A 167,317-nucleotide genomic window follows, 5' to 3' on the forward strand; every position below is an offset into this window, starting at 1 on the left:
ACCAGGACGTTGATAGGTCAGGTGTGGAAGCGCAGTAATGCGTTAAGCTAACTGATACTAATTGCCCGTAAGGCTTGATCCTATAACAGGTGTGTTTTGCGATGACCGTCAGTGCTTCAGCACTTACGCGCATCCCACCCCCGAAGGGGGCAGGGACACACAGGTTCAGTGATCGTGTTGTGCCAGACTCAACACAACCCCAACCGCTTCACCCCTGGTGAGCATCACCAGAAACTACTTCTTCCCCGATTGGCTGTGCCGCCCCACCGGCGACACGGCAACAAGTCATGCCTGATGACCATAGCGAGTCGGTCCCACCCCTTCCCATCCCGAACAGGACCGTGAAACGACTCCACGCCGATGATAGTGCGGATTACCCGTGTGAAAGTAGGTAATCGTCAGGCTCCCCAGCAGCATCAGAAACCCCACCCCAAAAAGGTGGGGTTTCTGCGTTTACGGAAGCGCTGAAATCACTATATAAGTGAGAGCCTTGGGTTCGGAGCAGTCAAGCAAGTCTTGACAATGAGTTGTTGTTCCCCCATAATCATCAGTTCTCTGCGGAGGGGTGCCCGAGTGGCTAAAGGGGGCAGACTGTAAATCTGTTGGCTTACGCCTACGTTGGTTCGAATCCAACCTCCTCCACCAGGATGCAAGTTGCAGCAGTTGTTGGGAATCCATGAATCCTTGCGGGTGTAGCTCAATGGTAGAGCAGAAGCCTTCCAAGCTTACGACGAGGGTTCGATTCCCTTCACCCGCTCCAGCAATACAGAAGTAGCGCCCATGTGGCTCAGTGGTAGAGCACTCCCTTGGTAAGGGAGAGGTCGGCAGTTCGATCCTGCCCATGGGCACCAGAAGTTCTCGCTGATTGTTTGCGCCCGGCGCAACGTACGGAAAAATCCTCTTAGGAGTCGAAAATGGCCAAGGGTAAGTTTGAGCGGACCAAGCCGCACGTGAACGTCGGCACGATCGGTCACGTTGACCACGGCAAGACCACGCTGACGGCAGCGATCACGACGGTTCTGACGCAGAAGTTTGGCGGCGAAGCGAAGGCATACGACCAGATCGACGCGGCGCCGGAAGAAAAGGCACGTGGTATCACGATCAACACGGCGCACGTCGAGTACGAAACGGCTAACCGCCACTACGCCCACGTCGACTGCCCGGGCCACGCTGACTATGTGAAGAACATGATCACGGGTGCGGCGCAGATGGACGGCGCGATCCTGGTGTGCTCGGCTGCTGACGGCCCGATGCCGCAAACGCGTGAGCACATTCTGCTGGCGCGTCAGGTTGGCGTGCCGTACATCATCGTGTTCCTGAACAAGTGCGACATGGTGGACGACGCTGAGCTGCTGGAACTCGTCGAAATGGAAGTTCGCGAACTTCTGTCGAAGTACGACTTCCCGGGCGACGACACGCCGATCATCAAGGGTTCGGCCAAGCTGGCGCTGGAAGGCGACAAGGGCGAGCTGGGCGAAGTGGCGATCATGAATCTGGCCGACGCGCTGGACACGTACATCCCGACGCCGGAGCGCGCAGTTGACGGTGCGTTCCTGATGCCGGTGGAAGACGTGTTCTCGATCTCGGGTCGCGGCACGGTGGTGACGGGTCGCGTTGAGCGCGGCGTGGTGAAGGTCGGCGAGGAAATCGAAATTGTCGGTATCAAGCCGACGGTGAAGACGACCTGCACGGGCGTGGAAATGTTCCGCAAGCTGCTCGATCAAGGTCAGGCAGGCGACAACGTGGGTATCCTGCTGCGCGGCACGAAGCGTGAAGACGTGGAGCGTGGCCAGGTTCTGGCGAAGCCGGGTTCGATCAACCCGCACACGCACTTCACGGCTGAAGTGTACGTGCTGAGCAAGGACGAAGGTGGCCGTCACACGCCGTTCTTCAACAACTATCGTCCGCAGTTCTACTTCCGTACGACGGACGTGACGGGCTCGATCGAGTTGCCGAAGGACAAGGAAATGGTCATGCCGGGCGACAACGTGTCGATCACGGTGAAGCTGATCAACCCGATCGCGATGGAAGAAGGCCTGCGTTTCGCAATCCGCGAAGGCGGCCGTACAGTCGGCGCCGGTGTGGTTGCCAAGATTCTCGAGTAACGCCAGATAGTTCTCGTTAATCGGTAGTTTCGGGGTTGGCGGTGTCGTCAACCCCAAATGGTTTAGGGGTATAGCTCAACTGGCAGAGCGTCGGTCTCCAAAACCGAAGGTTGGGGGTTCGATTCCCTCTGCCCCTGCCAACTCTCGCGCCGTATGCGGCGCTTCGTTAAGGTGTTATGGCGAATCCTTCCGTCGAAACTGTAAATACATCGGGCGACAAGCTGATGCTCGTCGCGGGCGTATTGCTGGTCTTGGCCGGGTTCGTGGGGTTTTTCTGGCTTAGCGGCCAGGAATGGTACGTCCGCGGAGCTGCCTTGGCTGTTGGTGCGATCGCGGGTGTTGCAGTCGGTCTTCTCTCCGCGCCTGGCAAGGGTTTCATCGCTTTCGCCAAAGATTCGTACAAGGAAGTCCGCAAGGTTGTTTGGCCGACTCGTAAAGAGGCTACCCAGACAACGCTCGTAGTATTTGGCTTCGTGTTCGTCATGGCGATCTTTCTTTGGATTGGTGATAAATCCATCGAATGGGCGATTTTCTCGGTGATTCTGGGTTGGAAATGATATGAGCGATACTCCGGCATCCCCGAGCGGCAAACGTTGGTACGTCGTGCACGCCTACTCCGGCATGGAGAAGAGCGTGCAACGTGCGCTTCAAGAGCGTATCGAACGTGCTGGCATGCAAGACCAGTTCGGTCAAATCCTCGTTCCGACTGAAGAGGTGGTCGAGGTAAAAGGCGGTCACAAATCGGTGACCGAGCGTCGTTTCTTCCCGGGCTATGTTCTCGTTGAAATGGAAATGACTGACGAGACGTGGCACCTCGTGAAGAACACGGCAAAGGTGACAGGTTTCGTAGGCGGTGCGCGTAACCGTCCGAGTCCGATTTCCCCGCGGGAAGTCGAGAAAATCATGTCGCAAATGCAGGAAGGTGTGGAAAAGCCGCGTCCAAAGACCCTGTTCGAAGTCGGCGAGATGGTGCGGGTGAAGGATGGTCCGTTCACGGATTTCAACGGCAGCGTCGAAGAAGTGAACTACGAAAAGTCGCGCGTCCGTGTTTCCGTTACAATCTTCGGCCGCGCAACGCCGGTCGAACTCGAATTCGGCCAGGTCGAAAAGCTGTAGTCCAGAATTCTACGGGGCGCACCATGCGGTGCGTTCCGTATTTCGCGCTTACGGTCCGCGTAATGGCCGTTGAGGAGCGTAAGTACCCAATATTTCGGCGAACGCGCGCTATTACTCACTGAACGTCCGCATGTACCCGTGCGGTGTTCCAAAGAGGTTTTCAACATGGCAAAGAAAATTATCGGCTTTATCAAGCTGCAGATTCCTGCAGGTAAAGCCAATCCGTCGCCGCCGGTTGGTCCGGCACTGGGCCAGCGCGGCCTGAATATCATGGAGTTCTGCAAGGCGTTCAACGCGCAGACCCAGGCACTGGAGCCGGGTCTGCCGACTCCGGTCGTGATCACCGCGTTTGCGGATAAGAGCTTCACGTTCGTTCTGAAGACGCCGCCGGCAACAGTTCTGATCAAGAAGGCAGCGAAGATCGATAAGGGTTCGAGCAAGCCGCATACCGACAAGGTCGGCAAGATCACCCGCGCTCAAGCTGAAGATATCGCCAAGACCAAGATGCCCGATCTGACGGCAGCTGATCTGGACGCAGCGGTTCGTACGATCGCTGGTAGCGCCCGCTCGATGGGCATCACCGTGGAGGGCGTGTAAATGGCTAAGCTTTCAAAGCGTCTGCAAGCATTTGCAGCCAAGGTTGATCGTCAAAAGCTGTACGCAATCGACGAAGCTCTGTCGCTCGTGAAGGAATGCGCAAGCGCGAAGTTCGACGAGTCGATCGACGTCGCGGTGCAGCTCGGTATTGATGCGAAGAAGTCGGACCAAGTGGTTCGTGGCTCGGTCGTCCTGCCGGCTGGTACTGGTAAGTCTGTTCGCGTTGCAGTGTTCGCGCAAGGCGAAAAAGCTGAGCAAGCTCGTGCAGCCGGCGCAGAAGTCGTCGGTATGGAAGACTTGGCTGAGCAAGTCAAGGCTGGCAAGTTGGACTTCGACATTGTGATCGCTTCGCCGGACACGATGCGCGTTGTCGGTACGCTCGGTCAGATCCTCGGCCCGCGTGGCCTGATGCCGAACCCGAAGGTCGGTACGGTTACGCCGGATGTCGCGACTGCAGTGAAGAACGCCAAGGCTGGTCAGGTGCAATTCCGTGTCGACAAGGCCGGTATCATCCACGCCACCATCGGCCGCGCTTCGTTCGAGCCGACAGCTCTGCGTAGCAACCTGAACGCTCTCGTCGACGCGCTGCAAAAAGCGAAGCCGGCAACGAGCAAAGGTGTGTACCTGCGCAAGGTTGCTCTGTCGAGCACGATGGGCGTTGGCGTTCGCGTCGACCAGGCATCGATCGCAGCACAGTAATAGATTTCATCGCCTCGGCGTAAGTCGGGGCGGTTTTATGGGCTTTGGGCGGTCGTAAGGTGGCAGTCTGCATCGAGCGACCGGTTGTCAAAGACCGTTGGCGGGCGCGCAGCAGGTAGGTGTGTCCTTAATGTAAAGCCAACGCAGATGGCGAACCCGAAAAGGTTTTGTAGTGATGAAGCCCGTTGATATCCGCAGCAATGCGGACTCAGGCGGTCGAAATACTCCTGACTGGTCGGACGCCGTTATTGAACGCGGTACACAAGGCGCACGCCGCGTGTATCGAATCTGGAGGTTAACCGTGCCACTTAACAAAGAAAGCAAGCAGGCCGTCGTCGCTGAGGTTGCCGCGCAAGTCGCGAAAGCCCAGACCGTGGTTCTGGCTGAGTATCGTGGAATCGCGGTTGGCGATCTGACCAAGCTGCGCGCGAAAGCGCGTGAGCAACAGGTTTATCTTCGCGTGTTGAAGAACACGTTGGCGCGTCGCGCTGTCGAAGGTACCCCGTTTGCTCCGCTGGCAGAGCAGATGACTGGTCCGTTGATCTACGGCATCTCGGAAGATGCAATTGCTGCTGCTAAGGTCGTCAACGACTTCGGCAAAACCAATGACAAGTTGATCATCAAGGCTGGTTCCTACGAAGGCAAGGTGATGGACAAGGCTGGCGTGCAAGCGCTGGCAAACATCCCGAGCCGCGAAGAACTGCTCTCCAAGCTGTTGTACGTTATGCAGGCACCTGTTTCCGGCTTTGCGCGCGCTCTGGCCGCGCTGGCAGAAAAGAAACAAGGCGAAGAAACCGCTGCGTAATGCACTTCAGTCGAGCGTGATTGATCGCTGGCTGTATCCGAATTCAATTTAGGAGTATTTCAAATGGCAATCGCAAAAGAAGACATCCTCGAGGCAGTAAGCTCGATGTCGGTTCTGGAACTGAACGAGCTGGTTAAGGCGTTCGAAGAAAAGTTTGGCGTGTCGGCAGCTGCTGTTGCAGTGGCAGGCCCGGCAGGCGGCGGCGCTGCCGCTGCTGCTGAAGAGCAAACCGAATTCACGGTCAACCTGACGGAAGTCGGCGCGAACAAGGTTTCGGTCATTAAGGCTGTTCGCGAACTGACGGGTCTCGGCCTGAAGGAAGCGAAGGACCTGGTCGACGGTGCACCGAAGCCTGTTAAGGAATCGGTACCGAAGGCTGCTGCTGAAGAAGCTAAGAAGAAGCTGGAAGAAGCCGGCGCGAAGGCTGAAATCAAGTAAGTTTCAGCTCGCTGTGCGAAGGCTGGCGGTTTTCCACCGCCGGCCTTTTTGTGCTTTGTGGGAGACACGTTTTTGCTTGGCCGTTTCGGCAAGAATGTGGCTCCCAGAGGCCAAAGAAAACCGCCTTTCGGCAGCATTGACCGGCGTTTCTCTTTGTCTTCTGAAGCGACTGCAGAAGGCAAGTTTGGTCGGGTAGCGGGCAACATAGGCATCCGCTGCCGTCAGCCAGCGGTTGGTAGCGGCCAACCACCAAGCTTCTAGGCTCGTTCAAGCCATCGGACGGCCATCGGGTCTCAGTCGGTGAACACTCGGGTTGTCTCATCAAGGTATCCTGCCTCGACAACAATGCCCGCCGTGATTCGGAGATCGTATGCAATATTCCTTCACCGAGAAGAAGCGTATTCGCAAGAGTTTTGCGAAGCGCCCCATCGTTCACCAAGTACCTTTCCTGCTGGCTACCCAGCTTGAATCATTCAGCACGTTTCTGCAAGCAGACACGTCGTCCACGCAACGCAAGCCGGAAGGCCTGCAAGCTGCGTTTACCTCCGTTTTTCCGATTGTTTCGCATAACGGGTTCGCTCGTCTAGAGTTCGTCAGCTACATGCTGTCGCCGCCGGCATTCAACATCAAGGAATGTCAGCAGCGCGGTTTGACGTACTGCTCGGCGCTGCGCGCGAAAGTGCGTCTGGTGCTGCTCGACAAGGAATCGCCGAGCAAGCCGGTCGTCAAGGAAGTGAAGGAACAGGAAGTGTACATGGGCGAAATTCCGCTCATGACGCCGACGGGTTCGTTCGTCATCAACGGCACGGAGCGTGTGATCGTTTCGCAGCTGCACCGTTCGCCGGGCGTGTTCTTCGAACACGACAAGGGCAAGACGCACAGCTCGGGCAAGCTCCTGTTCTCGGCACGTATTATTCCTTACCGCGGTTCGTGGCTCGATTTCGAGTTCGACCCGAAGGACGTGCTGTACTTCCGCGTCGACCGTCGCCGCAAGATGCCGGTCACGATCCTGCTGAAGGCAATCGGCCTCACGCCGGAACAGATCCTCGCAAACTTCTTCGTCTTCGATAATTTCACGCTGATGCCGGAAGGCGCGCAGATGGAATTCGTGCCGGAGCGTCTGCGTGGTGAAGTCGCGCGTTTCGACATCACGGACCGTGATGGCAACGTGATCGTCCAGAAGGACAAGCGGATCAACGCGAAGCACATTCGCGATCTCGACAACGCCAAGACCAAGTTCATCTCGGTCCCGGAAGACTATTTGCTCGGCCGCGTGCTGGCGAAGAACGTCGTCGACGGCGACACGGGTGAAGTCATCGCTAACGCGAACGACGAAATCACGGAGACCGTGCTCGAGAAGCTGCGCGAGTCGAAGATCAAAGACATCCAGACGCTCTATACGAACGATCTGGATCAAGGTCCGTACATCTCGTCGACGCTGCGTATCGACGAAACCGCGGACAAGATGGCCGCACGCATCGCGATCTACCGCATGATGCGTCCGGGCGAACCGCCGACCGAAGAAGCGGTCGAGGCGCTGTTCAACCGTCTGTTCTACAGCGAAGACGCTTACGACCTCTCGAAGGTGGGTCGTATGAAGTTCAATCGCCGTGTCGGTCGCGACGAAATCGTCGGCCCGATGACGCTGCAAGACGACGACATCCTCGCCACGATCAAGATCCTGGTCGAACTGCGTAACGGCAAGGGCGAAGTGGACGACATCGACCACTTGGGCAATCGTCGTGTGCGTTGCGTCGGCGAACTGGCGGAAAACCAGTTCCGCGCAGGTCTCGTGCGTGTCGAACGTGCTGTGAAGGAACGCCTCGGCCAGGCCGAAAGCGAAAACCTGATGCCGCACGACCTGATCAACTCGAAGCCGATTTCGTCGGCGATTCGCGAGTTCTTCGGTTCGTCGCAGCTGTCGCAGTTCATGGACCAAACGAACCCGTTGTCGGAAATCACCCACAAGCGTCGTGTTTCGGCTCTTGGCCCGGGCGGTTTGACGCGTGAGCGCGCTGGCTTTGAAGTCCGCGACGTGCACCCGACTCACTACGGTCGCGTGTGCCCGATTGAAACGCCGGAAGGTCCGAACATCGGCCTGATCAACTCGCTCGCTCTGTACGCGCACCTGAACGAATACGGCTTCCTCGAAACGCCGTATCGCAAGGTCGTGGACAGCAAGGTGACCGATCAGATCGACTATCTGTCGGCGATCGAAGAAGGCCGTTATGTGATCGCTCAGGCGAACGCGGCGGTGGCTGAAGACGGCTCGCTGACCGACGAACTGGTGTCGTCGCGTGAAGCAGGCGAAACGCTGATGGTCACGCCGGACCGCATCCAGTACATGGACGTGGCGCCGTCGCAGATCGTGTCGGTGGCAGCATCGCTGATTCCGTTCCTCGAGCACGATGACGCGAACCGCGCATTGATGGGTTCGAACATGCAGCGTCAGGCTGTGCCGTGTCTGCGTCCTGAAAAGGCTGTGGTCGGTACGGGTATCGAGCGCACGGTGGCAGTCGACTCGGGCACGACGGTTCAGGCATTCCGCGGCGGTGTGGTCGATTACGTCGACGCGGGCCGTATGGTGATCCGCGTGAACGACGATGAAGCCGCGGCCGGCGAAACCGGCGTGGACATCTACAACCTGATCAAGTACACGCGTTCGAACCAGAACACGAACATCAACCAGCGCCCGATCGTGAAGGTCGGCGACATCGTGTCGCGTGGCGACGTGCTGGCTGACGGTGCATCGACCGATCTCGGCGAGCTGGCTCTCGGCCAGAACATGCTGGTCGCGTTCATGCCGTGGAACGGCTACAACTTCGAAGACTCGATTTTGATCTCGGAGAAGGTGGTTGCGGACGACCGTTACACGTCGATCCACATCGAAGAACTGAACGTCGTTGCTCGCGATACGAAGCTCGGACCGGAAGAAATCACGCGCGACATCTCGAACCTGGCTGAAGTGCAACTCGGCCGTCTCGATGAGTCGGGCATCGTCTACATCGGCGCTGAAGTCGAAGCGGGCGACGTGCTGGTCGGCAAGGTCACGCCGAAGGGCGAAACCCAGCTGACGCCGGAAGAAAAGCTGCTGCGCGCGATCTTCGGTGAAAAGGCTTCGGACGTGAAGGACACGTCGCTGCGCGTGCCGTCGGGCATGAGCGGCACCGTGATCGACGTTCAAGTGTTCACGCGCGAAGGCATTCAGCGCGACAAGCGTGCGCAACAGATCATCGACGATGAACTGAAGCGTTATCGCCTCGACCTGAACGACCAGCTGCGCATCGTGGAAGGCGACGCCTTCCAGCGTCTCGCACGTATGCTCGACGGCAAGGTCGCGAACGGCGGTCCGAAGAAGCTGGCGAAGGGCACGAAGATCGAACAGGCTTACCTGCAAGATCTGGATCACTACCACTGGTTCGACATCCGCCTCGCGGACGAAGAAGCAGCGGCACAGCTCGAAGCCATCAAGGACTCGATCGAACAGAAGCGTCACCAGTTCGATCTGGCGTTCGAAGAAAAGCGCAAGAAGCTCACGCAAGGCGACGAACTGCCGCCGGGCGTGTTGAAGATGGTCAAGGTGTACCTGGCAGTCAAGCGCCGCCTGCAGCCTGGCGACAAGATGGCCGGCCGTCACGGTAACAAGGGTGTCGTGTCGAAGATCGTTCCGATCGAAGACATGCCGTACATGGCCGACGGCCGTCCGGCTGACGTCGTTCTGAACCCGCTCGGCGTGCCGTCGCGGATGAACGTCGGTCAGGTTCTCGAAGTGCATCTGGGTTGGGCCGCGAAGGGTCTCGGCTGGCGTATCGGCGAAATGCTGCAGCGTCAGGCGAAGATCGCTGAACTGCGCGAATTCCTGACCAAGATCTACAACGAGTCGGGCCGCGCTGAAGAGCTGGACAGCTTCACGGACGACGAGATCGTCGAACTGGCGAAGAACCTGCGCGAAGGCGTGCCGTTCGCTACGCCGGTGTTCGACGGCGCGACGGAAGAAGAAATGTCGCGCGCGCTGGATCTGGCATTCCCGGACGACATCGCGAAGAACCTCGGCATGACGCCGTCGAAGAATCAGGTGCGTCTGTACGACGGCCGCACGGGCGAAATGTTCGAACGTACGGTGACGGTCGGCTACATGCACTACCTGAAGCTGCACCACTTGGTCGACGACAAGATGCACGCGCGTTCCACGGGCCCGTACTCGCTCGTGACGCAGCAGCCGTTGGGCGGTAAGGCGCAATTCGGTGGCCAGCGTTTCGGTGAAATGGAAGTGTGGGCGCTCGAAGCGTACGGCGCATCGTACGTGCTGCAGGAAATGCTGACGGTGAAGTCGGACGACGTGACAGGCCGGACCAAGGTTTATGAAAACCTGGTCAAGGGCGATCACGTGATCGACGCCGGCATGCCGGAATCCTTCAACGTGTTGGTGAAGGAAATCCGCTCGCTCGGTATCGATATCGACCTCGACCGCAACTAATCGGACTACGGAGAGAAAGCAATGAAAGCTCTGCTCGATCTATTCAAGCAAGTCCAACAGCCTGAAGTTTTTGACGCGATCAAGATCGGTCTGGCTTCGCCGGACAAGATCCGTTCGTGGTCGTTCGGTGAAGTGAAGAAGCCGGAAACCATCAACTACCGGACGTTCAAGCCGGAACGCGATGGTTTGTTCTGCGCGAAGATCTTCGGGCCGATCAAAGACTACGAATGCCTTTGCGGCAAGTACAAGCGCCTGAAGCATCGTGGCGTGATCTGCGAGAAGTGCGGCGTTGAAGTGACGCTGGCGAAAGTGCGTCGCGAACGCATGGGCCACATCGAACTGGCGTCGCCGGTTGCGCACATCTGGTTTTTGAAGTCGCTGCCGTCGCGTCTGGGCATGGTGCTCGACATGACGCTGCGCGACATCGAACGCGTGCTGTACTTCGAAGCATATGTGGTGATCGATCCGGGCATGACGCCGCTGAAAGCGCGGCAGATCATGACCGAAGAGGATTACTACAACAAGGTCGAAGAATACGGTGACGAATTCCGTGCCGAGATGGGCGCGGAAGGCGTGCGCGAATTGCTGCGCGCGATCAACATCGACGAACAGGTCGAGATGCTGCGCACCGAACTCAAGAACACGGGTTCGGAAGCGAAGATCAAGAAGTATGCGAAGCGCCTGAAGGTGCTCGAGGCTTTCCAGCGTTCGGGCATCAAGCCTGACTGGATGGTGCTCGAAGTGCTGCCGGTGCTGCCGCCGGAACTGCGTCCGCTGGTGCCGCTGGATGGCGGCCGCTTCGCGACGTCGGACCTGAACGACCTGTATCGCCGCGTGATCAACCGTAATAACCGGTTGAAGCGTCTGCTCGAATTGAAGGCGCCTGAAATCATCGTTCGCAACGAAAAGCGGATGCTGCAGGAAGCCGTCGACTCGCTGCTCGACAACGGTCGTCGCGGTAAGGCCATGACTGGCGCGAACAAGCGTCCGCTGAAGTCGCTCGCAGACATGATCAAGGGTAAGGGCGGTCGTTTCCGTCAGAACTTGCTCGGTAAGCGCGTTGACTATTCGGGCCGTTCGGTGATCGTGGTCGGCCCGACGCTCAAGCTGCATCAGTGCGGTCTGCCGAAGCTGATGGCGCTCGAACTGTTCAAGCCGTTCATCTTCAACAAGCTCGAAGTGATGGGTGTCGCTACCACCATCAAGGCTGCGAAGAAGGAAGTCGAGAACCAGACGCCGGTGGTGTGGGACATTCTCGAAGAAGTCATTCGCGAACATCCGGTCATGCTGAACCGTGCGCCGACGCTGCACCGTCTTGGCATTCAGGCTTTCGAGCCGGTGCTGATCGAAGGTAAGGCAATCCAGCTGCACCCGCTCGTTTGCGCGGCGTTCAACGCCGACTTCGACGGTGACCAGATGGCTGTTCACGTGCCGCTGTCGCTGGAAGCGCAGATGGAAGCGCGCACGCTGATGCTGGCGTCGAACAACGTCCTGTTCCCGGCCAACGGCGATCCGTCGATCGTGCCGTCGCAGGATATCGTGCTCGGTCTGTACTACGCGACCCGTGAAGCTGTGAACGCAAAGGGCGAAGGCCTGACGTTCACCGGCGTTTCGGAAGCGCTGCGTGCCTACGAGAACAAGGAAGTCGAGCTCGCCTCGCGCGTCAACGTGCGGATCACCGAAATGGTCCACAACGAAGACAAGTCGGAAGGTGCGCCGGCGTTCGTGCCGAAGATCACGCTGTACCCGACCACCGTCGGCCGTGCAATCCTGTCGGAGATCCTTCCGCCGGGCCTGCCGTTCTCGGTGCTCAACAAACCGCTGAAGAAGAAGGAAATTTCGCGCCTCATCAACACCGCCTTCCGCAAGTGCGGTCTGCGTGAAACGGTGATTTTCGCCGACCAGTTGATGCAGTCGGGTTTCCGTCTGGCAACGCGCGCTGGTATCTCGATCTGCGTCGACGACATGCTCGTGCCGCCGCAGAAGGAAACCATCGTCGGCGACGCCGCGAAGAAGGTGAAGGAATACGACCGTCAGTACATGTCGGGTCTCGTCACGTCGCAAGAGCGTTACAACAACGTGGTCGACATCTGGTCGGCAACGTCGGAAGCGGTCGGTAAGGCGATGATGGAGCAGCTGTCGACGGAACCGGTCACGGATCGCGACGGCAACGAAACGCGTCAGGAATCGTTCAACTCGATTTACATGATGGCGGACTCGGGTGCTCGTGGTTCCGCGGTTCAGATTCGTCAGCTGGCCGGCATGCGTGGCCTGATGGCGAAGCCGGACGGCTCGATCATCGAGACGCCGATTACGGCGAACTTCCGTGAAGGCCTGAACGTGTTGCAGTACTTCATCTCGACACACGGCGCACGTAAGGGTCTGGCTGATACGGCACTGAAGACGGCAAACTCGGGTTACCTGACGCGTCGTCTCGTCGACGTGACGCAGGATCTGGTGGTGGTCGAGGACGATTGCGGTACGTCCAACGGCGTCGCCATGAAGGCGTTGGTCGAAGGTGGTGAAGTCGTCGAAGCGCTGCGTGACCGTATTCTGGGTCGCGTGACGGTGGCTGACGTCGTCAATCCGGAATCGCAGGAAACGCTGTACGAAACGGGCACGTTGCTCGACGAAGATGCGGTCGAAGAAATCGAACGCCTCGGCATCGACGAAGTGCGCGTGCGTACGCCGCTGACTTGCGAAACGCGTTACGGTCTGTGCGCAGCTTGCTACGGCCGCGACCTGGGCCGCGGCTCGTCGGTCAACGTCGGTGAAGCAGTCGGCGTGATCGCCGCACAGTCGATCGGTGAACCGGGCACGCAGCTCACGATGCGTACGTTCCACATCGGTGGTGCGGCGTCGCGTGCGGCAGTGGCTTCGTCGGTTGAAGCGAAGTCGAACGGTACGGTGCGTTTCACGGCAACGATGCGTTACGTCACCAATGCGAAGGGCGAGCAGATCGTCATCTCGCGTTCGGGCGAAGCGATGATCACCGACGACCACGGTCGCGAGCGCGAACGTCACAAGGTGCCGTACGGCGCGACGCTGTTGCAACTGGACGGCGCGCAGATCAAGGCCGGCACGCAACTGGCAACGTGGGATCCGATGACGCGTCCGATCATCACCGAGTGGGGCGGTACGGTGAAGTTCGAAAACGTCGAAGAAGGCGTGACCGTTGCGAAGCAGATCGACGATGTGACGGGTCTGTCCACGCTGGTCGTGATCGACGTGAAGCGTCGTGGTTCGCAAGCTTCGAAGACGGTGCGTCCGCAGGTCAAGCTGCTCGATGCGAACGGCGAAGAAGTCAAGATCCCGAACACCGAGCACTCGGTGCAGATCGGCTTCCAGGTCGGCGCTCTGATCACCGTGAAGGACGGTCAGCAAGTGCAGGTCGGTGAAGTGCTGGCACGTATCCCGGTCGAATCGCAGAAGACGCGTGACATTACCGGTGGTCTGCCGCGTGTGGCTGAATTGTTCGAAGCACGTTCGCCTAAGGACGCAGGTATCCTCGCGGAAGTCACGGGTACGACGTCGTTCGGTAAGGACACGAAGGGCAAGCAGCGTCTCGTTATCACGGACCTCGACGGCAATCAGCACGAGTTCCTGATCGCGAAGGAAAAGCAGGTTCTGGTGCACGATGGTCAGGTCGTCAACAAGGGCGAAATGATTGTCGACGGGCCGGCCGATCCGCACGACATCTTGCGTCTGCAAGGTATCGAAGCGCTGTCGCGTTACATCGTGGACGAAGTGCAGGACGTGTACCGTCTGCAAGGCGTGAAGATCAACGACAAGCACATTGAAGTGATTGTTCGTCAGATGCTGCGCCGCGTGCAGATTACGGACAACGGCGATACGCGTTTCATCCCGGGCGAACAGGTCGAGCGGTCGGATATGCTCGACGAGAACGACCGTATGATCGCGGAAGACAAGCGTCCGGCAACGTACGAAAACGTGCTGCTTGGTATCACGAAGGCCTCGTTGTCGACCGATTCGTTCATCTCGGCGGCGTCGTTCCAGGAAACGACCCGCGTGCTGACCGAAGCGGCGATCATGGGCAAGCGCGACGACCTGCGTGGTCTGAAGGAAAACGTGATCGTCGGCCGTCTGATTCCGGCCGGTACGGGTCTCGCGTTCCACAAGGCACGCAAGAGCAAGGAACTGTCCGACCGCGAGCGTTTCGATCAGATCGCAGCGGAAGAGTCGTTCGAATTCGGTACGCCGGAAACCCCGGCCGCCGAACAGCAGCACTCAGGCGAGTAAGCTCAGGTCAGTAAGTCCGGGCGGCGTAAGCCGCTTGGGCTCACCAGCCAGCGAAGCCGCTCAGTTTCGACTGAGCGGCTTTTTTTATGCGCTTTTCCTTTTAGCGCTCGTTTTGCGGATAAGTAGGCCAAACGGCTAACGCTGCATCAAAGCGCGGGCGCAACGCGAATGCGTTGGTAAAATTCGTGTCACCGGCATCACGCTGCTTCTCTCAAATTCATGTCCCGTCCGCTCGAAATTCTCAACGAAGTCTTCGGTTACCCCGCGTTCAGAGGGCAGCAGGGCGAAATTGTCGAGCACGTCGCCGGCGGCGGCGACTGCCTCGTGTTGATGCCGACGGGCGGCGGCAAGTCCCTCTGCTATCAGATTCCGTCGCTGGTACGCCGTGAAGGCGGCTTCGGCACAGGCATCGTCGTCTCTCCGCTGATCGCGCTGATGCAGGATCAGGTCGCCGCGCTCACCGAAGTGGGCGTGCGCGCGGCGTATCTGAATTCGACGCTCTCGAGCGCCGAGGCGATGGCGACCGAGCGCGCGTTGCGCGACGGTGATATCGACCTGCTCTATGTGGCGCCGGAACGTTTGATGACACCCCGTTTCCAGGAGTTGCTGGAGCGCACGCGTATCGGCTTGTTCGCCATCGACGAAGCGCATTGCGTGTCGCAATGGGGGCACGATTTTCGCCCGGAATACATTCAGTTGTCGGTGCTGCACGAGCGCTTCCCGAACGTGCCGCGAATTGCGCTGACGGCTACCGCTGACGACATCACGCGCGACGAGATCATCCACCGCCTGGCGCTGGACGACGCGCGCGTTTTCGTGTCGAGCTTCGACCGGCCGAACATTCGTTATCGCATCGTCGAGAAGGACAATGCGCGTACTCAGTTGCTGGACTTCATCCGCGCGGAGCATTCGAAGCCGGACGGTACGACCGACGCCGGCGTCGTCTATTGCCTGTCGCGCCGCAAGGTCGAAGAGACGGCGGAATGGCTGAAGGAAAAAGGCATGCGCGCGCTGCCGTATCACGCCGGCATGGAGTTCGAAATCCGCCAGAAGCATCAGGAGATGTTTCAGCGCGAGGAAGGGATTGTGATGTGCGCGACGATCGCATTCGGTATGGGCATCGACAAACCGGACGTGCGTTTCGTCGCTCACCTCGACCTGCCGAAGAGTGTCGAAGGCTACTACCAGGAAACGGGTCGCGCGGGCCGCGACGGCATGCCGGCAAATGCGTGGATGGCCTACGGTCTCGGCGACGTCGTGCAGCAGCGCAAGATGATCGACGAATCCGACGCCGACGACGCGCACAAGCGCGTACAGACCGGCAAGCTGGATGCGTTGCTCGGATTGTGCGAAGCGGCGACCTGCCGGCGAGTGCGACTGCTCGCGTATTTCGGTGAATCGAGCAAGCCTTGCGGCAATTGCGACAACTGCCTTGAACCGCCGGACACATGGGACGCGACGCGCGAGGCGCGCATGGCGCTATCGTGTGTGTTCCGCGCACAGCGTGCGAGCGGCTTTCATTTCGGCGCCGGCCATCTGATCGACATCCTGCGCGGTAACAGCAGCGAGAAAATCCTGCAGCGTGGTCACGAGAAGCTGACCACATTCGGCATCGGTTCGGCGCTAGGCGAGCAGGAGTGGCGAGCTGTGTTCCGCCAGCTGGTCGCATTCGGCTATCTGACGGTCGATCACGAAGGCTTCGGCTCGCTCGTCCTGACCGAGGCAAGCAAGCCGGTGCTCAAAGGTGAGCAGAACGTCACCATGCGCCGCTATGTGAAGCCTACGCGCACGCGTCAATCGTCCGGCCGCACCAGTGAGCGCGCCGACCCGACGATCGGCATGGGCCCGCGCGAACGCGCGCGCTGGGAGCGGCTGCGGGCATGGCGGACCGAAACCGCGAAGAGCGACGGCGTGCCGGCCTACGTGATTTTCCACGATGCGACCCTGGCGGAAATTGCCCGCAACGGCCCCGACTCGATTGACGATTTGCGCAGCATCCCGGGTATGGGCGCACGCAAACTCGACCGTTTCGGCGATGAATTGCTGGAAGTCGTCGCGGCCGACTGACCGCTCTGCAAGTGCCCGAGTGGGTCGGCAGGCGTGCGAAACATCGCAACCCGTTGACTCCCTTAGTAATTTCGGAATATCATGCTAGGTTCCGGTTCTTGGAATGCCTGCGCGCGAAGTCAATTCATGCGCCGACTAGCCGGTCCGGAAGTTCGATGCGCAATCGTTTCTGCTTTGCCCGGAAACATATGCGTCGATTTTGTTCAATTTCAGGAATAAACAATGCCAACCATCAATCAACTGGTTCGCAAAGGCCGCCAGTCGGAAACGACTAAGAGCAAGAGCCCGGCCTTGCAGGACTGCCCCCAGCGTCGCGGCGTGTGCACCCGTGTGTACACCACGACGCCTAAGAAGCCTAACTCGGCACTGCGTAAGGTTGCCAAGGTTCGTTTGACGAACGGCTTCGAAGTTATTTCGTACATCGGTGGTGAAGGCCACAACCTGCAGGAACACTCGGTCGTGCTGATTCGCGGCGGTCGTGTTAAGGACTTGCCGGGTGTGCGTTACCACATGGTTCGCGGCTCGCTGGATACCCAGGGCGTCAAGGATCGTAAGCAAGCTCGCTCGAAGTACGGTGCGAAGCGTGCCAAGGCTGGCAAGTAATTAGCCGGTCAGTATTTCAGGTCGCCTGCAAAGGCGGTAATAGCGGTGGTGCCGGAATCGCCGGTGCTGTCGAGTAAGTGGTCACCCGACCGGGCTGGTAAGTCGTAAGAGATGAATCGGGTTAGTTGGTGGCCGCGGGGCTAAAAATAGCTCCAACTGAAAAGTTAAAGGAAGAAACATGCCGCGTCGTCGCGAAGTCCCCAAGCGGGAAGTGTTGCCGGATCCGAAATTCGGTAACGTTGATGTAGCTAAGTTCATGAACGTGCTGATGCTCTCCGGCAAGAAGTCGGTTGCCGAGCGTATCGTGTACGGCGCTTTCGAACAGATCCAGACCAAGGGTGGCAAGGACCCGCTGGAAGTGTTCACGGTAGCGCTCAACAACGTCAAGCCGGTGGTCGAAGTGAAGAGCCGCCGCGTTGGTGGTGCGAACTATCAGGTTCCGGTCGAAGTGCGCCCGTCGCGTCGTATGGCATTGGCGATGCGTTGGCTGCGTGAAGCCGCGAAGAAGCGCAGCGAGAAGTCGATGGCCCTGCGTCTGGCAGGTGAACTCTCCGAAGCGGCCGAAGGCCGTGGTGGCGCAATGAAGAAGCGCGACGAAGTTCACCGGATGGCAGAAGCCAACAAGGCGTTCTCGCACTTCCGTTTCTAAGCTTCCCGAACCCGGGTTTAGCAGAAAAAGCGGAAAGAAATTCCGGGCGGGTGCGCTTACAAAGCGCCTCGCCCGTTTGTGTTACAGCGCGATGGGCATTTTCTCGCATCGCGTCATCCCAATAGAGGATCAAAGTGGCTCGCAAGACACCTATCGAGCGCTACCGTAACATCGGTATTAGCGCTCACATCGACGCCGGCAAAACGACGACGACCGAGCGCATCTTGTTCTACACCGGCGTGAACCACAAGATTGGTGAAGTTCACGACGGCGCTGCCACCATGGACTGGATGGAGCAGGAGCAGGAACGCGGCATCACGATCACGTCCGCTGCTACCACGGCGTTCTGGAAAGGCATGGCCGGCGACCGCGCTGAGCACCGCATCAACATCATCGACACCCCGGGTCACGTCGACTTCACGATTGAAGTCGAGCGCTCGATGCGCGTGCTCGACGGTGCGTGCATGGTGTACTGTGCTGTGGGCGGCGTTCAGCCCCAGTCGGAAACCGTGTGGCGTCAGGCTAACAAGTACAAGGTTCCCCGTCTCGCGTTCATCAACAAGATGGACCGTACCGGCGCGAACTTCTTCAAGGTTTACGACCAACTCAAGCTGCGTCTGAAGGCGAACCCGGTTCCGGTCGTGGTGCCTATCGGCGCGGAAGAAAACTTCACGGGCGTCGTCGATCTGCTCAAGATGAAAGCGATCATTTGGGACGAAGCGTCCCAAGGCACGAAGTTCTCGTACGAAGAAATCCCGGCAGAATTGGCCGACTCTTGCAACGAGTGGCGCGAGAAGATGATCGAAGCGGCTGCCGAGTCGAGCGAAGAGCTGATGAACAAGTACCTGGAAGAGGGCGAGCTCTCCGAAGCGGAAATCATCAAGGGTCTGCGCGACCGTACGATCGCTTGCGAAATCCAGCCGATGCTGTGTGGCACCGCGTTCAAGAACAAGGGCGTGCAACGCATGCTGGACGCAGTGCTCGACTTCCTGCCGTCGCCGATCGACATCCCGCCGGTTACCGGCGAGCTGGAAAACGGTGAAAAGGGCGAGCGCCGCGCTGCCGACGACGAGAAGTTCTCGGCACTGGCATTCAAGATCATGACCGACCCGTTCGTCGGCCAGTTGATCTTCTTCCGTGTGTACTCGGGCGTCGTGAATTCGGGCGACACCGTGCTGAACGCGACCAAAGACAAGAAGGAACGTCTGGGTCGTATTCTGCAGATGCACGCGAACCAGCGCGAAGAAATCAAGGAAGTCCGCGCAGGCGACATCGCTGCTGCAGTCGGCCTGAAAGACGCCACAACCGGCGACACGCTGTGCGATCCGCAAAGCCCGATCGTGCTCGAACGCATGATTTTCCCGGAGCCGGTGATTTCGCAGGCTGTTGAGCCGAAGACGAAGCCCGACCAGGAAAAAATGGGTCTGGCATTGAACCGTCTGGCACAGGAAGATCCGTCGTTCCGCGTTCAAACGGACGAAGAATCGGGCCAAACCATTATTTCGGGCATGGGCGAGCTCCACCTGGAAATTCTGGTTGACCGTATGAAGCGCGAATTCGGCGTGGAAGCAACCGTCGGCAAGCCGCAGGTTGCATACCGTGAAACGATTCGCGGCAAGGCGGAAGACGTTGACGGCAAGTTCGTCAAGCAGTCGGGTGGTCGCGGCCAGTACGGTCACGCGGTCATCACGCTTGAGCCGAATGAGCAAGGCAAGGGCTACGAGTTCCTCGACGAGATCAAGGGCGGCGTGATTCCGCGCGAATACATCCCGGCGGTGGACAAGGGTATCCAGGAAACGCTGAAGGCTGGCGTGCTGGCGGGCTTCCCGGTCGTCGACGTCAAGGTTCACCTGACGTTCGGTTCGTACCACGACGTTGACTCGAACGAAAATGCGTTCCGCATGGCCGGTTCGATGGCGTTCAAGGAAGCAATGCGCAAGGCTCAACCGGTCATCCTCGAACCGATGATGGCTGTTGAAGTCGAAACGCCTGAAGATTACATGGGCAACGTGATGGGCGATCTGTCGGGTCGTCGCGGTATCGTTCAGGGCATGGACGACATGGTTGGCGGCGGCAAGATCGTTCGCGCCGAAGTCCCGCTGTCGGAAATGTTCGGCTACTCGACGTCGCTGCGTTCGCTGACCCAAGGTCGTGCAACATACACGATGGAGTTCAAGCACTACTCCGAAGCACCGCGTAACGTGTCCGAAGCGATCATCAACGCGAAGTCGAAGTAATCGCGCGGCAAGTCATTCAACGATTAACTTTTTGAAAGAAGAGAAACATGGCTAAAGGTAAATTCGAACGGACCAAGCCGCACGTGAACGTCGGCACGATCGGTCACGTTGACCACGGCAAGACCACGCTGACGGCAGCGATCACGACGGTTCTGACGCAGAAGTTTGGCGGCGAAGCGAAGGCATACGACCAGATCGACGCGGCGCCGGAAGAAAAGGCACGTGGTATCACGATCAACACGGCGCACGTCGAGTACGAAACGGCTAACCGCCACTACGCCCACGTCGACTGCCCGGGCCACGCTGACTATGTGAAGAACATGATCACGGGTGCGGCGCAGATGGACGGCGCGATCCTGGTGTGCTCGGCTGCTGACGGCCCGATGCCGCAAACGCGTGAGCACATTCTGCTGGCGCGTCAGGTTGGCGTGCCGTACATCATCGTGTTCCTGAACAAGTGCGACATGGTGGACGACGCTGAGCTGCTGGAACTCGTCGAAATGGAAGTTCGCGAACTTCTGTCGAAGTACGACTTCCCGGGCGACGACACGCCGATCATCAAGGGTTCGGCCAAGCTGGCGCTGGAAGGCGACAAGGGCGAGCTGGGCGAAGTGGCGATCATGAATCTGGCCGACGCGCTGGACACGTACATCCCGACGCCGGAGCGCGCAGTTGACGGTGCGTTCCTGATGCCGGTGGAAGACGTGTTCTCGATCTCGGGTCGCGGCACGGTGGTGACGGGTCGCGTTGAGCGCGGCGTGGTGAAGGTCGGCGAGGAAATCGAAATTGTCGGTATCAAGCCGACGGTGAAGACGACCTGCACGGGCGTGGAAATGTTCCGCAAGCTGCTCGATCAAGGTCAGGCAGGCGACAACGTGGGTATCCTGCTGCGCGGCACGAAGCGTGAAGACGTGGAGCGTGGCCAGGTTCTGGCGAAGCCGGGTTCGATCAACCCGCACACGCACTTCACGGCTGAAGTGTACGTGCTGAGCAAGGACGAAGGTGGCCGTCACACGCCGTTCTTCAACAACTATCGTCCGCAGTTCTACTTCCGTACGACGGACGTGACGGGCTCGATCGAGTTGCCGAAGGACAAGGAAATGGTCATGCCGGGCGACAACGTGTCGATCACGGTGAAGCTGATCAACCCGATCGCGATGGAAGAAGGCCTGCGTTTCGCAATCCGCGAAGGCGGCCGTACAGTCGGCGCCGGTGTGGTTGCCAAGATTCTCGAGTAAAATCGCGGATTGACGTATTTGCTGTAAGTGGTGCCCGGAGCCGGGCGCCGGCCCTCAGCGGGCACCCCGGCTCTACGTTCTTTTACTGTCTGGCGGTGCAATACCGCCTCGCTCTTTTCCAAGGAATTGTCATGCAGAACCAGAAAATCCGCATTCGCCTGAAGGCTTTCGACTATCGCCTGATCGATCAATCGGCAGCTGAAATCGTCGACACGGCAAAGCGGACTGGCGCAATCGTTCGTGGTCCGGTGCCCCTGCCGACACGCATTCAACGCTTCGACATCCTGCGTTCGCCGCACGTCAACAAGACGTCGCGCGATCAGCTCGAAATTCGTACCCACCAACGCCTGATGGACATCGTCGATCCGACGGACAAGACCGTTGATGCACTGATGAAGCTGGACCTGCCGGCTGGCGTGGACGTGGAAATCAAGCTGCAATAAAGCTTCAAAGTGTTGCCTGGCGTGCCGGGCAGCGCTAAGTCATTGATTGCTTGCGGAAAACGAAAAGCCTCGCTATAATAGTGGGCTTTTCGCGCATTTGCGCAAAAAAGTCGGTGTGCTGCAGCATGAATTCATGCCCGAAACGGCACCGGCATTTTGTAAATTAGCCCCGACCAATCGCAGTCGGGAATGGAGAAAACGATGAGCCTTGGACTCGTAGGTCGCAAGGTTGGCATGACCCGTATCTTCACGGCAGAAGGGGATTCGATTCCCGTTACCGTGCTGGACGTGTCCGACAACCGCGTGACGCAGATCAAGACTGTTGAAACCGACGGCTACACGGCCGTGCAGGTTGCATTCGGTACGCGCCGTGCATCGCGCGTGACGAAGCCGTTGGCCGGTCATCTCGCCAAAGCCGGTGTTCAAGCCGGTGAAATCCTCAAAGAATTCCAGATCGATGCTGCCAAGGCTGCCGAGTTGTCGAACGGCACCGTGGTCGGTCCCGACCTGTTCGAAGTAGGCCAGAAGGTCGACGTGCAAGGCGTGTCGATCGGTAAGGGCTACGCCGGTACCATCAAGCGTTACAACTTCGCATCCGGCCGTGCATCGCACGGTAACTCGCGCTCGCACAACGTGCCGGGTTCGATCGGTATGGCGCAGGATCCGGGTCGTGTTTTCCCGGGTAAGCGCATGACCGGTCACATGGGTGACGATACGGTAACCGTGCAAAACCTCGAAATCGCTCGTATCGACGCTGACCGCAAGCTGTTGCTGGTCAAGGGCGCCGTTCCGGGTGCGAAGGGTGGCAAGGTATTCGTTACGCCGGCCGTGAAGACGCGTGCCGTGAAAGGAGCGAAATAATGGAACTTAAGCTCCTGAATGCCAATGGTCAGGAAGGTGCAGGCGTTAGCGCGTCGGACGTCGTGTTCGGCCGCGATTACAACGAAGCCCTGATTCACCAGGTGGTGGTGGCGTACCAAGCGAATGCCCGTAGCGGCAACCGCGCGCAGAAGGACCGTGAGCAAGTCAAGCACACGACCAAGAAGCCGTGGCGCCAGAAAGGTACGGGCCGCGCCCGTGCCGGTATGTCGTCGAGCCCGCTGTGGCGCGGCGGTGGCCGGATCTTCCCGAATTCGCCGGAAGAAAACTTTTCGCACAAGGTCAACAAGAAGATGCATCGCGCAGGTCTCTGCTCGATCTTCTCGCAGCTGGCCCGCGAAGGCCGCATCTCGGTGGTCGACGAGCTGACGCTCGAAGCGCCGAAGACGAAGCTGCTGGCCGAAAAATTCAAGGCGATGGGTCTCGACTCCGTGCTGGTGATTACCGACACGGTTGACGAAAACCTGTACCTCGCGTCGCGCAACCTGGCCCATGTGGCAGTTGTCGAGCCGCGTTACGCCGACCCGCTGTCGCTGATCTACTTCAAGAAGATCCTGATCACGAAGGCTGCGGTCGCCCAGATCGAGGAGTTGCTGTCATGAGCGAGATTCGCAAGAACGATCATCGTTTGATGCAGGTCCTGCTCGCGCCGGTGATCTCCGAAAAGGCGACGCTGGTGGCCGACAAGAACGAGCAAGTCGTGTTCGAAGTCGCGCCCGATGCCACGAAGCAGGAAGTGAAAGCTGCAGTCGAGCTGCTGTTCAAGGTGGAAGTCAATTCCGTCAACGTGCTGGTCTCGAAGGGCAAAGCCAAGCGCTTTGGCCGCTTCATGGGCAAGCGCAAGGACGTGAAGAAGGCGTACGTCTGCCTGAAGCCCGGCCAGGAAATCAACTTTGAAGCGGAGGCCAAGTAATCATGGCAATCGTTAAAGTTAAGCCGACTTCGCCGGGTCGCCGTGCGATGGTCAAGGTGGTCAACAAGGAACTGCACAAAGGCAAGCCGTACGCACCGCTGCTCGACTCGCAATCCTCGACCGCCGGCCGTAACAACAACGGTCACATCACCACCCGTCATAAGGGCGGTGGTCACAAGCATCACTATCGCGTCGTCGATTTCCGCCGTAACAAGGATGGTATCGCAGCGAAGGTCGAACGTCTTGAGTACGATCCGAACCGTAGCGCGAACATCGCGCTGGTTCTGTACGCAGACGGCGAGCGCAAGTACATCATCGCTCCGAAGGGTGTGACGGTTGGCCAGCAACTGATGTCGGGTTCGGAAGCTCCGATCCGCGCAGGCAACACGCTGCCGATCCGCAACATTCCGGTCGGTACGACGATTCACTGCATCGAAATGCTGCCGGGCAAGGGTGCGCAAATGGCGCGTTCGGCTGGTACGTCGGCGATGCTGCTGGCTCGTGAAGGCATCTACGCACAGGTCCGCCTGCGCTCGGGTGAAATCCGCCGCGTTCACGTTGAATGCCGCGCGACGATTGGTGAAGTTGGCAACGAAGAGCACAGCCTCCGTCAAATCGGTAAGGCTGGCGCGAACCGCTGGCGCGGTATCCGCCCGACGGTGCGTGGCGTTGCAATGAACCCGGTCGATCACCCGCACGGTGGTGGTGAAGGCAAGACGGCTGCAGGTCGCGATCCGGTGAGCCCGTGGGGCACGCCTGCTAAGGGTTATCGCACCCGCAGCAACAAGCGCACGACGAGCATGATCGTCCAGCGCCGTCACAAGCGTTAAGGAGTAGGCAATGGCACGTTCTGTAAAAAAAGGTCCGTTCTGCGACGCCCATTTGCTGAAGAAAGTTGAGGCGGCAGCAGCTTCGCGGGATAAGAAGCCGATCAAAACCTGGTCGCGCCGTTCGACGATCCTCCCGGATTTCATCGGTCTGACGATCGCCGTTCATAACGGCCGTCAACACGTTCCGGTGTACATCTCGGAAAACATGGTCGGCCACAAGCTTGGCGAGTTCGCACTGACCCGTACGTTCAAGGGTCACGCAGCCGACAAGAAGGCTAAGAAATAAGGGGCTCATGATGGAAGTGAAAGCAATTCATCGCGGTGCCCGCATCTCGGCGCAGAAAACGCGCCTTGTGGCTGACCAGATCCGCGGTTTGCCGGTCGACAAGGCGCTGAACGTTCTGACGTTTTCGCCGAAGAAGGCTGCGGGAATCGTGAAAAAGGTCGTGCTGTCGGCGATCGCGAATGCGGAGCATAACGAAGGCGCCGATATCGATGAGCTCAAGATCACGAGCATCTACATCGACAAGGCTGCGTCGCTCAAGCGTTTTACCGCGCGCGCTAAAGGCCGTGGTAACCGCATCGAGAAGCAATCCTGTCACATCACTGTGACGGTCGGGAATTAAGGGGTCATACGATGGGACAGAAAATTCATCCGACTGGCTTCCGTTTGGCCGTCAGCCGCAATTGGGCGTCGCGTTGGTACGCGAACAACAACAATTTCGCGGCGATGTTGCAGGAAGACATCGGTGTTCGTGAATACCTGAAGAAGAAGCTGAAGAACGCGTCCGTCGGCCGCGTGGTGATCGAGCGTCCTGCAAAGAACGCCCGTATCACGATTTTCAGCTCGCGTCCGGGTGTCGTGATCGGTAAGAAGGGTGAAGACATTGAACTGCTGAAGTCCGAGCTGCAAAAGCGCATGGGCGTTCCGGTTCACGTCAACATCGAAGAAATCCGTAAGCCGGAAACCGATGCGCAACTGATCGCGGATTCGATCACGCAACAGCTCGAGCGCCGGATTATGTTCCGCCGCGCGATGAAGCGTGCGATGCAAAACGCCATGCGTCTGGGTGCTCAAGGCATCAAGATCATGAGCGCTGGCCGCCTGAACGGTATCGAAATCGCTCGTACGGAATGGTATCGCGAAGGTCGCGTGCCGCTTCATACGCTGCGTGCCGATATCGACTACGCGACTTCGGAAGCGAAGACGACGTACGGCATCATCGGCGTGAAGGTGTGGGTGTACAAGGGCGACACGCTCGGCCGCAACGACGCACCGGTGGTCGAAGAAGTCGCCGAAGAAAAGCGTCCGCGCCGTAACGCACGTCCGGGTGGCGATCGCCGTCCGCGTCGCGATGGTGAAGGTGGTGGCCCGGCAGGTGCACGCCGTGGCGCTCCTCGTCGTGCTGGCGGTGCCGGCGGCGACGGGAAGACTGGAGAATAACGATGCTGCAACCGAAACGCAGAAAGTATCGCAAAGAGCAGAAGGGTCGTAACACCGGCATCGCCACCCGCGGCAACGCGGTGTCGTTCGGTGAGTTCGGCCTGAAGGCTATCGGTCGTGGTCGCTTGACCGCGCGCCAGATTGAAGCGGCACGTCGTGCAATGACGCGTCACATCAAGCGTGGTGGCCGCATCTGGATCCGCATCTTCCCGGACAAGCCGATCTCGCACAAGCCGGCCGAAGTACGGATGGGTAACGGTAAAGGTAACCCTGAGTACTACGTCGCAGAGATTCAACCGGGCAAGATGCTGTACGAAATGGACGGCGTAACCGAAGAGCTGGCACGCGAAGCGTTCCGTCTGGCTGCAGCTAAGCTGCCGCTCAAGACGACGTTTATCGTGCGTCAGCTCGGCGCCTAAGGAGCAAATGATGAAGGCTTCCGAACTTCACCAGAAAGATCAGGCCGCGCTCAACAAGGAGCTGTCGGACCTGTTGAAGGCGCAATTCGGCCTGCGCATGCAACTCGCGACCCAGCAGCTCACGAACACGAGCCAGCTGAAGAAGGTCCGTCGCGACATCGCACGTGTGCGGACCGTCCTGACTGAGAAGGCGAACCAGAAATGAACGATAGCGTAAAAACCTCGCTCAAGCGGACGCTGGTCGGCAAGGTCGTCAGCAACAAGATGGACAAGACGGTCACCGTGCTGGTCGAGCACCGCGTGAAGCATCCGATCTACGGCAAGTACGTTGTGCGTTCGAAGAAGTACCACGCGCACGACGATGCGAACACGTATAACGAGGGCGACCTCGTTGAAATCCAGGAAACGCGTCCGATTTCGAAGACGAAAGCTTGGGTTGTTGCTCGCCTAGTCGAGGCTGCTCGCGTCATCTGACGCCGCAAAGTTGTAGAAGTAATTGAAATCGCAGTAAGTTTCGCTTGCAAGACCGAGATTATTTGTTATAATCTCGGTCTTCCCTCTTTTATGGGAGCCCCGTCGCGGGCGAAGTTGGTGGGGGAAGCGGTTCGGGCGCCAGTCTGTTCCGTAGGATTCACCGGATTGCGATGGCGGGTTTCGTTTGCCGTCGCTGCTGTTCATACCCAAGCAGCCGATTGGCTGACGGGACCAAGACTGACCGGGTACGCCATGGTGGTGTGACCGGATTAAGTTGGGAAAGATAAACCATGATCCAGACCGAAACTCGGCTTGAAGTGGCCGACAACACGGGTGCGCGTGAAGTCATGTGCATCAAGGTGCTCGGCGGCTCGAAGCGTCGTTATGCCAGCATTGGCGACATCATCAAGGTGACCGTCAAAGAAGCAACGCCGCGCGGGCGCGTGAAGAAAGGCGAAATTTACAACGCCGTGGTGGTTCGCACCGCCAAGGGCGTGCGCCGTCAGGACGGCTCGCTGATCAAGTTCGATGGCAACGCCGCTGTGTTGTTGAATGCCAAGCTCGAACCTATTGGCACCCGTATTTTCGGGCCTGTCACGCGCGAGTTGCGCAGCGAACGATTCATGAAGATCGTTTCGTTGGCACCTGAAGTGCTGTAAGGAGTCGCGATGAACAAGATTCGCAAAGGTGACGAAGTTATCGTCATCACCGGCAAAGATAAAGGCAAGCGCGGCGTCGTGCTGTCCGTTGGCGAAGGCAAAGTGATTGTCGAGGGCATCAACCTCGTCAAGAAACACGTCAAGCCGAACCCGATGAAGGGTACGACGGGCGGTGTGGAAGCCAAGACGATGCCGCTGCAAATTTCGAACGTCGCATTGGTCGACGCGAATGGCAAGGCGTCGCGTGTAGGCATCAAGGTCGAAGGAGACAAGAAAGTCCGTTTCCTTAAAACGACCGGTGCCGAGCTGAGCGCCTGACGCTGCGGAGTAAAAAAATGGCTCGTTTGCAAGAGTTTTACAAAGAGAAGGTTGTACCCGGCCTCATCGAGAAGTTCGGTTACAAGTCCGTGATGGAAGTGCCGCGCATCACCAAGATCACCCTGAATATGGGTCTTGGCGAGGCGGTTGCTGACAAGAAGATCATCGAGAACGCCGTTGGCGACCTGACGAAGATTGCTGGCCAGAAGCCGGTGATCACGAAGGCACGCAAGGCAATCGCTGGCTTCAAGATCCGTCAAGGCTATCCGATCGGTGCAATGGTCACGTTGCGTGGTCAGGCAATGTACGAATTTCTGGACCGTTTCGTGACGGTTGCGCTCCCCCGGGTGCGTGACTTCCGTGGCGTGTCGGGTCGTGCGTTCGATGGTCGCGGCAACTACAACATCGGTGTGAAAGAGCAGATCATTTTCCCCGAAATCGACTACGACAAGATCGACGCACTGCGTGGGCTGAACATCAGCATCACGACGACTGCGAAGACTGACGACGAAGCAAAGGCTCTGCTCGCCAGCTTCAAGTTCCCGTTCAGAAACTGAGGTTACCGTGGCTAAACTGGCACTGATCGAACGTGAAAAGAAGCGTGCTCGCCTGGCCGCTAAGTACGCTCCCAAGCGTGCTGAGCTGAAAGCGATTATCGGCGATATGAGCAAGTCGGACGAAGAGCATTACGCAGCACGTCTGGAACTGCAACAACTGCCGCGCAACTCTAACCCGACCCGTAAGCGCAACCGTTGCGCAATTACCGGTCGCCCGCGTGGCACGTTCCGTAAATTCGGGCTGGCGCGTAACAAGATTCGCGAAATCGCGTTCCGCGGCGAGATCCCTGGCCTGACCAAGGCGAGCTGGTAATAGGAGAAACGTAAATGAGCATGAGTGATCCTATCGCCGATATGCTGACTCGCATCCGCAATGCGCAGATGGTTGAGAAAGTCTCGGTGACTATGCCCTCGTCGAAAGTCAAGGTTGCGATTGCGCAGGTCCTGAAGGACGAAGGCTATATCGATGATTTCGCAGTGAAGTCCGAAGGTGCGAAATCTGAATTGAACATCGTGTTGAAGTACTACGCTGGCCGTCCGGTTATCGAGCGCATTGAACGCGTTTCGAAGCCTGGTCTGCGTGTGTACCGCGGCCGTAACGACATCCCCGTGGTCATGAATGGCCTCGGCGTGGCAATCGTGTCGACGCCGAAGGGCGTGATGACGGACCGCAAGGCGCGCGCAACGGGCGTTGGCGGCGAAGTCATCTGCTACGTCGCTTAAGGCCGAAAGGAGAGAAACATGTCTCGAGTAGGTAAAAGCCCGGTCGCGCTGCAAGGCGCAGAAGTGGCCCTGAGCGACGATCGCATCACCGTCAAGGGCCCGCTGGGTACGATTACGCAGGCGGCAAACCGCCTCGTGAAAGTGGTGAACGACAACGGCACGCTGAATTTCGAGCCGGTGGACGAAAGCCGCGAAGCGAATGCGATGTCGGGCACGATGCGCGCACTGGTTGCGAACATGGTGAACGGCGTGACGAAGGGTTTCGAGCGCAAGCTGACGCTGGTTGGCGTTGGTTACCGCGCACAGGCGCAAGGCGACAAGCTGAACCTGTCGCTGGGTTTCTCGCACCCCGTGGTGCACCAGATGCCGGAAGGCGTCAAGGCTGAAACCCCGACGCAAACCGAAATCGTGATCAAGGGGATCAATAAGCAACAAGTTGGCCAGGTCGCTGCAGAAGTGCGCGGCTATCGCCCGCCGGAGCCCTACAAGGGCAAGGGTGTGCGTTACGCCAATGAGGTTGTGATCCTCAAAGAAACGAAGAAGAAGTAAGGGTGCGCAATCATGGATAAGACTCAATCTCGCCTGCGCCGCGCTCGTCAGACGCGTATCAAGATCGCTGAGCTGCAGGTCGCGCGTCTCGCCGTGCATCGCACGAACACGCACATCTACGCGCAAGTGTTCTCGCCGTGCGGCACCAAGGTGCTCGCCAGCGCGTCGACGCTCGAGGTCGAAGTGCGTGCGCAACTGGCTGATCAGACGGGCAAGGGCGGCAACGTCAATGCTGCGACCCTGATCGGTAAGCGCATCGCAGAAAAGGCTAAGGCTGCCGGCATCGAATCCGTCGCCTTCGACCGTTCGGGTTTCCGTTACCACGGCCGCGTGAAAGCGCTGGCTGATGCGGCGCGCGAAGCCGGACTCAAGTTCTAAGGGAAGAATTCGTCATGGCAAAGATGCAAGCGAAAGTTCAGGCTGACGAACGCGACGACGGCCTTCGTGAAAAAATGATTTCGGTCAATCGCGTGACCAAGGTCGTGAAGGGTGGCCGGATTCTCGGTTTCGCCGCACTGACCGTGGTTGGCGACGGTGATGGCCGCGTCGGTATGGGCAAGGGCAAGGCGAAGGAAGTGCCGGTCGCTGTTCAGAAGGCGATGGAACAGGCTCGCCGCAACATGTTCAAGGTGCCGCTCAAGAACGGTACCCTGCAACACGAAGTGCACGGTAAGCATGGCGCATCGATGGTCCTCCTGGCTCCGGCCAAGGACGGTACCGGCGTGATCGCTGGCGGCCCGATGCGCGCAGTGTTCGACGTGATGGGCGTGCAGAACGTTGTGGCCAAGAGCCACGGTTCGACGAACCCGTATAACCTCGTTCGTGCAACGCTCGACGGTCTGCGCAAGCAGTCCACGCCGGGCGACATCGCGGCGAAGCGCGGCAAGTCCGTCGAAGATATTCTGGGCTAAGGTGGACACCATGTCTGATAAAACTGTCAAGGTCCAGCTCGTCAAGAGCCTGATCGGCACCCGTGAAACGCACCGTGCAACGGTGCGTGGCTTGGGCCTGCGCCGACTCAACTCGGTTAGCGAGTTGCAGGACACGCCGGCTGTGCGCGGCATGATCAACAAGGTTTCGTACCTCGTTAAGGTCATCAGCTAAGCGGCTGACCAGGACTCAAGGAGTTGATAATGGAATTGAATAACCTGAAGCCGGCTGAAGGCTCGAAGCACGCTAAGCGTCGCGTCGGCCGTGGCATCGGCTCCGGTCTGGGCAAGACGGCTGGCCGTGGTCACAAGGGTCAGAAGTCGCGTTCGGGCGGCTTTCACAAGGTTGGCTTCGAAGGCGGTCAAATGCCGCTGCAACGTCGCCTGCCCAAGCGTGGCTTCACCTCGCTGACGAAGGAATTCGTCGGTGAAGTGCGTCTCTCGGACCTGGAAAAACTGCCGGTCGACGAGATCGATCTGTTGGCTCTGAAACAAGCTGGCCTGATTGGCGAGATGATCACGAGCGCCAAGATCATCAAGACCGGCGAGTTGAAGCGTAAGGTCGTTGTGAAGGGTCTGGGTGCGACGAAAGGTGCGCGCGCTGCTATCGAAGCAGCTGGCGGCTCGTTCGCCGAGTAACGCGCAAGTTAATTGCCGTCACTAGCATTTGCATCGGAGAAGGTACTTGGCTAACAGCCCGAGTCTCGCAAAACCCGGTCGCAGCGCGGCGAAGTTCGGCGATCTGCGTCGGCGGGCAGTGTTCCTGCTGCTGGCGCTGATCGTCTACCGTATCGGCGCGCATATTCCGGTGCCGGGTATTGACCCGGACCAACTGGCAAAGTTGTTCCAAAGTCAGTCGGGCGGCATCCTTGGCATGTTCAACATGTTCTCGGGTGGCGCGCTATCGCGGTTCACGATTTTTGCGCTGGGGATCATGCCGTACATTTCGGCGTCGATCATCATGCAGTTGCTAGCAATTGTCTCGCCGCAACTCGAAGCGCTGAAAAAGGAAGGGCAAGCGGGTCAGCGGAAGATTACGCAGTACACGCGTATCTTCACGGTCCTGCTGGCGACGTTCCAGGCGTTCGGCATTGCCGTTGCGTTGGAAAATCAGCCGGGCCTGGTGATCGATCCGGGGATGGTTTTTCGGTTGACGACGGTCGTGACGCTGGTGACCGGCACGATGTTCCTGATGTGGCTGGGTGAGCAGATCACGGAGCGCGGGCTTGGCAACGGTATCTCGATCATTATTTTCGGTGGGATTGCAGCGGGTTTCCCGAATGCGATCGGCGGCCTTGTTTCGCTGGTGCAAACCGGTTCGATGAGCCCGATATCCGCGATTATCGTCGTCGCGCTGATTGCTGCAGTTACGTATCTGGTGGTGTTCATTGAACGCGGCCAGCGCAAGATTCTTGTGAACTACGCGAAGCGGCAAGTCGGTAACAAGATTTACGGCGGTCAGTCTTCGCATCTGCCGCTGAAGTTGAACATGTCGGGCGTGATTCCGCCGATCTTTGCATCGTCGATCATTCTCTTCCCGGCAACCATCCTGAACTGGTTTAGTTCGGGGTCGCGTACCGGTTGGTTCGCAGACACGTTGCACAACGTGGCCGAAGCCCTTAAGCCCGGCCAACCCGTGTACGTGTTGCTGTACGCGTTGGCGATCGTCTTCTTCTGTTTCTTCTACACCGCACTGGTGTTCAACAGCAGAGAGACGGCCGACAACCTGAAAAAGAGTGGCGCTTTCGTCCCAGGCATCCGCCCGGGCGATCAAACGGCGCGATACATCGACCGCATCTTGACGCGTCTGACGCTAGCCGGTGCGATCTACATCGTGTTTGTTTGTCTGCTGCCCGAGTTTCTGGTGCTGCGCTGGAACGTGCCGTTTTATTTTGGTGGAACGTCGCTGCTGATCATTGTCGTCGTCACAATGGATTTCATGGCGCAGGTGCAGTCGTACGTTATGTCGCAACAGTATGAATCGCTGCTGAAGAAAGCTAATTTCAAAGGCGGCGGCGTCCCGATGCGTTGAAAGGACTTATGGCCAAAGACGATGTTATCCAGATGCAGGGTGAAGTCATCGAAAACCTGCCTAACGCTACCTTCAGGGTGAAGCTGGAAAACGGCCATGTCGTATTGGGACACATATCCGGCAAGATGCGGATGCACTACATCCGAATCTTGCCGGGCGACAAGGTGACGGTTGAATTGACGCCTTACGATCTGTCGCGTGCGCGGATCGTGTTCCGGGCGAAGTGATTTGAAAAAAGGGTAATATCATGAAAGTGATGGCATCGGTTAAGCGCATTTGCCGCAATTGCAAGATCATCAAGCGCAAAGGCGTTGTGCGCGTGATTTGCAGCTCTGATCCGCGCCACAAACAGCGTCAAGGCTGAACGCCGCGCTTTTTGCTGCGCTTTTTGTTTGAGGAAAAACAATGGCTCGTATCGCAGGGGTTAACATCCCGAATCACCAGCATACCGAAATCGGCCTGACGGCCATTTACGGTGTCGGCCGCACGCGCTCGCGCGACATCTGCGTCGCTGCTGGTGTGGCATTTTCGAAGAAGGTCAAAGACCTGAACGACGCAGACCTCGAAAAGCTGCGTGAAGAAGTCGGCAAGTTCATCGTTGAAGGCGATCTGCGCCGTGAAACGACGATGAACATCAAGCGCCTGATGGATCTCGGCTGCTACCGTGGCGTTCGGCATCGTAAGGGCTTGCCCCTGCGCGGCCAACGTACGCGTACGAATGCCCGTACGCGCAAGGGTCCGCGTCGTGCAGCGCAATCGCTGAAGAAGTAAGCGGAACTGACAGTTACAGGAAAACGTAATGGCTAAGGCTTCGAACAACTCCGCGGCGCAACGCGTTCGCAAGAAGGTCAAGAAGAACGTCGCCGAGGGCGTGGTTCACGTTCACGCGTCGTTCAACAACACCATCATCACGATCACCGATCGTCAAGGCAATGCACTTGCTTGGGCAACGTCGGGTGGTCAGGGCTTCAAGGGTTCGCGTAAATCGACCCCGTTTGCAGCCCAGGTGGCAGCCGAATCGGCTGGCCGCGTGGCGATGGAATACGGCGTGAAGAACCTCGAAGTGCGGATCAAGGGCCCCGGTCCTGGCCGTGAGTCGGCGGTGCGCGCGTTGCATGGTCTTGGCATCAAGATCACCGCGATCTCCGACGTGACCCCGGTCCCGCACAACGGCTGCCGTCCGCCGAAGCGTCGTCGTATCTAAGACGCCGATTTTGCTAGCGCCTGTTGCCGCCTTGGGCGGCGGCAGGCTGCTTGCGTTATTGAATTGACTAAGCCCACCGTTCGGCCCAAAGGGTTCGGACTAGCGCGGGTGCATGCATCCGCGTGATCAATCAACAAAGGAATCAACGTGGCACGTTATATCGGCCCTAAGGCCAAGCTGTCCCGCCGTGAAGGCACTGACCTCTTCCTGAAGAGCGCCCGTCGTTCGCTCGCTGACAAGTGCAAGCTTGACAGCAAGCCCGGCCAACACGGCCGCACCTCGGGCGCCCGTACGTCCGACTACGGCACGCAGCTGCGCGAAAAGCAAAAAGTGAAGCGCATCTACGGTGTCCTCGAGCGTCAATTCCGTCGTTACTTCGCTGAAGCCGACCGCCTGAAGGGCAACACGGGTGAAAACCTGCTGCAATTGCTCGAATCGCGTCTGGACAACGTCGTGTACCGCATGGGCTTCGGCTCCACGCGCGCTGAAGCACGTCAGCTCGTGAGCCACAAGGCGATCGTCGTGAACGGTGTCGTGTCGAACATTCCGTCGATGCAAGTGAAGGCTGGCGACGTCGTCGCGGTGCGCGAAACGAAGAAGAAGCAGGCGCGTATTCTCGAAGCGCTGTCGCTGGCTGAGCAAGGCGGTCTGCCGAGCTGGGTCGCTGTCGATTCGAAGAAGTTCGAAGGCACGTTCAAGCAGAAGCCGGAACGCAGCGACATCGCTGGCGATATCAACGAAAGCCTGATCGTCGAATTGTATTCGCGGTAATCGGATTAACGGCCGGGGCACCTCGATTGCGCTAAGCAAGGAGGCGTCTCGGCTGTTTATTTTCAGGTTGTTACCGGTCAGCCTTATCGGTGTAACGAGCCGAGGGTATTGAAAAGGAAAACCTATGCAAACCAGTTTGTTGAAGCCCAAGATCATCGCTGTTGAATCGCTTGGTGAGAGCCATGCGAAAGTGGTCATGGAACCGTTTGAACGCGGTTACGGCCACACCTTGGGTAACGCGCTCCGGCGCGTGCTGCTGTCGTCGATGATCGGCTACGCGCCGACCGAAGTGACGATCGCAGGCGTCGTACATGAATATTCGACGCTCGACGGTGTGCAAGAGGATGTGGTCAACCTGTTGTTGAACCTGAAGGGCGTGGTGTTCAAGCTGCACAACCGTGACGAAGTGACGGTTACGCTGCGCAAGGAAGGCGAAGGCGTTGTCACCGCTGGCGACATCGAACTCGCGCACGATTGCGAAGTGATCAACCCGGATCACGTGATCGCGCATCTGTCGAAGGGCGGTAAGCTCGACGTGCAGATCAAGGTCGAAAAGGGCCGCGGCTATGTGCCGGGCAACGTGCGTCGTTACGGCGAAGAGTCGGCCAAGATTATCGGCCGTATCGTGCTGGACGCGTCGTTCTCGCCGGTTCGCCGTGTGAGCTACGCCGTTGAAAGCGCTCGCGTCGAACAGCGTACCGACCTCGACAAGCTCGTGATGAACATCGAAACCAACGGTGTGATTTCGCCGGAAGAAGCGATCCGTCAGTCGGCGCGCATTCTGGTCGATCAACTGTCGGTCTTCGCTGCACTGGAAGGCACCGAAGCAACGGCTGAAGCGCCGTCGCGTGCGCCGCAGATCGATCCGATCCTGCTGCGTCCGGTCGATGATCTCGAACTGACGGTTCGTTCCGCGAACTGCCTGAAGGCCGAGAACATTTACTACATCGGCGATCTGATCCAGCGCACGGAAAACGAGTTGCTGAAGACGCCGAATCTGGGCCGCAAGTCGCTGAACGAAATCAAGGAAGTACTGGCGTCGCGTGGTTTGACGCTCGGCATGAAACTCGAAAACTGGCCGCCGGCAGGGTTGGACAAGTAAGTCGACAAGTAATCCCGGGACATAACCCGCCGCTGCACTGGCAAAGACGCGGATTTTCCTTTAAAATCCGCGTCTTGTCTTTTTTCACTACCGGCCCGTGCACTCACACCTTCGGGTGAACTGAGTGCGATAGAAGAGCTGGACCAAAACTTTGAATCGAAGGAATTAACATGCGTCACCGTCATGGTTTGCGGAAACTGAACCGCACGAGCAGCCACCGTCTGGCAATGCTCCGTAATATGTCCAACTCGCTGATCGAGCACGAAGTCATCAAGACCACGCTGCCGAAAGCAAAAGAACTCCGTAAAGTTGTCGAGCCGCTGATCACGCTCGGCAAGAAGCCGTCGCTGGCAAATCGTCGTCTGGCGTTCAATCGCCTGCGCGATCGTGACTCGGTCACGAAGCTGTTCGAAGTTCTGGGCCCGCGTTACGCTACTCGTCCGGGCGGCTACCTGCGTGTCCTGAAGTTCGGCTTCCGCGTTGGCGACAACGCTCCGATGGCACTGGTCGAATTGCTCGACCGTCCGGAAGTTGAAGAAGTCGAAGTGCAAGAAGCTGAGTAACCTTCCGAGCATCTAAAAAAGCCAGGCGCCAAGCCTGGCTTTTTTGTTTGTAGCGCCGGGCGTTGGCCGCGGCCATCCGCCGCATGGTTGCTGCGGAGCGGTCTGCGAGCAGACAAGGCTAGGTGATACGATATCGGCACCTGAATCGTGCCGTGCCGGAGCCATCTGTGAGCGTGAATGTGACTTTGATTCTGACGACGGTGCCGGATGCGGCCGTGGCTCAGAAGCTTGCTGCGGATGCTTTGGCCGCGCGGCTATGTGCCTGTGTCACGCAATTAGGCTCCGTGCAGTCCAGCTATCACTGGCAGGGAGCGGTTGAAACCGCTCAGGAAATCCAGCTGCTGTTCAAGACCAGCGTGGTACGCGCGCTTGAACTCGAGCAGTACATTCAGGCTCAACATCCCTACGACACGCCGGAAATTCTCTCATGGCAAGCGACGGCGTCCGCCGCGTACGGCCAGTGGATCACTGCTGAAACTCAACGTCCTCTCCATGTTTAAAGGCCTCGACCGGCGCGCGCGCAATGCGCTGCGCACCGTATTCTTCCTGTTCGGCTGCGTGATCTTCGCGCAGTTCGGCACGCTCGCCCGCGCGGCGGATGATTTCCTGGATCCCGCGGCCGCGTTCAAATTCAGCGCGTCGGAGAAGCCGGGCGAAGTCGACGTGACCTACAAAATCGCGGGCGGCTACTACATGTACCGCGAGCGCTTCGCGTTCGTGACGCGCAACGGCACGACCACGATCGGCGAGCCGCAATTGCCGGCTGGCCACATCAAGTTCGATCAGACTTTTAACAAGAACGTCGAGACTTATCGCAATGAACTGACGATCCGGATCCCCGTTAAACAGGCAGCCGGGCCGTTCGACCTGGCTGTGACGTCGCAAGGCTGTGCCGATGCGGGCATCTGCTATCCGCCGATGGAGCGCGTGTATCACGTGAGCGGCGCAGCGCTTCAGCCGGCCAGCAGCGTGGCAGCTCCGGCCGCCGCCGCCGCGGGCACCTCGTGGTACGACCGCGCCACCAGCGCCGACTACGCGCAGTCGCTGCTGCAAGGCGGTGGCTTCTTCGCAATCGTCGGGCTCTTTTTTGTCGCCGGCGCCGTGCTCAGTCTGCTTCCCTGTTCGTATCCGATGATTCCGATTCTCTCAGCGATCATCATCGGTGAAGGTGCGCGCGTGACGCGTGCCCGCGGATTCGCGCTGTCGCTGGCCTATGTCGTCGGCATGGCGTTCGTGTACACGGCGCTTGGTATCGCCGCTGCGCTGGTCGGGCAGAGTCTCGGCGCATGGCTACAGAGTCCGTGGGTGCTCGGAGTATTCGGCGTACTTTTGACCATTTTCGCGCTGACCCTGATCGCGGGCTTCGACATCGCGCTGCCGCAACGTTGGCAGGACGGCGTTTCACGCGCGTCGTCCGGGCGATCCGGCGGCAAGTTTGCGGCGGTTGCCGTCATGGGCGCGCTGTCCGCGCTGGTGGTCGGTGCATGCATGACCGCGCCGCTCTTTGCGGTACTGGCGTTCATTGCCCATACAGGCGACGCAGTGCTCGGCGGCGCGGCGCTGTTCTCGATGGGTCTCGGTCTGGGCGTGCCGCTGCTGATCCTCGGTTTTGGCGCGGGAACGCTGTTGCCGCGTGCCGGCGCATGGATGGACGGCGTCAAGGTGTTCTTCGGCGTCGTGCTGCTTGCCGCCGCGTTATGGATCGTTTGGCCGGTGCTTGGCGCGACGGCGACGATGCTATTGAGCGCGCTCTGGTTGTTGGTCGCCTCGGTCTCTCTCGGCTTATTTTCGGCGCCGACAGTGGGGGCTTCCGTGTGGCGCAGGCTTGGCCGAGGCGTTGGCGCTGCGCTCGCTATCTGGGCTGCCGTGCTGCTGGTCGGGCTGGCGGCAGGCTCCTCCGATCCGCTGCGCCCGCTTGCCGTGCTGGCGGCGCGTGGCGGGGAAGCGGGTGTCGCGAGCGCGTCGAATAAGCCGGACACCGCGCCGCAGGGCAATCTGCCGTTCGCCCCGGTTCGCTCATCGAATGAACTCGACCAGGCCGTCAAATCGGCTGCACAGCCCGCCATGCTCGATTTTTACGCGGACTGGTGCGTCAGCTGCAAGGAAATGGAGAAATTCACCTTCAGCGACCCGCGTGTTCAGGCGAAATTGACGCAGATGAACCTGTTGCGCGCCGATGTGACCGCGAACAACATCGACGACCAAGCGCTGCTCAAGCGCTTCAGCCTGTTCGGGCCGCCTGGGATTATCTTTTTCGATCAGCGTGGCAAGGAAGTGCTGCGCGTCGTGGGATACGAGTCGGCGGATAAATTCTTGCGCAGTCTGGATCGGGCGAGTGCGCCCGGTGCGTAACGGTTAGCGGCCGGTTTGTCGCGGCGTCGGCGGCGCCCGGCGTACCGCCCGCGACGATCGACGGCCAGCCAACCGCCGCGATGCCGCTCAGTAAGCTCAGCGAACTATGCGCGGTCAGGCGGCAACCTCCGCGCAGTTGGGAATCGCGCGCGAAGCGCAGCGCCCGCAGCTGAATGTCGAGCGCAAGGCGGTCCTGATCGAAGCGGACTAACCGCGAACGTTTGAACAAAAAACGGAGGCACGACACACAAGTCGCCCTCCGTTCATTACAACGCCCGAAACGCCCCGCAAGGCGTCTCGTCGAGTCACTTCTGCGAACGCAAGATCCGCGCGGCATCCAATGCGAAATAGGTCAGCACCCCGTCAGCGCCCGCCCGCTTGAACGCCAGCAGCGATTCCATCATCGCCTTGTCGTGATCGAGCCACCCGTTCTGCGCGGCCGCTTTCAGCATCGCGTACTCGCCGCTCACCTGATATACGTACGTCGGAAACTGAAACTCATCCTTCACGCGACGCACGATGTCCAGATACGGCATGCCGGGCTTGACCATTACCATGTCCGCGCCTTCGTTGATGTCCGCTTGCACTTCGCGCAGCGCTTCATTCGAATTGGCCGGATCCATCTGGTAGGTCATCTTGTTGCTTTTGCCGAGGTTCGTCGCCGAACCGACGGCGTCGCGGAACGGGCCGTAAAACGCCGACGCGAACTTGGCCGCATAAGCCATGATGCGTGTGTGGACATGACCCTCGCTCTCGAACATTTCGCGGATCGCGCCGATGCGGCCGTCCATCATGTCCGAAGGCGCGACGATATCGACGCCCGCTTCAGCCTGCGCACGCGCCTGTTCGACCAGAATCTCGACGGTCTCGTCGTTGATGACATAGCCGGCTTCGTCGAGCACGCCGTCCTGGCCGTGGCTCGTGTACGGATCGAGCGCCACATCGGTGAGCACGCCCAGCTCGGGGAAATTCTTCTTCAGTTCGCGAACCGCGCGCGGAATCAAACCGGCCGGGTTGGTCGCTTCGCGACCATCGGGCGTTTTCAGCGACGGTTCGATCGCCGGAAACAGTGACAGCACGGGCACGCCCAGTTCGACGCATTGTTCAGCCACGCCCATCAGCAGATCGACCGACACGCGTTCGACGCCCGGCATGGACGGAACGGCTTGCCGCACGTTGGTGCCTTCGACGATAAAGACCGGATAAATCAGATCGTTGGTGGTGAGGATGTTTTCCCGCATCAGACGGCGCGAGAAGTCGTCGCGGCGCATGCGGCGCGGACGGTAGTGCGGATAGAAGCTCATAGCGGATCGAGGAAACGTGGATGTGTGGAGGGGGACAAATAACGCCTGCCTGCGCTCCCGGAAACTTTTCGAGACAATGGTATATCATACCGATCGAGCAAGGCGCCTTGCGCTGACCTCCCCGCTTCTCCTCCCTGAGCGGGTGCCTGTCGTTTTTCGATTAGGCTGTTTGACCCGCCGTTAAAGCGGCGGGTTTTTTTATGGGCGGCCGGAATCGCGTTTTTGCCCTCGCCGGCGACGCTCGCCTCGCTTACTGAGCGGCGTCGGTTTCGCCCTTGTCGTCGGGAATCAGCCAGCTTTCAATCAGTTCGTGCGCTTCGTCGATACCGACGCGTTTGAGCGCGGAGAACAGCTGGGCGGTCAGTTCGCCCCGATAGCCGGCGGTGCGGTACTCAGCCAGACCTTTCTGCGTCGCACGCAATGCGTTGATGCTTTCCTGGCGAGTCAATTTGTCGCATTTGGTCAGGAGCGTGTGGATCGGCTTGCCAGTCGGCGCGAACCACTCGATCATGCGGCGATCCAGATCCGTCAATGGGCGCCGCGAGTCCATCATCAGGATCATGCCGCGCAGTTGCGAGCGCGATTGCAGATAGGTGGACAGCAGCGCTTCCCAGTGCGCCTTGGCGGCGCCCGGTACTTCCGCGTAGCCGTAGCCCGGTAGATCGACCAGATGCGCGGTCGGCTCATCCGCCTTGCCCACCGAAAAGTAATTGATATGCTGCGTGCGTCCCGGCGTCTTGCTGGCGAAGGCCAGCCGCTTCTGATTGCACAGAATATTGATGGCCGTCGACTTGCCCGCGTTCGAACGCCCCGCAAAGCAGATCTCGGGTTGCGAAGTGGCCGGCAGATCACGCAAGTGATTGACGGTCGTGAAAAAGCGGGATTGGTGGAGCAGGAAGGACATGATCAGGCCGAGATTCGAGACGCCGGGGAACCCGGAGTGGGGACGGGTCAAGCCCGACTGGCGTCTTAGCGATTAGCGAGTTATTGTACAATACGATGGTTTACTGAAAACCTGAGGGGGCCAGCCCACGTGCCTTGGCGGCTCCTGGCGGTCACTCGGTCGCCGTCGTGTTTTGCAAAACCTTCAAGAAAACGCCGGACCTGGCGCGCAGCGGCGGGTCTAGGGGCTCTCTAAAAATCCCACAAGACGAGACAGGGTGTGCGAATGAATCGACTGAGCAAGACTCTGATGGTGCTTCATGTAGCGGCAGGTCTTTCAGGTTTGGCAATTCAGGCACGAGCAGCAGAACCGGCAAAGCCGGACGTCAATCGGGGGCAAGCAATCGCGGTGCAGGTATGCGCGTCATGTCACGGGGCAGACGGCAATAGTGCCGGCGGCGCGTACCCGAAGCTGGCGGGCCAGCACCCTGAGTATCTCGTCAAGCAGCTCAAGGACTTCAAGACCCAGCCGGGCGCCAAGCAGCCAGCGCGCAACAATGCGATCATGGCGGGCATGGCGGCGGCGTTGTCCGATCAGGATATGGTCAACGTCGCGGCCTATTTCGCGGCGCAGACCCCGAAGCCAGGCTACGCGCACAACAAAGACACCGTTCCGCTCGGTCAGAAGATTTATCGCGGCGGGATCGCCGACAAGGGCGTGCCGGCGTGCGCGAGCTGTCACGGGCCGACCGGTCAAGGGATTCCGTCGCAGTATCCGCGGCTGTCGGGGCAGTGGTCGGAATACACGGTGGCGCAGTTGCTGGCGTTCACGCAAGGTCCGGGCGCACGTAACAACAACGAGCCGATGCATGCGATCGCAACGCGTCTGTCGGATAGTGAGATCAAGGCAGTAGCCGATTACATCGCGGGCTTGCACTAGGATAGAGTGCCCCCAAACTTGGCGCTTTGCGCCAGGTCCTCCCGAGGGGGCGTGAGACAACTTGGGGCAACCCGGTGTTTTCTCACAAGGCCGCACGCAAGTGCAACCGGCCCGGCGAGGTCGGTACAAAACAAGAAAAGGGTGAGGGCGTCGTGCCTACGACAGGCCTTCACCCTTTTTTGCTGTTCAGTCGGAGTATGAATGAGCGTCACCACGTCGGGTTTGCAGTCGAAGTCGGGCAATCGCGTCATGCGCAGCGTCGTCGAAGTCTTGAGTTCGATGCGTTTTGCCATTTCGTTGCTCGTGATTCTGTCGATCGCCAGCATCATCGGCACCGTCCTCACGCAGGACGATCCGTATCCCAATTACGTCAATCAGTTCGGCCCGTTCTGGGCGGACATCTTCCGCTCGCTGAGCCTGTACACGGTGTACAGCTCGTGGTGGTTCATGCTGATTCTCGGCTTCCTGATGGTGTCGGTGTCGCTGTGCGTGATCCGCAATGCGCCGAAAATGATCGCCGACGTAAAGAGCTGGAAGGACAAGGTTCGCGAAGGCAGCCTGCGCGCGTTCCATCACAAGGGCGAATTCGCGGTGCATGGCTCCCGCGCGCAGACCGCGGCGTTGCTCGCGAGGCTCTCCGCGAAGCTCGGCTACAAGTTCGTCACCCGTGAGTCCGACGGCGCGACCTTGATCGCCGCCAAGCGCGGCGCGCTGACCAAGTTCGGCTACATCTCTGCTCACCTCGCGATCGTGGTGATCTGCCTCGGCGGTCTGCTCGACAGCAATCTGCCGATCAAGCTGCAAATGTGGCTGTTCGACAAGTCGCCGATCCGCGCCAACACGGTGATCAACGACATCACGCCGGATCATCGTCTGTCGCAGTCCAACCCGACGTTCCGCGGCTATGCATGGGTGCCGGAAGGCCAGCATGTGTCCACGGCGATTCTCAACCAGCCCGACGGCTCGCTGATCCAGGATCTGCCGTTTTCGATCGAACTGAACAAGTTCATCGTCGATTACTACTCGACGGGCATGCCAAAGCTGTTCGCGAGCGACATCGTCGTGGTCGACCACAAGACGGGCGCGCGCGTACCGGCACGAGTCGAAGTGAACAAGCCGTTCACCTACGACGGCGTGTCGATCTATCAGTCGAGCTTCCAGGACGGCGGCTCGCAGATGCAGATGACCGCCTACCCGATGAGCGGCGCAAGCGCGAAAACCGCGTCGTTCGGCGGCACGATCGGCGGCAACGCGCTGTTGAGCACGGCCACGCCGCTCGCCGACGGCCAGACGGTCGAATTCACGGATTTCCGCGCGATCAATGTCGAAAACATCCAGAACGGCAGCGGCCAGACCGACGCCCGCGGCGTCGCGGCGCACCGTACGCTGAAAGAAGCGTTCGACGAGCGCCTCGGCTCCGGCGCGAAGACCTCGAAGCCGCTCGATCTGCACAACGTCGGCCCGTCCGTGCAATACAAGGTGCGCGACAAGGACGGCCAGGCGCGCGAGTACAACAACTACATGCTGCCGGTCGACGTGTCCGGCGAAAAGATGTTCCTCGCCGGCATGCGCGTGAACCCGGACGATCCGTTCCGCTACCTGCGCATTCCCGCCGACAACGGCGGCACCGTCAAGGACTGGATGAACCTGCGCGCGACGCTGGAAGATCCGGCCATGCGCGCTTCGGCGGCGCACAATTTCGCGCTGCGCTCGGTGCCCGGCTCGAATGCCGAACTGCAACAGCATCTGGAAGAAAGCGCGCTGCGCGTGCTGACCCTTTTTGCTGGCGCGGATAACAGCATCAAGATGCCGAACGGCCAGACGGTCGGCGGCTTCCAGGCGATCGCCGGTTTTATCGACCATTCGGTGCCGAAGGGCGAGCAGGAAAAGGCCGCTGGCCTCCTGCTGCGCATGCTGGAAGGCTCGACGTGGGACCTGTATCAACTGTCCCGCCAGCAACTCGGCGAGCCCCAGGCGACGGCCAATGCGGACGCCAGCCGTTTCATCCAAAGCTCGATCAACGCGATATCCGACAGCTTTTTGTATGGATCGCCGGTCTACTTACAACTCGACTCATTCAAGCAGGTGCAAGCTTCGGTATTTCAGTTGACGCGCGCGCCGGGCAAAAAAGTCGTGTATCTTGGCAGCCTGCTCCTCGTGTTGGGCATCTTTTCGATGTTCTATGTCCGCGAACGGCGTCTCTGGTTCTGGCTCAAAGACACCGAGCACGGCACGAATGTCGTGATGGCAATGTCGAGCGCGCGCAAGACGCTCGACTTCGAGAAAGAGTTCGTTCAGACGCGCGACGCGGTAGGCGCGGCGCTGGGCGCCAAACTCGTTGAAGCACCCGACGCCGCCGGCGCCTCCGCTCAGTCCGGCAACGCCGGCGCGCCGTCCACAAGCTCACAAGATTCGACCCGGTAAGATCATGGACTTGACTCAGGTTTCCCAATCTCCCTCTTCGCGGCCCCAAAAGGCGCTGCCAGGTGAGTCACTCAACATCGGCGAGTACGACGAACGGCCGTTCCTGAAACGGCTCGGCATCCTCGACTGGCTGTTTGCCCTCGCGATGGTCGCGGGCGCGGGGTTCGCGCTGTCGCGCTATTACCCGTTCATGAATTACTACGACAAGCTGGTGCTCTGCTGCGCCGTGCCGGTTTTCGTGGTGCTCGGCTGGCGCTGGAAACCGGTGCGTCCGCTGATGGTGGGCATTGCGGCGCTGTCGCTGCTGGCCATCCAGATTTATCACGGCGATCTCAGCCGCGCGGATAACGCTTTCTTCCTCAAATACTTCCTGTCGAGCCAGTCCGCGATTCTGTGGATGAGCGCGCTCTTCGTGTTCGCCACGGTGTTCTACTGGATCGGCTTGCTGTCGCGCTCGCCGACCGGCGCCGCGATCGGCTCGAAAATGACGTGGGCGGCCGTGGTGATGGGCTTTGTCGGCCTGATGGTGCGCTGGTACGAGTCGTACCTGATCGGCGCGGATGTCGGCCATATTCCTATTTCGAACCTGTACGAAGTGTTCGTGCTGTTCAGCCTGATCACCGCGCTGTTCTATCTGTACTACGAGCAGCACTACAACACCCGCGCGCTCGGCGCGTTCGTACTGCTGGTGATCAGCGCCGCGGTCGGTTTCCTGATGTGGTATTCGGTGGCGCGCGACGCGCAGCAGATCCAGCCGCTGGTTCCCGCGCTGCAAAGCTGGTGGATGAAGATTCACGTGCCGGCGAACTTCATCGGGTACGGCAGCTTCGCGCTGTCGGCCATGGTGGGTGTCGCGTATCTGGCGAAAGAGCGCGGCGTGCTGGCCGATCGCCTGCCGGCGCTCGAAGTGCTCGACGACGTGATGTACAAGTCGATCGCCGTCGGCTTCGCGTTCTTCACGATCGCCACGATTCTCGGCGCGCTGTGGGCTGCTGAAGCTTGGGGCGGCTACTGGAGTTGGGACCCGAAGGAAACGTGGGCGCTGATCGTCTGGCTGAACTATGCAGCCTGGCTGCACATGCGTCTGATGAAGGGCCTGCGCGGCGCGGTCGCGGCATGGTGGGCGCTGACCGGCCTGCTGGTGACGACCTTCGCCTTCCTCGGCGTCAACATGTTCCTGTCGGGCCTGCATAGCTACGGCAAGCTGTAAGATCTGCCGCGCTGAACCGACTCAAAGCCGCCGTGTGCCTCGCACCGGCGGTTTTTTTATGGCCGATGGAATATCCGCTGCATCCAAAGTGTTCGCCCTCACAGTACCTGTAGATGGCTGGACGAACGAGCGATCATCAATATGGCCCCTTAAGATGTATTGACCGATGGGCCGGCAAGGAGCAGCACGATGTGGATCAAGCGTAGCGACAGAATTCAAATCAGCGGCGACGACATTGCGCGCAGCGAAATCACGCCGCAACATGTTTTTCAGAACCGGCGGCGTGTGTTGCAGGCGGCCGGCGCGGTGGCGCTCGGCAGTCTGATCGGGGTGAATGGCGAGGCGCTGGCGGCTTACACGTCGCCGGACCCGAAGGCGCAGAAGCTGGCGGCGAAGACCGACGCCAAATTCGTCGCGCTCGACAAAATCACGCCGTACAAGGACATCACCACGTACAACAACTTCTACGAGTTCGGCACCGACAAGGCCGATCCCGCGCACAACGCCGGGACGCTGCGGCCGCATCCGTGGAAGGTGAGCGTCGAGGGTGAGATCAAGAATCCCAAGGTCTACGACATCGACGAATTGCTCAAGCTCGCGCCGCTCGAAGAGCGCGTGTACAGAATGCGCTGCGTCGAAGGCTGGTCGATGGTGATTCCGTGGATCGGCGTGCCGCTCGCGGAATTGATCAAGCGCGTGCAACCGACGGGCAACGCCAGGTACGTACAGTTCATCACGCTGGCCGATCCGTCGCAAATGCCAGGATTGTCGACGCCCGTACTCGATTGGCCATACTCCGAAGGGCTGCGCATGGACGAAGCGATGAATCCGCTGACGTTGCTGACGATGGGCCTCTACGGCCAGGTGTTGCCCAATCAGAACGGCGCGCCGGTGCGCGTCGTGGTGCCGTGGAAATACGGCTTCAAGAGCGCGAAATCGCTGGTGAAGATCCGCTTCCTCGACAAGCAGCCGCCGACCAGCTGGAACACATATGCATCGAACGAATACGGGTTTTACTCGAACGTGAATCCGAACGTCGATCATCCGCGCTGGAGTCAGGCGACGGAGCGTCGTATCGGCGAAGACGGTTTCTTCACGCCCAAGCGCAAGACGTTGATGTTCAACGGCTACGGCGATCAGGTCGCGTCGCTTTATCAGGGCATGGACCTGAAGAAGAATTTCTGAGCGGCGTGAACATGGCTTCCTCTGATACGCAATCCGCTACGCAGACCGAGCGCAAAGCGCCGCGCGCGCAGTCGTCCGCGACGACGACGACGGCAAAGCGGCCCGCAACCGGCGCGCGTTGGATCGTGCCGGCCAAGATCGCGATATTCATCGCCGCGTGGTATCCGCTCGCGCGTATCGTGCTGTTCGGCGTGACTGACCGGCTGGGCGCAAATCCGATCGAGTTCATCACGCGCTCGACCGGTCTATGGACGCTCGTCTTCCTCTGCATCACGCTTGCTGCGACGCCATTGCGCAGACTCACCGGCGTTGCCGCGCTCGTGCGTTTTCGCCGCATGCTCGGGCTCTATGCGTTCTTCTACGCGACGCTGCATTTCACCACTTACCTCTGGTTCGACAAGTGGTTCGACGTCGCCGCGATCATCAAGGACATCGGCAAGCGGCCGTTCATCACGGTGGGCTTCGCGGCGTTCGTGTTGCTGATCGCATTGGCCGTAACGTCTCCGCGCGCGATGGTGCGCAAGCTTGGGCGCCGCTGGCAAATGCTGCATCGGTCCATCTATGCGATCGGCGCGCTCGCGATCCTGCACTTCTGGTGGATGAAGGCCGGCAAACATGATCTGATCCTGCCGAAGATTTACGGCGCGATCATGGTGGCGTTGCTTGGTTGGCGGTTGATCGTGTGGCTGCGTGACAGGAAGTTAAAGACACGCTGACGGGCTCTGGAGCGGCTCGCGCCGTAAAAAGAAAAAGGCGATGCCACAGCGGCATCGCCTTTGTTGCTGTTGGCTCAACTATTGAAGGTTACGCCGGCAGAATGGTTTCGCCCGCAAACAGCTGCTTCAGCTCTTCGCGTGCGCGAACTACATGCACCTGTGTACCATCAACCATCACCTCGGCCGCGCGCGGACGTGTGTTGTAGTTCGAGCTCATCACGAAGCCATACGCGCCGGCCGAACGAATCGCGAGGAGGTCGCCCGGTTCGACGGACAGCAGACGCTCACGTCCAAGCCAGTCGCCGCTCTCGCAAACCGGACCGACGACGTCGTACACGTGAGCCGGTACGTCGCGCTTCACGACCGGGTCGATCGCGTGATACGCCTCGTACATGGCCGGGCGCGCGAGATCGGTCATGGCTGCGTCGACGATAGCGAAATTCTTTTCCGCGCCCGGCTTCAGAAATTCGACGCGCGTGAGCAGCACGCCCGCATTGCCGACCAGCGAACGGCCCGGCTCGAAATACACTTCACGATGGCCGTGACCGCGCGCTTCGATGCGATCGAGCACGGTGCGCACGAACTCGCCGATTTCCGGCGGCGTTTCATCGTCGTACGTGATGCCGAGGCCGCCGCCCACGTCGATATGACGGATCTTCACGCCGTCCTGCTCGATCTGCTCGACCAGTTCCAAAACCTTGTCGACGGCGTCGAGATACGGCGCGACTTCAGTGATCTGCGAGCCGATATGACAGTCGATGCCGACCACCTCGAGATTCGCCATAGCCGCGGCCGCCTGATACGTGGCGCGCGCGTCTTCGAACGCGACGCCGAACTTGTTCGACTTCAAGCCCGTGGAAATATACGGATGCGTCTTCGCGTCCACGTCCGGATTCACGCGCAGCGAGACGGGCGCCTTCTTGCCCATTGCCGCGGCAACCGCATTCAGGCGGTCGAGCTCCGGAATCGATTCGACGTTGAAGCATTTCACGCCGGCCGCGAGCGCGTCGCGCATTTCGTCCGCGTTCTTGCCGACGCCGGAAAACACGGTCTTTTCCGCTTTGCCGCCGGCGGCCAGCACGCGCGCCAGTTCACCGCCCGACACGATGTCGAAGCCGGCGCCGAGGCGCGCGAACACGTTCAACACCGCGAGATTGCTATTGGCCTTCACGGCGACGTGAACGCTCGCGCGACGGCCGGCGCAAGCACCTGCGTAAGCGTTCCACGCCTCGGTGAGCGCGGCGCGCGAGTACACGTACAGCGGCGTGCCGAACTGCTCGGCGAGAGAGACGGCGGACACGCCTTCGGCGTGCAACACGCCGTCGACGTAGTCAAATGCGGATCGAGTCATGCGAAAGTCTTATTGAACAGGTGTGGCGGCGGAAGCAGGCAGCGGAGCCGCCGTGGCGGATGCAGCGGAGGCGGGCGGCGCGGCGAGTTCGTTTTCCGGCGCCAACGAAAGCGGTGTGCCGGAGGTATCCGGAACGGTGCTCATGTCGGTGGATGTAGCCGGCGCGGGTTGCGCCACGTCCGGCGTTTGCGTGCGATCGGTCGGCTTGGCCGGTAGCGGCGGCACGGTGGGCAAGTAGAGCGAACCGCGCTGTCCGCAGCCGGCAAGTGCACAACCTGCGAGAATGGCTAAAACCGCTACAATCGCGCGGCCGGGCGCCGCCGCGCGCATCCGAGATACGACTCGCATGACTGTCCCTGAATAAATAATCGATGGAGTTTAGCATGTCCGATAGTGAATACCTGACCCGCGCGGAAGCCGCGCTAGCCGCCATCGAACGCGCGCTCGACGACACGGATGCCGACATCGAACTGGAGCGCAGCGGCAACGTCCTGACCCTCGAATTCGAGAACCGCACGAAGATTATCGTCAACCTTCAGCCGCCCATGAGCGAGATCTGGATCGCCGCCAAAGCGGGCGGTTTCCACTTCCGTTTCGTCGATGGCGAATGGCGCGATACACGCAGCGGCACCGAGTTTTTCGCCGCCTTGTCGGAGTACGCGACGCAGCAGGCCGGCGAGCCGGTTCACTTCAAAGCGTAAGATCCGCCGATCGGGCGAGCGCCGCCAAAGCGGCCGAATCGATTGGCCCTGATCGCCCGAAGCAAAATGGCCGCGCATTGAGCGCGGCCATTTGCTTTTCTGCTGGACTGTGTAAGCGCGTGCGTCAGTGTCCGCGGAACAGATTCATGATGTCCTGCTTCTCCTGCTCGCCGACCTGCTCAGGCGCAGCCGCCGACGCCGCGCTCGACTGCGCATCCAGTGTCGCCTGACTGACGCCGACCGTGGCAATGAAACCATTTCCCGGCGTGAAGTCGTCGAAATAAAGCTCTGAGCCGATTTCCGTGACGTCGTCGGGCTTCGGCATCTTGTACTCCGGCACACCCTTCAGCGCGCGACCCATGTATTCGACCCACACGGGCAATGCGAGGCCGCCGCCGGTTTCCTTGTCGCCGAGACTGCGCGGGTTGTCGTAGCCGATCCACGCAATGGCGGTGAGGGTGTGCTGATAACCGGCGAACCACGCGTCGCGCGAATCGTTGGTGGTGCCCGTCTTGCCGGCAAGATCAGTGCGCTTCAACACGTTGGTCTTGGCGCCCGTGCCGCGTTGCGCGACGCTTTGCAGCAGGCTGTTCATCACGTACGCATTGCGCGGCTCGATCGCGTGCGGCGCGCTCTGCGCGGCCACCAGCGGTTGCGCATGCGCGACCACCATACCGCGCTGATCCGTGACTTCGGCGATCAGATACGGATTGATTCGATAGCCGCCGTTGGCGAACACCGAGAACGCACCCGCCATCTGCAACGGCGTGACGAGACCGGCGCCCAGCGCCATCGGCAAATAAGCCGGATGACGATCCGCGTCGAAGCCGAAACGCGTGATGTACTGCTGCGCGTACTTCGTGCCGATCTGGTTCAGGATACGAATCGACACCAGGTTTTTCGAGCGCTGCAACGCGGTGCGCATGGTCATAGGGCCGTCGAAGCCGCCGCCGTAGTTCTTCGGCTCCCACGCCTGGCCGCCGGTCTCGGCCGCACTGAAAAAGAGCGGTGCGTCGTTGATCACGGTCGCCGGTCCGAGTCCTTTTTCGAGCGACGCCGAATAGATGAACGGCTTGAAGCTCGACCCCGGCTGACGCCAGGCCTGCGTGACGTGATTGAACTTGTTCTTGTTGAAGTCGAAACCGCCGACCAGCGCGCGGATCGCGCCATCTTGCGGGATCACCGAAACGAACGCGCCTTCCACTTGCGGCAATTGCGTGATCGACCAGTTGCCATCGTCGTTCTTGACGAGCCGGATGATCGCGCCGGGCCGCACACGTTGATTCGGCTGCGCGCGCGGACCGAGCGCGAACTGCGCGAAGCGCAGGCCGTCGCCCTGGATCGTCGCGACATTGCCGTCGATGAAAGCAGCCTGCACCTGTTTCGGACTCGCCGCGGTGACTACGGCGGCAATGATCTCGCCGTTGTCCGGGTGTTCGAGCAGCGCGTCGTCGATGGCCTGTTCGCGGTCGTCTGCGTCGGACGGCAGATCGATGAACGCCTCCGGACCGCGATAGCCGTGACGCCGTTCATAGTCCATCAGACCTTTGCGCAGCGCGCGGTACGCGACGTCCTGATCGGCAGAGTCGATGGTGGTCACCACGTTCAGGCCGCGCGTATAGGCTTCCTCACGATATTGCGCGTACATCATCTGACGCACCATTTCCGCGACGTATTCCGCGTGCACGCTGAACTCTTTGCCCGCGCCCTTGACCACGAGCGGCTGCTTGCTCGCTTCGTCGTATTGTTCCTGCGTGATGTAGTGCAACTCGTACATGCGCTGCAGGATGTACTCCTGACGCACCTTCGCACGCTTCGGATTGACGACCGGGTTATACGCGGACGGCGCCTTCGGCAAGCCGGCCAGCATGGCCGATTCCGCCAATGTCAGATCCTTCAGGTCCTTGCCGAAATACACGCGCGCCGCGCTCGCAAATCCGTAGGCGCGCTGGCCGAGATAGATCTGATTCATGTACACCTCGAGAATCTGATCTTTGGACAGCTTCGACTCGATCTTGTACGCGAGCAGCATCTCGTAGATCTTGCGCGTATAGGTCTTTTCGCTCGAGAGGAAGAAGTTGCGCGCCACCTGCATGGTGATCGTGCTTGCGCCTTGCGTGGCGTGGCCGTTAGTCAGCGCGACGAAGCCCGCGCGCGCAATGCCCGTGAGGTCGACGCCGCCGTGATCGTAGAAGCGCGCGTCTTCGATGGCGAGAATCGCCTTCTTCAGACTATCGGGCACATCCTGAATATGGACGATGTCGCGCCGTTCCTCGCCGAATTCGCCGATCAGCACATGGTCGGCCGTATAGATGCGCAGCGGCACCTTCGGCCGGTAGTCGGTCAACGCATCGAGCGACGGCAGGTTGGGCGTGGCGACGACGAGCGCATAGCCGAGCACCAGCAGCACGCACAGAATGCCTGCGACGATCAGACCCACGAAGCCCAGGATGAGCTTCAGCCACAACGGGCGTTTGCGCTTTTTAGGCGCGGGCGGCGGGGACGTAGGAGACGTGGATTGCATGTAGGCACCAAAAAAGCAGTCCCGCGATTATAGCCGCCTCGCTTTTCAGCTTTCGGCATGCTTACTGACACTTCTTGACAAGTCTGCGCGCCGCACGGGAATGACTTCACTGTAGTCGCTTTGATGGCGTACAGGTCGTGCGTTGCTCAACGTTAGCCGTTTGGCTGAGTGTCGCGCGGCGGCGCGGCTACGCACAATTCTTCCTCATCACTCGCGTTCGAATGGTTCGTCGCGTGAGTCAGAGGGAGGGCGTCATGGCGTTGAGAAGATCTTGGCTTCAGGCAGTGCAACCGGGTGCGCAGCGTTTTGCTGCGGGGATCGATGTTGGCTCGCAGACCGTGCGTCTGGTCGTGCTAAGTCAGCGCGCGCGCTCGCGAGGCGCGCTGCAAATCGAATATGCGAGCACGGTCCCGCTTGTCGCCGGTGCGATGGCCGGCAGCGAGATCGCCGACCGGCATGCGGTGGCGCGTGCGTTGCGCGACGCATTCGCCGATCTGCCGCATGCATGCGCGACGCAGGCACTGCGGTGCGCGATGGCGCTGCCCGCATCGGCCACCATGACCACCACAGTGCCGCTCACGCGGCTTGCCGCGCAGAGCGGTTGTTCGGAAGACGGCGGGCATCAACTGGCTGAACTGGAGCCGGCGGTGATGAGCGAAGTCGAGCGCATTGCGGGCCTCGAGCGGCATGCTCTCGCTGTCGACTGGTATCTCGACGAAGCGTATGCGCCGGTCCGCTCCGTGACGATTGCCGCCACCGCGCGGCAACATCTCGAAGCGCGAATCGAATGCGCGGCGATTGCCGGCATCTCGCTCACGGCCATCGACGGCGAGCCGCATGCGGCGTTGCGCGCCATGCGCTACGCGGCGAGTTACGAGCTCGATCCGCACGAGCCATATGTCGCGTTGTGGATCGGCACGGACGGCGTGTACGGCTGGCGCATCGTGGACGACATCGTCGCCCGCGAAATGCGCTACCCGGCGCCGGAACACACCGATCTCGCCGATGCGTTGCGGGATCTGGCGCACGGCCCGGAACTCGACTGCGCGTTGGTGAGCGGCGAGGTCGATCTGCTCGGCGGCGTGGGTTTCTCGACTGCGGATATCGCGGACGTATTGGGCTGCTCGGTGCTGCCGTTCCAATGCGCGACGCTCGGCGGCTTCGCTCGACCCCTGGACGATTCGCTGCTGCTCGAACCGTCAGGCGCGGTCGCATTCGGACTTGCGTTGCGCGGGGTGCTCGAATGACGGGCGGCCTGTTGCATGCGGCGGCCTCGAACATGCGAGCGCCGGAACGCGGCGCGCGCTTCGCGCGATCCGGGCTCGGCGGTTTCAATCTGCTGCCTTATCGCCAACGCGATGCGAGGCTCGCGCGCCGGCGGCGCGTGCTCGAATGGATAGCGGCGGTCTGCGCCGGTTTGGCCGCCGTCTTCGTGTTGGGCGCGTGGCAGGCAATCGAGAGCGCGCGTTTCGAGGCACAGCGCGTGTCGGTCGAACACACGTTTACGCAGCTATCGGCGCCGCTCGCCGAGCACGCCACGTTGCTGCGCGCGCGAGACGAACAGCGGCAGAACGGCGCCCGCGCGAAAAGCCTGTCGGAACCGCTCGTACACCTACGCGACCTGCTCGACGCGTTGAGCTTCGAACCGGGCGACGGTGTGGTGTTGCAGCGGTTGCGTCAGCGCGAGGACGACACCGAGTTGCTGGCGACGTCGCGTGGGCATCTCGCTTCGGCCGAGTGGCTCAAGCGCTTGAGTGCGATCCATGGCGTGAAGGGGGCTGAAGTGAGCGACCTGCATCGTTCGGTCCCACGCAGCGGTGCGGTTGCACAGGCGAGCTTGGCCGGTCCAATTGAATTCGGCGCGCACCTGCGTTGGAACGAGCCGGCGCAAAAAGCGGCTCGCCCGGCTGGCTCCACGGCGCAGCGTCCTATGAAGTCTGAACAATCAAGAGGTGCGAAATGAGTACGATCTTTGTCGAGTTCAGCGGCGCGGCAAACGCGCGGCTTTTTCTTTCCCATTGGATGAAGCGCGTGCGCGTGCCGCTCGGTGCATGGAGCCGTCGCCGCCGCTGGCTGGTCGCGTTGATGATTGCCGTTGTGGTGTTCGGTTTGGGCGCGCATGGCTGGGTGGTGGCCGATCTCGGTGGCGTCGAAGCGAGCCGGGCGGCGTTGGAGGCCAGTCGCTTGCGTCTTGCGAACGCGCGGCTTGCGCTTGCGCAATTGCCTGCGCTGCGCCGCGAAGCTGCCGCCATGTCGGTTGCTGCTTCGCCTGCGCGTTCATCAGGGCCGTGGAGTTCCGCCGACGACGTCCGCATCGTCTCCGAACTGGCTGCGCAAAATAGCGTCGCGTTGCTGGCGGTTGAACCCGGCGCGGTGAACGGCGCGGGCGCTGAGAGTATGCGTCCGCTGCAACTGACCGCGCGCACGGACTTCGTTCACCTGATGGCATTTCTGCGCGGACTGTCCGATCTGCCGGTGCTGATCGTACCCGTCGATGTGACCGTCAAGCGGGATGCCGCAGCGTTGTCGGTGAGCGCCACACTGCGCGTGTTCGACGCGCTGCGGCCGGCGTCGTCGGCAAACTCGCTGGAAGCACTCGACGACGACAGCCTCGATTCGGATGACGATGAAGAGGTTGTCTTCTTCGATCCGTTTTCGCAGCCGCAGATGCAGGCCGCCGGCGATCTGCCCGATGGCTCGTCACTGCGTCTGGTCGGGTTGCTGAGCGATCGCACGCGTGGATTGGCGGTGCTCGATACACCGGACGGCGTGACGAGCGTCGAGCCCGGAGAGCGGATCGGCGCCGAGCGGGTCACGAAGCTGGACGCGGCCGGCATTATGCTCGCAAGGGACGGCGCGACACGCATGCTGGCGCTGGCGGAGGCTTCCTGATGAGACTGGCGAAGCCATTTCCTTTTGCCGTGTCGAGTGCCGATACGCGTGTGTCGCCTCGCCTGATGGTGGGTCTCGGCCTGTGTCTTGGCGCGGCGCTGGGCGCCAGTGTTACGCAGGCGTCGACTCCGCCGCTGCCGCCGCTGCCCGCCTACATGCCGTTCGACGACGCAGTATACGCACGCGATGCTTCGTACAACGGCACACCGCCGCTGCCACGCGACGTCTCCGCCGAGGTGCCCAATCCGTTTCGCCAGGATTCCGCAGACGATCGAGACGCGTCGCTTATGAGCGGCGCGACAGCGGCTAATACTCGCACGGACGAGCCTGCCGCCGATGACGCCGAGGGCTTACTGCAGTCACAGTCGCAGTCGCGAAGGCAATCCATCACTTCAACTTCCGGCGACGCCGATGCCGATTCCGACGGCTCCGTGCCGCTGCGAAGACAAACCTCCGTCCCGGCTCGCGCCGATGCGACCGGCGCCGCTACGCTTGAAGGTCCGCCTGTGCCGCTGCCGCCGCTCGCGCGTCTGAGCAACGCCTCACGCAGCGCCGCCGACGCGGCCCTCGCCCCCGACGACAAACCGATCTCGCTGAATTTCCAGCGTGCCGAACTCGGCGCCGTCCTCAGTGCGTTCGCCCGATTCACCGGGCTGAACATCGTTGCGAGCGAGAGAGTGCGCGGCGCCGTCTCGTTGCGGCTCGACAAGGTGCCGTGGCGCACCGCGTTCGACACGCTGCTCGACGTCAACGGCCTTGCGATGGAGCGCCACGGCAACGTGATCTGGGTCGCACCGATCGCGGATCTGGCCGCGCGCGAGCGGCAGCGCTTCGAAGCGCACGCCCGGGCCGCCGATCTCGAGCCGCTTGCGAGCCGCACTTTTGAGCTGCACTACGCGCACGCCGAAGACGTCAGGCGTCTGCTGACCGGTTCGGGCGCCCAGCGCGTACTGTCCAAGCGGGGTGCCGCGACTGCCGATCCGCGCACCAATCTGCTGTTCGTGACCGATCTCGAAGGGCGCCTCGCGCAGATAGCCGCGCTGCTAGCTTCCGTCGACCGGCCGACACGCCAGGTGTTGATCGAAGCGCGTATCGTCGAGGGCGAACATGGGTTTTCGCGCAATCTCGGCGTGAAGCTCTCCATGGCGGCCACAAACGCCGACGGCACCGCGAAGGGCTTGACCGACGCCGGCTATGATCTGTCGGCCCGCCCGATTTCCGGCTTCGACGTCGCGACGGCCGGCCTGACCTTGTTCGCCGCCGGCGCGACGCGGCTGCTGAACATCGAGCTGAGCGCGCTGGAAGCGCAGGGGCGCGGCGAAATCGTCTCGAGTCCGCGCGTGGTCACGGCCGACCGGATGAAAGCGGTCGTCGAGCAGGGCACCGAGCTGCCGTATCAGGCGAAAGTGGGGCAGGGCGTGTCGGGCGTGCAGTTTCGCCGCGCCACGCTCAAACTGGAGGTGGAGCCCCAAATCATGCCGGACGGCCGGGTGGTGCTCGACCTCGACGTCGCCAAGGACAGCGTCGGCGAACAGACCGACGCCGGGCCCGCGATCAACACCAAGCACGTGCAAACGCGCGTCGAGGTCGAGGATGGTGGTACGGTGTCGATCGGCGGAATTTATGCGACCGACGACCGGGACGATGTGACGCGGGTTCCGGTCCTGGGCAAAATACCGGTTCTGGGTGCGCTTTTCCGCCATCGGGCTCATCGCGACCAGCGCAGCGAACTGGCTGTTTTCATTACGCCGCGCGTCGTTCAGACAAATTAGGGGCACGCTGCCGCTGCGTGCAAGAGAGCGCCGGGCCGCCCCACCTTTTCCGCTTCGCCGGAAGTCCGATTAGGAGGCCTGGCGCGGAGCGACAGGGCTGAGGGCGCTCTCAAGCGGGGCGCAGGCTCGACAAGGCAGCCGCTTTGCCAGTAAGCTGCGGCACGAACCAAACCGGATTAGCCAGAGGACACCGTTGCAAGCGCGGGACGCACACGCCAATGTATTTTTCGTAGGGCTCATGGGGGCAGGGAAAACCACCGTGGGCCGGGCCATTGCGCGCCGTCTCGATCGCCCGTTCTTCGATTCCGACCATGAAATCGAGGCGCGCACGGGCGCGCGCATCCCGGTGATCTTCGAGCTGGAGGGCGAAGCGGGCTTCCGCGAGCGCGAAGCCAGCGTGATTTCCGACCTGACCGGGCGTGACAGTATCGTCCTCGCCACCGGCGGCGGCGCGATACTGCGGCCGGAAAACCGCGAAGCGCTGCAAAATCGCGGAGTGGTGATCTATCTGCGTGCCAATCCGCACGACCTGTGGCTGCGCACCCGGCGCGACAAGAATCGCCCGCTGTTGCAGACCGAAGACCCCAAAGCGCGTCTTGAAGCGCTCTACGAAGTGCGCGACCCGTTATACCGGGAATGCGCGCATTTCGTGATCGAAACCGGCCGGCCTTCGGTCAACGGACTCGTCAACATGGTTCTGATGCAGCTCGAGATGGCCGGCGTCGCCAAACATCCTGCGTCATAATGGACCGTATGAATACCGTCAACGTCGAACTGGGCGCGCGCGCCTACCCTATCCATATCGGTACCGACCTGATCGGCCAGACCGCGCTGTTCGCGCCGCATATCGCCGGTAGCTCGGTCACCATCGTCACCGATTCCACCGTCGATCCGCTCTACGGCGACAAGCTGCGCGCCGCGCTGGCGCCGCTCGGCAAGCAGGTGTCCACGGTCGTCTTGCCCGACGGCGAGGCGTACAAGAATCTCGAAACCCTGAACCTGATTTTCGACGCGCTGCTCGGCGGCCGCGCCGATCGCAAGACCACGTTGATCGCGTTGGGTGGCGGCGTGATCGGCGACATGACGGGTTTTGCGGCCGCCTGCTACATGCGCGGCGTGCCGTTCATTCAGGTGCCGACCACGTTGCTGTCGCAGGTGGATTCGTCGGTGGGCGGCAAGACGGGCATCAATCACCCGCTCGGCAAGAACATGATCGGCGCGTTCTACCAGCCGCAGGCGGTGATCGCCGACATCGGCGCGCTGCGCACGCTGCCGCCGCGTGAACTGGCGGCGGGCATCGCCGAAGTGATCAAGACCGGCGCCATCGCCGACGCGGGTTTTTTCAGCTGGATCGAAGCCAATATCGAGGCATTGAACCGCTGCGAACCTGAAGCGCTGGCTGAGGCAGTCAAGCGGTCATGCGAAATCAAGGCGTCGGTGGTCGCGCAGGACGAGCGGGAGGGCGGACTGCGCGCCATCCTCAATTTTGGCCACACCTTCGGCCATGCGATCGAAGCCGGCCTCGGCTACGGCGAGTGGCTGCATGGTGAAGCAGTGGGCTGCGGGATGGTGATGGCGGCGGATCTGTCCGTACGCCTCGGCTATCTCGACGAGGCGGCGCGCAAGCGTCTGGTCGATGTGATCGTCGCCGCGCATTTGCCGACCCGCGCACCCGCGCTGGGCGACTCGCGATATGTCGAACTCATGCGGGTCGACAAGAAAGCGGAAGCAGGCGCGATCAAATTCATTCTGCTGAAGCGTTTCGGTGAGACGCTGATCACCCAGGCGCCCGACGCCGAGGTGCACGCCACGCTGGCCGCCGCCGTCTGAGTCTCGCGGGGCATCCAGCAACGCAGCACGCACTCGCGTCACGAGGCGCCGCCCATGTTTCGGAGAACCCGGTGACTGACAGGCGCAGCGACGATGTAAAGCATGAACCGGCGGCAGGCGCGGCGGCAATCAGCGTGCCTTCGCAGGAAGCACTCGAAGCGCACCTCGCGCCGTACGCGGCGCATTCCGCGCAATCGCGTGGTCGCCGCTATCCGGAGGCCGCCCCCAGCGCACGTACCGAATTCCAGCGCGACCGCGACCGCATCGTCCATTCGACGGCATTCCGCAGGCTCGAGTACAAAACTCAGGTGTTCGTGAATCACGAGGGCGACCTGTTTCGCACGCGTCTGACTCACAGCCTGGAAGTCGCGCAGATCGCGCGGTCGGTCGCGCGCAATCTGAGAGTGAACGAAGATCTCGTCGAAGCCATCTCCCTTGCCCACGACCTGGGGCATACGCCGTTCGGCCATGCTGGACAGGATGCGCTCAACGAATGCATGCGCGAGCACGGTGGCTTCGAGCACAATCTGCAGAGCCTGGCGGTTGTCGATGATCTGGAGGAGCACTACGGTGCGTTCAACGGCCTGAATCTGTGTTTCGAAACCCGTGAGGGGATTCTGAAGCACTGTTCGCGCGAGAACGCGCGGCGGCTCGGCGCGTTGGGCGAGCGCTTTCTGGAAGCGCGGCAACCGTCCATCGAGGCGCAGATCGCGAACGTGGCCGACGAGATCGCGTACAACAACCACGACGTCGACGATGGTCTGCGCTCGGGCCTGCTCACCGTCGAACAACTCGCCGAAGTGGAGTTGTGGCAGGTGCACTACGAAACGGCGCGCAGCGATTTTCCGCAGATCGAAGGGCGGCGGCTTATTCACGAGACGGTGCGCCGCATCATCAATACGCTGATCGTCGATCTGATCGATACGACCAGGGCGAATCTGGACCGGCACGCGCCGGCGTCCCTGGACGCGGTGCGCCTATCGCCCGCGCTCGTCGCGCATAGCGACGAAATCGCCGCGCAGGCTGCGGCGCTCAAGCGCTTTCTATTCAAGAACCTGTATCGCCATTACCGCGTGATGCGTATGGCCAACAAGGCGCGCCGCGTCGTCGCCGGGTTGTTCGACGCGTTCACGGACGATCCGCGGCTTCTGCCGCCGAGTTATCAGTCAAGCGACGCAACTCAGCAACCGCGTCTGATCGCCCACTACATCGCGGGGATGACGGATCGCTACGCGGTCAAGGAATACCAGCGGCTGTTCGTGATCGACGACAACTGAGCAGCGCGGCACGAACTGGCGCCGGCCGCGAGCCGGCGCCAGTGGCGTATAGAACACCTGCGGCGAGCCGCCGCCGATCGGCGGCAGCTCGCGCGGTAGACGCCTTAACGCAGCCGCGACGCGAACAGCGCGCCCGCGATCAGCGCGACGCCGCCGACGATCGCAATCGTCTGCCACGGATTCTCATGCACGTAATCGTCGGCGTCCGCCACCGCCACTTGGGCGCGTTCGCGCACGGCATCGCGCGTATCGTTCAGGCGGGCGCGCGCGACCTCGAGTTGTTTGCGAAGCTTGCCGCGCAACGCCACCGCGTCGGCTTGCGTGCCGTCCGCCAGCGTGGATTCGAGTTCCGACATTAGCGTGCGCAGTTCGCCTGCGATATCTTCGGCTGCGTGGCGGCTGTGGCGAGCGATACGCCGCGCACGGCGGCTGGTGCTGGTCCAGGATTCGCCGAGGGCGTCTCGCGTATTCGGAAGTGCAGTCATGGTCGCTCCGTCGATGAGGTGAAAAGGGTCCCGCGCGTTGTCACGAAGACGCAGTATCACGTCGCGACGCGGGAAACACCATGCGAACGCAACTTCGGTGCCAAACCCACCAGCCCCTAGCCACCGTGGTCCGAACGCAGGTTCGTCGGCAGGTATTGCACAGCATGGCGCAATTCCGGGTCAATTTTACAAACGCCGATAGATGATCCGCGCGCGGCTTCCATGACCGCCGACCCGGCCTCTATGAAGCGCGCACAAAATAAAAACGCCGCCATTGGATGCATGACGGCGTTGTCCAAGCCACGAAAATTCGACTACCCTACCTCTACAGCCCCTAATTTCCGGAAGCGTTAGAAACGGTAACCGATGTTGACGTAGGTGACGATCGGGTTCAGTTTGATCTTGGTCTCCGATTGCACGTTCAACGTGCCCACCGGCGTGTTGGCCGCGGTGTTGAGCTTGGCGGTGGTGCTGAGCGGCAGGTAAGAAATTGATACGCCCGCGAACCAGTGCTGGGTGAATGCATAAGTGAAGCCGGCATTAAACACCGGCTCCCACGAACTATCCGTAGTAACACTGGTCGGACCATGCAGAACATTGGCCTCGAACGCGCTGTTGGTGATCTTTTCGTCGGTGAACGAAACTCGGCTCACGCCGACGCCGAGGTACGGGCGGAATGCAGCGGTCGGAGCATTGAAGTAGTACTTGAACAGCAGAGTCGGGCTCCACTGTTTTGCCTGCCCCAGCTTGCCGAACTGGGCAAGGCTACCAGAGCCTTCCAGGTCGAACGTGGGCGGCACGCCGATCACGAATTCGGTCGCGATGTGATCGGTGACAAAGTAACCGGCGGTAAAGCCGATGGTGTCGGCGGAATCCAGTTTTGCACCGGTGTTGGCTTCTGTGATGTTGGTCGGGCTGCCCCCAATGCTCGTCACTTTCAGCGGGTTGCTGCTCGATTGAGGCGCTAGATGGAACCAGCCCGAGGTGACGTAAAAGCTACCGGCCGATTGCGCGTGTGCTGCCGTTGTCATGCAGGCTAGCGCCGCGATCCCCGTTACGGCCTGTTTTAATTTCATATGTGCTCCTCCAAAAAAGGCCCGCTCATTATGACTACAACGTTTGAAACAAACCATACGCGGCGGTTAGAGCTTTCTCCCTAAGCACCGCGTGGTTTCTGGCTCTGCCGCATGGCGCCGAAGCTTGAGCGCATGCGGTTCTTCGGACCTTCGGGTATGTACCAACGCGACTATCGGATACTCCAGCATGGCACGGCTTGCACGTCTCTATGTCCCTGACCAGCCGCAGCACGTCATCCTTCGCGGGCTCGATCAGCAGCCCGCTTTCGTCGACGACCAGGACTACGAGCTCTTCATCGATTGTTTGAAAGCGGCTTCGCGCGATCACCACTTGTCCATCCACGCGTATGCGTTGATGCCGGGCGCGGTGCAACTGCTCGTTACGCCGACCGAGGAGTCGAGTCTGCCGAAGGCGATGCAGGCGGTTGGGCGCCGTTACGTGGCGCACTTTAACAGGCGCTACGCGCGCCGTGGCACGTTGTGGGAAGGGCGCTACAGAGCTACGGTGATCGAAGGTGAGCGCTACTTTCTGCTAGCGAGCCGCGTGGTCGAGATGTGTCCGGTTCGCGCGGGACTCGTTAGCGCGCCGGAAGATTACCGCTGGTCGAGCTACCGCCATCACATCGGCCTGACGCTCGATAGCCTGATCACCGACCATCCGCTGTACTGGTCGCTCGGCAATACGCCGTTCGAACGCCAGCGCGCTTACCGCGAACTGTGCGAGCAGCCGCTAGACGAACGCGAGGCCAGTCAGCTTCAGCAGGCCACGCTTAAGGGCTGGGTTTTGGGCAGCGATACGTACCGCGAGTGGGCGGCGCGGGCCGCCAACCGGCGTGTGTCGCCATTGCCGCGCGGACGGCCGCGCAAGGTGCGCGAGACGCCGCAGCAGCAATAAAGCGTTTCGGATCAAAGGGCTGCAGCGGAACGGCATCTTCGCATGCCGTTTTCTTTTGCCCCAATATGATATGGCACCAATAAAAATGCACCGCAATGCACCAACTTGATAATTGGGGTTCAATAATCACGTTTTATTTGCTATTCCATTGATTCGTCGCGTATATTCCGAATTCCGGCGCTTTTTGACGCGGGTAGCATCGAGCGTTGAGCGCGCCGTCGCGGTTGTCGTGAATCGCACTGCGGCAATAGAAAAAACGGTTTAACGGCCTGTCCGGCCCCTCACAGACGGTGTCCCCATGAACGACCACCAGCAACCGACTCACCCGGTTCCCGCCGCGCAAGGTCTGTACGACCCGCAAAACGAGCACGACGCCTGCGGCGTCGGCTTCGTCGCTCACATCAAGGGCAAGAAAAGCCACGAGATCATCGAGCAGGGCCTGAAGATTCTCGAGAACCTCGACCACCGGGGCGCCGTCGGCGCCGATCCGCTGATGGGCGACGGCGCGGGCATCCTGATCCAGATTCCGGACGGCTTCTATCGCGAGGAAATGGCCAAGCAGGGCGTGGTGCTGCCGCCGCACGGCGAATATGGCGTCGGCATGGTCTTCCTGCCGAAGGAACACGCCTCGCGTCTGGCTTGTGAACAGGAACTGGAACGCACGGTGAAGGCCGAAGGCCAGGTCGTGCTGGGTTGGCGCGATGTGCCGGTCGACCACACCATGCCGATTTCGCCTACCGTGAAGGCGAGCGAGCCGCTGATCCGCCAGATCTTTATCGGCCGCGGCAAGGACATCATGGTGACGGACGCGCTCGAGCGGAAGCTGTACATCATCCGCAAGACCGCGAGCCACCGCATCCAGGCACTCAAGCTCAAGCACGGCAAGGAATACTTCGTGCCGTCGTGCTCGGCGCGCACGGTCGTCTACAAAGGCCTGCTGCTGGCCGGCCAGGTCGGCGTGTACTACCGCGACCTGCAGGACGACCGCACGGTCTCCGCGCTGGCGCTCGTGCACCAACGCTTCTCGACCAACACCTTCCCCGCGTGGGAACTGGCTCACCCGTACCGCATGATCGCCCACAACGGCGAGATCAACACGGTGAAGGGCAACGTCAACTGGCTGAACGCCCGCACCGGCGCGATCGCCTCGCACGTGCTCGGCGACGATCTGCCGAAGCTCTGGCCGCTGATCTATCCGGGCCAATCCGACACCGCCTCGTTCGACAACTGTCTCGAACTGCTGGTGATGGCCGGCTACCCGCTCGTCCACGCGATGATGATGATGATCCCGGAAGCCTGGGAACAACACACGCTGATGGACGACAACCGCCGCGCGTTCTACGAATACCACGCCGCGATGATGGAGCCGTGGGACGGCCCCGCCGCGATCGCCTTCACCGACGGCCGTCAGATCGGCGCGACGCTCGACCGTAACGGTCTGCGTCCGGCGCGCTACATCATCACGGACGACGATCTCGTCATCATGGCCTCGGAAGCCGGCACGCTGCCTATCCCCGAGTCGAAGATCGTCAAGAAATGGCGTCTGCAGCCGGGCAAGATGTTCCTGATCGACATGGAACACGGCCGCATCATCGACGACAAGGAACTGAAGGACAACCTCGCGAACGCCAAGCCGTACAAGAGCTGGATCGACGCCGTGCGCATCAAGCTCGACGAGATCGAGCCGAAGGCCGAAGACGTCGCGACGGAACGCCGCGAAGCCGCCGCTTTGCTGGATCGCCAGCAGGCGTTCGGCTACACGCAGGAAGACCTCAAGTTCCTGATGGCGCCGATGGCGCAAGCCGGCGAAGAAGCCGTCGGCTCGATGGGCAACGACTCGCCGCTGGCGGTCATGTCCAACAAGAACAAGACGCTCTATCACTACTTCAAGCAGCTGTTCGCGCAAGTCACGAACCCGCCGATCGACCCGATCCGCGAAAACATGGTGATGTCGCTGGTGTCGTTCGTCGGTCCGAAGCCGAACCTGCTGGACACGAACAACATCAACCCGCCGATGCGTCTCGAAGTGTCGCAGCCGGTGCTCGACTTCAAGGACATCGCGAAGATCCGCGCGATCGATCAGTACACGGGCGGCAAGTTCAGCTCGTACGAGCTGAACATCTGCTATCCGGTGGCATGGGGCAAGGAAGGCATCGAAGCGCGCCTCGCGTCTCTGTGCGCGGAAGCCGTCGATGCCGTCAAGTCCGGCTACAACATGCTGATCGTGTCGGACCGCAAGGCCGACCGCGACAACGTGGCGATTCCGGCGCTGCTGGCCACCGCCGCGATCCACACGCACCTCGTGCAGCATGGTCTGCGCACGAGCGCGGGCCTGGTCGTGGAAACCGGCTCGGCGCGTGAAACGCACCACTTCGCGTTGCTCGCGGGCTACGGCGCGGAAGCCGTGCACCCGTACCTCGCCATGGAAACGCTGAGCCAGCTCGCGGCCGGCCTGAAGGGCGATCTGTCGGCGGAGAAGGCGGTCTACAACTTCACGAAGGCAGTCGGCAAGGGCCTGATGAAGGTCATGTCGAAGATGGGCATTTCGACCTACATGTCGTACACCGGCGCGCAGATTTTCGAAGCGGTCGGCCTGGCTGAAGACCTGGTGGTGAAGTACTTCAAGGGCACGTCGTCGAAGGTCGGCGGCATCGGCCTGTTCGACGTCGCGGAAGAAGCGATCCGTCTGCATCGCGACGCGTTCGGCGACAACCCGGTCCTCGCGAACATGCTCGACGCGGGCGGCGAATACGCTTATCGCGTGCGCGGCGAAGAACACATGTGGACGCCGGATGCGATCGCCAAGCTGCAACACTCGGCGCGCAGCAACTCGTATCAGACGTACAAGGAATACGCGCATCTGATCAACGATCAGACCAAGCGTCACATGACGTTCCGGGGCCTGTTCGAATTCAAGTTCGATCCGACCAAGGCCATCCCGCTCGACGAAGTCGAATCGGCGAAGGAAATCGTCAAGCGTTTCGCCACCGGCGCGATGTCGCTGGGCTCGATCTCGACTGAAGCGCACGCCACGCTGGCGGTCGCGATGAACCGCATCGGCGGCAAGTCGAACACCGGCGAAGGCGGCGAGGACGTGAACCGTTACCGCAACGAACTGCGCGGCATTCCAATCAAGAACGGCGACACCATGAAGTCGGTGATCGGCGACGAAGTGATCGTCGACATTCCGTTGAAGGAAGGCGATTCGCTGCGCTCGAAGATCAAGCAGGTGGCGTCGGGCCGTTTCGGCGTGACCGCGGAATATCTCGCGTCGGCGGATCAGATCCAGATCAAGATGGCGCAAGGCGCGAAGCCGGGCGAAGGCGGTCAGCTGCCGGGCCACAAAGTGTCGGACTACATTGGCAAGCTGCGTTACTCGGTGCCGGGCGTCGGTCTGATTTCGCCGCCGCCGCACCACGACATCTACTCGATCGAAGATCTGGCGCAGCTGATCCACGATCTGAAGAACGCCAACTCGGCGGCCAGCATTTCGGTGAAGCTGGTGTCGGAATCGGGCGTCGGTACGGTTGCCGCGGGTGTCGCCAAGGCCAAGGCCGACCACGTCGTGATCGCCGGCCATGACGGCGGTACGGGCGCGTCGCCGCTGTCGTCGGTGAAACATGCCGGCACGCCGTGGGAACTCGGTCTCGCCGAAACGCAGCAAACGCTGGTGCTGAACCAGTTGCGCGGCCGTATCCGCGTGCAGGCCGACGGTCAGATGAAGACCGGCCGCGATGTCGTGATCGGCGCGCTGCTCGGCGCGGACGAGTTCGGTTTCGCGACGGCGCCGCTCGTCGTCGAAGGCTGCATCATGATGCGCAAGTGCCACCTGAACACCTGCCCGGTCGGCGTCGCGACGCAAGATCCGGTGCTGCGTGCGAAGTTCCAGGGCCAGCCGGAACACGTCGTGAACTTCTTCTTCTTCGTTGCGGAAGAAGCGCGCGAAATCATGGCGCAACTGGGCATCCGCAAGTTCGACGACCTCATCGGCCACGCCGAACTGCTCGATATGAAGAAGGGCATCGAGCACTGGAAGGCGAAGGGTCTCGACTTCTCGCGCGTGTTCTACCTGCCGCAAGTGTCGGCTGAAGTGGCGCGCAAGCATGTCGACGTGCAGGACCACGGTCTGGACAAGGCACTCGACCACACGCTGATCGAAAAGGCGAAGGCGGCGATCGAGAAGGGCGAGCACGTCTCGTTCATCCAGCCGGTGCGTAACGTGAATCGTACGGTCGGCGCGATGCTGTCCGGCACGATCGCGAAGAAGTATGGCCACGACGGCCTGCCCGACGACGCGATCCATATCCAGTTGAAGGGCACCGCGGGTCAAAGCTTCGGCGCGTTCCTCGCGAAAGGCGTCACGCTGGATCTGGTCGGCGACGGCAACGACTACGTCGGCAAGGGCCTCTCGGGCGGCCGCATCATCATCCGACCGACCAACGATTTCCGCGGCAAGTCGGAAGAGAACATCATCTGCGGCAACACGGTGATGTACGGCGCGATCGAAGGTGAAGCGTTCTTCCGCGGCGTCGCCGGCGAGCGCTTCTGCGTGCGTAACTCGGGCGCAACGGCGGTTGTCGAAGGCACCGGCGACCACGGTTGCGAATACATGACGGGCGGCACGGTGGTCGTGCTCGGCGAAACGGGCCGTAACTTCGCGGCCGGCATGTCGGGCGGCATCGCCTACGTGTACGACCCGGACAGCTCGTTCGCCGGCAAGTGCAACAAGTCGATGGTCGCGCTCGATCCGGTCTTGCAAACGGCCGAACAGGAACGCACGGTCGACAAGGGCCTGTGGCACGCCGGCGCGACCGACGAAGCGCTGCTCAAGGGACTCATCGAGCGTCACTTCCAGTTCACGGGTTCGCCGCGCGCCAAGGCGCTGCTCGAAAACTGGGACGCGTCGCGCCGTCAATTCGTGAAGGTGTTCCCGACCGAATACAAGCGCGCGCTGGGCGAAATGGCCGCGAAGAAGGCGAACAAGGAAGTGCTCGCCGCCTGATTCGCAACGGGCCTCGAGCCAAAGACGTCACATACAAGCCGTACCCGCCCCGCGCCCCGCCGTTCAACGGTGCACGCGGCGGGTCCAGATCACCCCTAGATACAGATAGAGAAGAGAACCACATGGGCAAGGCAACCGGTTTTCTCGAGTTCGAACGCCGCCACGAGGCGTACGAAGCTCCGCTCACGCGTGTGAAGCACTACAAGGAATTCGTCGCCGCACTGACCGACGACGAAGCGAAGATTCAAGGCGCACGCTGCATGGACTGCGGCATTCCGTTCTGCAACAACGGCTGCCCGGTGAACAACATCATCCCGGACTTCAACGACCTGGTGTTCCATCAGGACTGGAAGAACGCGATCGAAGTGCTGCACTCCACGAACAACTTCCCCGAGTTCACGGGCCGCATTTGCCCGGCACCGTGCGAAGCGGCGTGTACGCTCGGCATCAATGACGACCCGGTCGGCATCAAGTCGATCGAACACGCGATCATCGACAAAGCCTGGGCCGAAGGCTGGGTTGCGCCGCAGCCGCCGAAGCACAAGACCGGCAAGAAGGTCGCCGTGGTCGGTTCCGGCCCCGCCGGTTTGGCCGTCGCGCAGCAACTGGCGCGCGCGGGGCACGATGTCACCGTGTTCGAAAAGAACGACCGCATTGGTGGTTTGCTGCGTTATGGCATTCCCGACTTCAAGCTGGAGAAGTGGCTGATCGATCGCCGCATGCGTCAGATGGAAGCCGAAGGCGTGACGTTCCGCGCGGGCGTGTTCATCGGCCGCGCGGATTCGCTGCCGGCGCATATCGGCAACACGGCGAAGGAAACCGTTTCGCCGGAGCAACTGAAGGAAGAGTTCGACGCCGTGGTGATCGCCGGCGGTTCGGAAACGCCGCGCGATCTGCCGGTGCCGGGCCGCGAGCTGGAAGGGATCCACTACGCGATGGAATTCCTGCCGCAGCAGAACAAGGTCAATGCCGGCGACAAGGTCGCGAACCAGTTGCTCGCGAAGGGCAAGCATGTGGTCGTGATCGGCGGCGGCGATACGGGTTCGGACTGCGTGGGCACGTCGAATCGTCATGGCGCGAAGAGCGTCACACAATTCGAACTGCTGCCGCAGCCGCCGGAAGAAGAAAACAAGCCGCTCGTGTGGCCGTACTGGCCGATCAAGCTGCGCACGTCGTCGTCGCATGACGAAGGCTGCTCGCGTGATTGGGCGGTCGCGACCAAGCGCCTCGAAGGCAAGAACGGTAAGGTCGAGAAGCTGATCGCGGCGCGCGTCGAATGGAAGGACGGCAAGATGCAGGAAGTGCCGGGTTCCGAATTCGAAATGAAGGCCGATCTGGTGCTGCTCGCCATGGGCTTCACGCAACCGGTGTCGCCGGTGCTCGAAGCGTTCGGCGTCGACAAGGACAATCGCGGCAACGTGCGCGCGTCGACCGAAGGTGAGAAGGCGTATTACACCTCGGTGGACAAGGTGTTTACCGCGGGCGACATGCGCCGCGGTCAATCGCTGGTGGTGTGGGCGATTCGTGAAGGCCGTCAGTGCGCGCGTTCGGTCGATGCCTTCCTGATGGGTCATTCGGAACTGCCGCGTTAAACGTCTCCGGCTGGTTTTCGCGCCTGTGTGCGGAAACCGGCTACTGCTTGCAGGAAGAGGTGGAGACGACAATGTGCCGCGTCGGCGGCGCATCAAGCGGTGAAAAAACAAAGCCGGGCACCTGAGAGGGTGACCCGGCTTTTTTTACATGTCCTCTCGATGCGGTACTAGCCGCGTGACTTGCGATACCGCGCCAACGTCAGTCCATCGAGATCGATCTCCGGCTTACGGTGCGTGATCAGATCCGCGACTACGCGCCCCGAACCCATCGACATCGCCCAGCCCGTCGAGCCGTGCCCGAGGTTCAGCCACAGTTTCTCCACGCCGGACGGACCGAGCAGCGGCGCGCCGTCGGGTGTCATCGGACGGCGTCCGACCCAGAAATGCGCGGACGTGGGATTGGCCGCGTGCGGGAACCAGTCGTTGAGCACTTTCATCAGCGTTTGCAAGGCCTGCTCGCGCAAGGTGGTTTGGCGATTGCCAAGTTCCGCGGTGCCGGCCACCCGCAAGTTGTTGCCGAATCGCGTGATCGCCGTCTTCAGCGATTCGTCCATCAGCGCGCCGCGCGGGGATTTTTCTTCATCGGTGACGGGTAGTGTCGCGGAATAGCCCTTCACCGGATAAAGCGGCACCTTCACGCCGAGCCGCGCGAGCAACCCCGCACTGTCGACGCCCAGCGCCACCACCACGGCATCCGCGTACAGCATCTCGGCGCCGCGTTCGCTCTCGATACGCACTGCGCGCACCGCACCGCCTTGCACATCGAGCGACGTCACCCGCGTGTCGAAGCGAAAGCGCACGTCGTTGCGCTCGCAGATAGCGCGCAACTCGCGTGTGAAGCGGGCGCAATCGCCGGCTTCGTCGTCAGGCAGATAGAGGCCCGAGAGCGGCGCCTGACGCGCCCAGCTCAAACCCGGCTCGATCTCGACACACTGCGCCGCGCTGACTTCCCGATGCGCGATACCCGCGTCGCGCAACACGGCGAGCGCCGGCTGCGCGAGTTCGACGTCGTACTCGCTGCGGAACAACTGGAGATAGCCTTGGCTGCGGCCGTAGTCGAAGGGATAGCAGGCGCGGAATTCATGCAAACAGTCGCGGCTGTAGTAAGCAATGCGCTGCATGCGCTGCTTGTTGACGCGAAACCGTTCGAGATCGCATTCATGCAGCCAGCGCGCGATCCAGCGCCATTGAGCCGGATCGAGAGTGGGGCGGAAGATCAGCGGCGAGGCCGGCTTGAACAGGTATTTGAGGATCTTGGCCGGCATGCCGGGTGCGGCCCAAGGCGTTACATAGCCTGGCGCGATTACCCCCGCGTTGCCGAAACTGGTGGAGAGCGCAACGTCCGGTTCGCGCTCGATCACAGTGACTTCGCAGCCCTGCTGGCGAAGGTAAAAAGCGGTGGCGACGCCAATCACGCCGCCGCCCAGAACAATCGTTTTCATGTGTGTGTACTGCGGATTCAGGCGGCAGGCTGGGTCGCGCCGAGTACCTTGCCCTTGGTTTCGGGCAGACACAACGCGGCGACGATCACAAGCAGATAGCCTGAGCCGGCCACGATGCCCATCGCTTTCACCAGCGTCATGGTTTGCGACAGTGTACCGACCAGAATCGGAAAGAACGAGCCGACTCCACGCCCGAGGTTGTAGCAGAATCCTTGTCCCGAACCGCGTATCGCATTCGGATAAAGCTCGGACAGGTAAGCGCCCACGCCCGCGAAAATCCCTTGCACCACGATCCCGAGCGGAAAGCCGAGCGCCAGCATCATGCCGTCGGTGATCGGCAGCATGGTGTAGAACATGCCGAGCACGAAAGAGCCGATCGCGAACAGCACGAACGACGCGCGCCGGCCGATCTTGTCGCACAAAATCGCGCCGACGATATACCCCGTGAATGAACCGACGATCAGCACGATCAGATAACCGCTGGTGTTGAACACCGACAGATGCCGCACGGTTTTCAGATAGGTCGGCAGCCACGTGGTGATCGCGTAATAGCCGCCGAGCATGCCGGTGCACAGCACACTGCCGAGCAGGGTGGTTTTGAGGTGAGCGCCCGAGAAGATCTGCAGGAAGTGCGAGGTGTCGAAACCGCTCTCACGAGCCCGGCGCGTTTCGAGAAAGATCTCCGGATCGCTCACGTTGCGGCGAATGTAGATGATCCACGCGGCGGGCAGCAGGCCGATCCAGAAGCAGGCGCGCCATGCATATTGCTCCGGCAGCAGCGCGAAGAATGCCCAGTAAATGATGGCCGCGGCCGCCCAGCCGAACGACCAGCTGCTTTGCACTGTGCCGACCGCTTTGGCGCGATGCTGAGGCGAGCGAATGGTCTCGGCCATCATGATCGTCACGACCGACCATTCACCGCCGAAGCCGATGCCCTGCAGCGTGCGCGTGGTGAGCAGCTGCCAGAACGAGTGCGTGAAGCCGGATAGAAAGGTGAACAGCGCGAAGGTGGCGATGGTCCACTGCAATACGCGGATGCGGCCGTAGCGGTCGGCCAGAATGCCGGCGAGCCAGCCGCCCACCGCCGACGAGATCAGCGAACTGGTGGCGATCATGCCGGCTTCGCTTTTGGTCATGCCCCACGTCGCGATCAGCGTCGGAATGAGGAAGGAGTAAATCATGAAGTCGAAGGCGTCGACTGCGTAACCGCCGAAGCCGGCGTACAGCGTGCGGCGTTCGCGCTGGGTCAGTTCGGTGAACCATTGGAGAGAGGGCATGTTTTGTTGTGGTCTCCAGGGCTTGTTGGCCTGCCGTCGGCGTGAATGTGGGGTGTTTGTATTCTACGGGGATGGGGCGTCGTGCGGCCAGTTGTGGTCAAAAATGGCAGGCAACGGTAAGAAACCGATAAGAGATGAAAAGCCGGAGAAATCTGCTCGAGAAAAGGCGATGCGGCGGCCAGGCTGGCGATCGCGCTGTTCGGGCGGCGCGCGCGAGCCGCTTTTTCCTTACCAACTACTACCGTGTAACCCAAACGATATTGAGCATGGTTAAACTGCGCTCGCAGCGCCGATGCTGCGACTTATCCACTCACGCCCGCGCCAGCCACGCCGAATGCCCGCTACCGCAAAAACCTGCTCGCCATCCCGTCGCTCCGCGAGCACTTTTCCGCGGACAAGCCAACTCTCGGACGAGGCGCCGCTGGCCTCGCGACGTGCGTTTCTGAAGCGCTCGGCCAGCGTGCTGGTGGTTTCCGGCATGAGCGGCTCGCTGCTGTCCGCGTGTGGCGGCGGCAATCTCGACGCCGATCAGCCGGCCACGCCGCGCCTTGCATCGGTCGATAACTTTCGCGATCTGGCGGGAGCGGCCGCGGGATATCCGACCGTCGACGGCAAACAGATGCGCCGGGGCGCGTTCTACCGCGCGAACGCATTGACGCTCAACACCACCGACCAGGCGACGATCGACCGGCTCGGCATTGCCTCCGTCTACGACCTGCGCACGCCCGGTGAAATCGCCCGTACCGCCGATATCCTCCCGAGCGGCGCGACCACCCGGACGCTCAACGTGCTCGGCATCACTGACTTCGTCGCGCCAAACTTCGAGACGGCGGGTGCCGCCGTCGCGTTCATGGAATCGCAGGCGCGCGGCTATGTCACCGGCGCCGCTCAGCGCGCCGCATACGGTGCGCTGCTGACGAGTCTCGCCGAAGGGCCCGGCGCGCAACTCTTTCACTCCAACGCGGGCAAGGACCGCGCCGGCTGGGTGGCGGCGCTCCTGCTCAGCATTGCGAACGTGCCGCTCGACGTCATCATGCAGGACTATCTGCTGAGCAACGTCTACTTGGCGCCGTCGATCGAGACGCAAACCAACAGGCTGCGCGCACAGGACGGCGACGCCATCGCTTCCGCCGAAGCGCCGTTGATGAATGTTCAGGAAAATTATCTGCAGGCTGGATTCGACCAGGTCCAGGCGATCTACGGCACGATGATGAGCTATCTGACGCAAGGCCTCGGCGTCTCGCAGACGACCATCGACACCTTGCACAACCGCCTCGTGGTCTGAGACGTCAAAGCCGCGAGCCACGCGTTTGACACGAAAAAAGCGGGCAAAAAAAAGTCCGCCCTAAATGACGGGGCGGACAGAGAAGGGCGGCATCGAGGTTGCCGGGGGCGACTATAAAGCCGCCGCGCCTGCGATGGTTGATCCGGTAAGGTCGCGTAAGCGCCGCCCAACCTCGCTCATGTCTCTCTCACGTCAACGCAGGTACAACCGGCAATTCGATCCGCACTTCCAGACCGCCGTGCGCGTGATTACGCACGTGACAGCGTCCGCCGCGATCGTGAGCGAGCCGCGCGACGATCGCGAGGCCGAGGCCGCAATGGCCTTCGCCGCCACGCGCCGCGTCGAGCCGGACGAACGGCTTCATGGCGGCGGCGATGCGGTCGTCCGGAATGCCGGGACCGCGGTCGCGCACGCTAATCACCCAATGGCCGTCAGTGCGGGCGGTGGCGATATCCACCGGCGGCGCGCCGTGTTCGAGCGCGTTGTCGACGAGGTTCGTGACCAGCCGGTCGAGCAGCGTACGCGGCAGCTTGAACGCCGAACCGGCGCGCAGGTCGAGTGTGAAGAGCGGTGCTTCGTTGCTGTCGCTGGCGGAGAACTGTTCCTGCAGGAAGTCGTCGACTTCGACCGGCGGCCCGGCGTCGGCGGACTGGCCCGCGAATTCGAGAAACTGCTGGACGATATTGGTGAGCGAGTCGACGTCGCGGATCAGACCGGCGCGCTCGTTTTCCGCGACCAGCACGCTCGCGCGCAGCTTCAACCGCGTGAGCGGCGCCTTCAGATCATGCGCGACGCCGGCCAGCATCACGGCCTGATCGTCGCCCGCTTCGTTCAGACGCCGCATCATGTCGTTGAACGAACCGATCAGATCGCGCAACTCGCGCGGGCCTTGCACCGTCACGGGTTCCGGACGGCCGCCCGAACCGAACGCACGCGCGGCATCGGCGACGCGCGAGAGCGGCCGCTGCATCTGCCAGACCGCGAACAGCGAGAGGATCAGCGCGGCGAGCAGCATCGAAATCGATTCGATCAGAAAGCGCGGGCGCGGCGGCACGTCGACCGGCACCACGACCCAGTTCGGCTTGCCGGGAAACAGCACCCACAACTGCGGCGGGCGCAGGTCGTCGACGGCGATCTGAGTGCCGGCCGGCAGATTTTCGCGCAAATGCCGGCTCAGTTCTTCCAGCGGACGCTGCGTCGGCTTGTGCAGATGCACGCTCGCCGGCATGTTCCAGGTGGGCACGAGGTGCACGCGCATGGCGGGCGCGAGCGCGGCGCCCTTCATCGGCTCGCCGTTGACGGCCTGCAGCACCAGCAGGATGCCACGCGCGAAGCCGTCGATTTCATGGCGCGGCGGCTGCATCACCACCAGCACGAACCAGCCGGCCTGAATTGCGAACAAGACCGCCGCCGAGAGTAACGCCATTCTGCCGAACAGCGTGTTCAGCGGGTTTTTCATGCGCTTGAGGCGGCCTCGTCGGCGAAGGGCGTGCCGTTGGCGTCGGGCACGAAGACGTAGCCTTTGCCGCGCACCGTCTGCACGTAGCAGGGATTCGACGGGTCGTCTTCGATCACGCGGCGCAGGCGCCAGATCGGCACGTCGAGGCTGCGGTCGCGGAAGGCGAGATTGTCGCGATGCACGAGATCGTGAATCAGCACGCGCGACAGCACCTTGTACGGATTGTTGACGAAGATCTTCAGGAGCGCGAACTCACTGTCGCGCAGCGGCAGCTTCGAGTTGTCGCGGCACAGCGAACGGGTGGCGAAGTCGAGCTCGAACGGGCCGAAGCGATACGGCTTGCGGGCTTCCGGCGCGCTCGTGGTGGAAGGCCCGCGCCGGCGCAAAACGGTGTGGATGCGGGCGAGCAATTCGCGCGGATCGAACGGCTTGGTCAGGTAGTCGTCCGCGCCGAGCGAGAGCCCGACAATGCGGTCGGCCACCGTGCCGCGCGCTGTCACGAAGATCACCGGAATGTCGTCGCCGGCGGCGCGCAACGCGGTGAGCGCGCGCAAGCCGTCGGTGTTCGGCATCATGATGTCGAGCACGACGACGGACGGCCGTTCGCGTTCGAGCCGGCGCTGGAGATGTGTGCCGTCGTGGAGCACGGACGCGTCGAAGCCGTTCGACTGCAGAAACTTGCAAAGCAGATCGCGTACGACCGGATCGTCGTCGACGATAAGGACCTGTGGATTCATGCTGAAATTTTAAGCTGACGCGCACGACGCGCGGCCGACTGTTTTCTTACCAACGCTTACGAGAGGCCGCGCCGCTTCGGCCGCCTCGCTTGTCAGGTCCGCTTGTCAGGCCCGCTACGCAACGCTCGTGGGATATTTCCGTCGCGCCGTCTTGAGCAACGCGCGCAGCGGTGTCGAATTAGTTTCGCATCGCCAACATTCATCGCAGGAAAGAATTTGCGCGCATCTGGAACCGCTCGAAACAGGTCGGAACGGGTCGTAAGAACCGCCGGAAAGCGCGCTTTCCTTCGTGCATCGGCATCGCGTGGCCGGCGCGATGATTCGTCGTGCAGTACGTTGCGCCGCATGCTGAAAACAGCCTAACGCCTTGGGCCCACGGCAGGCGGCGTGAAATCGAAACCTAGCGCCACGCGAGGCTCATCATGACCGTTCCCAGCAATCTGTCTTCAACCCGCTTCTCTTCTCTTGCGCCGACGTCGCCGGCCGAAAGGCCCGCAGCAGCCAACAATCCCGGCGCCGCCACGCCGGCGAGAGAATCTGGCGCTCAGACGCCGCCGTCGCTGCCCACCGGGCTCGTCGGGCACCACGTCAACACGACCGCCTGACGTACCGAGGCCCACGTGTCGACTCCGAGATTTCTTCACCGCTTCACGCGTGTCGTTGCGTGGCTGACGCTCGGCGCGGCGCTACTGCCCTTGGGTGGCTGCGCCGTGGCCGCGCTGCCGTGCCGGCTGACTTCGGCCACGCTGAAAATCATCCCGGTCGTGGGCCATGCCGCGGCCTCGCCGTTCGACATGTGTTCATCCGCCATCGACTGAATCATGACACTCAAACGGATTGCCTTGGCGCTGGCGTTGCTGTGCGGCGTGCTGTCGTCGAGCGCGAAAGCGCAGCCGCCCGCACGCGACGCGAGTGCGGCAGGCGCCGCGTCGAAAGACCCTTCCGCCGATGCACGGCGTCGTCCGCAAGACGCGCCGTTCGCGTTCCGCGGCATTGCGCTCGGTATCACGCTCGACGAATTCCGCGCGGGCTCAAGCGTGCGGGCGACGCCGCTCGGTAGCGTGCCGGTCTGCGAGACGGACGTGCAGGCGGGCGCGCTCGGCATGCGGCTCAAGTCGCACGAGAGTCTGACGGTGGCCTGCCGCTGGGCGCATCGCGCGGACAACGGCTGGGCGGTATCGCAAGCGGTGGTCGACGGCGCGCCCGCGCTGGAGCACGTGCTGCGCTTCGCGCGCGTAGATGGGCAGAGCGCGCTGCATCTGTACGAAATTTCTTTCGTGATCGACGAGATCACCGCCGAGGATTTGCGCGACGCGCTCGCGGACCGCTACGGGCCGCCGCGTCTCGCGACGCAGAACGTGTCGGCGACTGGCGCGATGCCCACGTATGTCTGGGAAAACGCGGTGAGTTCGATCACCTTGTGCTTTCTGCCGGGCACGCGCAACGGCACGCTCACCTATTTGCTGAAGGGCTCGGATTCGTGGGTGAAGTCGGTGGTGCGGCAATGGCAGGCCAGCGGCGCGGAGGCGGGTTGATGCGCGCCAATGAGTGTGGCACTAACGGTGGCCGCGCCACCCGTTCCCAACCAGGAGCATGCATGACTGCGCTACGTTTGACTGTCGCGCTAGGCGCGGCGGCTTGGCTTGCGGCCTGCGCGAGCCACCAGCAAAACTCGATCGTCGATACGCCGATGGCGCCGCCGCTCGCCTCGGCTCCGCTGAACGTCAACACGCAAGGTGCAATCTATCAGGCCGGCACGCCGCTGCTGCTGTACGAAACACCGCGCGCGCAACATATCGGCGACGTGCTCACGATTCGCCTTTCGGAATCGTATAGCGGCAACAACAGCGCGACCGCGGCGGCGAGCCGCTCGAGCAGCATCACCGCCGACGCCGCCGACCATTCCACCAACGCCGCCGCGCGGCTCGCGCGACTGTTCAACATCGGCTCGGCGAGCACCGAATACAAAGGGCAGGGCAGTCTCACCGACGTCAGCGGCATGAACGGCACGCTTGCCGTCACCGTGATCGGCACGATGTCGACGGGCAATCTCGTGGTGTCGGGTGAGAAGGTGATTGCGATGAGCGGCAACCGCGACCGGCTGCGCCTGTCGGGCATCGTCAATCCTAAGGATATCGAAGCGGGAAACTACGTGGCGTCGAGCAAGGTGGCGAACGCGCGCATCGAGCAGGCCGGCGTGGGCATGGTGTCCGACTCCACGACGATGGGCTGGCTACAGAGAATGTTCATGAGCGTGCTGACGTTCTAAGCCGTCAGCGCGCTACAGATCTGAATACAGGTCTGAAATGCAGGCGACGCATGAAGCCGGAGGTCCAACGCACTTCGCGCACCCGTCAGGCGCTGCGTTCAGCCGCGCCGATTTCGCCGTCGGGAACGAACACGTAGCCGCGTCCCCACACGGTTTGCACATAGCGCGGCTCCGACGGATCCACTTCGATCAGCCGGCGCAAGCGCCAGATCGACACGTCCAGGCTGCGATTGCGATGCACCTCGCTATTGCCGTGCAGTTTCTCCAGCAACTGCGCGCGCGTCAGCACGGTCATCGCGTGGCTGACGAATACCTTCAGCATGGCGAATTCGCTCGAACGCAGCGAGATGCGCTCGCCGTCCCGGCGTAATTCGCGCGCCGGAAAATTCACTTCGAAACGGCCGAAGCGATAAGGCGCGCGCTGCTCCGGCGCGCTCGGCGCAATCGTGCCGCGACGGCGCAACACGGTGCGAATCCGCGCCACCAGTTCGCTCGGTTCGAAAGGCTTGCCAAGATAGTCGTCCGCGCCGAGTTCGAGGCCGATCACGCGATCGATCGGATCGGAGCGCGCGGTCAGCAGAATCACGGGAATGTCGTCGCCGGCCACGCGCAAGGCGCGCAGCGCGCTGATGCCGTCGAGCTCCGGCATCATGATGTCGAGCACGATCAAGGCGGGGCGCTCGTCCTGCAAGCGACGCTGCAGCGCCAGGCCGTTCTGGAGCGTGTCGACCTTGAAGCCGCGCCCTTGCAGATAGCCGCTGACGAGTTCACGTACGACGGGGTCGTCATCGACGACCAGAATGGATTGGTTCATTCAGGTCATCTTAGAGAAGCGCGCGCGCGGAGCAAAGCGCGTAACGCTTTCGAATCCTTTCCCGTGTAAGAGATCGCAAGAGCCCCGCGTGGCTAGTTCGCCTGCGAGGTCTGGATGGTCTGCAGCGGCTGCCGTGCGAAGTCGGTTCGATCGACCACCATTCGCTCGATCAGCCCGTTGAGCTTGGTCGACGCCGAAGAGAAGCGATCGGTGTTCAGGCCGCCGGTCTGATAGCGGGCGGTGACGAGAATGCGGCCGCTTTGAATCAGCGTCAGATCGATGATCGACAGATACTGGATCGTTTCGTCGCTGAACGAGCGGCGGCCGTAGTCGATCGCGGCGTTGTAGACGAGGCGCGCCTCGCAGCCGGCGGGCGAGGTGCCCGGATTGTAGACCTCCGAACGAATGCCGCGCCGGTCGAGCGCGAGTTGCAGCGCCGGCACGAAATCGCCCACCGAGACGTTCTGATTCACTTCGATGCAGACGTTGCTCACCTCGGCTGGCCGGCCGTTGACGAAGGTCGGCGACGAATAGTTCGCCGCGATCGCGTAGCCTGCCTGAATCACGGAGCCGGTGGCGTCCGCGGCCTGGATCAATGTCCAGGCGCAGCCGTTCAGGCCGACCGCCAGCGTGGCGGACACGGTGAGCCGCGCGCAGGGACGCCGCAACGTGATCCACGCGGCCCGTGGGGCTCGCGTGAAAGCGTAAGCGCGCATGCTCGGCATGAAGGTCATGAGGCGGTGCCTGGTGGCGGTCGGTCGATGCGGTGAATCACAGCGAATCACCGCGGGTAGCTGCGATCAGGATCACGCTCAGCGCGTGACGCGCAGGCGCAGTTCGTTTTGCCCCTGCACGCTTGCCGTGACACTGACGCGGCGCTCGTGGCTGCTTACGATGAAATGCTGGCGCTTCGGTGTGTTGACGTCATGCACGACGTTCGGGAAGCAGGCAGCGATATCGGCGCCGAATTCTTCGAGCGGATCGGTGACGACGCCGTCTGCTTGCCAGTGCGCGCGCCAGTGACAATCGTAGGCGTGCGTGCTGGCGCGGCAGTCGTCGGCGCTCGAGGTGCCCGGCAATTGCGCAGCGGCCTGGGTTTGCAACTGCCGGAAATCGGCGGCGTCGACGATGTGTTTGAGCGCGGGGCAAGCGTCGGCCGGTTCGTTGGCTTGGTTAAGTTGGGCTGCATGCGCAACGCTCGTGACGAGCAGCGCTGCGCCGAGAGCAAGCGCCAGACGCTGGGTCAAAGGATGGGAGCGGCGATCGAATGACATGGGCGGAGAATCCAGTAGCGATGAATGACGTGGGGCAAGCCTGGTACGGCCCGCAAGACTATCGTCGCCGCTGGGAGGCATTTTCAAAGCGCGGAACAGCTTGCCCGCTTCGCAAATGCTTTCGAACTCTTCTCGCGTGTTTCGGGATGTTGCGGGGCGTTGCCTGGGATCACGAAGGGATGCGGCGGGGCGGCGGTGGGATCTGGCGTGGGTGGGTGATGTGGTGAAGCGGTGAGGCGCTGCGGCGTGAGCAAAAGTTGCGGCCGTGCGACCGCGCCTGCTGCTTTTGCAGTCCGCGTGGCGTACTCCGCCTGTCATTCACCCAAGCGTGAGACCACCGTCCACATGAATCACCTGACCGGTGATATGACGCGCTTCGTCGGAGAGTAGAAACGCGATCAACGCGGCGACGTCCTTGGGTTCGGCGACATGGCCGAGCGGCGTCGCCTCCGCGGCGCGACTCCACACCGCTGCATTCGGCACTCGGCCCGCGATCTTTACGCGTATATCCGGGCGCCACGCAATTGACCGTCACGCCATGCTGCGCAAGTTCGGCGGCGGCGGTTTTCGCCAGCGACTCGAGCGCCGCTTTTGCAGCAGCCGTCGCGGCAAACGGCGTGTCCGCGCGATAACGGTGCGCGACAAACGAACTGAGCGCGACCACGCGGCCACGCCTCGAGGTTTCCAGCGCGGGCGTCGCGCGTTTGACGAGCGCCGCGAACGCCGCCGGCATCGCCGCGAAGGCTGCGCCGAGCGCATCGGGATCGAGCGCATTCAGCGTTTGGCGCTGCGCGTGGCCCGCGTTGGCGACGAGTTGATCGAGTGCGCCGAAGCTCGCCAGCGTTTGGTGGACCACATGTTCCGCGGCGCCGCGTTCGGCGAGATCGCCGAACACCGTCGCACAGCGCGCACCGTTTGCGCTGCAATCGGCGGCGACTTGCGCGAGCCGTTCCCGCGCTTCCTGATCGGCGCCCCGTGCGTGCAACATCAAGGCCGAGCGCGGCGCGGCGATGCGCCGGGCGAGCGCCGCACCAATGCCAGAGCCCGCGCCGGTGATCAGCACGACGCGCTCGAATCCGGCGCTGCCCGCGTCGTTCAGGTCGCTCACGCGGCTCGCGGTGGTCATGCCGCGACCGCTTCGCCCGAGCGCTCGACGTCCAGCGTCTCGTCATGGAACGCAGCCAGCGACTCGCGATGCGCGACGCTCACAATCGCCGCCTTCGGCAGCCGCTCCGTGAACAGGCGGTACAGACGCGCTTCGTTTTCCGCGTCGAGCGCACTGGTGGCTTCGTCGAGGAACAGATAGTCGGGCTTGTGCAGCAGCACGCGCGCGGCGGCGAGGCGCTGTTGCTCGCCCGGCGACAGAATACGAGTCCAGTGTCCCGATTCCTGCAGGCGGTCCGCGTATTCCGACAGATGGCAGACGATGAGCGCTTCGCGGCATTCGTCGTCGGTGTAGGTGCCGGCGGCCGACGGATAAGCGAGCGCCGCTTTGAGCGTGCCGATCGGCATGTAGCTGACCTGCGGAATGAACATCATGCGGGCGTTGACCGGGGCATCGATCGAGCCATCGCCGAACGGCCACAAGCCGGCGAGCGCGCGCATCAGCGTGCTCTTGCCCGAACCCGACGGACCGCGCACCAGCCAGCGCGAGCCCGGCTGAATCGCCACATCGCGAATGCGCGACAGCGGGTTGCCGTTAGGCAGGGCGAGCTTGAGGCCATCGGTGGAGAGCTTGTCTTCGTCGACGAAATGCAGATTGATGCCGCCATGCGCGGTAGCTGGCGAGACCGATTCCTTCAGACGCGGTGCATGCACGACGCGCTTGAATTCACGCAACCGGTTCACGGTAGCGCGCCATTCGACCAAGGTGCCGTAACTGTTGATGAACCACGAGAACGAATCGCTGACGGTGCCGAAGGCGCTGGAAATCTGCATCAGCACGCCGAACGTGAAGGCGCCGGCAAAGTAGCGCGGCGCGGCGACCACCAGCGGGAAGATGATCGCGATCTGACCATAGAAGCTCAGTACGAAAGTGAGCCGCTTGGTGTACTTCATCACCTGCCACCAGTTGTCGCGGATGCGGCCGAACAGCGAGTGCGCGTTCGCTTTCTCGGTGTCCATGCCGTTGTAGAACGCGATCTGCTCGGCATTTTCACGCAGACGGATCAGGCCGAAACGGAAATCCGCCTCGACTTTCTGCGCCTGGTAATTGATCGGCACGAGCGGATGGCCGACCTTCTGGATGATCAGCGAGCCAACCACGGCGTAGAGCGCCGCGGCCCACACCATGTAGCCGGGAATCTCGATCGGCATGCCGCCGAGCGAAATGGTCAGCGCGCCGGCCAGCGACCACAGGATGGTGATGAACGACACCAGCGTGACGACGGTGGACAGCAGGTCGAGCGTCAGCGAGAGCGTGCTGGTGGCGAACGACTGCAGGTCGTCGCTGATCCGCTGGTCGGGGTTGTCGGCGAGGCGGTCGCGCTCGATGCGGTAGAACGCGCTGTCCTTCAGCCACTCGTTCAGATAGCGCGTGGTCAGCCACTGGCGCCAGCGGAAGCCGAGCATCTGGCGCAGATAACGGCCGTACACCGCGAGAATGATGAAGCCGAACGCGAGCCCCGAGAACACCATCAGCAGGTGGGGGAAGTCGTGCACATTCTTGGTTTGCAGCGCGTTGTAGAAGTCGGCGCTCCAGCGGTTCAGCCGTACGTTGATCCACACCACGAGCAGATTCATCACGATGATCGCGATGAGGAGGCCCCATGCCGTTTTTCGTTCTTCGGAAACCCAGTAGGGTTTGATCAGGCTCCAGGCGGAGACTTTTTCGTCCGGCGGCAGCACGGGGGTGGCAGAGGTATTCGGTGTCATGAGCATCCTGAAGTAGTGCTGGCCCATTCGGGGCTGACCCATTTTGGGCGAGCCCGTCGGCGGGCTGCCCTGCGGCGGGTTTGCGGTACATGCCCGGGCGTCGTGCTCGACGAACGCCCGCCCGGGTGAGCGTCAGATTCTGGCGTGAAGCCCTTAAGCGAAAATTAATTTGCGCTGCGAGGTCCCGCGCCGGTGCCGCTGCGAGGATGGCGGGACGGCGTGCCGCCCGCGCCGCGCTCGTGCGGCATCCTGTGCTGGCATTGTGCCAGAGCGCCGCCGTCGGCCGCATTGATAACGTCAAAGATGGTGCCGGATCAAATCGCGCGCGACGCGGCCAGCCGCTGGTTTGCGGGCGCCGCGCCTTTTATGGTCTAATGACCTTCGACGAAACAGGGGTGCTTCGCGCACAGGCGGCATGATTTTCATGGCGCAGCGGCGAGGCTGAGAGACACCCTTTGCACCCGATCCGGGTAATACCGGCGCGGGAAGTTTCCGGAAGCAGCCAGTCTTCCATTCCCCGCCGGGCAGCGTCCGTCATTGGATCGCGCATTGTCCGGCCGGCCTCACCCGCCGGTTTCGTCCTGGGTACGTGCGTTGTGTTGCCGTACGGAAAGGACTCGATGACCGCCTATTCTTCAGATATGTGTTTTGCTCTTCGTCACGCCGCCTTCGGCGCGCCGTGCTTCAGCTTTGCTTGCCGTCCTGAAACGGAGTGTGCGCGATGACGCGTTCTGCACAACCCGATTTCGCCGTGCTCGGCGGTGGCCTGTGCGGGCGGCTTGTGGCGTGGCGTCTCGCCGGACAGGGGCATCGCGTGGCGCTTTATGAGCGTGGCGATGCCGCCGGTACGCAATCGGCCGCGTGGGTCGCCGCGGCGATGCTGGCACCGCTCGCGGAAGCCGCCAGCGCAGAACTGCTGATCACGCGCCTCGGCGCGAGTTCGCTCGAAACGTGGCCGCAAGTGCTGGCCGAGTTGCCCGAGCCCGTGTTTTATCAACGCAATGGCACGCTGGTCGTGTGGCATCACTCGGATCGAACCGAAGCGCCGCTGTTCGAACGCCGGGTGCGTTCGAATGCGCCCGCTGAACTGCTGGACGGCGGTTTCGTCACGCTGGCAGGCGCGCAGCTCGGCGCCGCCGAGCCTGCTTTGGCGGGCCGCTTTAGCCAAGGTTGGCTGCTGCCACGTGAAGGCCAACTGGATAACCGCCAGGTGCTCACAGCGCTGGCCGCGGGTATCGCGCAACGCGGCGTCGACACGCACTGGAATACGCCGGTCGACGAGCGTGCGCTGCCGCCCGCGCGTATCACGATCGACTGCCGCGGCCTCGGCGCGAAGCCCGTGCTGCCCACGCTGCGCGGCATTCGTGGCGAAGTCGCGCGCGTGCATGCGCCCGGTATCAAGCTGACGCGGCCGGTGCGGCTGCTGCATCCACGCTATCCGCTCTACATCGCGCCGAAGCAGGACGATCTCTACGTGATCGGCGCGACCGAAGTGGAAGGCGAGGACATGTCGCCGGTCAGCGTGCGCTCCGCGCTCGAACTGCTGAGCGCGGCGTTTTCCGTGCATCCCGGCTTCGGCGAGGCACGCATCCTCGAACTGAATTCGCAGTGCCGCCCAACTTTGCCGGACCACCGTCCGGCCTTGCTGTGGGACGGCGCGCAGACATTGCGCGTGAACGGCCTGTACCGGCACGGCTACATGATCGTGCCCGAAGTCGCCGACGAAGCCGTGCGCTTCGCCGCGGCGCTGCTCGACGGGCGCATCGGCGACGCCGATGCCTTCGCCGACTGGCAGCGCGACGCGCGCTGGAGCGAGCTCTTTCAACTGGATTCCGCGCGGGAGCCGGCATGAGCGTTGCGCGACTCGTCATTGCGCAGACGAGCACTGCACGTCACGCCGCTTTCGCCATCGACTGAAACGTATTCGAACACCATGGACATTCATATCAATCAGAAGCCGTTGTCGCTGCCCGAAGGCGCGACCGTCGCCGACGCGCTCACCGCGTTCGGCGCACGTCCGCCGTTTGCGGTCGCGCTGAACGGCGACTTCGTGGCGCGCGCCCAGCATGCGGCGCGCGCGCTGCAAGCGGGCGACAAGCTCGATGTCGTGCAACCCGTGGCCGGCGGCTGAACGTCCGCCGCGCACTGCGGGAACACCGGATTGCCGGAGACAGGATTGCTGGAGACAAACAGGATTATGCAAATGACTTCCCCCCAAACCGCCGACGCGCTCACGCTCTACGGCCAGACCTTCGCGAGCCGCGTGCTGCTCGGCACCTCGCGCTACCCGTCGCTGCAATCGCTGTCCGATTCCATCGACGCCGCGCGGCCCGGCATGGTGACCGTCGCGCTGCGCCGGCAGATGAACGAGGGCGGCGCGGAAGCCGGCTTCTTCGATCTGCTGAAGCGCCATGGCGTGCCGCTGCTGCCGAACACGGCCGGCTGCCTGACCGTCGGCGAGGCGGTGACGACCGCGCATATGGCGCGCGAAATCTTCGAGACCGAGTGGATCAAGCTCGAACTGATCGGCGATGACTACACGCTGCAGCCCGACCCGGTCGGTCTGATCGAAGCGGCCGCGCAACTGATCAAGGACGGCTTCAAGGTGCTGCCGTATTGCACCGAAGACCTGGTGATCGGCCGCCGTCTGCTGGACGCCGGCTGCGAAGCGCTGATGCCGTGGGGCGCGCCGATCGGCACCGGCAAGGGCGTGATCAACCCCTATGGGCTGCGTGTGTTGCGGGAGCGTCTGCCGGACGTGCCGCTGATCGTCGACGCCGGTCTCGGTGTGCCGTCGCACGCGGCGCAGGTGATGGAATGGGGTTTCGACGGCGTGCTGCTGAACACGGCTGTGTCGCAGGCGACCCACCCCGACGCGATGGCGCGCGCCTTCGCGCTGGGTGTCGAAGCGGGCCGCCAGGCTTTTCTGGCGGGACCGATGGCCGAGCGCGAAAGCGCGCACGCGAGCACGCCGGTGGTCGGCATGCCGTTCTGGCATCAAGACGGGAGCGCCGTATGACGCAGACTTTGACATTGAAGGACCGCGACCTTTTCTGGCCGCCCGCCGACGAACTCACCGAAGCCGCCGAGCGCATCCGCGCCCGGCTCGGCGACTGGCCGCCGACCCACGCGCCGTGGCGCATCTGCCTGACCGCGCCGGACGAACCGAACGGCGGCGATCTGATCGTGATCGCCGACGCGCAGCAGCATGGTGAGCAGGTGGCGCGCTGGCTGGTGCGGGGCGCCGGCGTGATCGAAGCCGCCGAGGACAAGGCCACGTTGCATCTGGGCGGCGAAAAATACCGTCTCGAAGGCCATCTGGCGGAAGACTGGATTGCCGCGCTGGCGGCGTTCCTCGACTGCGGTTTCGACCCGCATGACGCGCTGGTGCTGGCGCTGGCCTGGCGCGACGGCGATGAAAGCCGTACCGACGACGCCTTTCCCGCCGATCTCAGCCATTTCCCGCGTCTAGCCGGCTTGCCCGACGCGCCGCCGCAGGCGTTCCCGCGCTGCCCGGACCGGTTGGGGTTGTATCCAGTGCTGCCGACGGCGGAGTGGGTCGAACGCGTAGTGGGCTTCGGCGTGAAGACGGTGCAGTTGCGCCGCAAATCAGCCGAACCCGCCGATGAGCTGAAGCATGAAATTGCCCGCTGCGTGGCCGCCGGCCGTCAGCACGACGCTCAGGTGTTCATCAACGACCATTGGCAGGCCGCGCTCGAGGCGGGGGCATACGGCGTCCATCTCGGTCAGGAAGACGTGCATACGGCGGACCTCGCCGCGCTCGCTGCGGGCGGCGTCCGGCTCGGCCTGTCGACCCACGGTTTCTACGAGATTCTGAGAGCACTGCATTTCCGGCCAAGCTACATTGCTCTGGGTGCGGTGTTTCCCACCACCACCAAGGTCATGCCGACCGCGCCGCAGGGTCTAAGGCGCCTAGCCCGTTACGTGCGGCTGCTCGACGGCGTTGTGCCGCTGGTGGCAATCGGCGGAATCGACCTGCAGGTGCTGCCCGACGTGCTGGCGACGGGTGTCGGCTGCGCGGCCGTGGTGCGGGCGGTAACGGAAGCGGCGGATCCCGCTGCCGCCGTTTCTGCACTGCAACAAGGGTTTACGCGATAATCGTCATGATTAGTTAAGGGACAGGGCACCCTCACGGCAACTTTTGCACGGTGGCCCTATAATTCGCCTTCCGCGTAAAAGGACTGTCAGTTTCGTGTCTTCCTCCCCCGAGACCTTACTCGAGCTGCGTGACGTCGACTTCGGTTATGGCGACCGGCTCGTCCTGTCGAACCTGAATCTGCGCTTCAAGCGCGGTCAGGTGGTCGCGGTCATGGGCGGATCGGGTTGCGGCAAGACCACGGTGCTGCGTCTGATCGGCGGCCTCGTGCGCCCTCAGCGCGGCCAGATCCTGTTCCAGGGCCAGGACATCGGCCAGCAAACGCGTGACGGCCTGTACGCGCTGCGCCGCAAGATGGGCATGCTGTTCCAGTTCGGCGCGCTGTTCACCGACATGTCCGTGTTCGAAAACGTCGCCTTCGCGCTGCGTGAACACACCGACCTTCCTGAAGAACTGATCCGCGACCTCGTGTTGATGAAGCTCAACGCGGTCGGCCTGCGCGGCGCGCGCGACCTGGCGCCGTCGGAGATTTCGGGCGGCATGGCGCGGCGCGTCGCGCTGGCGCGCGCCATCGCGCTCGATCCCGAACTGATGATGTACGACGAGCCGTTCGCCGGTCTCGATCCGATCTCGCTCGGCATCACCGCGAACCTGATTCGCGCGCTGAATCAGGCGCTCGGCGCCACCTCGATCCTCGTCACGCACGACGTGCCCGAATCGTTCGCGATCGCCGATTACGTCTATTTTCTCGCCAACGGCGGGGTTCACGCCGAAGGCACGCCCGCTGAATTGCGCGCCTTGACCGATCCCACCGTGCGTCAGTTCATCGACGGCGCGCCCGACGGTCCCTTCAAATTTCACTATCCCAGCAAGACGCCGCTCGCGGCGGACTTCGGCATCGGCGGAGGTCAGTCATGATCAGTGCCATCGGCCGCTCGGTGATCGACGGGCTGGGCACGGCCGGCTACGCCACGCGCTTTTTCTTCCGGCTGCTGCTCGAGTTTTTTCCGTTGTTGCGCCGTCCGCGTCTTGTCACGAAGCAGATCCACTTCGTGGGTAATTATTCGCTGGTGATCATTGCGGTGTCGGGTCTGTTCGTCGGCTTCGTGCTCGGCTTGCAGGGCTACTACACGCTAAACCGCTACGGTTCCGAGCAGGCGCTCGGCCTGCTGGTCGCGCTGTCGCTCGTGCGCGAACTCGGTCCGGTGGTGACGGCGCTGCTGTTCGCCGGGCGTGCCGGCACTTCGCTCACCGCCGAGATCGGCTTGATGAAGGCCGGCGAGCAACTGACCGCAATGGAAATGATGGCCGTCGACCCGGTCAAGGTGGTGGTCGCGCCGCGTTTGTGGGCCGGCATCGTCTCGATGCCGATCCTCGCGGCGATCTTCAGCGCGGTCGGCGTGTTCGGCGGCTATGTGGTGGGCGTGCTGCTGATCGGCGTCGATGCCGGCGCGTTCTGGTCGCAGATGCAAGGCGGCGTCGATGTCTGGCGCGACGTCGGCGCGGGCGTTATCAAGAGCGTGGTGTTCGGCCTCGCGGTGACGTTCGTTGCGCTGTTTCAAGGCTATGAAGCCAAGCCGACGCCGGAAGGCGTGTCGCGCGCCACGACCAAGACGGTCGTGTACGCGTCGCTTGCGGTGCTCGGCCTCGATTTTCTGCTGACCGCACTGATGTTCAGCTAAGACTGCGCTGCATGTTTTCCGACGGCGGCGCGTCACTGGCCGCGCGCGGCGGGGAGTATCGGCGGCGTGGCGGATTCACTTTGGGATGACGATGAAAAAGACTGCTGTTCTCGACTTCTGGGTCGGCCTGTTCGTGGTGCTGGGTTTTGTGGCGTTGCTGTTTCTCGCGCTGAAGGCCGGCAACATGAGCTCGTTGTCGTTCCAGGCAACCTATCCGGTCAAGCTCAAGTTCGACAATATCGGCGGACTGAAGGCGCGCGCGCCCGTGAAGAGCGCGGGTGTGACGGTCGGCCGCGTCGCTTCGATCGGCTTCGACAGCAATGCATATCAGGCGCTCGTCACGATCGACCTCGACAAGCAATACCAGTTTCCGAAAGACACCTCGGCGAAGATCCTGACCTCGGGGCTGCTCGGCGAGCAGTACATCGGGCTCGAACCCGGCGGCGACAGCGAAATGCTCAAGGCGGGCGACACCATCTCCATGACGCAATCGGCGATCGTGCTGGAAAACCTCATCGGCCAGTTTCTGTACAGCAAGGCGGCGGATTCGGGTGCGTCCAAACCTGGCGCGGCGGCGGGCACGTCCGCACCCGCACCCGCAGCGGCATCGAGCTTGCCCGCCTCCGGCGCGGCCGCTCAATAAGGAGAACAAGAATGCAGACCACACGCATCAGCGGCGCGCGCGCCTTCCAGGCCGGTAAGCTGGCGGTAGCCGCAGCGCTGCTCGCCGGCTGTACGACGGTGCAGACGCCGACCCCGGGCGATCCACTCGAAGGCTTGAACCGCACGATCTTCACCGTCAACGACAAGCTCGATCAATACGCGCTCAAGCCCGTCGCGAAAGGCTATGTGTTCATCACGCCGCAGCCGGTGCGCGATAGCGTGACGAACTTCTTCTCGAACATCGGCGACGTCTACATTGCGGCGAACAACCTGCTGCAGTTGAAGATCACCGACGGCGTCGAAGACATCATGCGGATCGTGATCAACACGGTGTTCGGCGTTGGCGGTCTGTTCGACGTGGCGACGCTCGCCAAGCTGCCCAAGCACGACAACGACCTCGGCCTGACGCTTGGCCACTACGGCGTGCCGGCGGGCCCATACCTCGTGCTGCCGCTGTTCGGGCCGAGCACCGTGCGCGACGCGGTCGGCTCGATCGGCAATTACTATGTGAATCCGCTCAGCTACATTCATCCGGATGGGCTGAGCTGGGCGCTGTACGGCCTGAACATCGTCAACACGCGTGCGAATCTGCTGAGCGCCGGCGACGTGCTGGAGGGCGCCGCGCTCGACAAATACTCGTTCGTGCGTAGCGCGTATCTGCAACGCCGTCAGTACCTGTTGTCGGACGGCAAGCAGTCGCAAGCGCTGCCCAATTATGGCGACGAAGCGCCGCTGCCGAAGTACGACGACGTCGACAGCGGTGCGGCCGGTGCGCCGGCGGCCGCCGCGACCGGCGCTGCGGGCACGCAGGGTGCTGCCGCCGCCAAGGCCGCGCCGGCTTCGGGTGCGACCGTGGCAACGCCGCCGCAAGCCGCATCGGGCACGGCAGCCGCACCCGAGGCCGCTTCGGGCACGGCTGAATCGCCGCCGCTGGACCTGAACGGCGGTCCTGAGACGACGCAGATCCCGGCCGGCCAACTGGTTCCGCCCACGCGCTTCAACTTTCCGTCATTCAAATTGCGTTGATCATCGTGCAGCCGTAACAGATCGATACGACTCTCGCAGTTTGCGCATGGATTGCTGCTGAACTCGCGTGTTAATGTCGGCTCAAACGGTTGCACTATCTTTTAAGGCAAGGCTCCAAATGAAAAAATTCTTCCTGATTCCGCTGTTCGCCGCGTTGTTCTCGTTTGCCAGTGCCGGTGCATCGGCACAGACGGTCGACACCAATTCGCCCGATGGCATGATCAAGACCGTCACCCAGCAGGTGATCGACGCAATTCGTGCAGACAAGTCGATCCAGCAGGGCGACATCTCGCACATCACGAAGCTGGTCAACGAAAAGATCCTGCCGTACACGGATTTCCGCCGCACCACGCAACTGGCCATGGGCCGCAACTGGCGCACCGCGTCGCCGGAGCAGCAAAACGCGGTGGTCGAGCAGTTCAAGACGCTGCTGATCCGTACGTACTCGGGCGCGCTGGCCCAGGTGCGCGATCAGCAGATCCAGTACAAGCCGTTCCGCATGAACCCGGACGACACCGACACGGTGGTGCGCTCGGTCGTAATGAACAACGGCTCGCCGATCGAACTCGACTACCGTCTGTACAAGACGCCGCAAGGCTGGCGCGTGTATGACATCAACGTGCTCGGCGCATGGCTGATCCAGGCGTACCAGCAGCAGTTCAATGAGCAGATCCAGCAGAAGGGCGTGGACGGACTGATCCAGTTCCTCACGCAGCGCAACCAGCAACTCGCCGCGGGCAAGCAGTCGTGAGCGAAGTGTTGAACCCCGTCGTCAGCCGCTTCGAGTGCGGCGCGACGCTGACCCACGCGAGCGCGACTGCTGCGCTCGGGGCGGGTTTGCAGCGTATCGCGGCGGGCGCAACGGGCGTGGACTGCGCACCGCTTGCGCAGTTCGATTCGTCCGCGCTGGCCGTCCTCCTCGCATGGCAGCGTGCCGCCCAGGCACGCGGCGCCACGTTCGAGATCGTCAATCTGCCGGCTGGTCTCGCCAGCCTCGCGCAAGCCTACGGCGTCGATACCCTCATCGGCGCGCGACATTGACGCTCTAACGCGTCACCTCCGAACACCTCCTACTGAGATAGGGCCACAGATTTTTGCCCTATAATCAAACGTTTTTTGGGGCACCTAACCGGCCCCAATTCCGTTCCTTCCAAGCATTTGCGCGCCCTCTCAGGGCTCCTTTAGGCGCCGCGACGCACGCGGCCCACAGTCATGTCAGCCATAGAAATTCGTAACGTCAAGAAGCGCTACAAGGATTTGCAGGCGCTCAAGGGCGTCAGCCTCACAGTTGAAGAAGGCGAGTTCTTCGGACTGCTCGGTCCGAACGGCGCGGGCAAGACGACGCTCATCAGCATCCTCGCCGGGCTCGCGCGCGCCGATGAAGGCAGCATCGCTGTGCGCGGCCACGACGTTGTCAGCGATTTCCGCGCCGCGCGCCGCGCGCTCGGCGTGGTGCCGCAGGAACTGGTCTTCGATCCGTTCTTCACGGTCCGCGAAACCTTGCGCATCCAGTCCGGCTACTACGGGCTGCGCAACAACGACGTATGGATCGACGAGATCATGGCCAATCTGGACCTCACCGACAAAGCCGACGCCAACATGCGCGCGCTGTCGGGCGGCATGAAGCGTCGCGTGCTGGTCGCGCAGGCGCTGGTGCATCGTCCGCCGGTGATCGTGCTCGACGAGCCGACCGCGGGCGTCGACGTCGAATTGCGGCAAACGCTGTGGAAATTCATTTCGCGCCTGAACCGCGAAGGCCACACCATCGTGCTGACCACGCACTACCTGGAAGAAGCCGAATCGCTGTGCGACCGCATTGCGATGCTGCGGCGCGGCGAGGTGGTGGCGCTCGAACGCACCAGCACGCTGCTGCAACGCTTTGCCGGCATGCAACTGTTCCTGCGGTTCGCGCAAGGCGTCTTGCCGGCCGATCTGCGTCCACTCGAAGTGGAAAGCGGCACGGGTAACGGCAATGGCCGCCAGCATCTCCTGCGTCTGGCGAGCTACGACGACGTCGAGAAAATTCTCGCGCAGTGCCGGGCGGCAGGCTGCGTATTCGAAGAAATCGAGGTCCGCAAAGCCGATCTCGAAGATGTGTTCGTTCAGGTGATGAACGGTCCGGAAGTGATCGAGGGGCTTGCATGAGCGGTTTCCGTACGCTGTTTTACAAAGAGCTCCTGCGTTTCTGGAAGGTGGCGTTCCAGACGGTACTGGCACCGGTCATCACCGCGCTCCTGTATCTGACGATTTTCGGTCACGCTTTGCGCGGTCACGTCGAGGTCTATCCGGGCGTCGAATACACGAGTTTTCTGATTCCGGGTCTCGTGATGATGAGCGTATTGCAAAATGCGTTTGCCAATAGCTCGTCGTCGCTGATCCAGTCGAAGATCACGGGCAACCTGGTGTTCGTGTTGCTGCCGCCGCTGTCGCACTACGAGATGTTCTCCGCCTATGTGCTCGCGGCCGTGGCGCGCGGGCTGGCGGTCGGCTTCGGCGTATTCATCGTGACGATCTGGTTCGTGCCGGTCAGTTTCAGCGCGCCGCTCTACATCATTCTGTTCGCGATTTTCGGCGCGGCGATTCTCGGTACGCTCGGTTTGATCGCCGGTATCTGGGCCGACAAATTCGACCAGCTTGCGGCGTTTCAAAATTTTCTGATCATGCCGCTCACGTTCCTCTCGGGCGTGTTCTACTCCACGCACACGCTGCCGCCGGTGTGGCGCGAAGTGTCGCGGCTGAATCCCTTTTTCTACATGATCGACGGCTTTCGCTATGGTTTCTTCGGGATGTCGGATATCAATCCGCTCGCGAGCCTTGCGATCGTTGCCGGTTTCTTTGTGGTGCTGGCCGTGGTGGCGATGCGCATGCTCGCCTCCGGCTACAAACTGCGCCACTGATCAGGAGCTTCTCTTATGTTGCCGACTCCCGAACAGGTCAAGCAATACATCGCGGCTGGGCTCGCCTGCCAGCATCTCGAAGTCGAAGGCGACGGCCAGCATTTCTTTGCGACCATCGTTTCGCCGAGCTTCGAAGGCAAGCGTCTGATCCAGCGACATCAACTCGTGTATGCGGCGCTCGGCGACCGCATGCGCGAAGAAATCCACGCGCTCAGCATGAAAACGCTGACGCCCGCCGAATGGCAGAACGCGTAATCTGGAAATTTAGTGCGAATTACTCAAGAAGGGCGTGACGCTGGTAGCGGCGCGCCGAACACGGTCAAAGCAGCCCCGGCCGAAGTCCGGGTCAATCAGGAACTGACAGGCATGGATAAACTCGTCATTGAAGGTGGCTACCCGCTGTCGGGTGAAGTCGTCGTCTCGGGTGCGAAGAATGCGGCGTTGCCGATTCTGTGCGCGAGTCTGCTCAGCGCGGAGCCGGTGCATCTGGAAAACGTGCCCGACCTGCAGGACGTGCGCACGATGCTCAAGCTGCTCGGCCAGATGGGCGTGCAGATCGAAAACGGCGATGGGCGCGTGTCGCTGAACGCGTCGAAGGTGGATAACCTCGTCGCGCCGTACGAAATGGTGAAGACCATGCGCGCGTCGATTCTCGTGCTCGGCCCGCTGGTCGCACGCTTCGGTCACGCGCGTGTTTCCCTGCCGGGCGGTTGCGCGATCGGTGCGCGTCCGGTGGATCAGCACATCAAGGGCCTGCAGGCCATGGGTGCCGAGATCACCATCGAGCATGGCTTTATCGAAGCGCGCGCAAAGCGTCTGAAGGGCGCGCGTATCGTCACCGACATGATCACCGTCACCGGCACCGAGAATCTGCTGATGGCAGCCGTGCTGGCCGAAGGCGAGACCGTCATCGAGAACGCGGCGCGTGAGCCGGAAGTCGGCGACCTTGCGCATTTGCTGGTCGCGATGGGCGCGAAGATCGAAGGCATCGGCACGGATCGCCTTGTGATCCAGGGCGTCGACAAGCTGCACGGCGCGAAGCACACGGTGATTCCGGATCGGATCGAAGCCGGCACCTTCCTGTGCGCGGTAGCGGCAGCAGGCGGAGACGTCACGCTGCGTAAAGTGCGTCCGCTGATTCTCGAAGCGGTCACCGAAAAGCTGCGCGAAGCCGGCGTCACGGTCGAAGAGGGCGACGACTGGATGCGCGTGCGCATGGACAAGCGTCCGAGTGCGGTCACCTTCCGCACCTCCGAATACCCGGCGTTCCCGACCGACATGCAGGCGCAGTTCATGGCGCTGAACACGATCGCGACGGGCACTTCGCAGATCGTCGAAACGATCTTCGAAAACCGCTTCATGCACGTGCAGGAATTGAACCGCCTCGGCGCCAACATCACGATCGACGGCAACACCGCGCTCGTGACCGGCGTCGAACAGCTTTCGGGCGCGAAGGTGATGGCGACCGATCTGCGCGCCTCCGCGAGTCTCGTGATCGCTGCGTTGCGCGCCGACGGTGAAACGCTGATCGACCGGATCTATCACCTCGACCGTGGTTACGACCGCATGGAAACCAAGCTCACCGCTCTCGGCGCGAAGGTGCGCCGGGTTTCGGGGAGCCAGGCATGAGCGCCATGCCGCAAACTTCGTCGTCGCCGGCGGTGAGCGCTCCGCTCACGCTGGCGTTGTCGAAAGGGCGTATCTTCGAGGAAACGTTGCCGCTGCTGGCCGCAGCCGGCATTGAAGTGGCCGAAGATCCGGAAACCTCGCGCAAGTTGATTCTGCCGACCACGGACGCGAACCTGCGCGTGATCATCGTGCGCGCCACCGACGTGCCGACCTATGTCGAATACGGCGCGGCCGACTTCGGCGTGGCGGGCAAAGACGTACTGCTCGAGCACGGCGGCAGCGGCCTGTATCAGCCGGTCGACCTGGATATTGCGCGTTGCCGCATGTCGGTCGCGGTCGCCGCCGGTTTCGATTACGCGAACGCGGTGCGCCAGGGCGCGCGCTTGCGCGTCGCGACCAAGTACGTTGAAACAGCACGTGAGCATTTCGCCGCCAAGGGCGTGCACGTCGATCTGATCAAGCTGTACGGTTCGATGGAACTGGCGCCGCTGGTCGGTCTCGCCGATGCGATCGTCGACCTGGTGAGTTCGGGCAATACCTTGCGCGCCAACAATCTGGTCGAGGTGGAGGAGATCATGCAGATTTCGTCGCGCCTCGTGGTGAACCAGGCGGCGCTGAAACTCAAGCGCGCCGCGTTGCGGCCGATCCTCGATGCGTTCGAACGCGCGTCGAAGGCCGGCGCGGCGACGGCCTGAGTGTGAGTGTCAGTGTGACCACGTTCTAAAGCGCGCCTTACCGAAACGGATACCCGTATGTCTATCAAGATTCGCAAACTCGATTCCACCGCTCCCGACTTCCAGAAGTCGCTGCACGCGGTGCTCGCGTTCGAGGCGAGCGAAGACGAAGCAATCGAGCGCTCGGTCGCGCAGATTCTGAACGACGTGAAGGCGCGCGGCGACGCTGCGGTGCTCGAATACACGCAGCGCTTCGACCGTGTCGAGGCGAAGAGCGTCGATGCGCTCGAGTTGCCGATGTCGGAACTGGAAGCGGCGCTCGAAAGTCTCGAGCCAAAGCGCCGCGCGGCGCTCGAAGCGGCGGCGGCGCGGGTGCGCGGCTACCACGAGAAGCAGAAGATCGAGTGCGGCAGCCATAGCTGGCAGTACACGGAAGCCGACGGCACCGTGCTCGGCCAGAAAGTCACGCCGCTGGATCGCGCGGGTATCTACGTGCCGGGCGGCAAGGCGGCGTATCCGTCCTCGGTGCTGATGAACGCGATTCCGGCGCGAGTGGCCGGCGTGCGTGAAATCGTCATGGTCGTGCCCACGCCGGATGGTGTGAAGAATCCGCTGGTGCTCGCGGCTGCGCTGCTGGGCGGCGTGGACCGCGTGTTCACGATCGGCGGCGCGCAGGCGGTCGGCGCGCTGGCGTACGGCACGGCGACCATTCCCGCAGTCGACAAGATCTGCGGTCCCGGCAACGCGTATGTCGCGTCGGCCAAGCGCCGCGTGTTCGGCACGGTCGGCATCGATATGATCGCCGGGCCGTCGGAAATCCTCGTGCTCTGCGACGGCACCACGGACCCGCGTTGGGTCGCGATGGATCTGTTCTCGCAAGCCGAGCACGACGAACTCGCGCAATCCATCCTGCTGTGCCCGGACGACGCGTTCATCGGCCGCGTGAAAGACGCGATCGACGAACTGCTGCCCACCATGCCGCGCCGCGACGTGATCCGTAAGTCGCTGGAAGACCGTGGCGCGCTGATCAAGGTGCGCGACATGGAGCAAGCCTGCGCGATCGCCAACGACATCGCCCCGGAACACCTCGAAATCTCCGCGCTGGAGCCGCATCACTGGGGCCAACTGATCCGCCATGCCGGCGCGATCTTCCTCGGCCGCTACACCAGCGAAAGCCTCGGCGACTACTGCGCGGGGCCGAATCACGTTTTGCCTACGTCACGTACCGCACGGTTCTCGTCTCCTTTGGGCGTCTATGATTTCTTCAAGCGTTCGAGCGTGATCGAGGTCAGCGCGGAAGGCGCGCAGACGCTCGGCGAGATCGCCGCCGAGCTCGCTTACGGCGAAGGCCTGCAGGCGCATGCCCGCAGCGCCGAATACCGGATGCGGCAAAACGGCTAAACGTGTTTGATCCGGCGCTGAAGCCGCGGGCATCGAACCGGTGCCCGCGAATGCCGGCGACGGATTGCGTGCGGTTCTTCGTTTAATAAAGACAATACAGACAACCTGGGGCGGCCCGCATGCCGCCAACGCCGGGCCGGCGTTCCTTGCGACCCGCTTCACCGACCTATGACGACACCTCAAGACATCATCCGCCGCGACGTGCTCGCGATGACGAGCTATCCGGTTCCGGACGCCACGGGCTACATCAAGCTCGACGCGATGGAGAATCCCTTCACGCTACCGCCGGTACTGGCCGCGCATCTGGGCGAGCATCTGGCCGGCGTCGCGCTGAATCGCTATCCGGCGCCGCGTCCGGATGCGCTGATCGAGAAGATCAAGCGGGTGATGCAAGTGCCGGCCGGCTGCGACGTGCTGCTCGGCAACGGCTCGGATGAAATCATCAGCATGGTGTCGGTCGCGTGCGCGCAGCCGGGCGCCAAGGTGCTCGCGCCGGTGCCGGGATTCGTCATGTATCAGATGTCGGCGAAGCTGGCGAATCTCGAATTCATCGGCGTGCCGCTGAAAGCGGATTTCACGCTCGACACCGAAGCGATGCTGGCCGCGATCGCCGAGCACCAGCCGGCGATCATCTATCTTGCCTACCCGAACAACCCGACCGGCACGCTGTACGACAACGCGGACATGGAGCGCATCATCGCCGCGGCCAATAAGAGTCTCGTCGTGATCGACGAGGCTTATCAGCCGTTCGCGCAACAGAGCTGGCTGCCGCGCGCCGACGCGTTCGACAACGTCGTCGTGATGCGCACGGTGTCCAAGCTCGGCCTCGCCGGCATCCGTCTCGGCTATCTGGTCGGCAAACCCGGCTGGCTGACCGAATTCGACAAAGTGCGGCCGCCGTACAACACCAACGTGCTCACGCAAGCCGCCGCCGATTTCCTGCTCGACCACGTCGACGTGCTCGACTCGCAAGCGGCGCAATTGCGTGAAGAACGCACGAAACTCGCGCGCGCGGTGTCCCAATTACCGGGCGCGGAGGTGTTCCCGAGCGCCGGCAATTTCCTGCTGGTGCGCGTGCCCGACGCGTCGGTTCTGTTCGAAACGCTACTGACGGCGCGGGTTCTGATCAAAAACGTGAGTAAAATGCATCCATTGCTGGCCAATTGCGTGCGATTGACCGTCGGTTCGCCGGAAGAAAACGCCCAATTGCTCGCTGGACTGAAACTCGTGCTGAACTGAATGGCGTGCCGAACGGCCGCGCAAGCGTTTTCCCATATTGCGGAAAGCAGGCGTGGCCCGCCGTTTTCCCATCCCACCTACCTGACGCTTTCTAGCTAGATTCGAGGAATTACCATGCGCCTTGCGGAAGTCGTTCGCAACACCAGCGAAACGCAGATCCGTGTGAAGATCAATCTGGACGGCACCGGTCAGCAAAAGCTGGCCACCGGCGTGCCGTTTCTGGACCACATGCTCGACCAGATCGCGCGGCATGGATTGTTCGACCTCGAAATCGAAGCGCATGGCGACCTGCATATCGACGACCATCACACGGTCGAAGACACCGGCATCACGCTCGGCCAGGCCGTCGCGAAAGCGATCGGCGACCGCAAGGGCATCCGCCGCTACGGTCATTCGTACGTGCCGCTCGACGAAGCGTTGTCGCGCGTCGTGATCGATTTCTCGGGCCGTCCGGGTCTCGAATTCCATGTGCCGTTCACGCGTGCGCGCATCGGTACGTTCGACGTCGATCTGTCCATCGAGTTTTTCCGCGGCTTCGTGAATCATGCCGGCGTCACTTTGCATATCGACAACCTGCGCGGCCTGAACGCCCACCATCAGATGGAAACGGTGTTCAAGGCGTTCGGGCGTGCGTTGCGCATGGCCACCGAACTGGACGAACGCGCGGCGGGGCAGATTCCGTCGACCAAGGGCAGCCTGTAAGCGCTCACTAGCCGTCTCATAGGCCAACTCAATTACCAGGACCGGGACCAGCGTCGAGTGCGCTCGCGCCCGGTGTGCGATGGACATTCTGAAGTCGTTTATTTCGCTGCTGGCGTTGATCAACCCGGTCGGCGCCATCCCGTTCTTCATGAGCCTGACGGCGAATCAGAGCGATGTCGAGCGGCGTAGAACCATTCGGATTGCGGCGATTTCGGTGTTCTGCGTGATCGCGATCACCACGCTGCTCGGGCAGCAGATCATCAGCTTCTTCGGCATTTCGGTCGGCTCGCTCGAAGTGGGCGGCGGAATCATCATGCTGCTGATGGCGATCAACATGTTAAACGCGCAGATCGGCAACAGCCGTTCGACGCCGGAAGAGCGCCATGAAGCCGAGCAGAAGGACAACATCGCCGTCGTTCCATTGGCGATTCCGCTGCTGACCGGTCCGGGCGCGATCAGCACCACGATCATCTACGCGGCCGGGTCGGCGCATTGGTACGACCGGATCAGCCTCGTCGCGATCGGCGCGGTGTTGGCGGCGATCTGCTTTTTTTCGCTGCGGCTCGCCGAACCGATTGCCCGCTGGGTCGGTCGCACGGGTATCAACATCGGCACGCGGCTCATGGGTTTGATGTTATCGGCGCTGGCGGTGGAATTCATCGTCGATGGATTGAAGGCATTGCTGCCTAACTTGAAATGAAAACTTCGATAGCGATTGTGGATTACGGAATGGGCAACCTGCGCTCGGTTGCCCAGGCACTGCGCAAAGCCGCGCCGGAAGCGGACGTGGCGATCGTCGACCGGCCGGAAGCGATTCGCGCGGCCGACCGCGTGGTACTGCCCGGCCAGGGCGCGATGCCCGACTGCATGCGCAGTCTGGCCGAGTCCGGCCTGCAGGACGCGGTGATCGAGGCGTCGCGCAGCAAGCCGCTGATGGGCGTGTGCGTCGGCGAGCAGATGCTGTTCGACTGGAGCGCGGAGGGCGGTACGCCCGGCTTGGGCCTGTTGCCCGGCAAAGTGCTGCGCTTCGACCTGGAAGGCCAGCTGCAGGACGACGGCTCGCGCTTCAAAGTCCCGCAAATGGGCTGGAACCGCGTGCGCCAGGCGCAGCCGCACCCGTTGTGGGACGGCGTCGCGGACGACGCGTTCTTCTACTTCGTGCACAGTTATTACGTGGTGCCGGACAACGCCGCCCATACCTCGGGCGAAACGGTGTACGGTGTGCCCTTTACCTCGGCGGTGGCGCGAGATAACATCTTCGCGACCCAATTCCACCCGGAAAAGAGCGCCGAAGCGGGGTTGCGCGTGTATCGAAACTTCGTGCACTGGAACCCGTGAGCGCCTTTCTTCATCCTGTTGCCGTGCGCCGTTTCGCCAGAAGCGGAATGTGTGCCGCGCGCCGCAATCGCAACACCATGCTTTCGCTGCCTCACGACGCCGCGCAAGGGCGTCGAAAGAGTTGTACTAAACTAGCGAAACGGCGTCCCGGCGGGCTGGGCTACCAGCCGCTGCCGCCGACCTTCAACCCCTTCCCAGACAACACCCGATTGCTATGCTGCTGATTCCCGCCATCGACCTGAAAGACGGTCAGTGTGTACGCCTCAAACAAGGCGATATGGACCAGGCGACGATATTTTCCGAGGAACCGGCGGCGATGGCCCGACATTGGGTCGATCGCGGTGCCCGGCGTCTCCACCTCGTCGACCTGAATGGCGCGTTCGCCGGCAAGCCGAAGAATGAAGACGCGATTCGCGCGATCATCGAGGAAGTGGGCGGCGAGATTCCCGTGCAACTGGGCGGCGGCATTCGCGACCTGAATACGATCGAGCGCTATCTGGACGACGGTTTGTCGTACGTGATCATCGGCACGGCGGCGGTGAAGAACCCCGGCTTTCTGCAGGACGCCTGCACGGCGTTCGGCGGCCATATCATCGTCGGACTGGATGCGAAAGACGGCAAGGTCGCGACCGACGGCTGGAGCAAGCTGACGGGCCATGAAGTGGCCGATCTCGCGCGCAAGTTCGAGGACTACGGCTGCGAGTCGATCATTTACACCGACATCGGCCGCGACGGCATGCTTCAGGGCATCAACATCGAAGCGACGGTGCGCCTCGCGCGCGCAGTGAAGATTCCGGTGATCGCGAGCGGCGGCTTGTCTAACCTCGCCGACATCGAATCGCTGTGCGAAGTCGAAGACGAAGGCATTGAAGGCGTGATCTGCGGCCGGGCGATTTATTCGGGCGATCTCGACTTCGCGGCCGCGCAAACCCTCGCGGACCGGCTGCGCGAATCCGACGACGCCTGAGCTTGCTCTGGCGAACCTTCAGGCTCGCCGCCCGCGTCTCGTGTTTCCGGCCGGCGTGCGGTGAACGAATCACCGGCAGCCGAAAACGGACGCGGTAATGCACCGGCAGAGCGCCTCAGGCCGTCCGCGTGCGACTCACCGGCGGCGCAGCGCGACTGCGCCGCGCCGACCTTGCGCCGCTCGTCGAAGTTCCAAAGCGAGCGGCTTCATCAGCGGTATTGGCAGAATTGCAAGATCATGGCTCTAGCTAAACGCATCATCCCTTGTCTCGACGTCACGGCTGGCCGCGTGGTCAAGGGCGTCAACTTCGTCGAACTGCGCGATGCGGGCGACCCGGTTGAAATCGCCCGCCGTTACGACGATCAGGGCGCCGACGAACTCACCTTCCTCGACATCACCGCGACCTCAGATCAGCGCGATCTGATCCTGCCGATCATCGAAGCGGTCGCCTCGCAAGTGTTCATTCCGCTGACGGTCGGCGGCGGCGTGCGCGCCGTCGAAGACGTGCGCCGCCTGCTGAACGCGGGCGCGGACAAGATCAGCATGAACTCGTCGGCGGTGGCGAATCCGCAGCTCGTGAAAGACGCCACGGACAAATACGGCTCGCAATGCATCGTCGTCGCGATCGACGCGAAGCGCGTCTCTGCGGACGGCGAGCCGCCGCGCTGGGAAGTCTTCACTCATGGCGGCCGCAAGGCCACCGGCCTGGAAGCGGTCGAATGGGCGCGCAAGATGGCCGAACTGGGCGCCGGCGAAATCCTGCTCACCAGCATGGACCGCGACGGCACGAAAAGCGGCTTCGACCTCGCGCTCACGCGCGCCGTGTCCGACGCCGTGCCGATTCCGGTGATCGCTTCGGGCGGCGTGGGCAACCTGCAGCATCTGGCCGACGGCATCAAAAACGGCCATGCGGACGCGGTGCTCGCCGCGAGCATCTTCCACTACGGCGAACACACCGTGGGCGAGGCCAAGCGCTTCATGGCCGATCAGGGCATTTCGGTGAGGTTGTGACGTGGTGAATCCATCGGCAGTCAATTGGCTCGACAAGGTCAAGTGGGACGCGAACGGCCTCGTGCCCGTAATTGCGCAGGAAGCGTCGACGAACGACGTGCTCATGTTCGCGTGGATGAACCGCGAAGCCCTGGCAAAGACCATCGAAACCAATCGCGCGGTGTATTTCTCGCGTTCGCGCCAGCGCCTGTGGTTCAAGGGCGAAGAGTCCGGCCACGTGCAGCATGTGCACGAAGTGCGGCTCGATTGCGACGAAGACGTCGTGCTGCTCAAAGTGGAGCAGGTGTCGGGCATTGCCTGCCACACCGGCCGCCATTCGTGCTTCTTCCAGAAATTCGAAGGCTCGGTGGAGGATGGCGACTGGGTCGCCGTCGATCCCGTGCTGAAAGACCCCGAACACATTTACAAATGACGCAATCCACGCAAACCACGTCGTCCGACTCCGCTTCAACGACCGATACGCTGATGCGCCTCGCGGCAATTATCGACAGCCGCAAGGGCGGGGATCCGGACGTGTCATACGTGTCGCGCCTGTTCCACAAGGGCGACGACGCGGTGCTGAAGAAGATCGGCGAAGAAGCCACCGAAGTCGTGCTGGCCGCCAAGGACGCACGCCACGGCGGCGCGCCGAAAGCGCTGGTCGGCGAAGTCGCGGACCTGTGGTTTCACTGCCTCGTGATGCTGTCCCACTTCGACCTCAGCCCGGCGGACGTGCTCGCCGAACTGGAGCGCCGCGAAGGCATGTCGGGTATCGAGGAAAAGGCGCTGCGCAAAAGCCGCGACCGCGAACAGAACGGCGACTGATCGTAGTTGGTCCGCGCTCGCGTCTTGAAGTGGAGAGCACCGGCGCCCATATTGCACTGAACGCATCTGATCGCATCCTTGGGAGGACGCAAGCATGGAACAGTCGCACGAGAGCTATCCGCCGCCGGTCTATCGCAATGCTCTCGAGCCTGAGCGCGAGCGCAGCCTGCGTACGCTCACCCACGTGCTGTACGCGCTGTATGCGGTCCACTGGCTGACGGGCGGCCTGACGATCCTGATCGCGATCATCATCAACTACGTGAAGCGGCCCGATGTGGCCGGCACGCCGTACGAGGCCCATTTCGAGTGGCAGATCCGCTCCTTCTGGATGGCCTTGCTGGGCTACGCGATCGGTGGCCTGCTGCTGTTCGTCGTGATCGGCATTCCGGTTCTGTGGGCGGTGAGCATCTGGATGTTGTACCGTATTATCAAGGGCTGGCTGTATCTGTACGATAACAAGCCGCTCGCGAATCCGCGTGGCTGGTTCTGAGTTTCGTCCGACGGTTGCCGGGCCTGACATGAATCGCGCCGCGTGGGCTTCGCGCTTCAGCCAAACTGTGTCAGGAATACGATGAGCCACGACCCGAACTGCCTTTTCTGCAAGATCGCCGCCGGCGAAATCCCGTCGACCAAAGTCCACGAAGACGACGAGTTCATCGCCTTCCGCGACATTCGTCCGGCCGCGGAGACGCATGTGCTGGTGATTCCGCGCAAGCACATCGCCACGCTATCGAGCTGTACCGAAAGCGATGCACCGCTGCTTGGTAGAATGCTGGTCTTGGCCGCGCGTTTGGCCGATCAGCTGGGCGTGGCGTACACCGGCGGCGAAACGGGATTTCGCACGGTAATCAATACCGGTCCGGGCGGCGGCCAGGAGGTGTATCACCTGCACGCGCACATTCTCGCGGGGCCGCGCCCTTGGCAGCGCATGGGCTGACGCCGCAGTGCGGGTGTGTTTAGCGAGTTTTGGTCACGGACAATAGCGCGACCGTTGTTTTTGCCGCATTGTAACGACGCCGACGCGATCGTCTGGTCACAATGACATTCCGTGTCGCGGGGTTGCAGCCGAAAGTTCTCGGTAACGTATAGATGAAGCGTACGCGCTTCGATTCATGCCGCAAGGCGCCCGAGTATCGCCGCATCCGGTGCGGTATCGGGGTTTAGGAGAGTAGTCATGGGTTCGTTGAGTATTTGGCATTGGTTGATCGTGTTGTTGATCGTGGCGCTCGTGTTCGGCACGAAGAAGCTGCGCAATATCGGCACCGATCTGGGTGGCGCGGTGAAGGGCTTCAAGGAAGGCATCAAGGAAGGCGAAACACCGGCAGCCGAAGCGCAACAGCGCGAACTGCCGCGCAACGGCGCCGTGGACGTGGAAGCAAAGGAAAAGACGCCGCGTTCGGGCGATTACCGCTAAGCCGCGGCTCACCCGCGTTACTGACGGACATTCCACTTCATGCTGGACCTCGGTCTAACCAAGATGGCGCTGATCGGCGTCGTCGCGCTGGTCGTACTCGGGCCTGAGCGCCTGCCACGCGTCGCACGCACGGCCGGCGCGTTGTTCGGCCGCGCACAGCGGTATATCAACGACGTGAAGGCCGAAGTCACGCGCGAAATCGAACTCGACGAATTGCGTCGGATGAAAAGCGAGTTCGAGGCCGCCGCGACCAACGTCCAAACCTCCGTTCAGGACAACCTGCGCAAGCACGAGTCCGAACTGAACGACGCGTGGAGCAGCGGCTCGTCGGTGTCGCCGAGCATTGCCGGCGGCGCGCTCGAAGATGTGGGCAATACCTCGTGGTCGGGGAGCACGCCCGCTGCGGCCGCCAAACGCAAGAACTGGCGCGTCAAGCAGACGGCCATGCCCACGTGGTACAAGCGCGCAACCACGCGCCGCACGCGTGTGCAGTCGGGCGCGGCGCGCGTGGCGCGGCATACGCCGGCCAGCATGCGTCGTCCGACGCGGTTCTTCTGATGATCAGAACGACAATCTCTAACCGAGGGCCGGCGTGAGCGACCCCCAGCAAACCCAGGACGAAGGCACTGAAGAGACCTTCATTTCCCACCTCGTTGAATTGCGCGACCGTATCATTCGCGCCGGCCTTGCCGTCATCGTGGTGTTCGTCGGACTGGTGTACTGGGCGCCGGATATCTTCCGGTTGCTGGCGCGGCCTTTGATGCAGAACCTGCCGAAGGACGGCAAGATGATCGTCACCGACGTCACCGGCTCGTTCTTCGTGCCGATGAAGGTGACCATGCTGGTGGCCTTCGTCATCGCGCTGCCGATCGTGCTTTACCAGATCTGGGCGTTCGTCGCGCCGGGTCTTTACCAGCACGAGAAGAAGCTGGTCGGGCCGCTGGTGGGCAGCAGCTACACGCTGTTCCTGTGCGGCATGGCGTTCGCATACTTCGTGGTGTTCCCGACCATTTTCCGCGTGATGGCGCACTACAACGCGCCGCTCGGCGCGGAGATGACCACGGACATCGACAATTACCTGAGCTTCGTGCTGACCATGTTCATCGCATTCGGCGTGACGTTCGAAGTGCCGATCGTCGTGGTGCTGCTGGTGCGCATGAACGTGGTGACGCTCAAGAAGCTCAAGGAGATTCGTCCGTATGTGATCGTCGCCGCGTTTGTGATTTCCGCGGTGGTCACGCCGCCGGACGTGTTCTCGCAGCTGATTCTGGCGATTCCGCTGATCGTGCTGTACGAGGCGGGGATCATTGCGGCGCGCTTGATCGTCGGCAAGCAGCCGGTGGTGATCGAAGACGCGAGCCCGTCGGAATGATGGTTTAGCGCTTCGGCGAACTTACGCAAACAAAAAGGGCAGTCCGTAGCGGACTGCCCTTTTTGTTTGGCACGTGGCGCATGGCTTGTGCTTGCCTATTGCGGACGTTGGATTCGGTTTGCCTTTTGCTATGGTCAACCGCCGTCGTCGTCCTGATCACCGCTGCCGCCGCCATTGTCTTCGGCCGGTTGCTTCGGCGGAGGCGGGCGTTTGCCGATGGTGACGTCCAGATCCATCTCGCGGCTCTTGCGCACGAGATGCACCTTCGCGGCCGTGCCCGGCTTGATCTGCGCGATCACATTCAACAGACGCGTGGTGTCGGTAATTTCCTGACCGTTCACGCTCATGAGAATGTCGCCCGGTTTGATGCCCGCACGGTCCGCAGGGCCGTTCTTCAGCACGCCCGCGACAATCGCGCCGGACTTCTGCTCCAGCCCGAACGATTCGGCGATCTCCGGCGTGACGTCCTGCGGTTCGACGCCGATCCAGCCGCGCGTGACCGAACCCGTGGTGATGATGCTCTCGAGCACGCTCCTCGCCGTCGAAACAGGAATCGCGAAGCCGATGCCGAGCGAGCCGCCCGAGCGCGAATAGATCGCGGTGTTGATGCCGAGGAGGTTGCCGTTCACGTCGACCAGCGCGCCACCCGAGTTGCCGGGGTTGATGGCCGCGTCGGTCTGAATGAAGTTTTCGAAGGTGTTGATGCCGAGGTGATTGCGCCCGAGCGCGCTGACAATGCCCATGGTCACCGTCTGGCCGACGCCGAACGGATTGCCGATGGCAAGCACCACGTCGCCCACACGGGTCTGGTCCATGCGGCCGAGCGTGATGGTGGGCAGGTTGGTCATGTTGACCTTGAGCACGGCCAGATCCGTTTCCGGATCGATGCCGATCACCTTCGCATTCGTGGTGCGGCCGTCGGCCAGCGCGATTTCGATCTGATCGGCGCCGTCCACGACGTGCTGGTTCGTTAGAATGTAACCTTCCGAACTCACTATCACGCCGGAGCCCAGATTGGATGCGGGTTGTTCCTGCTGCTTGCGGTTCTTGTCGCCGAAGAAGTAGCGGAATAGCGGATCTTTCGCGCGCGGGTCGGGCGGCAGTGAGCCATCCTTGCTGGAAAACACATTGACGACCGCGGGCATGGCCTTTTGCGCGGCGTCCGCGTACGACGCCTGAGCTGGGCCGCTACCGATGCCTGGCGCTACTTCCCGCAGGGCGACGATCGGTTCGGCGAGTTGCTTGCCGAATTGCCCTTGACGCTGGAGCCACTGCGGTTTGAGGGTCGCAATGATGAACATGAGCGCCAACAGCACGGTCACCGCTTGGGCAAAGAACAGCCAAAAGCGTCTAAGCATCTGAAGACTAGAGGTTTATATGGATCGGATCGAACTTGAATTGTACTTGAACAATCTCCTTGAAACCGCGCGCTTCAAGGACTATTGCCCTAATGGATTGCAGGTCGAAGGGCGTCGCAAGATCAATAAGCTCGCGACCGGCGTGACCGCTTCGGCGGCTTTCCTGGAGGCGGCGCTCGACTGGGGCGCGGATGCCGTGCTGGTTCATCACGGCTACTTCTGGCGCAACGAAGCGCCGCAGATCACCGGCCGCAAACACGCGCGGCTCAAGCTGCTGATCGCCAACGACCTGAACCTGTTCGCCTATCACCTGCCGCTCGACGACCATCCCGAGTTCGGCAACAACGCGCAGATCGGCCAGAAGATGGGCTGGATCAGCGACGCGCGCTTCGGCGAGAACGACCTCGGCTGGCTCGCCACGTTTCCCATGCCGATCACGCTCGCGCACTTCACCGCGCAAGTCGAGCAGACGCTCGGCCGCACGCCGCTTGTATTCGGCGACGCCGACCGCGAACTGCGCCGCGTGGGTTGGTGCACGGGCGCCGCGCAAGGCATGTTCGACGCGGCCATCAACGCGGGCGCCGACGTTTATCTGACCGGCGAAGTGTCGGAGTCGGTGATGCACACGTCGGCGGAAAGCGGCGTGGCGTTTCTCGCGGCGGGCCATCACGCCACCGAGCGCTTCGGCGTGCAGGCGGTGGGCAAGCATCTCTCAGAGCAGTTCGATATCGAGCACCTCTTTATCGATATCCCTAATCCCGTTTGAATCGCAAACGCAATCGCAATCGCAAGAGCGACGCAAAACGCATTAGCGAAGCAAAAGGCAGGAATAACGGAGAGGGCACTTAAAAGGAGGTGCAAAACGGTTTGCGATTAGTACGGAGAAACCCTGATTTATCAAAGGCTTCGCACGGTTTTTGGCAATCGGGCCTTGTAAATGGCGACTCCATTCGCGCAAACTAGCGGCGGTAGAAGAGACGTGAAGGAAAAATCCAACTCAGAAGTGGGGCGTGTGATGCGAGACAAGGAAGATGAACGCGTCGACGGCAGCCGCCGTACCTGGCTGATAGCGACGACCGTAGCAGGTGGCATTGGAGGCGTTGCCACTGTCGTACCCTTTGTTAGTTCGTTTGCACCATCTGAAAAGGCCAAGGCAGCAGGCGCCCCGGTCGAAGTCGATATTAGCGATCTCAAGCCCGGCGACATGAAGACCGTCGCCTGGCGTGGTAAGCCGGTGTGGATCATCAACCGCACCGACCGTATGCTCGCCGATGTCCAGAAAGCCGATAACGAAGTAGCGGATCCCCACACCAAGAATCCTTTTTCGATGCCGTTGCCGGAGTACTGCAACAACGAGTTCCGTTCACGCACCGACCACAAGAACCTTTTCGTCGCCGTCGCCGTGTGCACCCATCTGGGCTGTACGCCGACGCCGCGCTTCCAGGAGGGCGCGCAGCCCAATCTTCCAGACGACTGGCCAGGCGGCTTCCTGTGCCCTTGCCACGGCTCGACCTATGACATGGCCGGCCGCGTCTTCAAGAACAAACCTGCGCCGCAGAACCTCGACATCCCGCCTTACATGTTCACCTCGGCCACCGGCCTCGTGATCGGCAAGGACGAGAAAGGAGAAGCGTAATGGCGATCGAACACGAAGTAGAGACGACCGGGCTGGTCGGCTGGATCGACCGGCGCTTTCCGCTGACTTCCACGTGGAAGAAGCACGTTTCCGAGTACTACGCGCCGAAGAACTTCAACTTCTGGTACTTCTTCGGTTCGCTTGCGCTGCTGGTGCTGGTCAACCAGATCGTCACCGGCATCTTCCTCACCATGAACTACAAGCCCGACGCGACGCTCGCGTTTTCGTCGGTCGAGTACATCATGCGCGAGGTGCCGTGGGGCTGGCTGATCCGCTATATGCACTCCACGGGCGCGTCGATGTTTTTCGTCGTCGTCTATCTGCATATGTTCCGCGGGCTGATGTACGGCTCGTACCGCAAGCCGCGCGAACTGGTGTGGATTTTCGGCTGCGCGATTTTCCTTTGCCTGATGGCTGAAGCGTTTTTCGGTTATCTGCTGCCTTGGGGGCAAATGTCGTTCTGGGGCGCGCAGGTGATCGTCAACCTGTTCTCGGCGATTCCGTTCATCGGGCCGGATCTGTCGCTGTGGATTCGCGGCGACTACGTGGTCTCGGACGTCACGCTGAACCGCTTCTTCGCGTTTCACGTGATCGCGATCCCGCTGGTTCTGATCGGGCTGGTGGTCGCTCACCTTGTCGCGCTGCACGAAGTGGGATCGAACAACCCGGACGGCATCGAGATCAAGGCAAAGAAGGACCCGGACGGCATTCCGATCGATGGCATCCCGTTCCATCCGTACTACTCGGTGCACGATTTCATGGGCGTGTCGGTGTTCCTGCTGATCTTCGCGGCGATCATTTTCTTCGCGCCGGAGATGGGCGGGTATTTCCTCGAAGCGAACAACTTCGTGCCGGCCAATCCGCTGCAAACGCCGCCTGAAATCGCGCCGGTGTGGTACTTCACGGCGTTCTACGCGATGCTGCGCGCCACGACGGATCCGTTCAAGATCGTGCTGATGGTCGTGATCGGACTGCTCGGCCTGCTCGCGCTGTTGCGCGCGCGCGGCAAATGGAAGCTGGGCCTGCCGGCGCTGGCGGTGTTGGTGATTCTGGCCATGGCCTTCACCGAATCGAAGTTCTGGGGCGTGGTGGTGATGGGCAGCGCGGTGGTGTCGCTGTTCTTCCTGCCCTGGCTCGACCGGTCGCCGGTCAAGTCGATCCGTTACCGGCCGTTTTTTCACAAGGTGTTCTACGGGATCTTCGTGCTCGTGTTCCTGACGCTGGCCTTCCTCGGCACTAAACCGCCGTCTCCGGCCGCCACGTTGATCGCGCAGGTCTGCGCGCTGATCTACTTCGCGTTTTTCCTCGGTATGCCGTTCTGGACGCGGCTTGGCACGTTCAAGCAGCCGCCCGAGCGGGTGCGGTTCAAGCCTCACTAATCGCGAGCCAGGAGAACACGAATGAAAAAACTGCTTACGAAGTGCGCGCTGATCGGCGCGACACTGCTCGCGGTGCTGGCCGCCCCGGTTCATGCGGACGAGAATTTCCCTCTCGACCGCGCGCCGGATAACGCGGAGAATTTCGCTTCCTTGCAGCACGGCGCGCAATTGTTTGTAAACTACTGCCTGAATTGCCACAGCGCGAACCTGATGCGCTACAACCGCCTGACCGACATCGGCATTGCGCCGAACGTGATTCAGGCGAACTTGCTGTTCACCACGGACAAAGTCGGCAACACCATGACCGTGGCCATGCGCCCGGACGACGCGAAAGCGTGGTTCGGCGCGAGTCCGCCGGATTTGTCGGTGGAAGCGCGGGCGCGCGGCAAGGACTGGCTGTACACGTATTTGCGCACGTTTTATCGCGACAATACGCGGCCGACCGGCTGGAACAATCTGGTGTATGAAAACGTGAGCATGCCTCACGTGCTGTGGCAGCTTCAGGGCGAACGTACCGCGAAGTTCGGGGATGAAACCGACGAAAAAACTGGCGAAACGGTACACAAATTTGTCGGCTTCCAGCAGGTCACTCCGGGGACGATGTCGCCGGTAGATTATGATTCTGCTGTGGCCGACCTCGTGTCGTACCTGTCATGGATGTCCGAACCGACCCAGAAAACCCGCAAGCAGCTCGGCGTGTGGGTGCTGTTGTTCCTCGGTATCCTGAGCTTTTTCGCCTGGCGATTGAACGCCGCGTACTGGAAACATATCAAATAATCACGCCGTCACCCGGCGTGGGGCCGGCGCCAGGAAAAACCTGTTGGACGGTTTTTCCGCGCGCTGGCCTTTCAGCTTTTTGAGGAAACGTAAACATGATGGTTCTGTATTCCGGCACAACTTGCCCGTTCTCCCAGCGCTGCCGGCTGGTGTTGTTCGAAAAGGGCATGGACTTCGAGATCCGCGACGTCGACCTGTTTAACAAGCCGGAAGACATCGCCGTGATGAATCCGTATGGTCAGGTGCCGATTCTCGTCGAACGGGACCTGATTCTGTACGAATCGAACATCATCAACGAGTATATCGACGAGCGCTTCCCGCACCCGCAACTGATGCCGGCCGATCCGGTTCAGCGCGCCCGCGCCCGCCTGTTCCTGCTGAACTTCGAGAAAGAGCTGTTCGTTCACGTCGGCACGCTCGAAAACGAAAAGGGCAAGGCTGCGGAGAAGAATCACGAGAAAGCCCGTCTTGCGATCCGCGATCGTCTGACGCAACTCGCGCCGATTTTCCTGAAGAACAAGTACATGCTCGGCGAAGAGTTTTCGATGCTCGACGTCGCGATCGCACCGTTGCTGTGGCGTCTGGATCACTACGGCATCGAACTGTCGAAGAACGCCGCGCCGCTGATGAAGTACGCCGAGCGCATTTTCAGCCGCCCGGCTTATATCGAAGCGCTGACGCCTTCGGAAAAGGTGATGCGTCGTTGAGTGTGGCTTTGGGGCGAGGGCGCCGCGCGGCTGACTGAGCGCGGGCCCGCGCCCGGTAAGAGGACAGTTGATGCAAGAGATTTCCACCAAGCCTTACCTGCTGCGCGCGCTCTACGAGTGGTGCACGGATAACGGCTATACGCCGCACATCGCGGTTCGGGTCGACAATCAGACGCGCGTGCCGCGTCAGTTCGTGCGCGACAACGAAATCGTGTTGAACATCAGCTTCGAGGCGACCAGCCAGCTGCAGATGGGCAACGAGTGGATCGAGTTCAGCGCGCGTTTCTCCGGCAAGTCGCACAAGATCGAGGTGCCGATCGCCAATATTCTCGCGATCTATGCGCGCGAGAACGGCCAAGGCATGGCGTTCCCGGTCGAGTCGACGGGCGGTGAAGCGCAGGATTCGGGCGCCGATGCGGAAGTGGCGGACGAGATCGAAGCGCCCGCGCCACGCGCGGTCGAAACGGCGCCAGCCACGGATGCCGCCACCGCCAAAGCGGATAGCGAGACGTCCGGCCCGCAGCCTGACGACGATGGATCGAAAGGCGGCGGAAGGGCTCGCCTCAAGATCGTAAAATGAAGTAGAATCACGGCCTCATGCCGGCTTAGCTCATCAGGTAGAGCGCTTGACTTGTAATCATGAGGTGGCGGGTTCGAGTCCTGCAGCCGGCACCAGTTGTACTAAACGGGGTTTCTGTTCAATCAGAAATCCCGTTTTTTCTTGGTGCGCGCTATCCATAAGACGCCGTGTTCGTGCCGCTGCACGGCGCTTCCGCCTGTAAAAAAGGACCGGCTTCATGAAACGTCGGTGAGCCGCGAAACGGTCCAAAGTCACCATATCTCTTTCACCTTGTCGATTGTGGACTTTTAAGTCCACAGATTCCGTGGTCGAGGCCGGCATATAGCGCGCTTCACCCGTTCCACCGGCGAATAGCACACCGCGAACCCGGACGACAGAGGTACTATTCGGGCGTCAGTCGGCAACGCTTCCAAGTACTCCGGCGGGCAACGCCCCCCGATGACGCGGCTTCTCAGCGCGTCGCTCCCGCAACACCGATCCCACCTCACCATGACCAGCCCTGCAACCATCACCTGGCCCGAAGCCGACGGCCCCCGCTCCGCGCGTTGGCGCTCCGAAGCAGCCGTGCCGCCGCCCAAGCGTATCATCGTCGCGGACGACCGCACCACCGCCGATTCCGCCTACCGACTCGCGTGCGAAGGAACGGCGCTCCTCTGGAACGGCGACTTCCAGAACGCTCGCCAGCTGCTGCAAGCGGTGACGCGCCGACTGGAGCGCAAACCGCGCAAGCAGGGCGAAACGCCGCTCGACGCGTTCAACCTGCATCGGCAGGCGCAGTCGCAGCGCGCGCGCACGCTCGGCATGATCCTGATTCCGCTCGACGCCGCGTACGCTATTCCGCTGCGCCGCGCGCCCGATGTCCAGCAAGCCTGCATTGAAACTTACGGACCGTCGACCGATGAGGCGTCCGTCGTGTCGCTGCGAGAACTGCTCGGCATGATCGGCGCGCACGAGTGGCGCAAGAAGGGCGTCGAGATTCCTGCGCTAGGCGACCGGATTCATCCGCATTACGGCGTGTTCTCGCCGGTGCGCGGCGAATACGTGGATCTCGTCGCGCGCACGCCGCTGCCTTCGCTGAACAAGGCGTTCGATATCGGCACGGGCACGGGCGTGTTGTCGGCGCTGCTCGCCAAACGCGGCGTGAAGAAAATCGTCGCTACCGATCAGGATCCGCGCGCGCTCGCTTGCGCGCGCGAAAACCTCACGCGTCTCGGTTACGACCAGCAGGTCGACGTCGTGCAGGCTGATTTGTTCCCCGAAGGCCGCGCGCCGCTCGTGGTGTGCAATCCGCCGTGGGTGCCGGCAAGGCCCGCTTCACCGATCGAGTACGCGATCTACGATCCGGAAAGCCGCATGCTGCTCGGTTTCCTGAACGGGCTGGCGGAGCATCTGTCGCCGGGTGGGGAAGGCTGGCTGATCATGTCGGATTTCGCCGAGCATCTCGGTTTGCGCACGCGCGACTGGCTGCTGGCCGCCATCGACAAGGCGGGGCTGACGGTGCTCGGTCGCGAGGACATTCGTCCGCGCCACCCCAAGTCGACCGATGAAACCGATGCGCTGCACACGGCGCGCATGGCCGAAGTGACGTCGCTGTGGCGTCTGAAGGCGCGCTAAGCGGTGAGACGCGTTGCTGCCGCTCTCTCAACAGCGAGAACGGCAATGCGGCGCGTCAGATCGACGCACCGCCGACATACGCCGCCGCCCCGCGCCCTGCCGCGAGGCCGCTGGCAAAGCAGGCGGTGAGCAGGTAGCCGCCGGTCGGCGCTTCCCAGTCGAGCATTTCGCCCGCGCAGAAGATGCCGGGCAGGCGCTCGATCATCAGATGTTCGTCGAGCGCCTCGAACGGAATGCCGCCAGCGGTGCTGATCGCTTCCGTGATCGGCCGGGCGCGCGTGAGCCGCACCGGCAGCGCCTTGGTGGCGTGCGCGAGAGCGTTGGCGTCGGCGAAGGCTTCTTTCGACAAAATCTCGTGCAACAGAGCCAGTTTTACCCCGCCAATGCCGATTCGGCCGTGCAAGTGGCTCGCCATCGAGCGTGAGCCGCGCGGGCGCGTGACTTCGGCGACGACCCGCTCCAAAGCCAAGCCTGGCGCCAGATCGAGCGTGATCGTGACGTCGCCGTCCGCCAGAATCCGCTCCCGAATCGCGGCCGACAAGGCATAGATCAGACTGCCTTCGAGGCCCGTTTCGGTCAAAAGTATTTCACCTTGTCGATTGTGGACTTTGTTGTCTACATCGGTGAGCGTGATGGCCACCGGCTTGACCGGTTGACCCGCGAAACGCTCGCGCAGATAGGGGCTCCAGTCCGCATCGAAGCCGCAGTTCGCCGGCAGTAGAGGCGTGATGGGCACATCGCGCGACGCCATCAGCGGGACCCATGCGGCGTCCGAGCCGAGGCGCGGCCAGGTTGCGCCGCCGAGCGCAAACACCACGGCGTCGAAGGTGACAGCTTGCTCGCCGTCGGGCGTCGCGAAACGGAGCGTGTGCGTGACGGCAGGGCCGGCTTCGGTCTCCCAGCCGCACCACTTGTGGCGCATGTGAAACCGCACGCCCGCTTCGCGCAGCCGATGCAGCCACGCACGCAGCATCGGCGCGGCTTTCATATCCGCAGGAAAAACGCGCCCCGAACTGCCGACGAATGTCTCAACGCCCAACCCGTGCAGCCACGCGCGCAGGGCGTCGGGATCGAAGGCTTGCACGAGCGGCGCGATCTGCTCGCGGCGCGCGCCGTAGCGGCCGAGAAACGGCTCGAGCGGCTCCGAATGCGTGATGTTCATGCCGCCTTTGCCCGCCATCAGAAACTTGCGACCGACCGACGGCATGGCGTCGTAGACGTCGGCCTGCACGCCTTGTTGCGCGAGCGCCTCGGCGGCCATCAAGCCGGCGGGGCCGCCGCCGATCACGGCGACGCGGGCGGAACGGAATGAGGATGACATGCGGGCCTGCGGAAGAGCGGAAGTGGCGGCGCGCCGATGGCTCGGATGATCCGGCGGCGCGAAGGGCGCTATTTTCACACCCTCGGCAGCGCAGGGCAAACGCGCGAGCGGGCTGGCGGGCGAAAAAGGCTGGGTTCAGGCGGTCCCGCATTCGCCTGGCGCGCATCCGCTGCTGTGTTATGCGACGACGCGACCTATACTTTTCAGACACCTTCCATCGGATGCCGCGCGCGTCTTCCTTGCGCCAGACCAACTCGCCGCCTTCCCCGCCACCCGGCGCTCTCCGCGCGATCGGAGCTGCCGTGTCACGGCCGGCGATGTGGTCCGCGCGTCTGCTGCCTGCGTGGATGTCTGAACGTCGTCTGAATCAAGGAGACTGCCATGTCCCGCAAATACATCGATTGCCGCGAATTTCCGAGCGAAACGAACTGCACCGTCGCCCTGTCTGCCGACAGCGAGAGCGAATTGCTCGACGCCGCCGTACAGCATGCGGTCGCGGTGCACAAGCACACGGATTCGCCGGAATTGCGCTCGCAACTCAAGACGCTCTTTCACGACGGCACACCGCCGGTCGAAGCGCCGCGCGCGTGAGTTGCTGTTTTTGGGGAGCTACAGAACGAGCGACCCGCGCGAACGGCGTCTCGCTGCCCGCGCGGGTCGCAGCATCATCGAACTCTGTCCTAGCCGGGGTACGCCTCGTCCACCTTCAACCCGGCGAGCTTGAAGATGACGCGCAGCGTTTGCGGCTTGATATCGCGCCGCGACGCAAGCGTAGTCATGACGAAGTCGAGCACCTTGGCGTACTTGAGCATCGTCAGGCAAGTTTCCATGTCCACGCTGCCGTCGCGCATGACTTCGGCCAGACGGAGCATTTCCGTCGAGATATCGCGGGCCATTTCCAGTTCGAGTTGCTGCTTCTCGGACCACGCCGGGGTGGCGATGAGTTTCGCCAGCATTTCCTGAAATTTTTGTTCTACGTTTCCGTTGGGTACCGTATCCATTGCCGCCTCTTCTATTTTCCGAGCGCGCGTCCGCTTGACGTCTCGGCGCGCTGCTGGTTACGTAACGTTCGGCCCGTGTTCCGGGACCGTCCTCCCCACATGCATTCGGTTCGCGTGGTGAAAGCCACGGCCGCAGCCCGTTGTTATAGGCGGCACGGCCGGCGCCATGGGCCTGGCCGTTACGCAAGCTGCTCTTGCGCCTTTCTGGAACCTTCCGCGCGACGCTTTAGAGCAGGAAATGTTCCAGTTTTAAGCCATTTCTGACATGCTTTGCACGGCTCCTTCGGTCAGCAAGCCGCACTTTGGGTAAACTGGCAGCAACTTTTCCCTTTTTCCGTCGCCTGTCGCACGTTCGCGCTGCAATTTTTGGCGGTTTCCCCCGATGTCTAGCAAAACGCACGAAATTCGTCCAAATCAATCCGTCGAGTTGTTGAAGGAGCTTCACATCCTCACGCGCGACGGCAAGATGAACCAGGATAGCCGCCGCAAGCTGAAACAGGTCTATCACCTGTTCCAGTTCATCGAGCCGCTGCTCAAAGACCTCAGGAACGAGCAGGGCGCCGTAACCCTCGTTGACCACGGCGCGGGCAAGTCCTATCTAGGTTTTATCCTGTACGACCTTTTCTTCAAGGAATTTCAGGCAGAAGCGGGCGGTGCGTCACACATATACGGCATTGAGACGCGCGAGGAGCTCGTCGCGAAGTCGGAAGAGCTCGCTGGCCGGCTGGGATTTACGGGCATGTCGTTTCTGAATCTGTCGGTGGCGGACTCGATCACGTCGGATCGCTTGCCGGCCCGGATCGACATCGTCACGGCGCTGCACGCCTGCAATACCGCGACCGACGACGCGCTGCGCTTCGCGCTCGAAAAGAAGGCGAAGTACATCGTGGTCGTGCCGTGCTGTCAGGCGGAGGTGGCGGGGGTGCTGCGGCAGAACAAGGGCAAATCTCTCGGCAACGCTCTCACGGAGATCTGGCGGCATCCGTTGCACACGCGGGAGTTTGGGAGCCAGATCACGAACGTGCTCCGGTGTCTGCAGCTCGAAGCGCATGGATATCAGGTCAGCGTGACCGAACTGGTGGGTTGGGAGCATTCCATGAAGAATGAACTCATCATCGCCCAGTACAAGGATTTGCCGAGGCGCCGGCCCGCTGAGCGCTTGAACGAGGTGATGGAAACGCTCGGGATCGAGGAGCTGAGGGAACGGTTTTTTGTTTCGGCCTGATCAGGCGAAGTCGCGCGGCCGCTTGTGGCGGGCCCGGTGCGCGAATTACCGCTTCATCAACGCATTCCAGCCGGCCAGCCCGATTCGCCGGAGCGTTTCCTGATTGCGCTCGTAAATCTCTTCAGCGTCGGGAAAAGCCTGAACCGCGCGTTCGATGCTGTCCTCGCGCAGCAGATGCAAAATCGGATACGGCGCGCGATTGGTGTAGTTCTCGATATCGTCGGGCTCGCTGCCTTCGAACTGGTAAAAGGGATGGAAGCTCGCGATCTGAACGACGCCTTCGAGCCGAAGCTGCTTGAGCGTGCGTTCGGCGAAAAACAGGCAATCGTTGTAGTCGAGAAAATCGCCCAGCGCTTGCGGCACGATTAACAGCGTCGTATCCACGGCGTCAGGGTCGGCGGCGACGAGCGTCTGAAGCTCCGTTTCCAGATCGGTCAGCACGCCTTCCATGTCCACCGCATCGCTGACGGCATAGCGAATCTGCCCCTTCACGTGGACTGCCTTCGCGAACGGGCAGAGATTGAGGCCGATCACAGCCTCGCTCAGCCAGTGACGAGTAGCGGCAACAACGGCATCGTGGGATTCGGCGGGCAACGACATGGCAGGTGGCGCGGGAGATAAAGCGCCATCTTAACGGCGCGAACCGGCGTCGATTCGTGCCTCGCTCAAACAGAACGTCAAAGCAGAAAATTCAATCAGCTGCGGGCGTCGCCGCCGACTCCGCGCCCGCACGCTGCGGCGATCAACTGTGTGGCGACTTTGGGCGCGGCCAGAATGGGCCCGCATCCGGGACCATACGTCTGACTGGCCGCATACACGCCTTCGATCATCAGACCCAGCGCATTGGCGAGCGCTACCGGATCGTCGGCGCCCGCCGCCGTTGTCAGTTCCGTCAGCCGTGCCATCAGGCGCGCCTTGTTGCGAAACACGAACTGCCGCGCCGGATGCGCCGCCTCCGGAAACTCCACCGACACGTTCACGAAAGGGCAGCCGCGATAATCGTCGACAGACGCGCGTATCGCGAGGTCGTCGAAATATTGCTGAAGCTGCCGGGCCGGCTCGCCCGGATGTTTGGCGAAGCTGCGCTCCACATAGCTGAAGAACTGCTCGTCTTTGCGCTCCAGGTAAGCCATGACAAGCTCGTCTTTCGACGAAAATTGCCGGTACAAGCTCATCTTGTTCACGCCGGCGCGCTCGACCACCGCGTCCACGCCGACGGCTCGCACGCCCTCGCGGTAGAACAGCTCGTCCGCGGCGCGCAACAAATGCTGTTGCGCCTGCGGGCCGGCGGTGTGCGCGCTTCGCGTGCGGCGTGCAGCGGCCGGCTTGGAGGTTTGACTGTTGGACATGGATGGCCACCTGAACTCAATTAACGCCTTGACATGTTACCGAGCAGTAACTAATATCGCAACACCTATTGTGACTGATCTGTCACAAGTCCTTTACCGAACGCGTAACAATAATGGCGGCGTCGCCTGCGGAGCAGGCGTCGATTGGAGAACCGATGAACTGGGCAGCAAGACTGATTGGCGGACGTTTCCACTACGGCTGGTTGACCGTCGCGGTGGTGTTTCTGGTATTGCTGGCGGCGGCCGGCACACGCGCCACGCCGAGCGTGATGATGGTGCCGCTCGAGCATCAGTTCGGCTGGAGCCGCGCAACGATTTCCCTGGCGATCTCCGTGAACATCGCCCTGTACGGTCTGATGGGACCGTTCGCGGCGGCGGCGATGCAACGTTTCGGTGTGCGCCCCACGCTGCTGGCCGCGCTGGGGACGATGGCGGCGGGCGTCGCGCTGTCGTCGCTGATGACACACCCGTGGCAGATGGTGCTGATCTGGGGCGTGATGGTCGGTGGCTCGACGGGTGTCGCGGCGCTGTCGTTGTCGGCGACGGTGGTGACGCGCTGGTTCACCACGCGGCGCGGCCTCGTCATGGGCATTCTCACGGCGAGTTCGGCAACCGGCCAACTTGTGTTCCTGCCGATGCTCGCGGCCATCGCCGAGCACCACGGCTGGCGGCAAGTGGTGTGGGTCGTCGCCATTGCGGCTGCGATCGTGATTCCGCTGGTTGCGTTTCTGCTGCCCGAGCGCCCGGCCGACATGAAGCTGCGCCCGTACGGCGAACCGCACGATTCGCCCATCAACAGCACCGTCACCAAACAGAATCCGCTGGCGATCGCCTTCGGCACACTCGCCATGGCGAGCAAGACGCGCGATTTCTGGCTGCTGTTCTTCAGCTTCTTTATCTGCGGCGCGAGTACCAACGGCTATGTCGGCACCCACCTGATCGCGATGTGCGGCGACTACGGCATGACAGAAGTGCAGGGCGCTTCGCTGCTCGCCGCGATGGGCATCTTCGATCTGTTCGGCACGACGCTCTCGGGCTGGTTGTCGGACCGCTTCAATAGCCGCGTGCTGCTGTTCTGGTACTACGGTCTGCGCGGCTTGTCGCTGATGTATCTGCCGCACGCATTCGGCATCGACTTCTTCGGGCTGCCGCTGTTCGCCGTGTTCTACGGCCTCGACTGGATCGCGACCGTGCCGCCGACCGTGCGTCTGGCCACCGACGTCTACGGCAAGGAATCGGCGCCGGTGGTGTTCGGCTGGGTCGTCGCCGGCCATCAGCTCGGCGCGGCATTCGCGGCGCTCGGCGCGGGTATGCTGCGCGCGAGCCTCGGTACGTACACGGTGGCGTCGATGATTTCCGGCGGCTTGTGCCTCGTGGCGGCGGTGATCGTGTTGCGAATCAACCGACCCGCGAAAGTGCCGGAACCGCAGGCGGCATAAAACCGCACGTATCGAGCGGAACGATGCCGGAAAATGCACCGGTTTGAAACCGCCCGACGATTCGGGCATCGCGACGACGACGACCCCGCAAGGGGCCGTTTTACTATCGCAGCCGGCGCAAAACAAACTGCTCGCTTGTTGGCGCACGCGCGCCGAAGCCCGGTTATGCTATGTGACCCCGGGCAGTTGCCCGTCGTTCATGAATTTCGACCGAGAGAAGCGCATGATCAACAAACCCGCCCCCACCGCAATTGCCATTCACGAGCTGATTGCAGGCCGCTGGAGCCCGCGCGCGTATTCCAGCGAGCCGGTGAGCCGCGAGCATCTGCATTCCGTGCTCGAAGCGGCACGCTGGGCGCCGTCTTCGTATAACGCGCAGCCTTGGCGTTTTCTCGTATTCGACCGCAGCGTCGATGAAGTCTCGTTCAAGCAGGCCTTCGCCACGCTGGTGCCGTTCAACCAGGGGTGGAATGCGCCGGCGCCAGTGCTGATCGGGGTGACTACGCACACATTGACCAACAAGGGCGAGGTGAATCGCTGCGCACCGTACGATGCCGGCGCCGCGGCGATGGCGCTGGTGTTGCAGGCGCACGCGCTCGGACTTGCCGCGCATCAGATGAGCGGTTTCGACCCGAACGCGTTCCGCAGCGCATTCAAGCTGCCGAACGACGTCGAGGTGATCGCGATGATTTCGCTCGGTCATTACGGCGACGTGGACAAACTGGACCCGGTGTTGCGTGAGCGCGAGAAGTCGGTGCGTCAGCGTTTGCCGCTGGCGGAAATCGCCTACGGCGGCGGTTGGAAGAAGGCGTTCTGAGCGGTTTTCAACTTACGTATTGAGTAAAACGAACGCGCGGCGCTGACCGCGCGTTTTTTCATTCGACGCCGTCCGCGACGCTCGATAGCGGCGTTGCTACGCTCTCCAGCGACTTGCGCTCCGCGTCCACGCCCCAGATCGCCGCGATGACCGCTGCCGCCAGCATCAGACCCGAGCCGACCAGATAGCCCGAAAAGACCTCGCTGCGCTGATGCGTGTCGATCAGCCGGCCGAAAAACGCCGGCCCGGCGATGCCGCCGAGCGCCGTGCCGAACGCGTAGAAAACGGCGATGGCCAGTGCGCGAATTTCCAGCGGAAACGATTCGCTGACGGTCAGATAAGCCGAACTCGCGGCCGCCGACGCGAAGAAAAAAATCACCATCCACGCGATCGTCTGCGTCACGACGGTGAGCATCTCGTGCGCGAACAGGTAGCCGCTCAGCGTCAGCAGGATGCCGGAGATCGCGTAAGTCGCCGTAATCATCTTGCGCCGCCCGATCACGTCGAAGAACCGGCCGAGCATCAGCGGGCCGAGGAAATTGCCGAGCGCGAAGGGCAGCAGATACCAGCCGATCTGGTCGCCCGGTACGTGGTAGAAGTCGGTAAGCACCAGCGCGTAGGTGAAAAAGATCGCGTTGTAGCAAAACGCCTGCGCGGTCATCAGCGACAGACCGACCAGCGCGCGCCGTCGATGCACGCTAAAGAGCGTATGGAATACCTCGCGCAATGGCGTGTGTCCACGGGCGCGTAAGCGCAGGCGCCTGAGGTCGTTGTTGGAAAGGCTGTGGCCTTCGTTGCGAAAGCGCGTTTCGATGCCTTCGACAATCGCGCGCGCGTCGCGCTCGTCGCCGTGCGTGAGCAGCCAGCGCGGGCTTTCGGGCACCCACATGCGCATCGGCAGAATCCCCAGCGCGAGCACCGCGCCGATGAAGAAACAGGCGCGCCAGCCCCAGTCGGGCGGCAGCAGATGCGGATCGAGCAGCACCAGCGAGCCGGCCGCGCCGAGTCCCGCGCCGACCCAGAACGTGCCGTTGATACCCAGATCGGTCCAGCCGCGCACGCGCGCCGGCGTGAATTCCTGGATCGTCGAATTGATCGCCGTGTATTCGCCGCCGATCCCGGCGCCGGTCAGGAAGCGAAATAGCAGAAAACTGGCCAGATTCCACGACAGCGCGGTTGCCGCCGTCGCCGCCAGATACAGGGCGAGCGTGATGAAAAACAGCTTGCGGCGTCCGAGCCGGTCGGTCAGCCAGCCGAATCCCAACGCGCCGAGCACCGCCCCGGCGATGTAGGCGCTACCGGTCAGACCGACATCGGCGTTGGTAAAGTGCAACGATGGACTAGACTTCAACGCGCTTGCCACCGCGCCCGCCAGCGTGACTTCGAGACCGTCGAGCAGCCACGTGACGCCAAGCGCCACCACGATCAGCGAGTGAAACCGGCCCCACGGCAGACGGTCGAGCCGCGAAGGCAGATCCGTTTCGACGACCGTGGCGTTTTTTTCGTGGACGGCGGCAGTAGGCGGCGCGCTCATTGCTTGAAGTCTCCTGAATTCCGAAAATTGACGGCGTATCCTGTCGAAATGAGCAATATTCGTTCCGTCGAGCTGGGCTTTTGCGTGATCGCGAGCGCGCCTGAAACGTCAGTTGATGCTGATTGGGCTTTCGTGATACAAAGCCGCTCCCCCTTCTGTCCGCGCCAGCCGTGAGCGGCGATTCCTGCCATGAACTATTGCGCGATTGACTTCGGTACTTCCAATTCGGCTGTGGCCGTTCCTGTCGACGGTGCGCTGAAGCTCGCGCCGGTCGAGGGCGCCTACACGACACTGCCCACTTCGGTCTTTTTCAATACCGACGAAAACACCCGCGAATTTGGGCGGGCGGCGCTCGCAGCCTATATTGACGGCTTCGACGGCCGTCTGATGCGTTCGATGAAGAGCATTCTCGGCTCGCCGCTCGCCGAGAACTCCACCGATCTCGGCGACGGTTCCGCGATCAAATACACGGACGTGATCGCGATTTTCGTCGATCACCTGAAGCGTTCGGCGGAAAAAAGCGCTGGCGGCGCGATTCATCGCGCTGTGCTGGGCCGCCCGGTGTTTTTCGTCGACGACGACCCGCGTGCCGATCAGATGGCGCAGCAGCAGCTCGAAGCCGCCGCGCGCTCAGTCGGTCTGCGGGAAATCCACTTTCAGTATGAGCCGATCGCAGCCGCGTTCGACTACGAATCGCATTTGACTGAAGAAGGGTTGGTGCTGGTGGCCGACATCGGCGGCGGTACCTCGGACTTTTCGCTGGTGCGGGTCGGGCCGGAGCGAATGAAGCGCGTCGAGCGCAAGGACGACGTGCTGGCGCACCACGGCGTGCACGTCGCCGGCACGGATTTCGATCGTCGCGTGGAGCTGGCGACGATCCTGCGCGAAATGGGCTATCAGACGCTGGACCCGGAAGGCCGCGAGGTTCCGAACCGGATCTATTTCGATCTGGCGACCTGGCATCTGATCAACACCGTCTACGCCCCGAAGCGCGTCAGCGAACTCGCGTTGATGCGGCACCTGTTCACTGAAGCAAAGCATCACGACCGCCTGATGCGCGTCGTGGAGCGCCGCTTGGGTCACGCGCTGGCCGCGCACGCGGAAGAAGCAAAGATCGGCGTGGCTGCGGGCGGAGAGACCGTGATCGATCTCGATGAAGTGGAAGACGACCTGCGCCTCGCGTTCGACGAAGCGCAACTCATCAAGGCCGGCCAGGACGAAACGCTGCGCATCGTGCAGGCGGCGCGCGACACGGTGCAGGCGGCCGGCGTGACGACACGCGACGTCAACGCGATTTACTTTACGGGCGGTTCCACTGGATTGGCGTTTCTATCGGGCGCATTGGCGGCGGCATTTCCGGATGCTAAAGCGGTATTCGGCGACCGTCTCGCGAGTGTCGCAACCGGACTCGGTATTCACGCGCGACGTCTATTCGGATAACCAAAATCATCAACCGCATACTGCGAAGATAATCGCTGTTCGCAATAGCGACTGATATAAAAAAACCCCGCCGAGGCGGGGTTTTTTGCGTCCAGAAGGAAGCGTGTTGCTTACACCGGCTTGATGTTAGCAGCTTGCTTGCCCTTCGGGCCCGTCTTCACTTCAAACGTAACCTTTTGGTTTTCTTGCAGCGTCTTGAAGCCTTCCGTGCGGATTTCCGAGAAATGCGCGAACAGATCTTCGCCGCCGCCGTCCGGAGTGATGAAGCCAAAGCCCTTTGCGTCATTGAACCACTTGACGGTACCGGTTTCCATATTACTTGTTCCTAAAGATGGTAAATAAGGCCGAAGCCCAGAGGGTGCATGAAAATCAAGGAAGGGGGTAATGGGACCAACCGGAGTACCGTTGATGGGCGAACTACGAAAGACCAATTCACTCGCCGCTTGAAATCCTGCCCGAACGTTATACGGCGATTTTGAGAGAAGGTCAACAGTCTCCCCACAACTTTACGAACTTTCGTCAACATGGCGTAAAAGTTGCTTACAAAGCTTGCTATTCGTCCGATTTTTTTGCCAGGGGAGAACCCTTGGTTTTGCTGCAGGGACTGGGTGCAACCGTTAAACTACGCGCCTCGCGTCGGTTGCACCTGTTTGGAATGGGCCGTCGCGTGTGCATGCGTCACCCGTTTCCAGCGCCTCCAAGGCGATGTGACGCGGTGCCGACATGTTTCTGCTGCAATTTGCATGGGGCGGAGTCAGTGCCAAAGCGCTCACTCCGGCCGACACAGGAGAAGACGTGAAAAGTTCTATACAACGGAACATCGGCCCGTTCGCGCTGATGCTGACCGGCTTAGGTTCCATCATCGGATCGGGCTGGCTGTTCGGCGCGTGGAAGGCTGCAAAAATTGCTGGTCCCGCTGCCGTCTGTGCATGGGTGATCGGCGCGGTCGTGATTCTCGCGATCGCACTGACCTACGCCGAACTCGGTGCAATGTTCCCGGAGTCCGGCGGCATGGTGCGTTACGCGCGCTATTCGCACGGCGCGCTCGTGGGTTTCATTAGCGCATGGGCCAACTGGATTGCCATTGTCTCGGTGATTCCGATCGAGGCCGAAGCGTCCATTCAATATATGAGTACGTGGCCCTATCCGTGGGCGCATGCGCTATTCGTGGACGGCTCATTAACCACGAACGGGTTATTGCTGTCCGCGGCGCTCGTGATCATTTACTTCATGCTGAACTATTGGGGCGTGAAACTGTTTGCACGCGCCAATTCGGCGATCACGATCTTCAAGTTCCTGATTCCCGGCGCGACGATCCTCGGTTTGATGTTCGCGGGCTTCCACAAGGAAAACTTCGGTGAAGTGAGCACCTTTGCGCCGTACGGCTGGTCAGCGGTGCTGACGGCGGTATCGACGAGCGGCATCGTGTTCGCGTTCAACGGTTTCCAGAGCCCGATCAATCTCGCGGGGGAAGCGCGCGATCCGGCCAGGAGCGTGCCGTTCGCGGTGATCGGCTCGATCCTGCTTGCGCTGGTGATCTACGTTCTGCTGCAGATTGCGTATATCGGCGCGGTGAATCCGAGCGACGTGATGAAGGGCTGGAGCCACTTCAACTTCGCTTCGCCGTTCGCGGAACTCGCTATCGCGCTGAACCTGAACTGGCTGGCGATCCTGCTGTACGTCGACGCGTTCGTCAGCCCCAGCGGCACCGGCACGACCTATATGGCGACCACCAGCCGGATGATCTACGCGATGGAACGCAACAACACGATGCCGAAGATGTTCGGCAACGTCCACCCGTTCTACGGCGTGCCGCGTCAGGCGATGTGGTTCAACCTGCTGGTGTCGTTCATTTTCCTGTTCTTCTTCCGCGGCTGGAGTTCGCTCGCGGCGGTGATCTCGGTCGCAACCGTAATCTCTTACCTGACCGGCCCGATCAGCCTGATGGCGCTGCGCCGTGCGGCGACGGACCTGGAGCGTCCGCTGCATATCCCGGGCATGAGGATCATTGCGCCGTTCGCGTTCGTCTGCGCGTCGCTGATCCTGTACTGGGCGAAGTGGCCGCTGACCGGCGAAATCATTCTGCTGATGGTCGTCGCGCTGCCCGTGTACTTCTACTTCCAGGCGAAGTCGGGTTTCGCCGGCTGGGGGCGTGATCTGAAGGCGGCGTGGTGGCTGGTCGCTTATCTGCCGGTGATGGCGATTTTGTCGCTGATCGGCAGCAAGCAGTTCGGCGGTCACGACCTGATCCCTTATGGCTGGGACATGGTGGTGGTTACCGCGTTTTCGCTGGTGTTCTATTACTGGGGCGTGACGAGCGGTTATCGCTCGGAATATCTGGACGAGCGCAGCGAGCACGACGAAGTGCTCGAAGGCATGGGCGCTCATTAAAGCGTTGCGCTGAAGCCTTTGGAAAAAACCCCCGCCGGAGTTGCTCAGGCGGGGGTTTTTCTTTTCGACGGTGCCTCTGACGTTGCGTCAGGCTGTGCCGAATACGTAGTTCGTCATTGCGAGCGAGCGCTGGTAGGTGCCGAGCGACTGGATAGCCAGCGAATAGTCGTCGTCCGCCGCGCCCAATGCGGCGAATACCGGCAGCAGATGCTCGTCGGTGGGATGCATTAGCGCCGCGTGTGGCGCCTGGCGGCGATAGTCGAGCAGCGCGTCGATATCGTGCGCGGCGAGTTTTTCCTCGAACCAGTCGGTAAATTCGGCGACCCGTGGATCGGCGTCCTCAGGGCGTGCGGAGAAATCGGCGGCGCGCAGATTGTGCGTGATCTGGCCGGAGCCGATCACCATCACGCCATCGTCTTGCAACGACCGCAGCGCCCGGCCGACGCGAAAGTGATGCGCCGCGTCCATGTGCGGCTGGATCGACAACTGGGCGACCGGTATATCGGCCTCCGGAAACATGAGCAGCATCGGGACCCACGCGCCGTGATCGAGTCCGTGCGGCTGGGCACTCGCGAGGATGCCGCTTTCGCCGAGCAACGCGGCAGCGCGGCGCGCCACATCGGGGGCGCCCGGAGCCGGATACTGAATTTCGTACAACTGACGCGGGAAGCCATAGAAGTCGTGGATGGTTTCCGGCGCCGTGGACGTGCTCGCCACCGGCTGCGCCGTGCCCCAATGGGCCGACAGCATCAGCACGGCCTCCGGACGTGGCAACTGGGCGCTCAGCACGCCGAATTCGGCGGACGGCAACGACGGGTCGATCGGCAGCGTGGGTGCGCCGTGGGACAGGAAAAGCGAGGGTAAGCGGTTCATGGCAGCAACGCGGCCGCGAGAGCGCGGCACAGAGATTGGGTTGCTACCAATATAGGGGTGCACCGCAATTTGATAAACGGGCTGAAACAGAATTGATTGTGTCACGGATGTTGTGAATCCGTGCGTGTGCACGGACAGCGCTCGCCCGAGTTGACGCGCTATTCCTGCGTGCCGCGCAGCCCAGCCCACGCCGGCGACAAAGCCGGTCCGAGCGCAAACAGATCCAGCACGCGCGCCACGGTGTGATCGACCATTTCGTCGATGGAAGCGGGTTGGTTGTAGAAGGCAGGCAAGGGCGGGAAAATCACGCCGCCCATTTCAGTGACGGCCGTCATATTGCGCAGATGCGCCAGATTGAACGGCGTTTCGCGCACGAGCAGCACGAGGCGACGGCGCTCCTTGAGCGTAACGTCGGCGGCGCGCGTGATCAGGTTGTCCGAAAAACCATGCGCGACGCTGGCGAGCGTCTTCATCGAGCAAGGGGCGACGATCATGCCGTCGGTGGCAAACGAACCGGACGCGATGCTCGCACCGACGTCGCGCACCGAATGGACGACATCCGCGAGCGGATGCACGTCTTCTTTACTCAACTGGAGTTCATGCTGGATATTGAGCCAGCCGGCGCTCGAAATCAGCAGATGGCTCTCGACGCCGCCCAACCGGCGCAGCGTTTCGAGTATCCGGATGCCGTAGATGGCACCCGTCGCGCCGGTGATCGCGACGATCAGCCGGCGTGGCGCCGCAGCGCGTGTTTCCATGGCTCGCGGCGCCTAAGGAGAGAAACGTGTGAACCGAGGCCGCTCAGGCCGCGGCGAACAGCTGCTGCAGTTCGCCCGATTCGTACATTTCCATCATGATGTCCGAGCCGCCGACGAATTCGCCTTTCACATACAGCTGCGGAATGGTCGGCCAGTTCGAGAACTGCTTGATGCCCTGGCGGACTTCGTCGTCTTCGAGCACGTTGACGGTCTTGATCTCGCCGACGCCGCACGCCTTCAGAATCTGGATGGCGCGGCCCGAAAAGCCGCACATCGGGAACTGAGCGGTGCCCTTCATGAAGAGGACGACATTGTTCTCGTCGACGATTTGCTTGATGCGTTGTTGCGTATCCATGACTGACCTTGCGGTTCCGTTATGTGTAGGGAATAGGCTGAAATGATAGCGGATTTCGATACAGCCGGCCGGGCGCCGCTTTGCCCGTGCAGCGTTTGTGGATATTAGGCGATGCGCGTCAGCCGTCCAGACGCCCGCCGCTGATCCGTTCGATGCCCGCCAGATCGCGCTCCGAGCGGACTTGCGCGAATCCTTGTGCGGTCAACAGCGCGCGCACGGCTTCGGCCTGATCGTAGCCGTGCTCGATCCACAATACGCCATCGGCGGCGAGCCGTGTTGGCGCACCGGCGATGATGGCGCGGATCGCGCTGAGCCCGTCGGCTTCGTCGGTGAGTGCGCCGCGCGGTTCGAAGCGCAGATCGCCTTCGTCCAGATGCGGGTCGCCGCTCGCGATATACGGCGGATTGCTGACGATCACGTCGAAGCGCAACGTGGCGTCGAGTGTGTCGTACCAGTCGCTTTGCGTCAGTACCACGGCGCCGCCGGGGCGTTGCGCGTCGAGCAAGCGGGCGGCGTTGCGCGTGGCGACCGCCAGCGCTTCGGCGGAACGGTCTAGCGCCCAGACTCGCGCATCCGGCCGCATCGACGCAATCGCGACGGCAATAGCGCCGGTGCCCGTGCCGAGATCCAGCACGCGAGGCCGGACGAGGTTTTCCAGCGCCGACAGCGCAGTGTCGACCAGCAATTCGGTTTCAGGGCGCGGAATCAGCACGTGTGGCGTGACTTCGAAATCCAGCCCGAAAAATTCCCGTGCGCCGACCAGTTGCGCCACCGGTTCACCGGCTACGCGCCGTGCTTCCAGCGTCTGATAACGCTCGACGAGCTTGGTGTCGAGCGCTTCGTCGCTGCGCGTAATCAGTTGCGTGGGCCGCCAGCCGAGCACGTGCGTGAGCAGGATGCGCGCTTCGAGCGGCGGCAGCGGCGAGGCGCGCAACAGCGCGGCGGGTGTGGCGGACGTGGCGGGTGTAGCCGAAGTCATGCGCGCTTCAGTCCGCGTCGCCCAGCGAGGCCAGCAATTCAGCTTGGTGCTCGCTGACGAGAGCGGCGATCAGTTCGTCGAGATCGCCGTCCATGATCGCGTCCAGACGGTAGAGCGTCAGGTTGATGCGATGATCCGTCAGACGCCCTTGCGGGAAGTTGTACGTGCGAATCCGCTCGGAGCGGTCGCCCGAGCCGATCAGGCTCTTGCGCGTGGCGGCTTCCTTCGCCTGCTGCTCGTGCGATTGCTTGTCTTTGATGCGCGCGGCCAGCACCTTCAGCGCGCGATCCTTGTTCTTGTGCTGCGACCGGTCGTCCTGACATTCGACGACAATCCCCGTCGGCAAGTGCGTGACGCGCACGGCGGAATCGGTCTTGTTGATGTGCTGCCCGCCCGCGCCGGACGCGCGGAACGTGTCGATCCGCAAATCCGCCGGATTGATCTCGACTTCGCCGATTTCGTCCGCTTCCGGCATGACCGCGACCGTGCACGCCGACGTGTGGATGCGCCCTTGGGTTTCGGTTGCCGGCACGCGTTGCACGCGATGGCCGCCAGACTCGAACTTGAGCTTCGAATAAGCGGCTTCGCCCGCGATCCGCACGATCACTTCCTTGTAGCCGCCCAGGTCCGACTCACTCGCCGACATCATTTCCACTTGCCAGCGGTTGCGTTCGGCAAAGCGCAGGTACATGCGCAGCAGGTCGCCCGCGAACAGCGCGGATTCATCGCCGCCCGTTCCAGCGCGGATTTCGAGGAAGATGTTGCGGTCGTCGTTCGGGTCTTTGGGCAACAGCATTTTCTGCAACTCGGCGCCGAGCTTTTCCATGCGCTCGCGGGCGGCGCGAATTTCGTCTTCGGCGAAGTCGCGCATCGACACATCCGCCAGCAATTCCTGCGCGGTGGTTGCGTCGTTCATGGCCTGGCGCCACTGCGCGTAGTGGTCCACCACCGGCCCGAGCTCGGCGTGTTCCCGCGTGAGCTTGCGGTATTGGTCGAGATTCGAGGTGATGTCCTCGCGGCTCAACAGATCGTTCAGTTCGGCCAGCCGGGTAGTGAGCTGGTCGAGCTTGCGTTGCATGCTCGTTTTCATCGGACGGGTATCGGAGCGGGCTCCGGCAAGGACGACGACTAGGGGAGTGGGCGGATGCCCTGGTCACAAGCACGTCGCGGGCCACTTGCGGGTAGCCCGGACGGCGCGGCGGTGGCTGCGCCGCTAACGCTCCGTGGAACCGGAGTGTTTGTAGAAACCGCTCATGAGTTCGATGAGCGTGTCACGGTTCTCGCTGCTCGCGCGATTGAGCGCGTGCGTAGGGCCGTGGATCAATTTATTGGTAAGCGACTGCGACAGCGCTTCGAGCACGGCGGCGGGGTCGTCGCCGCGCGCAAGCATTTTCTGCGCGCGTTCGACTTCGGCGCGGCGCAGCACGTCGGCCTGCGTGTGCATGTGGCGGATCACCGGCACGATGCTGCGCGCGTCCAGCCATTGCATGAAATTCTGCACACGTGTTTCGATAATCGCTTCGGCCTGCGCGACCGCGGCTTGCCGCGACGCATTGCCTTCGCGGACGATCGCGCCGAGGTCGTCGACGGTGTACAGGAACACGTCTTCGAGCTTGCCGACTTCGGGTTCGATATCGCGCGGCACGGCCAGATCGACCATAAAAATCGGCCGATGGCGGCGCGCTTTGACAGCCCGCTCGACTGCGCCCAAGCCGATGATCGGCAAGGTGGACGCCGTGCACGACACGATGATGTCGAACTCATGCATGCGCGAGGGCAGTTCCGACAGCGGAATGGCCCGGCCGTTGAAGCGCTCGGCAAGACGCGTGCCGCGCTCGGCCGTGCGGTTCGCGACAACAAGTTCACGCGGTTGCTGTGCTGCGAAATGCGTGGCGCACAGCTCGATCATTTCGCCCGCGCCGATGAACAGCACGCGCTGGTTCGAGACTTTGTCGAAAATCCGCTGGGCGAGGCGCACGGCGGCGGCCGCCATGGAAACTGACTGCGCGCCGATTTCGGTCGTGCTGCGCACTTCCTTCGCCACCGCGAAGGTGCGCTGGAACAGCTGGTTCAAATACGTGCCGAGCGCGCCGGCTTCGGATGCGGTACGCACCGCATCCTTCATTTGTCCGACGATTTGCGTTTCACCCAGCACCATCGAATCGAGCCCGGACGCGACGCGGAACGCGTGGCGCACGGCTTCCGACTGCGGCAGCGCGTAGACGTGCGGCGCGAGTTCCTCGATCGGCAGGTTGTGGTACTTGGAGAGCCACTGGATCGCGGCTTCGCGCGCGGCCTGGTCGTCGGTCGCGCAATAGAGTTCGGTGCGATTGCAGGTGGACAGAATCGCCGCTTCCGGCGCCGTGCGGGCCGAGGGGCCCAACCAGACGCTCTTGAAGGTGTCCAATGCGGGCTTGATCTGTTCGAGCGGAAACGCCACGCGTTCGCGCAAGGCGACAGGCGCAGTGTGGTGATTGATTCCGATCGTTAGAAGCTGCATTTGGGGGAGCTATGGTTTAGCCCAATATTATAGCGTTTCCACGATTTTCACATTGTGCGCAGCTTATTCCGCGGTTACGCCGGCTTCCGGCGGGATCGCGTCGAGTTGATAGCCGTAGCCGTAAAGCGGTGTCAGACAATAGCCGTGTTCGGGATGAAGCTGCAATTTGCTGCGCACCCGCGACGCGTGCGTGTCCACCGTGCGCGACCTTACGTCGCGCCGCCGCGTCCAGACGTTTTCAAGAATATGCGCTCGCGACACCGGCCGTGAGAGATTGCTGAACAACAGCAACGCAAGGCGGAACTCCTTGGGCGTGAGCGCGACCGTTTGCTTGCGGAATGTGACGGCAAATTGCGCTGCATCGAACGCATATTCGCCGATGATGTCGCGCCGCCGATTAGGCGGCCGCCGCAAGCCGGCGCGGCGCAGCAGCGCGTCCACGCGGGCCAGCATTTCAGGGCCGCGGACCGGTTTGGCCAGGCAGTCGTCGGCGCCCGCGTGAAGCGCGGCGACAATCTGGCTTTCGCGCGGCGCCGACATGAGCACGATCACCGGCAGGCCCGGCAGGATGGTGCGGGCGCGCGGGATGACGTCTTCGGCGGAATGGTCGCCGGCCCAGCTTTCCGTGATGAGAAGATCGAAGAATTCTTCGTCGGCGCGCGCCAGGAACGGCACGCTCGCGGTGAAGTGCTGGCACAGATGACCGCCGGCGAAAACCAGCCGGCCGACCAGTTCAGCATGCCGCAAGTCCGGCTCGATAAGGGCGATTCGCATGACGCGCTTTCAGCGTGGCAACGACCGGGGACCAGGCTTTTCCGTAAGGGCGACAGCTTGCCTAACATCACCCCGACCCCTAAACTCAACCGCTATGCGGAAAGCGCCGCGCTGAACTTCTATAGTTAATGAGACAAAAATGCTAGCTGTGTTGGCCCCTTGCGCCCATGAGACGAATCCGAAACTGCGCGAGGCCAGCCGTTAATGGGGTGGCCCGGCCTTGTAGTGTTGGGGGCGGCGATTGGACTCGCGGGCTGGTGGTTGCATCCGCTGCGACGCGCGAGCCGTGCCCGGTGGTGGGTGGCGCTGTTGGCCGGCGTGCTGGGCGCGGCCGTTGCGCACATGGCCGGCAACGTGATTGGTCTCTTCCATGACGGTGATACGCTCGAATGGCCGGTATGCACCGGCGTCGCGTTGATCGCCGTTGCCGTGACGGTCGGCTTGCTTTCCCGTCGATGAATATTTGCAGGTGACTCCGATGAATGCCCGACTCCCCGAAACTCCCTCCATTCCCGAACGGCTTGCCACCTTGCGCAACGCAATGGCACGCGAAGGCGTCGCCGCCTACCTGGTGCCGTCCGCCGACCCGCATCTGTCCGAATATCTGCCCGGCCGCTGGCAAGGCCGGCAGTGGCTGTCCGGCTTCACCGGCTCGGCCGGCACGCTGGTCGTGACCGCGGACTTCGCCGGCGTGTGGACAGACAGCCGCTATTGGGAACAGGCCAACGCGCAACTGGCCGGCACCGGCGTTCAGCTGATGAAGATGACCGGCGGCCAACAGACCGCGCCGCATTTCGAATGGCTCGCTCAGAACGTGCCGGCAGGCGCCACGGTCGGCGTGGACGGCGCCGTGCTCGGCGTGGCAGCGGCGCGTGCCTTGAGCCAGGCGCTCAACGCACGCGGCGTGCAGTTGCGCACCGACGTCGATCTGTTCGACGCGATCTGGCCGCAGCGTCCGTCGCTGCCGGCGGCCGCCGTGTTCGAGCACGCCGCGCCGCATGCGAGCGTCGCCCGGTCGGACAAGCTCGCGCAGATTCGCCGCGCGATGGCGGAGAAAGGCGCGCAGTGGCACTTCATCTCCACGCTCGACGATCTCGCGTGGCTGCTGAACCTGCGCGGCGCCGACGTCAGCTACAACCCCGTGTTCGTAGCGCACGCGCTGATCGGTGTCGACCACGCGTCTTTGTTCGTCGCCGATGGCAAGGTGCCGCAGGCGCTGGCCGATGCGCTCGCGAATGACAACATCAGCGTCGAGCCGTATGCGAAGGCCGCAGACGCGCTGGCCGCGCTGCCCGCCGGCAGCACGTTGCTGATCGACCCGCGCCGCATCACGTTCGGCTCGCTGCAATCGGTGCCGTCGACGGTCACGGTGGTCGAGGCCGTCAATCCGTCCACCTTCTTCAAGTCGCGCAAGACCGAGGCGGAAGCCGAGCATGTGCGCGAGACCATGGAACAGGACGGCGCGGCGCTGGCGGAATTCTTCGCGTGGTTCGAAGGCGCGCTGGGCAACGAGACAATCACCGAACTCACCATCGACGAACGGCTGACGGCGGCTCGCGCGCGCCGTCCCGGCTTCGTGTCGCTGAGCTTTGCGACAATCGCCGGCTTCAACGCGAACGGCGCGATGCCGCACTACCGCGCCACTGCCGAATCTCATTCGGTGATCGAAGGCAACGGCCTGTTGCTGATCGATTCCGGCGCGCAGTATCTGAGCGGCACGACCGACATCACGCGCGTGGTGCCGATCGGCATGCCGAGCGATGAGCAGCGGCGCGATTTCACGATCGTGCTGAAGGGCACCATGGCGTTGTCGCGCGCGCAGTTTCCGCGCGGCATCCGTTCGCCGATGCTCGACGCAATCGCCCGCGCGCCGATCTGGGAAGCCGGCGCCGATTATGGTCACGGCACCGGTCACGGCGTGGGCTACTTCCTGAACGTGCACGAAGGTCCGCAGGTGATCTCGCACTACGCGCCGGCCGAACCGTGGACGGCCATGGAAGAGGGCATGATCACCTCGGTCGAACCGGGCATTTATCGGCCGCGCAAATGGGGCGTGCGGATCGAGAATCTCGTGCTGAACGTGCCCGCCGGTCAAACCGAATTCGGCGATTTCCTCAAGTTCGAGACCTTGACGCTGTGCCCGATCGACACGCGTTGTCTCGATCTTTCGCTGCTGCGCGAGGACGAACGCGCGTGGCTGAACGCGTATCACGAGACTGTGCGCACGCGTCTGTCGCCGCACGTGTCGGGCGACGCCAAGGCGTGGCTGGAGTTGCGCACGCAACCCATCTGACCGCGATCAGGAACGAGCTGACGGAGCGTGCATGGCCATCAAGGCAGTGGTGTTCGATTTCGGCGGTGTGCTGATCGACTGGAGTCCCGAGTATCTGTATCGGGAACTGATCCCTGACGAAACCGAGCGCCGCTGGTTTCTGACCCACGTCTGCTCGATGGACTGGGTGATCCGTCAGGATGGCGGCCAGCCGATTGTCGAGGCCACCGCCGAACTGGCAGCCAGGTTTCCCGATCACGAAGCGCTGATCCGCGCATTCTACGAACGTTGGCACGAGATGGTGGCCGGCGTGCTGGAAGAGGGCGTGGCAATCATGGAAAAGCTCGAAGCGGCCGAGGTGCCGCTTTTCGGGTTGACCAACTGGTCGGCGGAAACCTTTCCCTATGCGTGGGAGCATTACCCGGTGCTGCGGCGCTTTCGCGACATCGTCGTGTCGGGGCGAGTCAAGCTGGTGAAGCCCGATCCGGCCATTTTCGCGGCCATGCGCGAGCGGATCGAGGCGCAATTGCCGGGCATCGAGCCCGCCGAACTCGTCTTCATCGACGACAACCTGAAGAACGCCGAGGCCGCGACGGCGCTCGGCTGGCATGGCGTGCATCACACCAGCGCCGCGCGAACCGAAGCGAAACTGCGCGAGCTGGGGTTGCCGGTTTAAGGCTGAGGCGTCTGCCCCCGGCCTACTGCCCAAGCAGATTTTTCAACGCGTTACCCAAGCCTTTCACGGTTTCTCCCGCGCCCTTTGCCACGTCCTCGACGCTCACGCCGAGTGCCTTGGCAAAGCCGTTGCCGATGCGCTTCATCAGCCCTTCCTGCACCGAGAATTTCGGGTCGCGCAAATTCCCATCCAGCACGAAATGCAGCGTGATGTCGCCGTTGTGCGACTTGAGCGCGGCGACCGCCGCCTTGGTGGGAATCGACATGAAGGTGTCGAGCGGATTGCCGCTGTCGGCGAGTTGCAGATTGTGCATGGTTAGCGTGCCGGGTGCGTGCAACTGATAGTTGCTTACCGTCGAGTCGACCGTCAGATCGATCGTGCCGCTCGCCACTTGCGCCTTGGCGCCGGCTTTCTTGATCAGATATGGGTCGAGCATCACGATGTCGACACCGCGCAGCTTCGTCGTAGTCTGCGAATCCTTGCTGGCGACCTTGATCCAGCCGGTGAACGACACCGTGCCCGTATGCGCCGGGCCCTTGATCGAGCCCGTGACATCGACATTGGTCGGGTCGGTGAGCGCAGGCAGGCGCAGATTATCGACGGTCGCTTTGGCATCGCTGACCGTGACTTTGAACGCCGGCGGCCCGACCGTCATGTCGTAGAAATGGAAGTTGCCTTGCTCGAAACTGATGTGGTCGATCTGCTTTTCGCGTGGAATGGACGCCGCCGTGCCGCTGGCTTCGGTGTCGGATCGATTTACCGTTTCCCGCAGATTCGGCATCAAGCGAATCGCGCCGTCCTTCGTGCGCAGCACGGCGATGTCGAAGCCGCGCACGACCACGCTGCGAACATGCATGCGCCGCGCGATCAGATCGCGAATGTCGGGTGTGATGGTGATTTCATCCGCCCGGAGCGGACTGCCGGCGGGCCAACCGGGCGGCGCTTTGAGAAGAACGTTGGTGAGATGAACCGAAGTGAGGCCGACCTCGATATGTTCGGCGCTGCCCAAGGGGCCGAGCGCCGCGATCACACGCTCCTTGACCTCACGTTGCGCGAACTGCAAGGCGCCGACCACGACGACGATCAGCACCAGCAGCACGCCGCCCACGGCGACGGCCCAGCGCTTGCCCTTCGACATCGCCATGCTTGGCCTCCTCGTCACCGCGTCCGCGCGGTGTGGCAGTGATCGGCTTATGCGCACGCCGGGTGGGCGCACTTGGACGTGTACGTGTTTGTTCAAGGCGGAACGCGAAACACACGCATCCCGCCGCGATGACGTGTAACACGCCATGCCACGCAATGCGTGTGCCCTGCAGCTCATACGGTTGACGCCCGGGCGTGGTTGCGCCACGAGCTAGGTTTGCGCCGCCAAGTGACGCCGTTCGACCACCTGAGACACGGCCATCGAGGCGGCGCACGCGTCAATCAATCTGACGCGCAGGCCGCCCGATCCGAACTTATCGCGCGATCGGCTTGTAACGCAGACGCTTCGGACGCGCAGCTTCTTCACCCAGACGCGCGCGCTTGTCCGCTTCGTATTCCTGGTAATTACCGTCGAAGAACGTGATTTGCGAATCGCCTTCGAACGCCAGGATGTGCGTGGCGATCCGGTCGAGGAACCAGCGATCGTGCGAGATCACCAGCACCGAGCCGGCGAACTCGAGCAAGGCGTCTTCGAGCGCGCGCAGCGTTTCGACGTCGAGATCGTTCGACGGTTCGTCCAGCAGCAGGACGTTGCCGCCCGCGATCAGCGTCTTGGCCAGATGCAGCCGGCCGCGCTCACCGCCCGACAGATTGCCGACGATCTTCTGCTGATCGCCGCCCTTGAAGTTGAAGCGGCCAATATAGGCACGCGACGGTGTTTCGTACTTGCCGACCGTCAGCACGTCGGCGCCGCCGGAAATTTCCTCGAACACGGTCTTCGAGCCATCCAGCGCGTCGCGGCTTTGGTCCACGTACGCGAGCTTGACGGTCGGGCCTTGCACGATCTCGCCCGAGTCCGGCTGTTCGCGCCCGGTCAGCATGCGGAACAGCGTGGATTTACCGGCGCCGTTAGGCCCGATGATGCCGACGATCGCGCCCGCCGGAATCTTGAAGCTGACGTCGTCGAGCAGCAAACGGTCGCCATACGACTTGCTGACATTCTTGAACTCGATCACTTCATTGCCCAGACGATCGCCGACCGGGATGAAGATTTCCGAGGTTTCGTTGCGCTTCTGGTAGTCCTGGCTATTCAGTTCCTCGAAGCGGGCGATACGCGCCTTCGACTTGGCCTGGCGGCCCTTCGGGTTCTGGCGCACCCATTCCAGTTCCTTCTTGATCGCCTTCTGACGCGCCGACTCCGACGACTCTTCCTGCTTCAGGCGCTCTTCCTTCTGGTCGAGCCAGCTGCTGTAGTTACCCTTCCACGGAATGCCGTGGCCGCGGTCGAGTTCGAGAATCCACTCGGCGGCGTTATCCAGGAAGTAGCGATCGTGGGTCACGGCGACGACGGTGCCCGGGAAGCGCGTGAGGAACTGCTCGAGCCAGTCGACCGATTCCGCGTCCAGGTGGTTGGTCGGCTCATCGAGCAGCAGCATGTCCGGCTTTTCGAGCAGCAGTTTGCACAGCGCGACGCGGCGCTTTTCGCCGCCCGACAGATGTTCGATCTTCGCGTCCCAGGCGGGCAGGCGCAGCGCGTCGGCGGCGATTTCGATTTGCTGCTCAGCGCTGCCGTCGGTGGTGGCGAGGATCGCTTCGTACTTCGCCTGTTCGGCGGCGAGCGCGTCGAAGTCGGCGTCAGGTTCCGCGTAGGCCGCGTAAATTTCGTCCAGTTTCTTTTGCGCGCCGAAGACATCGCCGAGACCTTCCTCGACCGCTTCACGCACCGTCTTGTTCGGATCGAGTTGCGGTTCCTGCGGCAGATAGCCGATGTTCAGGTTCGGCATCGGCGTGGCTTCGCCTTCGATGTCTTTGTCCACACCGGCCATGATGCGGATCAGCGTCGACTTGCCCGAGCCGTTCAGGCCGAGCAGGCCGATCTTCGCGCCGGGAAAAAACGACAACGAGATGTCTTTCAGGATTTGGCGCTTGGGCGGCACGATCTTGCCGACCCGGTTCATGGTGAAGACGTATTGGGCCATTTGCTTGCAATAGACGTTGACGACGCCGGCCGCGTGGGGGCGGGCGGTCGTGGGTGGATGGGTAATCGGTGTTATGGCCGGGCAGAGCACCCGGCGCCGGCCGGCGCGGCGTGAAGCGCGGCGTCGAACTTCGCGACGCCCCGCGCGCGGGCGGGTGGTTCAGGTGGCATTGTACTTCGGCGGAGGCGCGGCACGGCAGTGGCTGTCCGTTCGGCCAGGGCCCGTTCAGATGTTCAAAGCCAATCCGCCACGCCGCCATGCCGCGAACAGGTGCCGCTGCGATGCCGGCTGAAACTGTAGGTGCCGTCGCTGCAACGCGCTGTCGCGCCTGCGGGTGCCTTGCCGGATAACGAGCGGGCCGGCGCGTGCACGGTATTGCCGTCGCGATTGGTATAGCTGTTGTGATTGCTGAGGTTCGCTTCGTCGGGCGTGGTGCCTGGCGCTACATAAGCGAACGCGGACGATGCACTGAACAGCAGCGCTGCGGCGACTGCCGCGCACGAACGCAGGGTCTTGCGGATCGTGCCTGTCATTGTTTTTCTTGCGCTTGTCGTTCTGACTTCCGACGCGCGTTGACGGCCTTCAATTCGCGCGCCGTCCGCTCGCCGGATCGAAGAAATGCAGATGCCGCGCGGGCAGCGCCACCTGCAGCGCGTCACCCGCCGCGGGCCGATGCGCGTGCGGCAAGCGCACCGTCACGTCGTGCTTGCCCCAGCGGCCGTGCGCCAGGTTGTCCGCGCCGAGCAACTCGCAGGAATCGACGGTGAGCGTCGCGTGAGGCGCATCTGCCTGGCCGGGGCTCATGTGTTCCGGACGAATGCCGAGCGTCCATTCGCGTCCCTTGGCGACTTCCCGCCCGATCGACGCGACGTCGGTCAGCGGCAGCTTCGGGCCATTGCCGGCCACTTCGAAAAACGCGCCGTCGTCGGACACGCGGCCTTCCAGCAGATTCATCCCCGGCGAACCGATGAAACTTGCGACGAATACCGTCGCAGGCCGTTCATACACCTCGGTCGGCGCACCGATCTGCTCGGCATGCCCCTTGTTCATCACGATCACGCGTTGCGCCAATGTCATCGCTTCGATCTGATCGTGCGTCACGTACAGACTCGTCGTGGCGAGCCGCGCATGCAGGCGCTGGATTTCGAGCCGCATCTGCACGCGCAGACGTGCATCGAGATTCGACAACGGTTCGTCGAACAGAAACACGGCCGGCTCGCGCACGATCGCGCGGCCCATCGCGACGCGTTGTCGTTGGCCGCCGGACAGCTCGCGCGGCTTGCGTTGCAGCAGCGCTTCGAGTTCGAGAATCTGCGCGGCGGCGTCCACGCGCTTCGCAATCTGCGCGCGGTCCACGCCCGCGATCTTCAGCGCGTAGCCCATGTTTTCGGCGACGCTCATGTGCGGATACAGCGCGTAGTTCTGGAACACCATCGCGATGTTGCGATCCTTCGGCTCAAGCTGGTTGACCACTTTGCCGGCGATCGAAATGCTGCCTTCCGAGATGCGTTCGAGCCCCGCCACCATCCTCAGCAAGGTCGATTTGCCGCAACCCGACGGGCCGACCATCACGACGAACTCGCCGTCGGATACGTCCACATCGATGCCGTGCAGCACGAACTGTTTGCCGTCGTAGGTTTTTTTAACGCCTTGCAGAGTCAGTGCAGCCATGCCGTTTTAGCCTTTCGTTGCGTGCCGCGGATCGCGCGGTGTTGTCTATTTTTTTCGATACCGGGAAAAAACTCGCTTAAGTGGTGCGGCTTACTTCTCCGCGTCCACGAGTCCGCGCACGAACCAGCGCTGCATCGTCAGCACGACTGCGAGCGGCGGCAGCATCGCGAGCAGCGTCGCGGTCATCACCAGATGCCATTCGGTGGCGGTGTCGCCCGACGCGATCATGCTTTTGATGCCGACCACCGCCGTGGTCAGCGATTGCTGGCTCGTGATCAGAATCGGCCACAAGTATTGATTCCAGCCGTAAATGAACGTGATCACGAACAGAGCCGCCATGTTCGTCTTCGACAGCGGCAAGACGACGTCCCAGAAGAACCGCATGGCGCCGGCGCCGTCGATGCGCGCCGCTTCCATCAATTCGTCCGGCAGCGTCATGAAGAACTGGCGGAACAGGAACGTCGCGGTGGCCGAGGCGATCAGCGGCAACGTCAAACCGCTATACGTATTGCTCAGATGCATCGACGACACGACTTGCACGGTCGGGAAGATCCGCACTTCGACCGGCAGCATCAGCGTGATGAAGATCAGCCAGAAGGCGAGGTTGCGAAACGGAAAACGGAAGAACACGATCGCGTAGGCGGAGATCATCGAGACCGCGATCTTGCCGATCGAAATCACCAGCGCCATCACGAGGCTGTTGAACAGCATGCGGCCGAACGGCGCCGCCGCGTTGCCGCTGCCTTGCGACCAGACGGTCGCGATGTTTTCGAGCAGATGCGTACTCGGCACCAGCGAAAGCGGCACGCTGAACACTTCGTGCTCGCTCATGGTCGCCGCGCAAAACGCGACGTACACCGGAAACACCACCAGCATGACGCCGAGAATCAGCACCGCGTGGCAGAAGAGGTCGAAACCGCGGCGGTTCTCGATCATGAGTATTGAACCCTGCGTTCGATGAAGCGGAATTGCACGACCGTCAACGCAACCACGATCACCATCAGAATCACCGACTGCGCGCCGGAACTGCCGATGTCGAGCCCCTGAAAGCCTTCGGCGAAGATCTTGTAGATCAGCGTGCGGGTTGCTTGCGCGGGACCGCCGCCGGTAGCGGCGTCGATCACCGGGAAGGTGTCGAAGAACGCGTAGGTGATGTTGATCACCAGCAGGAAGAAGCTGGTCGGCGACAGGAGCGGCAGTGCAATACCGAAAAAGCGCCGCACCGGACCGGCGCCATCGATCGCCGCCGCTTCGATCAGCGAGCGCGGAATTGCCTGCAAGCCCGCGTAGAAGAACAGAAAGTTATAGCTGACCTGTTTCCAGACGGAGGCGAGCACCACGAGGAACATCGCCTGGCCCGCGTTCAGCGCGTGATTCCACACGATGCCGTATTTGGCCAGCGCATAGGTGACGAGGCCGATGCTCGGATTGAACAGGAACGACCACAACACCGCCGCGATCGCGGGCGCAACCGCGTACGGCCAGATCAGAAGCGTCTGATAAGTCCTGGCGCCGCGCGTCACGCGATCGGCGCAGACCGCGAGCAGCAGCGAGATCACGAGTCCCGACACGGTGACCAGCACGCAGAAGATCAGCGTCGTATAGAACGACGAGAGGTAGAGCGGATCGACGAAGAGCTGCTTGAAATTGGCGAGGCCGACAAACTCGCTCGACGTGCCGAACGCATCCTGGCTTTGCGTGGATTGCCAGAGCGCCTCACCGGCGGGCCACAGAAAAAACAGCAGCGTGATCGCGAGTTGCGGCGCGACGAGCAGGTAGGGCAGCAGACTGGTGCCGAAGCTGGAGCGCTTTTCCATCGATGATTTCCAAGATGTTGCTGCAACTAAGGGTTCGGTACGAGCGCATCGAACCCTGCCGGCGACGGCTTAGTTGCCGGCTTTCTCGAAGCGGCGCAGCAGTTCATCGCCACGCGAGACCGAGGCGTCGAGCGCCTGTTGCGGCGTCTTCTTCTGTGCCCAGACCTGTTCGAGTTCTTCGTCGATGATCGTGCGAATCTGCGGCATGTTGCCCAGACGCAAGCCCTTGGTGTACGGCAGCGGCGGCTTGTTGAGCATCTGTTTGATGGCGGTGTCGCTGCCCGGATTCTTGTCGTAGAAGCCTTGCTGCTGCGTCAGTTGATAAGCGGCGGTGGTGACCGGCAGATAGCCGGTGTCCTGATGCCACTTCGCGGCAACTGGCGCCGACGACAGGTACGAAAGGAATTTCGCCACGCCCTTATAGACGGCCGGATCCTTGCCCGACAGCACCCACAGGCTTGCTCCGCCGATGATCGCGTTCTGCGGCGCGCCCTTCACGCTCGCATCGTACGGCATCATGCCGGTGCCGAAGTTGAACTTCGCGTACTTCTTGATCGTGGCGAGCGATCCCGACGAGTTGGTGATGATGCCGCAGTCGCCGCTATAGAATTTCGACACCGGTTCGTCCTTGCGGCCGACGTAGGTGAAGGTGCCGTCCTTCTGCATGTTCTGCAGGAACTGGATATGCGCGACCTGCAGCGGCTTGTTGAATTCCAGTTGCGCGTCCGGGCCGTCGAAGCCATTGTTCTTCGATGCGAACGGCGCACCGTGCCACGCGCTGTAGTTTTCGAGCTGAATCCAGCTCTGCCAGCCCGACGAGTAGCCGCAGGCCATGCCCGACGCCTTGAGCTTCTGCGCATCGGTCTGCAACTCGGCCCAGGTTTTCGGCGGCTGGTTCGGGTCGAGGCCGGCTTTCTTGAACGCCTCTTTGTTGTAGTACAGCACCGGCGTCGAGCTGTTGAACGGCATCGAGATCAGCTCGCCGGTTTTGGCGTCGCTGTAATAGCTGGCGATGGTCGGCACGAAGGCCTTCTCATCGAGCGGCACGCCGGCTTGCTTGAACACTTCCGAGACGGGGATCACCGCCTTCTTCGCCTGCATCATCGTGGCGGTGCCGACTTCGTAGACCTGCAGAATGGCGGGCGCATTGCCGCTGCGATACGCGGCGATGCCGGCGGCGAGCGTCTGATCGTAGGTGCCTTTGAAGACCGGCACGATCTTGTAGTCGGTTTGCGATGCGTTGAACGCATTGGCGATGTCGTTCAGCCGTTCGCCCAGCGCGGCTTCCATGCCGTGCCAGAACTGGATCTCAGTCGCGGCATGAGCCGCCTGGCTGAGGCCGACGCTCAATACGGCGGCAAGGGAAAGCGAACGGATTAGCGGCTTGAAACTCATCGATTTGTCTCCTTGGCGAAACGGGCGCAGATGCGAATCGCGCGATTCTATTTGTGTTCGATGACAGTCCGGCGACGGTGGCCGGGCGGCGTGCCGCATTTTTTAGCGGACGCCGAATGCCGCAATTTAACACTGGTGTCACGAAACGGAAACAAGCGGAGGTGGGAGGCGAAGAACTGCGTGATTCCGGGGCGCGGCCTTGTCTGCTGCACGCGGCCGTTTGCGCGACGCGCATGATGAACGTGAGGTTGAGTCGCGCTGGTGGATTCGTGTACGTTACGTCACGGTGCGTATTGATCAGGATTGCAGATGCTGAGTTCTTCAGTGCGGTTGACGGCAGGTAGCTGGATGGCAGGCCTCGTTCTGGCCGGTTGTTCGCTCACGCCCGCAATGAATACCGATGCCGTCACGCAGGTGAATTCGTTGCCGGCGATCATCGCGCATCGCGGCGGCACCGGCGACGCGCCAGAGAACACGCTTGAAGCGATCCATTTGTCGGTCGAGCATCATGCCGACTCGATGTGGCTGACCGTACAGTTAAGCAAGGACGGCGTGCCGGTTTTGTATCGGCCGGCCGATCTGTCGGCGTTGACCGACGCGAAAGGGCCGGTGTCCACCTATACCGCGGCTGAGCTCGCCCGCGTCAATGCCGGCTGGAATTTCCGCCGCGCAGAGGCGTATCCGTACCGCGATCGTCCTGTGGGAATTCCGACGCTGCGCGAGGCGCTGCATGCCGTGCCTGCGACCATGCCAGTCATCCTCGATATGAAAGCGCTGCCCGCCGGCCCGCAGACGCAAGCCGTCGTGCGAGTGCTCGATGAAGAAAACGCGTGGCAGCGTGTGTCGATCTATTCGACCGAAGCAGATTATCAACGAAGCTTTGCCGCATATCCGCAAGCCAGACTGTTCGAATCGCGCGATGCGACGCGTGGGCGTCTCGTGCGAGTCCTGCTGAATCAGGGCTGCGTGGATGCGCCGGCCGAACGCACCATGACCGCGTTCGAGTTGCATCGCGCGCTGACGGTGGTGGAGAAGTTCACGCTCGGGGAGGGGCGCTCGGACGTGCAGGCTACACTGTGGACGCCGGCAACGGTCGCTTGTTTCCGGCAGAAGCCGGGCGTGCGGATCGTCGCGATTGCCGTGAACGAGGCGGACGATTACCGCATGGCGGCGTGCCTCGGCATCGATGCGGTGCTCGCGGATTCGCCGGCGAAAATGGCGGCCATCAGGGGCGGTATAGCGTTGCCGTTGCGTTGTGCGCGTTCCAGGGCAAGCAGTGGCCAATAAAAAAGCCCGCTTTGAAAAGCGGGCTCTCTTGAAGCCACTTGCTGCGGGTGGCGGCGTTCAGATTTGCACCCGTCGCCGCATGCCGAAGCTCAGACGTTGAACAGGAAGTTCATCACGTCGCCATCATGCACGACGTATTCCTTGCCTTCCGCGCGCATCTTGCCGGCTTCCTTCGCGCCTTGCTCACCCTTGTAAGTGATGTAGTCGTTGTACGCGATCGTCTGCGCGCGAATGAAGCCACGCTCGAAGTCCGTGTGAATCGCGCCCGCGGCCTGCGGCGCCGTATCGCCGATATGGATCGTCCACGCGCGCACTTCCTTCACGCCGGCCGTGAAATACGTTTGCAGACCCAGCAGCTTGAAGCCGGCGCGGATCACGCGGTTCAGGCCCGGTTCTTCCATGCCCATGTCGGCGAGGAACACTTCCATGTCGGCTTCGTCGAGGTCGGCGATTTCCGCTTCGATCGCCGCACATACGGCGACGACCGGCGCATTTTCCGCCGCCGCGTGCTTCGCGACTGCGTCCAGATGCGGGTTGTTCTCGAAGCCGTCTTCCTTCACGTTGGCCACGTACATGGTCGGCTTGGCGGTGATCAGGCAGAACGGCTTGAGCGTGGCCTTTTCTTCGTCCGACAGGTCGAGCGCGCGGACCGGCTTGGCCTGGTCGAGCTGCGCGCGCACCTTCTCCAACACCGCGGCGTTCTTGATGGCTTCCTTGTCGTTACCCGACTTGGCCGCCTTCGAATAGCGCGCCAGCGCCTTCTCGACCGTCGCGAGGTCGGCCAGCGCCAGTTCGGTGTTGATTACTTCGATATCCGACAGCGGATCGATCTTGTTCGCGACGTGAATCACGTTCTCGTCTTCGAAGCAGCGCACCACGTGCGTGATCGCATCGGTTTCGCGGATGTTGGCGAGAAACTGGTTGCCCAGACCTTCGCCCTTGCTTGCGCCGGCCACGAGACCGGCGATGTCGACGAATTCCACCACGGCCGGCAGGATGCGCTCCGGCTTGACGATTTCAGCGAGCGCCTTCAGACGTGCGTCCGGCACCTCGACGATGCCGACATTCGGCTCGATCGTGCAGAACGGATAGTTTTCGGCGGCAATGCCCGCCTTGGTCAGCGCATTGAACAGGGTGGACTTGCCGACGTTAGGCAGGCCGACGATGCCGCATTTGAGGCTCATGGAAATCCTTCAGTGAAACAGTAAGTTGCGTGATGCGCTCGACGCTGTGTGCAGGATTCGAGAAGCCTTCGCGGGTGGCGTGGCGGACCAGTGCAGCGGAGCGGGACAAGACACCGGATCGGGGCGTTGCTCGACGACCGGGTGCGAGTTTTCACGGAAAGCGCAATTGTAACCCGTTCGGATCGGCTCACCGGTGCGGCCGCGGGAAAGCGGTGCTCGCCGCTCGGCCCGCGACTGCAAGGTTCAGGTAAGGTTTTCTCGGACGCACAGTAGAATCGCCAGTTCAGGGCCGCTAGAGCTCGAATCCGAGGAAAAAATGAGAACAATACGGTGGGTCTTCACGGGTGCGGCCGTCGTCGCGGTGGGTAGCGCGATTGCGTCATGGGTGTCGCCGAACTTCGACGACGCTCAGGCGAACTCCGACCGGCAGACGGTCAACTGCCTCTCAAGCCACTTAACGCTGGACGATAAAAAACAGATCGCGCAATTCGCCGATGCCAACGACTTCGATTCACTCTGGCGCGTGTACGACCGCATCTTCCCTGACTGTGCCGTGCGCGGCGATCAGCGGGAGCGCAAGGGCGACCTCGAGGCGAGCGCGTGGCGGCTCCTGTCTTCCGAGCGCGAATTCACGCGGCTGCGCGAAGCGAACGCGGCGCTGGCGGCGGGCGGCCACCTATGAACGTCGCCCCGGTTGTTCGGGCTCAAACGCGGGCGCAAACGCCGCGTGCATCGATCCGTCCCCCGCAACCCCCACGGCTATAATGCGCGGATGAATGCACACCACCAGACCTTTGATGCCGCCGTGATCGGCGGAGGGCTCGTCGGCAAGACCGCGGCGCTGGCGCTGACGCAAGGCGGACTGCGCGTCGCGCTGCTCGCGCAACCTTGCGCGGCGCTGCCCGCCGGCGCCGCCTTCGATTCGCGGGTCTACGCGCTGTCGTCGAGCTCGCAGGCTTTGCTGGAGCGGTTGCGAGTGTGGCAGGCGCTCGATCTGGCGCGGCTTGGGCCGGTGTACGACATGCGCGTCTACGGCGACGCGCACGCCGAACTGCATTTTTCCGCGTTCCAGGCTTCGGTGCCGCAACTGGCGTGGATCGTCGAATCGTCGGTGATCGAGCGTGCGCTGGATGCGGCGCTGCGCTTCCAGCCGAATCTCACCTGGATCGACACGCGCGCTCAGGCGCTCGACTTCACCACTGACAGCGCCAGCGTCGGCCTCGCCAACGGCAATGTACTCGACGTCGATCTGGTGGTCGGCGCGGACGGCGCGCATTCATGGGTGCGCGCGCAAATCGGCTCGAAAATGGTCCGGCGCGACTACAAGCAAACCGGCGTGGTCGCTAATTTCAAGGCGGAAAAACCGCACAGCGAAACCGCGTACCAATGGTTCAAGGACGGCGAGATCATCGCGCTGCTGCCCATGCCGGACGGTCACGTCTCGCTGGTCTGGTCGGCGCGCACCGACCACGCGGAGCAGCTGGTCGCGCTCGATCCGGCGCAACTCGCCGCTGAAGTGGAACGCGTGACCGGCGGCCAGTTCGGCGCGCTCGATTGCGTGACGCCCGCGCAAGGCTTCCCGCTCGCGCTGCAAACGGTCGACCGGCTGGTGGCGCCGCGCGTCGCGCTGGTCGGCGACGCCGCGCACCTGATTCATCCGTTGGCCGGGCAGGGCATGAACCTCGGCTTGCGCGACGTCGCGGCACTCGCCGACACCGTCGCCGGCAAGGAATCGTTCCGCGATCTCGGCGACATGGTGCTGCTGCGCCGCTACGAACGCTCCCGCCGCGAGGACATCCGCGCGCTGATGATCGCCACCGACGGCCTGCAAAAACTCTTCTCCGTCCCCGGTCCGATTGCCAAGGTTTTGCGCAACACCGGCATGGCGTTTGTTGGGGCACAGCCGTTCATCAAGCGCTGGCTGGTGTCGGCTGCGCTGGGTTGAAGCATCCGGCCGGGCATGCCGCGGCCGGCGAGACAGGTATCATGAACGGATGGACGCCGTTCCAGTCAGACCGGAAACGTCAGGAAACGAGCACTGCGCGCATTGCGCGTTTGAACCAGGAATTCAGCATGAAAAAAACTTTCCGCATGGCAGCCGCCGTGCTTGCCATCGCCGCCGTCACGATCGGCTGCTCCGCGCAGGCCGACCAGACCACCGACAAGCTCAAAGCCACGCTGCAAACGCGTCTTGCCGACGTGTCGATCAAGAGCGTGACGAAGTCGCCGATTGCCGGCCTGTACGAAGTGAACCTCGGCACGCAGATCGTCTATAGCGACGCGAATGGCGACTACCTGTTGCTCGGCGACATGGTCGACGCCAAGACCCGCAAGAATCTGACCGAAGCGCGCCTGTCGGAAACCAACCGTATCGATTTCGCGAGCCTGCCGTTTGGCAACGCGGTGAAGGTCGTGAAGGGCAACGGCGCGCGCAAGATCGCCGTGTTCTCCGATCCGAACTGCCCGTACTGCAAGCAGCTCGAAACGTCGCTCAAGTCGATCGACAATGTGACGGTCTACACCTTCCTGTACCCGGTGCTGTCGCCGGATTCGACTGCCAAGTCGAAGTCGATCTGGTGCTCGACGGATCGCGCGAAGGCCTGGGAATCGTGGATGCAGGATCACCAGGCACCCACCGCCGCCGGCACCTGCGACACCGCCGCGATCGATAAGAACCTGGCGCTCGGCCACGCCATGAACGTCGACGGCACGCCCACGGTGTTTCTCGCCGACGGCCGCCGTCTGCCCGGCGCCGTGCCGGCTGACCGGCTGGACAAGGAAATGTCCGCGGTGCACTGAGTACGCACAACAAAGCAAGCAAAGGAGGCGCGTCGTGCGCCTCCTTTCACATCAAGCCGAACACCCCGCCTGAGCTCTTCTAAATTGCCGCCGATGAAGCCGATCCGCTACACCATCGTTCCCAAGCAACCCGCCGCCCACCTTTTCGAAGTCACCGTGACCGTTGCCGATCCGGATCCGGCCGGTCAGCTTTTCATGCTGCCGGTGTGGATTCCGGGCAGCTACATGGTGCGCGAGTTCGCGCGCAACATCGTGACGCTGCGCGCTTTCAACGACGCAGGCCGCAAGGTGCGTGTCGAAAAGACCGACAAGCACACGTGGCGAGCTGCGCCGGTCAAGGGCGCGCTGACGCTGCGTTACGAGGTCTATGCGTGGGATCTGTCGGTGCGCGCGGCGCATCTCGACGATACGACGGGCTTTTTCAACGGCACGAGCGTGTTTCTCTCACCGCTCGGTCACGAAGAGGCGCAGTGCGTGGTCGATATTCAGAAGCCCGAGGGCGCGGCGTATCGCAACTGGCGTGTCGCAACCGCGTTGCCGGAAGCGCGTGGTACGAAGCGTTATGGCTTCGGCGAGTATCGCGCGCAGAACTACGACGAGCTGATCGATCATCCGGTCACGCTCGGCGAATTCGCACTGACAACGTTCAAGGCGCATGGCGTGCCGCACGACATCGTGATCGCCGGGCGCGTGGTCGGGCTCGACATGGCGCGTCTGTCCGCCGACCTGAAGCGCATTTGCGAAGCGCAGATCGCGTTGTTCGAGCCGAAGTCGAAGAAGGCGCCGGTGGATCGCTACGTGTTCATGACCCAAGCCGTTACCGATGGTTATGGCGGCCTCGAACACCGTGCTTCGACCGCGCTGATCTGCAATCGCGGCGATCTACCCGTGGAAGGCCGCGAGGCGCTCACCGAAGGCTATCGAACCTACCTCGGCCTGTGCAGCCACGAATATTTCCACACCTGGAACGTGAAGCGCATCAAGCCGGCGGTGTTCGCGCCGTACGATCTGAGCGTCGAAAACTACACGTCGCTGCTGTGGCTGTTCGAGGGCTTCACCTCTTACTACGACGACCTGATCCTCGTGCGTAGCGGGCTGATTTCGCAGGACGACTATTTCGGCATGCTCGGCAAGGTGATCGGCGGCGTGCAGCGCGGCAGCGGGCGTCTCAAGCAGACCGTCGCCGAAAGCTCGTTCGACGCGTGGGTCAAGTACTACCGGCAGGACGAGAATGCGCCGAACGCGATCGTCAGCTATTACACCAAGGGCTCGCTGGTGGCGCTCGCGTTCGATCTGACGATCCGCGCGCAAACCAATAACCGCAAATCGCTCGACGACGTGATGCGTTTGCTGTGGCAGCGCTTCGGCCGTGATTTTTATCGTGGCAAACCGGTCGGCGTCGACGAAAGCGAGATCGAGGCGCTTTTCGCGGAAGCAACCGGCGCGAAACTGGCCGAGCTGTTTGCCGAAGCCGTGCACGGCACGCGCGATCTGCCGCTCGACACGCTGCTCGCGCCGTTCGGTGTCGACATCGCGCCCGAATTGGACAAAAATGGCAAGCCGTCGCTCGGCGCGCGTGTGCGCGGCGGCGCGGATTGCACGTTGACGGCGGTTCATGACGGCAGCGCCGCGCAAAAAGCGGGACTCTCGGCCGGCGACGTGCTGATCGCGCTCGACGGCCTGCGCGTGACCGGCTCGAATCTTGACGGGCTGCTCGCGCGCTATCAGCCGGGCGCGAAAGTCGAGGTACACGCGTTCCGCCGCGACGAACTGCGCACCACGCAAGTCAAGCTGGACGGGCCTGAGGTGGCACGCTACAAGCTCACCGCCAGCGACAAGCGGCCCGCTGCGCGCAAGGCGCGTGAACGCTGGCTGGCTAGCTGATCGTCGTCCGGGCCGTCTTCAATGGACGGCCCGGACGGGCGGATTGTTCTACCAGTGCAACAATCCGTCGCCGCCGGATGGCTTGTTCCGGGTGCGGCAAAAAACCACAATGGCTCCATTCGCGCAACACTGCGCGCCCCCAACTGGAGTCAACCATGACCACGATCCTGCAAATCAATTCGGCAGCCCGTTCGCAAGGCGCAAACTCGACGCTGCTCGTCAACGAACTGACCGCCAAGCTGCAACAATCGAATCCGGGCGCGCAAGTCGTCGTCCGTAATCTGCAAGCTGAACCGCTGCCCCACCTGGACGACGCCGTCCTCGGCGCGTTCTTCACGCCGGCCGACCAACGCACCGCCGAACAAGCCGCGATCGCCGCGCGCAGCGAAGCGCTGATCGCCGAACTGCAAGCCGCCGACATCGTCGTGATCGGCGCGCCGATGTACAACTTCGGCATCTCGTCGCAACTGAAGACGTACTTCGACTTCATCGCCCGTGCTGGTATCACGTTCGCGTACACGGCGAATGGTCCGGAAGGTCTCGTGAAGGGCAAGAAGGTCTACGTCGTGTCGGCACGCGGCGGCAAGTACGTGGGCACGCCGAACGACAGCCAGACGCCGTACCTGAAGAGCTTCCTCGGCTTCCTCGGCATGACCGACGTGAACTTCATCTACGCTGAAGGCCTGAACATGGGCCCGGACGCTGCCGGTGCCGCGCTGGCTTCGGCGCGTGAAGCGATCGCTGCTGCGTAACCTGGCTGCGCCGCTTCGAAGCGGTGGACAGCCTGCTGGAATGAAAACGCCACAGATCTTTCGGTCCGTGGCGTTTTTGTTTGTGGCGTGGCTGTGCGACGCTCGATGCCTGTCGCGGGCGGTTTTTACGCGAGCATTTGCGCTTCGTCGGGCAAACGCCAGTCGATCGGTTCACGGCCGTGCTGCGCGAGATAGTCGTTGGCCTTCGCGAAATGCCCGCAACCGAGAAAACCGCGATGCGCCGACAGCGGCGACGGATGCGGCGCTTCCAGCACGCAATGCGATTTCCCGCCGAGCAGCGCGCGCTTGGCTTGCGCATGCGCGCCCCATAGCATGAACACCAAGCCGTCATGGCGCATCGCCAGTTCATGGATCAGCGTGTCGGTGCATTTTTCCCAGCCGCGTTTCGCGTGGCTGGCGGCTGAGTCACGCTCGACGGTCAGCACGGTGTTCAGCAGCAGCACGCCTTGCTTCGCCCATGTGTCGAGACAGCCGTGACGCGGCGTCTCGTGGCCGAGGCTCGCGGCGATCTCCTTGAAAATATTTCGCAGCGACGGCGGCGTGCGCACGTTCGGCGCCACGGAGAACGCGAGTCCATGCGCTTGCGGTGTGCCGCGGTCTTCGCCGTGGTACGGGTCCTGGCCGAGGATGACGACTTTGACGTCGTCAGGACTGGTCAAACGCAGCGCGCGGAAGACGTCGGCGGGATAGACGGTTTTGCCGGCGGCGCGCTCACCGTCGACGAAACGGCAGAGCGGCGCGTAGGCGTCGCTTTCGATGAACGGTTTGAGATGCGCGCGCCATGCGGGCGGCAGGGCGTCGAATTGCGCTTCGAGCGTGGGCGGCGGCGCGGTTGCGATGTCGGTGGCCGGTGCGGATGCAGCGTCGCCAAACAGTGAAGCCTGCGACGAGCTGGAGCGGGTACGGGAAGCGGAGGTCATGGCGGGGAAGTGTCGCAGCAAACGCGGCGTTGCTCAAGGTGTGGTCGGTCGCTTGTCGCGTTTGCCGGGTCGCTTTACCGCGCCTCAGCCAGCACGCAACTTATAACCGCGCTGCGCCTTGCTGATGTTGTCCGGCGCGAGGCCGGCTATCTGTTTGCCGAGTTCCGCTGCGAGCGTGTGAAGCGCGGCTTCGTCACCGGACTTCAGTTCGAGCTCGACTTCCGAGATCGGCGCGCGGCGGCTTTCGCCTTTGACCTCGGCGAACACGTCGCCTTGATCGATGGCCGCTTCGATGTCCGAGCCGTCTACTTCCACATGCCACAGCGTCCGGGTGAAATTCGTGCGGAATAGTTCCGTCAGCTCAGGCGCGGCTTGACGCAAAGCGTCTGCGGCGGACGGCTCGTCGCATTCACGCAGCAACGCGTCGATCTCCAGTTTTTCGCCGGCCACCGGCATTTCCCACTCATGCCGGCTGTGCAAGCCATTGTTGGCGTTGCCCACCGTCTTGAAAGTTTGCAGCCAGCCGTCCGGCGTCTTCCGCAAACGCAGGGCGCTTTTCGAACTCGCCAGCGCCAACGCAGGCGTGTCGAAGTAAATATTCACCAGTTTGATCGGACGACCCTGCGCCCCGGTGCGAGCGACGAACCAACGCGTCGCCGCTTCCAGCTGCGCGGGTGGCAGCGCCAGCTTGATTTCGCGTTCCATGCCCATGATGTGCTCCGCTACGTACGCCGCGTGCCGCGTCTCGACACCGCGCTCAGAAAAACATCCGAGCAAGCTCCACGCCCGGCTCGTCCGCGCGCATGAACGCCTCGCCGACGAGGAACGTATGCACGTCCATCGCGCGCAGGCGCTCCACATCGGCGCGCGACAGAATGCCCGACTCCGTGACGACGATGCGGTCGTCCGGAATCGCTTCGAGCATGCCGATCGTCGTTTCGATCGACGTCTCGAAAGTGCGCAGATTGCGGTTGTTGATGCCGATCAACGGCGTTTTCAGCGTGAGCGATTCCATTAGCTCGTCGCGATCGTGCACTTCGACCAGCACGGCGAGACCGAGCGAATGCGCGAGCGCTTCCAGGTCCTGCATCTGCGAAGTTTCGAGTGCGGCGGCGATCAGCAGGATCGCGTCGGCGCCCATGGCGCGCGCTTCGACGATCTGGTACGGATCGACGATGAAGTCCTTGCGCAACACCGGCAAATTGCAGGCCGCGCGCGCTTCCTCCAGATACGCGACGCTGCCCTGGAAGAACTGCACGTCGGTGAGCACGGACAGGCAGGCCGCGCCGTGCTTTTCGTACGAACGCGCGATCTCGGCCGGCACGAAGTGCTCGCGCAACACGCCTTTCGACGGGCTCGCTTTCTTGACTTCGGAGATGACCGCGGCGAGGCCTGCCGTGTGTTTCGCGCGCAATGCGCCGACGAAGTCGCGAATGTCGCGCGACGACGCTTCGAGGCGCAGCTCTTCGAGCGGCGCGCTCTGTTCGGCCGCGCGGACTTCTTCGCGTTTGACCGCGATGATACGGTCGAGGATGTCGCTCATAAGTGTCTCGCTACGTTGATTGCTACTTGATCACTGCTTGAATTGCTGGGTGAAGCGAACGAGTTCGTCGACCTTGGCTCGCGCCTTGCCGCTCGCGATCGCTTCGCGCGCCAACTGAATGCCGTCCGCGATCGACGAAGCCACGTTCGCCGAATACAAGGCGGTGCCCGCATTCAGCGTGACGATTTCGCGGGCGACGCCCGGCTTGTTGTCGAGCGCGTCGAGCAGCATCGCTTTGGATTCGGTGGCGTCGGCCACTTTCAGCGTGCGGTTCGACACCATCTGCATGCCGAAGTCTTCCGGATGAATCTCGTACTCGTGAATCTGGCCGTCGCGCAACTCGCCGACTTGCGTCGCCGCGCCGAGCGAGACTTCGTCCATGCCGTCCATACCGTACACCACCAGCACGTGCTTCGCGCCGAGGCGCTGCATCACGCGCACCTGAATGCCGACGAGGTCGCCGTGGAACACGCCCATCAACTGATTGGGTGCGCCTGCCGGATTGGTCAGCGGCCCGAGAATATTGAAGATGGTCCGCACGCCGAGTTCGCGGCGCACCGGCGCGATGTTCTTCATGGCCGGATGATGGTTCGGGGCGAACATGAAGCCCATGCTGGTTTCCGCAATCGACGCCGCCACCTGCTCCGGCTGCAAGTCGATATTCACGCCGAGCGCTTCGAGCACGTCGGCGCTGCCGGATTTACTCGATACGCCGCGGCCACCGTGTTTCGCGACCTTGGCGCCGGCCGCGGCCGAAACGAACATGGTTGCCGTGGAAATGTTGAAGGTATGCGAGCCGTCGCCGCCGGTGCCGACGATATCGACGAAGTTCGAGTTGTCCTGCACCTCGACGTGCCGGGCAAACTCACGCATCACCGTGGCGGCGGCGGTGATTTCGCCGATGGTCTCTTTTTTGACGCGCAAGCCGGTGATGATCGCGGCCGCCATCACGGGCGAGAGTTCGCCGCGCATGATGAGCCGCATCAAATGCAGCATTTCGTCGTGGAAAATCTCGCGGTGCTCGATGGTCCGTTGCAGCGCTTCCTGGGGCGTAATCGTCATGATGTCGTCTCTCTTCATCAAGCGTTGCGATTGGACGTTTGCGCGCCGGCGAGCTTCGACTGCTTCACGAAGTTTTCGAGCAGCGCGTGGCCGTGTTCGGAGAGGATCGATTCAGGGTGGAACTGCACGCCTTCGACGGCCAGTTCCTTGTGACGCACGCCCATGATCTCGCCGTCTTCGGTCCACGCGGACACTTCGAGGCAGTCGGGCAGTGATTCGCGTTCGATCGCGAGCGAGTGATAGCGGGTCACCACGAAGTGTTTCGGCAGATCGGCGAATACGCCTTTGCAGTCGGTTTCGATCGTGCTGACCTTGCCGTGCATGATGGTTTGCGCGCGCACCACGCGCCCGCCGAAGGCCTCGCCGATGGCCTGATGGCCGAGGCACACGCCGAGAATCGGCGTTTTGCCGCTGAATTCGCGCAGCACGTCGAGCGTGATGCCGGCATGTTGCGGATTGCTCGGGCCGGGCGACAGGCAGATGCGCTCCGGGTTGAGTCTGGCGATTTCGTCCAGCGTGATTTCGTCGTTCCGATAGGTGCGCACGTCTTCGCCGAGTTCGCCGAAGTACTGCACCAGGTTGTAGGTGAACGAGTCGTAGTTGTCGATCATAAGCAGCATGGTGTGTCTCCGGTCAGAAGTCGCTATCGAGGCCGTCTTGAACCTGTTCGGCGGCGCGCAACACGGCGCGCGCCTTGTTCTCGGTCTCTTGCCATTCGGATTCCGGCACCGAATCCGCGACTACACCCGCTGCCGCCTGCACATACAGATTGCCGTTCGCGATCACGCCGGTGCGGATCGTGATGGCCAGATCCATTTCACCCGTGAACGACAGATAGCCGACCGCACCGCCGTACAGGCCGCGCTTGACGGGTTCCAGTTCGTCGATCAGTTCCATTGCGCGGACCTTCGGCGCGCCCGACAGCGTGCCCGCCGGGAAGGTGGCGCGCAGCACGTCGAAATTGGTGGTGCCGGGTTTCAGCTTGCCTTCGACCGAGCTCACGATGTGCTGCACATGCGAGTACTTTTCGATCACCATCTTGTCGGTGACGACCACCGAGCCGATCTGCGCGATGCGGCCCACGTCGTTACGCGCGAGGTCGATCAGCATGACGTGTTCGGCGATTTCCTTCGGATCGTTCAGCAGTTCGGTCGCGAGTTCCGCGTCGCGTTCCGGCGTGTTGCCGCGCGGCCGCGTGCCGGCGAGCGGCCGGATCGTGACGATGCGATCCTCGCCGCGCTTTTCCTGACGCACCAGGATTTCCGGCGATGCCCCCACCACGTGGAAGTCGCCGAAGTTGTAGTAATACATATACGGCGACGGGTTCAACGAGCGCAGCGCGCGGTACAGCGAAAGCGGATTGTCGCGGTACGGCTTGATCAGGCGCTGGCCGACCTGCACCTGCATCAGTTCGCCGGCGGCGATGTATTCCTTCGCCTTGCGCACGGCCGTCAGGTAATCGTCTTTGGCGAACTCGCGGTAGGTCTCGGTTCGCACGCTGGCTGACGTGACCGGCGGTTGCACGGTCGTGCGCAAGCGCTGACGCAGTTCCCGCAAACGCTGTTTGGCTTTCGTGTAGGCCTCGGGCTGCGTCGGATCGGCGTAGACCACCAGGTAAAGCTTGCCCGCGAGGTTGTCGATCACCGCGACTTCTTCAGTCAGCAGCAACTGGATGTCGGGCAGATTCAGATCGTCTTTCGGCGCCGTGTGCGCAAGCTTTTTCTCGATGTAGCGCACCGCGTCGTAGCCAAAATAACCGGCCAGACCGCCCGCGAAGCGCGGCAAGCCGGGGCGCTGCGCCACTTTGAAGCGGCCCTGGAATTGCTGGATGAATTCGAGCGGGTCGCCCTCGTGCGTCTCGATTACCTTGCCGTCGCGCACTACTTCCGACACGCCGTTGCGGGTGCGTAGCAGCGTGCGCGCCGGCAGGCCGATGAACGAATAGCGGCCGAACCGTTCGCCGCCCACCACCGACTCCAGCAGGAACGAGTTGGCGCCGTTGCGCTCGCTCTGCGCGAGTTTCAGGTAAAGCGAGAGCGGCGTTTCGAGGTCGGCGAGCGCTTCGGCGATCAGGGGAATGCGGTTGAAGCCCTCATTGGCGAGGGACTGGAATTCGAGTTCGGTCATGTTCCGATCCTGTACGGTGATCCGGCGGCAGCGTGCGTCGGACAAAACGGGTCATTGCGCGGCCGGTCAGGCGTTCGTTCGACGTGTCGACACGATGATACCGACCGGCGCGAGTTTCCCATCGACGCGTGCAAGGGATTTCAGCGCACAACTGTACTTTGCGGGTACACGCAGGCCGAATCAACCGATGCAGCGAAACAAGATGATGGAAAAAACGCGTGAGCGCAGCGAAGTAAAAAACGGTTGCCGAAGACGAGCTTCAGCGTACCTCAGGCGAGGTTAGCGCGACCAGCGACGCCAGGGCCAGGCTCCCCGGTCGATGCTAATCAGACTCCGTTTTTTATTCAGAAACATGAGGATGAAGGACTTTTCAGGTCGTGGAATGGTGCGCTGCGATCGCCTTGGCGGCGTCGAGCAGCGAGCCAACTATACCATCGGATTTTATTGTTTGTATAGCTTGGCCGTGGTTGTAGCCGTATGGCACCGTGAGCGTCGCCATGCCGGCCGCACGGCCCGCCAGCGCGTCGTTTTCCGAATCGCCGATGGCAACCGTGGCCTGCGGCTCGACGCCCAACTGCGCCGCCGCGGTGAGCATGGGCAGTGGATCCGGCTTCTTTTTCGCCAGACTGTCGCCGCCGATCACAACGCTGAAATACTGGGCAAGCCCATACTGCTGCAGCAATTCCACCGCGAACCGATGTGGCTTGTTGGTCACGCAGGCGAGCTTGAGGCCGGCGTCGCGCATGGCGATCAGGCCGGCTTCGACGTTCGGATAGAGCCGCGTGTGCGTGCCGTTGATCTTCGCGTACTCCTCCTGATAGATCGCGAGCGCTTCGTCGAAGCGGTCTTGCGCATGCTCCGTTTCGAAGCGCGGCGCCAGCACGCTGCGGATCAGATGCTCCGAACCCTTGCCGACATAACCGACCACTTCCTCGCGCGACGTTTCTTCCGCGTCGAGTTGCGCGAGCATGCCGTTCAGGCCGGCGGTGAAATCGTCGGCGGTATCGATCATCGTGCCGTCGAGGTCGATGATCGCGGCTTGCAGGCGTGGGCCGGTGAAAGTCGGGGCGGGGAACGGAGTGGTCATGTTGCGTGCCGGTTATGCGTCGGTGCTCAGTGCTGGATGTTGGCGAGTGCCGCGCGCATCTTCTCGATCACGACCTTGTGGTCGGGCTGGCCGAAAATCGCCGAGCCGGCCACGAAGGTGTCCGCGCCGGCCGCCGCGATTTCGGCGATGTTGTCGACCTTCACGCCGCCGTCCACTTCCAGATGAATCTCGCGGCCGGTGCGTTCCTTGTATTCGTTGATGCGCTTGCGTGCTTCGCGAAGCTTGACGAGCGCCTCGGGAATGAACGACTGGCCGCCGAAGCCCGGATTCACCGACATGATCAGCACGAGATCGACCTTGTCCATCACGTAGTCCAGATGGCTCAGCGAAGTGGCCGGATTGAACACGAGACCGGCCTTGCAGCCGTGGTCGCGGATCAGCGACAGCGTGCGGTCGATATGGTCCGAGCCTTCCGGGTGGAAGCTGATCAGATTCGCGCCGGCCTTGGCGAAGTCGGGCACGATGCGGTCGACCGGGCGCACCATCAGATGCACGTCGATCGGCACGTCGACGTGCGGGCGGATCGCTTCGCAGACGAGCGGGCCGATGGTCAGGTTCGGCACATAATGGTTGTCCATCACGTCGAAGTGAATCCAGTCGGCGCCGGCGGCGACAACGTTGCGGACTTCTTCGCCGAGGCGGGCGAAGTCGGCTGACAGAATGCTTGGAGCGATGCGGAATTGCGTCATGGCGGGGGCGGAGGCAAGCGGGGAAAGCGCCATTTTACCGTTTTGTGCGCGGGCGTTCCGGTTCGCGGACGCTTTCGGGCGTGAAGCTTCGTTCAAGCGGCGAATGTGACAAAACGCCTTAGTGGCCCTTGGCCAAAGGGATTTGTCCGGTTGCGGGCGTGGCGCGCATCAAGCAGAATGCCAAAACCATCGGCGCCGTGTCGCCAATGCGCCCGCAAACCATTGGCGTTCGGGCTTTCCCGCGATTTTTCACACCCCGTTTCAGCAGACCGGAATCAGGATGAGCCAGTACGAATTCAGCGTCTCGGCGCAGGTGCAATATCTGCCCGAAGAGTCGGACCCGGAGCGCCGCCAGTATGCATTCGCATACACGCTGACTATCCGTAACACCGGCCAGGTGCCCGCGCAATTGATCGCGCGCCATTGGGTGATCACCGACAGCGACAAGAGCGTGCAGGAAGTGAAGGGCCTGGGCGTGGTCGGACATCAGCCGTTGCTCAAGCCGGGCGAGCATTTCGAGTACACGAGTTGGGCGGTGATCGCCACGCCGGTCGGCACCATGCGCGGCGAGTACTTCTGCGTGGCCGAGGACGGCGAGCGTTTCGACGCGCCGGTGCCGGAGTTCATCCTGCGCATGCCGCGTACGTTGCATTGAACCGAGGGCGCGGCCCGCGGTCTTTAAGAAGCTCAGCGCGCGGTTGAACGCGCAGCTTTACTGCGATTTTTGCTGCTTCTGCTGTTCACTTGCGTTGGCGCGCGCCGCTTTCTTCTTGCCGGACGACGTCCATACAACGATAAAGACGAGCAGGAAGAGCGCGAGGAGCGATTCCAGCGCGAAGATGAGCATCGGGTATTCGTCGAACAGATCAGACATGGCGGTTTCCATCAAGAACGAACATTGTATGCGTTTTGTCCGCACGGCCGGAGCATGGCTCGGAGCGCTTTCGGTTGCGGTGCTGCTGGCGTCCTGCGGCGGCGGCGGCGCGGTCCGGCCCTCGGTTTCGCCACCCACGGGTGCGGCGATCATCCCCGGACAGATTGCCGCGACGCGGCTGACCCCCGTTGCATGGCAGCAGGTGCCGGGTTGGCAGGACGACTCGTTGATCGGCGCGACGGCCGCGTTGCGGCAAAACTGCGCGAGGCTCGCGCGTCAACCGAACTGGGCGCGCGCCTGTGCCGCGGCCTCGCAAATCGACGACCTCGACGTCACCAGTGCGCGGGCTTTTTTTGAAGCGTATTTCACGCCTTTCCAACTGGCGAATACCGACGGCACGCTCGACGGATTAGTCACCGGTTACTACGAGCCGTTGCTGCGTGGTTCGCGCACTCGGCACGGCGTGTATCAGACCGCGTTGTATCGCTGGCCGGCGAGTTATCGCGCGGGCGCGCCGCTGCCGGCGCGTGCGCAACTCGAGCGCGCGGGTGTGCTCAACGGTAACGAACTCGTGTGGGTCGACGATCCTATCGAAGCGTTTTTCCTGCAGGTGCAGGGCTCCGGGCGCATCGTGATGGAAGACGGCAGCGTGATGCGTCTTGGCTTTGGCGGGACTAACAACCAGCCGTACAAGTCGATCGGACGCTGGCTGCTGGACCGCGGCGAACTCACGCCCGCGCAGGCGACCATGCAGGGCATCAAGGCGTGGGCGCGCGCAAATCCGACGCGCGTCGATGCGTTGCTCGATACGAATCCGCGCTTCGTGTTCTTCCGCGAGATGCCATCCGGCGAGAGCGCGCCGAGCGGTGGCGCGGACGGCCCGATCGGCGCGTTGGGTGTGCCGTTGACGCCGGAGCGGTCGATCGCGGTCGATCCGACTTCGATTCCACTCGGTACGCCGGTGTTCTTGCAGACCACGCGTCCGTTGACGAATTCGCCGATGAATCGCCTCGTCTTCGCGCAGGACACGGGTTCCGCGATTAAAGGCGGCGTGCGCGCCGATTACTTCTGGGGCCTCGGCGACGACGCCGGCGATCTGGCCGGCAAGATGAAGCAGGGCGGCCGGATGTGGTTGTTACTGCCGAATTCTTGAGGTTTGGCGGTGGACGTTACGCTTAGCGCCGCCGCTATTTCCGGTTGATGTGATCCGTAAGCGGCGCGGCAAGTGTGGCCGAGCTGCTTATTTGATCCGCTGCACATTGTTTCTGGCGTGGCTGGTCAATTCGGTCGCGCGCGCAAACGGATGCGACGCATGCATCGTGCTGCATGCGTCGTATAAGGCGCTATTTGTTACAGCCCCAACTTACGCTTGTCCACCACGCGCCGCGCCTTGCCTACCGAACGCTCGATCCCATTCACCGCCAGCACGTTCACCACCGCGCTCACGCCGATCAGCGCCTTGATGTCATAGGCCAGCGCCTGCTTGGCCGTGCTCAACGCGGCCGTGTCCGGTGCCGATTCCGGGCAAGGTTCGACGTTCAACGTCAACACGTCGAGCGGGCCTTCCTTGGTCAGCACGATCTGATAGTGCGGCGCGAGCGCATGCTGCTTGAGCAGCAGTTCTTCGATCTGCGTCGGGAACACGTTCACGCCGCGCACGATCATCATGTCGTCCGAGCGGCCGGTGATCTTTTCCATCCGCCGCATGGTGCGGGCGCTACCCGGCAGCAGGCGCGTCAGGTCGCGCGTGCGGTAACGGACGATCGGCAGCGCTTCTTTGGTCAGCGACGTGAACACAAGTTCGCCGAGCTCGCCGTCCGGCAACACCTCGCCGGTTTCGGGATCGATGATCTCGGGATAGAAGTGATCTTCCCAGATGGTCGGGCCGTCTTTCGTTTCCACGCACTCCGACGCCACACCCGGACCCATCACTTCGGACAGACCGTAGATGTCGACAGCATCGATGCCCATGCGCTTTTCGATCGCCTGACGCATGTCGTTGGTCCACGGTTCCGCGCCGAAGATGCCGATGCGCAGCGAACAATGGGCCGGGTCGACGCCTTGCCGCTCAAGTTCGTCCGCGATCGACAGCATGTAGCTCGGCGTCACCATGATGATGTCGGGCCGGAAGTCCTGGATCAGTTGCACCTGTTTTTCAGTCTGGCCGCCGCCGAACGGGATCACGGTGAGTCCCGCGCGCTCGGCGCCGTAGTGCGCGCCGAGACCGCCCGTGAACAGACCGTAACCGTAACTGATATGAACCTTGTCGCCGCGCTTCGCGCCGGCGGCGCGGACCGAACGCGCGACGAGGTTCGCCCACGTGTCGATATCGCGCGCCGTGTAGCCGACCACGGTCGGCTTACCTGTCGTACCGGACGACGCGTGAATTCGTGAAATCTGTTCCTGCGGCACGGCGAACATCCCGAACGGGTAGCTGTCGCGCAGATCCTTCTTGGTGGTGAAGGGGAAGCGCGCCAGGTCCGCAAGGGTTTTCACTTCACTTGGATGGACACCGGCTTCATCGAATTTGTGCCGGTAAACCGGCGAGTTTTCATAAGCGTGGTTCAACGACCATTTAAGCCGTTCAAGTTGAAGCGCGGCAAGTTCGTCGCGGCTGGCGGTCTCGATCGGATCGAGCGGAAGGGCGGTGGTCATCGAATGTCTCCTTGCTGCCTCAATGCTTGGGTCTGATATACGTGCGCTTGCGCGCAAAAAACCGGGAGCTGGCTGCTGTTTAACGGTGTGGCGGCGAAGAGCCGCCACCGAGCCGAGAATCTGTCATGGGTTTGCTGCGAGGTTGCGGTTATCAATCGCCTGTGGGAACCAGGTTGCCTTTGATTTGCGCCGATTTGCCGCGGAACATCGCGACGGTTTCTTCGGCACGGTTCGTCACGCGAATGTCGTAGATGCCGGTTCGGCCACTCAGCGTTTGCTCAATGGCTTCCGCGGTCAACACGTCGCCGCCTTTCACAGGCCGCAGAAACTCGATTGAGCAGCCGGCCGCAACCGTGTTGATGTTGTACGTGTTGCAGGCGAATGCGAACGTCGAATCCGCGAGCGTAAAAATCAGGCCGCCGTGGCAAATCTGATGGCCGTTCAGAAAGTCGGCGCGAACGGCCATGCGCAGGCGCGCGTATCCGGGGCGTACTTCGACGATTTCGAGGCCGAGCGCGCGGCTGCACGCGTCGTTCTCGTACATCGCGGCAGCAGTGGCGCGGGCGAGTTCTTCGGGCGTCATCTGATCGGGATGATTGGCTTGCGTGGACATGTTCAACGGCCCTCAAAGCGCGGTGCGCGCTTTTCAACGAAGGCTTGCACGCCTTCCGCGTAATCGTGGGACGCCCCCAGTTCACGTTGCAAATCTCGTTCGAGATCGAGTTGCTGGTCGAGCGTTTGCGTCGCGCCCGCACGCATGGCCTGCTTGATGGCGGCGATGGCGCGCGTGGGTTGTTGCGCAAGTTGGGCCGCAAGTTTCGCCGCGGTGACGGCGAGTTCCGCGTCGTCGACTGCTTGCCAGATCAAGCCCCAGCTTTCGGCTTTTTCCGCGCTGAGTTTGTCGCCGGAGATGGCGAGTCCTAGCGCGCGAGCCATGCCGACACGCTGCGGCAGAAACCATGTGCCACCCGAGTCCGGCACCAGGCCGATTTTCACGAACGCCTGAATGAAGCTGGCGGAGCGAGCCGCGAGCACGACGTCGCACGCGAGCGCGAGATTGGCCCCCGCGCCGGCGGCCGTGCCGTTCACCGCGGCGATGACGGGCAGCGGCAATGCTTGCAGGCGGCGGATCAGCGGATTGAAATGTTGCTCGATCAGTTCACCCAGATCGGTCATGGCGCCTGGTGTGAAGTCGAGGTCGGCGAGGTCCTGGCCGGCGCAGAAGCCGCGGCCCGCGCCGGTAAGTACGAGCGCGCGCGCGCCGGATGTTTCGACCTCATCGAGCGCGGCGCTCAGTTCCCGATGCATCGCGCGCGTGAAGCTATTGAGCTTGTCCGGCCGGTTCAGCGTGATGGTTGCGACATGGTTCGATGCGTCGATGTCCAGGCGAATCGCTTCATATGACATTGGGTGTCTCCTCAAAGTCTCTTTTGACCGATGGGCGCTGCGGCGCTGATGTCAGAGCCGCTCGATGACCAGTGCGATGCCCTGGCCCACGCCAATGCACATCGTGCAAAGCGCAAAGCGGCCGTTGGTCCGCTCCAGTTGATACAGCGCGGTCGTGATCAGACGCGCGCCCGAAGCACCCAACGGATGGCCGAGTGCAATGGCTCCGCCGTTCGGGTTGACGCGCGGGTCGTCGTCGCGCAGACCGAGCGTACGCAGAACAGCGAGACCTTGCGATGCGAAGGCTTCGTTCAACTCGATCACATCGAGTTGTTCGAGCTTCATGCCGAGTTGCTTCAACAGTTTTTGCGTGGCCGGCGCCGGACCAATACCCATGATGCGCGGCTCGACTCCCGCCGTTGCCATGCCCGCCACGCGGGCACGGCGGCGCAGTCCGTATTGATCGGCCGCCTGCTGGTTAGCTAGCAACAACGCGCACGCGCCGTCGTTCACGCCCGACGCGTTGCCTGCCGTCACGCTGCCGTCCGGGCGAACCACGCCTTTGAGCTTGCCCAAACTTTCGAGCGACGTTTCGCGCGGGTGCTCATCGAGCAGCACGCGCACGGGGTCACCCTTCTTCTGCGCGATTTCGACGCCGACAATCTCCTGGGCCAGCGTGCCATCCTGCTGGGCGCGAGCGGCCTTTTGCTGGCTCGCGAGCGCGAACGCGTCCTGATCCGCGCGGCTCACGCTGAATTCGACGGCGACGTTTTCCGCGGTTTCAGGCATCGAATCGACGCCATATTGGCGTTTCATCAGCGGGTTGATGAAGCGCCAGCCGATGGTCGTATCGTAAATGTCGGCTTGGCGCGCGAACGCACTAGTCGCCTTGCCCATGACAAACGGCGCGCGTGTCATGCTTTCGACGCCGCCGGCGATCATCAAGCGCGCTTCGCCCGCCTTGATCGCGCGCGCGGCGGTGCCGACCGCGTCCATACCCGAGCCGCACAAGCGGTTGATGGTTGAGCCGGGCGCCTCAGTGGGCAGGCCGGCCAGCAACGCCGACATGCGGGCTACGTTGCGATTGTCTTCGCCGGCCTGATTCGCGCAGCCATAAATGACATCGTCTACAGCGCGCCAGTCGACGCCGGGATTGCGTTCGATCAACGCCTTGATCGGCACCGCGCCGAGGTCGTCGGCGCGGACATCCTTTAGTGCGCCGCCGTAGCGGCCAATTGGAGTGCGAATCGCATCGCAAATGAAGGCGTCGTTCATATGGATTCCTGCTCGGGGCGGACCGGCGTGAGGTGCCGATCCGATGTCTCATGTTAGTTGGGGTGCACAGTCCGGTCCATTCGGCCAAACGGCATAGGACGAGGCCGTGCTTTGTCTTATGCCATTCAGCCAGCTACCGCCGGCGCCGCTTTCGGTTCAACATGAACGCGGCTTTGAACTACGCGGAAGCGATTCGCGACGAAGGCTGCGTCAGCCAGCGCGGCATTAGCCGCCGGGTTTGCGCCCGTGCCGTGGAAGTCCGAGAACGCTGCCGATTGATTGACGAATACACCGCCGGTCAGATTGATCGACAAGGCTACGCCGCCGCGGATCGAGGCTTCGTGCGCATCGTCGAGCACCGCTTCGTCCGTGCTGTACACCGACAGCGTTAGCGCGCCGTGCTCGGCGGCGATTGCGCCGGCGAGATCCAGCGACTGCGCGGTCGAATCCGTCGCGATCACGAATGAGATCGGGCCGAACCACTCTTTGGTGAACTGCGCATGGTCGGTGGCGGCATCCAGTTGGAGCACGAGCGGCGTGCGTACGCGGGCGCCGGCGAAAGCGGGATGTTCGAGCGTCAAGCTTTCGACGAGAACGCGGCCGAGCTTTGCGGCTTCGTCGATGCGTTGAATCACGCCTTCGTTCTGAATCGCGCCGAGCAGTTCGACAGCGCGAGCCGGGTCGGCGACGAGTTTTTGCACAGCGCCGGCAATGGCTTGGGCAACTTCGTCAAAACCGAGCGTGCCTTCCGCAGTGCGGATGCCGCCGCGCGGCACGTAGATGTTTTGCGGCGCGGTGCACATCTGGCCCGAGTACAGCGCGAGCGAGAAGGCAATGTTGCGAGCCGCGGCCTTGATGTCATCGACCGAGTCGATCACGATCTGGTTCACGCCGGCTTTTTCGGTGTAGACCTGGGCCTGATGCGCATTGCGCTCGAGCCACGTGCCGTTTTGCGTGCTGCCAGTGAAGTCGATGAGTTTGATTTCGGGGCGCAGGGCCAGGTCCTGGACGAGTGCGCCGTCGCTCGGCTCGGTAGCCAGCAAGGTGACGACATTTGGGTCGAAACCCGCTTCGCGCAAAACATCACGCGCGATTCGTACGGTCAGCGCCAGCGGCAGAATTGCGCCCGGATGCGGCTTGACGATGACCGTGTTGCCCGTGGCCAGATCGGCGAAGAGGCCCGGATAACCGTTCCACGTCGGGAAGGTGCAGCAACCGAGCACGAGACCGGTGCCGCGCGGCACGACGGTGTAGCGCTTGTGCATGGCGAGCGGCGGATTCTTGCCTTGCGGTTTTTCCCAATGGGCGTCGCCGGGAATGCGGCGCAGTTGGTCCCACGCATACACGACGGCTTCGAGCGCGCGGTCTTGTGCGTGTGGGCCGCCGGCCTGGAAGGCCATCATGAATGCCTGGCCGGTCGTGTGCATCACGCTGTAGCCAATTTCGAAGCTGGCGCGATTCACGCGGGCAAGGATTTCGAGGCACACGCCGATCCATGCCTGCGGTGCTGCCGCGCGCCAGTCGCGTTGGGCAGCCGCCGCAGCCGCGATCAGAGCGGCGGGGTCGGCCTTCGGGTAGCGCACGCCGAGCGGGAATCCGAACGGTGAGACTTCGGCGCCGACGGTTTCGCCCGTCGAGGGTTGGTCTAGTTGGAACGTATCGTCGAGATGCGCTTTGAATGCGGCTTCGCCGTCCGCATTAGCCGTTTCCCCGTACACTTTCGGACTGGGCATTTCGACGAACGGGCTCCAGTAGCCGCGCGTTTCAACCGCGGTGAGTGCCTTTTGCAGCGTGTCTTCGTGCTTGGTGAATAGCGGATGTGTCATGGCAGAGGGGGCTTGGCTGTACGTTGGGAAAAGCCTGTCGAATAATTGACCGACCGGTTGGTTGGCGAATGGTAGCATTATTAAGATGGCCGCGCGAAGTGTTTTCGCGCGTGATTTTTCTAACTTTAGGAGGCGGCATGGCTTACGAGAACATTCTGGTTGAGATGCGGGGACGGGTCGGCTTGGTCACGTTGAATCGCCCGAAGGCATTGAACGCTCTGAACGACGCATTGATGGACGAACTGGGGGCGGCGTTGCGGGAGTTCGATGCCGACGCCGCGATCGGCGCGATCGTGGTCACGGGCAGCGAAAAGGCGTTCGCAGCCGGTGCCGACATCGGCATGATGTCCACCTATACCTATATGGATGTCTACAAGGGCGACTACATCACCCGCAACTGGGAGGCCGTCCGCTCCATTCGTAAGCCGATTATTGCGGCGGTGGCCGGTTTCGCGCTCGGTGGTGGCTGCGAGTTGGCGATGATGTGCGACATCATTTTCGCCGCCGACACGGCAAAGTTCGGTCAGCCGGAAATCAAGCTCGGCATCATGCCGGGCGCCGGTGGTACGCAGCGCTTGCCGCGCGCCGTCTCCAAGGCGAAGGCGATGGACCTCTGCCTGACCGCGCGATTCATGGATGCCGCCGAAGCCGAGCGCGCCGGATTGGTATCGCGTGTGGTTCCGGCTGCGTCGCTGGTCGACGAGGCAATAGCCGCGGCTGCGACGATTGCTGAATTCCCGTTGCCGGCCGTGATGATGGTGAAGGAATCGGTCAACCGCGCCTATGAGACGACACTCGCCGAAGGCGTGCATTTCGAGCGCCGCCTGTTCCATTCCCTCTTCGCCACCGAAGATCAGAAGGAGGGTATGGCCGCGTTTGTTGAGAAGCGCAAACCGGTTTTCAAGCATCGTTAATAAGCTTGTCAAAATAACGCTTGCAAGGCGGGGTGCAGGTCGCTAGAATCTCGCTCTTTCGTGCCTCGGAGAACGGGGCGCGGGAGGCGGGAGAGCCAGCAGTGGCAAGGCTTTCAGCGAAGCGGGCAGGTTCAGGAAGTTGGAAAAACCTGTTGACGGCGTAGCGAAAGTTCTTCATAATCTCGTTTCTCTGCTGCTGATGCAGCGACGCAGAACGAAGCGGTGCCGGGTAGTTGGGATGTCAACAGCGCGGTGCCGGTTTGGTGGTGAATGCGTAACCGATCTTTAAAAATTAACAGCCGATAAGTGTGGGCGCTTGATGCGCGACGCGCCGGTGGGGTCCTTCGGGGTCTGCCGGAGAAGCGAAAGTATCA

General features: G+C 62.1%; 173 protein-coding genes, 5 tRNA genes, 2 rRNA genes, 1 pseudogene and 1 riboswitch. Of the genes and pseudogenes, 127 read left to right on the forward strand and 54 right to left on the reverse strand.

Annotation, left to right across the window (positions count from 1 at the left end; all coding sequences use genetic code 11):
* From B0G75_RS32200 to rplL, 13 genes are all read left to right on the forward strand, one after another.
* A 23S ribosomal RNA gene (locus B0G75_RS32200) occupies window positions 1-82 on the forward strand; the annotation flags it as partial.
* A gap of 208 nt (window positions 83-290) precedes the next feature.
* Window positions 291-404 (forward strand): 5S ribosomal RNA (gene rrf / locus B0G75_RS32205).
* 155 nt (window positions 405-559) lie between these two features.
* Window positions 560-645, forward strand: a tRNA-Tyr gene (locus tag B0G75_RS32210).
* A 41-nt stretch (window positions 646-686) separates the two neighbouring features.
* Window positions 687-760: transfer RNA gene (locus B0G75_RS32215), tRNA-Gly, on the forward strand.
* 16 nt (window positions 761-776) lie between these two features.
* Window positions 777-851: transfer RNA gene (locus tag B0G75_RS32220), tRNA-Thr, on the forward strand.
* Window positions 852-914: 63 nt separating this feature from the next.
* Entirely contained in the window at window positions 915-2,105 is a 1,191-nt protein-coding gene (gene tuf / locus B0G75_RS32225; protein WP_012434572.1) for an elongation factor Tu, read from the forward strand.
* Window positions 2,106-2,169: 64 nt separating this feature from the next.
* A tRNA-Trp gene (locus B0G75_RS32230) sits at window positions 2,170-2,245 on the forward strand.
* A gap of 36 nt (window positions 2,246-2,281) precedes the next feature.
* Window positions 2,282-2,662 (forward strand): preprotein translocase subunit SecE, encoded by a 381-nt coding sequence (gene secE / locus B0G75_RS32235; protein WP_012434579.1) that lies wholly within the window; start codon window positions 2,282-2,284, stop codon window positions 2,660-2,662.
* Window position 2,663: 1 nt separating this feature from the next.
* On the forward strand, window positions 2,664-3,221 hold the full coding sequence (nusG, locus tag B0G75_RS32240) for a transcription termination/antitermination protein NusG (protein ID WP_007180147.1): 558 nt from the start codon (window positions 2,664-2,666) through the stop codon (window positions 3,219-3,221).
* Between the two features lie 165 nt (window positions 3,222-3,386).
* Window positions 3,387-3,818 carry a 50S ribosomal protein L11 gene (rplK, locus tag B0G75_RS32245; protein ID WP_012434578.1) on the forward strand — a complete coding sequence of 144 codons (432 nt, stop codon included), beginning with the start codon at window positions 3,387-3,389 and terminating at the stop codon, window positions 3,816-3,818.
* Window positions 3,819-4,517, forward strand: a complete 699-nt coding sequence (rplA, locus tag B0G75_RS32250; protein WP_007180145.1) for a 50S ribosomal protein L1 — start codon at window positions 3,819-3,821, stop codon at window positions 4,515-4,517.
* 301 nt (window positions 4,518-4,818) lie between these two features.
* Window positions 4,819-5,322 (forward strand): 50S ribosomal protein L10, encoded by a 504-nt coding sequence (rplJ, locus tag B0G75_RS32255; RefSeq protein WP_007180144.1) that lies wholly within the window; start codon window positions 4,819-4,821, stop codon window positions 5,320-5,322.
* Between the two features lie 63 nt (window positions 5,323-5,385).
* The gene (rplL, locus tag B0G75_RS32260) at window positions 5,386-5,760 is read left to right on the forward strand and encodes a 50S ribosomal protein L7/L12 (RefSeq protein WP_011490060.1); all 375 of its coding nucleotides are present in this window, start codon (window positions 5,386-5,388) and stop codon (window positions 5,758-5,760) included.
* A 3-nt stretch (window positions 5,761-5,763) separates the two neighbouring features.
* Here the strand turns inward: rplL and B0G75_RS40345 are convergent, their stop codons facing one another.
* Entirely contained in the window at window positions 5,764-6,006 is a 243-nt protein-coding gene (locus tag B0G75_RS40345; protein ID WP_146142559.1) for a hypothetical protein, read from the reverse strand.
* A 124-nt stretch (window positions 6,007-6,130) separates the two neighbouring features.
* Between B0G75_RS40345 and rpoB the strand changes: the two genes are divergently transcribed.
* From rpoB to dsbD, 38 genes are all read left to right on the forward strand, one after another.
* Window positions 6,131-10,237 carry a DNA-directed RNA polymerase subunit beta gene (rpoB, locus tag B0G75_RS32265; protein WP_012434577.1) on the forward strand — a complete coding sequence of 1,369 codons (4,107 nt, stop codon included), beginning with the start codon at window positions 6,131-6,133 and terminating at the stop codon, window positions 10,235-10,237.
* 21 nt (window positions 10,238-10,258) lie between these two features.
* Window positions 10,259-14,497: a DNA-directed RNA polymerase subunit beta' gene (gene rpoC / locus B0G75_RS32270; protein ID WP_012434576.1), complete on the forward strand. Its 4,239-nt coding sequence runs from the start codon at window positions 10,259-10,261 to the stop codon at window positions 14,495-14,497.
* Window positions 14,498-14,716: 219 nt separating this feature from the next.
* Entirely contained in the window at window positions 14,717-16,564 is a 1,848-nt protein-coding gene (gene recQ, locus B0G75_RS32275; RefSeq protein ID WP_106314049.1) for a DNA helicase RecQ, read from the forward strand.
* A gap of 222 nt (window positions 16,565-16,786) precedes the next feature.
* Entirely contained in the window at window positions 16,787-17,167 is a 381-nt protein-coding gene (gene rpsL, locus B0G75_RS32280) for a 30S ribosomal protein S12 (RefSeq protein WP_012434574.1), read from the forward strand.
* Window positions 17,168-17,345: 178 nt separating this feature from the next.
* Window positions 17,346-17,816, forward strand: a complete 471-nt coding sequence (gene rpsG, locus B0G75_RS32285) for a 30S ribosomal protein S7 (RefSeq protein WP_006053291.1) — start codon at window positions 17,346-17,348, stop codon at window positions 17,814-17,816.
* Between the two features lie 134 nt (window positions 17,817-17,950).
* Window positions 17,951-20,053 (forward strand): elongation factor G, encoded by a 2,103-nt coding sequence (gene fusA, locus B0G75_RS32290; protein WP_012434573.1) that lies wholly within the window; start codon window positions 17,951-17,953, stop codon window positions 20,051-20,053.
* Window positions 20,054-20,100: 47 nt separating this feature from the next.
* Window positions 20,101-21,291, forward strand: coding sequence for an elongation factor Tu (gene tuf, locus B0G75_RS32295; protein WP_012434572.1), 1,191 nt, complete (start codon window positions 20,101-20,103; stop codon window positions 21,289-21,291).
* Between the two features lie 131 nt (window positions 21,292-21,422).
* Entirely contained in the window at window positions 21,423-21,734 is a 312-nt protein-coding gene (gene rpsJ / locus B0G75_RS32300) for a 30S ribosomal protein S10 (RefSeq protein ID WP_006998489.1), read from the forward strand.
* 201 nt (window positions 21,735-21,935) lie between these two features.
* The gene (rplC, locus tag B0G75_RS32305; RefSeq protein WP_007180137.1) at window positions 21,936-22,595 is read left to right on the forward strand and encodes a 50S ribosomal protein L3; all 660 of its coding nucleotides are present in this window, start codon (window positions 21,936-21,938) and stop codon (window positions 22,593-22,595) included.
* Window positions 22,595-23,215, forward strand: a complete 621-nt coding sequence (gene rplD, locus B0G75_RS32310) for a 50S ribosomal protein L4 (protein ID WP_007180136.1) — start codon at window positions 22,595-22,597, stop codon at window positions 23,213-23,215. The genes rplC and rplD overlap by 1 nt, the downstream gene beginning before the upstream one ends.
* Window positions 23,212-23,526: a 50S ribosomal protein L23 gene (rplW, locus tag B0G75_RS32315; protein WP_007180135.1), complete on the forward strand. Its 315-nt coding sequence runs from the start codon at window positions 23,212-23,214 to the stop codon at window positions 23,524-23,526. The genes rplD and rplW overlap by 4 nt, the downstream gene beginning before the upstream one ends.
* Window positions 23,527-23,528: 2 nt before the next feature.
* Window positions 23,529-24,356 (forward strand): 50S ribosomal protein L2, encoded by an 828-nt coding sequence (rplB, locus tag B0G75_RS32320; protein ID WP_106314050.1) that lies wholly within the window; start codon window positions 23,529-23,531, stop codon window positions 24,354-24,356.
* 10 nt (window positions 24,357-24,366) lie between these two features.
* Entirely contained in the window at window positions 24,367-24,642 is a 276-nt protein-coding gene (rpsS, locus tag B0G75_RS32325; RefSeq protein ID WP_004199273.1) for a 30S ribosomal protein S19, read from the forward strand.
* Between the two features lie 7 nt (window positions 24,643-24,649).
* A complete protein-coding gene (gene rplV, locus B0G75_RS32330; protein ID WP_007180133.1) occupies window positions 24,650-24,982 on the forward strand; it encodes a 50S ribosomal protein L22 in 333 nt (110 codons plus the stop codon).
* An 11-nt stretch (window positions 24,983-24,993) separates the two neighbouring features.
* The gene (gene rpsC, locus B0G75_RS32335) at window positions 24,994-25,800 is read left to right on the forward strand and encodes a 30S ribosomal protein S3 (protein ID WP_012434570.1); all 807 of its coding nucleotides are present in this window, start codon (window positions 24,994-24,996) and stop codon (window positions 25,798-25,800) included.
* A gap of 2 nt (window positions 25,801-25,802) precedes the next feature.
* Window positions 25,803-26,219, forward strand: a complete 417-nt coding sequence (rplP, locus tag B0G75_RS32340; protein ID WP_007180131.1) for a 50S ribosomal protein L16 — start codon at window positions 25,803-25,805, stop codon at window positions 26,217-26,219.
* Between the two features lie 10 nt (window positions 26,220-26,229).
* Window positions 26,230-26,424: a 50S ribosomal protein L29 gene (gene rpmC, locus B0G75_RS32345; RefSeq protein WP_007180130.1), complete on the forward strand. Its 195-nt coding sequence runs from the start codon at window positions 26,230-26,232 to the stop codon at window positions 26,422-26,424.
* Entirely contained in the window at window positions 26,421-26,693 is a 273-nt protein-coding gene (rpsQ, locus tag B0G75_RS32350; protein WP_007180129.1) for a 30S ribosomal protein S17, read from the forward strand. The genes rpmC and rpsQ overlap by 4 nt, the downstream gene beginning before the upstream one ends.
* Before the next feature lie 290 nt (window positions 26,694-26,983).
* The gene (gene rplN, locus B0G75_RS32355; RefSeq protein WP_006052212.1) at window positions 26,984-27,352 is read left to right on the forward strand and encodes a 50S ribosomal protein L14; all 369 of its coding nucleotides are present in this window, start codon (window positions 26,984-26,986) and stop codon (window positions 27,350-27,352) included.
* A 9-nt stretch (window positions 27,353-27,361) separates the two neighbouring features.
* Entirely contained in the window at window positions 27,362-27,670 is a 309-nt protein-coding gene (rplX, locus tag B0G75_RS32360; RefSeq protein WP_006052213.1) for a 50S ribosomal protein L24, read from the forward strand.
* Window positions 27,671-27,687: 17 nt separating this feature from the next.
* Window positions 27,688-28,227 (forward strand): 50S ribosomal protein L5, encoded by a 540-nt coding sequence (gene rplE, locus B0G75_RS32365; RefSeq protein WP_006052214.1) that lies wholly within the window; start codon window positions 27,688-27,690, stop codon window positions 28,225-28,227.
* A 7-nt stretch (window positions 28,228-28,234) separates the two neighbouring features.
* Entirely contained in the window at window positions 28,235-28,540 is a 306-nt protein-coding gene (gene rpsN, locus B0G75_RS32370) for a 30S ribosomal protein S14 (RefSeq protein WP_006052215.1), read from the forward strand.
* Between the two features lie 14 nt (window positions 28,541-28,554).
* Window positions 28,555-28,950, forward strand: a complete 396-nt coding sequence (gene rpsH / locus B0G75_RS32375) for a 30S ribosomal protein S8 (RefSeq protein WP_006052216.1) — start codon at window positions 28,555-28,557, stop codon at window positions 28,948-28,950.
* A gap of 18 nt (window positions 28,951-28,968) precedes the next feature.
* Entirely contained in the window at window positions 28,969-29,499 is a 531-nt protein-coding gene (gene rplF, locus B0G75_RS32380) for a 50S ribosomal protein L6 (protein ID WP_012434569.1), read from the forward strand.
* Between the two features lie 12 nt (window positions 29,500-29,511).
* On the forward strand, window positions 29,512-29,877 hold the full coding sequence (rplR, locus tag B0G75_RS32385) for a 50S ribosomal protein L18 (protein ID WP_106314051.1): 366 nt from the start codon (window positions 29,512-29,514) through the stop codon (window positions 29,875-29,877).
* 14 nt (window positions 29,878-29,891) lie between these two features.
* Complete coding sequence (gene rpsE, locus B0G75_RS32390; RefSeq protein ID WP_006052219.1) at window positions 29,892-30,410, forward strand: 30S ribosomal protein S5; 519 nt, start codon at window positions 29,892-29,894, stop codon at window positions 30,408-30,410.
* 10 nt (window positions 30,411-30,420) lie between these two features.
* The gene (gene rpmD, locus B0G75_RS32395) at window positions 30,421-30,603 is read left to right on the forward strand and encodes a 50S ribosomal protein L30 (protein WP_007180126.1); all 183 of its coding nucleotides are present in this window, start codon (window positions 30,421-30,423) and stop codon (window positions 30,601-30,603) included.
* A 29-nt stretch (window positions 30,604-30,632) separates the two neighbouring features.
* Window positions 30,633-31,067, forward strand: a complete 435-nt coding sequence (gene rplO, locus B0G75_RS32400) for a 50S ribosomal protein L15 (RefSeq protein ID WP_012434567.1) — start codon at window positions 30,633-30,635, stop codon at window positions 31,065-31,067.
* 46 nt (window positions 31,068-31,113) lie between these two features.
* Window positions 31,114-32,460, forward strand: coding sequence for a preprotein translocase subunit SecY (gene secY / locus B0G75_RS32405; RefSeq protein ID WP_011490049.1), 1,347 nt, complete (start codon window positions 31,114-31,116; stop codon window positions 32,458-32,460).
* A gap of 8 nt (window positions 32,461-32,468) precedes the next feature.
* The gene (gene infA, locus B0G75_RS32410; RefSeq protein ID WP_004521905.1) at window positions 32,469-32,687 is read left to right on the forward strand and encodes a translation initiation factor IF-1; all 219 of its coding nucleotides are present in this window, start codon (window positions 32,469-32,471) and stop codon (window positions 32,685-32,687) included.
* A 20-nt stretch (window positions 32,688-32,707) separates the two neighbouring features.
* Window positions 32,708-32,824 (forward strand): 50S ribosomal protein L36, encoded by a 117-nt coding sequence (rpmJ, locus tag B0G75_RS32415; RefSeq protein ID WP_004199844.1) that lies wholly within the window; start codon window positions 32,708-32,710, stop codon window positions 32,822-32,824.
* Window positions 32,825-32,865: 41 nt separating this feature from the next.
* Complete coding sequence (gene rpsM / locus B0G75_RS32420) at window positions 32,866-33,231, forward strand: 30S ribosomal protein S13 (protein WP_012434566.1); 366 nt, start codon at window positions 32,866-32,868, stop codon at window positions 33,229-33,231.
* 28 nt (window positions 33,232-33,259) lie between these two features.
* A complete protein-coding gene (gene rpsK / locus B0G75_RS32425) occupies window positions 33,260-33,664 on the forward strand; it encodes a 30S ribosomal protein S11 (protein ID WP_006052224.1) in 405 nt (134 codons plus the stop codon).
* 147 nt (window positions 33,665-33,811) lie between these two features.
* Window positions 33,812-34,435 carry a 30S ribosomal protein S4 gene (gene rpsD, locus B0G75_RS32430; protein WP_106284146.1) on the forward strand — a complete coding sequence of 208 codons (624 nt, stop codon included), beginning with the start codon at window positions 33,812-33,814 and terminating at the stop codon, window positions 34,433-34,435.
* A gap of 124 nt (window positions 34,436-34,559) precedes the next feature.
* Window positions 34,560-35,537 carry a DNA-directed RNA polymerase subunit alpha gene (locus B0G75_RS32435; RefSeq protein WP_006052226.1) on the forward strand — a complete coding sequence of 326 codons (978 nt, stop codon included), beginning with the start codon at window positions 34,560-34,562 and terminating at the stop codon, window positions 35,535-35,537.
* A 170-nt stretch (window positions 35,538-35,707) separates the two neighbouring features.
* A complete protein-coding gene (gene rplQ / locus B0G75_RS32440; protein ID WP_006052227.1) occupies window positions 35,708-36,100 on the forward strand; it encodes a 50S ribosomal protein L17 in 393 nt (130 codons plus the stop codon).
* Between the two features lie 167 nt (window positions 36,101-36,267).
* A complete protein-coding gene (gene cutA, locus B0G75_RS32445) occupies window positions 36,268-36,600 on the forward strand; it encodes a divalent-cation tolerance protein CutA (RefSeq protein WP_106314052.1) in 333 nt (110 codons plus the stop codon).
* Window positions 36,593-38,452, forward strand: coding sequence for a protein-disulfide reductase DsbD (dsbD, locus tag B0G75_RS32450; RefSeq protein ID WP_106314053.1), 1,860 nt, complete (start codon window positions 36,593-36,595; stop codon window positions 38,450-38,452). The genes cutA and dsbD overlap by 8 nt, the downstream gene beginning before the upstream one ends.
* Window positions 38,453-38,757: 305 nt before the next feature.
* Here the strand turns inward: dsbD and hemB are convergent, their stop codons facing one another.
* Both hemB and yihA read right to left on the reverse strand, forming a co-directional pair.
* Window positions 38,758-39,756, reverse strand: coding sequence for a porphobilinogen synthase (hemB, locus tag B0G75_RS32455; protein WP_181309402.1), 999 nt, complete (start codon window positions 39,754-39,756; stop codon window positions 38,758-38,760).
* A 250-nt stretch (window positions 39,757-40,006) separates the two neighbouring features.
* Complete coding sequence (gene yihA / locus B0G75_RS32460) at window positions 40,007-40,660, reverse strand: ribosome biogenesis GTP-binding protein YihA/YsxC (RefSeq protein ID WP_106314055.1); 654 nt, start codon at window positions 40,658-40,660, stop codon at window positions 40,007-40,009.
* A 264-nt stretch (window positions 40,661-40,924) separates the two neighbouring features.
* Between yihA and B0G75_RS32465 the strand changes: the two genes are divergently transcribed.
* The 5 genes from B0G75_RS32465 to msrQ all read left to right on the forward strand — a co-directional run bounded on the left by B0G75_RS32465 (window position 40,925) and on the right by msrQ (window position 47,113).
* Window positions 40,925-41,578: a cytochrome c gene (locus tag B0G75_RS32465; protein WP_012434559.1), complete on the forward strand. Its 654-nt coding sequence runs from the start codon at window positions 40,925-40,927 to the stop codon at window positions 41,576-41,578.
* A 201-nt stretch (window positions 41,579-41,779) separates the two neighbouring features.
* Window positions 41,780-44,002, forward strand: coding sequence for a cytochrome c biogenesis protein ResB (locus B0G75_RS32470; protein WP_106314056.1), 2,223 nt, complete (start codon window positions 41,780-41,782; stop codon window positions 44,000-44,002).
* A gap of 4 nt (window positions 44,003-44,006) precedes the next feature.
* Complete coding sequence (gene ccsB, locus B0G75_RS32475; protein WP_106314057.1) at window positions 44,007-45,212, forward strand: c-type cytochrome biogenesis protein CcsB; 1,206 nt, start codon at window positions 44,007-44,009, stop codon at window positions 45,210-45,212.
* 189 nt (window positions 45,213-45,401) lie between these two features.
* Entirely contained in the window at window positions 45,402-46,397 is a 996-nt protein-coding gene (gene msrP, locus B0G75_RS32480) for a protein-methionine-sulfoxide reductase catalytic subunit MsrP (RefSeq protein WP_106314058.1), read from the forward strand.
* 11 nt (window positions 46,398-46,408) lie between these two features.
* Window positions 46,409-47,113 carry a protein-methionine-sulfoxide reductase heme-binding subunit MsrQ gene (gene msrQ, locus B0G75_RS32485; protein WP_181309403.1) on the forward strand — a complete coding sequence of 235 codons (705 nt, stop codon included), beginning with the start codon at window positions 46,409-46,411 and terminating at the stop codon, window positions 47,111-47,113.
* An 88-nt stretch (window positions 47,114-47,201) separates the two neighbouring features.
* On the opposite strand, the gene lysA is transcribed toward msrQ, so the two are convergent.
* Together lysA and B0G75_RS32495 are read right to left on the reverse strand one after the other, a co-directional pair.
* The gene (gene lysA, locus B0G75_RS32490; protein ID WP_106314060.1) at window positions 47,202-48,464 is read right to left on the reverse strand and encodes a diaminopimelate decarboxylase; all 1,263 of its coding nucleotides are present in this window, start codon (window positions 48,462-48,464) and stop codon (window positions 47,202-47,204) included.
* Window positions 48,465-48,473: 9 nt separating this feature from the next.
* Window positions 48,474-48,812: a lipoprotein gene (locus tag B0G75_RS32495; protein WP_106314061.1), complete on the reverse strand. Its 339-nt coding sequence runs from the start codon at window positions 48,810-48,812 to the stop codon at window positions 48,474-48,476.
* Window positions 48,813-48,847: 35 nt separating this feature from the next.
* Between B0G75_RS32495 and cyaY the strand changes: the two genes are divergently transcribed.
* Window positions 48,848-49,165 carry an iron donor protein CyaY gene (gene cyaY, locus B0G75_RS32500; RefSeq protein WP_012434552.1) on the forward strand — a complete coding sequence of 106 codons (318 nt, stop codon included), beginning with the start codon at window positions 48,848-48,850 and terminating at the stop codon, window positions 49,163-49,165.
* A gap of 124 nt (window positions 49,166-49,289) precedes the next feature.
* On the opposite strand, the gene B0G75_RS32505 is transcribed toward cyaY, so the two are convergent.
* Window positions 49,290-51,689: a penicillin-binding protein 1A gene (locus tag B0G75_RS32505; protein ID WP_106314062.1), complete on the reverse strand. Its 2,400-nt coding sequence runs from the start codon at window positions 51,687-51,689 to the stop codon at window positions 49,290-49,292.
* 254 nt (window positions 51,690-51,943) lie between these two features.
* Between B0G75_RS32505 and pilM the strand changes: the two genes are divergently transcribed.
* The 7 genes from pilM to B0G75_RS32540 all read left to right on the forward strand — a co-directional run bounded on the left by pilM (window position 51,944) and on the right by B0G75_RS32540 (window position 59,460).
* Window positions 51,944-52,936: a type IV pilus biogenesis protein PilM gene (gene pilM / locus B0G75_RS32510; RefSeq protein WP_106314063.1), complete on the forward strand. Its 993-nt coding sequence runs from the start codon at window positions 51,944-51,946 to the stop codon at window positions 52,934-52,936.
* Window positions 52,933-53,652 carry a fimbrial assembly protein gene (locus B0G75_RS32515; protein ID WP_106314064.1) on the forward strand — a complete coding sequence of 240 codons (720 nt, stop codon included), beginning with the start codon at window positions 52,933-52,935 and terminating at the stop codon, window positions 53,650-53,652. Before pilM ends, B0G75_RS32515 begins: the two co-directional genes overlap by 4 nt.
* Window positions 53,649-54,581 (forward strand): hypothetical protein, encoded by a 933-nt coding sequence (locus B0G75_RS32520; RefSeq protein WP_106314065.1) that lies wholly within the window; start codon window positions 53,649-53,651, stop codon window positions 54,579-54,581. The genes B0G75_RS32515 and B0G75_RS32520 overlap by 4 nt, the downstream gene beginning before the upstream one ends.
* On the forward strand, window positions 54,581-56,353 hold the full coding sequence (locus B0G75_RS32525; protein WP_106314066.1) for a type IV pilus secretin PilQ: 1,773 nt from the start codon (window positions 54,581-54,583) through the stop codon (window positions 56,351-56,353). Before B0G75_RS32520 ends, B0G75_RS32525 begins: the two co-directional genes overlap by 1 nt.
* Before the next feature lie 193 nt (window positions 56,354-56,546).
* Window positions 56,547-57,098: a shikimate kinase gene (locus B0G75_RS32530; protein ID WP_012434546.1), complete on the forward strand. Its 552-nt coding sequence runs from the start codon at window positions 56,547-56,549 to the stop codon at window positions 57,096-57,098.
* Complete coding sequence (gene aroB / locus B0G75_RS32535) at window positions 57,098-58,183, forward strand: 3-dehydroquinate synthase (protein WP_106314067.1); 1,086 nt, start codon at window positions 57,098-57,100, stop codon at window positions 58,181-58,183. Before B0G75_RS32530 ends, aroB begins: the two co-directional genes overlap by 1 nt.
* Window positions 58,184-58,254: 71 nt before the next feature.
* Window positions 58,255-59,460: a deoxyguanosinetriphosphate triphosphohydrolase gene (locus B0G75_RS32540; RefSeq protein ID WP_106314068.1), complete on the forward strand. Its 1,206-nt coding sequence runs from the start codon at window positions 58,255-58,257 to the stop codon at window positions 59,458-59,460.
* Between the two features lie 104 nt (window positions 59,461-59,564).
* On the opposite strand, the gene B0G75_RS32545 is transcribed toward B0G75_RS32540, so the two are convergent.
* The 3 genes from B0G75_RS32545 to B0G75_RS32550 form a co-directional block, all read right to left on the reverse strand.
* Window positions 59,565-59,945 carry a YqjD family protein gene (locus B0G75_RS32545; protein WP_106314069.1) on the reverse strand — a complete coding sequence of 127 codons (381 nt, stop codon included), beginning with the start codon at window positions 59,943-59,945 and terminating at the stop codon, window positions 59,565-59,567.
* Between the two features lie 116 nt (window positions 59,946-60,061).
* Window positions 60,062-60,244: a hypothetical protein gene (locus tag B0G75_RS40350; RefSeq protein ID WP_146142560.1), complete on the reverse strand. Its 183-nt coding sequence runs from the start codon at window positions 60,242-60,244 to the stop codon at window positions 60,062-60,064.
* A gap of 51 nt (window positions 60,245-60,295) precedes the next feature.
* Complete coding sequence (locus B0G75_RS32550) at window positions 60,296-61,021, reverse strand: OmpW family protein (RefSeq protein WP_106314070.1); 726 nt, start codon at window positions 61,019-61,021, stop codon at window positions 60,296-60,298.
* A 187-nt stretch (window positions 61,022-61,208) separates the two neighbouring features.
* Here B0G75_RS32550 and B0G75_RS32555 point away from each other — a divergent pair, with 187 nt between their 5' ends.
* The 3 genes from B0G75_RS32555 to B0G75_RS32565 all read left to right on the forward strand — a co-directional run bounded on the left by B0G75_RS32555 (window position 61,209) and on the right by B0G75_RS32565 (window position 68,510).
* Complete coding sequence (locus tag B0G75_RS32555; protein WP_007180173.1) at window positions 61,209-61,916, forward strand: transposase; 708 nt, start codon at window positions 61,209-61,211, stop codon at window positions 61,914-61,916.
* Window positions 61,917-62,214: 298 nt separating this feature from the next.
* On the forward strand, window positions 62,215-66,918 hold the full coding sequence (locus B0G75_RS32560; RefSeq protein ID WP_106314071.1) for a glutamate synthase-related protein: 4,704 nt from the start codon (window positions 62,215-62,217) through the stop codon (window positions 66,916-66,918).
* Between the two features lie 122 nt (window positions 66,919-67,040).
* Window positions 67,041-68,510, forward strand: coding sequence for a glutamate synthase subunit beta (locus B0G75_RS32565; protein ID WP_012434538.1), 1,470 nt, complete (start codon window positions 67,041-67,043; stop codon window positions 68,508-68,510).
* Window positions 68,511-68,677: 167 nt separating this feature from the next.
* Here the strand turns inward: B0G75_RS32565 and B0G75_RS32570 are convergent, their stop codons facing one another.
* Entirely contained in the window at window positions 68,678-69,952 is a 1,275-nt protein-coding gene (locus B0G75_RS32570; protein ID WP_106314072.1) for a D-amino acid dehydrogenase, read from the reverse strand.
* Between the two features lie 17 nt (window positions 69,953-69,969).
* Window positions 69,970-71,229 carry an MFS transporter gene (locus B0G75_RS32575; RefSeq protein ID WP_106314073.1) on the reverse strand — a complete coding sequence of 420 codons (1,260 nt, stop codon included), beginning with the start codon at window positions 71,227-71,229 and terminating at the stop codon, window positions 69,970-69,972.
* 334 nt (window positions 71,230-71,563) lie between these two features.
* On the opposite strand from B0G75_RS32575, the gene B0G75_RS32580 reads away from it, so the two are divergent.
* Window positions 71,564-72,514: a tyrosine-protein phosphatase gene (locus tag B0G75_RS32580; protein ID WP_106314074.1), complete on the forward strand. Its 951-nt coding sequence runs from the start codon at window positions 71,564-71,566 to the stop codon at window positions 72,512-72,514.
* Between the two features lie 187 nt (window positions 72,515-72,701).
* Here the strand turns inward: B0G75_RS32580 and B0G75_RS32585 are convergent, their stop codons facing one another.
* Together B0G75_RS32585 and B0G75_RS32590 are read right to left on the reverse strand one after the other, a co-directional pair.
* A complete protein-coding gene (locus tag B0G75_RS32585; protein ID WP_106314075.1) occupies window positions 72,702-73,973 on the reverse strand; it encodes an ATP-binding protein in 1,272 nt (423 codons plus the stop codon).
* Window positions 73,970-74,710, reverse strand: coding sequence for a response regulator (locus tag B0G75_RS32590; RefSeq protein ID WP_106314076.1), 741 nt, complete (start codon window positions 74,708-74,710; stop codon window positions 73,970-73,972). The genes B0G75_RS32585 and B0G75_RS32590 overlap by 4 nt, the downstream gene beginning before the upstream one ends.
* A 422-nt stretch (window positions 74,711-75,132) precedes the next feature.
* On the opposite strand from B0G75_RS32590, the gene B0G75_RS32595 reads away from it, so the two are divergent.
* The 4 genes from B0G75_RS32595 to B0G75_RS32610 all read left to right on the forward strand — a co-directional run bounded on the left by B0G75_RS32595 (window position 75,133) and on the right by B0G75_RS32610 (window position 76,979).
* Window positions 75,133-75,315 (forward strand): hypothetical protein, encoded by a 183-nt coding sequence (locus tag B0G75_RS32595; protein WP_106314077.1) that lies wholly within the window; start codon window positions 75,133-75,135, stop codon window positions 75,313-75,315.
* A gap of 15 nt (window positions 75,316-75,330) precedes the next feature.
* A complete protein-coding gene (locus B0G75_RS32600; protein ID WP_106314078.1) occupies window positions 75,331-75,528 on the forward strand; it encodes a DUF6726 family protein in 198 nt (65 codons plus the stop codon).
* Between the two features lie 3 nt (window positions 75,529-75,531).
* Window positions 75,532-76,245 (forward strand): hypothetical protein, encoded by a 714-nt coding sequence (locus B0G75_RS32605; protein WP_106314079.1) that lies wholly within the window; start codon window positions 75,532-75,534, stop codon window positions 76,243-76,245.
* 62 nt (window positions 76,246-76,307) lie between these two features.
* Window positions 76,308-76,979, forward strand: a complete 672-nt coding sequence (locus B0G75_RS32610) for a flagellar basal body L-ring protein FlgH (RefSeq protein WP_106314080.1) — start codon at window positions 76,308-76,310, stop codon at window positions 76,977-76,979.
* Between the two features lie 85 nt (window positions 76,980-77,064).
* Here the strand turns inward: B0G75_RS32610 and B0G75_RS32615 are convergent, their stop codons facing one another.
* From B0G75_RS32615 to B0G75_RS32635, 5 genes and pseudogenes are all read right to left on the reverse strand, one after another.
* The gene (locus tag B0G75_RS32615; protein WP_106314081.1) at window positions 77,065-77,793 is read right to left on the reverse strand and encodes a response regulator; all 729 of its coding nucleotides are present in this window, start codon (window positions 77,791-77,793) and stop codon (window positions 77,065-77,067) included.
* 92 nt (window positions 77,794-77,885) lie between these two features.
* Window positions 77,886-78,527: a hypothetical protein gene (locus B0G75_RS32620; protein ID WP_106314082.1), complete on the reverse strand. Its 642-nt coding sequence runs from the start codon at window positions 78,525-78,527 to the stop codon at window positions 77,886-77,888.
* A 78-nt stretch (window positions 78,528-78,605) separates the two neighbouring features.
* A complete protein-coding gene (locus B0G75_RS32625) occupies window positions 78,606-79,067 on the reverse strand; it encodes a hypothetical protein (RefSeq protein WP_106314083.1) in 462 nt (153 codons plus the stop codon).
* Between the two features lie 318 nt (window positions 79,068-79,385).
* Window positions 79,386-80,193: pseudogene (locus tag B0G75_RS32630) on the reverse strand (SDR family NAD(P)-dependent oxidoreductase).
* Window positions 80,190-81,941, reverse strand: a complete 1,752-nt coding sequence (locus B0G75_RS32635) for an ABC transporter ATP-binding protein/permease (protein ID WP_106314147.1) — start codon at window positions 81,939-81,941, stop codon at window positions 80,190-80,192. The pseudogene B0G75_RS32630 and the gene B0G75_RS32635 overlap by 4 nt, the downstream one beginning before the upstream one ends.
* A 381-nt stretch (window positions 81,942-82,322) precedes the next feature.
* Window positions 82,323-82,446: riboswitch (TPP riboswitch) on the forward strand.
* Window positions 82,447-82,662: 216 nt separating this feature from the next.
* Between B0G75_RS32635 and B0G75_RS32640 the strand changes: the two genes are divergently transcribed.
* The 29 genes from B0G75_RS32640 to tatC all read left to right on the forward strand — a co-directional run bounded on the left by B0G75_RS32640 (window position 82,663) and on the right by tatC (window position 104,877).
* Complete coding sequence (locus B0G75_RS32640; RefSeq protein ID WP_106314084.1) at window positions 82,663-83,793, forward strand: FAD-dependent oxidoreductase; 1,131 nt, start codon at window positions 82,663-82,665, stop codon at window positions 83,791-83,793.
* A gap of 81 nt (window positions 83,794-83,874) precedes the next feature.
* Entirely contained in the window at window positions 83,875-84,072 is a 198-nt protein-coding gene (thiS, locus tag B0G75_RS32645) for a sulfur carrier protein ThiS (RefSeq protein WP_106314085.1), read from the forward strand.
* Window positions 84,073-84,144: 72 nt separating this feature from the next.
* Window positions 84,145-84,960, forward strand: coding sequence for a thiazole synthase (locus tag B0G75_RS32650; protein WP_106314086.1), 816 nt, complete (start codon window positions 84,145-84,147; stop codon window positions 84,958-84,960).
* On the forward strand, window positions 84,957-86,060 hold the full coding sequence (gene thiE / locus B0G75_RS32655) for a thiamine phosphate synthase (protein WP_106314087.1): 1,104 nt from the start codon (window positions 84,957-84,959) through the stop codon (window positions 86,058-86,060). Before B0G75_RS32650 ends, thiE begins: the two co-directional genes overlap by 4 nt.
* Before the next feature lie 94 nt (window positions 86,061-86,154).
* Complete coding sequence (locus tag B0G75_RS32660) at window positions 86,155-86,976, forward strand: ABC transporter ATP-binding protein (protein WP_106314088.1); 822 nt, start codon at window positions 86,155-86,157, stop codon at window positions 86,974-86,976.
* A complete protein-coding gene (gene mlaE, locus B0G75_RS32665) occupies window positions 86,973-87,740 on the forward strand; it encodes a lipid asymmetry maintenance ABC transporter permease subunit MlaE (RefSeq protein WP_106314089.1) in 768 nt (255 codons plus the stop codon). The genes B0G75_RS32660 and mlaE overlap by 4 nt, the downstream gene beginning before the upstream one ends.
* A 91-nt stretch (window positions 87,741-87,831) precedes the next feature.
* Window positions 87,832-88,383 carry an outer membrane lipid asymmetry maintenance protein MlaD gene (gene mlaD / locus B0G75_RS32670; protein WP_106314148.1) on the forward strand — a complete coding sequence of 184 codons (552 nt, stop codon included), beginning with the start codon at window positions 87,832-87,834 and terminating at the stop codon, window positions 88,381-88,383.
* 11 nt (window positions 88,384-88,394) lie between these two features.
* Window positions 88,395-89,429, forward strand: a complete 1,035-nt coding sequence (locus tag B0G75_RS32675; RefSeq protein ID WP_106314090.1) for a VacJ family lipoprotein — start codon at window positions 88,395-88,397, stop codon at window positions 89,427-89,429.
* Window positions 89,430-89,547: 118 nt separating this feature from the next.
* The gene (locus B0G75_RS32680) at window positions 89,548-90,180 is read left to right on the forward strand and encodes a phospholipid-binding protein MlaC (RefSeq protein ID WP_106314091.1); all 633 of its coding nucleotides are present in this window, start codon (window positions 89,548-89,550) and stop codon (window positions 90,178-90,180) included.
* Window positions 90,177-90,470: a lipid asymmetry maintenance protein MlaB gene (locus B0G75_RS32685; protein WP_106314092.1), complete on the forward strand. Its 294-nt coding sequence runs from the start codon at window positions 90,177-90,179 to the stop codon at window positions 90,468-90,470. Before B0G75_RS32680 ends, B0G75_RS32685 begins: the two co-directional genes overlap by 4 nt.
* 171 nt (window positions 90,471-90,641) lie before the next feature.
* Window positions 90,642-91,574, forward strand: a complete 933-nt coding sequence (locus tag B0G75_RS32690; RefSeq protein WP_106314093.1) for an ABC transporter ATP-binding protein — start codon at window positions 90,642-90,644, stop codon at window positions 91,572-91,574.
* On the forward strand, window positions 91,571-92,326 hold the full coding sequence (locus B0G75_RS32695) for an ABC transporter permease (protein WP_106314094.1): 756 nt from the start codon (window positions 91,571-91,573) through the stop codon (window positions 92,324-92,326). The genes B0G75_RS32690 and B0G75_RS32695 overlap by 4 nt, the downstream gene beginning before the upstream one ends.
* Before the next feature lie 15 nt (window positions 92,327-92,341).
* Complete coding sequence (locus B0G75_RS32700) at window positions 92,342-92,581, forward strand: BolA family protein (RefSeq protein WP_006052280.1); 240 nt, start codon at window positions 92,342-92,344, stop codon at window positions 92,579-92,581.
* A gap of 111 nt (window positions 92,582-92,692) precedes the next feature.
* On the forward strand, window positions 92,693-93,955 hold the full coding sequence (gene murA, locus B0G75_RS32705) for a UDP-N-acetylglucosamine 1-carboxyvinyltransferase (protein ID WP_106314095.1): 1,263 nt from the start codon (window positions 92,693-92,695) through the stop codon (window positions 93,953-93,955).
* Complete coding sequence (gene hisG, locus B0G75_RS32710; protein ID WP_012434510.1) at window positions 93,952-94,650, forward strand: ATP phosphoribosyltransferase; 699 nt, start codon at window positions 93,952-93,954, stop codon at window positions 94,648-94,650. The genes murA and hisG overlap by 4 nt, the downstream gene beginning before the upstream one ends.
* A 57-nt stretch (window positions 94,651-94,707) precedes the next feature.
* Complete coding sequence (hisD, locus tag B0G75_RS32715; protein ID WP_106314096.1) at window positions 94,708-96,030, forward strand: histidinol dehydrogenase; 1,323 nt, start codon at window positions 94,708-94,710, stop codon at window positions 96,028-96,030.
* Window positions 96,031-96,198: 168 nt separating this feature from the next.
* The gene (hisC, locus tag B0G75_RS32720) at window positions 96,199-97,269 is read left to right on the forward strand and encodes a histidinol-phosphate transaminase (protein ID WP_106314097.1); all 1,071 of its coding nucleotides are present in this window, start codon (window positions 96,199-96,201) and stop codon (window positions 97,267-97,269) included.
* A gap of 114 nt (window positions 97,270-97,383) precedes the next feature.
* Window positions 97,384-97,971, forward strand: a complete 588-nt coding sequence (gene hisB / locus B0G75_RS32725) for an imidazoleglycerol-phosphate dehydratase HisB (protein ID WP_064267519.1) — start codon at window positions 97,384-97,386, stop codon at window positions 97,969-97,971.
* Window positions 97,972-98,050: 79 nt separating this feature from the next.
* On the forward strand, window positions 98,051-98,671 hold the full coding sequence (locus tag B0G75_RS32730; protein ID WP_012434506.1) for a MarC family protein: 621 nt from the start codon (window positions 98,051-98,053) through the stop codon (window positions 98,669-98,671).
* Complete coding sequence (hisH, locus tag B0G75_RS32735; protein ID WP_106314098.1) at window positions 98,668-99,309, forward strand: imidazole glycerol phosphate synthase subunit HisH; 642 nt, start codon at window positions 98,668-98,670, stop codon at window positions 99,307-99,309. Before B0G75_RS32730 ends, hisH begins: the two co-directional genes overlap by 4 nt.
* A gap of 214 nt (window positions 99,310-99,523) precedes the next feature.
* Complete coding sequence (gene hisA / locus B0G75_RS32740) at window positions 99,524-100,276, forward strand: 1-(5-phosphoribosyl)-5-[(5-phosphoribosylamino)methylideneamino]imidazole-4-carboxamide isomerase (protein WP_042329166.1); 753 nt, start codon at window positions 99,524-99,526, stop codon at window positions 100,274-100,276.
* Window positions 100,277-100,513: 237 nt separating this feature from the next.
* Window positions 100,514-101,287, forward strand: coding sequence for an imidazole glycerol phosphate synthase subunit HisF (gene hisF / locus B0G75_RS32745; RefSeq protein ID WP_012434503.1), 774 nt, complete (start codon window positions 100,514-100,516; stop codon window positions 101,285-101,287).
* 1 nt (window position 101,288) lies between these two features.
* On the forward strand, window positions 101,289-101,699 hold the full coding sequence (gene hisI / locus B0G75_RS32750) for a phosphoribosyl-AMP cyclohydrolase (RefSeq protein WP_181309404.1): 411 nt from the start codon (window positions 101,289-101,291) through the stop codon (window positions 101,697-101,699).
* A complete protein-coding gene (locus B0G75_RS32755) occupies window positions 101,696-102,091 on the forward strand; it encodes a phosphoribosyl-ATP diphosphatase (protein WP_012434501.1) in 396 nt (131 codons plus the stop codon). The genes hisI and B0G75_RS32755 overlap by 4 nt, the downstream gene beginning before the upstream one ends.
* Before the next feature lie 94 nt (window positions 102,092-102,185).
* Window positions 102,186-102,581 (forward strand): hypothetical protein, encoded by a 396-nt coding sequence (locus B0G75_RS32760; protein WP_106314099.1) that lies wholly within the window; start codon window positions 102,186-102,188, stop codon window positions 102,579-102,581.
* An 81-nt stretch (window positions 102,582-102,662) separates the two neighbouring features.
* Window positions 102,663-103,028 (forward strand): histidine triad nucleotide-binding protein, encoded by a 366-nt coding sequence (locus tag B0G75_RS32765; RefSeq protein WP_106314100.1) that lies wholly within the window; start codon window positions 102,663-102,665, stop codon window positions 103,026-103,028.
* A gap of 237 nt (window positions 103,029-103,265) precedes the next feature.
* The gene (tatA, locus tag B0G75_RS32770; RefSeq protein ID WP_106284200.1) at window positions 103,266-103,505 is read left to right on the forward strand and encodes a Sec-independent protein translocase subunit TatA; all 240 of its coding nucleotides are present in this window, start codon (window positions 103,266-103,268) and stop codon (window positions 103,503-103,505) included.
* A 39-nt stretch (window positions 103,506-103,544) separates the two neighbouring features.
* Window positions 103,545-104,063 (forward strand): Sec-independent protein translocase protein TatB, encoded by a 519-nt coding sequence (gene tatB / locus B0G75_RS32775; protein WP_106314101.1) that lies wholly within the window; start codon window positions 103,545-103,547, stop codon window positions 104,061-104,063.
* 34 nt (window positions 104,064-104,097) lie between these two features.
* Complete coding sequence (tatC, locus tag B0G75_RS32780) at window positions 104,098-104,877, forward strand: twin-arginine translocase subunit TatC (protein WP_106314102.1); 780 nt, start codon at window positions 104,098-104,100, stop codon at window positions 104,875-104,877.
* Between the two features lie 134 nt (window positions 104,878-105,011).
* Here tatC and B0G75_RS32785 read toward each other — a convergent pair whose 3' ends face one another.
* Entirely contained in the window at window positions 105,012-106,235 is a 1,224-nt protein-coding gene (locus B0G75_RS32785) for a Do family serine endopeptidase (RefSeq protein ID WP_106314103.1), read from the reverse strand.
* A gap of 19 nt (window positions 106,236-106,254) precedes the next feature.
* Between B0G75_RS32785 and B0G75_RS32790 the strand changes: the two genes are divergently transcribed.
* The 8 genes from B0G75_RS32790 to B0G75_RS32825 all read left to right on the forward strand — a co-directional run bounded on the left by B0G75_RS32790 (window position 106,255) and on the right by B0G75_RS32825 (window position 112,928).
* Window positions 106,255-107,001: a Nif3-like dinuclear metal center hexameric protein gene (locus tag B0G75_RS32790; protein WP_106284204.1), complete on the forward strand. Its 747-nt coding sequence runs from the start codon at window positions 106,255-106,257 to the stop codon at window positions 106,999-107,001.
* A 249-nt stretch (window positions 107,002-107,250) separates the two neighbouring features.
* Window positions 107,251-107,871 carry a ubiquinol-cytochrome c reductase iron-sulfur subunit gene (gene petA, locus B0G75_RS32795; RefSeq protein ID WP_012434493.1) on the forward strand — a complete coding sequence of 207 codons (621 nt, stop codon included), beginning with the start codon at window positions 107,251-107,253 and terminating at the stop codon, window positions 107,869-107,871.
* Complete coding sequence (locus B0G75_RS32800; RefSeq protein ID WP_106314104.1) at window positions 107,871-109,250, forward strand: cytochrome bc complex cytochrome b subunit; 1,380 nt, start codon at window positions 107,871-107,873, stop codon at window positions 109,248-109,250. The genes petA and B0G75_RS32800 overlap by 1 nt, the downstream gene beginning before the upstream one ends.
* Before the next feature lie 21 nt (window positions 109,251-109,271).
* Window positions 109,272-110,027 (forward strand): cytochrome c1, encoded by a 756-nt coding sequence (locus B0G75_RS32805; RefSeq protein ID WP_106314105.1) that lies wholly within the window; start codon window positions 109,272-109,274, stop codon window positions 110,025-110,027.
* Between the two features lie 95 nt (window positions 110,028-110,122).
* Entirely contained in the window at window positions 110,123-110,734 is a 612-nt protein-coding gene (locus B0G75_RS32810; RefSeq protein ID WP_006052302.1) for a glutathione S-transferase N-terminal domain-containing protein, read from the forward strand.
* Between the two features lie 70 nt (window positions 110,735-110,804).
* Window positions 110,805-111,314, forward strand: coding sequence for a ClpXP protease specificity-enhancing factor (locus B0G75_RS32815; RefSeq protein WP_106314106.1), 510 nt, complete (start codon window positions 110,805-110,807; stop codon window positions 111,312-111,314).
* Window positions 111,315-111,333: 19 nt separating this feature from the next.
* Window positions 111,334-111,409, forward strand: a tRNA-Thr gene (locus B0G75_RS32820).
* A gap of 394 nt (window positions 111,410-111,803) precedes the next feature.
* Window positions 111,804-112,928 carry a class I SAM-dependent methyltransferase gene (locus tag B0G75_RS32825; RefSeq protein WP_106314107.1) on the forward strand — a complete coding sequence of 375 codons (1,125 nt, stop codon included), beginning with the start codon at window positions 111,804-111,806 and terminating at the stop codon, window positions 112,926-112,928.
* A 55-nt stretch (window positions 112,929-112,983) separates the two neighbouring features.
* On the opposite strand, the gene B0G75_RS32830 is transcribed toward B0G75_RS32825, so the two are convergent.
* A complete protein-coding gene (locus tag B0G75_RS32830) occupies window positions 112,984-114,249 on the reverse strand; it encodes a TIGR03862 family flavoprotein (RefSeq protein WP_106314108.1) in 1,266 nt (421 codons plus the stop codon).
* Window positions 114,250-114,630: 381 nt separating this feature from the next.
* Between B0G75_RS32830 and B0G75_RS32835 the strand changes: the two genes are divergently transcribed.
* Complete coding sequence (locus B0G75_RS32835; RefSeq protein ID WP_106314109.1) at window positions 114,631-114,840, forward strand: DUF1059 domain-containing protein; 210 nt, start codon at window positions 114,631-114,633, stop codon at window positions 114,838-114,840.
* Between the two features lie 89 nt (window positions 114,841-114,929).
* On the opposite strand, the gene B0G75_RS32840 is transcribed toward B0G75_RS32835, so the two are convergent.
* Window positions 114,930-115,250: a hypothetical protein gene (locus B0G75_RS32840; protein WP_012434486.1), complete on the reverse strand. Its 321-nt coding sequence runs from the start codon at window positions 115,248-115,250 to the stop codon at window positions 114,930-114,932.
* Between the two features lie 382 nt (window positions 115,251-115,632).
* Between B0G75_RS32840 and B0G75_RS32845 the strand changes: the two genes are divergently transcribed.
* Complete coding sequence (locus B0G75_RS32845; protein WP_106314110.1) at window positions 115,633-116,475, forward strand: SAM-dependent methyltransferase; 843 nt, start codon at window positions 115,633-115,635, stop codon at window positions 116,473-116,475.
* A gap of 45 nt (window positions 116,476-116,520) precedes the next feature.
* Here B0G75_RS32845 and B0G75_RS32850 read toward each other — a convergent pair whose 3' ends face one another.
* Both B0G75_RS32850 and B0G75_RS32855 read right to left on the reverse strand, forming a co-directional pair.
* On the reverse strand, window positions 116,521-117,075 hold the full coding sequence (locus B0G75_RS32850; protein WP_106314111.1) for a DUF1415 domain-containing protein: 555 nt from the start codon (window positions 117,073-117,075) through the stop codon (window positions 116,521-116,523).
* 95 nt (window positions 117,076-117,170) lie between these two features.
* Window positions 117,171-117,824 carry a TetR/AcrR family transcriptional regulator gene (locus B0G75_RS32855; RefSeq protein WP_106314112.1) on the reverse strand — a complete coding sequence of 218 codons (654 nt, stop codon included), beginning with the start codon at window positions 117,822-117,824 and terminating at the stop codon, window positions 117,171-117,173.
* Between the two features lie 155 nt (window positions 117,825-117,979).
* Between B0G75_RS32855 and B0G75_RS32860 the strand changes: the two genes are divergently transcribed.
* Together B0G75_RS32860 and B0G75_RS32865 are read left to right on the forward strand one after the other, a co-directional pair.
* Complete coding sequence (locus tag B0G75_RS32860) at window positions 117,980-119,263, forward strand: MFS transporter (RefSeq protein ID WP_106314150.1); 1,284 nt, start codon at window positions 117,980-117,982, stop codon at window positions 119,261-119,263.
* 223 nt (window positions 119,264-119,486) lie between these two features.
* Window positions 119,487-120,080, forward strand: coding sequence for a nitroreductase family protein (locus tag B0G75_RS32865; RefSeq protein WP_181309405.1), 594 nt, complete (start codon window positions 119,487-119,489; stop codon window positions 120,078-120,080).
* Between the two features lie 58 nt (window positions 120,081-120,138).
* Here B0G75_RS32865 and B0G75_RS32870 read toward each other — a convergent pair whose 3' ends face one another.
* On the reverse strand, window positions 120,139-121,614 hold the full coding sequence (locus tag B0G75_RS32870; protein WP_106314113.1) for an MFS transporter: 1,476 nt from the start codon (window positions 121,612-121,614) through the stop codon (window positions 120,139-120,141).
* 189 nt (window positions 121,615-121,803) lie between these two features.
* Between B0G75_RS32870 and B0G75_RS32875 the strand changes: the two genes are divergently transcribed.
* Complete coding sequence (locus B0G75_RS32875; protein WP_106314114.1) at window positions 121,804-123,054, forward strand: Hsp70 family protein; 1,251 nt, start codon at window positions 121,804-121,806, stop codon at window positions 123,052-123,054.
* A 110-nt stretch (window positions 123,055-123,164) separates the two neighbouring features.
* Here B0G75_RS32875 and B0G75_RS32880 read toward each other — a convergent pair whose 3' ends face one another.
* A complete protein-coding gene (locus B0G75_RS32880; protein WP_007180251.1) occupies window positions 123,165-123,368 on the reverse strand; it encodes a cold-shock protein in 204 nt (67 codons plus the stop codon).
* Window positions 123,369-123,849: 481 nt separating this feature from the next.
* Here B0G75_RS32880 and B0G75_RS32885 point away from each other — a divergent pair, with 481 nt between their 5' ends.
* Complete coding sequence (locus B0G75_RS32885; protein ID WP_106314152.1) at window positions 123,850-125,445, forward strand: APC family permease; 1,596 nt, start codon at window positions 123,850-123,852, stop codon at window positions 125,443-125,445.
* Window positions 125,446-125,532: 87 nt separating this feature from the next.
* Here the strand turns inward: B0G75_RS32885 and B0G75_RS32890 are convergent, their stop codons facing one another.
* From B0G75_RS32890 to B0G75_RS32920, 7 genes are all read right to left on the reverse strand, one after another.
* Window positions 125,533-126,318 carry a class III extradiol ring-cleavage dioxygenase gene (locus tag B0G75_RS32890; RefSeq protein WP_106314115.1) on the reverse strand — a complete coding sequence of 262 codons (786 nt, stop codon included), beginning with the start codon at window positions 126,316-126,318 and terminating at the stop codon, window positions 125,533-125,535.
* A gap of 158 nt (window positions 126,319-126,476) precedes the next feature.
* Window positions 126,477-127,076: a UbiX family flavin prenyltransferase gene (locus B0G75_RS32895; protein ID WP_106314116.1), complete on the reverse strand. Its 600-nt coding sequence runs from the start codon at window positions 127,074-127,076 to the stop codon at window positions 126,477-126,479.
* Between the two features lie 43 nt (window positions 127,077-127,119).
* Window positions 127,120-127,431 carry a Grx4 family monothiol glutaredoxin gene (grxD, locus tag B0G75_RS32900; RefSeq protein WP_012434475.1) on the reverse strand — a complete coding sequence of 104 codons (312 nt, stop codon included), beginning with the start codon at window positions 127,429-127,431 and terminating at the stop codon, window positions 127,120-127,122.
* A gap of 118 nt (window positions 127,432-127,549) precedes the next feature.
* On the reverse strand, window positions 127,550-128,410 hold the full coding sequence (gene prmC / locus B0G75_RS32905) for a peptide chain release factor N(5)-glutamine methyltransferase (protein ID WP_106314117.1): 861 nt from the start codon (window positions 128,408-128,410) through the stop codon (window positions 127,550-127,552).
* A 7-nt stretch (window positions 128,411-128,417) separates the two neighbouring features.
* On the reverse strand, window positions 128,418-129,500 hold the full coding sequence (gene prfA / locus B0G75_RS32910) for a peptide chain release factor 1 (protein ID WP_106314118.1): 1,083 nt from the start codon (window positions 129,498-129,500) through the stop codon (window positions 128,418-128,420).
* A 123-nt stretch (window positions 129,501-129,623) separates the two neighbouring features.
* Entirely contained in the window at window positions 129,624-130,910 is a 1,287-nt protein-coding gene (gene hemA / locus B0G75_RS32915; RefSeq protein WP_106314119.1) for a glutamyl-tRNA reductase, read from the reverse strand.
* 63 nt (window positions 130,911-130,973) lie between these two features.
* A complete protein-coding gene (locus tag B0G75_RS32920) occupies window positions 130,974-131,684 on the reverse strand; it encodes a response regulator transcription factor (protein WP_106314120.1) in 711 nt (236 codons plus the stop codon).
* A gap of 204 nt (window positions 131,685-131,888) precedes the next feature.
* On the opposite strand from B0G75_RS32920, the gene B0G75_RS32925 reads away from it, so the two are divergent.
* The 3 genes from B0G75_RS32925 to B0G75_RS32935 are packed head-to-tail and all read left to right on the forward strand — an operon-like array spanning window position 131,889 to window position 134,632.
* Window positions 131,889-132,143 carry a hypothetical protein gene (locus B0G75_RS32925; protein WP_106284224.1) on the forward strand — a complete coding sequence of 85 codons (255 nt, stop codon included), beginning with the start codon at window positions 131,889-131,891 and terminating at the stop codon, window positions 132,141-132,143.
* Window positions 132,144-132,162: 19 nt separating this feature from the next.
* The gene (locus tag B0G75_RS32930; RefSeq protein ID WP_106314121.1) at window positions 132,163-133,977 is read left to right on the forward strand and encodes an aminopeptidase P family protein; all 1,815 of its coding nucleotides are present in this window, start codon (window positions 132,163-132,165) and stop codon (window positions 133,975-133,977) included.
* A 31-nt stretch (window positions 133,978-134,008) separates the two neighbouring features.
* The gene (locus B0G75_RS32935) at window positions 134,009-134,632 is read left to right on the forward strand and encodes an HAD family hydrolase (protein ID WP_106314122.1); all 624 of its coding nucleotides are present in this window, start codon (window positions 134,009-134,011) and stop codon (window positions 134,630-134,632) included.
* Window positions 134,633-134,654: 22 nt separating this feature from the next.
* Here B0G75_RS32935 and B0G75_RS32940 read toward each other — a convergent pair whose 3' ends face one another.
* The 7 genes from B0G75_RS32940 to ugpB form a co-directional block, all read right to left on the reverse strand.
* Window positions 134,655-135,776, reverse strand: a complete 1,122-nt coding sequence (locus B0G75_RS32940; RefSeq protein ID WP_106314123.1) for a DUF748 domain-containing protein — start codon at window positions 135,774-135,776, stop codon at window positions 134,655-134,657.
* 313 nt (window positions 135,777-136,089) lie between these two features.
* Window positions 136,090-137,754, reverse strand: coding sequence for an energy-dependent translational throttle protein EttA (ettA, locus tag B0G75_RS32945; RefSeq protein ID WP_012434465.1), 1,665 nt, complete (start codon window positions 137,752-137,754; stop codon window positions 136,090-136,092).
* Between the two features lie 233 nt (window positions 137,755-137,987).
* A complete protein-coding gene (locus B0G75_RS32950; RefSeq protein WP_106314124.1) occupies window positions 137,988-138,287 on the reverse strand; it encodes a DUF3761 domain-containing protein in 300 nt (99 codons plus the stop codon).
* Between the two features lie 49 nt (window positions 138,288-138,336).
* A complete protein-coding gene (locus tag B0G75_RS32955) occupies window positions 138,337-139,425 on the reverse strand; it encodes a sn-glycerol-3-phosphate import ATP-binding protein UgpC (protein WP_106314125.1) in 1,089 nt (362 codons plus the stop codon).
* Window positions 139,426-139,515: 90 nt separating this feature from the next.
* On the reverse strand, window positions 139,516-140,361 hold the full coding sequence (ugpE, locus tag B0G75_RS32960) for a sn-glycerol-3-phosphate ABC transporter permease UgpE (protein WP_106314126.1): 846 nt from the start codon (window positions 140,359-140,361) through the stop codon (window positions 139,516-139,518).
* A complete protein-coding gene (gene ugpA / locus B0G75_RS32965) occupies window positions 140,358-141,242 on the reverse strand; it encodes a sn-glycerol-3-phosphate ABC transporter permease UgpA (protein ID WP_106314127.1) in 885 nt (294 codons plus the stop codon). The genes ugpE and ugpA overlap by 4 nt, the downstream gene beginning before the upstream one ends.
* 69 nt (window positions 141,243-141,311) lie before the next feature.
* The gene (gene ugpB, locus B0G75_RS32970; RefSeq protein WP_106314128.1) at window positions 141,312-142,637 is read right to left on the reverse strand and encodes a sn-glycerol-3-phosphate ABC transporter substrate-binding protein UgpB; all 1,326 of its coding nucleotides are present in this window, start codon (window positions 142,635-142,637) and stop codon (window positions 141,312-141,314) included.
* Between the two features lie 390 nt (window positions 142,638-143,027).
* Between ugpB and B0G75_RS32975 the strand changes: the two genes are divergently transcribed.
* Complete coding sequence (locus B0G75_RS32975) at window positions 143,028-143,924, forward strand: glycerophosphodiester phosphodiesterase family protein (RefSeq protein WP_258194817.1); 897 nt, start codon at window positions 143,028-143,030, stop codon at window positions 143,922-143,924.
* 89 nt (window positions 143,925-144,013) lie between these two features.
* Here B0G75_RS32975 and ychF read toward each other — a convergent pair whose 3' ends face one another.
* Window positions 144,014-145,108, reverse strand: coding sequence for a redox-regulated ATPase YchF (ychF, locus tag B0G75_RS32980; protein ID WP_012434458.1), 1,095 nt, complete (start codon window positions 145,106-145,108; stop codon window positions 144,014-144,016).
* A 316-nt stretch (window positions 145,109-145,424) separates the two neighbouring features.
* Between ychF and B0G75_RS32985 the strand changes: the two genes are divergently transcribed.
* The 5 genes from B0G75_RS32985 (at window position 145,425) to B0G75_RS33005 (ending at window position 150,543) form a co-directional block, all read left to right on the forward strand.
* Window positions 145,425-145,790 (forward strand): hypothetical protein, encoded by a 366-nt coding sequence (locus tag B0G75_RS32985; RefSeq protein ID WP_106314130.1) that lies wholly within the window; start codon window positions 145,425-145,427, stop codon window positions 145,788-145,790.
* 90 nt (window positions 145,791-145,880) lie between these two features.
* A complete protein-coding gene (locus tag B0G75_RS32990; protein ID WP_106314131.1) occupies window positions 145,881-147,053 on the forward strand; it encodes a UbiH/UbiF family hydroxylase in 1,173 nt (390 codons plus the stop codon).
* A 128-nt stretch (window positions 147,054-147,181) separates the two neighbouring features.
* Window positions 147,182-147,907 (forward strand): DsbC family protein, encoded by a 726-nt coding sequence (locus B0G75_RS32995; RefSeq protein ID WP_012434455.1) that lies wholly within the window; start codon window positions 147,182-147,184, stop codon window positions 147,905-147,907.
* 93 nt (window positions 147,908-148,000) lie between these two features.
* Window positions 148,001-149,791: a M61 family metallopeptidase gene (locus B0G75_RS33000; RefSeq protein ID WP_106314132.1), complete on the forward strand. Its 1,791-nt coding sequence runs from the start codon at window positions 148,001-148,003 to the stop codon at window positions 149,789-149,791.
* Between the two features lie 155 nt (window positions 149,792-149,946).
* Window positions 149,947-150,543, forward strand: a complete 597-nt coding sequence (locus tag B0G75_RS33005; RefSeq protein WP_106314133.1) for an FMN-dependent NADH-azoreductase — start codon at window positions 149,947-149,949, stop codon at window positions 150,541-150,543.
* 125 nt (window positions 150,544-150,668) lie between these two features.
* Here B0G75_RS33005 and B0G75_RS33010 read toward each other — a convergent pair whose 3' ends face one another.
* From B0G75_RS33010 to rpe, 8 genes are all read right to left on the reverse strand, one after another.
* The gene (locus tag B0G75_RS33010) at window positions 150,669-151,484 is read right to left on the reverse strand and encodes a uracil-DNA glycosylase (protein ID WP_106314134.1); all 816 of its coding nucleotides are present in this window, start codon (window positions 151,482-151,484) and stop codon (window positions 150,669-150,671) included.
* A gap of 84 nt (window positions 151,485-151,568) precedes the next feature.
* Entirely contained in the window at window positions 151,569-152,195 is a 627-nt protein-coding gene (locus B0G75_RS33015; RefSeq protein WP_106314135.1) for a CYTH domain-containing protein, read from the reverse strand.
* A gap of 46 nt (window positions 152,196-152,241) precedes the next feature.
* Complete coding sequence (gene trpC, locus B0G75_RS33020) at window positions 152,242-153,027, reverse strand: indole-3-glycerol phosphate synthase TrpC (protein ID WP_106314136.1); 786 nt, start codon at window positions 153,025-153,027, stop codon at window positions 152,242-152,244.
* Between the two features lie 30 nt (window positions 153,028-153,057).
* The gene (gene trpD, locus B0G75_RS33025) at window positions 153,058-154,089 is read right to left on the reverse strand and encodes an anthranilate phosphoribosyltransferase (protein ID WP_106314153.1); all 1,032 of its coding nucleotides are present in this window, start codon (window positions 154,087-154,089) and stop codon (window positions 153,058-153,060) included.
* 17 nt (window positions 154,090-154,106) lie between these two features.
* Window positions 154,107-154,709 (reverse strand): aminodeoxychorismate/anthranilate synthase component II, encoded by a 603-nt coding sequence (locus B0G75_RS33030; RefSeq protein ID WP_106314137.1) that lies wholly within the window; start codon window positions 154,707-154,709, stop codon window positions 154,107-154,109.
* A gap of 13 nt (window positions 154,710-154,722) precedes the next feature.
* A complete protein-coding gene (gene trpE, locus B0G75_RS33035; protein WP_106314138.1) occupies window positions 154,723-156,216 on the reverse strand; it encodes an anthranilate synthase component I in 1,494 nt (497 codons plus the stop codon).
* 370 nt (window positions 156,217-156,586) lie between these two features.
* A complete protein-coding gene (locus B0G75_RS33040) occupies window positions 156,587-157,303 on the reverse strand; it encodes a phosphoglycolate phosphatase (RefSeq protein ID WP_106314139.1) in 717 nt (238 codons plus the stop codon).
* Between the two features lie 26 nt (window positions 157,304-157,329).
* Window positions 157,330-158,013, reverse strand: coding sequence for a ribulose-phosphate 3-epimerase (gene rpe, locus B0G75_RS33045; RefSeq protein ID WP_041758592.1), 684 nt, complete (start codon window positions 158,011-158,013; stop codon window positions 157,330-157,332).
* A 280-nt stretch (window positions 158,014-158,293) separates the two neighbouring features.
* Between rpe and apaG the strand changes: the two genes are divergently transcribed.
* On the forward strand, window positions 158,294-158,668 hold the full coding sequence (apaG, locus tag B0G75_RS33050) for a Co2+/Mg2+ efflux protein ApaG (RefSeq protein ID WP_012434444.1): 375 nt from the start codon (window positions 158,294-158,296) through the stop codon (window positions 158,666-158,668).
* Between the two features lie 57 nt (window positions 158,669-158,725).
* On the opposite strand, the gene B0G75_RS40890 is transcribed toward apaG, so the two are convergent.
* Window positions 158,726-158,887, reverse strand: coding sequence for a hypothetical protein (locus B0G75_RS40890; protein WP_012434443.1), 162 nt, complete (start codon window positions 158,885-158,887; stop codon window positions 158,726-158,728).
* A gap of 28 nt (window positions 158,888-158,915) precedes the next feature.
* Here B0G75_RS40890 and B0G75_RS33060 point away from each other — a divergent pair, with 28 nt between their 5' ends.
* Complete coding sequence (locus B0G75_RS33060) at window positions 158,916-160,040, forward strand: murein transglycosylase A (protein WP_106314140.1); 1,125 nt, start codon at window positions 158,916-158,918, stop codon at window positions 160,038-160,040.
* A 197-nt stretch (window positions 160,041-160,237) separates the two neighbouring features.
* Here the strand turns inward: B0G75_RS33060 and paaK are convergent, their stop codons facing one another.
* The 5 genes from paaK to paaN form a co-directional block, all read right to left on the reverse strand.
* Window positions 160,238-161,542 (reverse strand): phenylacetate--CoA ligase PaaK, encoded by a 1,305-nt coding sequence (gene paaK, locus B0G75_RS33065; RefSeq protein WP_106314141.1) that lies wholly within the window; start codon window positions 161,540-161,542, stop codon window positions 160,238-160,240.
* Window positions 161,543-161,693: 151 nt separating this feature from the next.
* The gene (gene paaI / locus B0G75_RS33070) at window positions 161,694-162,155 is read right to left on the reverse strand and encodes a hydroxyphenylacetyl-CoA thioesterase PaaI (RefSeq protein ID WP_106314142.1); all 462 of its coding nucleotides are present in this window, start codon (window positions 162,153-162,155) and stop codon (window positions 161,694-161,696) included.
* Between the two features lie 2 nt (window positions 162,156-162,157).
* A complete protein-coding gene (paaG, locus tag B0G75_RS33075; RefSeq protein ID WP_106314143.1) occupies window positions 162,158-162,949 on the reverse strand; it encodes a 2-(1,2-epoxy-1,2-dihydrophenyl)acetyl-CoA isomerase PaaG in 792 nt (263 codons plus the stop codon).
* A 51-nt stretch (window positions 162,950-163,000) separates the two neighbouring features.
* Window positions 163,001-164,203, reverse strand: a complete 1,203-nt coding sequence (pcaF, locus tag B0G75_RS33080; protein ID WP_106314144.1) for a 3-oxoadipyl-CoA thiolase — start codon at window positions 164,201-164,203, stop codon at window positions 163,001-163,003.
* A gap of 125 nt (window positions 164,204-164,328) precedes the next feature.
* Window positions 164,329-166,029, reverse strand: coding sequence for a phenylacetic acid degradation protein PaaN (paaN, locus tag B0G75_RS33085; protein ID WP_106314145.1), 1,701 nt, complete (start codon window positions 166,027-166,029; stop codon window positions 164,329-164,331).
* 137 nt (window positions 166,030-166,166) lie between these two features.
* On the opposite strand from paaN, the gene B0G75_RS33090 reads away from it, so the two are divergent.
* Window positions 166,167-166,943: an enoyl-CoA hydratase gene (locus B0G75_RS33090; protein WP_106314146.1), complete on the forward strand. Its 777-nt coding sequence runs from the start codon at window positions 166,167-166,169 to the stop codon at window positions 166,941-166,943.
* The last annotated feature ends 374 nt before the right edge of the window (window positions 166,944-167,317 follow it).

This window comes from Paraburkholderia sp. BL18I3N2, from assembly GCF_003001875.1.
Lineage (GTDB): Bacteria > Pseudomonadota > Gammaproteobacteria > Burkholderiales > Burkholderiaceae > Paraburkholderia > Paraburkholderia phytofirmans.

Bases quoted from the DNA above. Each gene is read 5' to 3' on its own strand.
- B0G75_RS32435 (WP_006052226.1), top strand. From the start codon at position 34,560: ATGCAAACCAGTTTGTTGAAGCCCAAGATCATCGCTGTTGAATCGCTT.
- mlaE (WP_106314089.1), top strand. From the start codon at position 86,973: ATGATCAGTGCCATCGGCCGCTCGGTGATCGACGGGCTGGGCACGGCC.
- B0G75_RS32855 (WP_106314112.1), bottom strand. From the start codon at position 117,824: ATGTCCAACAGTCAAACCTCCAAGCCGGCCGCTGCACGCCGCACGCGA.
- ugpA (WP_106314127.1), bottom strand. From the start codon at position 141,242: ATGGAAAAGCGCTCCAGCTTCGGCACCAGTCTGCTGCCCTACCTGCTC.
- B0G75_RS33010 (WP_106314134.1), bottom strand. From the start codon at position 151,484: ATGACCTCCGCTTCCCGTACCCGCTCCAGCTCGTCGCAGGCTTCACTG.
- recQ (WP_106314049.1), top strand. From the start codon at position 14,717: ATGTCCCGTCCGCTCGAAATTCTCAACGAAGTCTTCGGTTACCCCGCG.
- B0G75_RS32940 (WP_106314123.1), bottom strand. From the start codon at position 135,776: ATGGCGATGTCGAAGGGCAAGCGCTGGGCCGTCGCCGTGGGCGGCGTG.
- B0G75_RS32605 (WP_106314079.1), top strand. From the start codon at position 75,532: ATGACACTCAAACGGATTGCCTTGGCGCTGGCGTTGCTGTGCGGCGTG.
- B0G75_RS32955 (WP_106314125.1), bottom strand. From the start codon at position 139,425: ATGGCTGCACTGACTCTGCAAGGCGTTAAAAAAACCTACGACGGCAAA.
- B0G75_RS32580 (WP_106314074.1), top strand. From the start codon at position 71,564: ATGCCCGCTACCGCAAAAACCTGCTCGCCATCCCGTCGCTCCGCGAGC.
- rpsM (WP_012434566.1), top strand. From the start codon at position 32,866: ATGGCTCGTATCGCAGGGGTTAACATCCCGAATCACCAGCATACCGAA.
- paaI (WP_106314142.1), bottom strand. From the start codon at position 162,155: ATGTCCACGCAAGCCAATCATCCCGATCAGATGACGCCCGAAGAACTC.
- apaG (WP_012434444.1), top strand. From the start codon at position 158,294: ATGAGCCAGTACGAATTCAGCGTCTCGGCGCAGGTGCAATATCTGCCC.
- B0G75_RS32590 (WP_106314076.1), bottom strand. From the start codon at position 74,710: ATGAATCCACAGGTCCTTATCGTCGACGACGATCCGGTCGTACGCGAT.
- B0G75_RS32585 (WP_106314075.1), bottom strand. From the start codon at position 73,973: ATGAAAAACCCGCTGAACACGCTGTTCGGCAGAATGGCGTTACTCTCG.
- B0G75_RS32565 (WP_012434538.1), top strand. From the start codon at position 67,041: ATGGGCAAGGCAACCGGTTTTCTCGAGTTCGAACGCCGCCACGAGGCG.
- B0G75_RS32765 (WP_106314100.1), top strand. From the start codon at position 102,663: ATGAGCCACGACCCGAACTGCCTTTTCTGCAAGATCGCCGCCGGCGAA.
- B0G75_RS32610 (WP_106314080.1), top strand. From the start codon at position 76,308: ATGACTGCGCTACGTTTGACTGTCGCGCTAGGCGCGGCGGCTTGGCTT.
- nusG (WP_007180147.1), top strand. From the start codon at position 2,664: ATGAGCGATACTCCGGCATCCCCGAGCGGCAAACGTTGGTACGTCGTG.
- rpsK (WP_006052224.1), top strand. From the start codon at position 33,260: ATGGCTAAGGCTTCGAACAACTCCGCGGCGCAACGCGTTCGCAAGAAG.
- B0G75_RS32895 (WP_106314116.1), bottom strand. From the start codon at position 127,076: ATGGAAACACGCGCTGCGGCGCCACGCCGGCTGATCGTCGCGATCACC.
- B0G75_RS33000 (WP_106314132.1), top strand. From the start codon at position 148,001: ATGAAGCCGATCCGCTACACCATCGTTCCCAAGCAACCCGCCGCCCAC.
- B0G75_RS33060 (WP_106314140.1), top strand. From the start codon at position 158,916: ATGCGTTTTGTCCGCACGGCCGGAGCATGGCTCGGAGCGCTTTCGGTT.
- B0G75_RS32890 (WP_106314115.1), bottom strand. From the start codon at position 126,318: ATGAACCGCTTACCCTCGCTTTTCCTGTCCCACGGCGCACCCACGCTG.
- secE (WP_012434579.1), top strand. From the start codon at position 2,282: ATGGCGAATCCTTCCGTCGAAACTGTAAATACATCGGGCGACAAGCTG.
- ettA (WP_012434465.1), bottom strand. From the start codon at position 137,754: ATGGCCCAATACGTCTTCACCATGAACCGGGTCGGCAAGATCGTGCCG.
- B0G75_RS32930 (WP_106314121.1), top strand. From the start codon at position 132,163: ATGAATGCCCGACTCCCCGAAACTCCCTCCATTCCCGAACGGCTTGCC.
- B0G75_RS32870 (WP_106314113.1), bottom strand. From the start codon at position 121,614: ATGAGCGCGCCGCCTACTGCCGCCGTCCACGAAAAAAACGCCACGGTC.
- rpsC (WP_012434570.1), top strand. From the start codon at position 24,994: ATGGGACAGAAAATTCATCCGACTGGCTTCCGTTTGGCCGTCAGCCGC.
- rplQ (WP_006052227.1), top strand. From the start codon at position 35,708: ATGCGTCACCGTCATGGTTTGCGGAAACTGAACCGCACGAGCAGCCAC.
- hemA (WP_106314119.1), bottom strand. From the start codon at position 130,910: ATGCAGCTTCTAACGATCGGAATCAATCACCACACTGCGCCTGTCGCC.
- ychF (WP_012434458.1), bottom strand. From the start codon at position 145,108: ATGAGCCTCAAATGCGGCATCGTCGGCCTGCCTAACGTCGGCAAGTCC.
- rpmJ (WP_004199844.1), top strand. From the start codon at position 32,708: ATGAAAGTGATGGCATCGGTTAAGCGCATTTGCCGCAATTGCAAGATC.
- rpmD (WP_007180126.1), top strand. From the start codon at position 30,421: ATGTCTGATAAAACTGTCAAGGTCCAGCTCGTCAAGAGCCTGATCGGC.
- B0G75_RS32560 (WP_106314071.1), top strand. From the start codon at position 62,215: ATGAACGACCACCAGCAACCGACTCACCCGGTTCCCGCCGCGCAAGGT.
- hisG (WP_012434510.1), top strand. From the start codon at position 93,952: ATGAGCGCCATGCCGCAAACTTCGTCGTCGCCGGCGGTGAGCGCTCCG.
- thiE (WP_106314087.1), top strand. From the start codon at position 84,957: ATGACGCAGACTTTGACATTGAAGGACCGCGACCTTTTCTGGCCGCCC.
- B0G75_RS32975 (WP_258194817.1), top strand. From the start codon at position 143,028: ATGAATACCGATGCCGTCACGCAGGTGAATTCGTTGCCGGCGATCATC.
- grxD (WP_012434475.1), bottom strand. From the start codon at position 127,431: ATGGATACGCAACAACGCATCAAGCAAATCGTCGACGAGAACAATGTC.
- rplF (WP_012434569.1), top strand. From the start codon at position 28,969: ATGTCTCGAGTAGGTAAAAGCCCGGTCGCGCTGCAAGGCGCAGAAGTG.
- B0G75_RS32860 (WP_106314150.1), top strand. From the start codon at position 117,980: ATGAACTGGGCAGCAAGACTGATTGGCGGACGTTTCCACTACGGCTGG.
- B0G75_RS32790 (WP_106284204.1), top strand. From the start codon at position 106,255: ATGGATCGGATCGAACTTGAATTGTACTTGAACAATCTCCTTGAAACC.
- B0G75_RS40890 (WP_012434443.1), bottom strand. From the start codon at position 158,887: ATGTCTGATCTGTTCGACGAATACCCGATGCTCATCTTCGCGCTGGAA.
- B0G75_RS32470 (WP_106314056.1), top strand. From the start codon at position 41,780: ATGAGCGTCACCACGTCGGGTTTGCAGTCGAAGTCGGGCAATCGCGTC.
- B0G75_RS32875 (WP_106314114.1), top strand. From the start codon at position 121,804: ATGAACTATTGCGCGATTGACTTCGGTACTTCCAATTCGGCTGTGGCC.
- pilM (WP_106314063.1), top strand. From the start codon at position 51,944: ATGGCGTTGAGAAGATCTTGGCTTCAGGCAGTGCAACCGGGTGCGCAG.
- rpmC (WP_007180130.1), top strand. From the start codon at position 26,230: ATGAAGGCTTCCGAACTTCACCAGAAAGATCAGGCCGCGCTCAACAAG.
- rplV (WP_007180133.1), top strand. From the start codon at position 24,650: ATGATGGAAGTGAAAGCAATTCATCGCGGTGCCCGCATCTCGGCGCAG.
- B0G75_RS32925 (WP_106284224.1), top strand. From the start codon at position 131,889: ATGGGGTGGCCCGGCCTTGTAGTGTTGGGGGCGGCGATTGGACTCGCG.
- infA (WP_004521905.1), top strand. From the start codon at position 32,469: ATGGCCAAAGACGATGTTATCCAGATGCAGGGTGAAGTCATCGAAAAC.
- rplR (WP_106314051.1), top strand. From the start codon at position 29,512: ATGGATAAGACTCAATCTCGCCTGCGCCGCGCTCGTCAGACGCGTATC.
- rpsG (WP_006053291.1), top strand. From the start codon at position 17,346: ATGCCGCGTCGTCGCGAAGTCCCCAAGCGGGAAGTGTTGCCGGATCCG.
- B0G75_RS32920 (WP_106314120.1), bottom strand. From the start codon at position 131,684: ATGCGAATCGCCCTTATCGAGCCGGACTTGCGGCATGCTGAACTGGTC.
- B0G75_RS32950 (WP_106314124.1), bottom strand. From the start codon at position 138,287: ATGACAGGCACGATCCGCAAGACCCTGCGTTCGTGCGCGGCAGTCGCC.
- prmC (WP_106314117.1), bottom strand. From the start codon at position 128,410: ATGACTTCGGCTACACCCGCCACGTCCGCCACACCCGCCGCGCTGTTG.
- rpsQ (WP_007180129.1), top strand. From the start codon at position 26,421: ATGAACGATAGCGTAAAAACCTCGCTCAAGCGGACGCTGGTCGGCAAG.
- ugpE (WP_106314126.1), bottom strand. From the start codon at position 140,361: ATGATCGAGAACCGCCGCGGTTTCGACCTCTTCTGCCACGCGGTGCTG.
- rplE (WP_006052214.1), top strand. From the start codon at position 27,688: ATGGCTCGTTTGCAAGAGTTTTACAAAGAGAAGGTTGTACCCGGCCTC.
- B0G75_RS32695 (WP_106314094.1), top strand. From the start codon at position 91,571: ATGAGCGGTTTCCGTACGCTGTTTTACAAAGAGCTCCTGCGTTTCTGG.
- hisF (WP_012434503.1), top strand. From the start codon at position 100,514: ATGGCTCTAGCTAAACGCATCATCCCTTGTCTCGACGTCACGGCTGGC.
- murA (WP_106314095.1), top strand. From the start codon at position 92,693: ATGGATAAACTCGTCATTGAAGGTGGCTACCCGCTGTCGGGTGAAGTC.
- hisC (WP_106314097.1), top strand. From the start codon at position 96,199: ATGACGACACCTCAAGACATCATCCGCCGCGACGTGCTCGCGATGACG.
- B0G75_RS32990 (WP_106314131.1), top strand. From the start codon at position 145,881: ATGAATGCACACCACCAGACCTTTGATGCCGCCGTGATCGGCGGAGGG.
- B0G75_RS33040 (WP_106314139.1), bottom strand. From the start codon at position 157,303: ATGACCACTCCGTTCCCCGCCCCGACTTTCACCGGCCCACGCCTGCAA.
- rpsS (WP_004199273.1), top strand. From the start codon at position 24,367: ATGGCACGTTCTGTAAAAAAAGGTCCGTTCTGCGACGCCCATTTGCTG.
- dsbD (WP_106314053.1), top strand. From the start codon at position 36,593: ATGTTTAAAGGCCTCGACCGGCGCGCGCGCAATGCGCTGCGCACCGTA.
- rplX (WP_006052213.1), top strand. From the start codon at position 27,362: ATGAACAAGATTCGCAAAGGTGACGAAGTTATCGTCATCACCGGCAAA.
- B0G75_RS33090 (WP_106314146.1), top strand. From the start codon at position 166,167: ATGGCTTACGAGAACATTCTGGTTGAGATGCGGGGACGGGTCGGCTTG.
- petA (WP_012434493.1), top strand. From the start codon at position 107,251: ATGCGAGACAAGGAAGATGAACGCGTCGACGGCAGCCGCCGTACCTGG.
- msrP (WP_106314058.1), top strand. From the start codon at position 45,402: ATGTGGATCAAGCGTAGCGACAGAATTCAAATCAGCGGCGACGACATT.
- B0G75_RS32615 (WP_106314081.1), bottom strand. From the start codon at position 77,793: ATGAACCAATCCATTCTGGTCGTCGATGACGACCCCGTCGTACGTGAA.
- B0G75_RS32845 (WP_106314110.1), top strand. From the start codon at position 115,633: ATGTCTAGCAAAACGCACGAAATTCGTCCAAATCAATCCGTCGAGTTG.
- B0G75_RS32760 (WP_106314099.1), top strand. From the start codon at position 102,186: ATGGAACAGTCGCACGAGAGCTATCCGCCGCCGGTCTATCGCAATGCT.
- B0G75_RS32570 (WP_106314072.1), bottom strand. From the start codon at position 69,952: ATGAAAACGATTGTTCTGGGCGGCGGCGTGATTGGCGTCGCCACCGCT.
- rplP (WP_007180131.1), top strand. From the start codon at position 25,803: ATGCTGCAACCGAAACGCAGAAAGTATCGCAAAGAGCAGAAGGGTCGT.
- B0G75_RS32785 (WP_106314103.1), bottom strand. From the start codon at position 106,235: ATGCTTAGACGCTTTTGGCTGTTCTTTGCCCAAGCGGTGACCGTGCTG.
- rpsL (WP_012434574.1), top strand. From the start codon at position 16,787: ATGCCAACCATCAATCAACTGGTTCGCAAAGGCCGCCAGTCGGAAACG.
- B0G75_RS32620 (WP_106314082.1), bottom strand. From the start codon at position 78,527: ATGACCTTCATGCCGAGCATGCGCGCTTACGCTTTCACGCGAGCCCCA.
- trpC (WP_106314136.1), bottom strand. From the start codon at position 153,027: ATGAGCGACATCCTCGACCGTATCATCGCGGTCAAACGCGAAGAAGTC.
- rplL (WP_011490060.1), top strand. From the start codon at position 5,386: ATGGCAATCGCAAAAGAAGACATCCTCGAGGCAGTAAGCTCGATGTCG.
- B0G75_RS32545 (WP_106314069.1), bottom strand. From the start codon at position 59,945: ATGACTGCACTTCCGAATACGCGAGACGCCCTCGGCGAATCCTGGACC.
- rpe (WP_041758592.1), bottom strand. From the start codon at position 158,013: ATGACGCAATTCCGCATCGCTCCAAGCATTCTGTCAGCCGACTTCGCC.
- B0G75_RS32935 (WP_106314122.1), top strand. From the start codon at position 134,009: ATGGCCATCAAGGCAGTGGTGTTCGATTTCGGCGGTGTGCTGATCGAC.
- B0G75_RS32865 (WP_181309405.1), top strand. From the start codon at position 119,487: ATGATCAACAAACCCGCCCCCACCGCAATTGCCATTCACGAGCTGATT.
- hisH (WP_106314098.1), top strand. From the start codon at position 98,668: ATGAAAACTTCGATAGCGATTGTGGATTACGGAATGGGCAACCTGCGC.
- rpoB (WP_012434577.1), top strand. From the start codon at position 6,131: ATGCAATATTCCTTCACCGAGAAGAAGCGTATTCGCAAGAGTTTTGCG.
- cyaY (WP_012434552.1), top strand. From the start codon at position 48,848: ATGTCCGATAGTGAATACCTGACCCGCGCGGAAGCCGCGCTAGCCGCC.
- rpsJ (WP_006998489.1), top strand. From the start codon at position 21,423: ATGCAGAACCAGAAAATCCGCATTCGCCTGAAGGCTTTCGACTATCGC.
- B0G75_RS32575 (WP_106314073.1), bottom strand. From the start codon at position 71,229: ATGCCCTCTCTCCAATGGTTCACCGAACTGACCCAGCGCGAACGCCGC.
- B0G75_RS32800 (WP_106314104.1), top strand. From the start codon at position 107,871: ATGGCGATCGAACACGAAGTAGAGACGACCGGGCTGGTCGGCTGGATC.
- B0G75_RS32650 (WP_106314086.1), top strand. From the start codon at position 84,145: ATGACTTCCCCCCAAACCGCCGACGCGCTCACGCTCTACGGCCAGACC.
- paaG (WP_106314143.1), bottom strand. From the start codon at position 162,949: ATGTCATATGAAGCGATTCGCCTGGACATCGACGCATCGAACCATGTC.
- paaN (WP_106314145.1), bottom strand. From the start codon at position 166,029: ATGACACATCCGCTATTCACCAAGCACGAAGACACGCTGCAAAAGGCA.
- B0G75_RS32730 (WP_012434506.1), top strand. From the start codon at position 98,051: ATGGACATTCTGAAGTCGTTTATTTCGCTGCTGGCGTTGATCAACCCG.
- rplW (WP_007180135.1), top strand. From the start codon at position 23,212: ATGAGCGAGATTCGCAAGAACGATCATCGTTTGATGCAGGTCCTGCTC.
- pcaF (WP_106314144.1), bottom strand. From the start codon at position 164,203: ATGAACGACGCCTTCATTTGCGATGCGATTCGCACTCCAATTGGCCGC.
- B0G75_RS32805 (WP_106314105.1), top strand. From the start codon at position 109,272: ATGAAAAAACTGCTTACGAAGTGCGCGCTGATCGGCGCGACACTGCTC.
- rpsE (WP_006052219.1), top strand. From the start codon at position 29,892: ATGGCAAAGATGCAAGCGAAAGTTCAGGCTGACGAACGCGACGACGGC.
- B0G75_RS32810 (WP_006052302.1), top strand. From the start codon at position 110,123: ATGATGGTTCTGTATTCCGGCACAACTTGCCCGTTCTCCCAGCGCTGC.
- B0G75_RS32505 (WP_106314062.1), bottom strand. From the start codon at position 51,689: ATGCAATCCACGTCTCCTACGTCCCCGCCGCCCGCGCCTAAAAAGCGC.
- B0G75_RS32835 (WP_106314109.1), top strand. From the start codon at position 114,631: ATGTCCCGCAAATACATCGATTGCCGCGAATTTCCGAGCGAAACGAAC.
- aroB (WP_106314067.1), top strand. From the start codon at position 57,098: ATGGACCGTATGAATACCGTCAACGTCGAACTGGGCGCGCGCGCCTAC.
- B0G75_RS32465 (WP_012434559.1), top strand. From the start codon at position 40,925: ATGAATCGACTGAGCAAGACTCTGATGGTGCTTCATGTAGCGGCAGGT.
- paaK (WP_106314141.1), bottom strand. From the start codon at position 161,542: ATGACCACCGCCCTTCCGCTCGATCCGATCGAGACCGCCAGCCGCGAC.
- B0G75_RS33030 (WP_106314137.1), bottom strand. From the start codon at position 154,709: ATGCTGCTTATGATCGACAACTACGACTCGTTCACCTACAACCTGGTG.
- B0G75_RS32495 (WP_106314061.1), bottom strand. From the start codon at position 48,812: ATGCGAGTCGTATCTCGGATGCGCGCGGCGGCGCCCGGCCGCGCGATT.
- B0G75_RS32700 (WP_006052280.1), top strand. From the start codon at position 92,342: ATGTTGCCGACTCCCGAACAGGTCAAGCAATACATCGCGGCTGGGCTC.
- ugpB (WP_106314128.1), bottom strand. From the start codon at position 142,637: ATGAGTTTCAAGCCGCTAATCCGTTCGCTTTCCCTTGCCGCCGTATTG.
- B0G75_RS32755 (WP_012434501.1), top strand. From the start codon at position 101,696: ATGACGCAATCCACGCAAACCACGTCGTCCGACTCCGCTTCAACGACC.
- rplA (WP_007180145.1), top strand. From the start codon at position 3,819: ATGGCTAAGCTTTCAAAGCGTCTGCAAGCATTTGCAGCCAAGGTTGAT.
- lysA (WP_106314060.1), bottom strand. From the start codon at position 48,464: ATGACTCGATCCGCATTTGACTACGTCGACGGCGTGTTGCACGCCGAA.
- B0G75_RS32550 (WP_106314070.1), bottom strand. From the start codon at position 61,021: ATGAAATTAAAACAGGCCGTAACGGGGATCGCGGCGCTAGCCTGCATG.
- mlaD (WP_106314148.1), top strand. From the start codon at position 87,832: ATGAAAAAGACTGCTGTTCTCGACTTCTGGGTCGGCCTGTTCGTGGTG.
- trpD (WP_106314153.1), bottom strand. From the start codon at position 154,089: ATGACGATTACGCCCCAGGAAGCGCTGCAACGGACCATCGAGCACCGC.
- rplD (WP_007180136.1), top strand. From the start codon at position 22,595: ATGGAACTTAAGCTCCTGAATGCCAATGGTCAGGAAGGTGCAGGCGTT.
- B0G75_RS32880 (WP_007180251.1), bottom strand. From the start codon at position 123,368: ATGGAAACCGGTACCGTCAAGTGGTTCAATGACGCAAAGGGCTTTGGC.
- trpE (WP_106314138.1), bottom strand. From the start codon at position 156,216: ATGACCGAACTCGAATTCCAGTCCCTCGCCAATGAGGGCTTCAACCGC.
- B0G75_RS32850 (WP_106314111.1), bottom strand. From the start codon at position 117,075: ATGTCGTTGCCCGCCGAATCCCACGATGCCGTTGTTGCCGCTACTCGT.
- rplB (WP_106314050.1), top strand. From the start codon at position 23,529: ATGGCAATCGTTAAAGTTAAGCCGACTTCGCCGGGTCGCCGTGCGATG.
- B0G75_RS32640 (WP_106314084.1), top strand. From the start codon at position 82,663: ATGACGCGTTCTGCACAACCCGATTTCGCCGTGCTCGGCGGTGGCCTG.
- rplO (WP_012434567.1), top strand. From the start codon at position 30,633: ATGGAATTGAATAACCTGAAGCCGGCTGAAGGCTCGAAGCACGCTAAG.
- tuf (WP_012434572.1), top strand. From the start codon at position 915: ATGGCCAAGGGTAAGTTTGAGCGGACCAAGCCGCACGTGAACGTCGGC.
- B0G75_RS33015 (WP_106314135.1), bottom strand. From the start codon at position 152,195: ATGGGCATGGAACGCGAAATCAAGCTGGCGCTGCCACCCGCGCAGCTG.
- B0G75_RS32595 (WP_106314077.1), top strand. From the start codon at position 75,133: ATGACCGTTCCCAGCAATCTGTCTTCAACCCGCTTCTCTTCTCTTGCG.
- hemB (WP_181309402.1), bottom strand. From the start codon at position 39,756: ATGAGCTTCTATCCGCACTACCGTCCGCGCCGCATGCGCCGCGACGAC.
- B0G75_RS32985 (WP_106314130.1), top strand. From the start codon at position 145,425: ATGAGAACAATACGGTGGGTCTTCACGGGTGCGGCCGTCGTCGCGGTG.
- hisD (WP_106314096.1), top strand. From the start codon at position 94,708: ATGTCTATCAAGATTCGCAAACTCGATTCCACCGCTCCCGACTTCCAG.
- yihA (WP_106314055.1), bottom strand. From the start codon at position 40,660: ATGTCCTTCCTGCTCCACCAATCCCGCTTTTTCACGACCGTCAATCAC.
- B0G75_RS32825 (WP_106314107.1), top strand. From the start codon at position 111,804: ATGACCAGCCCTGCAACCATCACCTGGCCCGAAGCCGACGGCCCCCGC.
- tatB (WP_106314101.1), top strand. From the start codon at position 103,545: ATGCTGGACCTCGGTCTAACCAAGATGGCGCTGATCGGCGTCGTCGCG.
- ccsB (WP_106314057.1), top strand. From the start codon at position 44,007: ATGGACTTGACTCAGGTTTCCCAATCTCCCTCTTCGCGGCCCCAAAAG.
- B0G75_RS32840 (WP_012434486.1), bottom strand. From the start codon at position 115,250: ATGGATACGGTACCCAACGGAAACGTAGAACAAAAATTTCAGGAAATG.
- B0G75_RS33005 (WP_106314133.1), top strand. From the start codon at position 149,947: ATGACCACGATCCTGCAAATCAATTCGGCAGCCCGTTCGCAAGGCGCA.
- B0G75_RS32680 (WP_106314091.1), top strand. From the start codon at position 89,548: ATGAAAAAATTCTTCCTGATTCCGCTGTTCGCCGCGTTGTTCTCGTTT.
- B0G75_RS32520 (WP_106314065.1), top strand. From the start codon at position 53,649: ATGAGTACGATCTTTGTCGAGTTCAGCGGCGCGGCAAACGCGCGGCTT.
- B0G75_RS32625 (WP_106314083.1), bottom strand. From the start codon at position 79,067: ATGTCATTCGATCGCCGCTCCCATCCTTTGACCCAGCGTCTGGCGCTT.
- B0G75_RS32515 (WP_106314064.1), top strand. From the start codon at position 52,933: ATGACGGGCGGCCTGTTGCATGCGGCGGCCTCGAACATGCGAGCGCCG.
- rplN (WP_006052212.1), top strand. From the start codon at position 26,984: ATGATCCAGACCGAAACTCGGCTTGAAGTGGCCGACAACACGGGTGCG.
- rplK (WP_012434578.1), top strand. From the start codon at position 3,387: ATGGCAAAGAAAATTATCGGCTTTATCAAGCTGCAGATTCCTGCAGGT.
- prfA (WP_106314118.1), bottom strand. From the start codon at position 129,500: ATGAAAACGAGCATGCAACGCAAGCTCGACCAGCTCACTACCCGGCTG.
- rpoC (WP_012434576.1), top strand. From the start codon at position 10,259: ATGAAAGCTCTGCTCGATCTATTCAAGCAAGTCCAACAGCCTGAAGTT.
- msrQ (WP_181309403.1), top strand. From the start codon at position 46,409: ATGGCTTCCTCTGATACGCAATCCGCTACGCAGACCGAGCGCAAAGCG.
- tuf (WP_012434572.1), top strand. From the start codon at position 20,101: ATGGCTAAAGGTAAATTCGAACGGACCAAGCCGCACGTGAACGTCGGC.
- tatA (WP_106284200.1), top strand. From the start codon at position 103,266: ATGGGTTCGTTGAGTATTTGGCATTGGTTGATCGTGTTGTTGATCGTG.
- B0G75_RS32690 (WP_106314093.1), top strand. From the start codon at position 90,642: ATGTCAGCCATAGAAATTCGTAACGTCAAGAAGCGCTACAAGGATTTG.
- B0G75_RS32995 (WP_012434455.1), top strand. From the start codon at position 147,182: ATGAAAAAAACTTTCCGCATGGCAGCCGCCGTGCTTGCCATCGCCGCC.
- rpsH (WP_006052216.1), top strand. From the start codon at position 28,555: ATGAGCATGAGTGATCCTATCGCCGATATGCTGACTCGCATCCGCAAT.
- thiS (WP_106314085.1), top strand. From the start codon at position 83,875: ATGGACATTCATATCAATCAGAAGCCGTTGTCGCTGCCCGAAGGCGCG.
- B0G75_RS32815 (WP_106314106.1), top strand. From the start codon at position 110,805: ATGCAAGAGATTTCCACCAAGCCTTACCTGCTGCGCGCGCTCTACGAG.
- B0G75_RS32830 (WP_106314108.1), bottom strand. From the start codon at position 114,249: ATGTCATCCTCATTCCGTTCCGCCCGCGTCGCCGTGATCGGCGGCGGC.
- hisA (WP_042329166.1), top strand. From the start codon at position 99,524: ATGCTGCTGATTCCCGCCATCGACCTGAAAGACGGTCAGTGTGTACGC.
- B0G75_RS32525 (WP_106314066.1), top strand. From the start codon at position 54,581: ATGAGACTGGCGAAGCCATTTCCTTTTGCCGTGTCGAGTGCCGATACG.
- rplC (WP_007180137.1), top strand. From the start codon at position 21,936: ATGAGCCTTGGACTCGTAGGTCGCAAGGTTGGCATGACCCGTATCTTC.
- B0G75_RS32675 (WP_106314090.1), top strand. From the start codon at position 88,395: ATGCAGACCACACGCATCAGCGGCGCGCGCGCCTTCCAGGCCGGTAAG.
- hisB (WP_064267519.1), top strand. From the start codon at position 97,384: ATGCGCCTTGCGGAAGTCGTTCGCAACACCAGCGAAACGCAGATCCGT.
- B0G75_RS32635 (WP_106314147.1), bottom strand. From the start codon at position 81,941: ATGACACCGAATACCTCTGCCACCCCCGTGCTGCCGCCGGACGAAAAA.
- B0G75_RS32555 (WP_007180173.1), top strand. From the start codon at position 61,209: ATGGCACGGCTTGCACGTCTCTATGTCCCTGACCAGCCGCAGCACGTC.